235 protein-coding genes and 9 pseudogenes are annotated in these 226,877 nt (G+C 47.3%); 144 read left to right on the top strand and 100 right to left on the bottom strand.

The features are described 5' to 3' along the window. The 14 genes from QEN31_RS23670 (at window position 1) to QEN31_RS23735 (ending at window position 17,729) form a co-directional block, all read left to right on the top strand. Window positions 1-876: a RepB family plasmid replication initiator protein gene (locus QEN31_RS23670; RefSeq protein ID WP_000594611.1), complete on the top strand. Its 876-nt coding sequence runs from the start codon at window positions 1-3 to the stop codon at window positions 874-876. 1,148 nt (window positions 877-2,024) lie between these two features. Beyond that, window positions 2,025-2,378: a hypothetical protein gene (locus tag QEN31_RS23675; RefSeq protein ID WP_000423602.1), complete on the top strand. Its 354-nt coding sequence runs from the start codon at window positions 2,025-2,027 to the stop codon at window positions 2,376-2,378. 17 nt (window positions 2,379-2,395) lie between these two features. Further along, a complete protein-coding gene (locus tag QEN31_RS23680) occupies window positions 2,396-2,746 on the top strand; it encodes a type IV conjugative transfer system protein TraL (protein WP_001447770.1) in 351 nt (116 codons plus the stop codon). A gap of 11 nt (window positions 2,747-2,757) precedes the next feature. Next, on the top strand, window positions 2,758-3,546 hold the full coding sequence (locus QEN31_RS23685) for a TraE/TraK family type IV conjugative transfer system protein (RefSeq protein ID WP_000783153.1): 789 nt from the start codon (window positions 2,758-2,760) through the stop codon (window positions 3,544-3,546). Further along, window positions 3,546-4,817 carry a TraK domain-containing protein gene (locus QEN31_RS23690; RefSeq protein WP_000592092.1) on the top strand — a complete coding sequence of 424 codons (1,272 nt, stop codon included), beginning with the start codon at window positions 3,546-3,548 and terminating at the stop codon, window positions 4,815-4,817. Before QEN31_RS23685 ends, QEN31_RS23690 begins: the two co-directional genes overlap by 1 nt. Window position 4,818: 1 nt before the next feature. Beyond that, the gene (htdO, locus tag QEN31_RS23695) at window positions 4,819-5,280 is read left to right on the top strand and encodes a plasmid transfer protein HtdO (protein WP_000521242.1); all 462 of its coding nucleotides are present in this window, start codon (window positions 4,819-4,821) and stop codon (window positions 5,278-5,280) included. Beyond that, on the top strand, window positions 5,270-6,625 hold the full coding sequence (gene trhB / locus QEN31_RS23700; RefSeq protein ID WP_000351841.1) for an IncHI-type conjugal transfer protein TrhB: 1,356 nt from the start codon (window positions 5,270-5,272) through the stop codon (window positions 6,623-6,625). Before htdO ends, trhB begins: the two co-directional genes overlap by 11 nt. 7 nt (window positions 6,626-6,632) lie before the next feature. After that, the gene (locus tag QEN31_RS23705) at window positions 6,633-7,115 is read left to right on the top strand and encodes a hypothetical protein (protein WP_000377632.1); all 483 of its coding nucleotides are present in this window, start codon (window positions 6,633-6,635) and stop codon (window positions 7,113-7,115) included. Between the two features lie 118 nt (window positions 7,116-7,233). After that, window positions 7,234-7,986 carry a protein-disulfide isomerase HtdT gene (gene htdT / locus QEN31_RS23710; protein ID WP_182911723.1) on the top strand — a complete coding sequence of 251 codons (753 nt, stop codon included), beginning with the start codon at window positions 7,234-7,236 and terminating at the stop codon, window positions 7,984-7,986. Window positions 7,987-7,995: 9 nt separating this feature from the next. Continuing rightward, window positions 7,996-8,946, top strand: a complete 951-nt coding sequence (gene trhV, locus QEN31_RS23715; RefSeq protein WP_001022588.1) for an IncHI-type conjugal transfer lipoprotein TrhV — start codon at window positions 7,996-7,998, stop codon at window positions 8,944-8,946. 8 nt (window positions 8,947-8,954) lie between these two features. Beyond that, window positions 8,955-11,636, top strand: a complete 2,682-nt coding sequence (locus QEN31_RS23720) for a TraC family protein (RefSeq protein WP_000387412.1) — start codon at window positions 8,955-8,957, stop codon at window positions 11,634-11,636. Between the two features lie 2,548 nt (window positions 11,637-14,184). Continuing rightward, window positions 14,185-14,346: a hypothetical protein gene (locus tag QEN31_RS23725; RefSeq protein ID WP_001371949.1), complete on the top strand. Its 162-nt coding sequence runs from the start codon at window positions 14,185-14,187 to the stop codon at window positions 14,344-14,346. 1,128 nt (window positions 14,347-15,474) lie between these two features. Beyond that, entirely contained in the window at window positions 15,475-16,728 is a 1,254-nt protein-coding gene (locus tag QEN31_RS23730) for a ParA family protein (protein WP_001050364.1), read from the top strand. Next, complete coding sequence (locus QEN31_RS23735; RefSeq protein WP_001278838.1) at window positions 16,725-17,729, top strand: ParB family protein; 1,005 nt, start codon at window positions 16,725-16,727, stop codon at window positions 17,727-17,729. The genes QEN31_RS23730 and QEN31_RS23735 overlap by 4 nt, the downstream gene beginning before the upstream one ends. A gap of 61 nt (window positions 17,730-17,790) precedes the next feature. On the opposite strand, the gene QEN31_RS23740 is transcribed toward QEN31_RS23735, so the two are convergent. The 4 genes from QEN31_RS23740 to QEN31_RS23755 are packed head-to-tail and all read right to left on the bottom strand — an operon-like array spanning window position 17,791 to window position 20,471. Then, window positions 17,791-18,180, bottom strand: a complete 390-nt coding sequence (locus QEN31_RS23740; protein WP_000815011.1) for a hypothetical protein — start codon at window positions 18,178-18,180, stop codon at window positions 17,791-17,793. Beyond that, the gene (locus tag QEN31_RS23745; RefSeq protein ID WP_327258413.1) at window positions 18,177-18,698 is read right to left on the bottom strand and encodes a hypothetical protein; all 522 of its coding nucleotides are present in this window, start codon (window positions 18,696-18,698) and stop codon (window positions 18,177-18,179) included. The genes QEN31_RS23740 and QEN31_RS23745 overlap by 4 nt, the downstream gene beginning before the upstream one ends. Then, window positions 18,691-19,527 (bottom strand): hypothetical protein, encoded by an 837-nt coding sequence (locus QEN31_RS23750; protein ID WP_000700976.1) that lies wholly within the window; start codon window positions 19,525-19,527, stop codon window positions 18,691-18,693. Before QEN31_RS23750 ends, QEN31_RS23745 begins: the two co-directional genes overlap by 8 nt. Continuing rightward, window positions 19,524-20,471 carry a metallophosphoesterase gene (locus QEN31_RS23755; protein ID WP_000718595.1) on the bottom strand — a complete coding sequence of 316 codons (948 nt, stop codon included), beginning with the start codon at window positions 20,469-20,471 and terminating at the stop codon, window positions 19,524-19,526. Before QEN31_RS23755 ends, QEN31_RS23750 begins: the two co-directional genes overlap by 4 nt. Window positions 20,472-20,834: 363 nt before the next feature. Between QEN31_RS23755 and parM the strand changes: the two genes are divergently transcribed. Both parM and QEN31_RS23765 read left to right on the top strand, forming a co-directional pair. After that, a complete protein-coding gene (gene parM, locus QEN31_RS23760) occupies window positions 20,835-21,872 on the top strand; it encodes a plasmid segregation protein ParM domain-containing protein (protein ID WP_000818954.1) in 1,038 nt (345 codons plus the stop codon). Between the two features lie 11 nt (window positions 21,873-21,883). Next, complete coding sequence (locus tag QEN31_RS23765; protein ID WP_012695436.1) at window positions 21,884-22,522, top strand: hypothetical protein; 639 nt, start codon at window positions 21,884-21,886, stop codon at window positions 22,520-22,522. A gap of 56 nt (window positions 22,523-22,578) precedes the next feature. Here QEN31_RS23765 and QEN31_RS23770 read toward each other — a convergent pair whose 3' ends face one another. Then, a complete protein-coding gene (locus tag QEN31_RS23770; RefSeq protein ID WP_072201439.1) occupies window positions 22,579-23,547 on the bottom strand; it encodes an IS5-like element IS903B family transposase in 969 nt (322 codons plus the stop codon). Window positions 23,548-23,990: 443 nt separating this feature from the next. On the opposite strand from QEN31_RS23770, the gene hdtA reads away from it, so the two are divergent. The 8 genes and pseudogenes from hdtA to trhN (QEN31_RS23810) all read left to right on the top strand — a co-directional run. Then, window positions 23,991-24,443, top strand: a complete 453-nt coding sequence (gene hdtA, locus QEN31_RS23775; protein ID WP_000952689.1) for a H transfer determinant A — start codon at window positions 23,991-23,993, stop codon at window positions 24,441-24,443. Next, complete coding sequence (locus tag QEN31_RS23780; protein ID WP_000836981.1) at window positions 24,433-24,858, top strand: hypothetical protein; 426 nt, start codon at window positions 24,433-24,435, stop codon at window positions 24,856-24,858. Before hdtA ends, QEN31_RS23780 begins: the two co-directional genes overlap by 11 nt. A gap of 8 nt (window positions 24,859-24,866) precedes the next feature. Further along, a complete protein-coding gene (locus QEN31_RS23785; protein WP_000235773.1) occupies window positions 24,867-25,421 on the top strand; it encodes a plasmid transfer protein in 555 nt (184 codons plus the stop codon). 119 nt (window positions 25,422-25,540) lie between these two features. After that, window positions 25,541-29,845, top strand: coding sequence for an IncHI-type conjugal transfer protein RSP (gene rsp, locus QEN31_RS23790; protein WP_001232109.1), 4,305 nt, complete (start codon window positions 25,541-25,543; stop codon window positions 29,843-29,845). 277 nt (window positions 29,846-30,122) lie between these two features. Beyond that, window positions 30,123-30,635 (top strand): IncHI-type conjugal transfer protein TrhF, encoded by a 513-nt coding sequence (gene trhF, locus QEN31_RS23795; protein ID WP_001286760.1) that lies wholly within the window; start codon window positions 30,123-30,125, stop codon window positions 30,633-30,635. Then, window positions 30,622-32,133 carry a TrbC family F-type conjugative pilus assembly protein gene (locus QEN31_RS23800; RefSeq protein WP_001256132.1) on the top strand — a complete coding sequence of 504 codons (1,512 nt, stop codon included), beginning with the start codon at window positions 30,622-30,624 and terminating at the stop codon, window positions 32,131-32,133. Before trhF ends, QEN31_RS23800 begins: the two co-directional genes overlap by 14 nt. 144 nt (window positions 32,134-32,277) lie before the next feature. Beyond that, complete coding sequence (gene trhU / locus QEN31_RS23805) at window positions 32,278-33,333, top strand: IncHI-type conjugal transfer protein TrhU (RefSeq protein ID WP_181231580.1); 1,056 nt, start codon at window positions 32,278-32,280, stop codon at window positions 33,331-33,333. Between the two features lie 18 nt (window positions 33,334-33,351). Then, window positions 33,352-34,320 (top strand): annotated as a pseudogene (trhN, locus tag QEN31_RS23810) (IncHI-type conjugal transfer protein TrhN); the annotation flags it as partial. Window positions 34,321-34,381: 61 nt separating this feature from the next. On the opposite strand, the gene istB (QEN31_RS23815) reads toward trhN (QEN31_RS23810), so the two are convergent. Both istB (QEN31_RS23815) and istA (QEN31_RS23820) read right to left on the bottom strand, forming a co-directional pair. Then, the gene (gene istB, locus QEN31_RS23815) at window positions 34,382-35,164 is read right to left on the bottom strand and encodes an IS21-like element ISSen3 family helper ATPase IstB (RefSeq protein ID WP_001531258.1); all 783 of its coding nucleotides are present in this window, start codon (window positions 35,162-35,164) and stop codon (window positions 34,382-34,384) included. Next, the gene (gene istA / locus QEN31_RS23820) at window positions 35,161-36,183 is read right to left on the bottom strand and encodes an IS21-like element ISSen3 family transposase (protein ID WP_000627495.1); all 1,023 of its coding nucleotides are present in this window, start codon (window positions 36,181-36,183) and stop codon (window positions 35,161-35,163) included. The genes istB (QEN31_RS23815) and istA (QEN31_RS23820) overlap by 4 nt, the downstream gene beginning before the upstream one ends. Before the next feature lie 86 nt (window positions 36,184-36,269). On the opposite strand from istA (QEN31_RS23820), the pseudogene trhN (QEN31_RS23825) reads away from it, so the two are divergent. Further along, a pseudogene (gene trhN, locus QEN31_RS23825) lies at window positions 36,270-38,501 on the top strand (IncHI-type conjugal transfer protein TrhN); the annotation flags it as partial. Window positions 38,502-38,529: 28 nt separating this feature from the next. Here trhN (QEN31_RS23825) and QEN31_RS23830 read toward each other — a convergent pair. After that, window positions 38,530-39,402 (bottom strand): hypothetical protein, encoded by an 873-nt coding sequence (locus tag QEN31_RS23830; RefSeq protein ID WP_000771834.1) that lies wholly within the window; start codon window positions 39,400-39,402, stop codon window positions 38,530-38,532. A 179-nt stretch (window positions 39,403-39,581) separates the two neighbouring features. On the opposite strand from QEN31_RS23830, the gene trhI reads away from it, so the two are divergent. The 23 genes from trhI to QEN31_RS23945 all read left to right on the top strand — a co-directional run bounded on the left by trhI (window position 39,582) and on the right by QEN31_RS23945 (window position 60,796). Next, on the top strand, window positions 39,582-41,366 hold the full coding sequence (gene trhI / locus QEN31_RS23835; protein ID WP_000517885.1) for an IncHI-type conjugal transfer helicase TrhI: 1,785 nt from the start codon (window positions 39,582-39,584) through the stop codon (window positions 41,364-41,366). Between the two features lie 394 nt (window positions 41,367-41,760). Then, window positions 41,761-42,633, top strand: a complete 873-nt coding sequence (locus tag QEN31_RS23840) for a hypothetical protein (protein ID WP_000041927.1) — start codon at window positions 41,761-41,763, stop codon at window positions 42,631-42,633. Between the two features lie 57 nt (window positions 42,634-42,690). Beyond that, the gene (locus QEN31_RS23845) at window positions 42,691-43,068 is read left to right on the top strand and encodes a hypothetical protein (RefSeq protein ID WP_000120822.1); all 378 of its coding nucleotides are present in this window, start codon (window positions 42,691-42,693) and stop codon (window positions 43,066-43,068) included. A 60-nt stretch (window positions 43,069-43,128) separates the two neighbouring features. Continuing rightward, window positions 43,129-44,106: a hypothetical protein gene (locus QEN31_RS23850; protein ID WP_000810361.1), complete on the top strand. Its 978-nt coding sequence runs from the start codon at window positions 43,129-43,131 to the stop codon at window positions 44,104-44,106. Window positions 44,107-44,163: 57 nt separating this feature from the next. Further along, window positions 44,164-45,222 (top strand): ATP-binding protein, encoded by a 1,059-nt coding sequence (locus QEN31_RS23855; protein ID WP_000063335.1) that lies wholly within the window; start codon window positions 44,164-44,166, stop codon window positions 45,220-45,222. A gap of 131 nt (window positions 45,223-45,353) precedes the next feature. Continuing rightward, window positions 45,354-45,527, top strand: coding sequence for a hypothetical protein (locus QEN31_RS23860; protein ID WP_001176645.1), 174 nt, complete (start codon window positions 45,354-45,356; stop codon window positions 45,525-45,527). 63 nt (window positions 45,528-45,590) lie between these two features. Then, window positions 45,591-46,718 carry a DUF3150 domain-containing protein gene (locus QEN31_RS23865; protein ID WP_000174396.1) on the top strand — a complete coding sequence of 376 codons (1,128 nt, stop codon included), beginning with the start codon at window positions 45,591-45,593 and terminating at the stop codon, window positions 46,716-46,718. 76 nt (window positions 46,719-46,794) lie between these two features. Next, entirely contained in the window at window positions 46,795-48,801 is a 2,007-nt protein-coding gene (locus QEN31_RS23870) for a VWA domain-containing protein (RefSeq protein WP_000762700.1), read from the top strand. Window positions 48,802-48,873: 72 nt separating this feature from the next. Beyond that, complete coding sequence (locus QEN31_RS23875) at window positions 48,874-49,095, top strand: hypothetical protein (RefSeq protein ID WP_000192120.1); 222 nt, start codon at window positions 48,874-48,876, stop codon at window positions 49,093-49,095. Window positions 49,096-49,208: 113 nt separating this feature from the next. After that, window positions 49,209-50,441 carry a DUF7146 domain-containing protein gene (locus tag QEN31_RS23880; protein ID WP_000220379.1) on the top strand — a complete coding sequence of 411 codons (1,233 nt, stop codon included), beginning with the start codon at window positions 49,209-49,211 and terminating at the stop codon, window positions 50,439-50,441. Window positions 50,442-50,710: 269 nt separating this feature from the next. Next, window positions 50,711-51,232 carry a hypothetical protein gene (locus QEN31_RS23885; RefSeq protein ID WP_001011130.1) on the top strand — a complete coding sequence of 174 codons (522 nt, stop codon included), beginning with the start codon at window positions 50,711-50,713 and terminating at the stop codon, window positions 51,230-51,232. 78 nt (window positions 51,233-51,310) lie between these two features. Next, a complete protein-coding gene (locus tag QEN31_RS23890; protein WP_000762003.1) occupies window positions 51,311-52,189 on the top strand; it encodes a hypothetical protein in 879 nt (292 codons plus the stop codon). Window positions 52,190-52,258: 69 nt separating this feature from the next. Then, on the top strand, window positions 52,259-53,194 hold the full coding sequence (locus tag QEN31_RS23895; protein WP_000691119.1) for a hypothetical protein: 936 nt from the start codon (window positions 52,259-52,261) through the stop codon (window positions 53,192-53,194). A 68-nt stretch (window positions 53,195-53,262) separates the two neighbouring features. After that, complete coding sequence (locus QEN31_RS23900) at window positions 53,263-54,183, top strand: hypothetical protein (protein ID WP_000991697.1); 921 nt, start codon at window positions 53,263-53,265, stop codon at window positions 54,181-54,183. A gap of 66 nt (window positions 54,184-54,249) precedes the next feature. Continuing rightward, entirely contained in the window at window positions 54,250-55,188 is a 939-nt protein-coding gene (locus QEN31_RS23905) for a hypothetical protein (RefSeq protein ID WP_327258414.1), read from the top strand. Window positions 55,189-55,359: 171 nt separating this feature from the next. Then, complete coding sequence (locus QEN31_RS23910; protein WP_000149830.1) at window positions 55,360-56,316, top strand: hypothetical protein; 957 nt, start codon at window positions 55,360-55,362, stop codon at window positions 56,314-56,316. 263 nt (window positions 56,317-56,579) lie between these two features. Next, window positions 56,580-56,855, top strand: a complete 276-nt coding sequence (locus tag QEN31_RS23915; protein ID WP_001004200.1) for a hypothetical protein — start codon at window positions 56,580-56,582, stop codon at window positions 56,853-56,855. 44 nt (window positions 56,856-56,899) lie between these two features. Next, a complete protein-coding gene (locus QEN31_RS23920) occupies window positions 56,900-57,490 on the top strand; it encodes a hypothetical protein (protein WP_000578891.1) in 591 nt (196 codons plus the stop codon). Between the two features lie 7 nt (window positions 57,491-57,497). Next, window positions 57,498-57,755 (top strand): hypothetical protein, encoded by a 258-nt coding sequence (locus QEN31_RS23925; protein WP_001371933.1) that lies wholly within the window; start codon window positions 57,498-57,500, stop codon window positions 57,753-57,755. 73 nt (window positions 57,756-57,828) lie between these two features. Then, window positions 57,829-58,365: a hypothetical protein gene (locus QEN31_RS23930; protein ID WP_000107167.1), complete on the top strand. Its 537-nt coding sequence runs from the start codon at window positions 57,829-57,831 to the stop codon at window positions 58,363-58,365. Between the two features lie 16 nt (window positions 58,366-58,381). Next, on the top strand, window positions 58,382-58,828 hold the full coding sequence (locus QEN31_RS23935; RefSeq protein ID WP_000549069.1) for a hypothetical protein: 447 nt from the start codon (window positions 58,382-58,384) through the stop codon (window positions 58,826-58,828). 90 nt (window positions 58,829-58,918) lie between these two features. Continuing rightward, window positions 58,919-59,881 (top strand): DNA replication terminus site-binding protein, encoded by a 963-nt coding sequence (locus QEN31_RS23940; protein WP_000119428.1) that lies wholly within the window; start codon window positions 58,919-58,921, stop codon window positions 59,879-59,881. Window positions 59,882-59,890: 9 nt separating this feature from the next. After that, window positions 59,891-60,796, top strand: a complete 906-nt coding sequence (locus QEN31_RS23945) for a hypothetical protein (protein WP_001198595.1) — start codon at window positions 59,891-59,893, stop codon at window positions 60,794-60,796. A 301-nt stretch (window positions 60,797-61,097) separates the two neighbouring features. On the opposite strand, the gene QEN31_RS23950 is transcribed toward QEN31_RS23945, so the two are convergent. Then, window positions 61,098-62,273, bottom strand: coding sequence for a tyrosine-type recombinase/integrase (locus QEN31_RS23950; RefSeq protein ID WP_000795949.1), 1,176 nt, complete (start codon window positions 62,271-62,273; stop codon window positions 61,098-61,100). Window positions 62,274-62,442: 169 nt separating this feature from the next. On the opposite strand from QEN31_RS23950, the gene QEN31_RS23955 reads away from it, so the two are divergent. Continuing rightward, the gene (locus tag QEN31_RS23955; protein ID WP_001285422.1) at window positions 62,443-62,655 is read left to right on the top strand and encodes an Hha/YmoA family nucleoid-associated regulatory protein; all 213 of its coding nucleotides are present in this window, start codon (window positions 62,443-62,445) and stop codon (window positions 62,653-62,655) included. Window positions 62,656-63,015: 360 nt separating this feature from the next. Then, window positions 63,016-64,098 (top strand): competence protein CoiA family protein, encoded by a 1,083-nt coding sequence (locus tag QEN31_RS23960; RefSeq protein ID WP_001232447.1) that lies wholly within the window; start codon window positions 63,016-63,018, stop codon window positions 64,096-64,098. A gap of 165 nt (window positions 64,099-64,263) precedes the next feature. Here the strand turns inward: QEN31_RS23960 and QEN31_RS23965 are convergent, their stop codons facing one another. The 13 genes from QEN31_RS23965 to QEN31_RS24025 all read right to left on the bottom strand — a co-directional run bounded on the left by QEN31_RS23965 (window position 64,264) and on the right by QEN31_RS24025 (window position 77,671). Beyond that, window positions 64,264-65,763 carry a helix-hairpin-helix domain-containing protein gene (locus tag QEN31_RS23965; protein WP_001284318.1) on the bottom strand — a complete coding sequence of 500 codons (1,500 nt, stop codon included), beginning with the start codon at window positions 65,761-65,763 and terminating at the stop codon, window positions 64,264-64,266. 25 nt (window positions 65,764-65,788) lie between these two features. Continuing rightward, window positions 65,789-67,426, bottom strand: a complete 1,638-nt coding sequence (locus QEN31_RS23970) for a PP2C family serine/threonine-protein phosphatase (RefSeq protein WP_000081059.1) — start codon at window positions 67,424-67,426, stop codon at window positions 65,789-65,791. After that, window positions 67,426-68,466 carry a TerY-C metal binding domain-containing protein gene (locus tag QEN31_RS23975; RefSeq protein WP_001253656.1) on the bottom strand — a complete coding sequence of 347 codons (1,041 nt, stop codon included), beginning with the start codon at window positions 68,464-68,466 and terminating at the stop codon, window positions 67,426-67,428. The genes QEN31_RS23970 and QEN31_RS23975 overlap by 1 nt, the downstream gene beginning before the upstream one ends. Window positions 68,467-68,550: 84 nt before the next feature. Further along, complete coding sequence (locus tag QEN31_RS23980; protein ID WP_001253658.1) at window positions 68,551-69,189, bottom strand: vWA domain-containing protein; 639 nt, start codon at window positions 69,187-69,189, stop codon at window positions 68,551-68,553. Continuing rightward, a complete protein-coding gene (locus QEN31_RS23985; protein ID WP_000116681.1) occupies window positions 69,189-69,830 on the bottom strand; it encodes a TerD family protein in 642 nt (213 codons plus the stop codon). Before QEN31_RS23985 ends, QEN31_RS23980 begins: the two co-directional genes overlap by 1 nt. 22 nt (window positions 69,831-69,852) lie before the next feature. Further along, window positions 69,853-70,491 carry a vWA domain-containing protein gene (locus tag QEN31_RS23990; protein WP_001253657.1) on the bottom strand — a complete coding sequence of 213 codons (639 nt, stop codon included), beginning with the start codon at window positions 70,489-70,491 and terminating at the stop codon, window positions 69,853-69,855. Window positions 70,492-70,953: 462 nt separating this feature from the next. Further along, window positions 70,954-71,421: a tellurium resistance protein TerW gene (terW, locus tag QEN31_RS23995; RefSeq protein WP_001176767.1), complete on the bottom strand. Its 468-nt coding sequence runs from the start codon at window positions 71,419-71,421 to the stop codon at window positions 70,954-70,956. 17 nt (window positions 71,422-71,438) lie between these two features. Continuing rightward, window positions 71,439-72,647 (bottom strand): DUF4236 domain-containing protein, encoded by a 1,209-nt coding sequence (locus QEN31_RS24000; RefSeq protein WP_011152964.1) that lies wholly within the window; start codon window positions 72,645-72,647, stop codon window positions 71,439-71,441. Between the two features lie 10 nt (window positions 72,648-72,657). Then, entirely contained in the window at window positions 72,658-73,614 is a 957-nt protein-coding gene (locus QEN31_RS24005) for an HpcH/HpaI aldolase/citrate lyase family protein (RefSeq protein WP_011152965.1), read from the bottom strand. Next, window positions 73,614-74,693, bottom strand: a complete 1,080-nt coding sequence (locus QEN31_RS24010; RefSeq protein WP_001585166.1) for a cysteine protease StiP family protein — start codon at window positions 74,691-74,693, stop codon at window positions 73,614-73,616. The genes QEN31_RS24005 and QEN31_RS24010 overlap by 1 nt, the downstream gene beginning before the upstream one ends. A gap of 1 nt (window position 74,694) precedes the next feature. Continuing rightward, window positions 74,695-75,468: a hypothetical protein gene (locus QEN31_RS24015; protein WP_001040058.1), complete on the bottom strand. Its 774-nt coding sequence runs from the start codon at window positions 75,466-75,468 to the stop codon at window positions 74,695-74,697. After that, the gene (locus QEN31_RS24020; RefSeq protein ID WP_001280115.1) at window positions 75,461-76,603 is read right to left on the bottom strand and encodes a phosphoribosyltransferase domain-containing protein; all 1,143 of its coding nucleotides are present in this window, start codon (window positions 76,601-76,603) and stop codon (window positions 75,461-75,463) included. The genes QEN31_RS24015 and QEN31_RS24020 overlap by 8 nt, the downstream gene beginning before the upstream one ends. A gap of 9 nt (window positions 76,604-76,612) precedes the next feature. Then, window positions 76,613-77,671, bottom strand: a complete 1,059-nt coding sequence (locus QEN31_RS24025) for an ATP-grasp domain-containing protein (protein ID WP_012695441.1) — start codon at window positions 77,669-77,671, stop codon at window positions 76,613-76,615. A 320-nt stretch (window positions 77,672-77,991) separates the two neighbouring features. Between QEN31_RS24025 and QEN31_RS24030 the strand changes: the two genes are divergently transcribed. The 8 genes from QEN31_RS24030 to QEN31_RS24065 all read left to right on the top strand — a co-directional run bounded on the left by QEN31_RS24030 (window position 77,992) and on the right by QEN31_RS24065 (window position 84,758). Then, window positions 77,992-78,573: a tellurium resistance-associated protein TerZ gene (locus QEN31_RS24030; protein WP_000254137.1), complete on the top strand. Its 582-nt coding sequence runs from the start codon at window positions 77,992-77,994 to the stop codon at window positions 78,571-78,573. Next, a complete protein-coding gene (locus QEN31_RS24035; protein WP_001054786.1) occupies window positions 78,573-79,730 on the top strand; it encodes a TerD family protein in 1,158 nt (385 codons plus the stop codon). The genes QEN31_RS24030 and QEN31_RS24035 overlap by 1 nt, the downstream gene beginning before the upstream one ends. A 22-nt stretch (window positions 79,731-79,752) precedes the next feature. Then, a complete protein-coding gene (locus tag QEN31_RS24040; RefSeq protein WP_000007449.1) occupies window positions 79,753-80,208 on the top strand; it encodes a tellurite resistance TerB family protein in 456 nt (151 codons plus the stop codon). Window positions 80,209-80,230: 22 nt separating this feature from the next. Next, window positions 80,231-81,271 carry a tellurium resistance membrane protein TerC gene (gene terC / locus QEN31_RS24045; RefSeq protein ID WP_000255079.1) on the top strand — a complete coding sequence of 347 codons (1,041 nt, stop codon included), beginning with the start codon at window positions 80,231-80,233 and terminating at the stop codon, window positions 81,269-81,271. 48 nt (window positions 81,272-81,319) lie between these two features. Continuing rightward, on the top strand, window positions 81,320-81,898 hold the full coding sequence (gene terD, locus QEN31_RS24050) for a tellurium resistance membrane protein TerD (protein WP_000116680.1): 579 nt from the start codon (window positions 81,320-81,322) through the stop codon (window positions 81,896-81,898). A 68-nt stretch (window positions 81,899-81,966) separates the two neighbouring features. Beyond that, a complete protein-coding gene (locus QEN31_RS24055; protein ID WP_000301247.1) occupies window positions 81,967-82,542 on the top strand; it encodes a TerD family protein in 576 nt (191 codons plus the stop codon). Window positions 82,543-82,970: 428 nt separating this feature from the next. Further along, window positions 82,971-84,212 carry a vWA domain-containing protein gene (locus tag QEN31_RS24060; protein ID WP_001053340.1) on the top strand — a complete coding sequence of 414 codons (1,242 nt, stop codon included), beginning with the start codon at window positions 82,971-82,973 and terminating at the stop codon, window positions 84,210-84,212. Between the two features lie 90 nt (window positions 84,213-84,302). Beyond that, window positions 84,303-84,758: a hypothetical protein gene (locus QEN31_RS24065; RefSeq protein ID WP_000374058.1), complete on the top strand. Its 456-nt coding sequence runs from the start codon at window positions 84,303-84,305 to the stop codon at window positions 84,756-84,758. A gap of 240 nt (window positions 84,759-84,998) precedes the next feature. On the opposite strand, the gene QEN31_RS24070 is transcribed toward QEN31_RS24065, so the two are convergent. After that, a complete protein-coding gene (locus QEN31_RS24070; protein WP_000398479.1) occupies window positions 84,999-85,190 on the bottom strand; it encodes a DUF7706 family protein in 192 nt (63 codons plus the stop codon). 91 nt (window positions 85,191-85,281) lie between these two features. Next, window positions 85,282-85,623, bottom strand: coding sequence for a hypothetical protein (locus QEN31_RS24075; protein WP_001151572.1), 342 nt, complete (start codon window positions 85,621-85,623; stop codon window positions 85,282-85,284). Between the two features lie 625 nt (window positions 85,624-86,248). Between QEN31_RS24075 and QEN31_RS24080 the strand changes: the two are divergent. The 3 genes and pseudogenes from QEN31_RS24080 to istB (QEN31_RS24090) all read left to right on the top strand — a co-directional run. Next, window positions 86,249-86,469: pseudogene (locus QEN31_RS24080) on the top strand (type I restriction-modification system subunit M N-terminal domain-containing protein); the annotation flags it as partial. 418 nt (window positions 86,470-86,887) lie between these two features. Next, window positions 86,888-87,910 carry an IS21-like element ISSen3 family transposase gene (gene istA, locus QEN31_RS24085; protein ID WP_000627495.1) on the top strand — a complete coding sequence of 341 codons (1,023 nt, stop codon included), beginning with the start codon at window positions 86,888-86,890 and terminating at the stop codon, window positions 87,908-87,910. Continuing rightward, window positions 87,907-88,689, top strand: coding sequence for an IS21-like element ISSen3 family helper ATPase IstB (gene istB / locus QEN31_RS24090; RefSeq protein WP_001531258.1), 783 nt, complete (start codon window positions 87,907-87,909; stop codon window positions 88,687-88,689). The genes istA (QEN31_RS24085) and istB (QEN31_RS24090) overlap by 4 nt, the downstream gene beginning before the upstream one ends. A gap of 138 nt (window positions 88,690-88,827) precedes the next feature. Here the strand turns inward: istB (QEN31_RS24090) and QEN31_RS24095 are convergent, their stop codons facing one another. Both QEN31_RS24095 and QEN31_RS24100 read right to left on the bottom strand, forming a co-directional pair. Next, on the bottom strand, window positions 88,828-90,867 hold the full coding sequence (locus QEN31_RS24095; protein WP_000166877.1) for an ATP-dependent helicase: 2,040 nt from the start codon (window positions 90,865-90,867) through the stop codon (window positions 88,828-88,830). Continuing rightward, window positions 90,864-91,850 (bottom strand): hypothetical protein, encoded by a 987-nt coding sequence (locus QEN31_RS24100; RefSeq protein ID WP_000211823.1) that lies wholly within the window; start codon window positions 91,848-91,850, stop codon window positions 90,864-90,866. Before QEN31_RS24100 ends, QEN31_RS24095 begins: the two co-directional genes overlap by 4 nt. 920 nt (window positions 91,851-92,770) lie before the next feature. Here QEN31_RS24100 and QEN31_RS24105 point away from each other — a divergent pair. From QEN31_RS24105 to QEN31_RS24145, 9 genes are all read left to right on the top strand, one after another. Beyond that, on the top strand, window positions 92,771-93,163 hold the full coding sequence (locus tag QEN31_RS24105) for a hypothetical protein (RefSeq protein ID WP_000341066.1): 393 nt from the start codon (window positions 92,771-92,773) through the stop codon (window positions 93,161-93,163). Window positions 93,164-93,821: 658 nt separating this feature from the next. Continuing rightward, window positions 93,822-94,478: a trypsin-like serine protease gene (locus QEN31_RS24110; protein ID WP_000462754.1), complete on the top strand. Its 657-nt coding sequence runs from the start codon at window positions 93,822-93,824 to the stop codon at window positions 94,476-94,478. Between the two features lie 202 nt (window positions 94,479-94,680). Continuing rightward, window positions 94,681-95,178, top strand: coding sequence for a membrane protein (locus QEN31_RS24115; protein WP_000340139.1), 498 nt, complete (start codon window positions 94,681-94,683; stop codon window positions 95,176-95,178). A gap of 4 nt (window positions 95,179-95,182) precedes the next feature. Beyond that, window positions 95,183-96,571, top strand: coding sequence for a hypothetical protein (locus tag QEN31_RS24120; RefSeq protein WP_012695445.1), 1,389 nt, complete (start codon window positions 95,183-95,185; stop codon window positions 96,569-96,571). Between the two features lie 400 nt (window positions 96,572-96,971). Next, complete coding sequence (locus QEN31_RS24125; RefSeq protein WP_012477377.1) at window positions 96,972-97,265, top strand: helix-turn-helix transcriptional regulator; 294 nt, start codon at window positions 96,972-96,974, stop codon at window positions 97,263-97,265. A gap of 4 nt (window positions 97,266-97,269) precedes the next feature. Continuing rightward, a complete protein-coding gene (locus QEN31_RS24130; RefSeq protein WP_000088044.1) occupies window positions 97,270-98,595 on the top strand; it encodes a type II toxin-antitoxin system HipA family toxin in 1,326 nt (441 codons plus the stop codon). Window positions 98,596-98,655: 60 nt separating this feature from the next. Continuing rightward, window positions 98,656-98,862: a hypothetical protein gene (locus QEN31_RS24135; RefSeq protein ID WP_000134171.1), complete on the top strand. Its 207-nt coding sequence runs from the start codon at window positions 98,656-98,658 to the stop codon at window positions 98,860-98,862. Between the two features lie 100 nt (window positions 98,863-98,962). Further along, complete coding sequence (locus QEN31_RS24140; protein WP_000985909.1) at window positions 98,963-99,373, top strand: hypothetical protein; 411 nt, start codon at window positions 98,963-98,965, stop codon at window positions 99,371-99,373. 12 nt (window positions 99,374-99,385) lie between these two features. Then, on the top strand, window positions 99,386-99,910 hold the full coding sequence (locus QEN31_RS24145; RefSeq protein WP_001805097.1) for a hypothetical protein: 525 nt from the start codon (window positions 99,386-99,388) through the stop codon (window positions 99,908-99,910). 181 nt (window positions 99,911-100,091) lie between these two features. Here QEN31_RS24145 and QEN31_RS24150 read toward each other — a convergent pair whose 3' ends face one another. Together QEN31_RS24150 and cadR are read right to left on the bottom strand one after the other, a co-directional pair. Next, window positions 100,092-101,096 carry an IS110-like element IS4321 family transposase gene (locus tag QEN31_RS24150; protein ID WP_000427623.1) on the bottom strand — a complete coding sequence of 335 codons (1,005 nt, stop codon included), beginning with the start codon at window positions 101,094-101,096 and terminating at the stop codon, window positions 100,092-100,094. A 90-nt stretch (window positions 101,097-101,186) separates the two neighbouring features. Continuing rightward, window positions 101,187-101,621: a Cd(II)/Pb(II)-responsive transcriptional regulator gene (gene cadR / locus QEN31_RS24155; protein ID WP_000405672.1), complete on the bottom strand. Its 435-nt coding sequence runs from the start codon at window positions 101,619-101,621 to the stop codon at window positions 101,187-101,189. 85 nt (window positions 101,622-101,706) lie between these two features. Here cadR and QEN31_RS24160 point away from each other — a divergent pair, with 85 nt between their 5' ends. Further along, complete coding sequence (locus QEN31_RS24160; protein WP_001287661.1) at window positions 101,707-104,112, top strand: heavy metal translocating P-type ATPase; 2,406 nt, start codon at window positions 101,707-101,709, stop codon at window positions 104,110-104,112. Continuing rightward, the gene (gene lspA / locus QEN31_RS24165) at window positions 104,109-105,185 is read left to right on the top strand and encodes a signal peptidase II (protein WP_000118563.1); all 1,077 of its coding nucleotides are present in this window, start codon (window positions 104,109-104,111) and stop codon (window positions 105,183-105,185) included. Before QEN31_RS24160 ends, lspA begins: the two co-directional genes overlap by 4 nt. 8 nt (window positions 105,186-105,193) lie before the next feature. On the opposite strand, the pseudogene QEN31_RS24170 reads toward lspA, so the two are convergent. The 7 genes and pseudogenes from QEN31_RS24170 to merT form a co-directional block, all read right to left on the bottom strand. Further along, window positions 105,194-105,421 (bottom strand): annotated as a pseudogene (locus tag QEN31_RS24170) (DUF3330 domain-containing protein); the annotation flags it as partial. A gap of 50 nt (window positions 105,422-105,471) precedes the next feature. Further along, the gene (merE, locus tag QEN31_RS24175) at window positions 105,472-105,708 is read right to left on the bottom strand and encodes a broad-spectrum mercury transporter MerE (protein ID WP_001087807.1); all 237 of its coding nucleotides are present in this window, start codon (window positions 105,706-105,708) and stop codon (window positions 105,472-105,474) included. Further along, complete coding sequence (gene merD, locus QEN31_RS24180) at window positions 105,705-106,070, bottom strand: mercury resistance co-regulator MerD (RefSeq protein WP_001277466.1); 366 nt, start codon at window positions 106,068-106,070, stop codon at window positions 105,705-105,707. Before merD ends, merE begins: the two co-directional genes overlap by 4 nt. 17 nt (window positions 106,071-106,087) lie before the next feature. After that, entirely contained in the window at window positions 106,088-107,773 is a 1,686-nt protein-coding gene (merA, locus tag QEN31_RS24185) for a mercury(II) reductase (protein ID WP_000209297.1), read from the bottom strand. Between the two features lie 38 nt (window positions 107,774-107,811). Continuing rightward, window positions 107,812-108,237 carry an organomercurial transporter MerC gene (gene merC, locus QEN31_RS24190; protein WP_000522996.1) on the bottom strand — a complete coding sequence of 142 codons (426 nt, stop codon included), beginning with the start codon at window positions 108,235-108,237 and terminating at the stop codon, window positions 107,812-107,814. 27 nt (window positions 108,238-108,264) lie between these two features. Then, window positions 108,265-108,540, bottom strand: a complete 276-nt coding sequence (merP, locus tag QEN31_RS24195) for a mercury resistance system periplasmic binding protein MerP (RefSeq protein WP_000732275.1) — start codon at window positions 108,538-108,540, stop codon at window positions 108,265-108,267. Window positions 108,541-108,555: 15 nt separating this feature from the next. Next, complete coding sequence (merT, locus tag QEN31_RS24200) at window positions 108,556-108,951, bottom strand: mercuric ion transporter MerT (RefSeq protein WP_001294653.1); 396 nt, start codon at window positions 108,949-108,951, stop codon at window positions 108,556-108,558. A gap of 71 nt (window positions 108,952-109,022) precedes the next feature. Here merT and merR point away from each other — a divergent pair, with 71 nt between their 5' ends. Then, window positions 109,023-109,478, top strand: coding sequence for an Hg(II)-responsive transcriptional regulator (merR, locus tag QEN31_RS24205; RefSeq protein ID WP_001166628.1), 456 nt, complete (start codon window positions 109,023-109,025; stop codon window positions 109,476-109,478). Window positions 109,479-109,510: 32 nt separating this feature from the next. Here the strand turns inward: merR and QEN31_RS24210 are convergent, their stop codons facing one another. After that, complete coding sequence (locus tag QEN31_RS24210; protein ID WP_223230173.1) at window positions 109,511-109,669, bottom strand: hypothetical protein; 159 nt, start codon at window positions 109,667-109,669, stop codon at window positions 109,511-109,513. Between the two features lie 33 nt (window positions 109,670-109,702). On the opposite strand from QEN31_RS24210, the gene QEN31_RS24215 reads away from it, so the two are divergent. From QEN31_RS24215 to QEN31_RS24230, 4 genes are all read left to right on the top strand, one after another. Further along, complete coding sequence (locus tag QEN31_RS24215; RefSeq protein WP_065945227.1) at window positions 109,703-109,903, top strand: hypothetical protein; 201 nt, start codon at window positions 109,703-109,705, stop codon at window positions 109,901-109,903. A gap of 252 nt (window positions 109,904-110,155) precedes the next feature. Beyond that, complete coding sequence (locus QEN31_RS24220; RefSeq protein ID WP_000278471.1) at window positions 110,156-110,581, top strand: hypothetical protein; 426 nt, start codon at window positions 110,156-110,158, stop codon at window positions 110,579-110,581. Window positions 110,582-111,129: 548 nt separating this feature from the next. After that, window positions 111,130-111,438: a hypothetical protein gene (locus tag QEN31_RS24225; protein ID WP_001224686.1), complete on the top strand. Its 309-nt coding sequence runs from the start codon at window positions 111,130-111,132 to the stop codon at window positions 111,436-111,438. Window positions 111,439-111,453: 15 nt separating this feature from the next. Beyond that, window positions 111,454-112,311 (top strand): HNH endonuclease signature motif containing protein, encoded by an 858-nt coding sequence (locus QEN31_RS24230; RefSeq protein ID WP_000784387.1) that lies wholly within the window; start codon window positions 111,454-111,456, stop codon window positions 112,309-112,311. Between the two features lie 606 nt (window positions 112,312-112,917). On the opposite strand, the gene QEN31_RS24235 is transcribed toward QEN31_RS24230, so the two are convergent. The 4 genes from QEN31_RS24235 to QEN31_RS24250 all read right to left on the bottom strand — a co-directional run bounded on the left by QEN31_RS24235 (window position 112,918) and on the right by QEN31_RS24250 (window position 114,551). Then, complete coding sequence (locus QEN31_RS24235; RefSeq protein ID WP_001287391.1) at window positions 112,918-113,322, bottom strand: H-NS family histone-like protein; 405 nt, start codon at window positions 113,320-113,322, stop codon at window positions 112,918-112,920. 177 nt (window positions 113,323-113,499) lie between these two features. After that, window positions 113,500-113,793, bottom strand: a complete 294-nt coding sequence (locus QEN31_RS24240; protein WP_001100635.1) for a hypothetical protein — start codon at window positions 113,791-113,793, stop codon at window positions 113,500-113,502. Between the two features lie 25 nt (window positions 113,794-113,818). Then, complete coding sequence (locus QEN31_RS24245) at window positions 113,819-114,124, bottom strand: hypothetical protein (RefSeq protein ID WP_223152485.1); 306 nt, start codon at window positions 114,122-114,124, stop codon at window positions 113,819-113,821. Next, window positions 114,096-114,551, bottom strand: a complete 456-nt coding sequence (locus QEN31_RS24250; RefSeq protein ID WP_000916941.1) for a hypothetical protein — start codon at window positions 114,549-114,551, stop codon at window positions 114,096-114,098. Before QEN31_RS24250 ends, QEN31_RS24245 begins: the two co-directional genes overlap by 29 nt. A 513-nt stretch (window positions 114,552-115,064) precedes the next feature. Here QEN31_RS24250 and QEN31_RS24255 point away from each other — a divergent pair. Further along, a protein-coding gene (locus tag QEN31_RS24255) for an IS3 family transposase (protein ID WP_087776199.1) occupies window positions 115,065-116,272 on the top strand; the annotation gives its coding sequence in 2 pieces (ribosomal slippage) (window positions 115,065-115,386 and window positions 115,386-116,272; 1,209 coding nt in all). Between the two features lie 413 nt (window positions 116,273-116,685). Here the strand turns inward: QEN31_RS24255 and QEN31_RS24260 are convergent. Beyond that, window positions 116,686-117,066 carry a hypothetical protein gene (locus QEN31_RS24260; protein WP_001371925.1) on the bottom strand — a complete coding sequence of 127 codons (381 nt, stop codon included), beginning with the start codon at window positions 117,064-117,066 and terminating at the stop codon, window positions 116,686-116,688. Between the two features lie 754 nt (window positions 117,067-117,820). On the opposite strand from QEN31_RS24260, the pseudogene QEN31_RS24265 reads away from it, so the two are divergent. From QEN31_RS24265 to QEN31_RS24295, 7 genes and pseudogenes are all read left to right on the top strand, one after another. Next, window positions 117,821-117,910 (top strand): annotated as a pseudogene (locus QEN31_RS24265) (TnsA endonuclease N-terminal domain-containing protein); the annotation flags it as partial. A 61-nt stretch (window positions 117,911-117,971) separates the two neighbouring features. After that, window positions 117,972-118,676, top strand: coding sequence for an IS6-like element IS26 family transposase (locus QEN31_RS24270; RefSeq protein ID WP_001067855.1), 705 nt, complete (start codon window positions 117,972-117,974; stop codon window positions 118,674-118,676). Between the two features lie 5 nt (window positions 118,677-118,681). Next, the gene (locus QEN31_RS24275; RefSeq protein ID WP_001044210.1) at window positions 118,682-118,822 is read left to right on the top strand and encodes a hypothetical protein; all 141 of its coding nucleotides are present in this window, start codon (window positions 118,682-118,684) and stop codon (window positions 118,820-118,822) included. 485 nt (window positions 118,823-119,307) lie between these two features. After that, window positions 119,308-120,045, top strand: coding sequence for a recombinase family protein (locus QEN31_RS24280; RefSeq protein WP_001446887.1), 738 nt, complete (start codon window positions 119,308-119,310; stop codon window positions 120,043-120,045). After that, the gene (locus QEN31_RS24285; RefSeq protein ID WP_000743213.1) at window positions 120,042-120,266 is read left to right on the top strand and encodes a hypothetical protein; all 225 of its coding nucleotides are present in this window, start codon (window positions 120,042-120,044) and stop codon (window positions 120,264-120,266) included. Before QEN31_RS24280 ends, QEN31_RS24285 begins: the two co-directional genes overlap by 4 nt. 210 nt (window positions 120,267-120,476) lie before the next feature. Continuing rightward, a complete protein-coding gene (locus tag QEN31_RS24290) occupies window positions 120,477-121,970 on the top strand; it encodes an IS91-like element ISCR2 family transposase (protein ID WP_001120888.1) in 1,494 nt (497 codons plus the stop codon). A 30-nt stretch (window positions 121,971-122,000) separates the two neighbouring features. Then, window positions 122,001-122,648 (top strand): annotated as a pseudogene (locus QEN31_RS24295) (DUF3363 domain-containing protein); the annotation flags it as partial. 57 nt (window positions 122,649-122,705) lie between these two features. Here the strand turns inward: QEN31_RS24295 and QEN31_RS24300 are convergent. Beyond that, entirely contained in the window at window positions 122,706-123,410 is a 705-nt protein-coding gene (locus tag QEN31_RS24300; protein ID WP_001067855.1) for an IS6-like element IS26 family transposase, read from the bottom strand. Window positions 123,411-123,489: 79 nt separating this feature from the next. Between QEN31_RS24300 and QEN31_RS24305 the strand changes: the two genes are divergently transcribed. Together QEN31_RS24305 and QEN31_RS24310 are read left to right on the top strand one after the other, a co-directional pair. Continuing rightward, the gene (locus tag QEN31_RS24305) at window positions 123,490-123,990 is read left to right on the top strand and encodes a hypothetical protein (RefSeq protein WP_001239317.1); all 501 of its coding nucleotides are present in this window, start codon (window positions 123,490-123,492) and stop codon (window positions 123,988-123,990) included. 149 nt (window positions 123,991-124,139) lie between these two features. Then, window positions 124,140-124,781, top strand: coding sequence for a type A-2 chloramphenicol O-acetyltransferase CatII (locus QEN31_RS24310; RefSeq protein ID WP_001011939.1), 642 nt, complete (start codon window positions 124,140-124,142; stop codon window positions 124,779-124,781). Window positions 124,782-124,924: 143 nt separating this feature from the next. Here the strand turns inward: QEN31_RS24310 and QEN31_RS24315 are convergent, their stop codons facing one another. Both QEN31_RS24315 and tetR(D) read right to left on the bottom strand, forming a co-directional pair. Beyond that, window positions 124,925-125,629 carry an IS6-like element IS26 family transposase gene (locus QEN31_RS24315; RefSeq protein WP_001067855.1) on the bottom strand — a complete coding sequence of 235 codons (705 nt, stop codon included), beginning with the start codon at window positions 125,627-125,629 and terminating at the stop codon, window positions 124,925-124,927. Between the two features lie 46 nt (window positions 125,630-125,675). Then, window positions 125,676-126,284, bottom strand: a complete 609-nt coding sequence (tetR(D), locus tag QEN31_RS24320) for a tetracycline resistance transcriptional repressor TetR(D) (RefSeq protein ID WP_023352616.1) — start codon at window positions 126,282-126,284, stop codon at window positions 125,676-125,678. A gap of 95 nt (window positions 126,285-126,379) precedes the next feature. Between tetR(D) and tet(D) the strand changes: the two genes are divergently transcribed. Beyond that, the gene (tet(D), locus tag QEN31_RS24325) at window positions 126,380-127,564 is read left to right on the top strand and encodes a tetracycline efflux MFS transporter Tet(D) (RefSeq protein ID WP_001039466.1); all 1,185 of its coding nucleotides are present in this window, start codon (window positions 126,380-126,382) and stop codon (window positions 127,562-127,564) included. A 94-nt stretch (window positions 127,565-127,658) separates the two neighbouring features. Next, window positions 127,659-128,219 (top strand): annotated as a pseudogene (locus QEN31_RS24330) (alcohol dehydrogenase catalytic domain-containing protein); the annotation flags it as partial. A 30-nt stretch (window positions 128,220-128,249) separates the two neighbouring features. Here the strand turns inward: QEN31_RS24330 and QEN31_RS24335 are convergent. The 3 genes from QEN31_RS24335 to intI1 (QEN31_RS24345) all read right to left on the bottom strand — a co-directional run bounded on the left by QEN31_RS24335 (window position 128,250) and on the right by intI1 (QEN31_RS24345) (window position 133,101). Beyond that, window positions 128,250-131,222, bottom strand: coding sequence for a Tn3 family transposase (locus QEN31_RS24335; RefSeq protein ID WP_327258415.1), 2,973 nt, complete (start codon window positions 131,220-131,222; stop codon window positions 128,250-128,252). A 2-nt stretch (window positions 131,223-131,224) separates the two neighbouring features. After that, on the bottom strand, window positions 131,225-131,782 hold the full coding sequence (locus QEN31_RS24340; RefSeq protein ID WP_001162012.1) for a recombinase family protein: 558 nt from the start codon (window positions 131,780-131,782) through the stop codon (window positions 131,225-131,227). 305 nt (window positions 131,783-132,087) lie between these two features. Beyond that, window positions 132,088-133,101, bottom strand: coding sequence for a class 1 integron integrase IntI1 (intI1, locus tag QEN31_RS24345; protein WP_000845054.1), 1,014 nt, complete (start codon window positions 133,099-133,101; stop codon window positions 132,088-132,090). 144 nt (window positions 133,102-133,245) lie between these two features. Here intI1 (QEN31_RS24345) and dfrA12 point away from each other — a divergent pair, with 144 nt between their 5' ends. The 4 genes from dfrA12 (at window position 133,246) to QEN31_RS24365 (ending at window position 135,462) form a co-directional block, all read left to right on the top strand. Further along, a complete protein-coding gene (dfrA12, locus tag QEN31_RS24350) occupies window positions 133,246-133,743 on the top strand; it encodes a trimethoprim-resistant dihydrofolate reductase DfrA12 (RefSeq protein ID WP_001083725.1) in 498 nt (165 codons plus the stop codon). Between the two features lie 111 nt (window positions 133,744-133,854). Next, complete coding sequence (locus QEN31_RS24355; RefSeq protein ID WP_001336345.1) at window positions 133,855-134,145, top strand: DUF1010 domain-containing protein; 291 nt, start codon at window positions 133,855-133,857, stop codon at window positions 134,143-134,145. A 5-nt stretch (window positions 134,146-134,150) separates the two neighbouring features. After that, window positions 134,151-134,942 carry an ANT(3'')-Ia family aminoglycoside nucleotidyltransferase AadA2 gene (locus tag QEN31_RS24360; protein ID WP_001206356.1) on the top strand — a complete coding sequence of 264 codons (792 nt, stop codon included), beginning with the start codon at window positions 134,151-134,153 and terminating at the stop codon, window positions 134,940-134,942. Window positions 134,943-135,069: 127 nt separating this feature from the next. After that, window positions 135,070-135,462 carry a pyridoxamine 5'-phosphate oxidase family protein gene (locus tag QEN31_RS24365; protein WP_124726123.1) on the top strand — a complete coding sequence of 131 codons (393 nt, stop codon included), beginning with the start codon at window positions 135,070-135,072 and terminating at the stop codon, window positions 135,460-135,462. 319 nt (window positions 135,463-135,781) lie between these two features. On the opposite strand, the gene QEN31_RS24370 is transcribed toward QEN31_RS24365, so the two are convergent. Next, window positions 135,782-136,486, bottom strand: coding sequence for an IS6-like element IS26 family transposase (locus tag QEN31_RS24370; protein ID WP_001067858.1), 705 nt, complete (start codon window positions 136,484-136,486; stop codon window positions 135,782-135,784). Between the two features lie 150 nt (window positions 136,487-136,636). Between QEN31_RS24370 and aph(3')-Ia the strand changes: the two genes are divergently transcribed. Next, window positions 136,637-137,452: an aminoglycoside O-phosphotransferase APH(3')-Ia gene (gene aph(3')-Ia, locus QEN31_RS24375; RefSeq protein ID WP_000018329.1), complete on the top strand. Its 816-nt coding sequence runs from the start codon at window positions 136,637-136,639 to the stop codon at window positions 137,450-137,452. A 189-nt stretch (window positions 137,453-137,641) separates the two neighbouring features. On the opposite strand, the gene QEN31_RS24380 is transcribed toward aph(3')-Ia, so the two are convergent. Next, a complete protein-coding gene (locus tag QEN31_RS24380; protein WP_001067855.1) occupies window positions 137,642-138,346 on the bottom strand; it encodes an IS6-like element IS26 family transposase in 705 nt (234 codons plus the stop codon). Window positions 138,347-138,604: 258 nt separating this feature from the next. On the opposite strand from QEN31_RS24380, the gene QEN31_RS24385 reads away from it, so the two are divergent. Further along, a complete protein-coding gene (locus QEN31_RS24385; RefSeq protein ID WP_011191340.1) occupies window positions 138,605-138,853 on the top strand; it encodes a type II toxin-antitoxin system YafQ family toxin in 249 nt (82 codons plus the stop codon). 126 nt (window positions 138,854-138,979) lie between these two features. Beyond that, window positions 138,980-139,555, top strand: coding sequence for a recombinase family protein (locus tag QEN31_RS24390; protein WP_001173919.1), 576 nt, complete (start codon window positions 138,980-138,982; stop codon window positions 139,553-139,555). Window positions 139,556-139,897: 342 nt separating this feature from the next. Here QEN31_RS24390 and intI1 (QEN31_RS24395) read toward each other — a convergent pair. After that, window positions 139,898-140,827, bottom strand: a pseudogene (intI1, locus tag QEN31_RS24395) (class 1 integron integrase IntI1); the annotation flags it as partial. Window positions 140,828-140,985: 158 nt separating this feature from the next. On the opposite strand from intI1 (QEN31_RS24395), the gene QEN31_RS24400 reads away from it, so the two are divergent. From QEN31_RS24400 to sul1, 6 genes are all read left to right on the top strand, one after another. Beyond that, window positions 140,986-141,540: a fluoroquinolone-acetylating aminoglycoside 6'-N-acetyltransferase AAC(6')-Ib-cr5 gene (locus QEN31_RS24400; RefSeq protein ID WP_063840321.1), complete on the top strand. Its 555-nt coding sequence runs from the start codon at window positions 140,986-140,988 to the stop codon at window positions 141,538-141,540. Between the two features lie 130 nt (window positions 141,541-141,670). Further along, window positions 141,671-142,501: an oxacillin-hydrolyzing class D beta-lactamase OXA-1 gene (locus QEN31_RS24405; protein ID WP_001334766.1), complete on the top strand. Its 831-nt coding sequence runs from the start codon at window positions 141,671-141,673 to the stop codon at window positions 142,499-142,501. A gap of 137 nt (window positions 142,502-142,638) precedes the next feature. Beyond that, window positions 142,639-143,271, top strand: coding sequence for a type B-3 chloramphenicol O-acetyltransferase CatB3 (locus QEN31_RS24410; protein WP_000186237.1), 633 nt, complete (start codon window positions 142,639-142,641; stop codon window positions 143,269-143,271). Window positions 143,272-143,355: 84 nt separating this feature from the next. Then, window positions 143,356-143,808 (top strand): NAD(+)--rifampin ADP-ribosyltransferase Arr-3, encoded by a 453-nt coding sequence (locus QEN31_RS24415; RefSeq protein ID WP_001749986.1) that lies wholly within the window; start codon window positions 143,356-143,358, stop codon window positions 143,806-143,808. Window positions 143,809-144,030: 222 nt separating this feature from the next. Beyond that, window positions 144,031-144,378 carry a quaternary ammonium compound efflux SMR transporter QacE delta 1 gene (locus QEN31_RS24420; protein WP_000679427.1) on the top strand — a complete coding sequence of 116 codons (348 nt, stop codon included), beginning with the start codon at window positions 144,031-144,033 and terminating at the stop codon, window positions 144,376-144,378. Continuing rightward, window positions 144,372-145,211 carry a sulfonamide-resistant dihydropteroate synthase Sul1 gene (sul1, locus tag QEN31_RS24425; RefSeq protein ID WP_000259031.1) on the top strand — a complete coding sequence of 280 codons (840 nt, stop codon included), beginning with the start codon at window positions 144,372-144,374 and terminating at the stop codon, window positions 145,209-145,211. Before QEN31_RS24420 ends, sul1 begins: the two co-directional genes overlap by 7 nt. A 103-nt stretch (window positions 145,212-145,314) precedes the next feature. Here the strand turns inward: sul1 and QEN31_RS24430 are convergent, their stop codons facing one another. The 4 genes from QEN31_RS24430 to QEN31_RS24445 all read right to left on the bottom strand — a co-directional run bounded on the left by QEN31_RS24430 (window position 145,315) and on the right by QEN31_RS24445 (window position 149,514). Next, window positions 145,315-146,019: an IS6-like element IS26 family transposase gene (locus QEN31_RS24430; protein WP_001067855.1), complete on the bottom strand. Its 705-nt coding sequence runs from the start codon at window positions 146,017-146,019 to the stop codon at window positions 145,315-145,317. Between the two features lie 165 nt (window positions 146,020-146,184). Further along, window positions 146,185-146,661 carry a WbuC family cupin fold metalloprotein gene (locus QEN31_RS24435; protein ID WP_001572372.1) on the bottom strand — a complete coding sequence of 159 codons (477 nt, stop codon included), beginning with the start codon at window positions 146,659-146,661 and terminating at the stop codon, window positions 146,185-146,187. A 76-nt stretch (window positions 146,662-146,737) separates the two neighbouring features. Beyond that, the gene (locus tag QEN31_RS24440) at window positions 146,738-148,357 is read right to left on the bottom strand and encodes a phosphoethanolamine--lipid A transferase MCR-9.1 (protein WP_001572373.1); all 1,620 of its coding nucleotides are present in this window, start codon (window positions 148,355-148,357) and stop codon (window positions 146,738-146,740) included. Window positions 148,358-148,545: 188 nt separating this feature from the next. Further along, window positions 148,546-149,514 carry an IS5-like element IS903B family transposase gene (locus QEN31_RS24445; protein WP_072196614.1) on the bottom strand — a complete coding sequence of 323 codons (969 nt, stop codon included), beginning with the start codon at window positions 149,512-149,514 and terminating at the stop codon, window positions 148,546-148,548. Window positions 149,515-149,552: 38 nt separating this feature from the next. On the opposite strand from QEN31_RS24445, the gene pcoS reads away from it, so the two are divergent. Both pcoS and QEN31_RS24455 read left to right on the top strand, forming a co-directional pair. Then, entirely contained in the window at window positions 149,553-150,899 is a 1,347-nt protein-coding gene (pcoS, locus tag QEN31_RS24450; protein ID WP_004248839.1) for a copper resistance membrane spanning protein PcoS, read from the top strand. 217 nt (window positions 150,900-151,116) lie between these two features. Continuing rightward, window positions 151,117-151,551, top strand: a complete 435-nt coding sequence (locus QEN31_RS24455) for a hypothetical protein (protein WP_000723070.1) — start codon at window positions 151,117-151,119, stop codon at window positions 151,549-151,551. A 257-nt stretch (window positions 151,552-151,808) separates the two neighbouring features. Here QEN31_RS24455 and QEN31_RS25510 read toward each other — a convergent pair whose 3' ends face one another. After that, window positions 151,809-152,924 (bottom strand): nickel/cobalt efflux protein RcnA, encoded by a 1,116-nt coding sequence (locus tag QEN31_RS25510; RefSeq protein ID WP_001572377.1) that lies wholly within the window; start codon window positions 152,922-152,924, stop codon window positions 151,809-151,811. A 122-nt stretch (window positions 152,925-153,046) separates the two neighbouring features. Here QEN31_RS25510 and rcnR point away from each other — a divergent pair, with 122 nt between their 5' ends. Next, the gene (gene rcnR, locus QEN31_RS24470; protein ID WP_000019951.1) at window positions 153,047-153,319 is read left to right on the top strand and encodes a Ni(II)/Co(II)-binding transcriptional repressor RcnR; all 273 of its coding nucleotides are present in this window, start codon (window positions 153,047-153,049) and stop codon (window positions 153,317-153,319) included. A 93-nt stretch (window positions 153,320-153,412) separates the two neighbouring features. On the opposite strand, the gene QEN31_RS24475 is transcribed toward rcnR, so the two are convergent. Beyond that, a complete protein-coding gene (locus QEN31_RS24475; RefSeq protein ID WP_001572379.1) occupies window positions 153,413-153,580 on the bottom strand; it encodes a hypothetical protein in 168 nt (55 codons plus the stop codon). Between the two features lie 204 nt (window positions 153,581-153,784). Between QEN31_RS24475 and QEN31_RS24480 the strand changes: the two genes are divergently transcribed. Together QEN31_RS24480 and QEN31_RS24485 are read left to right on the top strand one after the other, a co-directional pair. Further along, entirely contained in the window at window positions 153,785-154,603 is an 819-nt protein-coding gene (locus QEN31_RS24480; RefSeq protein ID WP_000193207.1) for a DUF4942 domain-containing protein, read from the top strand. Further along, complete coding sequence (locus tag QEN31_RS24485; RefSeq protein WP_001371952.1) at window positions 154,600-155,805, top strand: hypothetical protein; 1,206 nt, start codon at window positions 154,600-154,602, stop codon at window positions 155,803-155,805. The genes QEN31_RS24480 and QEN31_RS24485 overlap by 4 nt, the downstream gene beginning before the upstream one ends. A 63-nt stretch (window positions 155,806-155,868) precedes the next feature. Here the strand turns inward: QEN31_RS24485 and QEN31_RS24490 are convergent, their stop codons facing one another. Genes QEN31_RS24490 through QEN31_RS24505 form a run of 4 tightly spaced genes read right to left on the bottom strand, consistent with a single transcriptional unit; the run spans window position 155,869 to window position 159,082 of the window. Next, window positions 155,869-156,072, bottom strand: coding sequence for a hypothetical protein (locus tag QEN31_RS24490; RefSeq protein WP_000121164.1), 204 nt, complete (start codon window positions 156,070-156,072; stop codon window positions 155,869-155,871). 12 nt (window positions 156,073-156,084) lie between these two features. Continuing rightward, a complete protein-coding gene (locus tag QEN31_RS24495) occupies window positions 156,085-157,404 on the bottom strand; it encodes a DUF1173 family protein (protein ID WP_000078513.1) in 1,320 nt (439 codons plus the stop codon). Between the two features lie 22 nt (window positions 157,405-157,426). Beyond that, window positions 157,427-157,594, bottom strand: a complete 168-nt coding sequence (locus tag QEN31_RS24500; RefSeq protein ID WP_000220758.1) for a hypothetical protein — start codon at window positions 157,592-157,594, stop codon at window positions 157,427-157,429. A 60-nt stretch (window positions 157,595-157,654) separates the two neighbouring features. Further along, on the bottom strand, window positions 157,655-159,082 hold the full coding sequence (locus QEN31_RS24505; RefSeq protein ID WP_000833380.1) for a DNA cytosine methyltransferase: 1,428 nt from the start codon (window positions 159,080-159,082) through the stop codon (window positions 157,655-157,657). A 214-nt stretch (window positions 159,083-159,296) separates the two neighbouring features. Between QEN31_RS24505 and QEN31_RS24510 the strand changes: the two genes are divergently transcribed. The 8 genes from QEN31_RS24510 (at window position 159,297) to QEN31_RS24545 (ending at window position 165,820) form a co-directional block, all read left to right on the top strand. Continuing rightward, entirely contained in the window at window positions 159,297-159,812 is a 516-nt protein-coding gene (locus tag QEN31_RS24510) for a thermonuclease family protein (RefSeq protein WP_000464825.1), read from the top strand. 2 nt (window positions 159,813-159,814) lie between these two features. Beyond that, window positions 159,815-160,711, top strand: a complete 897-nt coding sequence (locus tag QEN31_RS24515; protein ID WP_000975181.1) for a hypothetical protein — start codon at window positions 159,815-159,817, stop codon at window positions 160,709-160,711. Window positions 160,712-160,758: 47 nt separating this feature from the next. Then, window positions 160,759-161,073, top strand: a complete 315-nt coding sequence (locus QEN31_RS24520) for a hypothetical protein (RefSeq protein ID WP_001005009.1) — start codon at window positions 160,759-160,761, stop codon at window positions 161,071-161,073. A gap of 73 nt (window positions 161,074-161,146) precedes the next feature. Then, entirely contained in the window at window positions 161,147-161,404 is a 258-nt protein-coding gene (locus QEN31_RS24525) for a hypothetical protein (protein ID WP_000637193.1), read from the top strand. Window positions 161,405-162,390: 986 nt separating this feature from the next. After that, a complete protein-coding gene (locus QEN31_RS24530; RefSeq protein ID WP_001371914.1) occupies window positions 162,391-162,588 on the top strand; it encodes a hypothetical protein in 198 nt (65 codons plus the stop codon). Window positions 162,589-162,728: 140 nt separating this feature from the next. Further along, entirely contained in the window at window positions 162,729-163,004 is a 276-nt protein-coding gene (locus tag QEN31_RS24535; protein WP_000864986.1) for a hypothetical protein, read from the top strand. A 491-nt stretch (window positions 163,005-163,495) separates the two neighbouring features. After that, a complete protein-coding gene (locus tag QEN31_RS24540) occupies window positions 163,496-164,974 on the top strand; it encodes a SulP family inorganic anion transporter (RefSeq protein WP_000927306.1) in 1,479 nt (492 codons plus the stop codon). Between the two features lie 18 nt (window positions 164,975-164,992). Continuing rightward, window positions 164,993-165,820, top strand: a complete 828-nt coding sequence (locus QEN31_RS24545) for a universal stress protein (RefSeq protein WP_001066652.1) — start codon at window positions 164,993-164,995, stop codon at window positions 165,818-165,820. Between the two features lie 59 nt (window positions 165,821-165,879). On the opposite strand, the gene arsC is transcribed toward QEN31_RS24545, so the two are convergent. The 3 genes from arsC to QEN31_RS24560 are packed head-to-tail and all read right to left on the bottom strand — an operon-like array spanning window position 165,880 to window position 167,973. Then, on the bottom strand, window positions 165,880-166,305 hold the full coding sequence (arsC, locus tag QEN31_RS24550) for a glutaredoxin-dependent arsenate reductase (RefSeq protein WP_000065802.1): 426 nt from the start codon (window positions 166,303-166,305) through the stop codon (window positions 165,880-165,882). 12 nt (window positions 166,306-166,317) lie between these two features. Next, window positions 166,318-167,607, bottom strand: coding sequence for an arsenic transporter (locus tag QEN31_RS24555; protein WP_000922628.1), 1,290 nt, complete (start codon window positions 167,605-167,607; stop codon window positions 166,318-166,320). Window positions 167,608-167,652: 45 nt separating this feature from the next. Then, a complete protein-coding gene (locus QEN31_RS24560; protein ID WP_000941305.1) occupies window positions 167,653-167,973 on the bottom strand; it encodes a transcriptional regulator in 321 nt (106 codons plus the stop codon). An 86-nt stretch (window positions 167,974-168,059) separates the two neighbouring features. Between QEN31_RS24560 and arsH the strand changes: the two genes are divergently transcribed. Further along, complete coding sequence (gene arsH, locus QEN31_RS24565; protein ID WP_000130816.1) at window positions 168,060-168,764, top strand: arsenical resistance protein ArsH; 705 nt, start codon at window positions 168,060-168,062, stop codon at window positions 168,762-168,764. 32 nt (window positions 168,765-168,796) lie between these two features. Here the strand turns inward: arsH and QEN31_RS24570 are convergent, their stop codons facing one another. Beyond that, complete coding sequence (locus tag QEN31_RS24570; RefSeq protein WP_000125668.1) at window positions 168,797-170,200, bottom strand: ISNCY family transposase; 1,404 nt, start codon at window positions 170,198-170,200, stop codon at window positions 168,797-168,799. A 191-nt stretch (window positions 170,201-170,391) separates the two neighbouring features. Here QEN31_RS24570 and QEN31_RS24575 point away from each other — a divergent pair, with 191 nt between their 5' ends. From QEN31_RS24575 to QEN31_RS24590, 4 genes are all read left to right on the top strand, one after another. Beyond that, window positions 170,392-170,709 carry a hypothetical protein gene (locus QEN31_RS24575; protein WP_000785965.1) on the top strand — a complete coding sequence of 106 codons (318 nt, stop codon included), beginning with the start codon at window positions 170,392-170,394 and terminating at the stop codon, window positions 170,707-170,709. 22 nt (window positions 170,710-170,731) lie between these two features. Then, window positions 170,732-171,037 carry a hypothetical protein gene (locus tag QEN31_RS24580; RefSeq protein ID WP_001100610.1) on the top strand — a complete coding sequence of 102 codons (306 nt, stop codon included), beginning with the start codon at window positions 170,732-170,734 and terminating at the stop codon, window positions 171,035-171,037. A 44-nt stretch (window positions 171,038-171,081) separates the two neighbouring features. Beyond that, complete coding sequence (locus tag QEN31_RS24585; protein ID WP_000285959.1) at window positions 171,082-171,753, top strand: S1 family peptidase; 672 nt, start codon at window positions 171,082-171,084, stop codon at window positions 171,751-171,753. A 457-nt stretch (window positions 171,754-172,210) separates the two neighbouring features. After that, window positions 172,211-172,618 (top strand): hypothetical protein, encoded by a 408-nt coding sequence (locus QEN31_RS24590; protein ID WP_001371904.1) that lies wholly within the window; start codon window positions 172,211-172,213, stop codon window positions 172,616-172,618. 50 nt (window positions 172,619-172,668) lie between these two features. Here the strand turns inward: QEN31_RS24590 and QEN31_RS24595 are convergent, their stop codons facing one another. The 5 genes from QEN31_RS24595 to ltrA all read right to left on the bottom strand — a co-directional run bounded on the left by QEN31_RS24595 (window position 172,669) and on the right by ltrA (window position 176,884). Continuing rightward, the gene (locus QEN31_RS24595; protein ID WP_236689843.1) at window positions 172,669-173,058 is read right to left on the bottom strand and encodes a hypothetical protein; all 390 of its coding nucleotides are present in this window, start codon (window positions 173,056-173,058) and stop codon (window positions 172,669-172,671) included. Then, on the bottom strand, window positions 172,955-173,170 hold the full coding sequence (locus tag QEN31_RS24600) for a hypothetical protein (RefSeq protein WP_122966916.1): 216 nt from the start codon (window positions 173,168-173,170) through the stop codon (window positions 172,955-172,957). Before QEN31_RS24600 ends, QEN31_RS24595 begins: the two co-directional genes overlap by 104 nt. Beyond that, window positions 173,152-174,066, bottom strand: a complete 915-nt coding sequence (locus tag QEN31_RS24605; protein ID WP_100185530.1) for an IS5 family transposase — start codon at window positions 174,064-174,066, stop codon at window positions 173,152-173,154. The genes QEN31_RS24600 and QEN31_RS24605 overlap by 19 nt, the downstream gene beginning before the upstream one ends. Before the next feature lie 287 nt (window positions 174,067-174,353). After that, window positions 174,354-175,051 (bottom strand): IS1-like element IS1B family transposase gene (locus QEN31_RS24610; protein WP_095033700.1). Its coding sequence is split into 2 segments (ribosomal slippage): window positions 174,354-174,802 and window positions 174,802-175,051, totalling 699 coding nucleotides; the frame shifts between segments, so codons are not numbered across the junction. Window positions 175,052-175,396: 345 nt separating this feature from the next. After that, window positions 175,397-176,884, bottom strand: coding sequence for a group II intron reverse transcriptase/maturase (ltrA, locus tag QEN31_RS24615; protein WP_023332914.1), 1,488 nt, complete (start codon window positions 176,882-176,884; stop codon window positions 175,397-175,399). Between the two features lie 401 nt (window positions 176,885-177,285). Here ltrA and umuD point away from each other — a divergent pair, with 401 nt between their 5' ends. Both umuD and umuC read left to right on the top strand, forming a co-directional pair. Continuing rightward, the gene (gene umuD / locus QEN31_RS24620) at window positions 177,286-177,720 is read left to right on the top strand and encodes a translesion error-prone DNA polymerase V autoproteolytic subunit (protein ID WP_000111290.1); all 435 of its coding nucleotides are present in this window, start codon (window positions 177,286-177,288) and stop codon (window positions 177,718-177,720) included. Next, window positions 177,710-178,963 (top strand): translesion error-prone DNA polymerase V subunit UmuC, encoded by a 1,254-nt coding sequence (gene umuC / locus QEN31_RS24625; protein ID WP_001371894.1) that lies wholly within the window; start codon window positions 177,710-177,712, stop codon window positions 178,961-178,963. Before umuD ends, umuC begins: the two co-directional genes overlap by 11 nt. A 45-nt stretch (window positions 178,964-179,008) precedes the next feature. On the opposite strand, the gene QEN31_RS24630 is transcribed toward umuC, so the two are convergent. Next, window positions 179,009-179,818 (bottom strand): DsbA family protein, encoded by an 810-nt coding sequence (locus QEN31_RS24630; protein WP_000031378.1) that lies wholly within the window; start codon window positions 179,816-179,818, stop codon window positions 179,009-179,011. A gap of 370 nt (window positions 179,819-180,188) precedes the next feature. Between QEN31_RS24630 and QEN31_RS24635 the strand changes: the two genes are divergently transcribed. Continuing rightward, entirely contained in the window at window positions 180,189-180,536 is a 348-nt protein-coding gene (locus tag QEN31_RS24635; RefSeq protein ID WP_121343843.1) for a hypothetical protein, read from the top strand. A 59-nt stretch (window positions 180,537-180,595) separates the two neighbouring features. Here QEN31_RS24635 and QEN31_RS24640 read toward each other — a convergent pair whose 3' ends face one another. From QEN31_RS24640 to QEN31_RS24650, 3 genes are all read right to left on the bottom strand, one after another. Continuing rightward, complete coding sequence (locus tag QEN31_RS24640; protein WP_001439466.1) at window positions 180,596-180,856, bottom strand: hypothetical protein; 261 nt, start codon at window positions 180,854-180,856, stop codon at window positions 180,596-180,598. 195 nt (window positions 180,857-181,051) lie between these two features. Next, on the bottom strand, window positions 181,052-181,444 hold the full coding sequence (locus QEN31_RS24645) for a hypothetical protein (RefSeq protein WP_000843243.1): 393 nt from the start codon (window positions 181,442-181,444) through the stop codon (window positions 181,052-181,054). 24 nt (window positions 181,445-181,468) lie between these two features. Further along, a complete protein-coding gene (locus QEN31_RS24650) occupies window positions 181,469-182,218 on the bottom strand; it encodes a thioredoxin fold domain-containing protein (protein WP_000720274.1) in 750 nt (249 codons plus the stop codon). A gap of 147 nt (window positions 182,219-182,365) precedes the next feature. Here QEN31_RS24650 and QEN31_RS24655 point away from each other — a divergent pair, with 147 nt between their 5' ends. The 4 genes from QEN31_RS24655 to QEN31_RS24670 all read left to right on the top strand — a co-directional run bounded on the left by QEN31_RS24655 (window position 182,366) and on the right by QEN31_RS24670 (window position 185,246). Continuing rightward, window positions 182,366-182,905 (top strand): lytic transglycosylase domain-containing protein, encoded by a 540-nt coding sequence (locus tag QEN31_RS24655; RefSeq protein WP_327258404.1) that lies wholly within the window; start codon window positions 182,366-182,368, stop codon window positions 182,903-182,905. 82 nt (window positions 182,906-182,987) lie between these two features. Further along, entirely contained in the window at window positions 182,988-183,545 is a 558-nt protein-coding gene (locus tag QEN31_RS24660) for an HAD domain-containing protein (protein WP_001371950.1), read from the top strand. Window positions 183,546-183,668: 123 nt separating this feature from the next. Next, window positions 183,669-184,730, top strand: coding sequence for an HNH endonuclease signature motif containing protein (locus tag QEN31_RS24665; RefSeq protein WP_000902297.1), 1,062 nt, complete (start codon window positions 183,669-183,671; stop codon window positions 184,728-184,730). A gap of 9 nt (window positions 184,731-184,739) precedes the next feature. Next, on the top strand, window positions 184,740-185,246 hold the full coding sequence (locus QEN31_RS24670; RefSeq protein WP_000654195.1) for a YrhA family protein: 507 nt from the start codon (window positions 184,740-184,742) through the stop codon (window positions 185,244-185,246). Between the two features lie 122 nt (window positions 185,247-185,368). Here the strand turns inward: QEN31_RS24670 and QEN31_RS24675 are convergent, their stop codons facing one another. The 5 genes from QEN31_RS24675 to QEN31_RS24695 form a co-directional block, all read right to left on the bottom strand. Then, window positions 185,369-189,319, bottom strand: a complete 3,951-nt coding sequence (locus QEN31_RS24675; RefSeq protein ID WP_000386160.1) for a conjugal transfer protein TraG N-terminal domain-containing protein — start codon at window positions 189,317-189,319, stop codon at window positions 185,369-185,371. Window positions 189,320-189,327: 8 nt separating this feature from the next. After that, a complete protein-coding gene (gene trhH, locus QEN31_RS24680) occupies window positions 189,328-190,743 on the bottom strand; it encodes an IncHI-type conjugal transfer protein TrhH (protein WP_001257292.1) in 1,416 nt (471 codons plus the stop codon). Next, window positions 190,733-191,779, bottom strand: a complete 1,047-nt coding sequence (locus tag QEN31_RS24685) for a thioredoxin family protein (protein ID WP_000196727.1) — start codon at window positions 191,777-191,779, stop codon at window positions 190,733-190,735. Before QEN31_RS24685 ends, trhH begins: the two co-directional genes overlap by 11 nt. 591 nt (window positions 191,780-192,370) lie before the next feature. Continuing rightward, the gene (locus QEN31_RS24690) at window positions 192,371-192,883 is read right to left on the bottom strand and encodes a hypothetical protein (protein WP_001140952.1); all 513 of its coding nucleotides are present in this window, start codon (window positions 192,881-192,883) and stop codon (window positions 192,371-192,373) included. Window position 192,884: 1 nt separating this feature from the next. Then, window positions 192,885-193,685 carry a hypothetical protein gene (locus QEN31_RS24695; protein ID WP_000004208.1) on the bottom strand — a complete coding sequence of 267 codons (801 nt, stop codon included), beginning with the start codon at window positions 193,683-193,685 and terminating at the stop codon, window positions 192,885-192,887. 759 nt (window positions 193,686-194,444) lie between these two features. Between QEN31_RS24695 and mobI the strand changes: the two genes are divergently transcribed. From mobI to QEN31_RS24735, 8 genes are read left to right on the top strand one after another with little or no spacing between them, the layout of a single operon-like run. After that, window positions 194,445-194,930: a conjugative transfer protein MobI(A/C) gene (mobI, locus tag QEN31_RS24700; RefSeq protein ID WP_000071885.1), complete on the top strand. Its 486-nt coding sequence runs from the start codon at window positions 194,445-194,447 to the stop codon at window positions 194,928-194,930. After that, a complete protein-coding gene (locus QEN31_RS24705; protein WP_000995978.1) occupies window positions 194,927-195,664 on the top strand; it encodes a hypothetical protein in 738 nt (245 codons plus the stop codon). Before mobI ends, QEN31_RS24705 begins: the two co-directional genes overlap by 4 nt. 9 nt (window positions 195,665-195,673) lie before the next feature. Next, the gene (mobH, locus tag QEN31_RS24710) at window positions 195,674-198,820 is read left to right on the top strand and encodes a MobH family relaxase (RefSeq protein WP_001011152.1); all 3,147 of its coding nucleotides are present in this window, start codon (window positions 195,674-195,676) and stop codon (window positions 198,818-198,820) included. After that, entirely contained in the window at window positions 198,820-200,904 is a 2,085-nt protein-coding gene (gene traD / locus QEN31_RS24715; protein ID WP_001284073.1) for a conjugative transfer system coupling protein TraD, read from the top strand. Before mobH ends, traD begins: the two co-directional genes overlap by 1 nt. Continuing rightward, window positions 200,904-202,013, top strand: a complete 1,110-nt coding sequence (locus QEN31_RS24720; protein WP_000343600.1) for a hypothetical protein — start codon at window positions 200,904-200,906, stop codon at window positions 202,011-202,013. The genes traD and QEN31_RS24720 overlap by 1 nt, the downstream gene beginning before the upstream one ends. After that, the gene (locus QEN31_RS24725; protein ID WP_327258405.1) at window positions 202,000-202,662 is read left to right on the top strand and encodes a DUF4400 domain-containing protein; all 663 of its coding nucleotides are present in this window, start codon (window positions 202,000-202,002) and stop codon (window positions 202,660-202,662) included. The genes QEN31_RS24720 and QEN31_RS24725 overlap by 14 nt, the downstream gene beginning before the upstream one ends. A 10-nt stretch (window positions 202,663-202,672) precedes the next feature. Continuing rightward, window positions 202,673-203,854, top strand: a complete 1,182-nt coding sequence (locus QEN31_RS24730) for a S49 family peptidase (protein ID WP_000952985.1) — start codon at window positions 202,673-202,675, stop codon at window positions 203,852-203,854. 1 nt (window position 203,855) lies between these two features. Beyond that, window positions 203,856-204,587 (top strand): nuclease-related domain-containing protein, encoded by a 732-nt coding sequence (locus QEN31_RS24735; protein ID WP_000338612.1) that lies wholly within the window; start codon window positions 203,856-203,858, stop codon window positions 204,585-204,587. Window positions 204,588-204,873: 286 nt separating this feature from the next. Here the strand turns inward: QEN31_RS24735 and QEN31_RS24740 are convergent, their stop codons facing one another. Together QEN31_RS24740 and QEN31_RS24745 are read right to left on the bottom strand one after the other, a co-directional pair. After that, the gene (locus QEN31_RS24740) at window positions 204,874-205,227 is read right to left on the bottom strand and encodes a hypothetical protein (protein ID WP_000210769.1); all 354 of its coding nucleotides are present in this window, start codon (window positions 205,225-205,227) and stop codon (window positions 204,874-204,876) included. A gap of 65 nt (window positions 205,228-205,292) precedes the next feature. Next, window positions 205,293-205,577, bottom strand: coding sequence for a hypothetical protein (locus tag QEN31_RS24745; RefSeq protein WP_001091367.1), 285 nt, complete (start codon window positions 205,575-205,577; stop codon window positions 205,293-205,295). A 99-nt stretch (window positions 205,578-205,676) separates the two neighbouring features. Between QEN31_RS24745 and QEN31_RS24750 the strand changes: the two genes are divergently transcribed. Then, window positions 205,677-206,374 (top strand): IS1-like element IS1B family transposase gene (locus QEN31_RS24750; RefSeq protein WP_095033700.1). Its coding sequence is split into 2 segments (ribosomal slippage): window positions 205,677-205,926 and window positions 205,926-206,374, totalling 699 coding nucleotides; the frame shifts between segments, so codons are not numbered across the junction. Between the two features lie 85 nt (window positions 206,375-206,459). Here the strand turns inward: QEN31_RS24750 and QEN31_RS24755 are convergent. Both QEN31_RS24755 and QEN31_RS24760 read right to left on the bottom strand, forming a co-directional pair. Then, window positions 206,460-207,644, bottom strand: coding sequence for a hypothetical protein (locus QEN31_RS24755; protein WP_001272971.1), 1,185 nt, complete (start codon window positions 207,642-207,644; stop codon window positions 206,460-206,462). A gap of 416 nt (window positions 207,645-208,060) precedes the next feature. After that, entirely contained in the window at window positions 208,061-208,237 is a 177-nt protein-coding gene (locus QEN31_RS24760; RefSeq protein ID WP_001371930.1) for a hypothetical protein, read from the bottom strand. A gap of 510 nt (window positions 208,238-208,747) precedes the next feature. Between QEN31_RS24760 and QEN31_RS24765 the strand changes: the two genes are divergently transcribed. From QEN31_RS24765 to istB (QEN31_RS24795), 7 genes are all read left to right on the top strand, one after another. Then, window positions 208,748-209,692 carry a DUF5417 domain-containing protein gene (locus tag QEN31_RS24765; RefSeq protein WP_000778029.1) on the top strand — a complete coding sequence of 315 codons (945 nt, stop codon included), beginning with the start codon at window positions 208,748-208,750 and terminating at the stop codon, window positions 209,690-209,692. Window positions 209,693-209,787: 95 nt separating this feature from the next. Beyond that, on the top strand, window positions 209,788-210,390 hold the full coding sequence (locus tag QEN31_RS24770) for a hypothetical protein (RefSeq protein WP_012695474.1): 603 nt from the start codon (window positions 209,788-209,790) through the stop codon (window positions 210,388-210,390). Window positions 210,391-210,449: 59 nt separating this feature from the next. Beyond that, the gene (locus QEN31_RS24775) at window positions 210,450-210,800 is read left to right on the top strand and encodes a hypothetical protein (protein ID WP_000743059.1); all 351 of its coding nucleotides are present in this window, start codon (window positions 210,450-210,452) and stop codon (window positions 210,798-210,800) included. Window positions 210,801-210,846: 46 nt separating this feature from the next. Then, window positions 210,847-211,050: a hypothetical protein gene (locus tag QEN31_RS24780; protein WP_001015183.1), complete on the top strand. Its 204-nt coding sequence runs from the start codon at window positions 210,847-210,849 to the stop codon at window positions 211,048-211,050. Window positions 211,051-211,331: 281 nt separating this feature from the next. Then, entirely contained in the window at window positions 211,332-211,652 is a 321-nt protein-coding gene (locus tag QEN31_RS24785; RefSeq protein ID WP_000332796.1) for a hypothetical protein, read from the top strand. 229 nt (window positions 211,653-211,881) lie between these two features. Further along, window positions 211,882-212,904 (top strand): IS21-like element ISSen3 family transposase, encoded by a 1,023-nt coding sequence (istA, locus tag QEN31_RS24790; protein WP_000627495.1) that lies wholly within the window; start codon window positions 211,882-211,884, stop codon window positions 212,902-212,904. After that, entirely contained in the window at window positions 212,901-213,683 is a 783-nt protein-coding gene (istB, locus tag QEN31_RS24795; RefSeq protein WP_001531258.1) for an IS21-like element ISSen3 family helper ATPase IstB, read from the top strand. Before istA (QEN31_RS24790) ends, istB (QEN31_RS24795) begins: the two co-directional genes overlap by 4 nt. A gap of 538 nt (window positions 213,684-214,221) precedes the next feature. Here the strand turns inward: istB (QEN31_RS24795) and QEN31_RS24800 are convergent. The 3 genes from QEN31_RS24800 to relB form a co-directional block, all read right to left on the bottom strand. Beyond that, the gene (locus QEN31_RS24800; protein WP_001447866.1) at window positions 214,222-214,380 is read right to left on the bottom strand and encodes a type I toxin-antitoxin system Hok family toxin; all 159 of its coding nucleotides are present in this window, start codon (window positions 214,378-214,380) and stop codon (window positions 214,222-214,224) included. Window positions 214,381-214,451: 71 nt separating this feature from the next. After that, a complete protein-coding gene (gene relE, locus QEN31_RS24805; protein WP_000323025.1) occupies window positions 214,452-214,739 on the bottom strand; it encodes a type II toxin-antitoxin system mRNA interferase RelE in 288 nt (95 codons plus the stop codon). Then, complete coding sequence (gene relB, locus QEN31_RS24810; RefSeq protein WP_000534858.1) at window positions 214,739-214,978, bottom strand: type II toxin-antitoxin system antitoxin RelB; 240 nt, start codon at window positions 214,976-214,978, stop codon at window positions 214,739-214,741. The genes relE and relB overlap by 1 nt, the downstream gene beginning before the upstream one ends. Window positions 214,979-215,002: 24 nt before the next feature. On the opposite strand from relB, the pseudogene QEN31_RS24815 reads away from it, so the two are divergent. Then, window positions 215,003-215,119 (top strand): annotated as a pseudogene (locus QEN31_RS24815) (hypothetical protein); the annotation flags it as partial. Window positions 215,120-215,240: 121 nt separating this feature from the next. Here the strand turns inward: QEN31_RS24815 and QEN31_RS24820 are convergent. The 15 genes from QEN31_RS24820 to QEN31_RS24890 form a co-directional block, all read right to left on the bottom strand. Then, window positions 215,241-216,164, bottom strand: a complete 924-nt coding sequence (locus QEN31_RS24820; protein WP_000167917.1) for a cation diffusion facilitator family transporter — start codon at window positions 216,162-216,164, stop codon at window positions 215,241-215,243. Window positions 216,165-216,363: 199 nt separating this feature from the next. After that, window positions 216,364-216,936 (bottom strand): cytochrome b/b6 domain-containing protein, encoded by a 573-nt coding sequence (locus QEN31_RS24825; protein WP_001515348.1) that lies wholly within the window; start codon window positions 216,934-216,936, stop codon window positions 216,364-216,366. A 475-nt stretch (window positions 216,937-217,411) separates the two neighbouring features. Continuing rightward, window positions 217,412-218,650, bottom strand: coding sequence for an IS110-like element ISEsa2 family transposase (locus tag QEN31_RS24830; protein ID WP_000219087.1), 1,239 nt, complete (start codon window positions 218,648-218,650; stop codon window positions 217,412-217,414). A 421-nt stretch (window positions 218,651-219,071) separates the two neighbouring features. Further along, window positions 219,072-220,412, bottom strand: coding sequence for an ISNCY family transposase (locus QEN31_RS24835; RefSeq protein ID WP_000589001.1), 1,341 nt, complete (start codon window positions 220,410-220,412; stop codon window positions 219,072-219,074). Between the two features lie 430 nt (window positions 220,413-220,842). Next, window positions 220,843-221,448, bottom strand: coding sequence for a hypothetical protein (locus QEN31_RS24840; protein WP_000137794.1), 606 nt, complete (start codon window positions 221,446-221,448; stop codon window positions 220,843-220,845). A 216-nt stretch (window positions 221,449-221,664) separates the two neighbouring features. After that, entirely contained in the window at window positions 221,665-221,946 is a 282-nt protein-coding gene (locus tag QEN31_RS24845) for a hypothetical protein (protein ID WP_000703842.1), read from the bottom strand. Window positions 221,947-222,091: 145 nt separating this feature from the next. After that, complete coding sequence (locus QEN31_RS24850; RefSeq protein WP_000802040.1) at window positions 222,092-222,268, bottom strand: hypothetical protein; 177 nt, start codon at window positions 222,266-222,268, stop codon at window positions 222,092-222,094. A gap of 53 nt (window positions 222,269-222,321) precedes the next feature. Next, window positions 222,322-222,633 (bottom strand): hypothetical protein, encoded by a 312-nt coding sequence (locus QEN31_RS24855; protein ID WP_000633161.1) that lies wholly within the window; start codon window positions 222,631-222,633, stop codon window positions 222,322-222,324. Window positions 222,634-222,987: 354 nt separating this feature from the next. Further along, window positions 222,988-223,956 carry an IS5 family transposase gene (locus QEN31_RS24860; RefSeq protein ID WP_077264469.1) on the bottom strand — a complete coding sequence of 323 codons (969 nt, stop codon included), beginning with the start codon at window positions 223,954-223,956 and terminating at the stop codon, window positions 222,988-222,990. Window position 223,957: 1 nt separating this feature from the next. Beyond that, a complete protein-coding gene (locus tag QEN31_RS24865; RefSeq protein WP_327258407.1) occupies window positions 223,958-224,122 on the bottom strand; it encodes a hypothetical protein in 165 nt (54 codons plus the stop codon). A 39-nt stretch (window positions 224,123-224,161) separates the two neighbouring features. Further along, complete coding sequence (locus QEN31_RS24870) at window positions 224,162-224,386, bottom strand: hypothetical protein (RefSeq protein WP_000551490.1); 225 nt, start codon at window positions 224,384-224,386, stop codon at window positions 224,162-224,164. Window positions 224,387-224,440: 54 nt separating this feature from the next. After that, window positions 224,441-224,644 carry a hypothetical protein gene (locus tag QEN31_RS24875; protein ID WP_000781547.1) on the bottom strand — a complete coding sequence of 68 codons (204 nt, stop codon included), beginning with the start codon at window positions 224,642-224,644 and terminating at the stop codon, window positions 224,441-224,443. A gap of 552 nt (window positions 224,645-225,196) precedes the next feature. Continuing rightward, window positions 225,197-225,688 (bottom strand): DUF3085 domain-containing protein, encoded by a 492-nt coding sequence (locus QEN31_RS24880; protein WP_001371932.1) that lies wholly within the window; start codon window positions 225,686-225,688, stop codon window positions 225,197-225,199. 4 nt (window positions 225,689-225,692) lie between these two features. Then, window positions 225,693-226,004, bottom strand: coding sequence for a DUF957 domain-containing protein (locus tag QEN31_RS24885; RefSeq protein WP_001165367.1), 312 nt, complete (start codon window positions 226,002-226,004; stop codon window positions 225,693-225,695). A gap of 516 nt (window positions 226,005-226,520) precedes the next feature. Beyond that, window positions 226,521-226,841 carry a hypothetical protein gene (locus QEN31_RS24890; protein ID WP_000071366.1) on the bottom strand — a complete coding sequence of 107 codons (321 nt, stop codon included), beginning with the start codon at window positions 226,839-226,841 and terminating at the stop codon, window positions 226,521-226,523. Window positions 226,842-226,877: the final 36 nt, after the last annotated feature.

The following is a 226,877-nucleotide window of genomic DNA, read 5'->3' on the forward strand; positions in this document are numbered from 1 at the left end:
ATGATTAAAAACAACGAGTTAATCCATCCTTTTGACGTAACCAGTAATGAATCAGGTAAGACTTATCAACTGACGCCTAACTCGTCCAAGTCGGTTCAGCCCGTGGCCCTGCTGAGATTGAGTGTATTTACCCCTGTCGGCACAAAAGAAAACCGCGACCGAAACTTTGAAGTTGATGCCTCTGATGAGCTTTCGTGTATGGAAATTGCAAGATCGGAGGGTTATGACGACATCAAGATAACTGGTGTCAAACTATCTATGTCTACCGACTTTAAGTGCTGGCTCGGGATCATCATGGCTTTCAGTAAATATGGTTTTACTTCCGAGAAGATTAGCCTGACTTTTAACGAGTTTGCGAAGATGTGTGGTATCAGTTCAACAAACATCAACAAACGAACTCGTGCGCGCTTTAAAGAGTCATTAATGAACCTTGCATCGGTAGTGCTTGCCTTCTCAGACTCTCGTAGTGGTCGGTTCACAGTAACGCATCTGGTGCAGAAGGCTATGATTGATCCAAAAAGCGATACTGTTGAGCTGGTTGGGGATCCTTCTATGTGGGAACTGTATCGTTACGACCATAAGACATTGTTAAGCCTTCAGGTTCTATACATTTTGGCTAAAAAAGAAGCTGCGCAATCTCTCTATATTTATTTTGAAGCAATGCCAGCTGGTACGTTGTTCGTTAATATGAAACGGTTGAGGGAAAGGTTGCTTCTTACAACCCCTATTCGTACGCAAAACCAGATAATTCGTAAAGCAATGCGGGAACTTGAATCTATCGGATATCTCGATTATCAAGAAGTTAAGAAAGGTCGCGACATACAATTTCAGATCTTCAAAAGAAGCCCTAAGCTGGCCCTTGCCAAACAAGGTTGAAAGCTATCTGGTATGCACTGGTTATAACCTGCTGAAAAATAAGTTATTTATCAGTGCTATGCTTAGTGCTTCTTTTACTACTGGTCTTACATCTCGGCTTAATGTGCAAAAAAGTAACTTTTCAAACGAACTCCTGACTATTCATCTGTATGCCTTTCTGACTCAAGCGTACATGCTAGCCCATTCATTAAATGCCGTTGAGCAAGATGGTTTCGTGCGCACTCTATTCACGTGAATGCCTTTTGTGGATTACGCCTCTTACATTCATACAAATGCTTTTGATGTCGGTATCCCAAAAATTCATTCATTGAAATGCTTTTGTTTGCCACTGTATCCCGAGCATAGCTATGCAGTGGTATAAAAAGGCATTTTGGTGAATGGCATTAGGTCGAATGACACACAGTTCAGCTTTGTTAAGAGCGAGAATGGTCCAAGACATCTATGACATTGGGCATCAGAAGGACTATGTGCTTGATATGAGATCAAAAAAATATCAGAAGCATCACAACTCCAATGGCATTCAAAGAAATGCCTTTGTTTTGTTAGTACACCAAACAACCCAAAATTCATGCAGTTATATCAAAGACTCATTCGCAAAAGGACTCAGCCAGAAAGCATTTGCTTAAATAGCATTGGCCAAAAGCATTCGAATGAATGATGTTCGTATGGACAAGACAAAGTCCCACTCACGCCCAGAGGTGTAAAAGGCATTTAGATGAATGACGCACCGGCCCGAGGATTGTATGTAGTTTCTCCAACTGATAGTTGCCGAACCAGGGAGCACAGTGATATGCGGCCTTCTCAGAATCAAGAGATAGATAATAAGGGAACAAAAAAGATTAGATATGAAGCTTAGTTACCTGCCCGATATCTAGTTAGAGCTTTTCAAACCATCAAAAGTGACTTTTATGCTTGAGGAGTCTCATCAGCTTCAGGATTGAGCTTAACGTAATCTTACCCCCTCCCCTCTTTCAAACTTTTACTAAGCGTTCACTGGTACCTTTCAAAGATTATGCTTTAGGCCCTTTGCTTAAAAATTCACCAATCGCTAAACGTTAAAAAAAGGGGGTTTATGCGAACGGAAGGATCGGAATAAAAAAGTATTATTCATTCGCGTTTACGTGAACTCAAATCTACACGGAGTAATTATGGAACTTTCTTTAAATATTGGCCTTAGTGAAAAGAAATCTAACACGGCTGCACTTTTTAAAACAAAAAGCGCAAAAGTGATTTTGTTTGTTCTGCTGACCGTGCTTTTTTGCGGTCTGGCATATGCGGGTTCAGATGATGGGGCACTGGGAGATATTTGGTCATACATGAGTGAAAGTATGACTGGAGCTCCGGGCAAAATTCTGGCAGCCGCGATGTTGATCTCAAGCGTATATTTCTCTGTCCTTAAGCCTAACCCGGGCCTGGCACTGGTTTCATTATTCATGATGCTGGTAATGGCCAACGGCGAGAAAATTATCAGCACCTTTATGGATGCTGGCGTACCGCTGTAATTTATTGTTAATCATGCATGAGGGGGTTCATCCCCCTCTCTGGATTTTTAATGAGTAAGCAGAACGACGTTCCTCAGCATACCTATAGATTCCCTTTCAGGATCAACATGCCTCTACTGATTTTGTTTTGGGATGCCAAAAAATTAGGGCTTGCATTCATTCTGGTTGCATTTGGGAATATCTTCGAATGCTTCGGGTTTTCTGTTGTAGCAGCGGTTGTGTATTGGATTGCGTATAACAAAGCAGCTGAGTCAGGAATAAGAGGATTGCTAAAACACAAACTCTGGTGGCTCGGTTTTTTGCCAGGTAAAGCAGTTTTTAGTAGCCGTTATTTCAACGATCCATTTATCAGAGATTTGTATTCTTGATGGAGCTATGAATGAAAATGCTAAGTGGCATTAACATCCCTTTTTTCAAAAAATCTAAAAAGGATGAAAACGGTGATCTTGAACAGTCATACGTAAAGAAAGATGAAAGTGCTAAGGGACGTTTTTTGGACATTAAAAAACGATTTAGCCCACAAGCTGAAGCGTCAGGTGCTGGAATTACATACAGCGCCCTGATTAATCGTGATACAAAACTTATCCGCATTAATACTGTTTCAATAGCCGTCATTGGGTTATTGGTTGCAAAGATTCTTTTTTTCACTGACCCAGTGACGATTGTTACCCCTCCAAACATGAATGAAGAGATCACGGTTGTTGGTAACAAAGCATCGGAATCTTATAAAACACAATGGGCTCTCTTTTTTAGTACCCTTTTAGGGAATATTAATCCAACTAATATTTCCTTTGTGACGGCCTATGTCCTCGATGCCCTTTCACCTGAACTACAGGCTAAAACGAGTGAGTCTTTACAGGAGCAGATAAATATCATGCAGGCTCGTGGTGTTGAGCAGACCTTTAAGCCTAATGATATTTACTTTGATCCAAAAAATGACATGGTCTATGTCTGGGGTACCAAAACGACTCGACTTGTAAATGTTCCGGACAAAACTGAATCATCGAAATGGACTTATGAATGGGTTCTCGGGATGAAAAATGGTCGCCCAAGAATTGCATATGTAAATCAATATTCCGGAACACCGAATATTAAAAAAATTACGATAAACGGCAAAGAGCAACTGGCAACGCTGGATAATCCGCCACCGTCTACAGGTAACAAGTGATGATTAAAAAAAAGGGCTTAGGCTTCAACGCAATTACAGCATTGATCATGCTCACGACTTCGAACTGCGTAATCGCTGAAGAATACCAATTGCCAGCAACAATTAATAACCCGGTTGTAATGCCAGTTGGTGCTGACGGATTTCAGAATGGAGCTGCAAAAGCCATTATTCCGGGTCAAGCTGGTTCTGAACAGTCAGGTGCACAAACAAACCTTAGTGAAGCCGGTAATGCGCAGGGACAAAAACCTACAACTGATCTCCCTACCGTGCAACTTTCCCCAGCCAGCAATGCTTCGCCTGCGGTAAGCGCTATTACTGGAGCATTATCAAATAATCCTAGTCTCCCCGGATTTGACGCACAGACCCGATCTGGTGCAATTGATAGCTATGGGAGACCAACAGGTACCTCTTCCCAGCAGAATGCAACCAATGCGACCGCCACGTCAAAAGCCGATGAACTTTATGTCGAAGCTCGTAACCGATATAAAGAAGTTCAGCGTGTAAATGTGCCGCCTGGTGGGAATGTGGTACTGCCAGTTTCACGAGGACTTCAAAACAGAATATCGACCAGCTTCAAGAATGCTTCTGTCAGTACTTCTACCCCTGCTGAAGAGGCAAGCATATTTGTTAATGGTGGCGATGTCTTTATTTCAACTAATACCGATAAACCAATCGGGATTATGTTGTCTGAAGATCAGGTACCTGAATCGACCTATAACCTGACCCTGGTACCGCTTGATGTTCCCGGTGCGATGATTTCAGTTACTACATCTTTAAGCCCATCTATGCAAGCCAAACGTGAAACCTCATTGGATAAGCAAAACTATGAGGAAATGTTGGCCCGCTCCCAGTCAGAAGAACTGGCTCCAACGGATCCAAAACAAGACGATCATAAACAAAGAATCATTGATTTATTGACTCCTGTGGCTCTTGGTGAGGTCCCTTCAGGATTCAGTTTACAACAGGACCGACTTTCTCGTATTCCTGCGCCAGAGCAGTCACCATGTAACTTTAATATGTATGCAAAGCTCGGTCAGAGACTGGTTGGCTCACGTGAACTTATTGATGTAATTCTTGTGAAAAACGATAAACCATACGGTCAAATCGTTGCTGATCAGCAGTGTATGGCAGAAGGCGTTATTGCAAGTGCTTTATTTGATAAAGCATACCTGCAACCGGGAGAAGAAACAGAGCTTTACATAGTCCGGGATAAATTGTTCAAGGAACGCGAGGCCCGGGTTACAACCAGACCAAGTCTAATCAGAAAATAATATGGGAAAAGTTACTTTGCCTGCTCTGCTTGGGGCCACCGTGATTGGTTTTGTCGTATTTGCTTTAACCAGCTTTTACTACAGGTCAGAATATATACCAAAAAGGAGTGTATTAATCGTTCCGGACGCACCCATTAGTATCGAAGATGGCAGTAACGCTTTTCCCGTTCAGACAGTAATAATGAACGATCCAACTCTTATTGATAAATTTGTAGGAGAGGGCAATATTAATGAGGAGAATGCTTTTGACTATCACAAAAGTAACGTTTTGGAACCTAATTACAAACATGAAATATCTAGAACGAGCCAGATAGATAAAGCTGAAATGAATCATCCATCTGTTCGTGAAAACTGGGCCAGAGCAGGTGAACCCTATATCGTTCCTCAGATGTCTGACAGCGAACGAAATCTAAAAATTAAACGATTCCAGAAACCTACAAGTGGAGCTAATCATGGACATTAAAAAGGCCTGGGAAAATAAGACCGTCAGACTTTCTGTTATTGGCGCTCTGCTGGTAGTGATTGTTTATATTATTAGCCAGTCTATTTTTTCCACACCAGTTAAGAAAGAAAAGAAAACACAGAAAAAAGACATGCAGACCAATTTGTTGTTAGATGATTCGCAAATGAACAAATTGAGTAATGAAGAAAGCCAGAAAGTATATAAAGAAATGGTTAAGCAAAACCGACTTGACCAAAATGCGGCGAAAGAGGACCGCGAAAAAGCAGAAAAAGCCCAACAGGAAACTAAAGCCCAAGTTGCAAGTTTAACTTCTCAACTTCAGCAGCTGTCTCAGCAAATTAATGATATGCAGACAAATCGAAACGGCAATCGTAACTTGGATGCTGGTAGTTCGCGTAAAACGATTAATGAGCAGGCACCGGCAGCTCCTTATCAGCTTAATGCTAATGCGCCGATTAATGGCGTAAACCCTAATTACGCTTCTATCACACCTACGCGTAATAGCCCAATGAGAACAATCACACAAAGTTCCATTAAGACTAATGGTACCGATGGTGTCATTCAGGTTATGCCCGTGTCTGAAAACAGAATCAAGGAAGGCAGAGAGGTCATTGCAGGAGATAAAGCGCCAACTCGGACTGTACGAGGTGATGGTACTGCGCCAGTTGATAGCAAAGCGCGGCATGCTGCCCGAAAAGATGAAATGTTTCTTCCGGCAACATCTATTATCACTGGTGTTCTGATTACCGGGCTTGAAGCGCCTACAAGCCTTTCTTCCAAATCAGAACCAATGCCAGTAACGATGCGTATTAAAAAAGATGTCATCATGCCCAATAATTTCACCATGGATTTGCGTGACTGTAACCTTCTGGGTTCAGCTGTTGGTGATCTGGCGTCACAGCGTGCTTACATACGTGCCACTTCTATCTCTTGTGTTAATTCAAAAGGGAAAGCTTTTGACGTAAAACTGGAAGCATATGCTGTAAGTGAAAATGACGGAAAAAATGGGATCCGAGGCACGCTTATCAGCCGAAATGGTAACGCAATTGCAGGAGCTGCATTTGCCGGTGGACTTTCTTCACTTGCCGGTAGCTTAAGTCCCAGTAAGGTATCTTCACTTAACATCGACCCTAATTCACAGGCTCAGTATCAGTCCCCTAATTTTGGTGCACTTGGGGCATTAGCCGGGGCTGGTGCAGCTCAAGGTGGTCTTAATCGACTCGTCGATTACTACACCGCAATTGCAGAACAACAGTGGCCAATCGTAGAAATTAGCCCTGGCCGAGCTATTACATTTGTCGTTCAGACCGGAACTACAATTCCAACGAATCTGACCAGTCGCTGAGGTTTAAATGGATAGTTTAGAAAAAAAAGAATCGCCTGAATCAGCTGGACCTGAAATCACTAAAAAAATGGTGCGAGAAAGGACAACAAAAAAAATTACCTTCGAAATTGATATTGAAAAAATATTGAAGTATTTATTTTTCTTCGCCTTTGCCGTATTGGTCATTATTTATGGTTATAAAGGCTTTATGAATGTTTACGATTACTTCAATAAACAATCCCAGCCTTCGTACAAGATTGCAGTGCTTGACATGCCTGAATTACGTAAGGAATTTTTCAAGCATCACGGAGGCCGTACTGCTGACAATGATAGATCTCAATTCGAAGAATATTTCAGAACATTAATGAAGATCTACCGTGACCGTGGCTATTTAATTATTGATGCAACGCTTGCCGTTACTGTACCGGATAGTGTTGAAATCGTCACTTATATGGAACTTGAAGATAGCTCTGAAGCGGTACAATCAAGTTCTTATAATGCAAAGAAGTAGAGGGCACCCAATAGTGAAAAAGTTACTTTTCCCTTTAATGGCGGCTTTCGCCATTATGGCGAATACGGTCACTTATGCTTCAGAGCAGGTCCTAACTAATAGTGATGCTGCTGCGTTAATGGCAAAGGCAAAGGAAGGTGGCGTTTCACCCAGTCAGATCTCGGGTGTGTTATCAAAAATGAAAGGATATAAACCTAAGGATGCCATATACATTCCTTCTGGTGGGCTATACCTCTTTCAGGACGAACGTTCGCAGCTAATGGCAGTAACGACCGATGGCCGATACTCCCTTACTGGGGGAAGCCTTGTTGATGTAATTAAACGTAAACCTGTTCTGACTGTAGAAGAAATCAGGAATTCCTATTTTATTAGTCTTGATGAGGCCCCCTTCCCTCTGGAAACTGTAGCGTCCATTCCTCTGGGAAATTCAAAGCTTAAAAGACAAGCAGCCATTTTCATAACACTTGATTGTGACGGTTGCATGGAACTTGTTAAGAAATTCTATGCAGATCGGGACAAGTATCGGATAGATATTGTTTTAGTTCCCTCACCCGGTGAGCCAAAAGAAGAGCTTAGAAGGCTCTGGTGTAGTAAAGAAAAAGGAAAAATAAACAACCTCGATATTCTTCGTTGGCTAATGGGAAGCAAATCCGACATTGAAAAAAGATTGCTCTCTCAAAAAGAAGCAGAAGAATGTCCGGCGGAACCTTTGGTAGCGTCATTGATGCTCGCAGGAATTTATAAATTGCAGGGTGTACCTTCAGTTGTCAGACAGGATGGTTTGGCTGGTAATGGCATTCCAAAAGATTTCGACTACTGGTTGAACCAAAGCGTTGAACCTCTCTTAAAAAATCCATTTGAGACAAATTAAGGCTAGTTTATGAACATCAAAAGATTGGTACTCAGTGCTCTGGTTGTAGGTACATCCTCATATCTTACGGGGTGCTCCATCGGTAGTTCCGAATCCGAATGTCCAGGCATTGAAAAGGGCGTTATCTGTAAAGGTCCTCGCGAAGTTATGGAGTTAACTAATAATCGAGATGATCTGTCTGCACTGGCGGGGGAAGAGTCGGAATCGGGAAAGGAGAAATCGGCTGTCAATGACAGCCGTTATCCAACTGAAATTAGCCCTCCAGGGGAAGTCAAATATCCACAGTCTACTACCCTTAAAAATCAGCCTGTGGCTTATTCAAAAACCGAAATTAAGCCAGTTGGTCAGTTACCTGTCATGTACGATAAAACTTTAAAAATGGGTGCCCCTACTTCATCCATTGGACCACGGCCTATTTCTGGTGTACCGGTTAATTCAAACGTAAGGATGACTAGCAGTTATAGCACTGCCTCTTCAACTGGTAACCCTTTCGTTCATCCGGCTGCGGAAGTCGTTAAACAAACAAGCTATCCGGTTTCTGCTGGAAATGCCCCACGCTACGTTGCACCTAATTCTGATATCAGCCCTGGTAAGGATATGTACTCTCTTTACAATGGCCAGCCCGTTAACCCGACTCTCAACCCTGGGCAGATCCAGCAATACCGTTCGCAAGGTTATAAACAAGCTGTAGTGGCTCCTGAACCACTTGCTGTTCTGCAACAGGGGAAAGTAATGAGAATTACTTTTGCACCTTATACCGATGATAACGATGCGCTTAATCTTCCCGGCTACGTTTATGTCAACGTAAAACCGCAAACATGGATTGCTGGCAAGAATTCGACCTCAAACCCAGCTCGCATAGTTCCTTTAGAAGTACAGGATGCGGCCCGGGAAAATATGCAGCAGCAACAAAAAGCAACTAAAGCTGTCTCTTCGAACGGCATTGTTAGACAACTGTAAGGTCAAATATGGAAGCTATCAATAATTACAATAGCGGTTTAAATCGCCATCAATTAGGTGGGTTTATCCCTGTTTACGATCAATTAGCAGGGACTCACTATTTTTTGATTGATGGCAACAGATTAGGGTTTATGTTTATCTGTAATCCATCCCCTGGAGTTTTTGATAATCAGCAAGATGTTCTTGCTGAAATGTTCAAAATGGATTTCCCTACAGATACTGTCTGTCAAATATCTCTGACTGCATTGCCAGACCTGACTTTACAGCTTAGTGCTTGGTCAGCTGTGCGAGGTGGGCGTATGACTGGGAACGATAAGCTTAAAGCAGATCTGCTTAATGGTTATCAGTTGGACTACTACGACAGAAGTATGCATAAGCCTTTAAAACCTGATCATGATAACCTTATGTTGAGGGATTTTCAGGTATGGATCTCGCTATCGATTCCTTTACAGTCTGCCCTTCCTACCGAGCTGGAACATTCGCGTATCGATTCACTTTACTCTGAACTTGTAAGTAAGTTAATTACGATTGGATTGCATCCGTTTAAGGTCGATGCAGAAAACTGGCTCTATTGTATAGATAAGGTCGTAAACCCCGGAAAGAACTCCCGGTGGGCTGAAGGTTTCATAGACGTTAACACTATGAAAAGGCTTAATGAACAAGTTAACGTTCCCGGCCGTAAGTATACAGTCACAGAAAATCATTTCTCATCAGTCACACAAAGTGACGACGAATCTGAGCATCGTTACTTCAAACAACTTTCCGTTGTAAAGTTTCCTGAATACGTCAATTTCGGTTGTATGTATGAGTTAGTAGTTAACTGGATGCATGGACGTAAGACAATTTTCAGCCCATTTATGATCACTCAGACTGTTCAGTTTGCCGATCCGCTCAAGTTATCAAAAGAAAACGTCCGCTACAAAGCAATCACTAATAAACAGGCAAGTATACCTTCAGTTGTCACATTCTGCCCTCGCCTGCGGGATATGGATAATGACTACATGGCCGTAACTCGCGAGCTTGAGGATGGCGCAAAGCTTTTAAGAGGGTATCTTACTTTCACTGTTATGGGTAGTAATGCCAATTCTGTGCAGACAGCAGCTAACGATCTCAAATCCTTTTACCTCGAAAGCCGGGTCAAAGTAGCAGATGATTCCTTTATCGTTTTCCCGTCATTTATGTCATGTCTGCCAATGTGCAATGACCCAAAGACAATTTTCGACCTTGACCGTTCCGAAGTAGTGAGCAACACCGGAGCGGCTCATATGACACCGATCTTTGGGCCCTGGAAAGGTAATACAGATAGACCAGTACTGAGTTTAGTTTCTCGTGAAGGTCAACTCATGGGACTTGATATTTTCAAGACTTCTGCAAGCTATAACATGGTTATTGGTGCAACGTCAGGTGCAGGGAAGTCATTCTGGACAGCATATCTAATCAATAACTATCTTGGAGCTGGACCGCGATCTAATAACCTCGTTCATTATCGCTCAACATTTAAGCATTTTTTAGAAAACGAATACCCAGATGATGATCCTGACGGTGCTCAAGTATTTGTTGTGGACGTGGGCCGTTCTTACCAGGGGATTGCGGAACAATATACAAACAGTCAATTTATTGATTTCGGTAAAACCCCTGACTTCACCCTAAATCCCTTTGCCTTCCTAACTGACATCACTGTTAACGACGATGTATTTAACGAAGCACCTGAATTTACCGGTGAATCAACTTCAAACGATGCAGAAAAAGACAAAGTTGCTCAGACCATAATGGTTTTGAATCAGCTAAAAATTATGGCTTCAGAGAAAGGCCTTATCGATGATTATCAACAATCAGTGATGCTTCAGCTTATTGCAGAAGAGTACCAAGAATCCAGAAAATCAGGTCGGACCGGTTCAATAACCGGCTTTGCTCTGCGTTGCAAGAAGCATGAAGACAAACGTATAAAGGATATTGGGGAGCAACTCGGAGCATGGTGCGAAGGTGGAATTTATGGGCACCGGTTTACCGATACGTTGCCTCCAATCAACTTCGACAGCAGATTTATTGTTTTGGAACTGGAGGAGCTAAAAGGCACCCCCCACCTTCAGACAGTTGTATTAATGTCTATCATTCAGGCTGCTCAGCATGCAATGTTCATCAAAAAAGATGGGCGTCGTCGCTTGTTCATCCTTGATGAAGCATGGGAGTACATTCGTCCTGATAATTCATCAGGTGCCGGAAATCAATCAAACCAATTCTTCTCTTCCTTCCTCGAAGCGGCATGGCGTAGGTTCAGGAAAACAAACTGCGCTGGCATCTGTATCACACAGTCGTTTGAAGATTATTTTACTTCTTCTGTTGGCCGGGCCCTGACTGCTAACTCGCCTTGGAAGATAATCATGAAACAAGAAAAAGAAAGCATTGAAGCAATGAAGGCTAATAAATATTTTTCTACTTCAGATGCAGAATATGAACGTATGAAAAATATTCGTACAGTCAAAAAGGTGTTTTCAGAGATGTTAGTCAGGTTCGAAAACTTCCAAGAGATCTGTCGGTTATACGTAGACCGGAAAATGGAGCTTTGTTTTACTACGGATAGTGCTGACAGGAGTAAATTATGGGAAATTCAAAGCCGCGAGAATTGTAGCTATGGCGAGGCAATAGAAATTCTCTATGCTCAAGAAGTAGCAGCGGGTTTGGCCGCGTAGAGTAAATATCTTCAAGCAAAAATAATTAAACCAGATGTCTCATAAGAATCTGGTTTTTTATTGTATGCCTTAAGTAAACAAATGAGGTTGTGACTTAATGAGTTCATCACTGTGCTGCAAATTTTGGTTTTATAATTAATGTGGTGTAAAAACAGTGACATAAATACAAATCGCAGTTAGGTTGTGTACGCATTAAGTAAACAAAATTTATAACTTCAATACTGACATTATAAGATGAAAATCACGTAAATTACATTTTTGTTTACCAAAGGTAATCAAAGTAGCGCGGCATTATTAGTGAAAACAGATCACTGGTGTCATTTTGCATACAAAACTTAATATCCTTTAATCATTCTTCTAAAAGTTTATTATTAACGGTTTGGTTTCTGAAAATTTATCCAATTTGCTCACCGAAGACTTTTAACTTATTTAACCCCCTTTATCGCCAAACTGTGATTTTCTAATGTTAGTCTACAGTTCTAGGGCCCTTGCTCCCATGATGCGAATCCTGCCACCTAATAAAGATTAACGCCTCATTCCTGTATGCCGGTCTTACGACGCCAGTGCACGGACTATTTTTGGTCATCACAAGGACAGGCGGGAGATTTAATCAGGGCGTGGTGTTGCTGAGCAGCAGCTGCGGCACTGTAAGCCGAAGGCGGAATTAACTCCTTTATCACCATCTGGGGACGTCATTATGGGTAGCCCTTTTAACTTACTCAGGACCATTAAGCTAAAATTCCGGATAGCGATTGACGTAAGATTTAGGCTAAGCAGGTAAAGTGATCCCCGCTCCCGGGGTGACAACTTTATACAAAAGGCCGAGCGGAAGATTGTCCTTAGGGAATATTTCTTTAACACAGCACGGGCACTTACTCACGCTGCCGGATTTAACCCCCTTAATCGCCAAACTGGGGTTCTGTCCTCATGCTGGCCTTCAGTTCTGGGCGGGGTTGCTATCACTTGCTCCCTAATGCGAGATGTACCTGCTGATACAGATTAACGTCATATTCCTGCGTGCCGGTCTGCCGACACCAGTGCACGGGCTTTTTTCGGTCATCACATTACCGGGCAGGAGATTTTATCAGGACGTGGTGTGACTGAGCAGCAGCTGGGGCACTGTCATCCGCTTGCAGATTTAACCCCCTTAATCGCCAAACTGGCGTTCAGTCCTGATAGTGTCCTTCCGTCCTGGGCAGGGTTGCTAACACTGGCTCCCTTAATACGAAATGCGCCTGCTGATAAAGATTAAAGTCACATCACTGCATACCGGTTTGCCGACTCCGGTGCATGGCCTTTTCCGATAATCACAAGGACGGACGGGTGATTATATCTGTGCATAGTATGTCTGAGCAGCATCAGAAGGCACTGTCAGCCACTGGCAGATTTAACCCCCTTAATCGCCAAACTGGCGTTCAGTCCTGATAGTGTCCTTCCGTCCTGGGCAGGGTTGCTAACACTTGCTCCCTTAATACGAAATGCGCCTGCTGATAAAGATTAAAGTCACATCACTGCATACCGGTCTGCCGACTCCGGTGCATGGCCTTTTCCGATAATCACAAGGACGGACGGGTGATTATATCTGTGCATAGTATGTCTGAGCAGCATCAGAAGGCACTGTCAGCCGCTGGCAGATTTAACCCCCTTAATCGCCAAACTGGGATCAGTCCTGATAGTGTCCTTCCGTCCTGGAGAGGGTTGCTAACACTTGTTCCCATGATACGAAATGCGCCAGCTGATACAGATTAACGTCTCATTGCCCATACCGGTCTGCCGACACCGGTGCATGGCCTTTTCCGATATTCGCAAGCACAGATGCTTGATTTTTTCAGGGTGTAATATACCTGAGCAGCATCTGAAGGCACTTTCAGTCGCTGTCAGATTTAACACCCTTAATCGCCAATCTGGGATTTTATGATGTTAACCTCCAGTTCAAGACCCTTGCTCCCATGATGCGAACCTTGCCACCTGATAAAGATTTACGCCTCATTCCTGTATGCAGGTCTTACGACTCTAGTGCACGGACAATTTTCGGTCATAACAAGACCTGGCGGAAGATTTAATCAGGCGTGGTGTGACTGAGCAGAAGCTGGGGCAATGTCAGCCGCTGGCAGAAAAAACCCTTATTCGCCATCTCAAACCGTCATTATGGGTAGTCCTTTTAACTTTCTCAGGACCATTAAGCTTAAACTCCGTTTAGAGAATGACGTAAGATTTAGGCTAAGCAGGTTAAGTGATCCCTCTCCCGGGTTGAACACTATATTCATCGTACGAGCGGAAGATTGTCCTTCGGGAAATATTTCTTAAACACCGCTCGGGATCTTATTGCCACTGGCGGATTTAACCCCCTTAATCGCCATACTGGGGTTCTGTCCTGATGCTGGCCTTCAGTTCTGGGCTTGGGTTGCTATCGCTTGCTCCCATAATGCGAAATGTGCCTCCTGATACAGATTAACGTCATATTCCTGCGTGCCGGTCTGCCGACACCAGTGCACGGGCTTTTTTCGGTCATCACATTTCCGGGCAGGAGATTCTATCAGGGCGTGGTGTGACTGAGCAGCAACTGGGGCACTGTCAGCAGCTTGCAGATTTAACACCCTTAATCGCCAAACTGGGATTCTGTTCTGATGTTGACCTTCCGTTCTGGGCGGGCTTTGGTTTACTAACACTTACTTCCATAATACGAAATGTGCTTGATGATGCAGATTAAATTCACATTACTGCATACCGGTCTGCCGACACCGGTGCATGGGCGATTTCCGACGATCTCAAGAACATATGGGAGATTATATCAGGGAGAGTAGTATGCCTGAGCAGCATCTGAAGGCACTGTCAGCCGCTGTGAGATTTAACCCCCTTAATCGCCAAACTGGGGTTCTGTCCTCATGCTGGCCTTCAGTTCCGGGCTGGGTTGCTATCACTTGCTCACATAATGCGAAATGTACCTGCTGATACAGATTAACGTCATATTCCTATATGCCAGTCTGCCGACATCAGTGCTTGGGCTATTTTCGGTCAAAACAAGACCTGGCGAGAGATTTAATCAAGCGTGGTGTGACTGAGCAGCAGCTGGGGGCACTGTCATCCGCTTGCAAATTTAACCCCCTTAATCGCCAAACTTGGGTTCAGTCCTGATGTTGGCATTCCGTTCTGGGCGGCGTTGCTATCACTTGCTCCCATTATGCGAAAAGTGCCTGCTGATACAGATTAACGTCATATTCATGCATGCCGGTCTGCCGACACCAGTGCACGGGTTTTTTTCGGTCATTACAATACCGGGCAGGGGATTAAATCAGGGCGTGGTGTGACTGAGCAGCAGCTGGGACACTGTCAGCCGCTGGCAGATTTAACCCCCTTAATCTCCACACTGGGGTTGCCTCCTTAAGTTGGGTTTCATTTCGGGGTGAGGTTGCTAACTCTGCTCCCATAATTCGTAGTGTGCCTCCTCAAGAGATTAACACCTCATATCTTTAGACTGGACTGACGACAACGGTTCACAGTTAGGAAACGTATATCAGCACACCGGTGAGATAGATTTTAGGGTCTAAGCAAGAAATAGGGTAGGCGTGAAGATTCATTAATGGAGCTCTTAACTTCAAAGCGTAGAGAAGGAGACAAGAATCGTGGTTTAAACAGGTTGTGCATTAGGTATGGACTAGAGAGTCTGAGCTCACATCTGCAAGTTAAGCTCACAAAAAATCATAAAAAAGTAAACAAACATTAGCTTAAGATTGAAACTAAGGATAGAATTGTACGCATAACAAGGAAATGGACGCATTATACGTAAAGTTTACATATATGCGTAAAAGTCGGTTTTCAGTGCAAAAAGGTCATAACCATGAATTTACTTGAAAAGATCGCCCTCGTTGGTCAGCGCATGAAAAGCGAGCAGATTTCTCTAAAGGAATCTCTGATGGCTTCATCAAGAGTATCTGTTTCTGATGATAGTGTTGATGGTGTTGATAGACTGATCTATAACCACTGTTTGAATAAAAAAAATCTCTCTGATTTTTTTGGGAAGTCACGAGTAACGTTCAATAAAATACTTTCGGACTTAGAAGAAAAAGAACTTGTTGGTGCACCTATTTATCAAAACAAAAATCATCTTTACACCCGCTGGGATGTTCAAAAAATAATGGATGCCCTGGGTTATCCCAAGTACCGCGATCATTACTTTAGCAGAGCTATTGTTACTCAGAATCATAAAGGCGGTACAGGGAAAAGCACTACATCTGTAGCTTTAGCAGTAGCAGCTGCTTTAGATCTACAACTCAATGCACGTGTATTAATGATCGAATGGGACCCACAAGGTTCGATTGGAAGCAGCATGATTCAAAGTGTCTCAGAAGATGATGTCTTCCTTACAGCAATTGATGCAATCCTTGGAATTTATGAAGAAAATTCTGAGTATAAAAAATATTTAGATTCAGGATTCTCTGAAGAAGAAATCATCACTAATATGCCTTTTTCAACGCATCTGCCAAACTTGGACGTAATAACGGCTTTTCCGACAGATGCTCGTTTTAAAGATAAATACTGGCAATGTTCTAGAGAAGAACGTACGTCTTTGTTACTACGTTTCAAGGAAGTTATCTTACCGGTACTGAAGCAGAACTATGATTTGATTATTATAGACACTCCACCTGAAGATTCACCTTTGATCTGGGCTGCTGACGAAGCGGCCGATGGGATTCTTGTCGCAGTGTCACCACGTGAATATGATTACGCCTCTACTACAGACTTCATGCTTACAATAAGTGAAAGGTTTAAACAATCACCAAGTAAGGGCGACAATTTAAAATGGTTCAAAGTTCTTGCTGTCAATGTAGATGACAAAAGTCCATATGAAAGAATAGTTTTGGATAAATTAATCAGAACTGTTCAGGACCTTTTGATGTCCGCTAACATAAAAAATTCTGAAGCATTTAAGGCAGCTGCTTCCAAAGGGCGTACAGTGCTTGATATCAAAAAATCAGAGGAACTTTGTTCCGCAAAGCAGCTTGATGTCGCAGAAGAATCTGTATTACAGGTATATCAGCAATTTATAAATGAAATAAAAAGTTTTTCAGCTAAGCAAGGAGTTAACGCATGAGCGATGAGCAACATATCGGGAATGATAAATCTCGATATTTAAACGCACCAAAGCGGACAGAAGTCGGTCACCGTTCAGGTCTTGCGGGTTTGAAAACAGCACCTCGCATAAAAAAGTTATTCACTCTTCATAAGGGCCGGAGACTTGAAGCGGAACATGTGATTGTTCCAGCCCAGAGAGTGGAGAAGGAGACCTTAGTCCATCCAGCGAACCCACGAAATCAAGAAGCCCTTACAGATTATTCTGTTAGAGATATTCTTAAGCAGATTGAAGAAAGAGGGGTCGATACCGAAGGGATCGCTGTAAAAAGAGATGGGGTTTATTTATTAATAGAAGGAAGTCGCAGACGTTTCTGCTGTATAAAGGCAGAAAAGGATCTCCCCCTGTGGGTTCTTCCGGATGAACTAACCGAAGATGATATAAATTCAATTATATCCGCAGCACAAACATCTCGAAAATTTTCATATAGAGAAGTTGGGTTTCAATTTATCAAAAAAATGGAAGAAAAAGGATTTTCTACTAATGAAGAACTCGCAGCATATCTTGGGATTAGTCATGTATCGGTAGCCAAAAGAATCCAGGCGGCCCGTATTGACGAAACATTGATCTCTTTATTCCCGGATTATGAAGGAATCCCGAACTCCTATTATAGTCGCTTGTCTCGTTTACAGAAATATGTGCAAAAAAATCTATTTCCTTTAGATGAAGTAATAGATAATGTTAAAGAGGAAACAAAAGATTTAGACATTGGAGATCTCCAGGTTGCTCAAAAAGTTGTAATGGAAAAAATCACACAATCTGTGGAAAGTGTTTGTGAAAAAACTTATTCCACAAAATGGGAAACAAGTGATCTTATTACTTTTGATAACAAAGATAAGTATGCAAGAATCAGTAAAAACAATACTGGTAGAAAAATTCGCTTTGAATTCAATAGGATAAATGCGGGTTTTATTAAGGAACTAGAGGAGTTCATAAAAGAAAAATTAAAAGTATCAGAATAAATATTGAACTGCATCTTTATGATGCAGTTCATATGATTTATATTTTTAATTTCTTGTTATATTAATATGGGGTGTGCGCAGGTTCAGACATATAAGGTCTTAGTTCTATATGAACAGAAGCGCCATTCCCATCATTTACTACGTTTAAAGGTGCTTTTCCCGGCAATGACATAGTTGCAACGTCAGGTCCAGAAACAGCAAAATTATTTTCTGCTGAAGGCATTACTGTAAAAATCTTTATAGCAACATTTTCATGTCTAAATAATGAAATCCCAAAAGTAGAACCAGCTTCGGTATTGCTCACGTCCACAACCACAGGGGTTTTTCCTAGATATTCATTAGTTAGTATGTTTTTTACTAATGCCCCTTCCGGGACAGTATAGATACGGTATGGATATGCTAAAGCCGTGTGACAAAAACATATTAAAATAACAATTAATGTTTGTTTCATAGATTATCCTCATTCAAAAATAAAAGATATAACTCTTGAAAATCGTGGTTAGTAATTAGGTCCGCTTTTCCGGGAAAATCGTAACTAACAGAAAATAAAAGCGAAAGCGAATCTTTTCCTTTTGCTTTGGGAGAGATTCTGCTAAAAGCACGGTTAATAAACATAAGTTGATCTTCATTGTTGAAGCAAAGTCCAAGCATTCCAACCGTAGGAACTACGAATGTGCTTACGCTGCCTGGGGGCAAAAGTTGCTTACTACGGGCATTGTAAGCACAACGACTACCACCTAGCGTTAGGCCTGAAAGCTCAATAAAACTTCTGGTTCCATTCTTGGCGACAAGCCAAACATCAGTTCCTGAACTTTCGACACGTAAAGTAACTTTTCCGTCAGTAAAGGCCTCACTTTTATTGTATAGAATAGGGTCAAAACCAACTGTCGGGAGTTCTTCGATTTTACTTTCTACTGACTGACAACCAGTCAGTAATGCAAACAATAAAAGTGTGATAACTTCAATCATCCCGCTTCCTTAGATTGTTTTTGGCGCTCGTTATAAAAGATAATGATTCACCGGGGTAGAGAATTGTTTCTTTCGTCCAATAACCATAACCACCGAGGATATTTTTTCTTTTCTCAATATAAACGGGTTCAGAAAATACTAAATGTTGATATTTAGGAAGAGATAAGATTTCATATTTTCCTTGTCCAACTAAGAGGTAATTCTTCTCTTTAGGATTGATGGTTACTGGATTACCAACACTTTGAGGTATGTTAAGTTTTTTTATATTTAGGTCAGAATAGTCAGGAACGGACACTTGATCATTAGACGTATTTCCGGGAAGAGTAAACCCTTTACCCTGATCCGGTCCAAAGATGGCAATTATATCTTTGTTGTTTCTTGTGATCGAAACGATAGCCTGAAGGGGCGTATTAGCAAGGTCATTTATAAACGATATAGTTAGACTTGATTTTGGCTCGACCCAAACAATGCTTTTTCCGGATGTGCCTTCGCTTAATGCAATTTTTTCATTTAGTAAGATTTTATTTTTGGCAATGATATTATACTCAAGTTTTGGTATCACAATAAAAAGTGATTCTTTATTTGAAACATTCATGATTTCTAAGAAATTGGTTTTGGTCATGCTGGTCTTTAGAACAGGCCTATATTTACCATTTATAAACCACCTTCCGTTTATAAGCTCCGCTTTAGCAGATATAAGTGAATCACTTTTCTGTGCGGCAGAAGAAAAAGCATCTTTTCTATGCTCTTTCTCTTGATGTGGTGCAGCTGCTGCGTGAAGATGCAAAAGTAATGTTGAAATTGAGATAATCTTCCAATTTATCTTCATCTTGTTACCTCAATGTTGTTTTCAATCGAATCGAGTTCTAAAGGATAGGTTTTAAGTGAATAAAACTTGTTTGTTGTTTGTATTAGCTGATGACACAATAAAACTGGATTGTTCTTCATGATTATTTCTACTAATGTAAGTGCTGGTGAGTCAGTTTGCGGTATACCCGGAGCAACTATTACCTGGTCTTCTAATTTTGACATATAGAGTGATCCAGTATTTATATGCAAACAATTACCGATCAGTACTGGAAGATTGTTTTGAGTACGACCATGGGCTTTTCGAATGCTGTTTACAGGATTCCTACCTAGGACCATAAGGTTGACGTCATTTATCATCATTGGTATTACGGCATGGTCCATACCGAATAGAAACTGGCTCTGAAAAATATTCACATTGGCATAGTTGAATGCTTGAAGCGCATTATAAGTATCAGTGAATGATGTGCGGATAGGGGCGTAATCAGAAGGGCAAACCCCAATTTTTATATCGCCTTTTAGTAAAATCTGCATCATCGTACCAAGCTGGGTATTAAGAAGTTTTTTTACCTCTTCCTCTAAATAGTAACGATTCACAGCTTTATGCCACTTTCCGCCCATTACACACCATCTCTCATTGAGGTATGTGCTGGGGTAAAATGTTCTCCGGTCTTTGTTTAATGGTAACAATTTTTTTAACATTTCTTCTCCGGCTCCGGCAGCTGAGAAATGCCTCACAAAACGTCCATCGAAAAAGCCACTGTTTATCGCCTTCATCAATTCTATGGGTTCCGGCCCATAGTCAAACAAATTTCCAGTAGAGAAAATTACTATCTCTTCTTCTGGCTTTGTAACTGATTGGATCAAGTTGCACAGCGCAGAGTAATGTCCATGAGGATCTGCCAGAAAGAAAATCCTTCCGGAGAAGTTTGTAAGGTCTATAGTTTGGACGTGCTCAGCTGCCATAAATTCCTCTACGTATGTTTACATCGATGATACGGTATTTCGAACTATGATTTTTTTACAAAAAGGCGTCATTTTGGATTCTAAGCCTAAGGACCTTTGTTACTTACAGGTAAAGGCCCCAGTCCTGGCTCTCAAACAGTTCATACTTAGGATGCAAAGTAACTTTCTGATTATAATTGGCTCCTTTATAAACATGGTTAATACATGAATACAGGAAATTTAACGGTAAGGTATTTAAAATGGAAGGATGCTGAAATAACATAGACTTACGTATTTTTTTAATAGTGTTAATGTTGATAATAGGTCACCATTAATGTATAAAGTTAATATCTAATATGGTCCTATTAATAAAAGAGAGTTTTTATGGCTGAACTATTAAAATCTGAAAGTCCTGTTTCACCATCAGTGCAGGATATCACTGAAGCTTTAAAAATCGTTGTCGATGATGGAAGTAAAGCTGCAAAACTGGTTTGTCTTAATGAAAGAAACGAATTAGTTCCCTTGCTTACACAAAATAGTTTTGTTCCAGATTTCCGTGTTCGCCATGAGGGTCTCAATCCTTTTAACTATCTTATTGATGGGCTGGAAAGGTTTTCGCATCACAGCGAATCTAGTAACTCACTGGAATCGACTGATGTATCTCACCAATACGATGAAATTAGCCGGTTAAATGTTCACCATGCACTTCATGCTTCTGGTTTAGTTCCTCAGGATGTTCACCTCTTTGTTACTTTACCACTTAGCCAGTTCTATACTGCTTTAGGGGAAACGAATATTGAAAATATTCAGAGAAAAAAAGATAATCTGATGAAACCAGTAGAGCGTTATCTTGACGGTAAACGCTATTCTTTTAACGTTTTGTCTGTGACTGTTTTCCCTGAATCTTTACCAGCTGTGACCCGGGCAGATGAAATTGAGGATATTGCTTCATTTGAATCAAGTTTGGTAATTGATCTTGGTGGTACTACTCTTGATGTTGCAAGTATTACTGGGCAATTAGAACAGATTTCGAAAGTAAAAGGTTTTGACCGTATTGGTTGTTCTATTGTTTACGATGAGATCAGCAGGTATCTTGAATCTGAGAAACTGAATACGAGTAATGCTTACATTCATCATCTTGTTGATAATCGTCATGATAAATCAGCTTTGAAGGTTGCAGAGGACAAGCGTGACGGTGTTTTTGATGCGGTAAACTCTGCGGTACAGAAGTTGCAAAGTAAAGTAATCAGAGCGGTTACACAAGTCGAAGAGAGGCCTCATAATGTTTTCCTTGTTGGGGGAGGTTCATATCTCATCGAAACAGCTATTCGTAAACATTTTGAAACGGCTAAAGTTATCATGGTAGACAATCCGCAGTTCGCATTATCTTTGGCAATTGCTGATACTATTTATTCAGAATAATGAGCTAGAACATGGCTAAATACCCTATCTCAAATAAGGCAGATAACGACCGGATTCAGATCCGGTCTTTCTGGATATCCGAAAGAAAAGCACCCTATGTTTATAGTTTCTTGAAAAAAACAGAACTTTGTCATAGGGGTGACCAACTGGATTTAATTAGGTCGGCTATTAGTACCGGGTTGGTATTAAATAATTTATTTCCTGACTTGGCAAATTTTATAAATGGTTTAAACGAAAGATTAACACTTGCAGATCTTAATAGGTTTCTGAATGATGGAAATACTATAGATACTGAACCTAAGCCTCCTATTAATGTATTGCTAGAGAATGTCTTAGATCAAAAGTTTAAGGAGTATTTAACACCTCTACAATTAGATAATTCAAAGCAGGATTCTGTTTCTGTAAAAGAAACCTTCCTTGTACAAAAGGAACATGCCTGCTTTGGTGTGAAGATTGAAAATGAGGGAAGCGATACCTCTATACCATCTGAAAGCCCACTTTCTTCAGGTGCATCCAAAATTTCAAAAGAAAAGTCCATTTCCTCTGTGGTGCCAGTGCTAGAAAAAGTATCGGATGAAAATCAAACCGCCTCCATAAGCATAAAATCTAAAGCTAAGGCAAACAAGCGACTAGCGACTTTGGCAAGATAGGGCTTTGTTGAATAAATCAGATTTCGGGTAAGTCTCCCCCGTAGCGGGTTGTGTTTTCAGGCAATACGCACGCTTTCAGGCATACCTGCTTTCGTCATTTTGTTCAGCGCTCGTACCAGGGCCATAGCCTCCGCAACCTGACCATCGTAGTCACGCAGCGTCAGTGAACCCCCGAACAGCTGTTTTACCCGGTACATCGCCGTTTCCGCTATCGAGCGACGATTGTAATCTGTTGTCCATTTCCACCGCGCATTACTCCCGGTCATTCGCTGATTAGCCACTGCACGGTTACGGTCTGCATATTCACCGGGCCAGTAACCCGCACCTTTTCGGGGAGGGATAAGCGCGCTGATTTTCTTACGCCGCAGTTCATCGTGACATAGCCGGGTATCGTAAGCGCCATCGGCGGCGGCTGACCTGATTTTCCGGTGGGTTTGCCGGATTAACCCGGGGAAGGCCTCTGAGTCCGTAACGTTGTTCAGCGACAGGTCTGCACAGATGATTTCATGTGTGTTGCTGTCAACTGCCAGATGCAACTTTCGCCATATACGACGGCGTTCCTGGCCATGCTTTTTGACTTTCCACTCGCCTTCACCGAAGACCTTCAGCCCGGTGGAATCAATTACCAGGTGTGCGATTTCACCCCGGGTGGGCGTTTTGAAACTGACATTAACCGACTTTGCCCGCCTGCTGACACAGCTGTAATCCGGGCAGCGTAGCGGAACGTTCATCAGAGAAAAAATGGAATCAATAAAGCCCTGCGCAGCGCGCAGGGTCAGCCTGAATACGCGTTTAATGACCAGCACAGTCGTGATGGCAAGGTCAGAATAGCGCTGAGGTCTGCCTCGTGAAGAAGGTGTTGCTGACTCATACCAGGCCTGAATAGCTTCATCATCCAGCCAGAAAGTTATGGAGCCACGGTTGATGAGGGCTTTATTGTAGGTGGGCCAGTTGGTGATTTTGAACTTTTGCTTTGCCACGGAACGGTCTGCGTTGTCGGGAAGATGCGTGATCTGATCCTTCAACTCAGCAAAAGTTCGATTTATTCAACAAAGCCGCAAGATAGGTGAGAGACAGTACAATCGACTTCTGAGTTCAACTTGTCTTACCAGGAAAGCCAGCATACTTGCTGGCCTTTTTTTTGTTATAATAAACTCAGGCTTCAGCTGAATCTGTAAAATTACTGTTAATGAAACGGTATTTTAGGTTAATTTGGATGCTGTTACAGGAAGTGCGGATTTTTCCTAAATTTGTAAAAAACCTAAGAATTATCTTAATAAATCTGGTACTTAATTATTATTTTACGTAAAAAGTCTTTGTGGTTTAATGGTTATGTAAGGATTTTTTGATACCCTTATACCCGATGGACCTAAGGTCACTGACAACGATGTTCATGTAGAATCTTCGTTTCTGTAATCCCTTTTGTCCTTGTCCCAAATGATTGATTATTATAATAAAGGCTGATCGAATGCTATCTCGCAACTCACTAATACATGGTTTACGCCGAGACCAGTTAATCGGAGTTCTGACTATTTCAGAGTTTCCGGTAGTTATGGTAGAAAGCCACTTCATTCAGTCTGAGGTTATGGGAATAAAACCCGTAATTTTTAATATTGATGAGCTTCTTGTTTCTATATCCCCAATTTCCTCTCTTAAGTTCGATTGGGAGTGGGCCCCAGTTGATACAATACTCATTGAAGTTATCATTCCACCTGTAGAGTCAGACCTTGTAAGTGCAGAAAATGACTTCCTCCGTGATTCTGGTATTGGCCATATCCAGTGCGAGCCTGGCGGAGCATCAATACGACGTACAGTTACCTTCGTTGGTGGAATAACCGCTGATAACTTACTGTATCAGTTGAGGCTTATGTGCGTAAGCGCGTTAAAACTTTTAGGAGAGGAACTGGGGGATGAAGTCTAAGATTAGATATGTTTTATCTGGTTTTGTTGTGTTATGTGCATTTGCTGGAGTTTATAAAATCCTAAACAATGTTCCGGTTAAACCTGACCTTTTGGACTTCACTGGAAACACATTTAAAAAGACATCACTCTTCCTGCCATGTGATAAAAGCTCGCCTTCTTTAAACATTAAAATTGCTGATAACGAGAAAATCGTGATCAACGGCATCGCTTCAAAAGTAACTTTTGTTGAAAAGGCTGACCCCGTCAAAAGCCCTGGTTTTTGTGATGATCTTGATCTAAACAATTCTCGCCTTGTACATACGGCATCTTACAGCCTGGTGATTTCTGAAACCAAAACAGGATTTACACTATCAAATTTCAAGCATCTTGCCGATGATGAATCATTAGGCGGTATGTGGTTTTATCAAAAGTGACTTTTTATATGGCAACTTCAGACTTCGCTCTTAAAAACCATAATGTTAAAGCATTTGGTCAGGATGCAGCCCTTGTCATTGAGATGAACAATGAAGATGTTAGCTCATCAAAACCTTCACCTTTTTCAAATGAGATTGATAATTATTATCTTACATTGCACGTCGCTCCAAGGAACGCAAAAAAAGATTATGACTGGGGCTCAAACCGTTCTGTACTTCTAAAATTGTCGACGAATGAAGTTATGCAGATGGCATCTGTATTTCTTAGAATCATGCATACTTTAAAGATTGATAAGAGGAAAACCTCACATCATGGCCACGTCGTATACAAAAATATAAGCGTTACCCCAAACGAGAGGGGCGGTTTGTTGTTATCCGCAGGGATAGTTCCAGTCGATAAAGATGGCTTAAAACCCTTCATGCACATGGTCCCCGTCTCACAAATGGATTGCGTTAAAATTGGCCTCTACATACTTGGATATCTTGCTCAAAAAACGCCCTGGGTAAGCTCCGAGTCTATAATTACCGCGCTTCGCTTATCTGAAGCCAAGAATTCAAAATAGCGCATTAACATACGGAATATACGGAAAAATACAGGTTTTTTTAAATGTTATACGAACGGATATTTCTGTTTTTCATCGTAAAGTGAGTTTAATTTTGCTCAGAAAAACAGGTATTCGTCATGAGAAAATCAGGTTTAGGTTTAGCCCTGTTGTTTTCTTTAATTGCTCCGATTAAAGCGGTCTATGCTGAAGCGATTATGATTTCAGGAAAGCTACAGGCTGATTTGCCAGCCGTATCCTTTGACCCGGGGCCGGGCGACTTTGTTGCATACGTTAATTCTAACACTATCACTGCCTCAGGTGCAGGCACAGCCTGTAATGTAACGGTTGATGATCGAGCGACTTCCTCTGTTGATAACCTCGTTTGTTTTTTTGAGTGGTTACCCAATACCTTGGGATTAACTTCTAACGGCTTCACTCTTTCAGGCGTTCCCAACACCACCGGTGATTTAAAACTACCTTACAAGATTTCTTACTTCTCTGGTTCTGAACGGAAAAAAGTTGAAATAGTAAAAGGTGAATATTCAATCAAAAGTGTGGCACCGGTAAAACCAACTATCACCGGTCTTAAATCATCCCTGAACGGATTAGTCTATGACGGCTTTTCTTTCAAATCGTATTTAAAGGATGAAGCGATCAAAGATATCGCTGTTTCTGTTGAACCCCGCAATTATATTCAATACATCTCAATAGGTTCAGGCTCCGCCTGTGAAGTACCTATTGGCGGAACTTCCTGTACCATTGAAGTTGGAAGCATTAAGGCCAGTGATACAGATGAACTTTTGGGTTCACGTGATATCACAATTACAGCAAACTCTAAGAATAATTATTTCGCACCTCCTGAATCCAAAAAGCTTGTTGTTAACTGGGATTATCGGCCTCCTGTAGTAGACCATACACTTTGGAATTTTACCGATGAGGCTAAAACAATCAAAGTAGGTGGCCAGGACATCTATACCGGAGCCAAAACCGTTGCTGTGGCCGTTAAGGTACCCCAGCAAGAAACAGAAGGTGAATGGTGGCTCCCAACAGCTATGTCGCTCACTATGACTCCGGATGGCGTGTTTAAGCCGACGACTAAAGTGACTTTAGATGATGGCACTGAGATTGATTTCAAACAGTCCTGGGCAACCCCTTTACGTAGAACTTTACAGCCGGTAAGTGGACCTCAAAAAGTCGGTGATGAGTACCTCTATATCTTTGACTTAACGGATCTTATAAACGGGTCCTACGCAGCGACTTTTACAGTAGAAAATACGAGCAAAAACTCTTCTACGTACACTGAGCCTGAAAGCAAACTGATGCTGTCTGATAACCCAACGCTTATGGTTCTCAAAGATGGGCAGGTATTAACTAAACGAGCACCCGTATACTTCCTGAACGAGATTATCGTTGCAGCTTTCCAGGGGCAGGCTGGGGTTGCTGACATAAAATCAGTAACAATAGACAACAAAGTAGTTTCGTTAACACCTACAAATTATAAAGGTATTTACTACCTGCCGGTTGGAGACGATTTAGCAGTTAATTCGGATCACGAGATTACTGTGGTGGCTGAAAACCTTTATGGAAAAAACGTAAATTTCAGTACCGTGTTCACTTATCAACCTACTGGATTCACTCTTAAGAATCTGGAAAAAAACGTAACTCTTTACTCGCGCGTACGTCAGTATACGGACCTGCTTAGTCAAACAGCTGGTGATAAATGCACTCTGTTTACCACAGAGGAAAATGCGAATGCTTACCTCGCCTGGTATGGGGAAAAATCAGATGTTACAGCATGCTACCCTCAGTGGAACAATGTCCCTGATGGGTTGGAGTTCTATTTTAAAGGACGTACCCCGGGTCTAACTGGATTCTTTAATAAAACAGGTGAGAATCTGCTCGACTATCAAGTCTATATGATTAACGGGAAGGGCTCTAAAGCGGTTTCCGCAAGGAATCGCCGTACTCTGACCACACAATTACCATACAACCCGATCATCTCTTACAAAAAGAATAAAGTCATAGCAGGCATCAATCCGAACACTGCTCTGGCTTATACGACCGGGGGGGAGGCCGCTCGAATATTAGCGAAGGTGGTACCAGCTGACGTTACGATGATCGTCTCTCAAAACGGCTCTGAGGCTGTCAAAACGTCATTTAAAAATCGTTCCTCAAACAACGATGCAACGACCTTTGTACAAAGGGTCAAGGTTGCTGCTGCACCATTGTGGACAAAGAACGTCTTTGACATAGCTGTAGAATACTCAAAGGATCCAGAATTAAGAACTACAGACACCCTCAACGTATATACGGTGCCTGATTTCAATATTCGAGCATCGATGGAAGTGGATGACAAAAAAACAGCCACATCTCTTGAAGTGCCCTTAAAGGTAACAGTGGGGCGTTATAACAACTCCACACGTAAAAGTGCATTTGACCGTAAAACAATGGGAGAATGGGACGTCACGATATACTCTCAAAAAAGTGTATACGGCAAAGATCCAGAAACAGGCCGTTATAAAACTACATACGAAAGAACTGCGCTGACTGAAGCATTGCCGGTCAATGATGCGGGCATTGTCGAAACCAAGATTAAAATTGAAAATATGGATCTGGGTAATATGCGTCTGGTTGGTGTGGCTAAGGTCAGATCGCCATTCTCTGATTTTGAAATGAAACGTGAGACCAGTGCTGTAGGCATTCGAATCTATAAAGGTGAGGAACTGGAGGGTAACCTGTCGAAAAGCCTTATTATCGGAAGGATCCCACTTAGTACTCTGGTAAGCTTCAAATCTGCCAGTACGGCTAACTCTGATGCACTCGCCCCCACCGAATGGCAGCAGTCCTCTGATAATGGTCAAACCTGGACCATGCTTTCCGACATGACCGGAAAGAGAAGTGTAAGTATCAAAAAGACAGAAGTAGGAAAGTGGCTTTATAGGGCAAAAATGACTAATAAATTCACATCCAAGATTTCCTACACAGATGCCTTAACGGTAGTTACCTACAAGCAGCCTAAGCTCAGTATAGATGTTACAGACATTCTTCAGGGCTCAGATATACCTGTAACCCTGCTTGATAACGATGAACCTATACCAGCAGGCACCGCTGAGGTTCTCTGGTCAGAGGATAAAGTCAACTGGGTGCAGGGAGATACAACTTACACTGTGGCTTCAGCTGATACCCTACCGTCTACGATTTATGCCCGGATGCGTTACCTTGATTCCGATGAACTGGCAGAGGAGTCTTCATGGAAGGAAACGTCTGCTCGGTTGGCAGCCGCAAAACCCAAGCGCCTTTCTGTCTCGGTAACGGGGGTTTCAAAGGTAGAGGTTGGTCAAAAAGTTACTTTGGAAGGTAAGTTCACGAACCCTAACAGTAAGTACCAGAATGGTAATAACGTAGTTGAAGAATGGAAAACACCGGATGGCCAGACATTTAAGGGCTCTTCACTGTCTGTTACCCTTACTGAGCAAATGTTGGATAAACAGGGATATGCTGCTTTTGAATACAGTGCATGGTTAGCGGACAATAAGGAGAATACGGTTTCTACCCGTAGAGTTTCTGTCAAATCGTGGGTTTATAAATTTCCCGAGATGAAAATAAGCTCCAAACTTAAATACGACATGGCACCGACCACCCTACGCGTTGCGTTGAGCGGTATTAAGGATGGAGACTATCCTGGTGTTACTTATTCCCGTGAATGGATCTACGACAAAGAGAATCTGGTAATCACTAAAGATGAAGGTGACACCAAAGAATTTACAATTGAAAATCCTGGCAAATATACATTGATGGTTGTTTTCAAAGATAACCGAAACAATGAACAGCGTATCGAAAATACCTTTGTTGTCGATGAACAAACGCCAATGAACGTTGAGATGACACCCAAGTTCTCTAACAAATATATGAGAGCTCCACTCGATGTAACCTTAAGGTCAAACATCAAGCTATCTCATTCGGCGGACTCGATAGATACGGTCACATACAAGGTGAACGGTGAAGTAATACCCAGCGGCAAAAATTATTGGGCTCAACTGATCTCGGGTTTAAAAGAAAAGAAATACGAGATTACAATTGATGTTGTTAGTAAACTTGGACAGAGAGGTTCAGCATCTGTTGAGTTTGATGTCGTTAAAAACGCAGTGCCTAATTGTACATTGAGCTACACGGAAACCAACCTAAGCTGGAGCTTTACCAATAAATGTGATGATACTGATGGAAAAATGGTTAGATATGAATGGTTCATCAACGGCGAATTAAGGAACGTTTTCGGTAGTACGGCTACACTTTCTAAAAACCTTAACCGTGGTAAGCAGGACATAAAAGTAATTGCTTATGATGATAGTGGAGACTTTGCAACACAGCACGTGACAGTTTTCGGACCGGCTGAAGAGGCAAGTAAGTCTGAAAACACTGTATCAATACCAAGCAGTGAGTAGTTAATTTTTAAATATAAAGCCGGGACATTATGTCCCGGCTTTTTTATACCCAATAATTGGACCTTTGAAAAATTAATGTCGGAAAGTAACTTTGCTCCAAAGGCATCTTTCATGGCCGCTAACAAAGCTGCGTATACATGCTGAGGAATTAACATTCTTATAGGTGAATATTAGGTTGGTTTGCAGACTTCCGAGCGTTGAAAAACATGGATAATAATTACTTGGATAGAGGTGCATCTGCCTAGTAAAAATATTCTTCAGTGCCAGTGAGAAAAATATGAGCGACTACATACCTAAAAAGAGAGGGCTGCTTATACTGGATTGGTATGTCCCCCTTAATATTTTATTGCTGATTCTCGTTATGTGTGTCTTTTTCACCCGTTATACATTTGGATACGGTTTATTGAATGGGTGCCTGCCTGCTGATTTTTATATGATTGATCATTCGGATAAAAGTATTAAAACTGGTGAACTCATAGCATTTAACATGCCGAAATCGGTACGTTTTATCCCAGAAAATGAACGAGTCATAAAAATTGTTGCCGGTGTGGGCGGTGACAAACTTAAAGTAACAATGGATGGGGTTTATAACGGGGACAAATTTTTTGAAGCTAATGCACGTCGTATTTCGAAGAAATACAATATTCCGTCCATTTTGATTGAAAAAGAATTGATAATTCCTGAAGGCGAAGTTTTCCTAATTGGGCAAACCGATCACTCATGGGATTCCCGTTTTTGGGGAACAGTAAAGCTGAATTCAGTAATTGGGAAAACATATGCGATCTTTTAATGTAAATAAAAAATATTTACCAATACTTCCTGGACTTGCGTTATGTGCAGTTTTAAGTAATACAAATGCAAGCACTGAGTATCAACATGATGCTGACCTAATCGCTCAGCAAGCAAAAGGGCTTGGGGCACAGGCTAAAGGTGCACAGCAGCCAGATGGGGCTCTTAGCCTTGATGCTACGCTAAAATCACCAGATGTGCAGAAGTACATAGCGCAAGCTGAAGCACTCCAAAAAAACCAGGACCTGAGCAAGCAAATAAACCGTGGTTACGTCCCCGGTATGAATGCGGATAGTGTTCAAGCAGTTATAGACCATACCCAGGCTATCAGGGCCCAAAGTAATAACTCTGAAGCTGTCAACGATATAATTAGAAGACGTGATGAAATTCAAGAAAACGCCAGCCTTAATGAAGCGGCTCTGAAAGCTGTGGAAAATAAGCCGGAAGTCATGCGAGGACAATCTAAAAATATCGAAAAATTGTTTGGTTCCTCGGGCATCACAGCTGCTGACTTCGAAAGAAAAATGGATAGCACACGTGAAGAAGCACTATCAACTGAAAATGGAATAACGATCTTTGCTTCATTTAGCTTGCCGGATTATGTACTGGAAGACCTTCTACGTACGGCCTCAGAGCATAAAGCTCGTGTAGTTTTCAATGGTCTAAAGAAAGGAACTACTCGGCTACCAGAGACACAGGCAGCAATAAACCAAATGATTGTCAAAGGAAAATTTGAATCTCCTTTGATTACAATTGATCCTGATAGCTTCAGTCAGTATCAAGTAACTCAAGTACCGACAATTATTTCTAGGGAGCAAGCTCGTTTTGCAAAAATGGTAGGCTCCTTCAACGTTGAGTTTTTTCAGCGAGAACTTGCTAAAAAACCCGATCAGGATATTTTCCCGGTTGCTGGTACCACTTATCCCGTTGAAGAAAAGAGCATCATTAAAGAACTGGAAGAACGTGCACAAAAATATGACTGGGAAGGTGCAAAAAAAAGGGCCGTTTCTGACACATGGAAAAATCAATGGATGGTCGACCTCCCTCCTGCCCAGGAACACAAAGAATTTTTAATTGACCCTACAGTGAGGGTCACTCAGGACGTAAAAGATAAGCAGGGCCGTGTAATAGCTTCCGCCGGTGAGTTGATTAATCCACTTTCGAGATTTCCTCAAAACCTGACGATGATAATTTTCGATCCACTCAATCCGGGCCAGCTGGTATGGGCTGAGCAGCAGTATCGACAACGTCTGGGTAGTGGAAAAGTAATGCCAATGTTTACCCGTATCCAAAAAGATAATGGATGGGATCACCTAAATGATTTACGTGAAAAATTTAACGGTAAGGTGTTTAAAGTTAACGAACAGATCATCTCACGCTTTCAGATTAAAAACACACCTGCGCTTATAACTACTGACCAAGATAAATTCCGGATCACCCTGTTTAGCGAGGCAGAAGTCCGTGGTATCGGAGCCCCAAATCTTTCAGAGGAAAAATAAGATGAAACTCGGATTTATTATAGGCGCTCTCTTTGCAACATGGCTGACGCTAAATTATCCGGACCAGATGAGAAGTTATTTTACCAAAGCCGTCGACTATATCGAAAGTGTTGCAACATTTATTACATCCAAGTGAGCATGATGGTGAAAAAATTCAAAAAGTTACTTTTAGAGTTCATTGTAGCAGTTATGCTTTCGCTTTCTATACCGGGTATGGCTATGGCAGCAGATGCTGGAGTCCCTGGGGCTATGTGTCAGTCAGCTGGAGTGTGGCAGGGCTTGATTAAGAATATCTGTTGGAGCTGCATTTTTCCCATGAGGATAATGGGCATAGGGGCAGCTCCAGAAGGCGCTGCTCCTTCACGTCCGGGTTGCTACTGCACAGATCAGAACGGCGTACCGGAAATAGGTTGGCAATTGAGCTTCTTTCAGCCGGTGAAGATTGTAGAAGTTGTAAAGAGCCCCTGGTGCAGCCCCTTTCTTGAAGGCACGATGCTTCAAAAATCGCAGTTTGATATTGGTAAAAGCAACACAAATCAGCCAATGACAGCAACTGAAGCCGGATTTTACGATGTTCATCTTTGGGAGTTCCCAATCATGACAATGCTCAAATTACTGATTATTGGCGAGTGCACTGCTGAACCCTATATAGATGCCAGCCTGACCTATATAAGCGAAGTGGACCCTATGTGGGAAAGTGATCTGCTTACACTCGTCCTGAATCCAGAGGCAGTAGTTTTTGCAAACCCAATTGCCTCAATGGTGTGCGCTGCTGACTGTGTAGCAGTAACAGCAGGAAAGGATAATCTCGCTGCATACTTTTGTGCCGGATGCGATGGCAACCTTTATCCATTAACCGGCCACATTTACGCAAATGATGACGCTGTAAGGACGAGTTCACTGATAACCCAGCGTCTTCTGACTAAACTACATCGCCAGGGAATGCTGATGCGAACGATGGGAGCAGACGCAATGTGTGAGAAAACGTGGGAATACTTTACACCTCGTTCCCAGTATCGGCTTTCAATGCTTTTCCCAACTCCTGAGGCGAAAGGGCCGGATTGCTGTCATCGTCTTGGTGATTCGGTACATGACTGGTCAACCCTTAAAGGTGGGCGCAAAAAAATAGGCAATGATAATTATGTCTATATGTTGTGGCGTTACAATGACTGTTGCGTCAGATATATACCAGGCGCTTGATTTCTAAGGGTAAAAATAATGAAACTTAGAAAAACGATAGCTTCAACTATTATTGCATCAATGATTGCCAATACTATGAGTTGGGCTTTTTATATCTCTCTCATAAATATGGTAATGACTCCTCGTATTTATGCGGCAGACGCTATATTTGACCAGCTCGAAAGTAACTTTAATCTTGCTAATCCTAACGCAAATCGCAATGCGACAACCAGTGCTCAGGACATTGTTGAGAAGTACAAGAATGCGGATTCAGGCGAGAATGTCAGTGGGAAGATCACCGAGAAATACGTGGGTAAAGCCGAATCCGCTAATCTTAATCTCGGAAAGTATGGGGCAGGGAACTCAAATGAAAGTGTCATGAAAAATGCCGCATCCGATGGAAAGTCCATTGGTAGCGCCGTACAACTGCCGAGTATGTCTGGAGGGACAATCAATTCAAACTATACCAAGGAAGGGGCAAAGCTGCTCTCTCGGGATGCTAATGGCAACATTGGTATAAGCAGTAATCCCAATACTACTCCTGGAACCAAAACAAATACCGGAGAGATTTTCAGCTCAGAGCAAAAGCACAGCGATATTAAGTTCAATGCCGCAGATCGTTATGGGGATGAGGATGGCTTTGTAAACGATATAAAGAATCGGAAAAGCCAGTTATTTGATGCTCAAAGTTATGATGGCGTTGCCTACCGCACCCTCGTAAATGCTAACAAGGACAACCCGGCATCATCTATAAAGCCTAACGATCCCATGTTTACTGCGGGGAGAAATGAGATAACAAATGCTGTTGCTGGTACTGGAAACTGGCTTCAGAACTGTAATGTTGAGACCTCTAAAAAAACAGTAACCACACACTATCCTGATTACAAAGAGTTCTACTGTAACTCGCCTAAGCAAGATAACTTCAGCAGCTGCACGATAACCCGTGATTTTTCAGTCCCTGTTTACATTTCAGGCGGAAACGGAGACATGTCGATGTGCGGTGTCAACAACGGGTAAAAAGTGATCCACTTACCGCCACCACCAACGGTTTAATATTGATCCACCTTGTTTACTCAGGATTAGCTTCAGCTATAACCCCGGCCTTTCGTTTCTGCTTCAGTCGATAGCTTTCCCCTTTTATTTGCACGACGTGTGAGTGATGTAAGATCCGGTCCAGCATCGCCGATGTCAGCGCTGCATCACCGGCGAACGTCTGATCCCACTGCCCGAACGGCAGGTTGGAGGTCAGGATCATCGCGCTCTTCTCGTAACGTTTGGCGATGACCTGGAAGAACAGCTTGGCTTCCTCCTGACTGAACGGCAGATAACCTATTTCATCGATGATAAGCAGCTTCGGGGCCATGACACCACGATTGAGAGTCGTTTTGTAACGGCCCTGACGCTGTGAAGTGGACAGCTGTAGCAGCAGGTCCGCTGCTGTTGTGAAGCGAACCTTGATGCCCGCCCGTACTGCTTCGTAGCCCATGGCTATCGCCAGATGCGTTTTTCCCACGCCCGATGGCCCCAGCAACACGATGTTTTCGTTACGCTCTATGAAGCTCAGGGATCGCAGCGACTGGATTTGCTTCTGAGGAGCGCCGGTGGCGAAGGTGAAGTCGTACTCCTCGAACGTCTTTACCGCCGGGAAGGCTGCCATCCGCGTGTACATCGCCTGTTTACGCTGATGCCGGGCCAGTTTCTCCTCATGTAACAGGTGCTCCAGGAAGTCCATGTAGCTCCATTCCTGATCCACCGCCTGTTGCGACAGCGCCGGCGCTGCGCCGATAAGACTGTCCAGCTGGAGCTGTTCGGCAAGCACCATCAGCCGTTGATGTTGCAGTTCGACCATCATGCGGCTCCTCTGCAGAACGTGTCATAGATGGAGAGCGGATGATGCAACGGCTGCCTGTCGAAGGTCATCAGGCTTTCATCAACCTGCACGTCATACTGTTTTTTCTCCGGTGGCAGTGCCAGCATGGATTGCTGTTCCTCCACCCAGCGATCGCAGGGGCGGGTCTGGATAGTTTCATGCTTACGTTGATTGGCCACATCGTACAGCCAGCGCAGGCCGTAACGGTTTGCGGTTTCAACATCGACGGTGATCCCCATCGGACGCAGGCGTGTCATTAACGGGATATAGAAGCTGTTGCGGGCGTACTGCACCATCCTCTCCACCTTGCCTTTAGTCTGCGCCCTGAAGGGACGGCACAGGCGGGGAGAGAAGCCCATCTCTTTGCCGAACTGCCACAGGGAAGGATGGAACCGGTGCTGCCCGGTCTGGTAAGCATCACGCTGCAGCACCACCGTTTTCATATTGTCGTACAGGACTTCCTGCGGTACACCGCCGAAGAAGCTGAACGCATTGCGGTGACAGGCTTCCAGCGTGTCGTAGCGCATGTTGTCGGTGAACTCGATGTAAAGCATTCTGCTGTATCCCAGAACAGCGACGAACACATGCAGGGGTGACTTGCCGTTTCGCATGGTCCCCCAGTCAACCTGCATCTGCCGTCCGGGCTCGGTTTCGAAGCGAACGACCGGTTCTGCCTGTGCTGGCAGGGTCTGTTTACGGATGAACTCTCTCAGGATAGTAAGCCCTCCACGATAGCCCAGCTCCATGATTTCCCTGGCAATAACGGTCGCCGGGATTTTGTAGGGATGCGCATCGCTGATCCGCTTAGAGATGTAATCACGGTATTCATCGAGCAGTGATGATGGTGCCGGGCGTGGTGAATACTGCGGCTTTTCAGATTTGGCTTTCAGGTGGCTGCGGACAGTATTGCGCGAAATACCCAGCTCCCTGGCAATGGCCCGGATACTCATTCCCCGCTTGTGCAGGACTTTAATTTCCATACGAATCTCAAAAGTGATCATAAGCTCCCCTGTATTCAGAGGAGCAGATTAACCCCTGGATCAATTTTCAACCGCTGGGGTGGATCAGTTTTGCACCGTTGGTAACATGCGGCGATAATTGTGTGCGTATATGGTTTGGTCGCCGTGATGACAACTACTGGAGTGACGGGGTATATGATAACGAACTGACATTAAAATTCCATCCGGATGCAAAATTGGCCTCAGCAAAGATTGTTAACGCGGAGTGGGATGACCACATGCGGGTAACACTTGATGGCACGCAGATTTTTGCTCACATAGATGGTGCATATCGAGAAAGTGACTATCCGGCTCCTAAGGGATCTTGGGAGTTAAAAAAATCGTGGAAACTCGACAAGGTTTACGATGTGACTGATAAGGTCAGAAAATCGGTGTATGAGGAGCCTGATCGAGAAGTGACAATGGCATCCAGAGTATGGGTTGGTGGGAAGGGTGAAGGGTATTTTGAGGTTGAGCTGACTTTTGAAAATATGAAGCTCGAAGATAAGCACGTCCAGGAACCAGCTGGTTGTTACGATGCTGTACAAGCTCCGAATACATTCTGCCGTTTCGATCGGTTTAAAGATATGGATGTTGGCACAAAACGGCTTCCGGAAAGCGTGCTTTCATTGGCAAAGCCTCTGTATGAAGGTGATAAAGGATTTCTTACCTGGAAGACAAACCTTGAAGGCTACTTTTGTGATCCATTGGCCAAAGACAAAATTTGCTCTTATGACGCTAGTGGAAAAATTATGAAAGACGCTAATGGAAAGGACCTCTGTTACAACTATGAAGAAATAAAGAGTATGCCTGATGCATGTAGTGCTTATAAAAATGATGCAGCATGTGTACTCGATAAACAAACATGTGCAGAGGGTTGGTTCGATGAGGGCACTAACAGTTGCTACATGTATGAACAGAAATACACCTGTGACAGAGGGAAGGATGTAGTTCGGGAGGTTGAATCTTCTACAAATGCCTGTGTTGGCATGATCCCATGTTCAGGTGGAACATGCGAAACTGGGCCAAAGGAAGAGAACAACGATTTTGGAAAAGTTGCGGCTTATTCAAACATGGTTCAGTACATGCAGGGCGAAGCCAAATGCGAAGACCCTAACGATGCCAATTCATGTTCCGTCTTTGAAGGAAAACCTGAATGGTGTGGTCGTTCAGTAGGCTTTGTAAATGGCCTGGCAAAGACGGACTGCTGCGAAGCACCACAGGGAACCGCAGGAGCACTTGAAGGTATCATGCTTGCCGGATCTATGATCAGAAACACAAACTGGACCAGAGTTAATGCTCAGCTAATAAAATGGACCGGCGGTGATACAGGTACATGGGCTTCTATGTCTAATGCGGTCGGAGAGTGGACTGCATCAGCTGGTAAAACAGTAGGGCAAATGTGGAACAACGTCACGAGCTCCTTAACGAGCGTATATGAAAACGTCGCTGGTAATCTAAGCAGGGCAGTTGGGTCTTCCGCAACTTCTGGAGGGGCAGGAGGTGCTGGCCAGTTGGCACAGGAAACAATGTCCAGCTTCGGTATAGGTCAGCTTAAGCAGATGGCAATGAAGAAAGCCTACGAATTGCTACCAGATACAGTTCGTGACTTTGTCTTTAAGAACGTTGCTACTACCGGAGGAGAGGTTGTCTTCTCGGCTGCGGTTCAAAACTTTATGCTTGCATTAAACGTGATCGGTTGGATTTATACAGCCTATCAGGTCACTAAAATGCTTTTAGAAATGTTGGTAGCATGCGACCAGAAAGAGATGGAAGCTTCTATTCATAAGAATCAAAAATCCTGTTTTACATTAGATACGGAACGATGCGTCAAATATCTGAATGTTGGTTTCACAAAGAAATGCGTTAAAAAAGCAACAGACATGTGCTGTTATAATTCCATGTTGTCACGCGTTATTATGCAACAAGCTTATCCGCAATTAGGAATAGACCCTGTCGCCTCTAATTGCGTGGGGCTATCAATAAAGCAAATACAGCAACTGGATTTCGATAAAATTGATCTGACGGAGTGGATTAATGATGCAGTTCAGGTAGGAGAAGTTCCTGATCAATATTCAAAATTCTCCGAAGAATCAATTGTGGAAAACTTACCATTCCAGAATGAGAACTATCAACTTCCATCAGAACGTACCAAGGAAGCAATGGGCGGTGAAGAAAATATGATAAAGGCCAGACAAGAAAATGCTCAGGCTATAAAAGAGGAAAATGTAGATTGTAGCTATTTACCTCGACCGGCCATATGTGAGGTAGGTTCAACTACGCTGGATCCGGTTACGGGCAAGCAGTTGCCGAAATATTGAAGAAGGGGCCGTTAGGCCCCTTTTTTAATTACTTGGCTTTCAATGTTTTTTCTGGGAAGCCTTTTTTACCGTATTCACCGGTAAAGAGGTAATAATCTTTTCCGTTGATGGAGGCTGCAACACCCCCTGGAGTTGTTGTATTTGGGCTATCAGAACGGAAAATGATACCCGAAAAATCAGCGCTTGTTTCGTTTCCTTTAAATGGGATGAACACATAACGAATTACAGCGTAATCACCAGCGGGAAGGTTTAGCTCAGGAATTTCGGTTCCTGTTGCGGGGCGAATCGCCTGAAAGCTGTACATTGAATCTGTAGGGAAAACATCAGCATCAGGCTTAGAGGGCAGATCACAGGTACTCCATTTATTGACGACTGCCATATCAATTTTACATGTGGCCAGAGCTGCTTTCTGTTTTTCAGGGTTGTATCCAAATGAGGCCTGAGTTGCTTTTGTATGCTCAAAAACATACTTAGCTCCCTCACGTACCAAACTTTCATCATTGTAAGGCAATTTTTTTGGATTGGGGACGAACACTAGGTATTGATTGACCTGGATGTATTCGGCGTCAGAAGAACTGTACAAAGAGCTGAGGCTCATGATCCCAAAACCTTTTAGACCGCCTGTTACGTAGCCCATCGAACTATTGATGAGATACTTAGAAAGAAAGTTGTCGGCATCCCCTCCAGGAGTAACCTCTTGCTCCTTAAAATTAACGTCGAAACCAGCAAACGAATAGGCATTCTTGGCGACAGAATCATTTGCATTAGCATGCCAGTACTGGCCGTGACTGTACGCATTCAGAGCGGTGCCTGGCGTAGTGCCGGTGTCACCGGCACAACCCGATAGGGAAAAACCAATGACGACAGAAGAGACCAGAGATACTAAACGTAAAAGTTTCATTTAAAGCCCTTTTTGTAATGTCTTTTGGAGATGGAACCATTATTCCATAGTCACGCGTTTCACAAACAACCTGATTGCATAAAAAAGGAAAAAAAGTGATTTCCAGTAGAACCAGCAGTACACAAGAAAAGCGCTTTTATAAAAATGTATAATTATTAAAACGAAGTAATGAGGTTGAAATGGGTAAGCCAACAGAAGAGCAAAGACCTGTTATCGAGAATGCTAGCGCAAACAATATGGTGATAGCAGCGCCTGGATCAGGCAAATCGTTCACCATGATAGAAGCGGTTATATCGATTCTCAAAAAGTATCCATATGCAAGAATCGGGATGGTGACCTTTACTCGCGCTGCAACAAACGCACTTGCAGCAAAGTTACAAAAGCGATTGAGCAAGAAGGATCTTGACCGGGTGCTGGTGGATACTTTTCACGGACTCGTTAAGAAGCAACTGGACATGATTCGCTGGCCGGGAAAGATGTTGATAGGGCCAGCACAGAGATCTGTCATTCACCGGGCTTTGAAAGAATCCGGTGTAACGATGAAGTTTGCTGAAGCTGAATTCGTTATTGATGCTATCGGCAGAGAAATGGATACGGATGTGATTTCAGTTCGGCATAACAGACAACAGATCCATTTGTTTAATACCTATCAGGCGTTATGCCAGAAAGACCATGTGGCGGACCTCAATGCTCTTTCAAAATTTGTTGTCGGTCAAATGCATTCGGGAAAAATGCGCACGTTAGATTTGACACATTTGATAGTAGACGAAGTTCAGGATACTGACTCTATACAATTCTCATGGATAGCATTGCATACAAGAGCTGGAGTCTATACGAGTATAGTTGGAGACGATGATCAGGCCATCTACTCCTTCAGATCCTCAGGAGGAGTCAAAATATTTCAACAGTTTGAAAAACACTTCAGACCTAACATATTTTACTTAAACACATGCTTTAGGTGTGAACCTGAAATTTTAGAGGTGGCCGGAGCACTGATAGGAAAGAATGTTTACCGTTATGCCAAAGAGTTACGCTCGGCAAAAAAGGGAGGGGGAAAGGTCACTTTTCGTTCATATGTAGATATGGAGGAACAGATACAGGGTATTTTAAGCCTTATAAATCAGGATCCACATGGATGGGCAATTCTAAGCCGCAATAATGCTCACTTGGATGAGCTAGAAAGTTTGATCGAACAGCCAGTAATTCGTTACGGAGGTAAATCATTCTGGGATGAAAAAGAAACAAGCGATGTGTTAAGCCTTATGGCCTTTTTCCGACAATCAAATGATCCTCGCTTAATGAAGAGAGTATTGGCATTGTTTGGAGAACAGGAATCAGTTTTGGATGAAGTGGCATTGAGTATGAGAGGAAGAAAAGTTACTTTTGGCGACCTTGCCATCCCGGAGGACAGTTCTCTCGAAACAAAAACATTACATTCAAACTTCGTGCGCTTTACCCAGGAAAGTTCTGATAAAGTTGAGATAGCAAAACGTTTCGCCAACCTTACGAAATGGATGGAATCGTCGTCAATCAAGATGAGGAGTAATAAAGGTACAGCAACCTTAACAAAAATTGCTTTAGACACTTGTAAACAGTGGGCAGAAAAGACTGGTTGGATGAATATGATAAATCGTGCTGCTGCAATGTCATTAGGCCCTAGGAAGAAGGACGAGGAATACAGCCCAGAGAAAGTAGTCCTATCAACCTTGCATGGTTCAAAGGGTCTTGAGTGGAATAAAGTAATAATAATGAGTTGTAATGCGGATCAGATACCAAGTAAAAGATCAGTTGGGGAGGAGGCAATAGAAGAAGAAAGACGTTTGCTTTATGTTGGATTTACGCGTGCAGAAAAGCAACTTTTTGTAATGTGGTATGGTGATCCTTCTTTCTTTTTAAGAGAATGCAGTGAAGAAAAGATAAAAGAAGCAGCTAATATTCGAATTTCTCCACTTTATACAGAATAATTCGATATGGGCATTTACTTATGCTTAAAGCTATAGTATAAAAACAATGAGCTTAAATATCAGCTCCCAAATTTGAGTAACTTTGCTTAAAGTTACTTTCGCGTTAAGCGTTGATTTAGCCGTGAAAAGCGGCCAGCTTAAACAAGCTGTAAGACACCACCGGCAAAATGTCACCTTTGTCGCTGGTGCACTTCCCATGCCTGCAAAAGGCAATCTGAATTTACCAAACCGTAACTAATTTAGCTCCTCCTGGGGCTATTTTTGTTGCGTACTTCTAATGCCAGATAGTATAAATCAGGCGGTTCATAGCTTACGGGAGATGAATGACAGGCTTTGCCTTCGTGTTGAAACAAAAATTTGTTTCTTCCTTCTTACTATATATAGGTGACCCCAAATGTCTAAAAATAAAGCTCGCAGTAAAGCCCTTCATCAAACCTTTAGTGAAATTATTCCAGAGATGGATAAGGCGCTAAACAAACAGCTCTTAGAAGTTCTGATGAAATATACAGAACGTGATAATGAACTGATTGTTATTTTGAATGAGGACGGCCCAAATATCATTGAACTTAAGTCTCTTAAGCCTGTGTCTTTGTTGGCCGAAAAGCTTTCTGCTTATTCAAGCTATTATCATGTGGATGTTGTGGAGCTCGTGGTCAAGAAAATTGATTTCGAAGGAGCTTATAAGCTTCTTAAAGCTTCCCCAGATGTACCACTTTTTAAAAGCTTAACTGAACTGGATAAATATCTTGTTGAGGAGTTTGAAAAATACGGATTAAATTCATTTCTTGACGTGGATAATCTGGATTACTCACTTGAAAAAGCCAGTGAACTCAAAAATGAGCAGTTAATAAATTGGGTTTCGGACATCATTTGCAAACGTGAAAAATTAACTTTACGTAAGCGTTTTGATGTCGCAGTAAAGGCCCACTACGAAAATGTAGAAAAAATGTATGATACCATTCGTCCGTTAATGAAAAAACTGGGTTTCCCAGAAGATCTCATGACGCACACCTTTAGTGAGTTAAGCGTTTTTGAAACTAAAGGATGGGACCATGCAATAAAATCGAAAATTGAGACTCTCGCTAAGCGTGAAACTCAATATTTAGATGATGCGGCTAAAGCAGAGAATCGACGTCTTGTAACAGAGAAGTTGGAGAACTCTTTAGCGATTGCACCAACTAAACCAACAAGAAATTGGTTACATATTGCCGGAATTGCCTGTTTGGTAGTCTGCACGTTCATGTATGTAACTAATAAATTTATTTAATCCTGTTAAGGGGGAACCCTAACGGGGCTTCTCTTTGAACAAATCGAGGAGCGGAAAATGTCATATCTTGAATATATCAATGAAGTAAAAGTGTCCGGGATAGTTATCAGTGCTGTGGAGAAAAAAATGACTGACCAGAGTATAGGTTTGTTAATAAAGCTCAAAAATAGGATGAAGACAGAAGTTGATGGTGAAATCACTGAGAGAGAATTTTCAGTTCAAATCAAGGTGTCGCCTGAAATGTATTCAACCTGTTTCACTGGTATAAATCAGGGTGATGAGTTGATGGTCTCCGGTTATATTGTTGTCGATACTATTATGATTGAAGGGAGAGAACATCCTCTTGACTACATGAGAGTGGTAGCAACAAGTAAGTTGGCTCACATACCTAAACCTCTAAAAGGTTTTGGACAAAGTAGCTTTAATCAGATCTGACATTAAACCCACCCTAAAGGGGAGAAATCCCTTCATGGGATTTCTCCTTTTGGAGTCCCCATGAAACAAAAATTTAGGGCTACTGCAATAAGTAGTAATCAACTTAGTTTTTTTTCTATATTCGATATAGATGAAGATGAAATAACGCAAATAGTTGATTCACCCAAAGAGCATTTAAATGATGCATACACGTCCGGATTAAACTTTAAATCAGATGAAAGTAACATTTCTGAGATAAATTATGATTCTGAAAGGCGTGAAAATCACCTTTATGAAAAATCCAAATTACTTAAAAATCAGATTTTGCATACAATTAATTTTGCAGCAGAAACAGATTATCTATATTCGGTTGAAGAATATAACCCAGATTTGGGTGGTCTGGTAATAGAATGGACCCCTGAGGATGTGTATGTTGTTTTTCTATCCGCTATGGAAGAGTCTTTGGAAATCATTAAAGAACTAGTGTTGAGGAGAAAGTTATTCTTCAAAGATGACAATGGTAATATCACAGTGAATCCACTTTTAGAAGCTGAAACACGGTGGTATATGTCAAAATCATTTGAATACACTTGTTTATCTCATGGACTTGATGCATGTGAATTTAGAGCGGAATTAAAATCATGGCTCTATTATCATTCGCATCGTTCGATTAGTGAAAACACGAAATTAGCTGAATGCAGGAATGATGATGAAATCATTTTGCATGATTGCAATGACGATATGGGCTGGGACATCTTCTTTGATCAGGATTATTTAATGTCAGAAAAAAAACTGGCTGTTAAATGGACTGACAGGGAAATTATGGATGTTTACATAAAAGCTTTTAAATCCACATTAGAGTTGTTTGACGAGCTTGTTTCATGTGATCTGTTAACTAAACGAAACGCTTTTGGCAAGTTAGAAATAAATCCAATATTCGAAAATCATTTTGAATGGATCATGTCTGAAGCTTTTGAAATAGTGGGAAATCATCTTGGTTATAATGTGCCTCAAATCAGGAAACTGATGGCAACTATTTGCCAAATGAATCTCAAATAAAATGCCACTGGCAAACATCTGCCAGAGGGCGGTGTTTGCATTTTACCGGAGTTAAAAATGTCTAATGCCGCTATGAAGTTAAATGAAACATCTTCTGATGCTTATGAAAAATTAGAAGCTCTTCTTTCCCCGGATGTTATAAAGTTAAAACATTATGTGGATAAAGGTGAGTATCTTTTAGTTCTAGCAAAGGACCTTTTTGGTATTCCAGAAATGGATCCAAAGATGGCTGTGCCTGTTTTCAAAACTAAAACCTCGTATCGAGCTCCGCTGAACAAAGACTACATACCAAATCCCCGAATACTTGAACAAGTGGTTAAACTGCTTATCAGTCCGGATATAGATTTAAGTGTGTGTCTTAAAGGTGAGTCCGGTTCTGGCAAGACTGAAATGGTAATGTACATTAGCCACATGATGAATTGGCCGCTGACAATTAAGCAGATCAACAGCAATATTCGAGTTGATGAGCTTGAAGGTGAGCGCAGTCTTAATGGTGGTAATACAGGTTTTGTACACAGCGATTTGGTAACGGGATTTCGTAATGGTCACCTCATTCTTCTGGATGAAGTGGACAAAATCGATCCTGATACGGCAGCAAAACTTCACATGCCCATTGAACGTAAGCCCTGGTCACTCAGTGCTAATGGTGGTGAGGTTATAACTGCTAATGGCTACACGCGATTTATTGGTACTGCAAACACAAACATGAGTGGAGGCGCTCGCCGGTTCGTTTCTTCTCAACGTCAAGATGCAGCTTTTATAAAGCGGTTCTTGATAGTTGAAATGGAGAAGCCCGACAAAGTTGCTTTAACCAATGTGCTTACTAAACGATATAGCTCTTTGCCTTTTCAGGTCATTGAGAAGTTCGTAAGAGTAGCGATTGCAGTAAATGACTCTGGTACAGAAGACAGTGTGATGGATATTCGTCAATTAGTAGCTTGGGTTGGCACGTCGATGACGTTAAAAACCTTTAGTCTTCTTGACACTTTCAAAATAGCTTTTGCTTCTGCTTTACCTTTACATGTGGTCGATCTTGTTCTTCAAGCTATAGATCTTTCTCTTGGCGAAGACAAGGATAAATCGCTGGAGTATTTCACAGCAAAAAAGTCGAGTTAGATGGGATTTGTTATGAAACCTCTGATATTTGTATCTCAGAGTTATCCCATCTTGAATTTAGTGCGTTTTTAAGTACGGATGGTGCTGCTACCATTGCTATAGCAAAAAACGGAACTAATTTTACTGGACTTATGCAACTGAATAACGACTATTCTTTATTGTTTTATCATGATGGTAAAATAAATATGGAAGGTCTAATTAAAGAAATGGAATTAAAAGGTTATATGTATCAGGGAGCAATGGGCAATGATGATGTTGCCGCTGAGTTTCCCGGTATTCTTTTAATTGCACCAGAGAAGCTTTAATATCAACCCTATCGGGAAATCTTTCCCGTTGGGGAGGGTTTCCCCTTTTTTTTGGAGAAACCCATGACTTTAAATACTTCAATGCTTAACAAAGTATCTGCAAAACAAATCTCTGAGAATTTTGCAAAATCATATCCAGATTTACTGGAAGGTGCAGTTATAACAAAAATTGAAATAAGTGGCTGTCAAGGATCGCGTCGAACCGATAAAATCGATTTGTCTTATGATGGAGATGATATTACGGATCAAAAAAGCGTATCTAAAAGCGAAGTACGTTGGATTGACATAAAAGCCCTTAGCTTCAAAAGTACGATTACCAGCAGAATATCAACCCTTTGCTCACGCTTGTGCATCCGCTATAGCAATATGTGGATTTTACCAGTTTCCAGTATGGAAGAGTTTCTGGAAGGGGCCCAAGAGATTGAACGAGAGTTTCAGGCAGGTATTCAAAACGTTGTAGACAATTATGAGATGCATATTGAGGCTGAAAAAAATAGAAGCCCAAGAATGTCTTCTTTGATTGATCAGTTGAAATTAACTAAAGATGATTTCATAAAATCCTTTAGATTTAATATTGCTCACTTTATTCCTTTTACGCCTATTAGCGTTGAAGGTGATGAAACCCAGGACTACTATCAGGAACAATTGATAACAGATCTGGCAGAAGAAGCAATGAGGGTTTATGAAAAAATTAGTAAAAATAATAATTTGCGCTCAAGTACTATTGACCGACTGAAGCAAATGCAAAATAAGATCATTAGCTTCATGTTTATACATAAAGAGGCGGCAGTACTTGCAGAAGCTATAAAACACATAATGAATAATTTACCTAAAGGTGCCATTTCTGAACCTCGCGACGTTGCGGTGTTACAGCAGTGGTTTTATTTCATGAGTGATGCTTCAATGTTAAAGCGTATTATTTCAGGAGAGCAAAAGGTTACTGACTGGTTGGAATCTATTACCAGATCATTTAATCAAAGCTCACAAACAGAACCGAACGCGCTACAGAACACAGGTATTGAAGCTATTTTAGATTCAACAAATGTGTTTCAGGTTGAACCTGTCGTAGAGAACGATATAAAAAACAGCACGTTTTCAAACACTGATTCTGTAGCTGAACCTGAGAAATCAGTTTCGCAACAGGAAGACAATGCTGAAAATGGTTTTGATATCGAGCTCAAAGGCTGGTAACTGTTTGCTTTATTAAAAACCCCAGATGGGTACTTCACCATCTGGGTGAGTACCCCTTTTTATAAAGAGGTATTCTATGAAATTAGATCTTAAATCATCGCCGCGCCATATTAAGCGTTTACAGAATATAGCAAAAGTCATTAGCGGCTTAGGCGATGTAAGAGTTGTAATAGACGACAATACCAAAGGACCGTATTTTGATCCTGTCAATAAAGTTTGTGTTTTACCAAACGGCGATTATAGCGATGATGACTTTGTCAGTCTGATTGAAGGTTTTACCTGTCATGAAGCTGGTCATGGTCGCTATACCGTCAGTGAGGTTTACAGTGACGCCTTTAATAGTGTTCTCATGTCATCTGAAGGGTTTACACGCTTCGATGACGGAATGAATGCAGAGTTTGAGAGCCTCGCTGAGAAACGTAAAGCTTATAGCAGGGCAAAACGTCTTACCGGGCTTATAAATCTGTTCGATGATGTACAGATGGAAGAGAAGGTTGGTAACGATTATCCGGATGCAAAGCGGCGGCTTGCAGCCACTTACGCACTGATGGTTAAAGCCGGAAGGATGACTCCTGATATATCTTCTCGTCCGGAAAATCCTGTCCTATTTATTGAGTGGTATCTGCTTAACTCATTGCGAGTAAAAGTCCTTCAGCAGGTAGGTCACAAAGAAACCCTCGATCCGTTTTTTGACTATGCCCAAAAGATACTTTCTCCAGTAATTTCTGATGTTGAGGAAATTTTTCATGATGCTCTTGGTTGTGAAAATACTCAGGGCTGTGAATCCCTTGCTCGTAAGACCCTGGCTCTTTTAGAGAGACTGCGGGATGAGGCAAAGGAACAACAGCAGCAGACAGAGCAGGAGGAGCAGGAGGCATATGATGAATCCGAGACCGATACCGATACCGAATCAGAAGATAAATCGCTTACGTCGACTGATAGTCGTGAGGATGATTCTGAGGACGATAGTGAAGGTCAGGCAGATACTTCCGATAACGCTGATCTTGCTCAAGAGGGATGTTCTGAGCCTTCAGAACTTGCTGAAGATAACGAGGGAAATAATGAACCCACCGGTGGCAATCCCACGGGTGATAACATTATTGAAGACGATACTGATGCGATTAACCCTTCCGAGAGTGAATCAGATGAAGCCAGTTCGACTAACGTTGAAGATGAAAGTAACTTTTCATCGGCTCAATGGGAGATACTGGCAGATTTGTTGGATGCCTTTCTTAGCAGTGATGAGGATAGCGAAGATTATCACGATGCTTTGGCTAAAGAGATTGAAGGTATTGCATCAAAAGTATCCGATGACGTGAAAGCCGAATTCGGTGCTTCTGAATGGGATATCCCTGATCTCCTTATCGATTTGAATGTTTACAATGAGGCTTTGTCTCTGAGTCATTCAATCGGTAGCGACTTGTCTGTTTTACAGCAGGTTAAAATGCGTGGCCGAAACAAAACTCATGAGCGTGGAATTACCTTCGATGGAAATCGATTAATTCTGTCACAAATGGGAGTTCGTGATGTCTTCAGAGCTCAAAGCGAATCTAAAAATAGAGGGCATGTTGGCCTCGTATTAGTTCGTGATATTTCAGCGTCAATGGCTAATGATGAAAGATATATTCATGCCATTAAGTCAGATCTTGCTTTATCGATGGCCGCTGAAAGTTTGTCAAAAATGCATGTCTCCAATATAGTTTTTCCCTTCAAGGAAAGTGAATTTGAGATTATCAAAACGTTTGATCAAAGCGTTGAGGAATCTCTATCGAAATTCACTCTTGGATGTAAGGGTTATTATACCCCTACGGGATCTGCTTTAATGGCAGCTGTTGATCTGTTACTTGACAGCCAATTCGATAGGAAAATAATTTTTCTTATAACTGATGGTTATCCGAATAAATCGGAATTTACTATCGTCGAAGTTATGGAAAAGGCTAAATGTAATGGAATAGAAATCGTTGGTGTTGGTATTAAGACTGATGAAATAATTGGTTTTGAAACGGACACTTTCGTAACAGTTGATGATACTTCTTTATTGTCTATTGAAGTCAGTAAGCTAGTTCATCAAATACTTTCTTAATAAACTCTACCCAATCGGGGCAAAAAGGCCCCGGTGGGTCTTTTTGCTCCATGAAGGAATAAGGAGCAAAATATGACTCAGATAAAAACTTACCGTGTAGAACATGAAAAAGTCGGTGCGATGCATAAAGTCCGTATTTTCGGACGTGTTGGTGAAGTTATAAGCAATGATAGCCCTCAGGAAAGAATCTTCCGCGAAGTCACTATAGCGGAGGGTAATAGCCAGCAGGCTGCGTTACTTGTAGATAACTACATACAGCGTCTTGAGAATAATGGCTTCACGACTGAAGCATAAATGTTGAGGGCCCCCGGGCCCTCTTTCTTAAATTCTGCGTTGTGGGTTTCTCCCTGTCTTCTGCACCGCAGAAGGCATTGAGAAACTCACAATGCCAGATAAGAGAGATCATCATGACTTATGCATCCCCGGCTCTTCGTCGTAAACCACAGGAAGTATCTGAACACTTTATTAAACTCGTTCATGCTCGAATTGCTGAAGTGTCTGGCTGGAAGTATATATTCGAAAGAATACCTGCTTTCAAAGACGCTTGTGCAAAAGCCCCGAGCCAGGTTCCTTGCCCGTTTACTGGCGCAGGGAAATCGAAGTTTCGTTTCCGACAAAAAGACCTTTATACCGGATGTGCGATCCATAATGACTTTCCGGTAAATGAGTTTTGCGACGGAATTGATGTTCTGGCGAAATATTATGAATTAAGTAAAACGCAGACTTGCAAAAAGATTCTCTCAGATTTTTTCGGGATGGATCTGCATGCTCCGTTAACTGACGCCGACATTGAAAATGAACGACGCTATAAATCAGCAGTTCGTGCCACAGAAACTCTTGACCGAGAGGAAGTGGCAAAGCGAATGCGAAAACTTGATGTGATGTATCACTATACCGGTGAAATAAAGCCTAATACTCCTGTTGCTTTGTACCTCCGTAATCGTGGGATCTCCCGCTTACTGAGTCACTTACCAAAGGATTTAGGCTTTAATAACCGGATCTACTATTGGGATAAAGATAAGCAGAAATCGATTATCTATCCGGGAATGATTGCAATCTATCGTGACACCCGAGGTCGGCCTCTGACTATCCATAGAACATACGTAGACAAAAACGGTGATAAGGCACCTGTAGAAAATCCAAAGCTGATGATGAAGCCTCCTGCCGATATGACAGGTGGCTCAATTCAGTTGTTTGACCCTCACTATGATTCAGGTAGTTCGACCTGGACACTGGGAGTGGCTGAAGGGATCGAGAATGCGCTTTCTGTTGTAGAAGCGACTTCAACACCATGCTGGGCAGCCAGCTCCGCATGGTGCCTTGAAAACGTTACTGTTCCTGATTTTTTACTGCCTCCGCCGGATGTAAAATATATAAACTTTTATATCTGGGCGGATAAGGATATTGCTAACTCACAAGGCACTCGTGCCGGTATCGAAGCTGCTCAGCGACTTCAAAGCCGCATGGTTGAGTTTTTGGCTAAACGATATCCCGCATCAAAGCTGACAATTGAAGTCTTCGAACCAGCACAAGATATTCCTGATGGGAAAAAGGGTATCGACTGGAACGATGTTCTCCAGTTAACAGGGCAGGATGGATTCCCGATTCACTGGGCTCCTGAATGTCTTAATCAGCTGTAACAACGATAACTCCCCCGCATTTTGCGGGGGGGGTTATCTTATCAATATTATTTTTTAAATTGTATTGATAAGATAACCGCTTTCCTTCGTGATAATTACCTGCCTTTAAGGTCTTTTCACGGCTGAGATGCTTGCTCAGTTAAATAAATGTGCGGTACTACTGGCTATGGTCGGTTGTATGACATGGTTATTCCATAAACTATTAAAACCCATAACGGGAGTATTACCGTTATGGTGATGCTCGTCGTTTTACATCGGAGAGCATTTTAATGAATTTTCAAACTAACGAAGTTTTTAATAAATTTGCTGCTGTTATAAAATCGCGCATCGTCAATGAACCATCGTCATGCTATTTGCTGCATGATAATGAGATAGATATAACGATTTTGAAACATGGCATATTAGAAAATGACAGAAACCTGTTGTACGTAGTTCGTCCTTCAGGAACGTGTTTGTTGCGTTGTGACAAATATTTCTATCCGAAATATTATCTTCGTTGCCGTGGAGATTATAAGTCATTCATATATGTCCATCTTGATCTACATAGTGGTGAAGCTAAAGAAATCACATGGGAGCAAGCAGACGATATGCTGTCTAGTCCAGGAAAACCCCCATTAAAAGGAAATCTTGGACGATTTGAGTATATAAAAGTTGTGGTTGAGGACCTTCGTATTCGAGGTTACGCTGATTATCTTCCTGCGTATAATCTTGATGACCTTCGCCGTTTTGCCTTACAGGACGACCGCCCATCCCTTGTCAGATACATTGACAATGTAATGGCAACGGTCTGATTGGTTGCTAATTGATTTACATATTTTCCCTGATGGCCAACCTGCATCAGGGAGGCCTCAATAACGACTGGAGGCTGTATGAAGTTAGCTACGGACCTGGTAAAAGCTATTTTGATTAGAAATGGTGTTGAACCAGTAAATATAAGCGAATCATCTAAATTATCTTTGAAACAACCACTGACAGAACTTAAATTCAGTTTATATTTGCGAACTGAGCATTTATCTCACTTCCTACCCGGTTATGTTTATTCTATAAAAGAATGTCCACTGTCATATGACATCGGGATCGAAATTCAGAAAATCTTCGAAAGTTTACATTTGTTAAACGAAGAATTTGAATCCCTCGGTTTTGTTTCTGTATGGATAGAAATGCATCAAAGCATTTTTGAACAAAGTCGGTTTAAGAAAAGTAACTTTACTTTTCGGGAGGAAGAGGTCGAGCTTGCTAAAGGGCTTGTTTGTTCTCACAATTCACAAATAAGTAATGCGGCTTATTTCTGGCTTCAGCACTTTGAGGAGTTTATGATTTATGTTCGTAATAAGCTTATCGACCTCTTTCGAGAGGCCTATGACCTGATCCTTGGAATGCAGCAAGTATTTTTCATTCGGGAAAAGGAAGAGCTGTTGAAAACTATAAGTTATGGGGATGACCTGTATGAGGTGAAATTAATGGCGGCTGAGCTTTACTCTATCGAACAGAACTTAAAGTGTTCTGAATCGATAAGTACAAAATCTCAAGCTTCGGCATATATTAACCGCATCCGTGAGTTTGTGCGTTCGGGGTGGAGGCAGGGCTATATAGTCTGCCATCATAAGCGAAGTAATCAAATCTCATCATTGTCATTACCGATGTACTTGAAAGATACGTCAGGCCGAAGTGCTCGAAAGCGAGTAAAACGTCTTATATCTTCTACAGTTTGTGGTAGAAATAAAGATTTAGGTCTTACAGATTTTTAATTAAATTATACCCATGTGGGGATCACACCCCATATGGGAGTGATCCCTTTTTTATTGAGAGAGGATCACATGAAAATTATCGAAAAAATCATTAATGCCTTTTTGGTTGTTCAACATAAAAAAATACAGGTTAAAAACATTACATTTTTAGACAATGGGCAGGGCATGTTCTCTGGTATGTCTTTTGATGCTGATGTTTCACTGGAGTTTATGTATGAATCAGCAAAAGCATATAGTTCTTGTTTCTGTGATATTCCCTTTCCAGGTTTTGAAGATGCAAATCTGGAGGAAATTACGAAATTTCAATTAGATGCTTTGAAGCAAAGAAAGAATCATTCTTTCATTGTTAACCATTTGAGGTTTCCTATAGTTTTAAGGGAAGGGTGCAAAATCGAAAGAGGAGAAGTCTATTCAATTTCGAATTGCACTTATAATAAAGAAAGATTGCAGTATCTTTTTTCTCAGGATATTTACGGTAAGTTGTATAATTCCTTAGAGAAAGAATTAAGCTCGTTTTTCTCATTTATCAATGTTGAGGTGCACGAGTTGTTAAAAGATGCTGTATGCTTTGCATTAAAAATCCTGAATAAGATATCTTTGGATACACCTGAAAGACTTATTAAAGCTTTTAATTATCGTGACTGGTATTGTAGTTACGATGTTGAGCTTTTTAGGAAAGGCTTACCTGGTCATATTCTGGAAGAGCTCATTGCTCCAGATATCTTACTTTCAGACCTTAACGGTTGTAGAAAAATACTTAGAAATGCAAAACGATTTCTAAATGGACATACAAAAACCAATTGTGTTTATATTAAATATGAATGGTGGTTGGGGCCTGTGGATACCTCACACTCAGCTAAGTTGATGTCTGACAAAGAAATTAACAACCGAAGTGACTTGAAGAATTTTTCAAAGGTCTTTTTCAAAGAGTGTTTAAGTTCTGGTAAGTCGGAATATGAAAACCATCTTAGTGAAAAAGAACATGCGCTTCGCTACAATTATTAATTAAAATTATTTTCTCCCATAGGGATTTCTCCCTTTGGGAGAAATCCCTCTATTAAGAGGGTATTTAAATGAATGCGATACAAAAGTTAGTTGAATCTATTCTTGTTAAAATGGGTTTTGTTGGCGCTGTAGTGGAAAATATATATTTGGATTCAAAACCATTTCGGCATATTCGATTTGTGGCTGATATTCCAGTAATATCTTTTCTACCTCATTTGGTGAAATATCTTAAGGGCGCAGACCATCTTTACTGTGGTAACGATGATTTGCATCCTCTTTTCATTTATTTTTCCGAAGCGGCTACATTAAAAGCAGGCCCTGTAAATCTCGCGAACTTTCGTTTTGAAGTTTCTATAGCTTCAACTCATTTACGACTGGTCTCAGAGCAGCCTGATTTGCTTATCAAAGGATTTAACCGGGATAATCTAGAATACGTTTATTACCGCTCAGATTTGGCCTCTAAGGATCTTATACTAGGCCTTGTTGAACACGGTTCTCCTTTCATAAAACATCTACATGGACTTATACAAAAGCGAATTTTAAACGAGTTCTCTCTGATTTTTTCTGTTCTTGAAAAGATTTTAGAAAGCGCGAAGCCACAAATTCTTGCTTGCTTCCATAGTGTTGATTATGAAATGAACGTAAAAATAATAGCCGAAGCTATACCTGAAACTGTATCTAATCAGATAGTCACATCTGATTATATAGTTAATTCTATATCAGATGCGGACAAGTTTATAAATCATGTTCGTCGCTATTTAGCAGGCAGGGTAATGAAGAGGCGGATATACGCTGAATTAGATGTTTGTGAAGAAACATCAAATATTTCACTAGTGAACTTAGGATGCTTTACGTCTCCTCTGCTCGTTACGGAATATCAAATGTTTAAGCCACACTCTTCAGGGTTATATCGAAAAGCTATAAACAACTCCTTAAAACAGTTCAAACCAGAAATGCATGTACCTTCTGAAGAACTCTTTTATAATTAATCTAACCCATCCGGGAACTTGCTTCCCGGTGGGAAGCACTTCCTTTTTAGTCATGAGGTAGTGTAAATGTTTAAAGAATCTGACCACGTGGAATTTGTTAGTGCCTTTCTTTATCAAAATTTAGGCCTTAATGTTCCCGCTGACGATATAACCGTTCAATTATCTGATACTTCGTTCGACAAAGTAACCTTTGATTACGATGTAGATATCGATAATTTAAATTGTATGTTGGATCTCTACATATCTGAACTAATAAAGCACAACGCATCTTACTCCGATTCTATTCTTTTGAAACAAAAAATAATTTATTTTCTTGGAGTATTTAAGAATTTCGGAATTTTTACGTTTGATATTCGCGGATATAGTAATACTTTAAGCCCAGTTAAAGTTATTGATATTGTTTCAATGATTATTAATGACTGTGAAGAGTTATCTAAAGCTAATTCTTCTACTGATGCTATAAGAAATCTTTATCTCGATAAAATGAAGGTGGATGGGAAAGTGTTAGTTGCGAAATTTGCACTTAAACAGTTTTTTCATTCCGACTTTGGTGACTTTATCTCATTTGTCGAGAAAAGAATTACAGATTGTCTTAATGAAACTTTAAGGATTATCAAAGCTGTTGAACATGGCTTTGTACGTGTTGGGCAGCATAAGATTAATCGCCGTATTAATGATGACTTAAAGTTATGCATTGATTTCAATACTGATGATTATCCGGCAAATATGCCAGATATATATATTAAGTTTAACGATACATTTGATGGGAACGGGGCGTTATATTGTGACAATGATGCCCTCATATCCCTCTATACCGATGTTGCTTCAATTATCAATGTGCCGGTGATGATGGAAGTAAGATTGATCAATAAAAGAGGGCGTGTTGTCTGTGATTCTTCGCATTCAACTTACGTATCTCTCGAAAGTAATGACCGATACAGAGTAACTGATCGCACATTACTAATAACTGAAGCTTTTGACGATTTTCGTAACGCGTCTCAATGATCCTTTTGCTTCAGTCCAAAAAAGTAACTTTGGTTGGCTGAAGACACTTGTCTATGACAATGTAAAATCTGTCGCTGGCATCTTCTTTTAGCTTAACCAAACTTTTATCTAACCCAGTGGGGAAGTCGCTTCCCTTCTGGGGCACTTCCTCTCAAATTTGAGGTAGTGTATATGACACATTCATCTGATGATAAAAACTATGTCCGAGCAGTTCTGAGCTATCTTGGCATAGATTTTGATGAGGCGGATATAGTATTAAGTGTTTGCCATTGTCAAAGTGACGAGCTTTCTTTTACCTGTAATATCAAAGCTATTGAACTCAAGAATGCTGTTGATTTATATGTCGATAGTATCTCTGAGAATGAAATAGAAGCTTTAAACAGAGAATCTTTAAAATCTCGACTCTGTTACTTTCTTGAGGTGTTTGACGCAGTCTCTGGTCAGTACCTTGAGATTTCAGGAAAACACTTTGCAACTAGCCGTTTTGAATATGATGATGTTTGTAGTGAAGTTCTTAGCATGTCTAATGATGTTTCTCAGTCGAAAGGTTATGACCGGGATGAATATAACAGACTGATGCAGGTTGATGGTCAGGTTATGATTGCCCGTTTTGCTTTGCAACAGTTCTGGGATACTCATTTTATTGGACTAATAACATTTGTATCTGAGTCTATAACATCGAGCCTCTATAAAGCTTATGAAACTTTTAGTGATATAAGTTTGGCTTGCTATAAACTGAGTGAATATTCTTATTCACGCTCTATCAACAGTGAATTGACCCTTAATATTTCACTTAAAGAAAATGACTTCTGTGAGGACCTATCTGATTGCTATATGGAAGATGAGGCTTTACCTTCTGGTAGGGTAATTTCTCGACGCAACAATGACTCCATAATAAGTATTTATGAGAGCTATGCTGCGGCTTCTTATATTCCGATGATTGCATCTTTGGAAGTCGTTGATGAATACGGCGAAGTGGTTACTGACCTCTGCCATACCGTTTATGTTTCAGAGTTAACCGGTGGGCGGATTAAAATCCACGACCGTAATGACTTAGTATCTGAAGTTTTCGATAACCTAAGAAATTTAAATCTTGCAGTTGGAGATTCAGTTTCACAAGCTGCTTGATTCTTTCCCTGATTTTGATTTTTTCTCACATACTCTTATGGCACGGTTTCCGTGCCTTTTTTTTGCCTCGCTTACAAGCGTCTACTCCTCTTCTACCTATCCCACCTTACATCACCACTTAAAATCTATCTTTCTAATTCCATTATCCTTTTCGTAGCCTCTAATGCTCTGGTATGAACATACTCTTTAAACTCAAAAAAGTGCTATTAACGAAAAAAAATCCCTAAAGAGATTTGTATACTGTTCTCAACCAAGGAGAGCTCATGAATGAACTAAAATCCAAAAACGAGAACAGTACCAAAAGCAACTTTCCCCCGGTTGATAATCAGTTTTGCTTTTACCATGTTGATTTCAGCATAGAACGACTACTTTCAACGGCCGAGGATCTCCAGTTTGAGTACATCTTCCAGAAACCTGGAAGTGAAGTAAGAAAGGATTTGGTTGAGCGATTCGAACGTGGAGAGCGCTTTGTTACAGCTTCACACTGTGACAATTTCTGTGAAATCCTTGGTTGTCAAGGCCATCAGGAAAATGCATAAACCCATAAACCTACATTTCCACTTTTAAGGATGTTCACTAAAGAATGATTGGAGAAAGTATTTTTGACTGGGTAATTTACGGAATATCCATTTTGATATTTGCCTCAGCACTAATTGAAGGAAAGACAACTCGCTACCCAGCACTTTTTTTCTATGGGAGTTTAATTTTAATGTTAATCCTGATAGTTGCTGGAGGCCTTAACTGGTGGTTCTACAGGTCAAAATATGGCGCAGTAATCGTTATCTTCACAGTGGTCTCTTTACTGATGACTCGATTCCGCCTGGTCATATATAAATTAAGATTAAGAAAGTTAGTTTCAGAAATCAGATTTCGTATAAAAACGGGTTTTCGTATAATTCTTGTTTTGTCGGATAATGAGGATGAGCGTAATGTTCTGCTGTCTATGCTTAGCAACGTATTGCCAGAGCAAACGCTTATTCACACGCGTGATGCTCTCGGACCTCATTCAGAGCCTATCCTAAAAGCTCTTGAGCTACATCATCAACAGGGAACAGGTTACATACTCGTCTGTGAACAACAAATCTCAGCGCGTACGTGGTTGAGTATCGTAGAAAATGGGAAACCTGATACATCTATAGCTGTTAATTTTCATTCGATCCCAGAAATGGAGTGATTTTTCAATGAGTAGAACCGTTTCACAAAGTGTCACAGAAGATTGTCTTTTTGATACCCGCACACAAGTCAGATTACAACTAAGTCGAAGCGTTCATAAAACGCTGGCATCTGCTAAAGAAATTTTACAGGGAAGGGGGGTTGATTCGGTCTCTATTGAAGATCTTGTGCGAGCCTGTCTTGAAGAGAACCAGCCAATTGATCTAGCCTCACTTTACCTTGAAAATCTCTTAAAACAGAAAGGTACCAGCATTTGCGATTTTTAGTGTTTTCAAACCTATTAGATAAAATGCCGGTTGTGTTTATATAACATCAATAATTTCATGCAACAGGTAAAACATGAGTACTCAAAAGCAACTTTCCAGAACTACCGGCACTGAACGTATGTTTAAGGAAGAGCTGGCGTTATCCTTAATTTGTTGGGTTTTCACCAGTCCTTTTACCAACTGGACCGATAAAGTCTTCAGTGGTATTGAAGTTCCGTCTGAAGGACCGTCATCATTACGGGGTGAGACAGAAAAATTCTTTCGTTTTGTCGTTAATGAAGAAGGCTACGACGCAGGAAGGGCTGCTATTGGTCTTGACCTATGTTGTTTTTCACTTCCGTTGTGTTTGTTCCCGGACGCTGCCCTGTCTGAGGAAGAGGTTATGAGTAAGTTAACCGGAGAAGTTATCCATGGAATTCTTCTTTCCTTACCTGAGTTTATTGATATGCCAGAAGTGCTCGCTTACCAGGTCAGGGATGAAATTCTTGCTTTTAACACTCGCTGTGGAGACGGGATCTTTCATGGTTGGAACACGGCTTCAGAATTGTGGAAGTTTGAAATCTTTCCCCGCACCACCATCATGATGCAGCATACTTCGGCAATACATTAAAATTAGGCGGGGCAGAATGCATAAAAAACTTTTTCTTCTCGAATGGAAACCCTGTCAGAGCCGCGTATGGGCCGGTTGGATGGCCCTGTGGTTGACTATCAGTTTTCTGATGTTATCTGCCTTGCTTATGACAGATCATCTCCTGAACAAAGTCATCCTGCCGCCAACATGGTTGTTGATCTGGTTTTCGCCAATGCTGGGGTTTTTGATAAAAGTTCGCGTCGTCGAAACTCAACATTTCCTGGAGCATGACCTCTGTGTTGCAGGTTTCTCTTTTTACCGCTGGAAGAGGTTAGTTTCTCCCGGGCTTTGGTCAGTTGACTGTATAAATGGTCGTTTTCGCCTCAATCGGATCACCCAGGTGGGTAAGACTATCCACTATCCATGGCGTCTCCATTATCATCCTTTGTTCATGAGCCCTATCGAACATAAATCGCATGCTGTGAAAGCTGTTTCAAAATGACTTCTTTAGAGGTTTACATGACATTTATGTTCTGCAAGGTCAGCCTGGGCAGCAAAATTGATTGGAAATAACATGAGCCTGGAGAAACGTATGAGTTATGACGATTTGCCCTATTTTCGTGACCAGATTCTGGAACGCATCGACTCGCTCAAGTGTTTTCTTTCGAACACCCCCCCGATGATGGCAAACCTGATGACTGTCTCCACCGTATCTAGAACAGAAGAGCGCTTGAAGCAGGTTAAACCCATCAGGGTTAGTATTAAAGACGATGCTTCGGTTGAGGAAATTATTCAGGCACTTACTGACATCTGTGTGGATGACATAGAGTCATTAAGTCATGATTCCACCAAAGTAACCACTAAATACCCGGGTCTAATCATTGTCCCCGAAAGAGCAGATCTTCTCGAAAGCTTGATCACTTCTATAAACGAAGCAAAAAATGATTTTGCTGCGGCAATGAGGCGTATCGATAATAAAAAGAATGTCCGTTTTGATAAAGTGCACAAGAAGCTCCCGGGCCTTGTCGCTATGCACTCAACAAGAAATATCCTTTTCATCAAGTCCCAGCTTAAAAAAGTTACTTTTTCATGGCGGCTAAACCGAAACCAGGAAGTTAAAACAGCAGAGCAACTTGTGAGTTTGTTGGAGCGCAGGAGAGCCTCAGAAGTAAAAAATGTAGCAACTACCAATTTGAATGTCGTGTCTAATATCGATAAGGCTTTACACCGTCTTGAATTTCACCCACTGAAGCAGGGCGAATCTTATCGCCTTTGTCGAACTAACTCTTTCCCTGTTCCGATTGCTCACATTTTTGCATTTAGGCCTGAAGGGCAGGAACGAAACGGGAATAAATATGCTGAGACTGATTATTCAGTAGTAAAAGCATCCTTGCCCATTTTCGCAGCAGGCAACATACCTCAATTAAAAACGCTCTCTGACTGGGCTCCTGAAAACAGCCAGGGTCCGTCCAACCAACGGAAGCTGAGCCTGAAATATACAGAACTCGTGCCGGGGGCTGAGCTGGGCATTTTCATTGTCAGCCCCGAAAATTAAGGAACAACAATGCAATGGATTTCCACAGCCAGCCAGAAAATCGATGAGCGTCTCTATCGTGTCTGCGTCTGGGTAAAAAAATATCACGCTGATGCGATTAACCGCGTTGTGCTAACCGTTGATCTAAGTAAAGCCCGACATGACCCTGACGAGGACCAGGTAAGAGCAGAGCTGCTGTGCGGCCATTATTTTTTGCTTCGTAAGGAAAACGCTTCGAACTCTGCGCCTGACGATCAAAAGTTTGCTTTCCTGCCTGACGGGCGCAATCTGTGTTGGCAGACCGCAACCCCGGTGCTTCAGCATCTCCTACTCAATAAAAACGTTCCTGAGTCGCTGAGGTTGCTTACGGACTACATACATATGCGTCTGGCCAGGCTGACAATGGTACCTATGTCCGGAACCATCATGAACGAGGCTCTGCTGGACAGCATCAGCTGGGTTAAGGTGGATTTGACCTACTTCTGGCAGTACGAACAGCTCAGCTCTCATCTGGGACCCATCCAGATAACCCACAAGGCACTTGTACGCTTCGGGCACCTGGCAAAGAATGATGAAAACTCCAGTGCCATAAGAATTCTGCGTCAGCGTCTGTCTTCAGAATTCTTACAAGAATTTCAGATGGCTGAGGATGAGCTAAAGCGCAAACAGTCGTTGATGGGCACCATGGACGTGAAAATGCTGTTTCATGCTCATTACCCCAGCCAGAAGATGCTGGTGGCTCGATATAAAAATGGTTGGGTAATGGTGGATTGTTTTCTGTTTCACCATACCAAACCTAAGAAAAAAGCAAAAAACAAAACTACTGTGGCTAAGCCTCAACTTAAACAGACTAAAAGAGAAGGGAGTGAAAATGGAACTGGGCATTATGGTGTGCATCGTGTTGTTACTCTCAGTGGCGGCGGCGTGGATCAGTAATAAGACAGTTGATTTGCTCGAAAGATTCTATTTCAAGCGTCCGCTGAGCATGGAGTACGCGGCATGGCTACGTGTAATGTGTGCAGGCTTGTTATTAGTTTTTATTCAGGTTGCTCCCCAATTTACACTCCTGTATACCCTTAAACTTGTCACGCTTATTAATCTTGGAATCCAGACAATGAAATTAAATGGCGTGTACAAATATAAAAGGACGGGAATTTTGCCTCCGGGAGGGGCACTCTCTAATCTCACCAGACTTAACCCGTTCAAGAAAAAATAAAGTTATGCGCCCGTGAGGGCGCTATTCATCAAAGGCATTTCGCATAAGCTTGATCATGGCTTTTTTACCAGCTTCAATATTGCGAATGTAGCGCATAACCATTTCTTCATTCGACCAGTTCCCCATTTCCATAATCTGTGGTAGCGAGTAACCTTCAATATCCAGCTGTATCGCACCGCCTACACGAACGCTGTGCCCTGTCCAGTAACGGGTTTTAGTCTCATTTGGATAAAGCTCATTCCACATTTCTTTAAATGCCCGTAAAAGGGAATTTTTGCTGAGCATACCGGCATCGTCCACAGTGTCTTCCTCATCTTCATCGTTCAGAAGACTTTGTTTAGCACGGTAGGGCAGGTTATGCCGTTTAAGAAGCTCAGATAGCTCATTCCCTTTACTCCGAAGCTTCCAGCCGGGTGGCATATAGCCTGTATCATGGAAATTTACGGCCTGGAAAAGGTATTCATCCGGATGACTGTGCTGATCCATTTTCACAAGGTTCATCAATCTCAAGAGGCAGTTAGTTAACTGACGTGTCAGCCGGTAGGTAAGAAGTGTACTGATGTTCGTTTTTGTACGGTATACCGTCAGGTTAAATTCACCGGTCATACTATCCAGAGACAGATCTTTCAGACGTATACGGCGAATTTCGGATGAACGGAGCAGTGTTTCAAAGCCTGTCCAGATCAGGCACAGGTCACGAAGCTTACGAACTGAGTTTGTAGTACTGCGTAACTTTATCAGAGCCTTGAGATCGCCAATAAGAAAGGGAGTTGCCTGTTTAGTCGTCTTTCGCTTCCGGGCTTCCGATTGTTTTAAGGCTTCCAGCATGTACCATGCTTCAGACGTAATAATCCCGGGCAGGTTAAGCCCTTTTTTATGGATACTGTTTAAGGCCTGAAGACAGCTGTTTATGCTGCTTCGTGACAATTTGCCTTCAAGATGCCCCATAAACGCCAGCAGAGCTTCCTCAGACACGGGGAGCGAACTTACTGGCCAGTCTGTATGCAACCGGGCATTCGCCTGATACCATTCGTTCCATACTCGTAGCCAGTGCAGATAGGTTTTAGCTGTGTTGTATCTCAGATGGGAAAAGTAACGGATCAAGCGTGAAAGCTGTTTATCATGGTTGCCGAACGTTTCCAGCTGCTGATGCAATTCGCTTTCCGAAAACTGTCTGATCACTGATTGATTCTTCATCCTGCTCACCGGGATACACTGGTTTTATTTACAGTCATTTTAGCACTCATGTACCTGGTTATGAACAGGGTGGAAACAACGAAAAAGGTTGTGAAATCGTTAGGCTTAAGTGAAAAATGATATTAAGATTATCCCTGGCCAGTTGAGGCCTGTCTAAAGAAGGTTGATTATGTCTGACACAAAGCAGTCTTATTTAATGAAATTCCGTAAGTGTAGTTCGTTCGAAACGCTCGAAAAAGTATTTGAAAGGTTATGTGAAAAAAACTCGGGTGTCGCCTCTCTTGAAATTTCTGGTGCTTATGATCATCGTAAAGCTGAACTGACAATGAAAAAGTTATATGACAAAGTTCCTGCGAGTGTGTGGACCTTTGTTCGCGAGTAATTATTGATATTGGCACAACAAAAAGACTGTGTCTGGATTTGAAAATAGTTTATGCCCCTTTCGGGGCTAAAGGCACTGTAATAGCCTGTCTTTTTAACTTTCTTATTAAGTTCGGAGAAAGACTTTAATCATAAGCCAAGCCCACTGCTAAATACATCCGATATTCTCCTTAATTTTAGAAGTTGTGATAAAAGTTACTTTACCTAAACTTCTCTCTCCATATTTGTAAGGCTCTCATTTGATTCTTGTCAAACATTAATCTGGAAAACTAAAAAATCATTTCTTTTAATTCGTTTTACAGAAATCCTCCTCCGTTATTTCGGATATAGTTTGAATAATTATCAAAAACGGGGTGCAGCCATGCGTAAGAGTTACACATTTGGTATTCCATTTGGACTCCAGAGAGAATCAGGACTCTTTTTAGATATTACAGAGGTCAGCCGGGGTATCGACTGTAACTGCATCTGCCCCGCTTGCAAAACTGATCTGTTAGCAAAGCAGGGGGAGGTCAAGCTTTGGCATTTCTCACACAGTACTGCTGTAGCCGGTGACTGTGATGGTCTGATGGAAGCCATCCGGGGAAAAATTATTGAAGTCATCAACGAGCACCAGGTTCTTGGTTTCCCAAATCTTCTCGCTGGCGACGATGGTGGGCCGGTTTCACTGAATGAGGTTATTGGAAGCGGCAGTATGTTCGGAGGCACAGCTGATCTGTTCGTAAAGGTTAATGATTTATGTGTGGCCGTCTTTCTGGACAGGGATCGTAGCATTTCTGCGAAGTTAACCTTTGACCACCTTCATCCTTCCGAAAGAGTTGCCGCATTGCGTATCGATCTTCCAGATATTGAATATGAAATCAGTCAGGTGCAGCTCGGGCGACGTAAAACAACATACAGTGAGTGCATTGAAAGCCTGATCATTGATGAGACCAGTTCCCGGGAATGGCTATATCATCCATTAATGCATGAACTTGAATCTGAACCTCTTCAGGAGTATCGGGGACGGGAGCCTTCAGAGGAAGGGCCTCTTCTTCAGCGCCTTGCTGACTGTAAGATGAAATTGCCTGATATCCTTCCGGGCAGTCATAACGCGTTAGTCAGGTTACAGCAGGATACGATTGTATGTCTGTGTAGGTTAACGGTTCGGGCTTATGACATCGCTCAGACCGATGAATTTCCTTTGTTCCTTCGCTATTTCAGGTTGCACTGCCTGGAAAACAGCGAACATGTCAGTTACGAAAGACTGATCTGCTGGCAGGAAATGATTTCAAAAACCCAGGAAGGCCAGTCCTTGACACAAAACGAACTTGAATATCTTCATGAGATTGTCCGCATCGCCTTATACAATCACCGGCTTAACAATGTCAGTATTTCAGATGTTAAAAACCATGACACAGGAAAGGAGAGCGGCAGGGTAGAGCCACAAAACTATTCACTCTTATAAATAAATTGGGCTTTGCGCATTAAACCCTTGCCGCAGGAGGTGTACCGCATATCCGGCACAGACAGTCAGTTTTTCTGGCAGCTTAAATTTGACACAGCTTAATATAGTGATTCATTAAACAGGTTCAGTATGCTGCCAGAACGTTTTAGTCGTTATGGGCGTCCGTTAGTTTTCTACTAACTGAACGACGACCAGCCTGCCGCCTTCCTCCTTTGACAGAACAAACTGAGCGTTATTCGTCAGTTCAATTTTTTCCCCAATGGCAATCTGTCGTTTATCCGGTAATGACATAAGCCCATTTATGCCTTCATTTACTAACCACCACTGATCGTTATGGAAAACAAAATACCCAACTCGTTTCCTTTGCAAATCGGTTGTACGCTCATTTGGCGCAATGAGGCGATTCACATGCCACGCATAGATTGACTGCCCGCTCCACACCATCAACCGGTGGTCGTCAGGACGATAACTGCCTTCCTTTCGGGAAGAATATAAATTTAGAACCGGTAATTTACCCTTGTATGGCGTACCGCAGTAGGGACAAACCGGCTTTGTCTTACCCGAGAAAACGTACCATTTCTGTTCACACGCCTTGTTCTGGCAGGGCTGTATCAGATCGACTGTTTTAACCAGGGCGCTTTCCCACTCATCGGCGGTCGGGCGTTTAGTGGCATCGTGTAAGCCATCTATAAAGGCGCGCTCAAACAAAGGTGTCAGATAAGGGCCCATGATGGTGTAAGGAATTTTCTCCGGGTCAGCCCAGGGCAGTGAAAAGGACGATAGCTGACTGACTTTGACTGCATTGCTTTTGTCTGTCGGATGTTCAATGAAGAGTGCCTTCTCACCCATAGATAAGGTCTCATCACGTACTTCATCCGACATGTCATGTATTTTTCCGCCACGTAGCGGATGACGGAAGAACAGATACATGTAGATAAGCACCGACAGCGCATGACGGTCAGTAGTAATGCTTGGCAATACGCGGTTCGGATCCTCTTTGGAAAGATGACTGGTTTTCACCACTTCCGGAGCGATAAAATCCGGGGTGCCCACCACGTCGGGAGGATACTTTCCAGGGACAACCAGGCCGTCTACGTCAATGATGCAGGCATGTCCCATTTCTGGATCGATAAGCACGTTTTTATAGCTTAGATCGCTGTGACAGAGACCTGCCGCATGCATCCTTCTGACGGCTCTTGTCAGCAGCAGACAGACCTTGAGATAGGTAAGCGTATTGCCTCGTTCACGTGGGTCGAGAAATTTGTTCTGGTTGCTGGCGCTGGCAAACCATTTGCCTTCCTTTTCACGACCTTTTATGCCAAGAAAATCATCGTTTTTAGAGCCGTATTTAAAGAAAAAGTAGCTTTTGTAGGTTGGAACCACGATGCCGATTTTATGCCCATGCTCAACAACATGGGTCGGCCAGCAAAACAGGTCCTTCCAGTATTCACCTCCGGACTGGCCAAAAATGTTTTGCCTGTAGCGTCCGGTGATCATATCAATCCGATCCCGGGCCTGCTCGTTCTGCGGTTTATGATAAAAAGCGACGACGTATGATTTATCAGGCGAAAAGTAAACATCCTTCATCGAGCCCGAACCAATTACCTCGTCAACATACTGGACTGTTTCGCCGTCCTTTGTTTTGCACGTAACGATATTTGCCATATTGATCACCGAAAAAGCGTATCCCTTACCACAACACCGCAATAGTGCGGTCATCATGGTTCCCTGTGGAGAAAAAGTTAAGCCAGTCGCCTAACCTCTCAGGCGCAATACTGGCGTCTGTAAGGACAGGGTTGAGCTCATCAACGAGACGGGTCCATTTTTCGTCACTGCGAAGCCCATTATCCGTCTCAAACAGAGGGTCTGAGACGCCGTCTGTCATGAGGATCAAGTGAGATACATCATTCCATTTACCCACGCTGATGCGGCCGCTAAACGAGGGGTCTGCGATAATGCTCTGGTCAAGGAAACGGGTTTGTCCTGCGTATTCTCCGCTATCGGGATTTCCCAGTATCCTGACTTTACCGGAAGGGCTGTATGCACCTATCGCACCATCACCAAGCCAGAATGCAGCCGCAAACAGCTCGTTATCAGTTCGTAGCGCTACAGTTGCCAGAAGGGTTGTTGAATAGGATTTCACAGGTTGTTCTGCACAAATGGCTTCGTTCTGGATACTGTTGACCGCGAGCGTAGCTGCCTGTTTAAAATGATGAAGCATGGCGTTTATTGTTGCCTGCTGATCGCTCCCTTCCCACGCCGTGATGTGCTGCTTTAAATGGACGCCTTTCACACCACTGAGCTGATTTAAAAGGTAATCGCCAGCCGTTTTGACTGCAATCCGGGAGCCTTCCCGGGAATTTACCGCACTACCGGCTCCGTCTGCGACCAGCATGACAGACCATCCTGTTTCCTGGCAGTGGTTGATGTAGAAGTCGTCATCTCTGAAGCTTCCGGCATGCTCATGAGAGCGTCCCCGGCGACTGGCGGCAGCAATACGTATATCACCCCTGACCAGGCCAGCAGCGTCCAGATGGGACTTAGGGTAGGGAGCGTCTGCTGGTGGCTCTACCACCTTCCACAGGCTTCTCGGATCGGGATTGATTATAAATAGCTGTTTTGTTTCACATTCGTCGTGCGACGTGCATGACCAGATTACTGAAAGCTCTATATCGCCGCTTTCGGTGGGAGTACCTGTCAGCAACTCCTGTTCTTTGTCAAAAGACAGGCCAATGTTCCGGGGAAAGACAACGTCCCTGACAGTAGCCTGCTGGCCCTCACCCAGAACGATAGCAACCGGCGAAGAGAAACGTTCGCCTGCGCGGGCGTTGGGGATCGTTATTTTAGCTCTCGGGGGAACGGCAGGTGGCACAGCTAAGCTGGCCCGCTGCTGGCCTGTCGGTATCTGCCCGGGTTTTAATACCAGGGAAGACAGGTTTTCGTCTTCCCTCTGTGCTGGTTTATCAAATTCGTAATAAGGCATCAGCTTCCAGAACGGAGGATGAGGCTCATTTTCTGGCAGGGGTTGCAGTGCTGATGTATCGGTAGCGTCAATGCCCGGGTTATCAGCAACACTTACGACCGTTTGTTGCTGATCGGAAAGACTGGATGCTGACGAGGCGGCAATCTCTGCGTCGTTATCACCTTCGCTAACCCGCGCAGATAAACCCTGTGCAAGGCTCTCAATCCGCTCTTTAAGCCGCATAATTTCTTCGGTAAGGGATGGGTCCTGCGATAGAAGTAAAAGCCGCTCACCTTCAACAGGGTGGCCCAGCTCAGACAGAACTAAGCGGATAATCTTCTCTTCAAGTAAAGCATTTTGCGACATCAACCTCTCCCTCTGTTTACGTCGAAGTTAGTGTTTCCGCCATCATTGCTGAATGACAGGCCTGTTTCACACCACGGGCAGATCACGTCATCCGGGCCGTCAATACACAGCAACTTTCCGCATGAGCACAGGGCAAACGCACTGGCATTACCGCAGTGGGGGCAACCCGGTACGCCATGCAGTTCGCTGGTATTTACCTGCAAACCGGTAGCGGTGGCATCTGACCACGCAAAATAGTCCTCATCGATGGGATAGCATCCGGCAATATTAAAGCTGTTCAGGTTCAGACTGAAATCGAGCCCGGAAACCCTTGCTGGTGGCCGTTCATACTTCATCAGGTACGGACGACGGGTCTTGCTGCAACGGCCGGTAAGCGTAACGCAGTTTTCGTCGTACGCTTTTACTGGCTCGTCCTTGGCCAGCCGGACTATGTATTCAGTCTGGCTGAGCTCAGGTTGTTTGTCGTCCCCGACGCTGCGGCTGTGCGCCGTAACCGAGGCCGTGATCCATTTGATGAAGCGGGTAAAGTCCCCTTCCTGAGATTCGGTGAACAGCATGACATTCTCTGTCAGTTGCCGCAGGATATTCAGGTCCGCTGACGGCCCCAGGCCAACGGCAATGAGATTCACTTTACTCGCGTAGTGATCCTTCCAGCGCTTCACTTCTGCGGTTGTGTCGTCAGTCGGACGTCCGTCGGTAAGGAGATACACGACGGGTTTCCAGTCGCCTTTAGCCTCATGAGTGGTTTTTCTGACCTGGGTATCAATTTGCACGGTCAGCTCACGCAATGCAGCTCCAAGGCTCGTACCGCCGCCAACGGGAAGGCGGGGAGGGTAGAACGAGGCAATTTCGTGAAGAGGTACAATCGTACGGGCTACACCGGCAAATGCGATTACCGAGACCCAGGCTGTTTCAAGTGCGTGTGGATCCTTTCTTAAATCTCCGACGATCATTTGCAGACCATCAGTCATTTTTTTCAGGTTTTCACCAATCATGGACTCTGAACAGTCCAGGACAAAAAACACGGGAAGGCGTCTCATAATTTTCCTCGTACGGCTGGTACGGCCAGCAGAAAACGTTGCTGTACAGAAAGGTGCTGCCCGGAAACAGCACCTTTCTGTCTGTCAGAGCACCAGCTGGATTTCTGGTGGAGGAGGGGGAAGGGTATCAGTTCCGTTATTAATCCCCGCGCTTGTGCTGCCGGAAGACACGCTGGCCGATACCCATTTAAAGAAACCTGCAAACGCGGTTGAATCTAGCGTCTCCAGAGACACAACCTTATCGGTGAGCTGTTTTAAGTGCTCATGGCCTGCTTTAGGACCAACGGCGCAGGCAATGATGGATCCGAATCCCCGGCCGCGAATCGCTTTTACCGCTTCACCGTACGCCAGGGCATCAGAAGGGGTTCCATCAGTCATCAGGAATACCAGAGGACGCCAGTCTCCTTTGGTATCACCATCTGAGCGACGTACATCCCGTTCAACACACTGCATCAGACATTCAAGGGCAGCACCGGTGAACGTCCCGCCTGCGCTTGGCACAACGATGTCAGAAAACTGGAAGTCTTCCAGCGGCGTGAGAGGAATGAACTCACGCGCCTCATTGTCATAGGTGATAATGGAGATATGAACGCTTTCGAGGGCGTAGGGATCCTGGCGAAGAGCGCTAAGCATCGCCTGAATTCCAACGTTAACGGAATGGATTGACTCACCGCGCATCGAGCCGGATGTGTCGATAACAAGGTAAACAGGCAGGCGGCGCATCACATGTAATTCCTCAGGTGCGAGACAAACGAATCTGATTCTGAAGGCTCACCAATTGCCCTGAGTTTCCAGCCTGTAGCCTCGCGTATCAGCTCGGCAAAGACCATGGAGCGCTGGCTGGCGAAGGCGGGTCCGCCAGAAAGATCGAATCGTGCCATTTCAATATTACGGGCATCTACTGCCCGGATGAAGGCATTCTGAACTTTACCAAAGTGCTGCTGGAGCTTTTCACCATTGTAGATCTGAACGATGAACACAATTTTCTCGTACTGAGCGTCAAGGGAATTCAGGCGCACAATAATTTGCTCATCGTCACCGTCACCGGCTCCGGTTCGGTTATCGCCCGTCAGCCAGATATTGCCTGACTTATGGCGAAGGCTGTTGAAAAAGATGATATCGCCATTCACAAGCGTTGGTTTACCATTTTCCACATTGCCGAGATCGGTCACCTTTCCGGCTGAATTACACAGGAAAGCGATCACATCAAGGTCGTATTCTTCTTCTTTTTTACCAAAGATCCCGCCGAGAAAACCTTTCTTTTCCTCATTAATATCCCAACCGAGGCCGATAGTAACGGACGAGAGATCGTATTCATTTTTTTTCAGGCTTACGCCCTGGCCTTTGCTCAGACTGACAGACATGATATCCCCTTAATCAATAAAATTATAAGACCACATTTACTTCTGGCGGCGGCGGTGGCAGGTCTTCAAGACCGATCACTTCTTTTTTGCTGGACTCCACTTTCTGACTGCCTACCGAAATGCTCGCACTGACCCATTTAAAGAAAGCTTTAATCGTCGAACTGTCAGCTGTATCGAGCTGAACCACGATTTCAGTGATTTCTTTGAGGACGCTGGTATCGGCATCATGCCCGGCTGCACATGCCACAACAACGCCGGTTCTGGCCGCTTTAAAGTCATTCAGGCCTTTACGCCAGTCATCATTCGGACTTCCATCCGTCATCAGGAATACAAGGGGACGCCAGTCACCTTTAGTGTCAGCCGTCGTTTTCTGTACTTCTTTGGCAATGGAGCTGGCCGTGAGGGAAAGCGCTTCGCCAAGAGACGTGGTGCCGCTGGCTGTTAGTGCTGGCATCTGGAAACTCAGGAGGTCTGTCAGGGGGACTGCCTGTCGGGCTGAAGAATCAAAGGTGATCACTGACACGTGAGCCGTTTCGAGTGCATACGGATCCTGTTTCAGCGTGGTAAGCAGCGTCTGAACGCCATTTTTAACCGCTTCGATAGGCTCTCCGTGCATAGAGCCGGACGTGTCGAGTAGCAGATATACGGGTAAGCGTCTCAAATGTAATTCCTTCTTAAGAGATCGGAAGAGGAGAGTAGTTTCAGGAAGAGGCCAGGGTTTGTTGATTTGATAAAACGGCACGACATCTGTCGGGTGGAGATTAAATACTCAGAAGCGGCATTAAAGAAATAAGTTAACCACCATAGAATTACCGACATGTGAATGGCCTCTTATCAACAGAAAAATAATTCAGACCGGACTGGAATATAAGATTTCTGAAAAAACTCGGACAAATAAACTGTCTTATGTATGAAATTCATCATACATCACAGATCTGCATGAATGGAGTGTAAAACGCCCAAAGATTGATGTGTAGCACAAGAGGATGTCAAGACACCAGGTTTTGTAGTCAGTAAGGCGCTGCTGGCATTGCGGGAGGAGAATAGATCAAAACTACGTCACGCCAATACAGAGGTAAAATATGACAAAACCGGGGTTTTCACCCCGGTCTGAGATTTAGCGTCAGGACTTTTTAGCGCTGTATTCTTTTATCAGTTCGTCAACGGAGTGCAGAGCCAGCTTCTCTACCGCTTCACTTCGGGTCGAGCCACTCAGCGCAGCCAGACGGTCAATTTTTCTTAAGATCCGCATGCGTAGCGATAAGGACACGGCTGTTTTTTTATCCTTATCGAGTACGACCTTCCCTGTAGACTCACCGGTTTTCAGTTCAGCATTCTGTGCGAGCGCTTCATTCATCCGGCGAAGGGTCTTTTTATCCAGCTGGCCCGGATTAACGAGATGGTAGGAATGACCTGCCTTGCTGTATTTGATCTCCGCAGAATATGACTCGCGTAGCTCTTTGAGGGCCCGGGTTAATGTCGGCTCTGAGCATTCCAGACTGGTTATAATGTCGGCAGCGGAAACGGGCTTGCCGGTGCCCAGTAAGTTGGCAAGCTTAAAAATCCGGGCCTGTCTGGTATTTAATTGCATCGTAAGATTTAGCCTGCTTAAAGGGTTAGTGGTTCAATAGGCTGAAAAATGAAGGTACTGCTCATCTTTCGAATAACCGGGTGATCGCCTAACGCTTCAACCGGATCAATGTGTTCTATGCCTGCAAAATTTACTGACGACATCTGGCTGCGAGTGCATTTGCAGGACAGGATATACTCATCCTCCAGATAGCCGGTCCGCTTACTGACCCGTTGCGTAAAGCCTGACACAATCACGTTGTCGAAAGGTAGCGTATGTAAAACGATACCGACCAGGCGGAACAAGCAGCCATGGACGTGGCGGGCATAGTTTTCGCGTACGGCTTTTTGCGTCATGGCTTTTTCCGTCAGCTCCGTGCCCCGGGCATTAACGCCGTAAATCTTATCAGGGAAATCTTCAATCTCAGCTAAATCAACGTCCAGCAGGACTGCTGATAGCTCCGGCTTTACTTCAAATGCAACAATCGTTTCACGCGGCCATTCAGTTTCTGCCAGCACACCCGCCAGGTATGATTCGAAAAACGCGGCGTCTGTCCGGAACTGCTGCCGGGCATCTGCCTGAGCCGTGGCGAGCCGTTTTTCATGTTCTTCTGCTTCAAACTTCCAGTTTGCATACTGTTCGGCCCAGGCCGTCCGTTGTTGCTGGTACCGGTGCTGTCGAAGGGTATTCTCACGCTCCACATCAATCAGCTCCTGCTGCCACCGGCGAAGATTTTCGGCGTGGCGCTCAGCTTTAGCTGATTCCGATTCAAACCATTTACCCAGAAAACTAATGCCTTCGCTCTCGGCAGGCTTTTCCGGCAATGCAAGGTAGTCTGGCTTTTCTGGACGCACCGGTGCCGGAACCTGAAAAGGCGACGTTCTGTTATGCAGGTATACTGCTTCCAGCTCTGCCCAGCTGATGCCTGTTTTTGGATCCGGCGTCAGCTCGTGAATATTACGGATTGCGGTTACCGCTGACATGAGTTCAGCGGCTTCCTGCTCAAGCGCCTGTCTGAGCCCCGGGTCGGTTGCCGTCCGGTTTCCACCTCCGGAACGCGCGGCCCGGTCAAGCCGGGTACGGTAACTCAGCCCGGTACCGGGCAAGCCCAGATTGGCATAGGTCCCCCGGCTACCAAAAGAAACGGAAGCACCTCTCGGCCCGACACTCAGGCTCGGTGCACCGTTACTCAGGTTGAGGCGAACGCCAGGAATAATGTTGATCGACTTTCTGAACCTGAACCCCATTATGATTTCCTTAATGATGCTGGGTCACGGTAAGTAATCTGATTCCATCAGCGCTTTGCTCGTTCTGTAACCCATAAAAACGAGCTCTGTCCAGAATGCCAGCCGCCCAGCGGCGATGTGTGGCGGGTTCACACATTGCTCCCTGCGACTTAAACACGGCCTGGGTAGAGTTCAGGATCCGCAGAGCGTCAGAATACTCACCCTGAGTGACCATCAGCGCGTTTTGAATGACCTCTATCTGACCCGGGTGAATGGCCGTTTTCCCAACAAGCCCATGTGCCATATCAAGAGCCAGCTCTCTGGCCATAACGGCATGATCGTCAATATGCTCACATACGGGCGCGGTCAGGGCAAAATCACGCGGGCCGAAGACTGAAACGAGCATTTTGATGACGTAGCCCATCGGGCTGTCATACAGCGTCAGGTCCCGGGGGCGGCGAAGCGACACAACGTTCATAAGATCGTTGCCGCCGATTCGAAGCGCAATAATGCGGTCGTGGCAGGGATGTTCCACCAGGCGAGTGGCCAGCTCGCGCATCTGAACCACGTCAAAGACGTCTTCTGTTTCCAGCGTTGGCATCATGCACAGGTGAGTCCCGCCCATGATATCCCACCATTCAGCTAACGAACTGAGGGTAAATTTCGGCAACACAAACCCATCGACAGCGGAAAGATCATAATGCGCTTTTAACCATCTGCCCATTTCGGCATGCCGAGGGCGAATGAACACCAGAGGCCAGTCATTTTTACCCAGGCTACGCATGCTGTTACTGAGCTCGTGCAGCAGGTGCTCCAGATTTTTGAGGGCGATGGGGATGTCTGCTTCACTGACAGCATCCTCCAGGCAAATCACCAGAGAGCGCAAACCCGGGATTTTCCCGTGCAGGACGGCATCAGCAATATCTTCCCGTGTTGCAGGCATGTATAGCGTGGCTCCCAGATTCCAGGGAGAAAGACGATTTTTCATCAGAGTACCTTCTTGATAATGGTTACAGCCCGATACTGGCCGAGGGTTCCCCCCATTTCTGTAACAACTATTCCCTTTTCACGAGCAAGCCCTACAAGCAAGGCAACGTCCGGGTCGTCAATAGAACGCACAAATACATGGTCCGGTACCCGACGTAATACAGCCCGGGTTGCTTCAGCAATACCGGGTTTAATACGATTGACGCTGTCCACTTTAAATTCATCGGCCAGGAACGCGATAACGTCGCGACTTGTCTGCCATAAGACCCGGGCTGACTCCATATTCCAGCTCAGGGTAGCGAGGGATGACGGGGTTAACTTCTTACGGAAATGGGCGACGGTATCGACAAGCATCCGGCTGCATTCGAATTCACTGAGATGCTCGCAAACCATGCACCCATGTAATCCTTCAGAGGACCATACTGACCGGGAGATCAGGCCTGATACCGGCGCACCCATGATGCCAAAAGGAATGAGCCAGTCATCATCACTGGCTGCAAGCCAGGAGCAGCCACAGGGATCGGCCAGGACAACCAGTCGCGGCTGCTCAGGATAGCCCGGGCGATCTTTCAGTGCGCGTACAAGCTCTCCGGTAATTGCGCCTTTACCTGTCCATCCGTCAACAAAGACAATACCGCTGGTACCATGGCGCTCTTCAATGACGTCGAGGGCTGCACCGTCAATTCCACGATCCCGGATAATGCTGATACCGTAATGCCATGAGGTTTTCCCCATGTCACGCAGGGCCTGGTGCAGCATAACGCCGAGCGGCACGCCAGCTCTGACGAGACTGGCCAGTACAATGGGCTCATCACCGAAGCGTTCGGCCAGAGCAATAGCGAGCTGTGTGACTTCTTTTGCAAGTCTCTCTGCGCCCCGATCCAGCGCCCGGTGAAACAAATCAAGATGCCATTGTGTTGGCGCTGGCTCCTGACTGAGCATGTCCGAATAATGTTTCTTCCCTGACTGAATCAGCTCTTCTTTTTGCTCAACCGGCGTCATCTCAATGACTACCGGCTTTAGCAGAAATTCCACGTCACCGGGCTGGTATGAGCCGGTAAATGTGTCATGTGGCTGCATTTTAATTTTCTCCAAAAATTCGCTGTGAAATGGCATCTGCAAACTGACTCTGACGCGGGATGCCAAACCAGCTGCACAGTTTCATAAAACGATGATCGCTCAGGCTGTCGCCCAGACCAATTACGGGGAAGACTCCGCGTTCAGCCCGAAGTTTTTCAAGAAGCCATCTGACTGCCAGCCCTTTCTCAACCGCGGTGGGAAGCCAGGCCACGTTATTACTGTTGCGGTGGATGTAGAAGCCCTCGGTCGGAAACACCGTTTCTATTTCATCTGCAATGGCATTGAGCTCGTCAAGGCGGGTGCTGTCGCGGTGCTTCATCACCATATAAACCGCCGTTTCACCGTATTCGAAGTTCAGCCTTGCCCAGGCATTGATCCCTTTTGCGTCCATCATTTCAGTGATCAGACGCTGCATCGATGTCAGCTTTTCCTGATAGGGAGCCAGCTGGCCGAGCATATGGGCCTTCCACTCCTCGTCGGGTTTGCCTTCTGGCGTGAGAATGACGGCCCCGTGAGTGGTGATTGCCCAGGAGTGGAAAGGGATCCGTACGCGGCTGATTTCTTCAGTTCCCCGTGCGGTAACGGGTATGAGTTCAGCCTGCTCCAGGAGCCAGTCCACCAACATGGACTGTTCTTCCGTCATAAAGCTTCGTGGATTCAGGGTGCGATCAACGGCACCGGTACGGAATGGCTCCAGGGCCAGCTCGTCCACCATTTTACGACGGGTCTGAAAGAGCGTGTCGTCAAGGTCGCTCAGAACAACGGGTTTATTCATAGGTAACAATCTCCACGACGGCCGCAACCTCAGCCAGCGCTTTAAGAAGCTGCGTGTCAATACTTTCTGCGGGTGTCTCAGTACACACAAGAATGCGGTCAAACTGCTGGTGGGCGACGTTATAGACAAAATTGGGGATGCCCAGCCCGTAGTTATCCGTAAAGGAAATGGCGGACTCAATGGCATAACCAACGGCGATAGGGGAGCGGGTGGTCGATCCATAAAATGCCTGTGCTCCGGCAGCTTCGAGCCGTTCAGCAAGCAGGAACGGCTCCCAGACGAATTCCCCGGTCCCGAGAACCAGAATACGTTCCCCCTTGTGGACGGAGACCTCATGGCCGAGATCGGCCGCAGGTGCGAGCATCCCCAGTCGGCCCCAGGACTGTTTTCCCTGGATGTCCCATTCTCCTCGTGAAGTTACGTTGACTTTCGGCATGTCCGGGACAGGTGCATCAGGTAATGGGGTCCATCCCCACTTACCGCTTACAAGAGAAACCGAAGTGACTGGTAAGGTGCTGCGCTCGGACAAGGCTTTGCCACTCCAGTCGGTAAGCGTAACGGCTATAACCTGTTCAATATGTTGAAGCTTGCCGGTATTACGCAGGGCTGAAAGCAGGTTAATAAAGGTATTACCGGTGGTTGCCTCGTCATCAATCAAAACCAGCGTTCGTGCGTTGGTAACACGACGTCTTTTCTCTTCATCATCTGGCAGATAGATCAGATGATCGGTGGCGTGGCTGTGTTCTTCCTTGAACTCGCAAAGCAACGTGCCATCAACCGGGTGACGGGTAGAGGTCAGATAGACAGATTCAGGATGCTGGTGGCGCACTTCATCAAATACACCGGCCCCAAGCCCAACGGCGGTTTCAGCCATACCGATAAACAGTACGGGTCCTGTCAGTGTCGAGGGGAACTGGCTGGCAAGCTGTCTGTAGGCCTGCCGCATGACTGAGGGTGGCACGGGAATGTGCCTGCCGAGTACTTTGCTGACAAACAGAAAGGCGCGTTTCGGGTTACGTCTTTCAGCGATGTCAAACAGGTCATCGAGCGAAACTTCACCCTGGTCGCGGGTTACCTGAATCGTACCGCATGAGAGGGTACGGCGATAAATCATATCTTCGAGGATATCAGACATAAATACGCCTTAATTCAGAAGGTTAGAGAGTGATTCCGGGTATGCAATTACATCCGTAATGGATCTCACCGCAACCGGAGAAAAGGTGTTTTTAGCGCTCTGGCGCACCATATCTTCAGACATCAGACCGAGCTTAAAGGCAGCAAATAACCCAGGAAGGTTCACCCCGCTGTGAAGGGTATAACCCACCCCCCCTGACGGACGCATGTTGGTTTCAAGCAGCACCGGGTTGCCATTCACATCGTTTCGCGTCTGAACATTCACCAGCCCGTCGGCCTTCATAACCCTGGCGCAGTCACACGCCAGTTCCCAGGCGCTTCCTTCGTTTACCAGATACTGGATAACCCCTTCCTTACGGCGTCCCACGGCTGCGAGTATTTCGCCCTTATCCGCGAGGATATCGACGGAAAATTCCGGGCCTGGCAGGTACGGCATCAAAACAAGGGGTTTAAACGACTCAGCAGCTGATGCTGCTGCAATATACTGTTGCGGACTGACCAGACGATGTTCGGGATGATTAAAGACGGCCATAGGCGAAGCACTGTCATCAAAGCGCCAGAATCCCATGCCATAGATACCCGTCACCGGCTTCACGCATACCGGGCTGTCAGTGAACGGCGGGGCCGCGAGGTGTGTTTTTAATTCTGCCAGCGTATTCACCCGCCAGGATGGTACGACCGGGAGACCCTTTTGCTCCATAAACTGAGCAAAAGTAACTTTTTCGTCAGCCAGAGTTAACCAGTCGACGCCCGTTGCACCGGTAGTAAGGGTGGCACCGGTCGATTCAATGGCTGAACGGTGTTCTTCAAACCACTGGCTGTTACGGCCAGTATGAATATGGTGGATGCCGTAGGACTGAATGGTTTCCTGGATAAACTGAAGACGTTTTTGAGGATCTTCAGGTTCAGTCAAAGAATAGTCGGCAACGGAAAGGATTTCATTTCTTTCGTTACGGTGGGAGGCAAAAACGGTAATGGCAAAATTATTTTTTTTTGCAAATGATTTTACCCCCTGAATAATATCTCGCTGGGAGGATAAACCTTCCATAAACCAAATTTTCTTGTTCATTTTTTTTAATTATCCGGAACGCCATGCAAATTTATGATTGAGAAGTGAGTCTATGAGTGTCTAAGCTACATGTCAATCATAATATGATTAATAACTCCTGTGGTTATGGAGTGCGTCAGGTTTTTTGGATTCCTGATAACACATTGATATTTAAATTAAACTTAGAAAATTAACACCCTGAAAAGGATTTCTTTTTGTGTTTTTACAGAAAACTACCAAAATTTCCCTTGTCAGAGAACTTCATCATGATATGATTTTCTTCGTCAGTTACTAAATATACCTTTGATTGTCTCGGTCATTACCATTTTAAGGAATAAAACATGGTTTCATTAGTTAAGAACCAGACGGTATCACTCAGCAAAGAATCATCTGCATTAAGCCAGCTTCATTTCGGTCTCGGTTGGGATCCGGTTAAGAAAAAAGGTCTTCTTGGAGGATTGTTTGGAGGCAACGACTCAATCGATCTCGATGCTGGCTGCGTATTAATGGACAGCACCGGTAAAACAATTGACACCATCTGGTTCCGCAAACTGGAATCCACCTGCGGCGCTGTTGTGCACAGTGGCGATAACCTGACCGGTGAAGGTGACGGTGACGATGAGGTGATTAATGTCAACCTCTCCCGACTGCCTGCAAACGTTGAATACCTGGCGTTTACGGTAAACAGCTTCCGTGGTCAGTCGTTCAATGACGTCGAAAACGCGTTCTGCCGCGTTGTCGATCAAACCGGCAAAGAGCTGGCTCGCTACAAGCTGACTGAGCAGGGCTCACATACCGGGATCGTTATTTCTTCGCTGCGCCGTAATAACGGCAACTGGGACTTTACCGCCCTTGGCCATGCCTGTCGCGGCCGCACAATTGACGATATGCACTCCGATATCGTTTCAGCGGTTATTCGCTAATGAACCTGACGCCGGGGGGCAATGCCCCCGTTCCAGCCCAGGAGTTGCGGGTCCGGATCACCTCGGGCGGCCAGGTGGATGCTTCGGCGTTTCGCCTGTATGCCGACGGGAAGGTGCAGGGTGATGCGGACATGGTGTTTTATGGTCAGCCACGTAACGATGATGGTACCGTCAGCCTGGTCAGTGAAGGCCAGTACTCAACCTTTACTGTCGCGCTCAACCGGCTGAAACCTGATGTCCAGAAAATTGCGTTCACCGTGACCTGTGACGGTGGGCAGACGGTGTCCGGTCTTCGTAATCTTTCCATCGACGTGGAGCAAGGGGCTACCGGCCTGGTTAGCGGCAGTGTCGAACTGAGCGGCCGTCAGGAAGCAGCCTTAATTCTGGGTGAATTTTACCGTCGTAATAATGACTGGAAATTCCGCTTCGTTGCGCAGGGGTTCAACGGTGGACTTAAACCGCTGGCAGAGCATTTCGGCGTAAATATTGCCGACGAACCGGCTCCCGCAGCCCCGACTCCTCCGGTTGTAACCCCTCCGCCAGTTGAGACAAAAATCAGCCTGAGCAAGGTATCGCTGACAAAAGAGAAGCCTGCAATCAGCCTGACCAAACGGGATAACTTCGGTGAAATCCGGATCAACCTGAACTGGCACCGGGGCAGCGGCAAATCAGGCTTTGCAGGCATGTTCGGCTCCAAAGGAATCGACCTGGATCTGGGGGCCTTTGTTGAGCTTCAGGACGGGTATAAATCGGTCATTCAGGCGCTCGGTAATGCATTCGGTGATTATCGCGATGAACCGTATGTTCAGCTCAAGGGCGATGACCGGACGGGTGATGTATCAGACGGCGAGTGGCTGCATATCAATGGACGTGAATGGAAGCATATCCGCGAAGTGCTGATTTACGCCTTTATTTATGAAGGTGTTCCCAGCTGGGACAAGACTGATGGTGTGGTCACCATTCATGTGCCGGATCAACCGCCCATTGAGACCCGCCTGACCGAAGGTGAAAACCGTCGCACATTGTGCGCCATTGCCAGACTCGTAAACGAAAACGGCGCAATTAAAGTCGAGCGAATTAACCAGTACTTCAAAGGCCAGGACGAAATGGACCGGGCATTTGGCTGGGGATTTCGCTGGAGCGCCGGTTCTAAATAACACAGCAACAAAGGAAACAGGTATGAGCTTTTTCGACAAAGTTAAAGGTGCCATTAACTCAGGCCGTGACGAACTGACCCGCCAGGTTGGCCGTTTCAAAAACAAAAAATTCATGCAGGGCACCGTTGCTGTATGTGCCCGTATTGCCGTATCGAGTGACGGCGTAAGTTCGGAAGAAAAGCAGAAAATGATGGGCTTTCTGCGCTCTTCAGAAGAGCTGAAGGTCTTCGATACCAATGAGGTGATTGAGTTCTTCAATAAACTGGTTTCAAGCTTCGATTTCGATGTTGAAATCGGCAAGGGCGAAACCATGAAATACATCCTGGCGCTGAAAGATCAGCCTGAGGCCGCTCAGCTGGCCTTACGTGTTGGTATTGCCGTTGCGAAAAGTGACGGTAACTTCGATCAGGACGAGAAACTGGCCTCCCGCGAGATCGCTATCGCGTTGGGCTTCGACCCGGCTGAATTTGGCCTCTGATCCACATCCCTAAGGGTAAAATATGGTTTCCACACACATCGGCTTCCCGACTGAAACGGTCATTGTTTTTATTGCGCTTTCAGTCGGTGCCATCTTTATTGACCTGTTTATGCACCGTGATGACAAGCCTATTTCGCTGAAGAGTGCGGCGCTCTGGTCCGTATTCTGGGTTGTGGTTGCGATGGCATTTGCCGGTTTCCTCTATATCCACCACGGTGCTGAGGTTGCCAGTCTGTTTGTCACGGGTTATGCGCTGGAGAAAGTGCTGTCGGTCGATAACCTGTTCGTCATGATGGCCATCTTCTCCTGGTTCGCCGTTCCGGATCGTTATCGCCACCGTGTTCTCTACTGGGGGATCATTGGTGCCATTGTCTTCAGGGGCATCTTTGTCGCCATCGGTACGAGCCTGCTGAGTCTGGGGCCGTATGTTGAAGTTGTCTTCGCTATTATCGTTGCCTGGACAGCGGTCATGATGCTTAAAAGCGGTGATGACGATGATGAAATTGAGGATTACTCCCAGCATCTGGCTTACCGCATGGTTAAACGCTTCTTCCCTATCTGGCCGAAGCTCAGAGGGCATGCCTTCCTGCTTAACCAGAAGGAAGTGGATGCTGAACTGGCGAAACCAGAAAACAGCGATGTCACCATTGGCCGTGGTAAAAAAGCGGCGCTGTATGCGACCCCGCTGTTCCTGTGTGTGGCTGTGGTTGAACTCTCGGACGTAATGTTCGCGTTTGACTCGGTACCGGCAATCATTGCCGTCAGTCGTGAACCGCTTATCGTCTATAGTGCCATGATGTTTGCTATCCTGGGCCTGCGTACTCTGTACTTTGTCCTTGAGGCACTGAAACAGTACCTGGTTCATCTGGAGAAGGCCGTTATCGTGCTGCTGTTCTTCATCGCGGCAAAACTCGGCCTGAATGCGACCGATCACATCTGGCATCATGGTTACAGCATCGCGGCAACAACCAGCCTGTATGTTGTACTGGGTGTACTGGCGCTGGGCATTCTCGCAAGCGTCATGTTCCCGGGCAAACCTGAATCTGAGGAAAAGGGGAGTTAATCCCCTTAAGTGTTAACCTGAACAATTACTAATCGAAGAGGTTATTTTATGAGTGTTTCTCTTTCCAAAGGCGGGAACGTCTCCCTAAGTAAAGCAGCTCCGTCAATGAAAAACGTCCTGGTGGGCCTTGGCTGGGATGCGCGTTCAACAGACGGTCAGGACTTTGACCTGGATGCTTCAGCATTCCTGCTGGCCTCAAACGGCAAAGTGCGCGGCGATTCAGATTTCATCTTCTATAACAACCTGACGTCATCCGACGGTTCCGTAACGCACACCGGCGATAACCGCACCGGTGAGGGCGATGGTGATGATGAATCGCTGAAAATTAAACTGGACGCCGTCCCGTCTGAAGTTGACAAGATCATCTTCGTTGTGACCATCCACGATGCTCAGGCTCGTCGCCAGAGCTTTGGTCAGGTATCCGGTGCGTTTATTCGTCTGGTTAATGACGATAACCAGACTGAAGTTGCTCGCTACGATCTGACCGAAGATGCGTCCACTGAGACTGCCATGCTGTTCGGCGAGCTGTATCGCCACAATGGTGAGTGGAAATTCCGCGCAGTAGGTCAGGGTTATGCTGGTGGTCTGGCATCTGTATGTGCTCAGTACGGCATTAACGCGTCCTGATCAAAAAGTAACTTTTCTACCCGGGGCTGTTAATGCAGCCCTCATTCAACTGTTTGCAGGAGCTAAAAATGGCAGTTTCTCTCGTAAAAGGCGGCAATGTATCTCTGACCAAAGAAGCACCAACCATGAATGTTGCTATGGTTGGCCTAGGCTGGGATGCCCGTGTAACCGATGGTCAGGGTTTTGACCTGGACGCTTCCGTGTTCGCAGTAGGCGAAGACGGTAAAGTGTTGTCAGATGCGCATTTCATTTTCTTCAATAACAAAACCAGCCCTGATGGCGCGGTAGAGCACCAGGGCGACAACCGTACCGGTGAAGGCGACGGCGACGATGAGCAGGTCAAAATCGATCTGACCAAAGTCTCAGCAGATATCAAAAAACTGGTGTTTGCCGTTACCATCTATGATGCAGAAGCGCGTAAACAAAACTTCGGCATGGTGAGCAACAGCTTCATGCGCGTTTACAACAACGACAACGGCACGGAAATTGCCCGTTTCGATCTGTCTGAAGATGCCTCAACCGAAACCGCTATGGTCTTCGGTGAACTGTATCGTCATGGCGCTGAGTGGAAGTTTAAAGCTGTCGGTCAGGGCTTTGCCGGTGGCCTGGCGGCTCTTGCCTCCCAGCACGGCGTTAACATCTAAAATAACGCTGAATCATACCCCGGCAATGCCGGGGTTTTTTTTGGTTGCGATCCGCTATCAGGAGGGGGGGGGCAGAAAGGGTTCGGGAATCTCAGAAAGCAGAGAGATGTTAATTCTGACGTGAGCCTTTTAAAGGCAGGAAACGGATTTTTCTCTGGTTGCTGGTTAAAGCCTGTATTCCGTGCCTTATATCAACAGCATGCCCCTCTGATATATGTTACGTTTGCGACTTATGAAGGCACGGGTTCTGGAAGATAAAATACCCGACCAATGGAAATTCCAATTCAACAGGTATAGAAACTTCAACGTGATGAAATATGGTGTCACACCATATATACGCCTCACCAGAAATCCAGCGTCCTGAACTAAGCCAGGGGAACCTATATAAACGCTGCGCTTTAAAATAATCAAAAATCAGGAGAGTTAATGTGAATCTACAATCCGGACAAAACATACCACTTCAGCAATCTGCGATCAGGCTGAATCTTCAGTACCCTACCAAATCCGGCTTTAAAGGCGAACCCGATACCTGCCTGTTCCTGCTTAATGCTCAGGGAAAGGTCAGCGGCGATTCTGACTTTATCTTTTACAATAATCTGTCTTCTCCTGAAGGGGCAGTAAAGCTCGTTACCGGTTCTCAGCAGTCCAGCATTGAGATAGCACTGGATCGTGTTCCTGCGAACATCAGTAAAATTGCAATCACAGTTGTCATTGATGGTGAAGATACCATCAGTGGGCTCAGTTCGTTGAGCATGCAGGCTCAAGGAATCGCTGAGTTCCAGGCTGAGACTCAGGGCCGCAGTGAGAAAGCAATTATCCTGGGTGAAGTATATCGGCACAATGGCGCCTGGAAGCTTCGTGCGCTCGGGCAGGGTTTCAACGGTGGTCTTGAGCCTCTGGCCATTAGCTATGGCGTTGATGTCGCACAGCCAGCTCCGCAGCCAGCAAAGCCTGCTCGTATCAGTCTGGAAAAGAAACTGGAAACCAGATCTCCGCGCCTTGTAAGCCTCGCTAAAAAAGCCTCGGTCAGTCTTACTAAAAATAAACTGGACACCCTTGAGGCAGCGGTTGCATTTGTACTTGACGCATCCGGCTCAATGAGTGGCCAGTTCAGTAAGGGTAACGTTCAGTCTGTGCTGGACCGCATCGCCGTTCTTGCCGCCCAGTTCGACGACGACGGTGAAATGGATGTCTGGGGATTTGGAGAGAAGCATAAGAAGTATCCAAACGTCACACTGGACAACCTGGACACATATATTCAGTCCATTCGCGGGGCTGGAAAGCGTTCAGCCTGGGAGAACCTGCCGGGCCTCGGAGGGACAAACAACGAGCCTCCTGTGATGGAAGAAATAGTCGACTACTTTAAGGACTCGAAAATCCCGGTGTATGTTGTATTTATTACCGATGGCGGGATCAGCAAGACCCGGGCGATTAAAGATGCAATCCGGCGTTCTGCCAACTACCCCATCTTCTGGAAGTTTGTCGGCCTGGGTGGTTCAAGCTACGGTATCCTCAAAAATCTGGATGACTTTACTGACCGCCGGGTTGATAACACCCACTTCTTTGCCATGGATGATTTCGGTTCGATTAGCGATGAAAAGTTATATGATAATCTACTGGAAGAATTCAGACCGTGGATCGATGAAACAAAAAGGTTAGGCATCCTTTAATACGCACAGTTTGAGCTTGGTTGAATGAGCTCTACAGCAGCTTAATACTGTAGAGCCTTTGTTCATTGGAAATCGTACAGGGAGGCGCATATGGACCGCATCAAGTACCTGAAATGGATAGCTGAAGAATCACCAAGTACGGCTCAGCAGCTGGTGGCCTGGTTAAACAGAGCAAGGCACTATACGCCCGACATGAAAGAGCATCAGGCAGGTGTACAGATTCAAGAAAAGGGGATTGTTGTAGGGCTTAGACAAAGTACTAATCGTTATCATGGAGATTGTCTGACCATACATGTGGTACGGCTTCCGGAAGAAATACAAAACAAGGGATGGTTTAAGTCTTTTCTGAAGCTTTGCTGTGAATCGAATCCCTGGTGCGATGTTGTAATAGAAGACGTGAAAAACCCATATTTATTAAGCTTTTGTAAGAAACTAAACTTTACTGTATTAGATGAATTTTACCCGAATACTTACATAGTAAACACAGATGCCATTATGAGTTTACCTATCCCACCCTTAGGGAGATACGAAACCTATCTTTATTAAACCTGCGAACCTTTACCGGTTGCGTGGGGAGCGGATGGACTTCGGCTAAAGAAAAATCACATCGTCTATTTTGACCAGAAAAAGCTAATCTGCTTGATGTAATGCAGAAACGCATTACATTAATATCTTCTCCCAACAATCACCTGAACAATTCCCTGATTGCTTTTCACCTCATACCAGTGCTGGCTCATAGTTAGTCCTTAAGCAAATTTGTTATCGGAATAAAGAACGAAGCCAGCCTCATCGAGGCGCATAACCTTCTTCCCTTAACGCCTGTTGTAATTTTTCAATTGCGCTTTTCATTACCCAGGCTTCTTCGTCACTCACAGCACAGCCACGAAGATCGCTCCAGCTCAGACGTTTAACTAATTGAGCAAGGGCCATAGTTTCATTCTCATCAAGCTGCAAACTCAGTGTCTCAATACCTTCCACTATCTAACCTCCCTTATACTGAAAAATGGCGCTTTATTTCTGACCAGATGCCGAAGCCTTGAATGCGGCCGGAACTGCCGTTGTTTCTACTTTACAGAAATGGAATTAAAAAGTGGTGGTGCTGGGCACGTTTCTTTTCCAGTCGGGGTTTAAGCCAGAGCCGAAACTCATTCAACTTCTCAGCAGCCAAAACCGCTTCAACGGGGAAAACTTTATATTTACCCTGCTGCTGAGGTTCACCCAACCATCGCCTGATGGCTCCGTCAGTCCATAAACGAGTCTCTTTGAGCCTGGTTACAGTGACCCATTTCCTGGACCATTCATCAAATTGTCGCTGGCGATCCCGATAACGTTGTTCTTCCTGCTGACGAAGCCAGTCACGATCAACAGCGAATTTTCGGTATCCAACAAAGAGCCCTTGTACTTTGGCCATGACAACATTCCGGTTTGCTTAGAACTGTTCAGACAGACATGTCAGGGATAAAGCTGAAGAAAAAGGTACAACGAAGAATAACCAAGACATAGGCCTGCCGGGTAAGTGGTGCGGTGCACAGGACTGTCGGAAAGTACGCTCAGAGAGGGTCGTTTAAGCATGATGCACCACCGCCAGCCAGCCTTAATAATGGTAATGTACCACTGGGTTACCAGACAGACCAGTAACGCATCAAACATAAAACTGTTTTTTAAAAAACGTCAGGAACGTAGCCTGACCTTTTAACCAGTGGTGTAAAAAACATACAGATTGCTCTGAGGTATGAGGTTCAGCAACTAGCCTTGTCGACGCAGAAACATTAAGTAATCAATAGCAGCTATCGCAAACAATGGTGAAAACCACCACGTGCTTTTCAACAAGCCAAGCGGCAGAAAGAGTACAGTTGCCATCGAATAAACAAAAACACGAACCATACCATCTGTAATAAACATAGGCTATTTGCAATCTGAGGTTGGATTGTAGATTTTAGTTAGAAATGGATCAAAGTCCGTTTTGTGCAAAACTTGGTTGACAACCCTCTTTTGGAAGATGTGCCGTTTCGTGCAAAAGTTGGTTGGAGGCCAAGATGGCAGAGTTCGTAGGTTCGGCTGCTTCGCAAGCTGATTTCATTTGGAAGAACGCGGAAGACCTGTGGGGGGGGATTTCAAGCATACCGACTTCGGCAAGATCATTTTGCCGTTTACTCTGCTGCGTCGATTGGAGTGCGCACTGGAGTCTACACGGGAAGCATCGCTCGATAGCCAACCAGCCACGATTGAGTTCTTAGAAGCAGAGTTCAGTGTTGATTTCGATGCGCTGCTATCTTGACCGCCAATCAGACCCGCATGGTTCAGGTTTGTGTATGAGAGTCCCCAAATGGCTGTAGTTCTAACCAAAGCCTTGATTGAAGCCGGCCGCGCCGGAAATAGTGGGTACAGAAAAGGCAGTTGCTTGCGCTGGGCGTAAGTTACCCGCCGAAAAGCGGCTGGATCGAACGACTGATCGGCACTGAGGTATCTGACGAGCAGTACGAACGCTTTCTGGGGCACAGCACGAGCAAGCAGGCTGAACAGATCCTACGCGGAGAGCAGCCAGCCAAGGGGCTTCAGTATGCAAAGCGAGCGAAGAAGCTCGCTTCTTGTTACCAACGGTGCAAAACTGATCCACCCCAGCGGTTGAAAATTGATCCAGGGGTTAATCTGCTCCTCTGAATACAGGGGAGCTTATGATCACTTTTGAGATTCGTATGGAAATTAAAGTCCTGCACAAGCGGGGAATGAGTATCCGGGCCATTGCCAGGGAGCTGGGTATTTCGCGCAATACTGTCCGCAGCCACCTGAAAGCCAAATCTGAAAAGCCGCAGTATTCACCACGCCCGGCACCATCATCACTGCTCGATGAATACCGTGATTACATCTCTAAGCGGATCAGCGATGCGCATCCCTACAAAATCCCGGCGACCGTTATTGCCAGGGAAATCATGGAGCTGGGCTATCGTGGAGGGCTTACTATCCTGAGAGAGTTCATCCGTAAACAGACCCTGCCAGCACAGGCAGAACCGGTCGTTCGCTTCGAAACCGAGCCCGGACGGCAGATGCAGGTTGACTGGGGGACCATGCGAAACGGCAAGTCACCCCTGCATGTGTTCGTCGCTGTTCTGGGATACAGCAGAATGCTTTACATCGAGTTCACCGACAACATGCGCTACGACACGCTGGAAGCCTGTCACCGCAATGCGTTCAGCTTCTTCGGCGGTGTACCGCAGGAAGTCCTGTACGACAATATGAAAACGGTGGTGCTGCAGCGTGATGCTTACCAGACCGGGCAGCACCGGTTCCATCCTTCCCTGTGGCAGTTCGGCAAAGAGATGGGCTTCTCTCCCCGCCTGTGCCGTCCCTTCAGGGCGCAGACTAAAGGCAAGGTGGAGAGGATGGTGCAGTACGCCCGCAACAGCTTCTATATCCCGTTAATGACACGCCTGCGTCCGATGGGGATCACCGTCGATGTTGAAACCGCAAACCGTTACGGCCTGCGCTGGCTGTACGATGTGGCCAATCAACGTAAGCATGAAACTATCCAGACCCGCCCCTGCGATCGCTGGGTGGAGGAACAGCAATCCATGCTGGCACTGCCACCGGAGAAAAAACAGTATGACGTGCAGGTTGATGAAAGCCTGATGACCTTCGACAGGCAGCCGTTGCATCATCCGCTCTCCATCTATGACACGTTCTGCAGAGGAGCCGCATGATGGTCGAACTGCAACATCAACGGCTGATGGTGCTTGCCGAACAGCTCCAGCTGGACAGTCTTATCGGCGCAGCGCCGGCGCTGTCGCAACAGGCGGTGGATCAGGAATGGAGCTACATGGACTTCCTGGAGCACCTGTTACATGAGGAGAAACTGGCCCGGCATCAGCGTAAACAGGCGATGTACACGCGGATGGCAGCCTTCCCGGCGGTAAAGACGTTCGAGGAGTACGACTTCACCTTCGCCACCGGCGCTCCTCAGAAGCAAATCCAGTCGCTGCGATCCCTGAGCTTCATAGAGCGTAACGAAAACATCGTGTTGCTGGGGCCATCGGGCGTGGGAAAAACGCATCTGGCGATAGCCATGGGCTACGAAGCAGTACGGGCGGGCATCAAGGTTCGCTTCACAACAGCAGCGGACCTGCTGCTACAGCTGTCCACTTCACAGCGTCAGGGCCGTTACAAAACGACTCTCAATCGTGGTGTCATGGCCCCGAAGCTGCTTATCATCGATGAAATAGGTTATCTGCCGTTCAGTCAGGAGGAAGCCAAGCTGTTCTTCCAGGTCATCGCCAAACGTTACGAGAAGAGCGCGATGATCCTGACCTCCAACCTGCCGTTCGGGCAGTGGGATCAGACGTTCGCCGGTGATGCAGCGCTGACATCGGCGATGCTGGACCGGATCTTACATCACTCACACGTCGTGCAAATAAAAGGGGAAAGCTATCGACTGAAGCAGAAACGAAAGGCCGGGGTTATAGCTGAAGCTAATCCTGAGTAAACAAGGTGGATCAATATTAAACCGTTGGTGGTGGCGGTAAGTGGATCACTTTTTACCCGTTGTTGACACTTCTGAAAGAAAAGCCACAATTGATCTGGATAACGAGCACCTGTCTGAAATCGAAAAGTATCGGTAGCCCTAGACTTTTAGCCGCTGAAGATCTCTTAGATACCATTGGTGAAACTTGCTGAAGTCAGCCTTCTGTTTCTCTACCGTGCTGTTATAGATCGCATCACTGGTAACCGCACAAGCAGTCCAGCCAGCCTCATAGACGAAGCGAGTAGCTATCGGTGACTTCTTCGGGGTGCTATCCCAGCGGTTTTTGAGCCACCGCGCAAGCCCTTCATCAAGAGGGACCACCAGATTTAGCTGCTGTTTTGTGCGAGTGATACCGACATAAAACAGCCGACGTTCCTCCTCGATTTCCTCTTCGGCCGGAGGGGTGTTCATCGATGTGCGAACGCTGTAAACATCATCGGGTTTGCCGCCAGGAAATTCCTGCTCATTCAGCCCGATCAGTATTACGTTATCCCACTCCAGCCCCTTGGAACCATGCAGTGTGGAAAGGATGAAGGGATCGCAGTCAGTAGCAGCCTCGCCTGGATTCAAGATAAGGTTTAAAAACGTGCGGGAATCGATCTTACTGGAGTCAAGTAGCTCCCCGATCCTCACGACCCCTCGTTGCTGGTCGTTCGATCCAGTGCGAGTTACACCCTCAGAGCCAACACTATCAATGAAACCCTCCATACTCAGGCGTCGTAACACATCGATAGCAGGCGTTTCCTCTCCGTCTTTCTGGCAGATAGTGGCGAGCCTGCCCAGCCGATCTTTTTGGTATTGTGCGCCCTCGAATAACTGACCTAGAGCAGACCATAGGTCGGCGTGCGGAGCCATCAATCCACTGAGCGCCGCTTTGAATTGCCCTTTCTGCCATCTAAAACCAGCCTCCTTCAGAAAGCCGTAAACAATCGCTTGTTTGTTGGGATGGTTTTCCAGTAGCCGCAGATCGCCGTACACAGACAGCAAGACGCCAACTACCAGTATCCCGATTTCGGTGCGGGTGTGTAATGCGCTTGAACCATTGAGGTAGCGATAAGGTAGCCCACACAGGCGTAAAGCAATTTCCGCCTCAGCAAGGTTCGCCTTAGTGCGGGACAATATGGCTTGTGTTCCACTGCTCACCGAGAGGTTTGATAGCACCTTGGATAGGCAGTTATCAAAGTGCAATCTGACCTCTGTTTTGGGGGTGCTAGGATGACTGACACAAAGCTTGGTCAGCTTTGTAGAGTTGCGCCGAATTACCGAGTTAGCCATCAAGGAAAGCTCATGGCCAAATCTGAACGTGCATGACAGTTGAAACACCTTCGTATTCGGGTAGTGCCTTTCAAACAGTCCGCCGATAAAGTCTGGTCGAGCACCACGCCACTCATAAATACACTGGTTAACATCACCAACAGCCATAACCGACGTATCCGACTTAGATAGCAAGCGGGTCATGTCATGCTGTATCAGGTTAACGTCCTGATATTCATCAACAATGATGTGCTTGAAGTGGGCACCAAGGCTGCTGTCATTACGCAACAGTGCGACAGCCTCAATCAAACAGTCATCAAAGGTTCGCAGACTGTTTTCCTCCAGCAGCTCACAATAGCGGCCATAGGCGTGAATAAACTCCCGTTTGATGTTGCTGAACGTTGGATCATTGGCAGCATCAACAGGAGTTACGGCCGCCGCCCGGCAGCGAGCAATAAACAGCTCGAAGTTTTCAATTTCATTGGGGTCAATATAATTCGCCTCATGGTCAAAGCCATAGCGGTAGGCTTGCTTTACCAGTTGCTCATAGCGGTAGTCGCTTGGAGTAATGAGGTCTTTCTTCTTGATTATCTGTTGGCGTTCTCCGTAACCAACAATCTTTAAGGCCAAGCTGTGGAACGTGCGGATTTCTGGAATCACGCTCGACATCAGTGCCGTCTTCAAGTTCTCCGTGAAGCTCACCTGCGCCGACTTGTTGTACATCAGGATCAGAATGGAGCGAGGATCAGTTCCCGTCTTGACCAGCCGCTCAACGCGCTTTACAAGTGTGGTTGTTTTCCCGCTACCAGGTACGGCTTTTACCAACGCATGTCCGGTGTCATGGCTGACAATACTTTTCTGCTCCCAAGTCAGTCTTTTGGTCATGCCTTAACCTTGTAATTGGCGCACTGACGGGCCTCGGTGTAGGGAACGATCTTTGCCTTACTGTGACATTGCAGATAGCCATCCTCCCATCGGCCTGCTTGCTCGCACATAATGCAGTTGGGAAATAGTGAATGAGGATCGGCGTGACGGATAAAAGCTCGTAAGTTATCAGCCAGCTCAGCGGCCCCTAACGATCTAGGCCATGTGTTCACGTCAGAATTGATTGTTAAATCCACTTCAGCGAGCGGCATCGTTTGTTCGTTGAGTCGGCCGGAACCACTTAAACTCCAGACAGACATATCCACGTTACCTACTGAGCAGACGCCGCTACAGGTGTCCACAGATTGAAACGGGGGAAGCCAGTTGAATACTCTCAGGATCTTCTCCTTGATCGAGTAGGCCCCGGTAAGCAACATCTGAATATCAGAGGCAGATTGGACCTTAAACTCAAGAATCGGGATACCGGCTTCGATCTTGTCTTGAGAGCAGGGGTGTGTGACACAAATCTCTACGTAGCAACGCCTTTCGCCAGTCGTATCATACAACATCACGTCTGGTCGCAGCCCTGTGACCTTATCGTGTTTTTCCAGCTCTGCCTGATCGAAAAATTGAGTCAAGTTGTAGCGTGCAGGCACGGATTTTACGCACTGACGTGCTTCGTCTCTAACCAAGGCTAAACGAGAACCATTACAGGCAACCCGGCGCTCCAGCTCAAGGCTAATAGGCATTTCACGGCTGAGAGCTTGTTGGTAGCGATAGAAGAATGCTTCTTTGCCGCACTTGTGAAGATAGGTTTCAAGGGCACAGCATTCTTCCGAATGGCGAAAGTGCTTAGCGTTGAACTCGCCCATTACCGGGGTCAGGGGGCTCTTACAACCTGGGCAGGTGTAAGTATGTGAGCGCAGGGCAGCGCCAATGTGCGTGAGGGTGCCCTCGCCGTCTAGCGCGTAAGCGTATTGTATTGAGCTGGATTGAGTTGTCATGACTGCGTATCCTCCCAAAAAAATCCAGCTAAGAACAGACCTTACGGCAGGCAAATGGTAAGTAGTGCTTCTTGAAGCAGTCGAGTGTACAGCGGCTCAGTGAAAAAGCTAATCGCCCGCTCAACAACCTAGTGATACTGGTGCAGATTCGACAATGAGTTAATGCCCGGAGAGCATCTGCAAGACTTCTAGCTGGAAGGCATTCCAACCAGCCCTCGCTTCTGAAAAGCCGTCAGGAAACGGTAAAATCCAACCAAGTGAGCAACTTCACTTGATCAAAGATCTAAGGCTAGAATGATGGAATTCCAACCTTAGTTTGCAAATAGCCTAAACATATAACTTCCTCTGAGGATTTAAAAGAATTCTCAGATGTCTTGAAAGCTACTTTTTAAACTTTCTCATTCTGAGAAGCATATTTAATTTTGCTGCGTCTGCTCGTGCTGCTGCTACAGAAAGGGCTTTATGCAGTGAAACTACCACGACAAACAAACAGAACATCGACCAGAATCCATCCATTTCGTTTACCTAATCGTTGAGGTTTTTATTCGGGATATCTGGCTAAATAGGACTACACAGATACCCAGTTAAACCCCCCGCTTACATAACACTCCGGTTCCTCACCAGACGTTTTATTCTATCGCGGTCTGTGGTTATCAGAAGCTGCATAAACCGGTTATTTAGTCCGTTACGCGAAAATTATTGAGGATCCGGGCTGTTAAACTGTTCTTCCTCTTTCGCTTCCGGAGAAAAGGGGAGGTGTCACCCTGCGGCCGGGTAGTGAAAGGGATTTGACGTAATTCAGGCGAAGGGCGAACAAGACCGCAAAGGACGCCCGGGCGACCGGATACCTGCCGGGTTGTGCGAAGTAAAAACCGGAAGCAGTGATAACACAAACAGGCCCCTACAGCGTAAGGATTGTGATGGACGATAAAGAGCAATTTACGAATCTTGTGGCAAAGCATGCCTCCGGACTCACCGAAGAGCAGCTGGCCGGTTACGATGCCTGTTCCCTGGATGGTGAATGCGTCACGCCTTCATACGAGGTTTTCCGGGGGTATCGTACCCGCCATACCCTGGATGAATTTCTGGAGATGGCCATATCGCTGAATGCCATCCACCCGGATGAATATTTAACGGATATGCTGCTTAAGCCTCATGAGGTGATCGGCGCTCTGGCCGATGAAGGCGACCAGCTGAACAACGCCACCCCGGTTTATTTCTTCCCGGATACCGGCGTCTATGCAGCGGCCGTCAGTGAAACCCGGGTGCTCGATGCCTGGCTTTGCTGGCCATGCTACCCGGCGAACTGGTAACGCGGCCGTTGGAATTGCACCGGCAGGATACGAATTTAACCGACCCCGTGGCGGGAAGGTTATCACAATTGCATGTCCTCATCCCTCAAGCCCCCTGCCAGGCCCTAACGTGCTGTCAGGCTTCGCCTGATTCCCGATCTGCGCCGGTACTTCAGCCGATAACTTTTTGTTTTCTTTTTATTTTCTCCCCATTTCCTCAAAGTTCGCGGGCGGCGTGGACAGGGCACCATTGCCGCATGTGGGGTCTTAATAAGGGCAGGGTGGTCAGGTTTGCTCGATGCCGGGGGTAGGCCCTACCCTTTATGGGATGAGGACATGCAATTCACTAAATTAATCGACAGCACCGGTGGTGACTTATCTGTAACGGGTCAGTTTTGATACGGGGAATGTTTCAGGGTTAAGATCTGGAATCATAAAAATATACGCTCCCGTTCAGGACATACGACTTGAAATGGATAATGCCATTAAAGGAATTCCAGCCTTTCGTCGATAACAGTTTCTGACCATCGCCATAACCATGTCATGGAGGAGACTAACCGTGTTTCAGAGGTGAGCTGGTGCCTGGCAAAACATACAAACTCAAATATCAGGAAGCGAGTTTAGTTGTTTATAACATGCAGCCGTGTAACTGATTAGGTACCGGCAAAAGGAGGAAATAATGTTTGAAAACTACGTTTGTAAAATCTATGTAAGCAATGATCCTCATTTTAGTAGCCATCTCGAAGCAACTGCGTTTGGTTTCGATAATGGTCAGCAGCAAAAGATTCTCACCGCAGCCCATGTTGTTACCAATGCTCTTGGAAAAATTTATCCCGTCAGCAATACACTTAAACTTTACGTCAAATTTCTTAACCATCAAGGACTGGTGAACGAAGAGCCTGTTCTAGTCGATTTCATTCTCAATGAGGCTAATGACAGGGCAGACTTTAAAGACGGCATTCCGTTTGTTGACAGTGCAGAAATCGTATTACCAGCTGGAATACAACAGCCTGTAAGTAGTTACTTTAAGGTCCTGGCTCCCGCAGCTGGCATGGGTACATTGGGTGTCGGATATCCAATGAATGAGACAACAATTTCGACATTCCCTGGTGAAGTTTCAGGCATTTGGCCTTTAAATTGCTCAAATCATTCTCCCCAACATCTCACAACTCGCTTTGTAATAGCACATTTCAACACCGATGGTTGCTCTGGTGGACCCTATGTCGTCTCCGAGAATGACGAGCATTTTGTCATTGGAAGTCTGGTTGGAATAATGTCTGGAACCTGCCCAGATTCAAATCCACACATGTCTGTTCAGTCCGCTACTGATTTTTAGCAAAGTCAGTTCCAAAATGACGCTGGCACGATAGTTATTTTGGGTCTGCCCGATATGGCGTCTGCCCTTACTAACAGCAACAGCATTGAAACTGACAAACATGAACTCGAAAGTGCCACAATAGTAAGTCATGATTTCTTCATCACTTTTATGGTGCTCTTTTTCACCTATCACACAGCAAGTTATGAATACGAGGCCTGTAATGGACGCTACCGAAACTGAAGAGCTCGAAAAAATTCGCAAGAAGGCAATGGATGAAGTTACAAGTGCTCTTCAGGCGCTTGAAAATAAGTTCCCGGGTATTACTGAGGGCGCAGCAGCTTTGGCGGGGTCAGGCGTAGGCGCAGCGGCTTCCTTCGGTGCTCTCTATACGCTTGGTACAACGGGAGTGTCAGCAGCAGGCATAACCTCCGGGCTCGCTACAGCAGGGTCTATCGTCGGTGGCGGTATGGTTGCAGGCATTGCGGTATTGGCCGCACCTGTAGCTGTGTTAGGGATTGGCGGGTACGCGATAGTGAAACACAAAAAAAATGCGAAACTGACAGCCGCCCTTAGTCAGGCCATCCAAAAGCTCTACGAAGTTCAGGAAAGGTTGATGTCGAATGCGGAATATTTTAAGGCAGAAATTGCTGGCATCAAGGCAACAATCGACATGCTTACTAAGAAAGCTCCAAAAGGTAGCCTGGTCGCGGTGAGGTAAACACATGAGTCAGTCTCCTTATGATGATGAGTTCAGGGCCATCCGTTATATTCAGCTCCGTGGTCAGGATATCGCGAACGCTCACGAGACAATTAACAGTGATATAGAGAGCCTTAAGGCACAGTTGACCGGGCTAATCAGCGGCACTGAACTTGATGAAGCGGAGCATCTGGCGCTTAAAGAACATCATCTGCGAGAAATGACCCCTTCAGATACTGCCATGCATTCTACTGGTCTCAAGACTATATATAGCGAGGCTAACCAGCGTGTATGCGGTGATATTGGACTGGCCACAATACTCTCCACGGATGACTTGGCTGTTGTAGATGCCCGGATCCAGAATCATATTAAAGAATTTAATGATCGCTACGCACTCGACGCCTGGGATTATGCTATTGCCTGCGGATGCGGGCTCATAGCATCCATGCTGGATTTACTTTGCGTCAGAGCCCCGCCAAAACCTACGGTGAGCTTTACGGCAGAAGTGGATGGTATTTTCAATAAACAGGTGCAGAAAGCCTTCAATGCCATTTTGCCGGAGGACCTGAGTACAAAACTCTCAGATTTGTTCCCTATAGGGGCACCAGACAGTTCGATCAGCAGCGATTTAGTGGGTGCGGCCGGTGGCGTTTTGTCTCCCACAAATCACCGCTTAAGAGCTTTGTCACACGATCCCGTACTGGGCATTATTTTCGGTATAAAGGATATGCTGAACGGGACCTGTACGGTGGTTCAGAATGGACAGATCGTGGTTTATCCTTCCAGTAAAGGCGTTACAGACGAAACCAATATTTTCAGGCTCATCGCCAGAATGTTTGGACACCTGGCATCGGATGTTAATGCCCCCTCAGCAAAAGGAAACCGTGGCATGGGGTTACCGGCTCCTTTTATGGGGCTACTTCGTATGCTTGAGGGGATCCCTGTGGGGAGTTCTAACTTCGGCAAACAAATAGAGTACATGTATGTCAACGGGTATGACTTTCGTCAGTTTATCGTGACAAGTATTCCGATGAGCATAATGGAAGTTTTGATGCGGGTTTTCTATGTGGCGAAACAGGTATCGCTGGGAAAAGGAGCTTTTGGGGAGACCTTACTGGATACCATGCCGTTGCGGCTAAATCCACGCTTCCGGATGATGCTTGCCCTGGGTTATGGAACTTCCAGTGCTGTTAACGCAGGTAAAATGTATATCACCGGCAATATTCTCAATGCGAATTACGCCTCCTGGATGGGGTTGGCCTGGAATGGTTTTCACTCACTCAAGTGGTCCCTTTATCAGCGACACTTAAAGCTTTGGGCCGGTATTGAAAAGGCAGAACTGGAACGGCTTCAGAACAATATAGACAGCATCGAGGCATTGACCATCATAGCAGGAAACTTGCCAGTCAAGTAACATTCACCGGAGCACCTCCGGAACCCCATAGCCCACCAGCTGCTAAAAATGTCTGCCTTTGCTTTTAATACTCTCTCTGCCTCCTCCCCGAGGCAGAGAGTAGCTCGTAGTTATTTATACAGCTCACAACAGGGCCATAAGATACTCCGCTTCTCGTTTACCGATGATCCTGATCTGTCAGCTCTCTTACCGGATGCTGTACGAGCGTAACGGCTTATTATTGATAGTTCTCTCATATCAAACCTCATAAAGATTTATGCTGCCACTTAGTAACAGCCTAAAGGTTGTACTCTCTATTTAACAGCTTTTAGGCTGTTAATTTGATATTACAGCTTTTAGGGTGTATGTTTAGAAAACAGCGTACAAGGTGTATCAGAGGAACTACTGAGGCCAGCTTATGATCAATAATGATTACCCGTTAAACACGCTCAACCAGTTGCGTCCCTTGCTCATTGGTTTTCGCAAGGCGAATGGCCTGACGCAAAAAGACCTGTCCGAAAGGTTAGGGGTCACTCAACAGACATACTCACGTCTGGAAGCCAACCCTGCCAGTGCGAGCATTGAACGGCTATTCAAGGTGTTTTCTATCCTGGGCGTAAAAATCAGCTTCTCCTCGACAACCGCCTCTTCAGAGGGGAAGCAGACGGAAGAAATGCTTAAATCAAACTCACCTGCACGACAGGAGAAATGGTAACGATATGAGCCGGAAACAGCAGCGTCTGGCAATCTGGATGAACGGAATCAAAGTCGGATACTGGGAAAAAAGTAAAGGGGTAGACAGCTTACAATACCTTCCTGACTGGAGTGCAGACGAACAGGGAAGGCCGCTGTCATTGTCCCTTCCTTTTACTCCCGGGAACCAGGTCTGGCGTGGAAATGTGGTACGTGACTATTTTGATAATTTACTCCCGGACAGCGAAGGCATACGCAGACGTCTGGCAATGCGTTACAAGGCCGATAGCCTGGAGCCTTTTGATCTTCTGACGGAGCTGGGAAAAGACTGCGTGGGCGCGATACAGCTGCTTCATGACGGAGATGAACCCACAGATTTATATTCCGTGAAGTATCACCCGCTTACTGAATCAGAAATTGCGGCAACTTTGCGTAATACCACGGAGACATTGCTACCGGGCAGGCCAGAAGATAACGACGACTTACGTTTATCTATTGCCGGTGCTCAGGAGAAAACAGCCCTACTGTGGCATGAAGATCGGTGGTGTATGCCGGAGGGTAATACACCAACGACGCATATATTCAAGCTACCGCTCGGACTTGTGGGGAACATGAAAGCCGACATGCGCTCGTCGGTTGAAAATGAATGGCTCTGCTCGGTACTTCTCGAACAGTACGGGCTCCCCGTGGCAAGAACGCAGATTGCTCACTTTGAAGATCAGAAAGCGCTGGTGGTAGAACGTTTTGACCGAAAATGGTCAGGAAACGGACAATGGATCATTCGTTTACCCCAGGAGGATATGTGTCAGGCCCTGGGCATTTCGCCATTACGAAAATATCAGGCGGACGGCGGGCCAGGTATATCGGAAATTATGGAAGTTCTGAGTAATTCAGACCGTGCTGAGCGTGACAAAGCGCAGTTTTTTATGACGCAGATAGTTTTCTGGATGATGGCCGCAACAGATGGCCACGCTAAAAATTTCAGTATTTCTATTGGGCCACAGGGACGTTATCACCTTACACCACTCTATGATGTGTTGTCGGCATGGCCGGTGATCGGTCATGGGAACAATCAGATATCCTGGCAGAAGTGCAAACTGGCGATGGCCGTACGTGGCAGTAGCAACTATTACCAGATATATCGAATACAACGACGCCACTGGATCAGGCATGGTGAGATAACCGGCCTGAGTAAACAGCAGACAGAGGCGATGATAGAGGAAATCATCGCCAGAACCCCGGGTGTCATTGAACGTGTTAGCGGGCTTCTTCCGGACCAGTTCCCCCAGCAGCTTGCGGAAAGTATTTTTGATGGAATGAGGCAGCAATGCAGGCGCCTGGCTGAGAAATGACAGCCGCAATTTATAGTGTGCATGTTTTCAGAATAGCTGATGTAAGCGTGAGGATTCAGTATGACTGAAGAACAAAAAAGAATAGAGCGGGCTATTGAGTTGGCTTGTCGTTACGGCGGAACCGATGAAATGCATCATCTGCAATGGGTCGTGGATCAGATGGTAAGAGAACTTGCTGGAGAACGTTATGCACAGATTGTAGCAGATGCCACCAGCGGAGAAGATGGGCCTGATACTTACAAATGGAGTGTTGGGATCGCGCCTTAGCATCTGTCAGTCTGGGGATGAAAACGTACTTAACATCCAGCGAATTCCCAGACTTCACATTAAGACTAGAGTAACGGCCGCAATCACGTGAGAGAAAAAAATGGCAATTTTAGCAATCATTGCAGTTATCGCCCTGGGTGGGTACGCCTGCGGGTTTATTAAAGCCCGTGAGCTGAGCGCTTTGCGTAAAGAAATGAAACTATACGTGGATCGCATGGAAGCGGCGGAGCTGGACTTACACGCAATCAGAAGTGTAGCGGAGCACCGGTTGCACGGTGCAGGTAAACAGTTTGCCGACCTTTACAGCCGTATCGACGGTGCAACTGTGACGCTGACACCCGAAGATCAGCTGTTACTGGCAACGATGCCATTTAATATTCAGGATGTAGAAGACATCGTAAACGAGCGCGGTCCAAAGACAATTAGCGGCCGTCCATTCTGGGAAGTTGAGCCAGGCCCGCATGACTATGAATATGGCCCGCAATATCCGTATTTCCCAGACCAGCGCTAGGAAGAGATCAAGATGAGAGAGCCAAGACCCCGCCATACCTTGCAGGTCATTCGAGTGCCTTCTCTGGAGGTTCAGGATCTGGGGCTGACCAGCTTTGATAGCTGGCTTGACGAGAACGGTTATGACAAAACGAATGCCAGAAATAACCGTACCATCTGGGCGAGAGAAGGCGGATGGCATCTGAAACGTTGCAGAAATCTGGAAACTGGCACGGACGATTTCTGGTTTATCGCTTTCGATGGTAAAGGCGGAAAGATATACCCGCTGAAAACCCAAAGAGACTACCGGGCTGCATATCGTAAGCTGGAAGCAGAAGGTTATGCACCTGCGGTCATCGAGCAAATGACCACAGGCGCAGCATATAACCTGGCCTATCCACGTTCCACCCTAAAACAAGCTGAGACGGCCACCAGCGAACCAAAGCGGAAACCTGACGTAGATGGGGTCGTCTCAGAAAACGGAATCTATGGTCACTCCCGTTTTTGCAACACCGATTTTGACGACAAGTTGGCTTGCTTGAATCTATCCGGCGTCTGAATGGGATTTTATTCCCGCGCCTTGATGAGTTCCGCGCCTGATGAACCTCCAGAAAATATACGGCTTCAATGAGCCTTTCCGTTTTACAGGTTCCTCAACAGGCCGGTGGGCCGTTAGTATCATCAATATCAGTATTCGCAAAACCAGATCAGTAATTCTTTAAACCGGTGTATTTCTGCCGTTATGCTACATAAGTTTGCTGTCGTGCCGTTAGGGCCCAGGCTATTCTGGCCAGCTTGTTTGCCAGAGCACAAGTGACGACAAAGTTGCTTTTCCGGCACAGTAAATCCCTGACCCAATCGGCCAATTTGCCAGACTGGTGTTCCAGTTTTTGTATGAATACCCTGGCACATTGAACCAACAAAGTTCGGATCTTTTTATTACCTCGCTTACTAATTCCCAGCAATGTCGTCCTACCTCCCGTGCTGTACTGCCGAGGTACAAGCCCTGTTGCCGCCGCAAAGTCACGGCTGCTGGCGTACTGCTTCCCGTCGCCAATCTCAGTTGAAATAGTACTCGCTGTCAGTGTTCCGACGCAGGGAATGCTCAGCAAGCGCTGTCCAACCTCATCTTCGTCCAACTTTCGTTTCAACTGGGATTCCAAATCTTTAATCTGCTCAACAAGATAGTGATAATGCTGTTGTAATTTCAGCAATAACTGGCTGAGGTAAAGAGGCAAACTATTATCCTCAAGAATGGTACTCAGTCGGCTAATAACGGCAGCTCCTCGGGGAACGCTAATGCCAAATTCCAGCAGAAAAGCATGCATTTGATTGGTTGTTTTTACCTTATCCTGAACCAGGGATTCACGGACACGATGCAGAGCCCGCATTGCCTGCTGAGATTCCGTTCTGGGCTGCACAAAACGCATAGACGGACGCGATGCAGCTTCACAAATAGCTTCGGCGTCGACAAAGTCGTTTTTATTGCTTTTAACGAACGGGCGGACAAATTGTGGTGATATCAGCTTTGGGGAATGCCCCAACTCTTCCAACTTGCGTGCCATAAAGTGAGAACCGCCACAGGCTTCCATTGCGATGGTTGTAGCGGGGCATGTCGCCAAAAATTCGATCAACTTTGGCCGGGTAAATTTTTTACGGTAAACAGCCTTCCCGCGACGATCCTGGCAATGAATATGGAAAGAGTTTTTACCCAGATCGATACCAATGAGCGCAATGTTTTCCATGATAGTTCTCCGAATGAAAGCCTGTCCTCAGCATAGTACCGGGAAGGAGGGAGTGACCATCTCATTAAATAAAGCACGCTAAGCCCTTACTTACCCAGATGTTTGACTGTTCGTGGCACTTTCACCATGGCAATTGCCCAACCCTTGCAAAATGCCGCACGCCTCTACAGATCGAGAGCCAGAACACTTCTCGCGCAAATCAACCAAGTGCCGTTTTAACTGCAACAGCGCGGACACACGCATTTCCACCTGTTGAATATGGGCCTCCAGCAGCGTGATGACCTCCCCACAGTCCTGCATCGGGTTGTCTCGCAGACCCAGCAATGCGCGAATCTCGCTCAACGTCATGTCGAGCGAACGGCAATGACGGATGAATTGCAAGCGCTCAATGTGCGCCTCACCGTACAACCGAAAGTTGCCACCGCTTCGCGCTGGCTTTGGCAGTAGCCCTTCCTTCTCGTAGTAGCGGATGGTCACGACCTCGCACCCAGAGCGCTTGGCGAGGTCGCCAATTCTGATTTCCATGCATCAATCTCCAATTATCACTTGACTCTATAGTGACTATAGAGATTTTAATGGAGGCTGAATAGAAGATTTTCAGGAGTTACTCATGAGCGAATGCGCTTCAAAGGGGTGTGGCTGCACGACTGAGCCGATCATCCAACCCACGGCACCGGCCCCGCTGGCAACCGGATCGGCTCAAGCGGTGTACCGCATCGAGAACATGGATTGCCCGACCGAAGAGGCGCTGATCCGAAGCAAACTGGCCGGTCTGGCGGGGGTGGCGGGTCTTGAATTCAACCTGATGCAACGTACCTTGACCGTGCGACACGAATTGCCTTCGTTGTCTCCCGTCGAGCAGGCGCTGAAGGCCATCGGCATGCAAGCTGTGCGCATGGATCAGGCGTCGGCCGAGCAGACGACCAAGCTGTCCATTGCCAAGATGGATTGCCCGACCGAAGAGACGTTGATCCGCAACAAGCTCGGCACCGTGGCCGGTGTTGCTGATCTCGATTTCAACCTGATGCAGCGCACGCTGTCGGTACGCCATGCGAACCAGGTTCTGCCAGACGTGCTCGTGGCACTGCAAGCGCTTGGATTCGAGGCGCAGGTCGTGGACACGGCAGAGGTCGCATCTCCATCCGCCGCCCCTGTGACCACGCCGACCAACTGGTGGCCGCTGGGCATCTCCTTGGTCACTGCATCGGCGGCCGAGGCGGTCTACTGGCTCCACAACGGCAATCACTGGTCGGTTGTCGTTCTGGCGCTTGTCGCGGTCTTCACGGGTGGCCTCTCCACCTACAAGAAGGGGTGGATCGCGCTCAAGAACCGTAATCTCAACATGAACGCCCTCATGTCGATTGCGGTCACGGGTGCCATGTTGATCGGCCACTGGCCCGAAGCGGCAATGGTGATGGTACTGTTCGCGCTGGCCGAGGTAATCGAAGCCAAATCGCTGGATCGCGCTCGTAACGCTATCCGTGGCCTGCTCGACCTGACCCCGGAACAGGCCACGGTACAGCAGGCTGACGGCACATGGCGCGAGGTGGGCGCCAAGCAAATCACCATCGGCGCCCGCGTCCGGGTCAAACCAGGTGAGCGCATCGCCCTTGATGGTGAGGTGCTGGAAGGCCGCTCTGCCGTCAACCAAGCCCCGATCACGGGTGAAAGCCTCCCGGTCGAAAAATCCCCCGGTGATTCGGTGTTCGCTGGCACGATCAACGAATCCGGCTCGTTCGAGTACCGCGTCACCGCCTTGGCCAACAACTCCACTTTGGCCCGGATCATTCACGCGGTAGAGGCTGCGCAAGGTAGTCGTGCGCCGACTCAGCGTTTTGTCGATCAGTTCGCCCGCTGGTACACCCCCGTTGTATTCGGCGTTGCCATCGCCGTCGCGTTGTTGCCGCCGCTGTTCATGGGTGCGGCATGGCTCGACTGGATCTACCGTGCATTGGTTCTGCTGGTGGTCGCCTGCCCGTGCGCACTGGTGATCTCTACACCGGTCAGCATCGTCAGCGGCCTGGCCGCCGCCGCCCGCCACGGCATTCTCATCAAAGGTGGCGTCTATCTGGAAGAAGGCCGCAAGCTGCGCTGGCTGGCTCTGGACAAGACCGGCACGATCACGCACGGCAAGCCCGCACAGACCGACTTTGTCACATGGGGCAATGCACTCGCCTCGGACAGCCGCAGCATCGCTGCCAGTCTGGCGGCCCGCTCGGACCATCCTGTATCCAAGGCGGTGGCACAGGCCGCGCAGACGGACGGGGTTGCCTTGCTCGACGTGGCCGAATTCAACGCGCTGCCCGGTCGGGGTGTGCAAGGCCAAATCAACGGTGCGACCTACCATCTGGGCAACCACCGGATGCTCGAAGAGCTGGGGCAGTGCACACCAGAGCTGGAGCAGCGCATCGCTGCGCTGGAAACCGCTGGCAAGACCGTCGTGATGCTGGTGGGCGCAAAAGGGGTACATGGCTTATTCGCCGTTGCGGACACCATCAAGGACAGCAGCAAGAGAGCCATCGCCGAGCTGCATGCTCTGGGCATCAACACCGTGATGTTGACCGGCGATAACCCCCACACGGCACAGGCCATCGCCGCACAAGCCGGCATTGACCGCGCGCAAGGCAACCAACTGCCCGACGACAAACTGCGCGAAGTGGAGCAATTGTCCAGAAACGGCAAGGTTGGCATGGTCGGTGATGGCATCAACGACGCACCGGCCTTGGCGCGTGCGGACATTGGCTTTGCAATGGGAGCGGCGGGCACAGATACCGCTATTGAAACCGCCGACGTGGCCCTGATGGACGATGACCTGCGCAAGATTCCGACCTTCGTGCGCCTGTCGCGTGCGACAGCACAGGTGCTGATGCAAAACATTGTGCTGGCCCTTGGCATCAAGGCGGTATTTTTGGTGCTCACCTTCACGGGTCACGCGACCATGTGGATGGCTGTGTTCGCCGATATGGGTGCCAGCTTGCTTGTTGTCGGCAACGGCTTGAGGTTGTTGCGCCGATGAGCTGGAAACTCTTTCTCTATGACTGGGGTGGCCTGAACATCGCGTTGTTTCAAGCCATCAACACAGGCACGCCCGCCACGCTGAAACCACTGGCATGGTTCTTTGGCCTCGTGGGAAGTTACTGGACAGCGCCGCTGATGCTGTTGGGTCTGTGGTGGTGGTCGAAATCGGCTACAAACCCGGCGCGTGGTACGGCCGTTCGGCATCGCCTTATTGGTTTTAGCGCGGCCTTCTTGCTGGCGTTATTGGTCGCCACCGCCTTGAAGCTATGGTTCGACTTTCCACGCCCGCCTGCCGTCCTTGGCGACCTGGCGCGCGTCATCGGGGACAAAGAGCTTCACTACAGCCTGCCCAGCGGGCATGCCACCTATGCCGCGATGGTGGTCGGTGCGCTCTGGCCTTTGATGGGCCGCCGTGGTCGTCTCAGTTTAATGCTGTACGCCACATTGGTCGGCTGGTCGCGCATCGCGGCCGGAATGCACTTTCCGGCCGATGTGTTGGCGGGGTGGACGCTGGGATGGAGCTGCACGGCACTCGCCGGGTGGTTGCTGCCGTTGGCCGCCCCTGTGTGGCAATCGGCCCGCCGCACATCGGCTTGGGTCTGGTTCACCGTGGCCGCCAGTGCTGTCATGACCGATCAGCTCACGAAGTTCGCCATCATCCGCACGTTTGCCTACGGTGAGCAAGTCGAAATCACCCCGTTTTTCAACCTCGTTCATGTCCTGAATCCGGGTGCGGCATTCAGCTTTTTGGCGAACGCTGGTGGCTGGCAACGTTACTTTTTCATCACGCTGGGTCTGGCTGTTTCTGCTTGGCTGGGGCGCATGCTGTGCCAGCAACGGCCACGTCTCGAAGCGATGGGCTACAGCCTGATCCTCGGCGGTGCGCTGGGCAATGTCGCGGATCGTGTGCTGCGTGGACAGGTTGTTGATTTCCTTGACTTCCATTGGCGACTTGCGCACTGGCCCGCCTTCAACCTCGCTGATGTGGCGATAACTATCGGAGCGCTCTGCCTGTTCTTGACGGTTGTACCGAAAAGCAGTAAAGGCACAGAGGCCGAGGTGTCCGGTTAAGCTATGCCTCAATCTGACGGCTGCGAACCGCCAGGGACAGGCGCAATGTCAGATTCTGTCGCGGCCTTGGCGCGTGCCTGGAAGCGTTCATAGCAATCCAGCCCGCAGAAATGTTCGACGTATTCCGCGCCTTCCGGGGTGAAGGCGGCATCGAGCGGAATTTCTTTGCAGCATACGCAGCAGGTGGTGCAACTGGCAGTGTTCGGGGCGTTTGCGTTCATGGTGGTACTCCTCCAGATTGGTAGCGAAGCTCAAAGCTGCCCACTCTCGGCTGGCTGGGAAGCGGTCATGATCTTCCCTTGAAGGCCCGCAGCAGCCGCGTCACAGACAGGACAAACAAGCCGGTCAGCGTGAGGGCTGCAATACCCCAGTGCTCCCCGATGAACGCGCCGGCCGTCGTGCCGGCTAGCACAATGGCGAGAATCGGCAAATGGCAGGGACAGGTGAGCACGGCCAGCGCGCCCCACAAGTAGCCGGTGATCGGTTTGTGCGTCTCAGACGGCAAGTGCTCTGGGCTGTTCATGGCAGACTCTCCGCGTGCTGTGCCGGTTCGGTTGGCATGGCGGCCAGTTGCATTTCGAGGCTGGCCAGGGCCTCGCGCCGACGCTCGACGAGTTGCCGCAACACGGCAAGCTGCGCAGACGCACCGTCACCGTCCGCAGCATCCAGCGCCCGGCACAGCCGCGCCAGTGCGTCCAGGCCGATACCCGCTTCGAAGGCAGCCCGTACAAAGCGCAGCCGTTGCAACGCGGTGTCATCGAACAAGCCGTAGCCGCCCGTGGTGTACGCGACCGGCCGTAGCAATCCGCGCAGCAGGTAGTCGCGCACGATATGCACGCTCACCCCGGCATCAAGGGCCAGCCGGGACACTGTGTAGGCGCTCATTGAACACCTCCTTTTCCTCATCCGGCGCAGCACGAAAGCTGCTTCACGTCCTTGCTGAAGGTCTGCGCCGCGAGCTTCAGCCCTTCGACCATGGTCAGGTAGGGGAACAATTGGTCGGCCAGTTCCTGCACGGTCATACGGTTGCGAATGGCGAGCACCGCCGTCTGGATCAGTTCACCCGCTTCCGGGGCCACCGCTTGCACGCCGATGAGCCGTCCGCTACCTTCCTCGATGACCAGCTTGATGAAGCCGCGTGTGTCGAAGTTGGCAAGCGCACGCGGCACGTTATCCAGTGTTAGCAGGCGACTGTCGGTCTCGATCCCGTCGTGATGTGCTTCCGCCTCGCTGTAGCCCACGGTGGCGACCTGCGGGTCGGTGAACACCACGGCCGGCATTGCGGTCAGGTCCAGGGCCGCATCGCCGCCAGTCATGTTGATCGCCGCACGAGTGCCGGCCGCTGCCGCCACATAGACGAACTGCGGCTGGTCGGTGCAGTCGCCGGCCGCGTAGATGTTCGGGCTACTGGTGCGCATGCCCTTGTCGATGACGATGGCCCCCTGCGCATTGACGGCTACCCCCGCCGCTTCCAATGCCAGGCTGCGCGTGTTCGGTGTCCGGCCGGTGGCGACCAGCAGCTTGTCGGCGCGCAATTCACCGTGCGTGGTGGTCAGCACGAATTCACCGTCCATATGGGCGACCTGGCTGGCTTGCGTGTGCTCCAGCACCTCGATGCCCTCGGCACGGAAAGCGGCTGTCACCGCCTCGCCGATGGCCGGGTCTTCACGGAAGAACAAGGTATTGCGCGCCAGGGCCGTGACCTTGCTGCCCAGCCGGGCAAAGGCTTGCGCCAGCTCCAGCGCCACCACCGACGAGCCGATTACGGCAAGGCGTTCGGGAATGGTGTCGCTCGCCAGGGCCTCGGTGGAAGTCCAGTAGGGTGACTCTTTCAAGCCCGGAATCGGCGGGACCGCCGGGCTGGCACCCGTGGCGACCAGGCAGCGGTCGAACATCACGACGCGCTCGCCACCCTCGTTCAAACTAACGATAAGGCTCTGGTCGTCCTTGAAACGCGCTTCACCGTGCAGAACGGTGATGGCTGAATTGCCGTCCAGGATGCCTTCGTACTTGGCATGACGGAGTTCTTCGACACGGGCCTGCTGCTGGGCCAGCAGCCGCTCGCGCAAGATCGTCGGCGGTGTGGGTGGCATGCCGCCGTCGAATGGGCTTTCCCGGCGCAGATGGGCGATGTGGGCGGCGCGGATCATGATCTTGGACGGCACACAACCGACGTTGACGCAGGTGCCGCCGATGGTGCCGCGCTCAATCAGCGTGACCTGCGCGCCTTGCTCGACGGCCTTCAGTGCTGCCGCCATCGCGGCTCCACCGCTACCAATGACGACGACCTGCAACGGGCTTTCGTTGCCACTGGGCTTATCAGCGGCCCCTATCCAGCCGCGCATCTTGTCGAGCAGGCCGGCGCGGTTGTCCGTCGGTGGCGCATCGGCAAGCGTTGCCTCGTAGCCCAGTCCGGCCACGGCGGTAGTCAGCGCATCCGATGACGTGCCCGCCTCAATGGCGAGTTGCGCTGTGCCCTTCGGATAGGACACCAGCGCCGATTGCACGCCGGGCACTTTCTCCAAGGCTTCCTTGACGTGAGCCGCGCACGAGTCGCAGGTCATCCCGGTGATTTTCAGGGTGGTCATGTATTTTTCCTTTTCTGTGGTGGCTACGGCTGTTGCCGTCAGCCACGTTGTTCTGGCAATTCACAGCTGTCCGGCCCGCAGCGGCGATGTGCTGGCGAGATGAAATCCCAGACCGACACCCCAACCATCAAGGCCAGGCCGACATAGAGCAGTCCACCGCTCTGCCAGCCGTAAGCCCGCATTAAAAACACCGCTGCCAGCACCAAGATCGGGCCTATCGTGCCGAGCGCCGTGCGTCGCCACTGTCGATGATTGAGCCAAGCGATAGCATTGGCGAGTAACGCGATGCCGGCGAACATCGGCAGCAGGATGCCAATGAATAGCCCCTCGTACTGGCTCAAGAAGCCCAGTCCGATGGCCGCGCCAAAGCTGGCGATGGCAGGAAAACAGGCGGCGCAGCCCATCGCGGAAACGACGCTGCCGAGCGCGCCGGTTTTGCCAGCGATGCGCGTGATGAGTCCCATGTGTCGCTCCCGAGTTCGGTTAACGGATCAGCGTTTGAGGCTGGACGGATAGCCCGCGTCCTCGGTCGCCTTGGTCAACTTCTGGACGTTGGTCTTGGCATCGTCGAAGGTGACGACGGCCTGGCGCTTGTCGAAACTTACGTCGGTCTTGCTCACGCCCTCAACCTTGGAAAGCGCGTGCTTGACAGTGATCGGGCAAGAGGCGCAGGTCATGCCAGGCACGGACAGCGTGACGGTCTGGGTGGCGGCCCACACGGGGGCAACAACGGCAGCGAGGGCGAGGGCGGCAAACAGTTTTTTCATGATGAACTCCTGTGATTAATAGAAAAATGGCATGACGTAGGGAAATCCGAGCGAGACCAGGACCAGCGCGGCCACGATCCAGAAAATGAGCTTGTAAGTAGCTCGCACTTGGGGAATCGCGCAGACCTCACCCGGTTTGCAGGCTTGCGCCGGGCGGTAGATGCGCCGCCAGGCGAAAAACAGCGCGACCAGCGCTGCGCCGATGAAGATCGGGCGATAGGGTTCCAGCACCGTCAGGTTGCCGATCCATGCCCCGCTGAACCCCAAGGCGATCAAAACCAGCGGCCCCAGGCAGCAGGCCGACGCAAGAATGGCGGCCAGCCCACCGGCGAAGAGCGCGCCGCGCCCGTTTTGTGGTTCAGACTTTTGTGGTTCAGACTTTTGTGGTTCAGACTTTTGTGGTTCAGACATACGCTTGTCCTTTCAAATTTGGTTTGGATAGCTTAAGCTTACTTCCGTAGTTATGTACGGAGTCAAGCGATATGCAAATTAATTTTGAGAATCTGACCATTGGCGTTTTTGCCAAGGCGGCCGGGGTCAATGTGGAGACCATCCGGTTCTACCAGCGCAAGGGCCTGCTGCCGGAGCCAGACAAGCCCTATGGCAGCATTCGCCGCTATGGCGAGGCGGATGTAACACGAGTGCGGTTCGTGAAATCGGCCCAGCGGCTGGGCTTTAGCCTGGACGAAATCGCCGAGCTACTGCGGCTGGAGGATGGCACCCATTGCGAGGAAGCCAGCGGCCTGGCCGAGCACAAGCTCAAGGATGTGCGCGAGAAGATGGCCGACTTGGCACGCATGGAGGCCGTGCTGTCTGAACTGGTGTGCGCCTGCCATGCGCGGAAAGGGAACGTTTCCTGCCCGCTGATTGCGTCACTGCAAGACGGAACGAAGCTCGCTGCATCGGCGCGGGGGAGTCACGGGGTGACTACGCCTTAGCGTGCTTTATTTTCCGAATTCTGAGACGACCCCTAGATATCCAGGGTGAGCACTGCGAGCGCGTAGTGACGCAACGTAGTGGCGTGGCACAGGGTAAATTTAAAGCTCTGCTCATCGAGAATTTCGCGGGCCGTTGTGCGGTAACCGGTTGGGTTAATGGCGGTGTCCTGGATGCGGCACACATTGAACATGGAACCCGGTACAATCCGTCTAATGGCATCCTGATGACTCCAACAATGCATGCTCTGTTTGATGCCGATCTTATGGGCATAGATCCGGCCACCCTGACCGTTCATTTTAAGCCAGGCATTGAGCTGGGCGAGCTGTTTGAAGGCCGTAAAATCACACCGCTGGTGTACGATCTGGACTTAGAGCGGCTGGCCGTACGCTGGGCAGGATACCAGGGCCTGGCTCATGAACAATGATGGGTTACAGCCGGGATGTGTGAAAACCCGTCAGTGAAACCTGCATGCGCCATACCTTTAAATTTAAACTCAAGAGCCAGGCTCAAGATAAAACCGAAATGAAAAGGTAAAATCCGGTGCACCAGATCTCTTAGGTTTAATACCTGAGCCGGTATACTGGCAGGCGCAGGCATGTGGGTATTATCCAGTCCATACATCTCCACACAGTGTTAACCGCAACATTTAAAGTTCAATAAGGACGGTTTCAATTTTATGTATAAAACAGCATTAGTGATGATTATCGGGATCCTCGGATGCAGTAAAGCATTTGCAGCCACTGAATTACAGCTCCAGCAAAAACGCGTTATGCAGTTCTGTGCCAACGCCAGTCTTCCATTGTTAGTTGCGGGTACAACGTACGCGAATACGTCTGACAACGGGCGACCAGAAAAAGAAAGATTGGCAATCCTGAAAAATTCAGTTGCAAGCTCGACAGCTTATAAAATGGCATCTCCCGGAGTTCAGATTGCCATGATGAGCGTGGTGGAAGATATTGCCGATCCGAAAGAATTAGCTCTACATCAAAAAGAAGTTAGACGTCTTGGGGCTAGTTATCTTTCCGACAGCGGTGTTTCATGGGCTTCAAAAACTGTTTCACCATTTACAGCCTGGTGTAACTTTAACCGTTTAGAAAGTTAAGGCTGGCAAGGCGGTTCCTGTTCAGGAAAGTTACTTTCCGTGCGGGGACCGTAAGATACAGATAAAGCTTAAGGCCTTTGAATTTCTGGAAAGCATTTGAAAATTTCATTGCGCTTGTCTGATATGAAACAGCCCCTGCATTTCTGCAAAGGCTGAAAGAGTGTGTACGGACTTTGGAAGGAGTGATGATATACGCCTGAGCCATCCCATCACCGCAGACAGGGTAATTAACCCTGACTAAAGCTTTCACCTATTCCGTCGCTCGCAAGCGGCTTTCGCACACTAACGAAGGTATGGCCTTTCGTCGGTGTTAAATTTTTCAAACTTTGCTTACTTTGTCAAGGAAGGTGACCGCAGTAGTAGGCACAACTACTTTAATCTGTATGAATAATAAGGTAGAACCGGCCAGTGAATGAATGCTTTCCCTGAAATCAGGCGGACAACCTTCAGGAATATTGATAGCAAGACTGAATCTCTCGCTGCGGCGATAAACATTTCGCCATAACCCTGAACGAGAGTGGTTCATCCATCATATACAGGAGCGTTACATGCGCAAATTTAAGTACATAATCTGTCACCAGTGCGAAGGCCACGGGACCATGGAAAACCCGGCCTTTGAAAATGGATTCACCCAATCAGAAATGGCTGAGTGGGAGCCAGAAATGCGTGAAAAGTATTTTGCCGGAGCATTTGATGTTCGCTGTGACGTTTGTGCCGGTGACGGTAAGCTCAGCGTACCAAACGTAGCGGCTATGTCTTTTTCAGAACGACGGGTTCTGGCAGCACGGCGGCGTGATGAGCGTCTTCAGGCTGCTGATGAACGGCTGTCCCGCCAGGAACGAGCAATGGGGTACTGAGGTGTTACAGCAAAGATGAAAATGACGAAGCCAAAACCGGTAAGCCGGATGAAAAGACCGTTTATTAGTGAGCTTGCAGAGCTGGGTTTATCGGGTGAAATTCTTTCAATTCGAACTGACGGCATGCAGGGGACGCTCATACCCGATCTTACCGCAGGGGTGAGTGAAGCAGGCCGTGTGAAAACCGGCAACTGGGTAATCTCTGACAAGAGAACCTTCGACCATGTCGTTCTGTGTGTTGAAAGACAAGATGAGAACCATGATGTGTACGTAGGTAAATTCATCCAGTTACATGTAGCCGCTAATAAGAGCCTTAAGATCGTCGAAATGGGCGATGTGAAACTGGTGGCCATAACCAGCTCGATTCCTACCACTTTTAATGGTGGGATAAAGAGATACAAAGGGGTTACGTATGTGTCACTTTCCCAAACAGCTCAAACCACTATCGACTTCCCGAAGCGTATCTACAAAGAGGGCCAGGAATGTACTTCTGTCACCAGTCCTGACCAAGGTCCTTTCGCCCGGGATGTTAGGTTGAATTGCTACGGGCGATGTGTTGTCACCGGCGTAAGGTCCCCCTGGCGTACTGAGGCCGCGCACTTAACGCCACGTCATGAAGAAGGCATTCCCGACGTAACGAACGGAATTTTACTTCGCCGTGATATCCATACACTGTTCGACAATGACCATTGCGCCATAAACCCTGACACTATGAAAATTTACTTCAGCCGGGAGGCCCGGGAGTTGGATGATGATCTCCTGAAATGGCATGGGAATGAGATAGAGACGACACGCATGCAGGTTCCGGTTAACATCGAAAACCTTCGGATACGATGGCAAAAATTTAAGGCTAAGGATCGTCAGCGTAAATAAAGCCATAAGCTGAACCACGGCGAGGATTAGTCTTGTTCACTAAATGACAGCGAGAGATTAAATGCAAACCCAAAAAGATATTACAGTTGGCCAGATCTGGGAAGAAGTGGATCCAAGACTGATCCGGAAAGTGCGAGTTGTTGAGGTGGCCTCGTTAGAAGGGCCCAAAGGCATCCTAATCGAAAACGTGGAGTCTGGTCGTAAGAACTGGGCGTCGTCATCCCGCTTTAATGGAAAGCGTGGAGGGTATCGTCTTATTTCCTGAAGGTTTTGCCAATATGGGAAACTGAAGAGGTTGAAACCATCCCGGTGAGGGAGCATATCTGGTAAAGAAGAGTCTTTAAAAAGGTTTTACGCGACCTGGGATAATAAACGGGAAAACGATACCCAAAAAAAGAATACAGCGATGATAACGATAAGGAATGGTAAGGGCTTCAATATTTTGAGAAATGACCTGGCTTCCTTTGCATCTGCATTTCTAATCAAACTGTCCACATAGGGATCACAGCTCTTAGGTTCTGAATTTTTCATATGTTCTGTACCTGAAATTGATTCCGTATGAGAAAAGGCCACCGAAGTGGCCTCTATCAAAACTGGTGGCAAAAGTTAGATCAGGAAATCATCAAGACTTTTACCGGCTGCAATTTGTTCTGCCAGAGCTTTGGGGGTACGGCCCTGTCCAGTCCACGTTTTTGTTTCGCCATTTTCATCAGTAAATGAGTATTTGGCCGGGCGTGGTTCACGGCTTTTCTTGGTAGCCGTAGATTTGGCCTGGAATGAGCCAAGCAGCTCTTCCGGGTTGATACCATCTTCTTCCATTAACTTACGCAGGGCGTCAAGTTTCTCCTGACGAGCTTGCAGTTCGGCAGCTTTGGATGATTCTTCCTGACGACGCTCATCAACAATGACATTAAGCTTTTCGAGGATTTCCTCAAGTACTTCTAAAGGCAGCTCGCGGCCCTGGGCGCGAAGAGTACGAATATTGTTTAACGATTTGAGTGCTTCAGACATACGACCTCACTTTCTAATTCTTTGATAAGGATTTACTTAATCATAATACACTCTATAAGGAAAAAGATGCCAGCTTTATGTCTTCAGGTACAAAGATATCTTGCTAAGAATACTCCTTATCTTCCTTGTGCAGACTGTTTCGTGCTTTCGATGTTGTTCATGAGTCTTAAAATCTGCTCACTGTTTAGGGTACTCATGCTGTAAATCATCAAGAAGGAAGCGCAGAACAACATAAGCAATCGGAAAAGGAAACCATGCCAGTGACAGGCCATATATGGCGGAGATAAACATAGGGTAATTTAACTCACTTACAAAATTCGCTTCATTGTATTGTTGAATCGAAATGGCAGAAGCAAAAATTATAATTAAAGTAAGAAAAATCCACTCTAGCCATCTCTTTTTATAACAAGCATAAGCGAAAGCTGTAGGGTAAAAAATAAAGCAAAAAATTCCAGCTGCAATTACGTTCATAAAAGTAACTTTCCTGATAGCGCAGTTATTTTTCGAATGCAGCATCATGAACAACTGCCATAACATTGATGATTGGCTTTCTTTTTCTGAAGAACCTTCCGCGCGGCAAAGTTTCTCCCGCTTTGAGACGATAAAGCCAGAAAACATAAGCCGGAGGAACATTGCTGTCAAAAATATCTGAACAAGTTTGAACTGTGATGCCTACTGTATTGTCTTTCCTCATCTCTTTAAAAGTGCCTTGCAATGCAGCGGATAACGTCATTTTTAAGAAACCTTTTTCTGTTTGAACGGATAGACTTGACTTAGCTGGCTTGACTGTAATGTTTGCCACTAAAGATCCCTCGTTCTGAGGATGCAGGCACTACAAAGTTACCGTCAGGTCTAATCATACGAGTTTGGATGAAATTTTTGCCGGATTTGGTTTTTTCAACCTGGTGCTCGATCTTCCATTCTTCTTTGACGGGACCGGATGACAAATGAACTAGAACCGGTACTTTTTTACGTGTTCTATCCAGAACAATACAATTTGATTTATCCGTATCAACGCTTCCCTGAAGAGTATTCAAAGAGCAATTATCATATCCCTCAACCGGAACTGCATTACCTTGGATATCAATTTTGAATCCTCCAGCTATTACAATTTCGGGTGCATTATCATTTAAAGTCTCGTCATAGGCAGCATCAACTACATCGCAAGCAGTAAGAGTAAGTGACGATGCCACAGCAAGACACAATAAAGAAAATCTGTTTTTGAGCATATTTGAGACCTTTTATAAAAATAAAATAACAGGAGAATTGTATCATTAACAGTCTAGTTCTAACGACTACCACTTTTAAGTATGTATTGAGCCAGTTTTATATTCAGGCACACCATATTGCACTCTAGCTCTTTCATCATCCTAGAAGAACTCTTAATTAAGTATTCTTCAAGTGGGCCAGCATATGCCCCTGATGTCACGATCGTTAGTTGCGTAAGAGGATGAGTCAAACTCTCAATGCCCTTCAGGATGTCATTCTGGACAGCAGCAATATAAACAGGCGAAGCCGCAATCAAATATTCATCATTCGGACTGGACTGCATTAACTGGCTTATAGTTGCGCAACGGTTATGCTTTCCTAGTGATTTTGTGATGGCTTTCCACCAGAGATCATGCCTGAATGGTACTTGATGAAATGTCGCTGATGTAGCCCCCTGAAACACCAGACAGTAGCTGTATCTCCAGATAAGAGATAGGCTTGAATATATGTCTAACACTAACACCAATTTTGAGATGACCGGGATCCTGTTAGGGCAAGAAGTCCGTAAACGTAAAACTCCTCAGGAGAAGATCGCCATTATCCAGCAGACGATGGAGCCGGGTATGAATGTCTCCCATGTCGCCCGCCTGCATGGTATCCAGCCCAGCCTGCTGTTTAAGTGGAAGAAGCAATATCAGGAAGGCAGCCTCACCGCCGTTGCGGCTGGAGAGGAAGTCGTTCCTGCTTCTGAGCTTACTGCTGCTCTGAAGCAGGTCCGGGAGCTTCAGCGCCTTCTGGGCAAGAAGACGATGGAAGTTGAGATCCTGAAAGAAGCCGTGGAGTACGGTCAGTCGCGAAAATGGATAGCGCACGCGCCCTTGTTGCCAAAGGACGGGGAATAGCCATGGTCAGCCGGACCATGGGCGTGTCGCGTGCGCAACTGTCACTGCGGATTAACCGTTCTGCCGACTGGCAGGACAGGCGCTGTAACCGGCGTAATGAAGAAGCAGACGCAGAAATACTGTCGGCTATCCTCAACATTATCAGCGATATGCCGAGTTATGGTTATCGACGCGTGTGGGGCATCCTGCGCAAGCAACGTCGCACAGAGGGACAGCCACCTGTGAATGCCAAACGGCTTTACAGGATAATGAGCGAGCATAACCTGTTGTTGTTGCATCACAAACCAGAGCGACCGAAGCGTGAACATAAGGGCAAGATAGCGGTGGCAGAAAGCGATATGCGCTGGTGTTCAGATGGCTTCGAGTTCGGCTGCGACAACGGCGAAAAACTGCGGGTAACGTTCGCGCTGGACTGCTGCGACCGTGAGGCCATAGACTGGGCAGCAAGCACGGGAGGCTATGACAGTTCGACCGTGCAGGATGTGATGCTGAGGTCGGTGGAAAAGCGCTTCGGCGACAGGCTGCCCGACACAGCGGTGCAGTGGCTGACGGACAACGGTTCAGCATATACCGCGCATGAAACGCGGAGGTTCGCCAAAGAGCTGAATCTGGAGCCATGTACAACAGCGGTGAGCAGCCCGCAGAGCAATGGCATGGCCGAACGGTTCGTGAAGACGATGAAGGAAGACTATATCGCGTTCATGCCGAAACCGGATGTGAGAACAGCCCTGCGAAACCTTGCAGCGGCGTTCACGCATTACAATGAAAATCACCCGCATAGTGCGCTGGGATATCACTCTCCGAGAGAATACCGGCGGCAGCGGGCATCGTTAACTTAAGATACAAAAGCTGTCCGGAAATGGCGGGTCAAGATCACTTGATGAAATGTCGCCTCGTAAGAGGGCACCCGATCTCGACTATTTAAAAACCCCATCCCGGCAGAGATTATCCACAACTCCAGATTTCTGGTTGAGTTTAAAATTTCCTTTGCCGTAGACCAGTGATTACCTGAATACAAGGACAATGCCGGTACCGCCTGATTACTTCTGGCGTCGTCTACAATGTTACTCCAGGCATATGCTGCGTCGTCCGGGGTTTGTTTTGGATCTATGTCCAATGTCGGCCAGACGTGGCCCTGATGATTCTTGCCCTTTGTACAGGAAGTGATTAAGTGTACTGAGCGTTCAGAGAACATTATCTTCCTTACATACCCATAGAACAGCTTTCTAAGAACGGTGGGCTCGCCTGAAAATTACAAATCAGCCCCTTTCACGGCATCATTTTGATTCTTCGCGTCTGCCCCCAGTAAGATGACCGGTTTTCTGCATGACAGTGTTATTCCTAACAAACGCAACACAAAACCACGCCAGCCAGAGCAAATTTTTTCATTTGCTGCGTAAAGCCTATTGTTTTCTCTTTTAAGCTTCGCCCACTCGTTACAGAGGGTAACATCATCAAGCGCTGTTATATGCTTCGCCTCACCTTCGACGATAACGGTATGGATACCGTATGCTGTAAATCTCATACTATTTTCCAGAACCCAGTTGCGGTATTCGTTGAGTCCACCTTCGGAACCGGTAGCTCTGCGCCACATTTCAATTTGCTTGTGTGATGGGTCAAGTGTACTTGTCATTGAAGCCTCGTCTCAGCGATAACGCTTGAAATAGCCCGCTTTGGTCAAAATGAAATTAGCCATCTGACTGGCGATTTGATTGTATCTTACTCATAGTGCCCAACCTATAGGTTAAAAAGGGGCATTTTCGCTTTATAGCGTGTTCAACATCATCAATCATCCCAAGAAAGGCTGGCTTATTAAGCCGGTCCATCATTTTCTGTATATCTCTCATCAATTTTTATATCCGGCCTGAAGTGCACCGTTCAAGCACACCGATCAGGCAGTTAGTCACTAGTTAACTCTTTACTAGAGACTAAATTCCATTGATTTACGTGACAACGTCACGTCATTAAGGTTTGCAAATGCCTAATTTTCATACTATGGGATTTAATTAGGAGTAAATCCCACAGGTTTACATAAAGCTGACATTTAAAAGTGTTAAAAATCAATCAGATAGAAAGAAAAGGCTCTCCGGAAGAACTCTTCTCATTATTTCGCCGCCCGGGGTTATTGCTGACAGATCTGAAAGTGCTAATATGTTAGTCATTAGTAATTAGTAAAGCCTTTACTAAACGCGTTTCTACGTAAATTCTATTGGTTTTAGAGGGTCCTACTGTCCGAAGACAATAAAGTTGTACACAAAGCACTAAAGTTGTAACCATTCTCAAAAAACGACGCTAATGTTGTATGCTTACTGAATGTGTGGTTATAGGGTTGGAGACTATAAAATGCACATATAGGTACGTATCAATGTCGTTTTTTGGGTACGATCATGGGTAGGGGTAGGCGTCTCAAATCCTATTTGGATTATGAAAATGCGCTAGGTGACGGCATAGGAGTGGGCTATGGCCAAAGTTATCGGCACTGTTGCAAATAGTCGGTGGTGATAAACTTATCATCCCCTTTTGCTGATGGAGCTGCACATGAACCCATTCAAAGGCCGGCATTTTCAGCGTGACATCATTCTGTGGGCCGTACGCTGGTACTGCAAATACGGCATCAGTTACCGTGAGCTGCAGGAGATGCTGGCTGAACGCGGAGTGAATGTCGATCACTCCACGATTTACCGCTGGGTTCAGCGTTATGCGCCTGAAATGGAAAAACGGCTGCGCTGGTACTGGCGTAACCCTTCCGATCTTTGCCCGTGGCACATGGATGAAACCTACGTGAAGGTCAATGGCCGCTGGGCGTATCTGTACCGGGCCGTCGACAGCCGGGGCCGCACTGTCGATTTTTATCTCTCCTCCCGTCGTAACAGCAAAGCTGCATACCGGTTTCTGGGTAAAATCCTCAACAACGTGAAGAAGTGGCAGATCCCGCGATTCATCAACACGGATAAAGCGCCCGCCTATGGTCGCGCGCTTGCTCTGCTCAAACGCGAAGGCCGGTGCCCGTCTGACGTTGAACACCGACAGATTAAGTACCGGAACAACGTGATTGAATGCGATCATGGCAAACTGAAACGGATAATCGGCGCCACGCTGGGATTTAAATCCATGAAGACGGCTTACGCCACCATCAAAGGTATTGAGGTGATGCGTGCACTACGCAAAGGCCAGGCCTCAGCATTTTATTATGGTGATCCCCTGGGCGAAATGCGCCTGGTAAGCAGAGTTTTTGAAATGTAAGGCCTTTGAATAAGACAAAAGGCTGCCTCATCGCTAACTTTGCAACAGTGCCGCGCGACGAGCAGCAGCACCAGGAGCAGAAGCACGTCGAGAAAAAGCAACAGCAGATCGAGCAGCGCCCACGGCGGGCCGCTCGCATCGGATAAGTCGAAAAATCCGGCTAAAGTGGCCGAGCTGCACATCAGGCCGCGCGGTTTTCCTCCCTGATCGCCGGCGCGGTTTCTTCCTCCCTGAACCGCATGCAGACTTGCCGCCTCGGACACCCCGAGGCGGTTTTTTTTCGCCTCGCTCGAGCATCGCCGCATCCGACGATGCCGAGACGACCAGGCCGCGCACGTCGAGCTGCAGCATCGCCATTGCCGACGATGGCACCAGGTCGCCGGCGGTGGCCACCGACCTCGAGCTCGCATCGCCACATCCGACGATGCGCGCCGGCGTCGACCATCGCCAGGTCTGACGATGGCGGCCGCCCTGCCCTGGATCTCGCATCGCCATTTCTGGCGATGAGATCCACGGAGCGGCCATTTAGACCCGCCAATAACGACCCGGCCAAGATAAATCGCATGACGGCCTTTTTGGCCGGGGGTAGCATGACCGGACACTTTGCGTATGCCCAAAGGAGCCCGCAAGTATGCGCAGGACGAAGCCAGTAGCCGCGCCGATGGTGGCGCGGGTCTATCTGCGCGTCAGCACCGACGCGCAGGACTTGGAACGCCAAGAGGCGATCACTACGGCCGCGAAGGCCGCCGGCTACTACGTCGCCGGCATCTACCGTGAGAAGGCATCCGGCGCACGCGCCGACCGGCCTGAGCTGCTGCGCATGATCGGCGACCTACAGCCCGGCGAGGTGGTCATTGCCGAGAAGATCGACCGCATCAGCCGCCTACCTTTGCCCGAGGCCGAGCGCCTGGTGGCCTCGATACAGGCCAAAGGCGCAAGCCTGGCCGTCCCTGGCGTGGTCGATCTATCCGACCTGGCGGCCGAGGCCCAGGGCGTCGCCAAGATCGTGCTGGAAGCCGTGCAGATCATGCTTTTTCGCCTGGCCTTGCAGATGGCCCGCGACGACTACGAGGACAGGCGCGAACGCCAGCGCCAAGGCATTGAGTTGGCCCGCCAGGCCGGGCGGTACAAGGGCCGCCGTGCTGATCCGAAGCGCCGCGCCCAAGTTGTCGCGCTGCGCAAGTCCGGCTACAGCATCAACAAGACCGCCGAGCTGGCCGGGTACAGTGCGGCCCAGGTGAAACGGATATGGGCCGAGGTCAGCCAGGCCGAAGCGAAGCAGCACGGCGCGTTCGTGGAGGACGCATTGACGGAAGCCGATGCCCTGGCCGCTGTCGGCCAGGATGAGCGCCAGGAGGAAAGGGCATGAAGAAGCCGAACCAAGACGACGAGCCGTTTTTCATCACCGAGGAGATTGCGGCCGAAATGATCGCCGGCGGCTATGAGTTCGAGCTGCCGCCCATTCCTTGCACCATCCGCCTACGCGACGTGCTGGAGCGCATGACCGATGCTGAGCTAGCATTGCAGCCGGGCGAGATCGCCGACCAGGAGCGTGAACGCTGCCGGCGCAAGCCGTGTTCAACCTCATGATCTGGTCATGGTATTTTTCATGGCACTGAGCCTGATAGTTCTTGCAAATTGTTGTCACTAAAGGGTTTTGTGTGCTTGTTTACAATCGAGTGGGAGTGACGGGCACTGGCTGGCAATGTCTAGCAACGGCAGGCATTTCGGCTGAGGGTAAAAGAACTTTCCGCTAAGCGATAGACTGTATGTAAACACAGTATTGCAAGGACGCGGAACATGCCTCATGTGGCGGCCAGGACGGCCAGCCGGGATCGGGATACTGGTCGTTACCAGAGCCACCGACCCGAGCAAACCCTTCTCTATCAGATCGTTGACGAGTATTACCCGGCATTCGCTGCGCTTATGGCAGAGCAGGGAAAGGAATTGCCGGGCTATGTGCAACGGGAATTTGAAGAATTTCTCCAATGCGGGCGGCTGGAGCATGGCTTTCTACGGGTTCGCTGCGAGTCTTGCCACGCCGAGCACCTGGTCGCTTTCAGCTGTAAGCGTCGCGGTTTCTGCCCGAGCTGTGGGGCGCGGCGGATGGCCGAAAGTGCCGCCTTGCTGGTTGATGAAGTACTGCCTGAACAACCCATGCGTCAGTGGGTGTTGAGCTTCCCGTTTCAGCTGCGTTTCCTGTTTGCCAGCCGGCCCGAGATCATGGGGTGGGTGCTGGGCATCGTTTACCGCGTCATTGCCACGCACCTGGTCAAGAAAGCGGGCCATACCCACCAAGTGGCCAAGACGGGCGCGGTCACCCTGATCCAGCGTTTTGGATCGGCGCTCAATCTGAATGTTCACTTCCACATGCTGTTTCTCGACGGTGTGTATGTCGAGCAATCCCACGGCTCAGCGCGTTTCCGCTGGGTCAAGGCGCCGACCAGCCCAGAGCTCACCCAGCTGACGCACACCATCGCCCACCGGGTGGGTCGCTATCTGGAACGGCAAGGCCTGCTGGAACGGGATGTCGAAAACAGCTATCTGGCCTCGGATGCGGTGGATGACGACCCGATGACACCCCTGCTGGGGCACTCGATCACTTACCGTATCGCTGTCGGTTCACAGGCGGGGCGAAAGGTGTTCACTTTGCAAACTCTGCCGACCAGTGGTGATCCGTTCGGTGACGGGATTGGCAAGGTAGCCGGGTCCAGCCTGCACGCCGGCGTGGCGGCCAGGGCCGATGAACGCAAGAAGCTCGAACGGCTGTGCCGGTACATCAGCCGCCCGGCGGTATCCGAGAAGCGGCTGTCGTTAACACGAGGCGGCAACGTGCGCTACCAGCTCAAGACGCCGTACCGGGACGGCACCACGCACGTCATTTTCGAACCATTGGATTTCATTGCAAGGCTGGCCGCCCTGGTACCGAAGCCCAGAGTCAACCTAACCCGCTTCCACGGGGTGTTCGCACCCAACAGTCGGCACCGGGCGTTGGTCACGCCGGCAAAACGGGGCAGGGGCAACAAGGTCAGGGTGGCTGATGAACCGGCAACACCAGCACAACGGCGAGCGTCGATGACATGGGCGCAACGGCTCAAGCGTGTTTTCAATATCGACATCGAGACCTGCAGCGGCTGCGGCGGCGCCATGAAAGTCATCGCCTGCATTGAAGACCCTATAGTGATCAAGCAGATCCTTGATCACCTGAAGCACAAAGCCGAAACCAGCGGGACCAGGGCGTTACCCGAAAGCCGGGCGCCACCGGCTGAGCTGCTCCTGGGTCTGTTTGACTGACGAGCCTGAAGGCCAACGATACCAATCAAAATGCTGCGTTCACAGCGCCGCGGCAGGGATCCGCCGTGCTGGTTGTCGGAAAAGGAGCCGCTAGTGGGAAAGAGGAGGGTAAATTTTCAGCGTTGCTGGCTCCCCGTCAGCCGGATTGGGTTGCATCGCAGGGGTGTCGAAAGAGTCAACTGCGGTCCAAAGCTGTTGGACTTGGGTGAAAAGGGCGTTTATTCTTCCTATACGTGCCGCGTTCCAGGCGGCGACTATGAGGGCTATGTCGATGCCCATGTGCGCCGGCTGGAGGCGCTACGCCGGGCCGGTATCGTCGAGCGGATCGACGCCGACCAATGGCGCATCCCCGATGATCTGGTCAGCCGTGCCGCCGCCCATGACGCCGGCCGAGACAGTCAGGCCAGCGTTCGCGTCCTTTCCCCGGTCGATCTGAACAAACAGATCGGATCGGACGGCGCGACCTGGCTGGACCGGCGGCTGATCCACGGCGAGACGGCCGACCTTGCGCCAACCGGCTTCGGGCAACAAGTCCGCGAAGCCATGGACCAGCGCCGCGAGCACCATATCGAACAGGGCGACGCCACCCGCAGCCGGGACAGCCGCGTCTTCTACCGGCGCAACCTTCTCGCCATCCTGCGGGAGCGCGAGGTAGCCGGCGTCGGATCGGATATGGCTTTGAGGGCACTGTTGCAAAGTTAGCGATGAGGCAGCCTTTTGTCTTATTCAAAGGCCTTACATTTCAAAAACTCTGCTTACCAGGCGCATTTCGCCCAGGGGATCACCATAATAAAATGCTGAGGCCTGGCCTTTGCGTAGTGCACGCATCACCTCAATACCTTTGATGGTGGCGTAAGCCGTCTTCATGGATTTAAATCCCAGCGTGGCGCCGATTATCCGTTTCAGTTTGCCATGATCGCATTCAATCACGTTGTTCCGGTACTTAATCTGTCGGTGTTCAACGTCAGACGGGCACCGGCCTTCGCGTTTGAGCAGAGCAAGCGCGCGACCATAGGCGGGCGCTTTATCCGTGTTGATGAATCGCGGGATCTGCCACTTCTTCACGTTGTTGAGGATTTTACCCAGAAACCGGTATGCAGCTTTGCTGTTACGACGGGAGGAGAGATAAAAATCGACAGTGCGGCCCCGGCTGTCGACGGCCCGGTACAGATACGCCCAGCGGCCATTGACCTTCACGTAGGTTTCATCCATGTGCCACGGGCAAAGATCGGAAGGGTTACGCCAGTACCAGCGCAGCCGTTTTTCCATTTCAGGCGCATAACGCTGAACCCAGCGGTAAATCGTGGAGTGATCGACATTCACTCCGCGTTCAGCCAGCATCTCCTGCAGCTCACGGTAACTGATGCCGTATTTGCAGTACCAGCGTACGGCCCACAGAATGATGTCACGCTGAAAATGCCGGCCTTTGAATGGGTTCATGTGCAGCTCCATCAGCAAAAGGGGATGATAAGTTTATCACCACCGACTATTTGCAACAGTGCCCTGTTTAGAGTACTATATGCGCCTGCAACAGTGGGCCACCGAAAATATTAAAAAACTGCTTTATCTCGCGGGGGATGACGCGGTGATTAATTACGGGAAAATGCGGCTGGAATTTTTGCAGAAAGCACTGGCGCAGGATACCTCCGGTGACTTCTGCTTTCGTGTGCTGCATCCGGAAGTGTCTGGCCCGCCGGATATGAAAAAGGCTTCCGCCGGGTACCGTGACTTTATTATCGGTAACAGAGCGTTGCTGGATCTGGTGAATTCAGCCGGTGAAGGGGCTCCGGTTGCGCATTATTCCGCTGATGAAATTCAGTCATTATTTTCGGCACAAATACAGGGGTCGGTGGATAAATACGGCGATAGTTTCCTGACGGATGATCCGTATGTGCTGGCGGAAGACAAGCTGCAAACCTGTCAGATGGAAATTGATTTAATGGCGGATGTGCTGAGAGCACCGCCCCGTGAATCCGCAGAACTGATCCGCTATGTATTTGCGGATGAGTGGCCGGAATAAATAAAACCGGGCTTAATACAGATTAAGCCCGTATCGGGTATTATTACTGAATACCAGACAGCTTACGGAGGACGGAATGTTACCCATTGAGACAACCAGACTGCCTTCTGATTATTAATATTTTTCACTATTAATCAGAAGGAATAACCATGAATTTTACCCGGATTGACCTGAATACCTGGAATCGCAGGGAACATTTTGCCCTTTATCGTCAGCAGATTAAATGCGGATTCAGCCTGACCACCAAACTCGATATTACCGCTTTGCGTACTGCACTGGCGAAAACCGGTTATAAGTTTTATCCGCTGATGATTTACCTGATCTCCCGGGCTGTTAATCAGTTTCCGGAGTTCCGGATGGCAATGAAAGATAATGAACTGATTTACTGGGAACAGTCAGACCCGGTCTTTACTGTCTTTCATAAAGAAACCGAAACATTCTCCGCACTGTCCTGCCGTTATTTTCCGGATCTCAGTGAGTTTATGGCGGGTTATAACGCGGTAACAGCAGAATATCAGCATGATACCAGGTTGTTTCCGCAGGGAAATTTACCGGAGAATCACCTGAATATATCATCGTTACCCTGGGTGAGTTTTGACGGATTTAATCTGAATATCACCGGAAATGATGATTATTTTTCCCCGGTTTTTACAATGGCAAAGTTTCAGCAGGAAGGTGACCGCGTACTATTACCTGTTTCTGTACAGGTTCATCATGCAGTCTGTGATGGTTTTCATGCAGCAAGGTTTATCAATACACTTCAGCTGATGTGTGATAACATACTGAAATAAATTAATTAATTCTGTATTTAAGCCACCGTATCCGGCAGGATTGGTGGCTTTTTTTTATATTTTAACCGTAATCTGTAATTTCGTTTCAGAAGGCACTGTTGCAAAGTTAGCGATGAGGCAGCCTTTTGTCTTATTCAAAGGCCTTACATTTCAAAAACTCTGCTTACCAGGCGCATTTCGCCCAGGGGATCACCATAATAAAATGCTGAGGCCTGGCCTTTGCGTAGTGCACGCATCACCTCAATACCTTTGATGGTGGCGTAAGCCGTCTTCATGGATTTAAATCCCAGCGTGGCGCCGATTATCCGTTTCAGTTTGCCATGATCGCATTCAATCACGTTGTTCCGGTACTTAATCTGTCGGTGTTCAACGTCAGACGGGCACCGGCCTTCGCGTTTGAGCAGAGCAAGCGCGCGACCATAGGCGGGCGCTTTATCCGTGTTGATGAATCGCGGGATCTGCCACTTCTTCACGTTGTTGAGGATTTTACCCAGAAACCGGTATGCAGCTTTGCTGTTACGACGGGAGGAGAGATAAAAATCGACAGTGCGGCCCCGGCTGTCGACGGCCCGGTACAGATACGCCCAGCGGCCATTGACCTTCACGTAGGTTTCATCCATGTGCCACGGGCAAAGATCGGAAGGGTTACGCCAGTACCAGCGCAGCCGTTTTTCCATTTCAGGCGCATAACGCTGAACCCAGCGGTAAATCGTGGAGTGATCGACATTCACTCCGCGTTCAGCCAGCATCTCCTGCAGCTCACGGTAACTGATGCCGTATTTGCAGTACCAGCGTACGGCCCACAGAATGATGTCACGCTGAAAATGCCGGCCTTTGAATGGGTTCATGTGCAGCTCCATCAGCAAAAGGGGATGATAAGTTTATCACCACCGACTATTTGCAACAGTGCCCAAACCCCCGGATCAGGCTCTCCAGGCCATGCAGAAAGGCCTGCTCACCATCATCACTGTCCATAATCTGCAGCGCTTCCCGCAATAGCGGCGGCAGGTTTTCGTCCGGTGCTGCAGGGCGGTCGGTCAGGGCGGCAGTATGCTCCTGCTGCTCCAGTACGGCACCAAGGGTAAAATGACTGACCGCTGAAATCGCATATAACCCGTCGCGCAGTGAAAAGCCGTTTTCTGTCATAAAGCGTAACTGGGTTTCCACCGTATCATACTGTTTTTCATCAGGGCGGGTGCCGAGGTGCACTTTTGCCCCGTCACGGTAACGCAGCAGCGCCCGGCGGAAACTCATTGCATTATTGCGCAGAAATGACTGCCAGGATTCCCCCGCCGCAGGCAGTGAATAATCATGATGACGCGCCAGGATCTCCACCGCCAGCGCATCCAGTAACGCCCGTTTATTTTTCACATGCCAGTAAAGTGTCGGCTGTTCTATTCCCAGCTTCTGCGCCAGCTTGCGGGTCGTCAGCCCGTCAATCCCTGTCTCATTCAGCAGTTCCAGTGCCGCATCAATAACCGATTCTCTGTTCAGCCGTGCCATGACCGTCTCCTCCGATTTTCAGATTGACACTCTATCATTGATAGGGATATATTCCAACTCTATCAATGATAGGGAATTAACACAGGATCTGAAAAATGAATAAACCCGCTGTCATCGCGCTGGTGATTACACTGCTGGACGCGATGGGAATTGGTCTGATCATGCCGGTATTACCGTCACTGCTGCGGGAATATCTCCCGGAAGCGGATGTGGCAAACCATTACGGCATTCTGCTGGCGCTGTATGCGGTGATGCAGGTCTGTTTTGCTCCGCTGCTGGGCAGATGGTCAGATAAGCTGGGGCGCAGACCGGTGCTGCTGTTATCCCTGGCGGGTGCCGCGTTTGATTACACACTGCTGGCACTGTCCAATGTGCTGTGGATGTTGTATCTCGGGCGGATTATCTCCGGGATCACTGGTGCCACCGGCGCGGTTGCGGCTTCGGTAGTGGCGGACAGCACGGCGGTCAGCGAGCGTACCGCCTGGTTCGGCCGTCTCGGTGCGGCCTTTGGTGCCGGGCTGATTGCCGGGCCGGCTATCGGCGGACTGGCGGGGGATATCTCACCGCATCTGCCGTTTGTCATTGCGGCAATACTGAATGCCTGCACCTTTCTGATGGTCTTTTTTATCTTTAAACCGGCGGTACAGACAGAAGAAAAACCGGCGGAGCAGAAACAAGAAAGCGCAGGTATCAGCTTTATCACACTGCTTAAACCTCTGGCGCTGTTGCTGTTTGTCTTTTTTACCGCGCAGCTTATCGGGCAGATCCCGGCCACTGTCTGGGTATTGTTTACGGAGAGCCGCTTTGCCTGGGACAGCGCGGCGGTCGGTTTTTCACTGGCGGGACTCGGGGCGATGCATGCACTGTTTCAGGCGGTGGTTGCCGGGGCGCTGGCAAAACGGCTGAGTGAGAAAACCATTATTTTCGCCGGATTTATTGCCGATGCCACCGCGTTTTTACTGATGTCTGCTATCACTTCCGGATGGATGGTGTATCCGGTCCTGATCCTGCTGGCAGGCGGCGGAATTGCACTGCCTGCATTGCAGGGCATTATCTCTGCCGGGGCATCGGCGGCAAATCAGGGAAAACTACAGGGTGTGCTGGTCAGCCTGACCAATCTGACCGGCGTGGCGGGCCCGCTGCTGTTTGCTTTTATTTTCAGTCAGACACAGCAGAGTGCGGACGGTACGGTGTGGCTGATTGGCACGGCACTGTACGGTCTGCTGCTGGCAATCTGTCTGCTGATCAGAAAACCGGCACCGGTGGCGGCCACCTGCTGACCGGCGCTATACAGGCAGCGCTGTTGTGCGGTATGGTGGACGGCATTCGTGCTTATCGCCTGCCATGATAAGCCTCAGACACAGAGGAACCGTTATGAAATCACGCGCAGCAGTCGCCTTCGGGCCGGGTTTACCCCTTGAAATTGTTGAAATTGATGTGGCACCGCCGAAGAAAGGTGAAGTGCTGGTGAAAATCAGTCACACCGGGGTATGCCATACCGATGCCTACACGCTTTCCGGTGATGATCCGGAAGGTCTGTTCCCGGTGGTGCTCGGCCATGAAGGTGCCGGGGTGGTGGTTGAGGTCGGTGAGGGCGTGACCAGTGTGAAACCGGGCGACCATGTGATCCCGCTGTACACCGCCGAGTGCGGCGAGTGTGATTTCTGTACCTCCGGTAAAACCAACCTCTGTGTTGCCGTCCGCGAAACCCAGGGCAAAGGCGTGATGCCGGACGGCACCAGCCGTTTTTCGTATAACGGTCAGCCGCTCTATCACTATATGGGCTGCTCGACATTCAGCGAATATACCGTTGTGGCGGAAGTATCACTGGCGAAAATCAATCCGCAGGCCAATGCGGAGCAGGTTTGCCTGCTCGGCTGCGGCGTGACCACCGGGATCGGCGCGGTACACAATACCGCGAAGGTACAGGAAGGGGTCGTCTCAGAAAACGGAAAATAAAGCACGCTAAGCCGGTGGCAGCGGTCGCAATGGCCTAAACTTCCCCGCACCGACCTTGGCGCTGCTGCGCCATAGGTAATCGCCGGTCAGGTTGATGTGCTCCCACCCCAGCGGCGACAGATATTGCAACAATGTGTCGTCCAGCGCCGTGCCGTTGCCACGCAAAGCACTGGTGGCACGCTCCAGATATACCGTGTTCCACAACACGATGGCCGCCGTCACCAGATTGAGGCCGCTGGCCCGGTAGCGCTGCTGCTCAAAACTGCGGTCGCGGATTTCACCCAATCGGTAGAAGAAGACCGCCCTGGCCAGCGCGTTGCGCGCCTCGCCCTTATTCAGCCCCGCATGGACGCGGCGGCGCAGCTCCACGCTTTGCAGCCAATCCAAAATGAACAGCGTGCGCTCGATGCGCCCCAGCTCGCGCAACGCCACGGCCAAGCCGTTCTGGCGCGGGTAGCTGCCGAGTTTGCGCAGCATCAGCGAAGCCGTTACCGTGCCTTGCTTGATGGAGGTGGCCAGCCGCAGAATTTCATCCCAATGGGCGCGTATTTGCTTGATGTTCAGCCTGTCGCTGCTAATCATCGGCTTGAGCGCGTCATAGGCGGCATCGCCCTTGGGGATGAATAGCTTGGTTTCGCCCAAGTCACGGATACGCGGCGCGAAGCGAAATCCCAGCAAATGCATCAAGCCAAACACGTGATCGGTGAAGCCTGCCGTGTCGGTGTAGTGTTCCTCGATGCGCAAGTCCGACTCGTGGTACAGCAGGCCATCAAGCACGTAAGTTGAATCACGAATGCCCACGTTGACCACCTTGGCACTGAAGGGCGCGTACTGGTCGGAGATATGGGTGTAGAAAGTCCGTCCTGGACTGCTTCCATACTTCGGGTTGATATGACCAGTGCTTTCTGCTTTGCTGCCGGTTCTGAAGTTCTGGCCGTCCGACGATGACGTGGTGCCGTCACCCCAGTTGCCGGCGAAGGGTTGCCGAAACTGCGCATTCACCAGCTCGGCCAGCGCCGTCGAATAGGTTTCATCGCGGATGTGCCAGGCTTGCAGCCAAGACAGCTTGGCGTAGGTGGTGCCAGGGCAGGACTCGGCCATTTTGGTCAGACCCAGGTTGATCGCGTCGGCCAGGATCGTCGTCAACAGCAAGGTTTTGTCCTTGGCCGTGTCGCTGGTCTTCAGGTGTGTGAAGTGGCGGGTGAAGCCCGTCCATTCATCGACCTCCATCAGCAACTCGGTGATTTTGAGGTGCGGCAGCAGCATAGCTGTCTGGTCGATCATGGCTTGCGCGGCGTCTGGTACTGCCGCGTCCAGCGGCGTGATCTTCAGGCCTGACGCGGTGGTGATGATGGCATCCGGTAAGTCGTTGGCCGCAGCCATGCGGTTGACTGTGGCGAGTTGCGCCTCCAACAATTCCAACCGGTCATGCAGGTATTGGTCGCAGTCGGTGGCCACTGCCAGCGGCAATTCGCTGGCCAGCTTCAAAGTGGCGAACTTCTCGACCGGCACCAGGTATTCGTCGAAGTCCTTGAACTGGCGAGAACCCTGCACCCAGACATCACCGGAGCGCAGCGCGTTCTTCAGCTCCGACAGGGCGCATAACTCGTAGTAACGCCGGTCGATGCCGTCGTCGGTCAGAACCAGCTTTGCCCAGCGCGGCTTGATGAATGCGGTTGGCGCATCGGCGGGCACCTTGCGCGCGCTGTCGCTGTTCATGCCGCGCAGCATGTCGATGGCATCGAGCACACCCTTGGCGGCGGGCGCAGCCCGCAATTTGAGCACGCCCAGGAACTGCGGCGCGTAGCGGCGTAGCGTGGCATAGCTTTCACCGATGTGGTGCAGGAAATCAAAGTCGGCAGGCCGCGCCAATGTTTGCGCTTCGGTGACGCTGGCGGCGAAGGTGTCCCAGGGCATATCGGCCTCGATGGCGGCGAACGGATCGCTGCCGCTTTGCTTGGCCTCAATCAACGCTTGACCGATGCGCCCATACATCCGCACCTTGTCGTTGATCGCCTTGCCGGAAGCCTGGAACTGCTGCTGATGCTTGTTCTTGGCCGCGTTGAACAGCTTGCCGATGATGCGATCGTGAAGGTCGATGATTTCATCGGTGACGGTGGCCATGCCTTCGATGGCCAGCGCTACCAGCGTGGCATAGCGTCGTTGCACCTCGAACTTTGCCAGATCAGCAGGCGTCATCTGGCCACCTTCACGAGCGATTTTGAGCAGGCGGTTCTGGTGAACCTGCCGCTCGATGCCTGCGGGCAGATCAAGTGCTTGCCAGGATTTCAGGCGCTCAATATGTTCGAGCATGTGGCGAGAGTTCGGTTTGGCAGGCGACTGGCGCAGCCATGCCAGCCACGTCACTTTACTGCCGTCCTTGCGCTTGAGAAGTTCGTCCAGGCGCTGACGGTGGGGTGATAACAAAGAATCGGTCAGCGCCGCGTAAATGCGTCGGTTGGCACGGGTGATGGCCTCGGCGCTTGCGCGCTCGATGGCATTCATGGCGGGCAGGATAATGCTCTGCCGCCGCAGATTCTCGACAAGTGCGCTCGCCAGCACGATGCCTTTGTCGGTCTGCAAGGCCAGCTCGGTCAATGTATGCACGGCTTGCCGATAGTGGCTCATGGTGAAGGGCTTGAACCCAAAAACCGTTTGCAGCTCGACCAAGTGCTCCCGCCGTGTCTGTTCGCGCTGGCCGTACTCGCTCCAACTTTCCACTGGCATCTTGAGTTGCGCGGCCACCATGCGCAACAGGGGCGGAAACGGAGGCTCATCGACGCCCAAAAAGGTGCCAGGGAATCGCAAGTAGCAAAGCTGCACAGCGAAGCCCAATCGATTCGCGGCGCCGCGACGCTGACGGATCACCGACAGGTCGGTTTCGTTGAACGTGTAGTGCCGTATCAGTTCGTCTTTGGCATCTGGCAGTGCCAGCAGGCTTTCGCGCTCGGTGGCGGACAGGATTGAGCGGCGTGGCATGGTCAGTCTTCCCGCAGGTACTGGTACAAGGTTTCGCGGCTGATGCCGAAGTCACGGGCCACCAAGGTTTTTTGGTCGCCTGCCGCAACTCGCCGTTTCAACTCGGCAATTTGTTCGCTGTTCAGCGATTTCTTTCGTCCCCGGTAGGCACCGCGCTGCTTGGCCAGCACGATTCCCTCGCGCTGACGTTCGCGGATCAGGGCGCGCTCGAACTCAGCGAAGGCTCCCATGACCGACAGCATCAGATTGGCCATCGGTGAGTCCTCGCCGGTGAACTTCAGCCCTTCTTTGACGAACTCCATGCGCACGCCCCGTTGTGTCAGCCCTTGGACGATGCGGCGCAGGTCATCAAGGTTGCGTGCCAGCCTGTCCATGCTATGCACCACCACGGTGTCGCCCTCGCGGACGAAGGCCAGCAGCCTTTCCAGCTCGGGACGCTGGGTGTCCTTGCCAGAAGCCTTGTCGGTGAACACCCGCGCCACCTGAACACCCTCCAATTGCCGTTCCGGGTTCTGGTCGAAGCTGCTGACGCGGACATAGCCGATGCGTTGACCTTGCAAGATGCCTCCAAAGGCAAAAGTGTCAGGATGAAATCTATTACCTTTGACGGAATATGTCAATCAATAGGAAATTTAACTCTATTCTGACATCGTTTGCACATGGTGTCGTTTTCAGAAGACGGCTGCACTGAACGTCAGAAGCCGACTGCACTATAGCAGCGGAGGGGTTGGATCCATCAGGCAACGACGGGCTGCTGCCGGCCATCAGCGGACGCAGGGAGGACTTTCCGCAACCGGCCGTTCGATGCGGCACCGATGGCCTTCGCGCAGGGGTAGTGAATCCGCCAGGATTGACTTGCGCTGCCCTACCTCTCACTAGTGAGGGGCGGCAGCGCATCAAGCGGTGAGCGCACTCCGGCACCGCCAACTTTCAGCACATGCGTGTAAATCATCGTCGTAGAGACGTCGGAATGGCCGAGCAGATCCTGCACGGTTCGAATGTCGTAACCGCTGCGGAGCAAGGCCGTCGCGAACGAGTGGCGGAGGGTGTGCGGTGTGGCGGGCTTCGTGATGCCTGCTTGTTCTACGGCACGTTTGAAGGCGCGCTGAAAGGTCTGGTCATACATGTGATGGCGACGCACGACACCGCTCCGTGGATCGGTCGAATGCGTGTGCTGCGCAAAAACCCAGAACCACGGCCAGGAATGCCCGGCGCGCGGATACTTCCGCTCAAGGGCGTCGGGAAGCGCAACGCCGCTGCGGCCCTCGGCCTGGTCCTTCAGCCACCATGCCCGTGCACGCGACAGCTGCTCGCGCAGGCTGGGTGCCAAGCTCTCGGGTAACATCAAGGCCCGATCCTTGGAGCCCTTGCCCTCCCGCACGATGATCGTGCCGTGATCGAAATCCAGATCCTTGACCCGCAGTTGCAAACCCTCACTGATCCGCATGCCCGTTCCATACAGAAGCTGGGCGAACAAACGATGCTCGCCTTCCAGAAAACCGAGGATGCGAACCACTTCATCCGGGGTCAGCACCACCGGCAAGCGCCGCGACGGCCGAGGTCTTCCGATCTCCTGAAGCCAGGGCAGATCCGTGCACAGCACCTTGCCGTAGAAGAACAGCAAGGCCGCCAATGCCTGACGATGCGTGGAGACCGAAACCTTGCGCTCGTTCGCCAGCCAGGACAGAAATGCCTCGACTTCGCTGCTGCCCAAGGTTGCCGGGTGACGCACACCGTGGAAACGGATGAAGGCACGAACCCAGTTGACATAAGCCTGTTCGGTTCGTAAACTGTAATGCAAGTAGCGTATGCGCTCACGCAACTGGTCCAGAACCTTGACCGAACGCAGCGGTGGTAACGGCGCAGTGGCGGTTTTCATGGCTTGTTATGACTGTTTTTTTGTACAGTCTATGCCTCGGGCATCCAAGCAGCAAGCGCGTTACGCCGTGGGTCGATGTTTGATGTTATGGAGCAGCAACGATGTTACGCAGCAGGGCAGTCGCCCTAAAACAAAGTTAGCCATATGAACTCGGAATCAGTACGCATTTATCTCGTTGCTGCGATGGGAGCCAATCGGGTTATTGGCAATGGTCCTAATATCCCCTGGAAAATTCCGGGTGAGCAGAAGATTTTTCGCAGACTCACTGAGGGAAAAGTCGTTGTCATGGGGCGAAAGACCTTTGAGTCTATCGGCAAGCCTCTACCGAACCGTCACACATTGGTAATCTCACGCCAAGCTAACTACCGCGCCACTGGCTGCGTAGTTGTTTCAACGCTGTCGCACGCTATCGCTTTGGCATCCGAACTCGGCAATGAACTCTACGTCGCGGGCGGAGCTGAGATATACACTCTGGCACTACCTCACGCCCACGGCGTGTTTCTATCTGAGGTACATCAAACCTTCGAGGGTGACGCCTTCTTCCCAATGCTCAACGAAACAGAATTCGAGCTTGTCTCAACCGAAACCATTCAAGCTGTAATTCCGTACACCCACTCCGTTTATGCGCGTCGAAACGGCTAACCATTCCGTCAACGGGACGCCAAAATGCTGCGCATTTTGGTTCCCTCCGCTGCGCTCCGGCTCTCGTTACGTCCAACGTTAGCACCACTGAAACCCAGCTTTATTTAGCTCATGTTTATTCAAACGGCATTTAGCTTTTCAGGCGTTATTCAGTGCCTGTTTTGCCTTTTTTCCGGGCTTCGCCTGCATGGGCTGCGCAGGTTTTCAGTCTTTTTGGCCTCTAGCCCTTGCGTAGCAAGCGCAAGCAGCTATCGTTTTTGCAGTGCTGTGCCGCCTCGGTGGCGCAGCGTTTTTTCACGGTTAGCGCCCGTCGCCAAATTCAAGTTATCCGTTTTGGCTTCTGGTTCTAACATTTCGGTCAAGCCGACCCGCATTCTGCGGTCGGCTTACCTCGCCCGTTAGACATCATGAGGGAAGCGGTGACCATCGAAATTTCGAACCAACTATCAGAGGTGCTAAGCGTCATTGAGCGCCATCTGGAATCAACGTTGCTGGCCGTGCATTTGTACGGCTCCGCAGTGGATGGCGGCCTGAAGCCATACAGCGATATTGATTTGTTGGTTACTGTGGCCGTAAAGCTTGATGAAACGACGCGGCGAGCATTGCTCAATGACCTTATGGAGGCTTCGGCTTTCCCTGGCGAGAGCGAGACGCTCCGCGCTATAGAAGTCACCCTTGTCGTGCATGACGACATCATCCCGTGGCGTTATCCGGCTAAGCGCGAGCTGCAATTTGGAGAATGGCAGCGCAATGACATTCTTGCGGGTATCTTCGAGCCAGCCATGATCGACATTGATCTAGCTATCCTGCTTACAAAAGCAAGAGAACATAGCGTTGCCTTGGTAGGTCCGGCAGCGGAGGAATTCTTTGACCCGGTTCCTGAACAGGATCTATTCGAGGCGCTGAGGGAAACCTTGAAGCTATGGAACTCGCAGCCCGACTGGGCCGGCGATGAGCGAAATGTAGTGCTTACGTTGTCCCGCATTTGGTACAGCGCAATAACCGGCAAAATCGCGCCGAAGGATGTCGCTGCCGACTGGGCAATAAAACGCCTACCTGCCCAGTATCAGCCCGTCTTACTTGAAGCTAAGCAAGCTTATCTGGGACAAAAAGAAGATCACTTGGCCTCACGCGCAGATCACTTGGAAGAATTTATTCGCTTTGTGAAAGGCGAGATCATCAAGTCAGTTGGTAAATAATGTTACAATGTGGGAGTATCAGTTTAAATTCTTCGTGAAATAGTGTTCTTTTAAGCTAATAAAAAATGCACGTGGAATTTAGGTCAAAGAAAAGTAAAGAAAAATTTATTTATGGAGGTAAAAAAGGATGAGTCAAGTTGTTGATTTTTTAAATGAAGCAAAAACTTATTATTTTGCAACCGTTGAAGGAGACCAGCCAAGGGTCAGACCGTTTGGTGCAGCCATGGAGAGGAATGGCAAGGTCTATCTTGGTACAACCAATCAGAAAAAAGTTTATCAGCAGTTATTGGTAAATTCAAAGGTGGAAGTCTCAGGTATGGCAAAAGGAAAATGGATTCGGCTCACCGGCGAAGCCGTAATTGATGATACCGTGGAAGCAAGGGAAGCAATGCTTGAAGCAAATCCGCCTTTGAGAGATATGTATAGCGCTGATGATGGGAAATTCACCGTATTTTATTTGAAAAACATGCAGGCAGTTTTATATTCCTTTACAGGAGATCCGGAGATATTAGATAATTAATCAAAACATGCAGCCCAAGTGTAGAATGAACTGACCCCCATAAGTTAGACCAAAAATCTAACTTATGGGAGGTCATTTTTTATGGCAAAATACAGTTATGAATTTAAGTTACAAGTTGTTCAAGCATATTTAGATTTTTATTTTGTCCGTTTTGTCTAGCTTACCGAAAGCCAGACTCAGCAAGAATAAAATTTTTATTGTCTTTCGGTTTTCTAGTGTAACGGACAAAACCACTCAAAATAAAAAAGATACAAGAGAGGTCTCTCGGGCACTGTTGCAAAGTTAGCGATGAGGCAGCCTTTTGTCTTATTCAAAGGCCTTACATTTCAAAAACTCTGCTTACCAGGCGCATTTCGCCCAGGGGATCACCATAATAAAATGCTGAGGCCTGGCCTTTGCGTAGTGCACGCATCACCTCAATACCTTTGATGGTGGCGTAAGCCGTCTTCATGGATTTAAATCCCAGCGTGGCGTTGATTATCCGTTTCAGTTTGCCATGATCGCATTCAATCACGTTGTTCCGGTACTTAATCTGTCGGTGTTCAACGTCAGACGGGCACCGGCCTTCGCGTTTGAGCAGAGCAAGCGCGCGACCATAGGCGGGCGCTTTATCCGTGTTGATGAATCGTGGGATCTGCCACTTCTTCACGTTGTTGAGGATTTTACCCAGAAACCGGTATGCAGCTTTGCTGTTACGACGGGAGGAGAGATAAAAATCGACAGTGCGGCCCCGGCTGTCGACGGCCCGGTACAGATACGCCCAGCGGCCATTGACCTTCACGTAGGTTTCATCCATGTGCCACGGGCAAAGATCGGAAGGGTTACGCCAGTACCAGCGCAGCCGTTTTTCCATTTCAGGCGCATAACGCTGAACCCAGCGGTAAATCGTGGAGTGATCGACATTCACTCCGCGTTCAGCCAGCATCTCCTGCAGCTCACGGTAACTGATGCCGTATTTGCAGTACCAGCGTACGGCCCACAGAATGATGTCACGCTGAAAATGCCGGCCTTTGAATGGGTTCATGTGCAGCTCCATCAGCAAAAGGGGATGATAAGTTTATCACCACCGACTATTTGCAACAGTGCCCTCTGATGTTACATTGCACAAGATAAAAATATATCATCATGAACAATAAAACTGTCTGCTTACATAAACAGTAATACAAGGGGTGTTATGAGCCATATTCAACGGGAAACGTCTTGCTCGAGGCCGCGATTAAATTCCAACATGGATGCTGATTTATATGGGTATAAATGGGCTCGCGATAATGTCGGGCAATCAGGTGCGACAATCTATCGATTGTATGGGAAGCCCGATGCGCCAGAGTTGTTTCTGAAACATGGCAAAGGTAGCGTTGCCAATGATGTTACAGATGAGATGGTCAGACTAAACTGGCTGACGGAATTTATGCCTCTTCCGACCATCAAGCATTTTATCCGTACTCCTGATGATGCATGGTTACTCACCACTGCGATCCCCGGGAAAACAGCATTCCAGGTATTAGAAGAATATCCTGATTCAGGTGAAAATATTGTTGATGCGCTGGCAGTGTTCCTGCGCCGGTTGCATTCGATTCCTGTTTGTAATTGTCCTTTTAACAGCGATCGCGTATTTCGTCTCGCTCAGGCGCAATCACGAATGAATAACGGTTTGGTTGATGCGAGTGATTTTGATGACGAGCGTAATGGCTGGCCTGTTGAACAAGTCTGGAAAGAAATGCATAAGCTTTTGCCATTCTCACCGGATTCAGTCGTCACTCATGGTGATTTCTCACTTGATAACCTTATTTTTGACGAGGGGAAATTAATAGGTTGTATTGATGTTGGACGAGTCGGAATCGCAGACCGATACCAGGATCTTGCCATCCTATGGAACTGCCTCGGTGAGTTTTCTCCTTCATTACAGAAACGGCTTTTTCAAAAATATGGTATTGATAATCCTGATATGAATAAATTGCAGTTTCATTTGATGCTCGATGAGTTTTTCTAATCAGAATTGGTTAATTGGTTGTAACACTGGCAGAGCATTACGCTGACTTGACGGGACGGCGCTTCCCTACCCTCATGGCCGCCTCCCAGGAATCGACCCAGGTGCTTATCGTGGACATAATCCTTTACTCATAAATTGGCACTGTTGCAAAGTTAGCGATGAGGCAGCCTTTTGTCTTATTCAAAGGCCTTACATTTCAAAAACTCTGCTTACCAGGCGCATTTCGCCCAGGGGATCACCATAATAAAATGCTGAGGCCTGGCCTTTGCGTAGTGCACGCATCACCTCAATACCTTTGATGGTGGCGTAAGCCGTCTTCATGGATTTAAATCCCAGCGTGGCGCCGATTATCCGTTTCAGTTTGCCATGATCGCATTCAATCACGTTGTTCCGGTACTTAATCTGTCGGTGTTCAACGTCAGACGGGCACCGGCCTTCGCGTTTGAGCAGAGCAAGCGCGCGACCATAGGCGGGCGCTTTATCCGTGTTGATGAATCGCGGGATCTGCCACTTCTTCACGTTGTTGAGGATTTTACCCAGAAACCGGTATGCAGCTTTGCTGTTACGACGGGAGGAGAGATAAAAATCGACAGTGCGGCCCCGGCTGTCGACGGCCCGGTACAGATACGCCCAGCGGCCATTGACCTTCACGTAGGTTTCATCCATGTGCCACGGGCAAAGATCGGAAGGGTTACGCCAGTACCAGCGCAGCCGTTTTTCCATTTCAGGCGCATAACGCTGAACCCAGCGGTAAATCGTGGAGTGATCGACATTCACTCCGCGTTCAGCCAGCATCTCCTGCAGCTCACGGTAACTGATGCCGTATTTGCAGTACCAGCGTACGGCCCACAGAATGATGTCACGCTGAAAATGCCGGCCTTTGAATGGGTTCATGTGCAGCTCCATCAGCAAAAGGGGATGATAAGTTTATCACCACCGACTATTTGCAACAGTGCCGCAACAGCCATCACCAACACAACATCTTGTGCGCCGGCAGCTGATCGCGGCCACCATATCTAGTGTTTCAATTTTGGATTGCGCAATCCAAAATAGGCGTAAAAATAACGATGGTTTTCTTTACATGATTGGATTTGCTGGCCACTGTCATTTTCAGAAGACGACTGCACCAGACAACGCGGTTTGAAGGCTGTTGTGCAGTCGTCTATTGAACGAACAGTATCAGGAGTCCGCTGCACGAATGATGACCTCAAGCCGGTTCTGGTCGCGCTGGCGACCGATCAGCCCCTGGATGTGCGATACCGCGACCACGATCTTTCCGGCGATTGGGCGGGCTACCGCGAATGCTACATCAAGCCCGACCTGCTGCTGATCTACCGCAAGTCCGACGCCGACACCCTGCGACTGGCGCGGCTTGGCTCCCATAGCGAGCTGTTCGGCTGATGCCAGTCGCCTTGTCCGCCAAACGATCATTAGGCGGCCAAACCGGACGCCTGTCCGAAAACATCTTGCGCAACGGGATGACGGACAATAAGATAGGCGGACGGTATAACGGACAAATGGGCGGAAATGGCACTCATCGGCTATGCGCGGGTATCGACGGCGGAACAGGACACCGCCTTGCAGACGGATGCGCTGCGCAATGCAGGCTGCGAACGGGTTTTCGAGGACACGGCATCCGGGGCCAAGGCAGACCGGCCCGGCTTGGCCGATGCGCTGGCTTATCTGCGCGATGGCGATGTGCTGGTCGTCTGGCGGCTGGATCGGCTTGGCCGCTCCCTGCCGCACCTGATTGAGACGGTCGGCAAGCTGGAAGCACGGGGCGTCGGCTTCCGCTCGTTGACTGAAAACATCGACACCACCACGCCGGGCGGACGGCTCATCTTCCATGTGTTCGGTGCGCTGGGCCAGTTCGAGCGCGACCTGATCCGCGAGCGCACCAAGGCCGGGTTGACCGCTGCCGCCGCACGCGGGCGCAAAGGCGGACGCAAGCCGGTTGTCACTGCCGACAAGTTGCAACGAGCGCGGGAGCTTGTCGCCAACGGCTTGAATGTCCGCGAGGCCGCCGCACGCCTCAAGGTAGGAAAAACCGCTCTCTACGCTGCCTTGCAGGCGGCCAGTTCTGGCAGTGCAGCCGACTCCTGATATTTCGTGCAGTCGCCTTCTGAAAACGACAGGCGGCGCTCTTGTCTTTCATGGCGTAATGTCTCCGGTTCTAGTCGCAAGTATTCTATTTCATGCAACTAAAACACGCGACAAAAAACGCCAGGGAAAGGGCAGGGTGGTGTCGTTTTCAGAAGACGGCTGCACTGAACGTCAGAAGCCGACTGCACTATAGCAGCGGAGGGGTTGGATCCATCAGGCAACGACGGGCTGCTGCCGGCCATCAGCGGACGCAGGGAGGACTTTCCGCAACCGGCCGTTCGATGCGGCACCGATGGCCTTCGCGCAGGGGTAGTGAATCCGCCAGGATTGACTTGCGCTGCCCTACCTCTCACTAGTGAGGGGCGGCAGCGCATCAAGCGGTGAGCGCACTCCGGCACCGCCAACTTTCAGCACATGCGTGTAAATCATCGTCGTAGAGACGTCGGAATGGCCGAGCAGATCCTGCACGGTTCGAATGTCGTAACCGCTGCGGAGCAAGGCCGTCGCGAACGAGTGGCGGAGGGTGTGCGGTGTGGCGGGCTTCGTGATGCCTGCTTGTTCTACGGCACGTTTGAAGGCGCGCTGAAAGGTCTGGTCATACATGTGATGGCGACGCACGACACCGCTCCGTGGATCGGTCGAATGCGTGTGCTGCGCAAAAACCCAGAACCACGGCCAGGAATGCCCGGCGCGCGGATACTTCCGCTCAAGGGCGTCGGGAAGCGCAACGCCGCTGCGGCCCTCGGCCTGGTCCTTCAGCCACCATGCCCGTGCACGCGACAGCTGCTCGCGCAGGCTGGGTGCCAAGCTCTCGGGTAACATCAAGGCCCGATCCTTGGAGCCCTTGCCCTCCCGCACGATGATCGTGCCGTGATCGAAATCCAGATCCTTGACCCGCAGTTGCAAACCCTCACTGATCCGCATGCCCGTTCCATACAGAAGCTGGGCGAACAAACGATGCTCGCCTTCCAGAAAACCGAGGATGCGAACCACTTCATCCGGGGTCAGCACCACCGGCAAGCGCCGCGACGGCCGAGGTCTTCCGATCTCCTGAAGCCAGGGCAGATCCGTGCACAGCACCTTGCCGTAGAAGAACAGCAAGGCCGCCAATGCCTGACGATGCGTGGAGACCGAAACCTTGCGCTCGTTCGCCAGCCAGGACAGAAATGCCTCGACTTCGCTGCTGCCCAAGGTTGCCGGGTGACGCACACCGTGGAAACGGATGAAGGCACGAACCCAGTGGACATAAGCCTGTTCGGTTGGTAAGCTGTAAAGTTAGATGCACTAAGCACATAATTGCTCACAGCCAAACTATCAGGTCAAGTCTGCTTTTATTATTTTTAAGCGTGCATAATAAGCCCTACACAAATTGGGAGTTAGACATCATGAGCAACGCAAAAACAAAGTTAGGCATCACAAAGTACAGCATCGTGACCAACAGCAACGATTCCGTCACACTGCGCCTCATGACTGAGCATGACCTTGCGATGCTCTATGAGTGGCTAAATCGATCTCATATCGTCGAGTGGTGGGGCGGAGAAGAAGCACGCCCGACACTTGCTGACGTACAGGAACAGTACTTGCCAAGCGTTTTAGCGCAAGAGTCCGTCACTCCATACATTGCAATGCTGAATGGAGAGCCGATTGGGTATGCCCAGTCGTACGTTGCTCTTGGAAGCGGGGACGGAAGGTGGGAAGAAGAAACCGATCCAGGAGTACGCGGAATAGACCAGTTACTGGCGAATGCATCACAACTGGGCAAAGGCTTGGGAACCAAGCTGGTTCGAGCTCTGGTTGAGTTGCTGTTCAATGATCCCGAGGTCACCAAGATCCAAACGGACCCGTCGCCGAGCAACTTGCGAGCGATCCGATGCTACGAGAAAGCGGGGTTTGAGAGGCAAGGTACCGTAACCACCCCATATGGTCCAGCCGTGTACATGGTTCAAACACGCCAGGCATTCGAGCGAACACGCAGTGATGCCTAACCCTTCCATCGAGGGGGACGTCCAAGGGCTGGCGCCCTTGGCCGCCCCTCATGTCAAACGTTGGGCGAACCCGGAGCCTCATTAATTGTTAGCCGTTAAAATTAAGCCCTTTACCAAACCAATACTTATTATGAAAAACACAATACATATCAACTTCGCTATTTTTTTAATAATTGCAAATATTATCTACAGCAGCGCCAGTGCATCAACAGATATCTCTACTGTTGCATCTCCATTATTTGAAGGAACTGAAGGTTGTTTTTTACTTTACGATGCATCCACAAACGCTGAAATTGCTCAATTCAATAAAGCAAAGTGTGCAACGCAAATGGCACCAGATTCAACTTTCAAGATCGCATTATCACTTATGGCATTTGATGCGGAAATAATAGATCAGAAAACCATATTCAAATGGGATAAAACCCCCAAAGGAATGGAGATCTGGAACAGCAATCATACACCAAAGACGTGGATGCAATTTTCTGTTGTTTGGGTTTCGCAAGAAATAACCCAAAAAATTGGATTAAATAAAATCAAGAATTATCTCAAAGATTTTGATTATGGAAATCAAGACTTCTCTGGAGATAAAGAAAGAAACAACGGATTAACAGAAGCATGGCTCGAAAGTAGCTTAAAAATTTCACCAGAAGAACAAATTCAATTCCTGCGTAAAATTATTAATCACAATCTCCCAGTTAAAAACTCAGCCATAGAAAACACCATAGAGAACATGTATCTACAAGATCTGGATAATAGTACAAAACTGTATGGGAAAACTGGTGCAGGATTCACAGCAAATAGAACCTTACAAAACGGATGGTTTGAAGGGTTTATTATAAGCAAATCAGGACATAAATATGTTTTTGTGTCCGCACTTACAGGAAACTTGGGGTCGAATTTAACATCAAGCATAAAAGCCAAGAAAAATGCGATCACCATTCTAAACACACTAAATTTATAAAAAATCTAATGGCAAAATCGCCCAACCCTTCAATCAAGTCGGGACGGCCAAAAGCAAGCTTTTGGCTCCCCTCGCTGGCGCTCGGCGCCCCTTATTTCAAACGTTAGACGGCAAAGTCACAGACCGCGGGATCTCTTATGACCAACTACTTTGATAGCCCCTTCAAAGGCAAGCTGCTTTCTGAGCAAGTGAAGAACCCCAATATCAAAGTTGGGCGGTACAGCTATTACTCTGGCTACTATCATGGGCACTCATTCGATGACTGCGCACGGTATCTGTTTCCGGACCGTGATGACGTTGATAAGTTGATCATCGGTAGTTTCTGCTCTATCGGGAGTGGGGCTTCCTTTATCATGGCTGGCAATCAGGGGCATCGGTACGACTGGGCATCATCTTTCCCGTTCTTTTATATGCAGGAAGAACCTGCATTCTCAAGCGCACTCGATGCCTTCCAAAAAGCAGGTAATACTGTCATTGGCAATGACGTTTGGATCGGCTCTGAGGCAATGGTCATGCCCGGAATCAAGATCGGGCACGGTGCGGTGATAGGCAGCCGCTCGTTGGTGACAAAAGATGTGGAGCCTTACGCTATCGTTGGCGGCAATCCCGCTAAGAAGATTAAGAAACGCTTCACCGATGAGGAAATTTCATTGCTTCTGGAGATGGAGTGGTGGAATTGGTCACTGGAGAAGATCAAAGCGGCAATGCCCATGCTGTGCTCGTCTAATATTGTTGGCCTGCACAAGTATTGGCTCGAGTTTGCCGTCTAACAATTCAATCAAGCCGATGCCGCTTCGCGGCACGGCTTATTTCAGGCGTTATGCAGCCAAATCCCAACAATTAAGGGTCTTAAAATGGTAAAAGATTGGATTCCCATCTCTCATGATAATTACAAGCAGGTGCAAGGACCGTTCTATCATGGAACCAAAGCCAATTTGGCGATTGGTGACTTGCTAACCACAGGGTTCATCTCTCATTTCGAGGACGGTCGTATTCTTAAGCACATCTACTTTTCAGCCTTGATGGAGCCAGCAGTTTGGGGAGCTGAACTTGCTATGTCACTGTCTGGCCTCGAGGGTCGCGGCTACATATACATAGTTGAGCCAACAGGACCGTTCGAAGACGATCCGAATCTTACGAACAAAAGATTTCCCGGTAATCCAACACAGTCCTATAGAACCTGCGAACCCTTGAGAATTGTTGGCGTTGTTGAAGACTGGGAGGGGCATCCTGTTGAATTAATAAGGGGAATGTTGGATTCGTTGGAGGACTTAAAGCGCCGTGGTTTACACGTCATTGAAGACTAGTCCTTTGCATAACAAAGCCATCAAACCGGACGCCAGAGATTCCGCGCCTGTTGCGCATGGCTTCGCCATTTTATGCGCAATAGGCGCGCCACCCTGTCGCCGTTTATGGCGGCGTTAGATGCACTAAGCACATAATTGCTCACAGCCAAACTATCAGGTCAAGTCTGCTTTTATTATTTTTAAGCGTGCATAATAAGCCCTACACAAATTGGGAGATATATCATGAAAGGCTGGCTTTTTCTTGTTATCGCAATAGTTGGCGAAGTAATCGCAACATCCGCATTAAAATCTAGCGAGGGCTTTACTAAGCTTGCCCCTTCCGCCGTTGTCATAATCGGTTATGGCATCGCATTTTATTTTCTTTCTCTGGTTCTGAAATCCATCCCTGTCGGTGTTGCTTATGCAGTCTGGTCGGGACTCGGCGTCGTCATAATTACAGCCATTGCCTGGTTGCTTCATGGGCAAAAGCTTGATGCGTGGGGCTTTGTAGGTATGGGGCTCATAATTGCTGCCTTTTTGCTCGCCCGATCCCCATCGTGGAAGTCGCTGCGGAGGCCGACGCCATGGTGACGGTGTTCGGCATTCTGAATCTCACCGAGGACTCCTTCTTCGATGAGAGCCGGCGGCTAGACCCCGCCGGCGCTGTCACCGCGGCGATCGAAATGCTGCGAGTCGGATCAGACGTCGTGGATGTCGGACCGGCCGCCAGCCATCCGGACGCGAGGCCTGTATCGCCGGCCGATGAGATCAGACGTATTGCGCCGCTCTTAGACGCCCTGTCCGATCAGATGCACCGTGTTTCAATCGACAGCTTCCAACCGGAAACCCAGCGCTATGCGCTCAAGCGCGGCGTGGGCTACCTGAACGATATCCAAGGATTTCCTGACCCTGCGCTCTATCCCGATATTGCTGAGGCGGACTGCAGGCTGGTGGTTATGCACTCAGCGCAGCGGGATGGCATCGCCACCCGCACCGGTCACCTTCGACCCGAAGACGCGCTCGACGAGATTGTGCGGTTCTTCGAGGCGCGGGTTTCCGCCTTGCGACGGAGCGGGGTCGCTGCCGACCGGCTCATCCTCGATCCGGGGATGGGATTTTTCTTGAGCCCCGCACCGGAAACATCGCTGCACGTGCTGTCGAACCTTCAAAAGCTGAAGTCGGCGTTGGGGCTTCCGCTATTGGTCTCGGTGTCGCGGAAATCCTTCTTGGGCGCCACCGTTGGCCTTCCTGTAAAGGATCTGGGTCCAGCGAGCCTTGCGGCGGAACTTCACGCGATCGGCAATGGCGCTGACTACGTCCGCACCCACGCGCCTGGAGATCTGCGAAGCGCAATCACCTTCTCGGAAACCCTCGCGAAATTTCGCAGTCGCGACGCCAGAGACCGAGGGTTAGATCATGCCTAGCATTCACCTTCCGGCCGCCCGCTAGCGGACCCTGGTCAGGTTCCGCGAAGGGGCACTGTTGCAAAGTTAGCGATGAGGCAGCCTTTTGTCTTATTCAAAGGCCTTACATTTCAAAAACTCTGCTTACCAGGCGCATTTCGCCCAGGGGATCACCATAATAAAATGCTGAGGCCTGGCCTTTGCGTAGTGCACGCATCACCTCAATACCTTTGATGGTGGCGTAAGCCGTCTTCATGGATTTAAATCCCAGCGTGGCGCCGATTATCCGTTTCAGTTTGCCATGATCGCATTCAATCACGTTGTTCCGGTACTTAATCTGTCGGTGTTCAACGTCAGACGGGCACCGGCCTTCGCGTTTGAGCAGAGCAAGCGCGCGACCATAGGCGGGCGCTTTATCCGTGTTGATGAATCGCGGGATCTGCCACTTCTTCACGTTGTTGAGGATTTTACCCAGAAACCGGTATGCAGCTTTGCTGTTACGACGGGAGGAGAGATAAAAATCGACAGTGCGGCCCCGGCTGTCGACGGCCCGGTACAGATACGCCCAGCGGCCATTGACCTTCACGTAGGTTTCATCCATGTGCCACGGGCAAAGATCGGAAGGGTTACGCCAGTACCAGCGCAGCCGTTTTTCCATTTCAGGCGCATAACGCTGAACCCAGCGGTAAATCGTGGAGTGATCGACATTCACTCCGCGTTCAGCCAGCATCTCCTGCAGCTCACGGTAACTGATGCCGTATTTGCAGTACCAGCGTACGGCCCACAGAATGATGTCACGCTGAAAATGCCGGCCTTTGAATGGGTTCATGTGCAGCTCCATCAGCAAAAGGGGATGATAAGTTTATCACCACCGACTATTTGCAACAGTGCCTCTACTCTTGCCACAGGTTTACGAGTAGGTGATTTGGGAGGAAGCGTCTTAGCCTTTGAAGTTGGCGCGAAGGAGAGAATGGCACTCCGTGCAACGCATTAATTACCGCGGATATCCGCCATCACCTACTTGCGCCTGTGTGTACCATTTCATCAGCTCTGCAGTTCCCGGCTCGTTTTCGGCGGGGGCCCATGGGGCGGCATCTTGATCAGCAACAGGCTGGTACCTACCGTGTTTTACCTCAAAAATAACGCCGCCTTCATCCAGTGACAATACGGTATGCCAGGTGCCTGCATCCATCTCCAGCACTTTACAGTCCTCACCTAACACGACGCGCTGGGTCAGGTTACCCAGGTCATCAAAGTTCAATACCAAAAAGCGACCGGTAAGGGATGTCAGCAGTTCAAAAGTATGCGGGTGGCGATGAGGGCGAACATAAGTTCCCGGTTCCATAGCAATAGCCAGACGCTGCACCGGGTCGCTCAATTCAGGGTGGAAATTATGATGGGCACGTAAGCGGGGGGAATTTGCGGCTTGTGCGCTTTGCTTGCGTAGGTCGTTGAAAGTAAGTTGTTTCATATTATAAGCCTTATTGCATTCTTGCAGCTTACGGCAACCAGGTTGCCGTAAGGCTTTTTGTTATACTAACAATCGATTAGCCACGGCATTCGCGGAACAAATCGCGGTCAGGATTATAGACGCTGGTGCTTACGTCCCACAGCCCCAAAATCGATGAGAACAGGTTGTCGTGGGAATATGATTTTTTCGCCGCATTATTTTCAAGGCAAGACATGTTGATGTGTTTCCCGGCGATAAAGCCCGGTGACATCCAGACCTGCATCGGAATATGCGTCTGCTGATCCGGTGCCAGTTTGTACGGCGTGCCGTGCAGATATAGCCCGCTTTCGCCCAATGATTCACCATGATCGGACACATAAAGCAGCACGGTGTTGTACTGATCGCTGTAATTTTTTAGCTTTTCAATCATCTCAGCTAATACATAGTCTGTATAACGAAGGGTGTTGTCGTAGGTGTTGACCAATTGTTCCTGAGTACAGTTTTCGATATCGCTACGTGCACATTCGGGCATGAAGTGGCGATGCTCAGCCGGATAACGCAGGTAATAAGTCGGTCCATGGCTGCCAATGATATGGAAGGCGACAAGCTTATCACCTGGCATTTTGGCGATTTCATCATCAAGGTTTTCCAGCATCACCTCGTCATGGCACGTTTTGCCATCGCACAGTTTCGGGTTATCACTAGGCTTAATTTCGACAGTCGGGATGCGGCTACATACGCCTTTACAACCGCCATCGTTCTCTTTCCATAACAGCGAGACACCGGTTTTCTGCACGATGTCGAGGAAATTTTCACTGTTAGATGCTTTTTTACTGTCGTACTCGGTGCGATTCATATTCGAGAACATGCACGGAACGGATATTGCGGTAGCGGTACCGCAGGAATGCATATTTTTAAACGAAATAACGCCGCCGGATTTGCTGGTAAAGGCATTGGTATCACGCGAATAACCGTTCATCGAGAAATTCTGGCTGCGTGCCGTTTCGCCAATCACCAGGAACATCAGCGTGGGTTTTTCGTGAGCGACGACGCGTTTAGCATCATTCCCCAGCGTCTGGAAAGGCACTTTAGTCGTAAAGTACGTATCCTTAACATACTGGAAAGTGCTGTAAGCGTAGTTCGCCGGGATGATCTCTTTATTCAATGTCGAGTTATTGCGGCCGACAGAGGCATAATCCTGATAATAAAGTGCGGCAACACCTGCAATCAAACTCAACGATGCCAGCACGGAGAGCAAACGGTAAGCAATGCCTTTATACCATTTTTCAGGATATTGAATTTTTATTGAAAAAAGGAGGATGGCAGGAAGGATACCGGTAAAGACGAACCATATAATAATTGAGCCATTAAGATAGGAATGCGCTTCCTGGGGGTTAGTTTCAATAATGTTTTGAATCATCGTTTGATCAAACATTACTTTATATTTTAGTGTCGAATAACTGACCAGTGAGCCAGTGATAAACAGTAAAGCAAAGAAAGGTTTCAGCAGAAAACGAACTGAGAAAGGCATAAAAACAACGTTAAGCGCCGCAACCAGAACAAAGGGAATAGAAATGACAAAACCAATTTTGACATGCTCTAAATGCGACAAAATCTCGTAAAAATGCAGCAATATTGGCCAGTTAAGTAAAAACGCAAAGATCATTGCCAGAAGTAAAACCAGCGGAATAACTTTCACCCTGAAAAGTACAGGCATTAACACCTCCGGAAAATAGTAAACCAGTAAAAACATTGATGATAATTACAACAATTCAATCTAATATTATGATTGCCTTATTCGCTGCAAAGCAGAGATTATCATTCTGAAATCTTAGGTTAACCTTAACGAGGCTTTGTTGAATAAATCAGATTTCGGGTAAGTCTCCCCCGTAGCGGGTTGTGTTTTCAGGCAATACGCACGCTTTCAGGCATACCTGCTTTCGTCATTTTGTTCAGCGCTCGTACCAGGGCCATAGCCTCCGCAACCTGACCATCGTAGTCACGCAGCGTCAGTGAACCCCCGAACAGCTGTTTTACCCGGTACATCGCCGTTTCCGCTATCGAGCGACGGTTGTAATCTGTTGTCCATTTCCACCGCGCATTACTCCCGGTCATTCGCTGATTAGCCACTGCACGGTTACGGTCTGCATATTCACCGGGCCAGTAACCCGCACCTTTTCGGGGAGGGATAAGCGCGCTGATTTTCTTATGCCGCAGTTCATCGTGACATAGCCGGGTATCGTAAGCGCCATCGGCGGCGGCTGACCTGATTTTCCGGTGGGTTTGCCGGATTAACCCGGGGAAGGCCTCTGAGTCCGTAACGTTGTTCAGCGACAGGTCAGCGCAGATGATTTCATGTGTTTTACTGTCAACGGCGAGATGCAGCTTACGCCAGATACGGCGGCGTTCCTGGCCATGCTTTTTGACTTTCCACTCGCCTTCACCGAAGACCTTCAGCCCGGTGGAATCAATTACCAGGTGTGCGATTTCACCCCGGGTGGGCGTTTTGAAACTGACATTAACCGACTTTGCCCGCCTGCTGACACAGCTGTAATCCGGGCAGCGTAGCGGAACGTTCATCAGAGAAAAAATGGAATCAATAAAGCCCTGCGCAGCGCGCAGGGTCAGCCTGAATACGCGTTTAATGACCAGCACAGTCGTGATGGCAAGGTCAGAATAGCGCTGAGGTCTGCCTCGTGAAGAAGGCGCTGCCGACTCATACCAGGCCTGAATAGCTTCATCATCCAGCCAGAAAGTTATGGAGCCACGGTTGATGAGGGCTTTATTGTAGGTGGGCCAGTTGGTGATTTTGAACTTTTGCTTTGCCACGGAACGGTCTGCGTTGTCGGGAAGATGCGTGATCTGATCCTTCAACTCAGCAAAAGTTCGATTTATTCAACAAAGCCGCGGTGATGCTTACGGTATGGTGGTTATCAAGTTTTATCCTGATTAGCACCCTTAATGGCTATTTCGATAATCAGGACCGCGATTTTCTGACAGGTAAACTTCAGCTCACCGAAGAGTTTCTTAAAACAGAGACGTTCCGGAACAAAACGGATATTAAGTCATTATCAGAAAAAATAAACGATGCGATGGTAGGGCACAATGGTTTATTCATTTCTATAAAAAACATGGAAAATGAAAAAATTGTTGAACTCTATGCCAAAAATTCTGTTGTTCCAGCGGTCCTGCTTAATAAGTCGGGTGATATTCTCGACTATATGATCCAGACGGAAGAAAATAACACCGTGTACCGCAGTATCTCGCGGCGGGTTGCCGTGACGCCGGAACAGGGTAAAAGCAAACATGTCATCATTACGGTTGCCACGGATACTGGGTATCACACCCTGTTTATGGATAAGCTCAGTACCTGGCTGTTCTGGTTCAATATCGGTCTGGTCTTTATTTCTGTTTTTCTGGGCTGGCTGACCACACGTATTGGTCTGAAACCGCTACGGGAAATGACCAGTCTGGCTTCCTCCATGACCGTACACAGCCTGGATCAGCGTCTTAATCCCGATTTGGCTCCGCCGGAAATTTCTGAGACCATGCAGGAGTTCAATAACATGTTCGATCGCCTGGAGGGGTCATTCCGGAAACTGTCAGATTTCTCGTCTGACATCGCGCATGAGCTGCGCACAGCGGTCAGTAATCTGATGATGCAGACGCAGTTTGCACTGGCTAAGGAAAGGGATGTTTCGCATTACCGCGAAATCTTATTCGCTTACCTGGAAGAACTGAAAAGGTTGTCACGAATGACCAGTGATATGCTTTTTCTGGCACGTTCAGAGCATGGTCTGCTGCAGCTGGATAAACATGATGTGGATCTGGCCGCCGAACTGAATGAATTACGTGAGCTGTTCGAGCCTCTGGCAGACGAAACAGGAAAGACAATCACCGTTGAAGGAGAGGGCGTTGTTGCCGGAGACAGCGATATGCTGCGACGTGCTTTCAGTAACCTGCTTTCCAATGCAATCAAGTATTCTCCCGATAACACCTGTACAGCGATACACCTTGAGCGTGACAGTGACTGTGTGAACGTGATGATTACGAATACGATGTCCGGCCAGGTTCCCGCTAATCTGGAACGTTTGTTTGATCGGTTCTATCGAGCTGATTCATCAAGGGTCCACAACACGGAAGGCGCGGGGCTGGGATTATCAATTACAAGGTCGATCATTCATGCTCATGGCGGCGAGCTGTCAGCAGAACAGCAGGGGCGGGAAATTGTGTTCAGTGTGCGCCTGTTAATGGATTAATCCCGTTCTTCAGGAGAAACCTGGAAGGTGACAAAATTGTCATCATTCAGTCACGCGATAAACAGAGGCGGTTTTTTATAATCATACATAAATCAGGAGCAGAGTGATAACGCAATCGCCTGGTTCCTGGAGTGATGAATAACCCGCCCTGAGATCAAATGCTTTCTCTGTTATAAGCCGTTGATTGTTTGGGTATGAAAACACCGGAGACCCAACCATGAAAAAGATCCTTGTATCATTTGTTGCCATTATGGCTGTCGCTTCATCCGCCATGGCTGCAGAGACAATGAACATGCATGACCAGGTAAATAATGCCCAGGCACCCGCCCATCAGATGCAGTCAACCTCTGAAAAAAGCGCTGTTCAGGGAGACAGTATGACAATGATGGATATGAGCGGACACGATCAGGCTGCAATGTCCCATGAAATGATGCAAAACGGCAACGCTTCTGCCCACCAGGACATGGCGGAGATGCATAAAAAAATGATGAAAGGCAAACCAGGGGCCACCAACGAATCAGCAACGTCATTTTCAGAAATGAACGAGCATGAAAAAGCCGCTGTTGTGCACGAGAAGGCGAATAATGGTCAGTCTTCCGTTATTCATCAGCAGCAGGCTGAAAAGCATCGCAGCCAGATCACCCAGAATTAACCCGCAGCTCCACTTGTTAGACCCTCATTTGACGCCGAAGTCACTGGCTTACGCTCCCGTCCGGGAGCGTTTTTTTTATTCTTTCATTTATCATTGAGTCTTATGGGAATGGATTTAATCAGTTACTTAATCCCTGCCTCAGCAACAAGTCCCGGAAAGAGCAGCTTTATATTCCGGGTTTTTCTGCTCATAACCTCAACGGTGGCGCTTAGGATGTACTTTGTAAGTACCCAGAGTGTGTGTCATCAGTACCGGTGTTAATGCACCAGCCCATTCCAGCCATGTATACCCATGTAAATCCCAACAGCAGCAATCAGGGCGCTTGAAATATAGGGGGCTCTTCTGGCGATGGTATTGAAGCCACTCCAGCGTTTGGCGACCTGACGAACGCTGATCGCCGCACCCACTCCAACCGTTACGAGGGTCAATGCCAGGCCGATACTGAAACAAACAACCAGTGTGGCACCCAGCGTAAGCGCTTTAAGCTGAAGGCAGATCAACAATACAGTTATAGCTGCCGGGCAAGGGATAAGCCCTCCTGTCAGTCCAAATATCAGGATTTGCCCGTTGGTTACTTCTTTCCCGTCGAAGCGGCGTTTTATGTCATTGGCATGAGCCAGTTCGTGAGCGTCCTGATACTCTTTCGAATTCACATCCAGCCCATCAAGCTCAGAGTGGTCATGGTCATGGTCGTGTTCAGCGAACGCCACATCATAGTCATGGACATGACCACGATGTCCCAGAGACAGACGTACGTTGAAACTGTGAGGCTCAGGGATGGGAGATGTTGACTCCAGATAATCACCATGATCAACAAATTCAAAAGTCTGAGAGATCGTACTGTTTTCCCGAAGTGTGGTTAATGAGATATCTTCAGAAGCCCATCTTTGGCCACTAAGAGTGCGTAGCCGCCAGTGGGGAAGTTGTCCTTCTTCAAAAATGGACAGTTCAACTTTTCCATGGCCAGTATCGATCAACCTTGTTTCGTCATGGTGATGATGTTCATTCTCCTGCATTCCCTCCAGCCAGTTTTTCTCACCGCTCCAGGTTCGCCAGAACATCCAAAAAGCCGTACCAAGGATGATCACTGAAGAGACCATCTGTAGCCAGGGTTCGGCTGATTCTGCGGTAAATTTATTACTGATATACATCCCTCCAAAAGCAATCAGCCATACGACTGCAGTGTGCGACAATGTTGCCGCGACACCCAGCATCACGGCCTGACGTACGGTGCCTTTTATAGCAATGATGAATGCTGCCATCATTGTTTTGGAGTGCCCGGGCTCCAGTCCATGAAGCGCGCCAAGCAGAATGGCGCTGGGGATGAAAAACCATGCGTTGCCTTGCTGAAGAAGTGTCGTAAATTCGTTCATGAGAATCATTCTTGGTTATTAAGTGTAGGCCGGATTCTACTCCCCCCCAGTAAAATATACTACCCCCCAGTAGAATAACGCTGGTATAGTTACATAAAATATCCAGGAGAGTGAGAGCCCACATGTCACATACCATCCGCGATAAACAAAAACTGAAAGCACGTACAAGCAAGATCCAGGGGCAGGTTGCTGCGCTGAAAAAAATGCTTGATGAACCTCACGAATGTGCCGCTGTACTGCAACAAATAGCCGCCATACGTGGTGCCGTGAATGGTTTATTGCGTGAAGTGATTAAAGGACATTTGACTGAACATATTGTTCATGAAAGTGAAGAACAGAAACGAGAAGAAGACCTGGACGTTGTGCTGAAGGTTCTGGATTCTTACATCAAGTGACAGTTTGGCTAAAAGCCCTGAGCATTAATTTATCTAAATAACACGTTATCAAGTGACGGTTTTGGGCTGTTTGTAGCGGCATAGTGAGTTTGTTTAATCAATGAGCTTTAAGATGCCCCCCTTCATGCAAGGCAACGCGTACATTTCTGGTACATCTACTTCCCTTACTTTGCTCAGGGCAACCCACATTGTTAAAGCCTCTACTCGCTGACCATCAAAATCACCCAACGTCAGATAATGGAAAAAAATTTTGGATGACATTTTGAAACGTGTCCTCTGCTGTGAACGTCGAGAGATGCTACGCGAGAAAGGAGATGACCTACTTAGTATCCTGTTAAGTAGGTCTATCTGAAGAAGTAGACAACTTTAAAGTCTTTTTCATGTTAAAGGAGACAACTTTAATGTCTGTGTACACCTACCTTTGCTCAAATCAAAATGTTCTGACATACCAAAATGGAGTGTAAAATGACTCAAAACCAGGGTTCTGAGCCAGTACCGGCGAGCCGGACAGGGCAGCTCATCAGCGCCCGGGATATGGCCATGCAGAAATTCGAAGAAGGGATGCGGTTAATCTCGGAAGCGTCGGAACTGTGCGGTCTCTCTCTCTTCACCAGCAGAATTATGCAGCCCAACGCATTTGGTCTTCCGTCGTCACTGGATCGCACCATCGAGGAGGGGCGTAAGGAAATTGACCGTAAAACGTGGAAAAGGCTCTTTGAAGAAATAGGTATGGACCGGTACTGGAACCATAAGCAAAAAGAAGCCTTTAACGAATCCCTACGTACGGATCCGCCCGTCGCTTCCCTGGAGATTGTTAAGGGAACATTACAGCATGCACTGGCTAACAGACGAGACACGCTTGCAGAAGGTTTCGTTGATGTTCTCAACAAGCTTGACCGAAGTTTTAAAAGCAATGCACGGCAATATACAATGCCGAAAAAGCTTGTTCTTCGGGGGATTTTTCCTGGTGTGAACGTACTGAGGTACAACGGTTTCTCGCAGGACAATCACTTTTGTTTACGCGACTTTGAGAATATTGTATGCATCTGTTCTGATACTCCAACACCTGCAACCGGCGGTGGGCTGAGTATGGTCGACAGGCTGACGGCCATGAGAAATACAGATTTCACAGGCGAGGTCTGCGATGAGAATGGCTGGCGGTGTCGCCTGTTTGAGAATGGAAACGTTCATATTTGTATCGACAGTATCTCGCTTCTGAATGCTCTGAACGATCTTATCAGCATATATTTTGCAAACCAGCTTCCGGCCGCAGGAAAAAAATGATGATCGAAAACGATAAAGAAAAAAGCCTGAACGATGCTACCTCGCCAGAGGTGCAGAATGACATCCGCAGCGAATCCACAGAAAAATCAAAGGAAATGGGTCGTTCAAGGTACTCATCTATTGCGATGATCGATTACTTCAATGCAATCGAACGTCTGTGCGAAGAGAAAAAAATTAACCCGGAAAATATCGATCTGAGCTTCAAAGTTCACTGGCTCAGAAACGCTGTTGGCGGCTCGTTTGCAAGGTCACAGGAGATGTTCGCTGAGTACCAGAAGTATGTTAAAGAGGTTCCTGAAGAGGCCCGTTACCTGGATATACCCGATGAGGTGAAGGTTGCACTCGGCGATATTATCTCGTACATCACCTGGCACTACCGTAGAAGCTATACCGCAATACAGAGTGATAGTGTTAAAAAAGCTGAAGCACGTAGCATGCAGCTGGAGGAGGAGGTAACGCAGCTTTTACAGCGGCTTGAGCAAAGCGCTACCGATATGGATGAGCTGAAACTTGAGAATCAGGCGCTACAGGGTCGATTAGAGATCCGGGACAGTACCGTCAAGGAGTTAGAAACAAGGCTGAATGTTGCCGAAGCAGAACTCGAAACCTGCCATCACCAGTTAGATAGCACACGGCATGAATTAAGCCTCGCACAGCAGTCAAATGACTCACTCTCCCAGCAACTGGCTGAACGTAAAACAGAGATCGCTGGTCACCTTGAATATCAAAAAAAGCTGAACGAAGAGATCAACACTCAGCGTTCTGATAATGCCGGTCTTTCCAGACAATGCGACCAGTTAAGTCAGACTGTGTCAGATACAAAGGCAGAGAGGGACAGGTTTGAACAGGAATTGATTGCTGCACAGAACCTCTGTGCTGAGCTGAAAAGTGCACTGTCCGGGAAGGAGGGTGACCTGGTGGCGGTGAATGCCGAGCTTACTGAACTCCATAAACTAAACGAGTCGCTGAGCGCCGACCTGAAAAAAGTAACTTTGGTCAGCCAGGGCTATGAAGCGGAAGTGGCTGAACAAAGCAGTGAATTAAAAACGCTCCAGTCCAAAGTAATGAAGCTGGAAGCTACCCTGGAGGCAGAGAAAACAATCTCAGAATCCCTGAAAGGCACCATTGATACATTGACTGGTGCAATGGCAGGGGGAGGTACTGGAAAGTCAAAACAGCCGCGTAGTAGAAAAACATCATGATAAATGAAGCCAGGTTGATAGACTTCTCTGCATCCCCTGGCACAGTAGACCTTCTGCGGACATTCAGCCCGTCCGCAGGAGTTTTCGTCCTTCAGTCAACAAATGCACTACCTTTTTTGAGTCTCCACTTTCCAGTGCAGAAAACACGTTACCGATTTTACCAACAGCTTGTATCTGAGTGATAACCCCAGTCTTGTAATCATCAAGGATCCCTGACAGGAAAGCGTTCAGTTTTGTCTGTTCGCTTAGTGAAAGCATGTATGACATTTTTTCTCCATTTTAAGCAGGTGTGCCAGTTGAAAGAGGTTTACGTGATTCTGGAAAATGAGGCAGCACCATAGTTTCAGATGCTGTGGTCGCATCCCAGTGCCACCATCCATAAGGCCCATATTCACGGTTGTAATAATCTTTTTTGAGTTGCTTTCGGGCCAGATAAGCAGGAGTGGCCATACCAAATACTTCCATCGGGAACGGCTTATCGCTTTTTGTGTCGAGCAGGTAGAAGTCAGGGAACACCTCACTAATACTCGCATCATAACGCATGGGCTTAACGTACTGCCGGTGCTCTGCATCCAGCTTTTCTGCAACAACCGCCTCATAGGAGGAGTCCAGAGGTATCCAGTTCTCGCTAACGTGCATCAGCACAATTTGATGAGCTCTTACAGAAGGGCCTCTGCCGGTTACCGCAGCTGGTGACGTCAACGCAAAGACAACTATTTTCGCCCCGGATTTCCATGCTGCGTACTCCGATGAAAATCGTTTCTTTACGCTATCCCAATGGCCTTCTGAATTGAAAAAAATCAGCGGTAGCCCCCCAAAATTCCGCAGGGGTAAAAATTTAAGTGGCTTCTCATGCTTTTCAGCATCGTAGCGAGGTAAAACTGACAGGAGCATGAGACGTTTATCACTCATCGCCTGTGATGAAAGACGCTGAATTTGCGACTGAGCGACAGGTTGTTTCGGGTCAGGTACACCAATGAATAAATGGTCACCTATGCAGGCTCTGCCGGTACGAATTTGTTTAGCGGTTTCAAGCAGACGATACCGTACCAGTGAATCGTTACGTTTCCCTGCCATTTTCGGGTACCAGACATTCAGACCAGACTCTGTCCACAAAAGACTAAGCAAGCCCAGGAGGGTCATTGAGGCCTGACCTCCTTCTGGTCGCTGAACATGGGGCAGGGGAGGCACTTCTGATTTTTCAGGAGGATCTTTCTCTGTCATACCGATACCGAGCCTTACAGCCATATCACCTTCGGTTGTAATCCGGACCACACCACTCGCATATCCTTTCAGGCCGGTATGCCGGGCATCAAGGGAGAAGAATACACAGGAAGGATCATGCTCAATGCCCGTGTTAGCGGCTTTGACGAGAATAAAGGCATCACCGTTCGGTAAAGCACGAACATAAAGTCGCTTTTCTCCTTTTCCACGACATCCGCAGGTGATGACTGATTTTTGACCTGAGGTGTGGTGTGCCTTTTTAAGAGCCGACTGCCACCCTTTAGCAAACTCATCCTGCGTTTGAAAGTCAGGTGAGTACCTTTTGACGTTTGGATCGTCGTCGTAAGCAATCATCACTGCGAATTTTTGGCTCATAGTAGTCTCCTAAACAGGAAGTTTAATATCCCAACCAAAGCAACACTTCCTGAGCGTCATACTGTTCCTTTACGCCCATGTCGCTAAAGAATTCTTCGAAATCTGTTTCGGGAACGCAATGCCTGGACAGTTCTTGTAATGCTCGTTCTTTAGATACCGTCTCACCTTCAGCTGATTCGAAATACGTCATGGTTGACCTCTGACATTATTACAACAATCTTAAGCATTTAAATTGATGAAGGAGCTCAGGTCAGCTGACTTCGTCGTAAAACTGCCGCAAGCGCTGGGAGGCTGCAAATTCAATTCGAGACTTCAGCAGTTTGGCGACGGCCGCAAAGACATCAACGACCACGGAGTTCCCAAACTGTCTGTAAGCCTGTGTATTGGACACAGGGATACGGAAAACACTTTCCCCGGGTTTATCGAAGCCCATTAGCCTGCTGCATTCACGTGGCGTTAGCATGCGTGGCCGACGGTCCATGTTGTATGTGTTATGGAAATCAGTTTCTCCCAGCTCATGAGACCAGCCCCGATCAATAAGAATTTCAGATCCGTCTTTCATATAGCGGCTTGAGAGGGTTCTGGTGACACTATTAACATTGGAAGGATCTACTAGTCCAAAACCAAAACCATTGCCTTTTGCCGCATGTTTCTTTGCATAGTTGTATAAGTACTCCCAGAGTTTAGGGGAGAGGATGTATTTACTATCTACGCTCGGATCCAGTAAATCTGAGAGAGAAGGGCGCTTGTCCGGATAAAAGTCTTTAATGTCTCTCAGAGTAAAACCGTCTTTCAGACGTAGGTCGCGGCGAAAACCAATAAGGACGATACGTTCACGGTGCTGGGGTCGGAAATGACGGCCATCGATGACTTTAGGATCATCCGCGCCCGTGCTTTCGCTGTTTGCGACGTCGTAGCCAAGCTCATCGAGCGTTTTCATGATGATGTTAAAGGTATTACCCTTATCGTGACTCTTCAGATTTTTTACGTTTTCCAGAACAAAAATTGCAGGTTGTTTTGCCCGGATGATCCTGGCCACATCAAAGAAGAGCGTACCCTGAGTGTCGCACTCGAAACCGTGTTTGCGACCCATAGAGTTCTTTTTACTGACACCGGCGATGCTGAATGGCTGGCATGGAAATCCCGCAAGAAGAACATCATGATCCGGGATAGAGGCATCGATAAATTTGTATGCCTCGTCATCAGTAACCTCGGGCCGGTTGCTAAGAGTGATGTCACGGATGTCTGAATTGAAGCGGTGCTCGTTCTCATCGCAATACCAGTTCGCCCGGTAAGTACGGCTGGAATAAGTATTCCATTCGCTCGTGAAAAGACATTTACCACCGATGGCATCAAATCCGCTTCGCAGTCCACCTATCCCTGCAAACAGATCGATAAAGCTAAAGTGCCTGTCCTCATAATCAGCAGGTCGTGAAGGTATTAAAGTCTGTAGATAGCGTCCATCTGCGATACTCAGATCACAATGCTCAGGTATGCATGTAACCTGACGTTTAAGGGATGCACGGGACCAATTACTGCCATTTTCATCATTTAATACCTGAGCCAGATATTTCAGGTCATAAATAGTCGAAGCTGTTAACAAAGTTTTGTGGATCAGAGATGGTGTTTTATCCACATCATTCAGGTCTGTCTCAAGATCATGAGTGTAACGTTTCATCCAAACTCTCTCAGGAATAATATCTTTGAGATAGATTAACACGCTTAATTTGGATTATTTTTTGGTTCAGGTTCTAAATTTATTGTGATTATTCTGCCTTTAAGTTGCAAAAAGATTGGTTTTAAGCCCGCCCATGAAATAATGACTTGTTAAAATACTGCCTGTAAATAGGCTTGTGGATACATGTCTGTACTCAACAAATTCAGGTGAAATGATGTTTTTTTTTACAAAGTTACTTTTGCCCATCATGATTGTTGTATTCCCAGTGGCGTCCTGGGGGAACTCAACAACTTTTGAGGCAAAGGTGGTTAAGATTGTTGACGGTGACACCATAACTGCGTTGGATGCTCAAAACACAACCATCAAAATACGGATGTATGGTATAGACGCTCCTGAATCTAAACAGGCTTTTGGCCAAAAAGCAAAACAGGCCTTAACCACAGCTATAGCAACTAAAATCGTTACCGTGATAGACCATGGTACGGATATCTATGGCCGTATGTTAGGTACCATCTGGTTAGATGGATATGATATCAATGCCTCTATGGTGGACAGTGGATATGCGTGGGTTTATCGGTTCGAAGATAACGCCATTGTCCCTGGCTATATCAAATATGAATCCGCAGCACAAAAGGAGGCAAAAGGGTTATGGGCAGACACCAACCCTGTCCCACCATGGCAGTGGAGACAGGCAAACGAAAAGCCCAGAAAGGTGAAAGGGAAGAAATAACCATGATGAAAGAGCCTCATCCGTTACTTCAGTTGGTACTAAACGATTCCGGTCGTCTAACCATGCCTGTTTATTATAGAGATCAACAGTATTGCCCGACTTGCCTTACAAAGGTGTTGAAGAGTGAGGATGGAAGTTTGGCGCACCTCGGGGAAATAAATCAAAATACATGTAGACCTTCTATTTCAGTAGTTGTGACAAAAGCAATTATTGAAATGTTATGTGACGGGGAAAAAATATTTGTAAATCCAATACGATACCGAGGCCGGGTGCTGGCACCCTCAGTAATTTTTTCTCCCGACACTCACACTTTCAAACCGTTTATAAATACAGACTATCAGCCTGTGGGAGCAAACTGGAAAAGTGAAAAGGGATATAAACTCGGTCTGTTTTATCTCAAAGATCGAGCCAACTCTATCAATAAAGAGGAATTTGATTTCATTGCCGTTATAGACCCTAAGGCAATGCAGAAAGAATTTATTTCGGCCTGGTCTGAGGTTGATGAAAAAAATCCATTGGAAACGCTGAAGCAGATCTTACGATCTAAAAACAACTCTTCTTTATGGGTAAAATGGCCTGGCAAAATTGAGCATGCGCAAAAAGGAAATTGCAACGAAAATTACTGGTTCGATTATCAATCTGATAATCAGGAAGTGAACTGTACGGTCTCTGTTGTAGGTATCGAAGGTAACAGTTCCGGTGAGACAATTTATAGATTGCAAACTTTGCTAAAGCGTAAGCTCAATGAATATCAACTGGTTCGGTCTTTAGGGACTATTATGCTTCTTGATAATACCGGGAATATGATTCCATCAAACCATCCTTATTTTGAAGTCATCTCAAAAGCATGTATAAATGGAGTGCGTGACTTTGTTCGTCAAAACCCGTGGGTAGTCTGACGGTCAACTATAAAGCATAATATAATTAGTAATAACAAGGAACAGACATGAATGAAAACTCAGTAATCTTAATAAGTTTATTTTGGTTTTTTTTTGGATCGAGTGTTGTAGCTGGTTTTATGGATGCATCATTATATTGCTGGATTTTTGCAGCCATAAGCGCATTGTTTCTTCTTTCGGTGATACAAACACCAAAGGAGTTAACGGTATCTATTCTTCTTGCGGTACTTATGGCAAGCTCCGCAGGTGTTTTCATTCTGGCTTATAAAGTCAAAACGAATGTCGTTTCACCAATCTATCTCTTAAAAAAGCCTACTGCATACATGGCTGAAATAGATAACCGAAGGATTCATGGTTACTAAATATTTTGCAATTGCATCATTTGACGGTCCGGGTTTATTTACCCACAGCATCGACTAATTCAAGAGGTTACATATGATAGTTTCAGAAGCAATTTTTTATTCTTCTATTATTTCCTGGGTTCTTTATTGGTGGTTTATTGGAAATATTACTAAAAAGGTAGGGATGCTTGTTGTTCCACTCACGCTTACCTTCGGATGTTACATTTATGCAATTCATTTGGATGATTCCGAACAGCAAACCAATTTACGTTGGGAGCAGATCGGTTTTATTACCTTTATAATTGTGATAATGTGGGCAGGAAAGTTTGTGATGAAAAGACTATCTGAATGATGATCTAATCCACACTTTTCGATATCTTAGAAAAGTAACTTTGTGAGCAAACAGTCATATGACATGCAAAACGCTGATCTCAAAGACAGATGATGGATACACATTTAGCATTTCACCTTACGAAGACGGGTACCGCTTATCAGTCTCGCCTGAAAATCGTCACAATGGTACCCAAAGCTTTGACGGCTGGTTCCCACGTTTTTTTTCCGAACCACAGTATGCCAAATCATCTTTAACTAAGTTTCTCGGTGAGTCCTTAGTATGGGAAGAAGATTCAAGTAATGCTCTATGAGATTACTTATTATAAATTTTTCTATTAATCTCCATGGAGTGATATATGAATTTGGCCTATTTTTTATTTTTGTCTATAACTGTTATGCTTACGAGCTTTATTATTAAATCACTTGTCGTATTGGTAAAGTTCAAATTACTTCGTGATGAACGTCTCGAATATACCAGCAATAAAAATATTGATGAGATGTACGATTTAATGAATGCGAAGGAAGAAATCCTCATAAGGCATCATAAGCAGATGTTGGCATTGCATCTTTCACTATTAATATTCGTTCTATTTATTGCTTACATTTACTAAAAATAATTTTATTCAACATTTCAACAAAGGGTTTTCAATGGAAAGCTTCGAAACTGAACAAATGATTCAATATGCTTTCTACATAAATATCGTAATAACGACTGGTTTGGCATGGTTTTGCTTGCGGTCAGGATTGCATTACAATTTTTTCAGAAAAGCAGAGAGTGCCAGAACAAAAGGGCTGAGTAGTACCTCTACTGAACACGGTCCAGCAATTGTGAGAATAAAGAAGCTACAAGCATTAGTAGATTTTATTAGTAACTGTGCTTTTCTAATCCTTTCAATTGGCACAGCTTATATTTTGTATTTTTGGATCCACAGTTAACTCATACAAGGTAACTTCGGCAAATAACAACTTCTAATGCAGGACTTTAATAACTATAACGGATGCTACATGAAAAACGACAGTTTAATTACGCGGTATAAAATACTTAAAGGCGAACGCGATGAGTCTATCTTCACCATAATAATCGCGCTAGTAGTAAAGCTGGGGCTGGTAGCCCTGGCATTCTATCTGTTGCTTGGTTCCACGATTGATTGGTCAAGCTGGAAAACCTATGCCGCCATGTTGATCTTTGGAGCATTTCTCTAAAAGGATGACCACGGCAATACCAGGTCAGACAACAAGGTCGTTAGCATGATCGTTGGAAGCAACGGAAGCACCTTGAAAAAGGTCGGCAGCACTATAAAATCCATCAGCAATGCACACAAATAAACTACTGGTATCTTAAAATGAAAGTGAAAGAGTTGATCGCCATGCTGAACGAAAGAGACCCTGAGGCAATTGTTCTGATTTCCGGCTATGAAACGATCGGCGGCACGGAAGTCGCAGAAGCTGATTTGCTCATTGATATGCAGTCAATATGCTTAGAACAGGCTGATAATCTCACAGGAAACCGTAAAGTTGTTTCTTCCGGTGGTGAAGATTCAGTTTGGTTAGGCTGGAAAGATGATTACCGTACAAAGGTGTTTTTAGAAGATGCCCAAATTCCTGATCAAGATGAATGACGGTCAGCGTTGGCTTCAAAGGCAATCTATCAGTACGTGAAACGTAAATGTTAAAAAATAACCACATATGAATCAATAACTTATGTCAAAGCTAAGTAGAGATGTCCGGGGTGGGGCAAAGTTCAAATGTCCTTTGATAATATTGAATTCCTGGATAAAAATCGCATCTTAACCTCTTCGTTTGAGTACCTTGTTGGGTTGACCCCGTATTCGCTTTATTTGTAGTATTGGGCTGCTTTGAAGTGTTTCATGTTCAAACGCGACGTGTTCTGTAAGTTCTTCCTGACAACAGAGCCGACAATATATACACATCCGCTATGGAGAATCTGACAACCGCTATGCGTATTACGCCACCCTGAGTTTTTCCTTCCTCTGTCGTACTGAGCAAGCCTCAGCACGCACTCAATAACATCCCGTCTGCGGATGTGCTTTACCGTACGTAAAAATGTAGCCCTCCAGGGCTGACTGTATCTAAAAACTGAGAAATTACTATGTTGCTGTCCTCGACGCGTAAGGACTGGCTGGGTAACGTCCGTGGTGACGTTCTGGCCGGTATTGTTGTCGCGCTCGCACTCATTCCAGAAGCGATCGCCTTTTCCATTATCGCCGGTGTTGATCCCCAGGTGGGCCTCTACTCGGCGTTCTGTATTCCTCTCGTTATGGCCTTCTTTGGCGGACGTCCGGCGATGATTTCGTCCTCCACCGGTGCAATGGCTCTCCTGATGGTGACGCTGGTGAAAGATCATGGCTTACAGTATTTACTGGCTGCCTCCATACTGACCGGGGTATTCCAGCTGATAGCCGGATATCTGAAGCTTGGCGGGCTGATGCGTTTTGTTTCACGCTCAGTGGTCACGGGGTTTGTTAATGCACTGGCAATACTGATTTTTATGGCCCAGTTGCCTGAGCTGACCAATGTGACATGGCATGTTTATGCCATGACTGCGGCAGGGCTGGGGATCATCTATCTCTTCCCTTATATCAACAAAACCATTCCTTCACCGCTTGTGTGCATCGTGGTGCTGACTGGGATTGCCATGTGGCTGCATCTGGATGTGCGAACCGTCGGGGATATGGGGAAACTTCCCGACAGTCTGCCGGTCTTCCTGCTCCCGGACGTGCCTTTAAATCTTCAGACGCTGCTCATCATCCTGCCATATTCTGCGGGGCTTGCGGTGGTTGGCCTGCTTGAGTCGATGATGACCGCCACTATCGTGGATGACATGACCGACACGCCAAGCGACAAAAACAGGGAGTGCAAAGCTCAGGGCATCGCGAACATCTGCACATCCTTTATCGGAGGAATGGCAGGCTGCGCGATGATTGGGCAATCTGTTATCAACGTAAAATCCGGTGGACGCGGACGACTTTCAACCCTCACGGCGGGCGTGGTGCTGCTTTGCCTGATTGTGTTCCTGCGCAACTGGGTCTCCCAAATTCCGATGGCAGCGCTGGTCGCGGTGATGATTATGGTTTCCATCGGGACATTCTCCTGGCGCTCCATTGCCAACCTGCGGACACACCCCCTTTCAACCAGCGTGGTCATGCTTGCCACCGTCGCGGTTGTGGTGGCAACACATAATCTGGCCTTCGGTGTGCTGACCGGTGTACTGATTGCTTCGCTCAATTTTGCCACTAAAGTATCCCGGTTCATGCGTGTAACCTCAGTTCTGGAGGGGACGAGCCGGACGTATACCGTCACCGGCCAGGTATTCTTTGCATCAGCAGACCGCTTTACGAGCCACTTTGATTTCCGTGAAGCGATTGAGAATGTGGTGATAGACGTTTCACATGCCCATTTCTGGGACATCACGTCCGTCAGCGCCCTGGATAAGGTGGTCATTAAGTTCCGTAGAGAGGGCGCCGGGGTTGAAATACGTGGGATGAATGAAGCCACCCGCACCATCGTTGACCGGTTTGGTGTTCACGATAAACCTGAAGAAGTCGAAAAACTGATGGGCGGTCATTAACAGACTGGAGGGAAAACTATGAATAATACTGTTACAGCCTGTGTGGACGGTTCACTTTCAACGCGGTCAGTGTGTGAATATGCGGCGTGGGCAGCCCGCACTTTGCAATCACAGCTAGCACTGTTGCACGTTATCGAAAAAGACAGCACCCCGGTAGTGTCAGACCTGACCGGCACTCTCGGCATAGACAGTCAGCAATTGCTGACCGATGAGCTGGTAGAAATTGAAGGGCAACGTAATCGCCTGCTGATGGCCCAGGGGAAAGCAATACTGGAAAGTTGTGCTGAACTGCTTCAAAAACAGGGAAGCCCGGATGTGCTTTTGATGCAAAAACACGGTACACCGGATGAAGTTCTGGCAGAGCTGAGCGACCTTCGTCTCATGGTGCTGGGGCGTCGGGGTAGCCAGCATCCGGTAGGCTCTCATCTGGAAAGCGTTATTCGTCTGCAAAAGAAACCCCTACTGGTTGTTCCGGAGAACTACTCAGTGCCTTCCAGAGTCATGCTGGCTTATGATGGCAGTGAAGAAAGCAGGAGTAACCTGGAACGTCTGACGATGAGTCCCTTACTCAGGGGGCTGGAGTGCCACCTTGTCATGGTAAACGGTAAGAAGGAAGAGCTGCTGACCGCACAGCAAATTTTACGTGACGCGGATATAGAAAACAGCACAACACATCTTACCGGGCAATCAGTCGGGGACGCGCTTATTCGTTACGCCGAGGAAAATGCTGTCGATCTGATAGTGATGGGGGCCTACGGTCATTCCAGGTTGCGGCAGTTCTTTATCGGTAGTCATACCTCCGAAATGCTGCAAAAGACGCAACAACCGCTTCTTATCCTCCGTTAGCACTGATTATCTTAAATAAAAAAGGGCGAGTTCTCTCGCCCTTCGTCACAAGAACACGTTTAGTTCAGCCGGTTACCTTTTTCATCAACTACCTTCTCACCGTCCTCTTTCGTGAACGCGCTTTTCTGCGCATCGGGAAGAATATCCAGCACGACTTCAGAAGGGCGGCATAGCCGGGTACCCAGCGGCGTTACCACGATAGGGCGATTGATCAGAACAGGGTGCTGCAACATAAAATCGATTAACTGCTCGTCAGTAAAGCGGTCTTCCGCCAGCCCTAACGCTTCAAAAGGTTCGACATTCTTACGCAGCAGCGCTCGTACCGTGATCCCCATATCCGCAATGAGTTTTACCAGCTCAGCTCGTGATGGTGGGGTTTCAAGATAATGAATAACGGTCGGCTCTGTACCGCTGTTGCGGATCATTTCAAGGGTATTGCGTGACGTGCCGCAGGCCGGGTTGTGATAAATGGTAATGTTGCTCATATCAGTATCTCATTACAAAGTGAAAGACAGACGAAGCGCCAGTGCTGCAAGCGTGACAAACAGCACGGGGATTGTCATGACAATGCCCACCCGGAAGTAATATCCCCAGGTAATTTTGATATTTTTCTGCGACAGAACGTGCAGCCACAGTAACGTTGCCAGACTGCCGATAGGGGTAATTTTTGGCCCCAGGTCGCTGCCGATGACGTTGGCGTAAATCATCGCTTCTTTGATAACACCGGTCGCTGTGCTGCCATCAATCGACAGCGCCCCGACCAGCACGGTCGGCATATTGTTCATCACTGATGACAGGAAGGCCGTCAGGAAGCCCGTACCCAGCGTTGCCGCCCACAATCCCTGCTCTGCCAGCTGATTCAGCAAGGAAGAGAGATAGTGGGTCAGACCGGCATTTCGTAAGCCGTAGACCACCAGGTACATCCCCAGCGAGAAGATAACGATTTGCCAGGGCGCACCACGCAGCACCTTACCGGTGTTAATGGCATGCCCTTTTTTCGCAACAGCAAACAGAAGCAATGCACCAGCGGCTGCGACCAAACTGACCGGTACGCCCAGCGGCTCCAGTCCGAAGAATCCCACCAGAAGCAACACCAGAACCAGCCAGCCGGTTTTAAAGGTATTCACATCACGTATAGCGTCTTTCGGTTCTTTCAACAGAGAAACGTCGTAAACGGCGGGAATGTCCTTACGGAAAAACAGATGCAGCATCACCAGCGTAGCCGCAATCGCGGCCAGGTTAACCGGGACCATCACGGCGGCATATTCTGAGAAACCAAGCTTAAAGAAATCCGCCGAGACGATATTCACCAGGTTTGAGACAATCAGTGGCAGGCTTGCCGTGTCAGCGATAAACCCTGCGGCCATGATAAACGCTAAGGTTGCTCCCCGGCTGAATCCCAGCGCCAGCAGCATCGCGATAACGATAGGTGTCAGGATCAGTGCCGCACCGTCGTTGGCAAACAGTGCCGCAACCATCGCACCAAGCAGGACGATCCAGGTGAAGAGCAGCCGCCCCCGGCCATTCCCCCAACGGGCAACGTGCAGCGCGGCCCATTCAAAGAAGCCGGATTCGTCGAGCAGAAGACTGATGATGATCACGGCGATAAAGGTGGCGGTCGCATTCCACACTATCTGCCAGACCACCGGAATATCCCCCAGATGAACGACGCCAGTCAGCAATGCCAGAATTGCGCCCAGTGAGGCACTCCAGCCAATCCCCAGCCCTCTGGGTTGCCAGATAACCAGGACGAGCGTGAATAAAAAGATAGCACCAGCCAGTAACATCAGAAACTCCATTCACATTTGTTTATTCGGATATATATATCGCCATCAGCAGGAGACAGATGCCACGCTACTGAGCTTGTTGCGTATGTTTTCTCGTTCACAGTTCCAGGCTGTATCAATAATACCCGCAGCCCATGCTGGCATGTGTGGCGACAGTCGGTAATGCACCCATTTTCCTTCGCGACGGTCGATGACCAGCTCGGCTTCACGTAAAAGGGCCATATGGCGAGAAATTTTTGGCTGAGACTCTGCGGTTGCCGCACAGATGTCACAGACGCACATTTCACCGGACTCCCTGAGAAGCATCACGATAGTTGAACGGGTCTCGTCGGCGAGCAGTTTAAAAAGCTGAACAGGCTGTAGCATGCTTAACCTCGTAAAAAAATAACAATACATATGGTATTTCATATGTGATAACTTTTAAAGCATAGCTTATGAAATGGAGATTTTTTATGACCGACTTACCAGCAATCGAACCGGCTTATTTTGATGATGCGCTTGCCAGCAAACTTACGGGCAACAACGAAACCATGCCGCGAATTCTCATCCTGTACGGTTCAGTACGAGAGCGGTCCTACAGTCGTTTTGCAGCGGAAGAGGCCGGGCGGTTGCTGGCAAAGATGGGGGCTGAGGTGAAAATATTTAACCCATCCGGTCTGCCGTTACCCGATGATGCGCCCGAAAGTCACCCCAAAGTGCTTGAACTCCGCGAGCTGGTCAGGTGGTGTGACGGAATGGTCTGGAGTTCTCCGGAAAGACATGGCGCCATGAGCTCGGTGATGAAGGCCCAGATTGACTGGATACCCCTGAGTGAAGGTGCTGTTCGTCCTTCCCAGGGTAAAACGCTGGCCGTCATGCAGGTTTGTGGTGGTTCACAGTCGTTTAACACGGTCAATCAGATGCGGATACTTGGCCGCTGGATGCGGATGTTCACCATCCCCAATCAGTCGTCAGTGCCAAAGGCATGGCAGGAATTTGATGATGAAGGGCGCATGAAACCCTCACCCTGGTATGACAGGATTGTCGACGTTACCGAAGAGTTGTTCAAAATGACGTTACTCCTGAAAGGGCACACAGCCTACCTGTCCGACCGCTACAGCGAAAGGAAAGAGAGTCATCAGGAGCTCGCGGCACGGGTCAATCAGGCCAAAATCTGACAGCCAGGCATGCCCGGATGGATTACCGGGCTTTAAATCGGTTTCTTCCCAAATATCTCTTCAGAGCGTGACTGAAGTTTCACCAGGGCATTGAACATATCGTCCTGATCCAGGGAACGCTGGGATTTCTTCGTCGTGGGAGCTTTACGCCTGCGAGAAGGGCCGTCTCCGGATGGTACGGATTGCGACCGGTTATTATCCCGCTCGGCCTGGACCAGCTGCGCCATTTCCAGGGCCCGCCCCAGACGTTTGTTATCCACAATGGCCCCCTGATCGATTTCAGAAAGCTTGTCATAGGTGGAGTAGGGAAGTGATACGCCATTAAGCCGGAGCTCTTTATGTCCATCCGGGTAATGCCAGACATCGATGTATTTACCAATCGCCCGACGACTGAATTCGCTGTCTTCAATCAGATAAAGGACTTTGTCGTATTGCACTGTGAGTGATTTCGACACTTTACGAGCTTCACGCCAGTTAAATACCATATCAAGATCGTCATCGACATCCAGTTCCCGATGAACATCAAACGCCTGGCGAGGCGCTTTTGCGAAACGACGGTTGTAATCGTTCATGAACTCTTCGGCAAATGCGTTCGCAGCTTCCATGGAACTGATGCCCTGGAGCCTGAGCTCCTTGACCAGTCGGTCCTGAAGCGTCAGGTGCGCCCGTTCAACGCGGCCTTTGGCAGCACTGGTTTCTGCACAAATGGTCTGAATGTTCAGTTCATGCATCGCACGGCCAAACTGGGTATCGCCGTCGCCGCCGGTTGCATTTTTATTGTTGATCCTGAATACGCTGGCTTTGTCGCTGTACAGCGCAAGCGGTTTGCCATGTTTTTCAATATAGCCCCGGGTCGCTTCAAAATAGGTGAAAGTAGACTCAGATTTCACGAAAAGAAGCTGCATTAAACGACTGGTTGCGTCATCAACGTAAACCAGTGCCGTACACTTAGGTCCCCGATTTTCAAACCAGTGGTGGTCGCAGCCGTCGATTTGTATGAGTTCACCGGCACAGGCACGGCGGTAACGAGGTTGCTGAATTTTTGGCGCACGTTGCTTACGTGGGACCCACAGACTGGCCTGAGTCATCAGCTTACGGACGGTTTCTTTGGAAAGATGAACACCGTGCACCTCAGACAGTTTTTCACAGGCCAGCGTCGGACCGAAATCGTTATAGCGTTCGCGAATAATGTTCAGCGCGTATGCGGCCAGTCCCTGAGGCAACTGGTTGTTACTGGATTTACCACGACGGCGGCTGGTCATGCCAATCGGACCATCTTCACGATAACGCGCAAGCAGACGACGGCACTGACGGTCGGAGATACCAAGCCGCTGAGCTGCCATTTGTGTTGTCAGACGCCGGTCGATGACATCCTGAATGATTTTGAGTCGGTTAACTTCATCCAATGTGAAAAACTCCGCTGCGAGAGCCGTCATGGTAATCCTTACTTGATTATACACGCCGGACATCTTAACTTAGCCATTATCGGACATTACAACTTTGCTACTACAACTTAAGTGCGCATAATCAGGATTATGTAAGATCAGCGTTAAGTAGTCGATTTATTTGAAAGTGACGTCGTCTTTAAGTTAAAATCACCTATAATCAATACCTACTGGAGCAGCTCATGGCTGACACCTACCTCCCCCCGGGCTTTAAAAAATGCAAATCATGTCAGCAAGTTAAACCCTTTGAACAGTTTGGAAAAGAGCTCAAGGGCAAGTTTGGCCTCAAGAGTAAATGCCGAGCGTGTATTAGCGAGAAAAACAAAACGTACGCAGCAGGCCCAGGGGCCGAAGTAAAGACGCAAAATAATAGGACCTACCAGGCAGAAAACAAGACTGAGCTCGCGGAGAAAATGCGCGTTAAGCGTGCGAAAGAAAAATTTGGTGATCGCTATAATTCCTACCTCGCTTCTTTAGAGTCCATGAAAAAACTCAAATAATGTAATCGCCAACGGAGGAATAATGAATGTACATCTGAAATATGATACGATAAAGCACTATCACTTTGATTGGCTAACGCCTGCTGGCGACTATCCTAATTCAGCGGTTATGCTCGTAGGTTTCCGTGATGGGCGCTGGATTATTGTTCAAGAGTTCGGAAATGATTATAGCTGCTTCGAGGGCGTTCTGAAGAATGGTGATGATCTTAATACGGAGCCTAAATTCTATTCCGACTTAGAAAGCGTAGCGGTTGCTGCTTTTGGCATGATGAAGCAGATATATCCCCAGTACCAAGATAGCACGTTAGAAGAATTCCTCGCTGGATAAAATATTCTAGAAACCAAACTCGCCTTATTCGAAGGAAACTGACTATGTATAGAAAGGTTTTAGCTCTTTCAGCCTTACTGATTTCTGCTTGTTCCACCGATAATCCTCATAAACAAAGTATGCACCACAATGATTTTGAGCTTTCGGACTCAGCTGTAAAAATTCAAATCAAGTCTGGAAATAAGACAATCTCCGGCTCAGGTACTTGGATCGATGAACAACATATTCTTACAGCTTCACATTTATGGCTTGATGCAAGCAAGGATTATAGTCTAAGTATAATAACAAGGAATGGGAGCCAACCAGCAACAGTTATCAATATTGATGATCCTAAGAACCGGGACCTCGCTCTTTTAAAAGTAGAAAAAAATACTATTGTCAAAGCCCCACCTAATTGGAAGCTTCCAGTATGTGATAATGTTCTAGCTCCAGGTGAGTCTGTTTGGGTTCTATCGGGAATGTATAATACGCTTTCAAATACGTATGCTTCCCCCGACTCAACCTACTATTATAAAGGAATAGTTGGTTCTGATGGTTTGACTGCTTTTTATCAAAATGGAGTTAGTGGAAGCGCTGTGTTAAACCAATCTAAGAGTTGCTTATATGGTGTTGTGAGTCAACAAGACATTAAAAAGATCAATGTCTATCAGATATATATTACGAAGATTACTACAAATGAAATTATACGCGGATTCATAGGTTATAAAAATAATTAAATGAGCGTAATCTTACAACAGGCAATTCCGACGTTATCTGCGTTGGTCTACCTATCTGAACCTTTAAAAGGAACGTCTATCATGTATAAACTTTTACCCGCAATACTAGTCTTTCTTTCGGTGTTCCTTGGACTAATCGCTCTACTCAGTGCTATCAAAAATGGTTCTGATGAATTGGCGGTATTCCTCATTACACTTTCGGCGTGGTTCGCTGCTTTAAGTAAGTTTTATTCACTTAAACTGTATAAAAATAGTTAGCCTGTGAATCCAAATACAGTTGACAAGTATCCAGCACTGCCCCCGTGATTTATTCAGGTTAGAAGCATTCCCGGAGTGCAGGCTGGGATTAGAAAAGTTACTTTTCTTACGATGTACCAACCAATAGGGCACGACTTATCGTAATGCCTAATTACATATTACCTGTTTAAGTCGATCTAATAATTTCATTGGAGCAGACATGTCCCCGGAATTGGTATCAGGCATTGCACGAGTGGCGCATGAAAAGCTACTTTCAGTTTTGACGGAGTGCGGCACAAAGAAGACGAAAGGCACATGCCTTTTTGCAAGCTATCTTGTATGTTATTTAGCAAAAACTAAAGGTCTAGATGCTGTTGTTCGTGGGGGTAACGGTGCAGATGATGGCGGTATATTTACAGAGAGTGGTGGCTTTGGCCATTATTGGTGTGAATTGAACTTCGAAGAAGTGCAATATTATATTGACATCACTTCCGAGCAGTTTGGGTTTCATCCATACATAGTGAAACGCGTCAACGATATAACAGGATGGCCACGATATATTCCTGGTGATCAGGAAACGGTCGATAGTCATTTAGAACAATTATTACGCGACGGCTATACAGAATAGGCTGCGTATACACTATCGCAGCCTTTCAGGCTCTTAACCCTTGTGACCAGTTAACGGAACCACTCAGGATGACGCTGCCGATCAACGTTGATAACCTGCGAATTAAATTCAACGACATCCGCTGGAGTAAGCATTAATTCATCAGGATTTACAATAAATGGTCTTAAAACCACTTCGCCACCGTCTTCTTTTGCACCGTAGATATTAATAAGAAAGTGCAGTCGTTGATTTCCGTCAGCATTGCGTTGCCATTCTCTAAAAGTCAAAGTCTGTTTAATATAGTTTGTTAAAAGAAATGCGAATTCAGATTCTTCCGTTTGTGAGATACCGTTTTTGTTAGACATTTTTTTTAGTATCTTTCCGAGCATGGATACACAGGCATCTAGGGAAGGTGCGAATAAGCAGGTCATTTCTTCCCAAGCTGACTCGCTGATTAAAATTTCGCGGATCTGGGCCGATTTTTTTCCCGCAAACACATCGAATCAGCCTATTTAGGCTATTTTTTCCACCATTTCTGGCGTTATTTCCGGTTTTTACTGAGATCTCTCCCACTGACGTATCATTTGGTCCACCCGAAACAGGTTGGCCAGGGTGAATAACATCGCCAGTTGGTTATCGTTTTTCAGCAGCCCCTTGTATCTGGCTTTCACGAAGCCGAACTGCCGCTTGATGATGCGAAACGGGTGCTCCACCTTGGCACGGATGCTGGCTTTCATGTATTCGATGTTGATGGCCGTTTTGTTCTTGCGCGGATGCTGCTTCAAGGTTTTTACCTTGCCGGGACGCTCGGCGATCAGCCAGTCCACATCCACCTCGGCCAGCTCCTCGCGCTGTGGCGCTCCTTGGTAGCCGGCATCGGCTGAGACAAATTGCTCCTCTCCATGAAGCAGATTACCCAGCTGATTGAGGTCATGCTCGTTGGCCGCGGTGGTGACTAGGCTGTGGGTCAGGCCACTCTTGGCATCGACACCAATGTGGGCCTTCATGCCAAAGTGCCACTGATTGCCTTTCTTGGTCTGATGCATCTCCGGATCGCGTTGCTGCTCTTTGTTCTTGCTAGAGCTGGGTGCCTCAATGATGGTGGCATCCACCAAAGTGCCTTGGGTCATCATGACGCCTGCTTCGGCCAGCCAGCGATTGATGGTCTTGAACAATTGACGGGCCAGTTGATGCTGCTCGAGCAGGTGGCGGAAATTCATGATGGTGGTGCGATCCGGCAGGGCGCTATCCAGGGATAATCGGGCAAACAGGCGCATGGAGGCGATTTCGTACAGGGCATCTTCCATGGCACCGTCGCTCAGGTTGTACCAATGCTGCATGCAGTGAATACGCAGCATGGTCTCCAGCGGATAGGGCCGTCGGCCATTGCCCGCCTTGGGATAAAACGGCTCGATGACAGCGGTCATATTCTGCCATGGCAGAATCTGCTCCATGCGGGAGAGGAAAATCTCTTTTCGGGTCTGACGGCGCTTAGTGCTGAATTCACTATCGGCGAAGGTGAGTTAATGGCTCATGATGTCCCTCTGGGATGCGCTCCGGATGAATATGATGATCTCATATCAGGAACTTGTTCGCACCTTCCCTAGACTTAACGATGTTAAAATTTTGGTTGTATTAAAATCCTCCTGCGAAAGTGAAATCATCCATGTATTATCTTTATGATAGTCGGTGATATAAATAAAATGAGATGTAAAAGGCGTTGAGTGATTGAACTCTCCTAGGTAATGACTCCAACTTATTGATAGTGTTTTATGTTCAGATAATGCCCGATGACTTTGTCATGCAGCTCCACCGATTTTGAGAACGACAGCGACTTCCGTCCCAGCCGTGCCAGGTGCTGCCTCAGATTCAGGTTATGCCGCTCAATTCGCTGCGTATATCGCTTGCTGATTACGTGCAGCTTTCCCTTCAGGCGGGATTCATACAGCGGCCAGCCATCCGTCATCCATATCACCACGTCAAAGGGTGACAGCAGGCTCATAAGACGCCCCAGCGTCGCCATCGTGCGTTCACCGAATACGTGCGCAACAACCGTCTTCCGGAGCCTGTCATACGCGTAAAACAGCCAGCGCTGGCGCGATTTAGCCCCGACGTATCCCCACTGTTCGTCCATTTCCGCGCAGACGATGACGTCACTGCCCGGCTGTATGCGCGAGGTTACCGACTGCGGCCTGAGTTTTTTAAATGGCGGAAAATCGTGTTGAGGCCAACGCCCATAATGCGGGCGGTTGCCCGGCATCCAACGCCATTCATGGCCATATCAATGATTTTCTGGTGCGTACCGGGTTGAGAAGCGGTGTAAGTGAACTGCAGTTGCCATGTTTTACGGCAGTGAGAGCAGAGATAGCGCTGATGTCCGGCAGTGCTTTTGCCGTTACGCACCACCCCGTCAGTAGCTGAACAGGAGGGACAGCTGATAGAAACAGAAGCCACTGGAGCACCTCAAAAACACCATCATACACTAAATCAGTAAGTTGGCAGCATCACCACCTCGCTGAACCTTGCCATATAAGCATCGTACTCAGCCTGGTCTTCAGGAGATAAAAAATTTGGTGGGAGGAGCATCAGAATCCTTTCATCCTAGCTTGTATACCTTCTTCGTAGGCCAGCTCGCCATTATCGGTAAAAGATGGTTTTTGATGTTTATGATAAAGCTTAATTTTTCGTCAGGCTTGATAGCGTTACCGGAGAGATTTGATCTTTTCTCTTCAACTCGCAATGTCGCGGTAGGGATACCCGTTACCGGGTACCCCCCGCACAGATCCCGGCGTGCGCTATTCACGCACCGGGCTCCTGCCTTGGGTGTCTGGCGGTGAACCGCTCCACAGGCCATGGATGCAGAACCCGAACCTTCGGCAGCCATACGGCTGCCAGTCTGTTTGCTTTCGTCCATGTCGTATCATCCTGCTGGCTCCTGCGCCTCAGCGCCCGTCGCCAGAGGTCTGTTACGTATATCCTGAACTTCCGCATCATGGGATAGTTGCCCGGGACTGAGTGGTAGTTCAGGTATCCCTGAACCACTCTCCTGAGCCATTTTCCCTGTTCGGGGATTGAGTAATGCCAGCGCTTTCGTAGTCCGTCCTTGATCGCTTTCAGTGTCGCCGTCATCCTGTCCCGGCGTGTCTTTCGTATCAGCATGAACCTGCCACTACGGTCTTTCCCACTGATATGCGTGAACCCGAGGAAGTTGAACGTTTCTGGTTTACCTTTTCCCCTGCTGGCGCGGTTTTCGGCTGCGAAGCGGCCGAACTCCATCAGTCGGGTTTTCTTCGGATGTACCGTGAGTCCGAACTCCTTCAGTCTGCGCTGCATGGCTATACGAAAGCATTGAGCGTCGATTCGCTTGTCGAACCCGATGACTATGTCATCTGCGTATCTGACCATGACCACATTGCCTGTGGCATGGCGGCGTCGCCACTGATGCGCCCACAGATCGAAGACATAGTGGAGGTAGATGTTTGCCAGCAGCGGCGAGATAACCGCACCCTGTGGGGTGCCTTCCTCCGATGCCCGCCATTCTCCTTCCTCTGAGGTCCCGGCTGTGAGCCACTTTCGTATGAGCCTGATTACCCTCTGGTCGCCGATTCTGTGTTCTATGAACCTGATTAGCCATTCATGGCTTACCTTGTCGAAGAACTGACTAATATCGGCATCCAGTACCCAGTTTACATTGGTCCGAACCAGCCCTGTGGCCAGTGCGTCCAGCGCATTGTGCTGGCTTCGCCCGGGTCTGAACCCGTATGAAAACCCCATAAAGTCATTTTCGTAGACTGCATTCAGGATCTTAACCAGCGCATACTGGACGATTTTGTCCTCCAGTGAGGCGATGCCGAGCGGGCGCTGTTTTCCATCCGCTTTCGGGATGTAGTGCCGCCTGCCGGGCTGAGCCCTGTAACTACCCTGATGAAGCCTCCGGTGCAGATCTGCTATGTTGACCTTCAGGTTTTCGGCGTAGTCCTTCCACCTGACACCATCAACTCCGGCAGCCGCTTTCCTGCTCAGGGAGAGGAATGCGTTCTCCAGTGCCTCTGCTGTCAGGAGGTGGAACAATGCGGTAAACCGTTCTTTCTTCCGCTGCTTCGCAGCTTCCCGCACGCGTGACAGCCTCTGTGACATACTTTCCCGGCTCTGCGTCCGGCGCATGTGTGGCTGTTCCGCGTTTCCCTTGGCCCCGCTCCTTCGCTCCACTGACTCCGCTCCTTGCGGATTGTTCGCCAGATTCGCAGCTACTATGAGCGAGTCCGACTTCTCCTCTCCGTACATCACCGGCTTCGGCTCCTCGCCTTCCCGGTGCGGGCCATCTCCGGCACTGGCAGATGGTCAGAGGGGAGATCTCCCGGTTCCCGCGTAAAGATCGTATTGACATGCCAGGGTCTCAGACCCCGCCGGGTCCATATGGCACTCGCAGTAACGCACCCTATGATGTTGCCTTCCGTAAACAGTACAACGTCGGCACCCGGGAATTTAATATACATTTCGTGGCTCAATGGCTGGCCTGTCAACACCCCTGTCAACGCTTCGCCCCATACCTCACGGTATACAACGCATGACTCGGGGACCCTGTGGATTGCTGGTCCTTCAATGGTCGGGGACTTTCACCCCTTGATCTTTACCGGTCTCCCGGCGCACACTGTTTATACATACAGTACAAGAATTCGAGTGTAGCTATGTCTGTTATCCTTGAGCACATTAGCAACAAGCCTTACGAAATGGCACCTTTTTTCAGTGATTTACTAAGCTGTGGAGTGATGAGTCCGTGCGCCGGGCATGAAGATAATGAATTAAATTTGCATGAATATGTAGTCCGCAACCGCCCCTCAACCTTCTTTGTCAGGGCGGCGGGCCTCAGTATGATCAATGCCGGTATCAATGATGGAGCAATACTGGTTGTGGATCGGTCTTTAACAGCACGACACGGCTCTATCGTCGTTGCGCTGGTGGATGGAGAGTTTACGGTAAAGATCTTACACACGTATCCTGAGCTGCTTTTGATGCCTTCTAATCCAGCCTATAAGCCGATACGTGTAAATCCTGAATCCCTTGAGATATGGGGCGTCGTCACCTTTGCACTGAATCAGTTCAGCCATGTACATGCACGTTGATATTAACGGAGCCTATGCGGCATTTGAGTGTGCGATGGATCCCAAGCTGTCAAAAAAGCCGCTCATCATAGCCAGCAATAACGATTCGTCCGTCATTGCAATGAATAAACTGGCTAAAAGCGTTGGTATTAAGCGTGGGACCCCAATTTTTAAGTGCAGGGATTTGATTCAGCAACACCGGATCGAAGTCCGGAGCTCTAACTTTACTTTGTATGAAGACTACTCAAATCGCTTCCATGAAACGCTGGAAAGCTTCGCGCCTCAATCGAGTCGATATAGCATAGATGAAAATTTCATGTTATTGAAAAACATGAACAAGATAATAGATTATGAAGATTACGGCCGGTTGATCAGAAGTACACTTCTTCATAATCTGTCCCTTACCTGTGGTGTGGGTTGTTCAAGCACCAAAACCCTCGCTAAATTATGCACCTATGCGAGCAAACGATGGGCAGCTACAGGCGGGGTTGTAGTTTTGACTGATCAGGCCAGGATCAGGAAGCTCCTGAGCCTGATCAGTACCAGAGAAATATGGGGTATTGGTCGAAAGATTAGTGAACGCCTGTCGGCTTTCGGGATCATCACTGCCGGTGATTTTTATAATAGCGACGTTCGCTTTTTACGTAAAAGCTTTGGCGTTGAAATCGAGCGTACCTGGCGGGAACTGCATGGCGAACCATGTTTCCGGCTGCACGAGTCTCCTCCTGTCAGGCAACAGATTATCGTTTCCAGAAGTTTTGGTCAGCGCCTTAATGAGATAGGCAAGCTACATGAGGCAGTTTCATTTTTTACCGCCCGGGCGGCAGAGCAGCTGCGCAAGGATGGCTCGTGGACCCGTCAAATCACAGTCTTCATTCAGAGTAGCAATTATGCGCAAGGTGAAAACCGCTACAGCAATTGTGGTATCGAGCCGCTTACCGCTACACAGGACACCCGCGATCTGGTTGATGCAGCCATGACCATCCTGAACCGCATTTACAGACCCGGGATAGCGTATGCGAAAGCAGGGGTAATGCTCTCCGCTATGACTGACGGCACAGAGCAACTCAGCCTGTTTGATACTCGCCCGGCCAGGCCTGGCAGTCAGGCACTGATGAAAGTTATGGACCGGTTCAATAAAGAAAAGCGCGGAGCTCTGTTTTTACTGGGGGAAGGCATTCAACAGGATTTTCGTATGAAGCAGGCCATGCTATCACCGAGATATACGACCCGCTGGGATGAATTACTCGTTGTAAAAGCGTAGCGGCCATGACCGGCATGGCCGTACTCATCAAATGTGAAAGTAACTTTAGGCCCCGCGAGCTTTTTCGATTGCGCCCTGCAAAGTTGCTGCGTCCATAGCCCCGGGGATAAATGTGGTAGTCGCCGCATTCGGCTTTTTCATATTCATAATGATGAAACCGGGTGTGCCGGTGATCCCGAGCGCTTCGCCCAGCTGCATATTGCCGGAGATCACGTTTTCATACCGGTTTTTTTCCCTGTCAGAAAACGTGCTGTTAAACCCTGACTTTTCCACCACAGTATTAAAGTCAGTGAGTTCGAATTTGCGTTGAGAGGTCATGAAGGTATGAGCCACAGCCATCAGGTTGTTGTGGTACTTACGATAGGCTTCAGCACCGAAATTCTGATAGACGTGCAGACCCGTAGCGGCCCCCATGGCAGATACAGGTTTTGAACCGGCAAAAATCGGGAATTCTTTAAAGAAGAATTTTACATCTTTGCTCTGATTCATTACCGATTCAACAACAGGTGTAACCCGCATGCAGTAAATACACTGATAGTCGAAGAACTCGATTACCGCGACGTCGGCGTCATCAGGGCCGATGTTTGGCGTCTCCTTGGTATCCAGCAGAGCTGGCGCATATGGAATTATTCGTTCCACTGAGGCACTCACGTTCTGATTTTCCAGCGCCTTACCTGCTTCCACTAAATAATGGGGATTTTTTACCAGGTAAGTAGCGGCAATTTTGCCAATTTCTTCCTCACTGAGCACCTTCGGTTTAAAATAAGTTGCCGTGATTAACGCCGAGGCAGCGGTAGCAATAACCGCAGAAATTAAAATCGTGGCCATCGGTTTTAAATAAAATTCTTTAGACATAGCTACCTTTATGCTTTTCAGCCTGTTAGTTATTAACCTGCGATGGATTATACTGGCCCGGTAAATCGGAATTATTCGTGAAACAATGCTTTTTGGAGATTAAAGGATGATTAGGCAGGGCTTTATACTCACAACCGCAATGCTTTTGAGTGGATGCGGATATCATTTCGCAAACCAGGTAGATGCGTACGATCTAATGCCTCGTCCTGTTACAAATAAAAGGTTTCAGATAGTCCCTCCGGACGAAAGTATTCAGTCCAGAATGTTTTCAGGCCGTTTTGCTGATGGATTAGCAAAAAAAGGAGTCATTATTTCCACTCACCAGCCAGATTATGTGCTCAGGTTCCGAATCAGCAGCTCACAGGAGAACATGCAGTATAGCGAGCAGCTTCTTACTGGGGTGACAGGCTACGTTGTAGATAAAAAGACAACGAGAACTGACAAGCATGGCGAATTGCATACTGACTATGACTACAAGCCAGTCGATGGGGTAATAGGCACTGAGACGATGTCGCAGATGCACTATATGCGACAGCTGGATGTCGAGGTATACCCGTCAGCGAAAGGAGCAAAGCAGGTTCTGAAAGTGAGTATGCAAAGCAATGCACCTGTGCCGTCAGACAGCATTGCTTATTCAGCAATGATCGACGCCTTTACTGATAAATTTGATGCGCCGCTGCGTTCCGGAAATTATGTTGCAGTGATCCCCTGGAACTGAAAGCAGACGGCGGGAAGAGAATGTTCAAAAGTGACTTTTGGACACGCACATTAACGTGGCTATCGCCCTCCCCCATTAAAATCATAAAGTCGGTAAAGATCGCCCATCGTGATGGAATTGGGCTTATTAATGAACAGATACTGTAACTGTTCTTTATGTTGAGTACTGGCAGCTGCATTCATAAGCACTTCCAGGTAGAACTTGTAGCCTATGCTTCGCTCTGAATACATATACTGGAACTGCATCAGTAAAATGCCTGACATAACATACAACAGCAGCAGACTGAGTAATACAGTGCTATCAGGCTGTTCCAGTGCCATACTGACATACCCTGAACCCAGAATGCACAGAAGCCACCCCGTCATTAGAGCAGGCACCCTACGACTCAGACGTTTATAACAACGTTTTATTACGGGATCCCGGAGATACTTTTTGTCAGGTATCCCCGTTGCTCTGATGACGAAGCTACTGAGTATCGACATCTTTTTTCCTTCTGGACGCTCTCAGTCAATAAATCAGGCCAGGCGCTCATTGAAAGCTACCACGAGCTGCGAATCGGGATTTTTTACCAGTTCGGGCCGGATAACTTTTAGTTGCCTCGTTGGGGCGAGCTCATCTGTAGGCCTGATGGTGGTATTACCCGGCCCCTTGCGGGTACTGTCGGTGTTTACCTTGAGCTTTTTATTTCCCAGGTAGCTTTCCATCTTTTTAGAGATGGTGTCACCTGTGGTCGCAACACCAGAGAGTTCCTTTAGATGTTCACCTTTATCCATTTGTACCGATGACATCAGAAATCCGATTCCGGGATCGTTTTCCGTTCCACAGGCTCCGTACTGACATTGTGCAGCGAAAACGGGCTGTACACCTACAGCAACCAGCATTAACGTACTCAGTAAAGTAGATTTCATACACACCTCTTACAGTCGGAAAAGTTACTTTTGCGCAGCGCCCATTTGGGTCACCAGGTTTTCCGGGCTCAGCCACCCCGTAAATAACTGCGGTTTGCCGCTTAGTGTCACCATGGTAGGAGTACCTTGCAGCGGGATTGTTGAGGCCACCTGGAAATGCGATTTGATAATGTTTAAGCAAGCCTCATCAGGACGTCCTTCCGGGATAGTTGAAACCGGATTCATCGCTGCATCCAGAGCTTCGTTTGGCTTTGCTGAACACCAGATTTTGGCCATGTTCCCGGCTACTACCGAGTTCAGTCCTGCACGTGGGAATGCAAGAAACTTAATCGAAATACCGGCATCAAGATAAGACTTCAGATCATGATGCAGTTTTTGGCAGTATCCACAGGTTATATCGGTAAAGATAGCAAGCCGGTATTTTTCGTTTGGTGATTTGTAGTCGATGGATTTTGTTTTGGATGCGAATTCCCGGACGCCCATTAAAATGGCCTGCTCAGTGGTGTTTACCACATCTTTACCTTTCACGTGGAATAAGCTTCCGGTAAAAATGTAATCTCCGTCTTTGCTCACGTAACTTACCCCCTCCCTGGAAATCACCGTAAAAATATCTTTTACTGGCGAGGGTTCGACGTGCTCGATTGAAAGCCCAATGGCTTTGAGCTTATCCCGGGCTGCATCTGGCAGTACCATTGTATTAACCGGCTCGGCATTCATCGTGAAGGCGGTACTTAATGAAAGAAGTAATACCGATGCCTTAATAATTTTTTTCATTTCCGCTCCTTAAATCGAGCACTAATATTATCACGCCCCAAAATTCCAGAATTTTGCTTAAACGCTTAAATCAACGGGTAAAGCCGAAAGAAAGTCGATAGATATATGGGAGAATAGATAAAACGTAGATTCAGTGGAGAAATCGTTGTGTTTACACCACCAGCAGATGATGTGAAACCTATTCCCGTTCCTGATGAGATTTACACTCAGTGCATTACGGATGCCGCCCGCTACTTCGGAATTGATGCTGAACTGGTTTTTACGTTGTTTGACAATGAAGGCGGTAAGGTTGGTACTTTCAGCAGGAATACTAACGGCACTTATGATATTGGCCCAATGCAGATCAACTCATCCAATCTACCTGAAATAAAAAAGCATTTCCCGACGGTAACGTGGCGGGTTCTGGCTTACGATGCTTGCGCAAGTTTCTGGGTTGGAACATGGTGGCTCTATAGAAAAATTATTGATCGCAAGGGCAATGTGTTTGAAGGGATTGCAGATTACAACAGCAAAACCCCAAAGGTACGTGCAAAGTACATATTTAACTTCATGGTAAAGTACAATCGCCGGATCCAGCAGCGTAACGGGATGGGTGAGCTTTATCAATGGACCCAGCAACCTCCTCGATACAATGGCCATATAGCTAAAAATGTCCCGGAGCAAAACCCGACTCCTGTTGTTAAATAAATACAACCCGATATTACAGAAGATCATCGAGTGGCTTGGGTAAACCACCACAAATATTTCACACTGACTCAGGAGTAATATATTGTCTTCTTCTGCAAGAAATTTATTTAAGATTCTCTCTTCTTTCTTGATCCAGAAAAACCCTCATCATGAAGAAGTATGTGTTCATGAAGAAACAACAGCTGGTTTATGGGCCCCTCTCCCTGATTCGCATGTCGTGCTTTTCTTAGATTTCGATGGGGTTTGCCACAGGTGTAAAAATGAAACCTTTGAGCGAATGCCACTGTTAGAGAAATTGCTGGATAACTGCCCTGCCATGGTGATTGTTATCTCCAGCTCATGGCGTGAGTGCGCTAATACAAGTTATCTGAAATCTCTGTTCCGGGTGCCTTATAGAGACAAAATCATAGGTGCAACCGGTTCGGTATATTTAAAACACGGACAGACTGGTGTGCGGGCTGCCGAGTGTGAGGACTTTGTCTTTTCACATCGAGTTAAAGCATTTATCTGCCTTGATGACGACGAATCATTATTTCCGGCCGGTTATCCGCATTTGCACAAAACCGATTATTACACGGGCCTCACCGAATCTGACCTTGCAGCTCTTAACGCAAGGTACCATCAGCTCATGGGACGCTGATGAACAAAGTAACTTTCCTTTTACCCTGTCACTGCTGATCTCGTACGCCCATCCACTTTAGGATTGATTGTTTTATACCATACGCAATAATGTCTCATATGAATTCGACAAGAAAGGGACATTATGCTGCATCACTGTCAGGCTAAGTCACTGGATGACATATACCTTGAGGATATTCCCCACATCATACATCCGGCCACGGCGGTACATGACCTCGAAGATACCGCCCTGCCAAACCGGATTATTCAGGAATGGAATTTACCGCAGGGATATACACAGTTTGTCAGCCGGTATCACCAGTTCCACCATCAACGCCCCTGGCTCGCTTACCGCGATACGCTTGACGACATCAGATACGGTAAGATCGTTCTGCTTAGAAAAGACATAACCGGCAATGCCGGGCCGGGGGTTATATCAAATGGCAACCTACGCAATGACCTGCCCCTGTCCCTCTTTACCCGTCTGCGCGATATCATCTCTCGTCAGTTGAAACGCCCGGGGTATTACGTTCGATCAACGACACCAGCACAGCACGCCCAATCAACAAAAACCATTAATTCCAAAGCGGCTGGTCGTCTTCTCGCAGCTGGCGGGCTTTATAATGGAAATGTGGAGGGATTTCGACATACGGCTGAACAACTTGGCGGCGAAGCTGTTGAAGGCTATGACCAGGTATTGAACGAAACAACTTCAGGTATGCTGGTTGCAGCGGCTTCACTTCTGGTTATCCGAAATCCAAGGTCTGCGGATGAATTGACAAGTTATCTCGGCAAGTACAAAAAAGCACACGTTTTGCTCGATGATATGAATGTTAGCGAATTGAACTACATGCGCCGAGACAGAGCTGAATATTTAGCTCTCCGTGGACAATTCAACAATACTGTACGCCCTAACTTCCTTAAATCACTTTCAGACCACCCAGATGCCCTGGCTACGTTTGAACCTAACGATTTGATGAAACTTGCAACAGGCAAGGTCCCCTCTGGGTGGCAGGTTCACCACAAGATCCCTCTTGATGATGGTGGCACAAACGCTATAGACAACCTGGTACTTATTCAGAATTCACCATACCATTCAGCACTGTCGAAAGCACAATCCATCATTACGAAGGATCTACCGTATAATTCAAGCACCAAAGTTCTATGGCCATCGCCGAACGGTGTTATCTACCCGGTAGGAAAGTAAGAGGCGCTCATGAAAGATTTAACTCAACTACTCAGCAGCTTAAAGAGGTTGATGGTTGCAGATCACTACCCTTTAGCCAGCCCGGTAGCCCCGGAAGTCTTGAAAGACTTAATCTGCAATCCGCCTCCAGTGGAGTGGGCAGATCACAAAAAGAGCGCCTATATAGATATACAGAAACTCATTAAAACCAGGCTTGATTATGCCCAAGTGTTTAATGCTATGGATGGTTTTGAGTACAACGGACTTACGTTTTATAACCTTGTTCAGGCAGAGAACGAAAATCTATTGTGGTCAAATATTTACATACGCAACTTTGAAGCACGAGACAATGAAATCTACGTTGACCCAAATCTCACTGATAAGGTGTTAATCGGAGAAGATGGCATGTCACTTTTCGCTTATAGTTTTGCAGACGACTGCTTTCAGATAAGAGACAAAGCATCTACTGATTATGTTATTGAATCTCATACAGAGTTTGATAGATTTTTGTCTTCACTGATTCAAACCGTCAGTTGAATGTTCCGCAAGAGCGGTACTTCTGAAAAAAAGGCCGCAAACACATACTTTGCGGCCTTAATTGTTTAGCAGTAATTTACAATCTATTGATAGTCATTTCAGGAGGTTATATTCAACCTCCCTTATTTTTTATTTTCATTAAGCCACTGATCCGCTTTATCGACACGTGACTGGTAAGGCTCATTTGTGTTGCTCAGCTCTGACTTCATGTACTGAATGAATTCATCTGCTTTCTGAGGCCCAAAGCGTGGGTCATCCGTCAATTGCTGCCGGATAGCCCTTTCAGAGTTCTGCGCTGCATTCGCATAAGTCGAAACGCCGTCGCTGCTAATACTCTGATACCGGTCACTTACAGCTGCGACGCCATCAGACATCTGCATGTGATTAAGGACTTTACCCTGGAGAGAATCAGGCATATTTGCAGGGTTAGAGGCATCATTTGCTATCGATGTCTGGGTTTGAAGGATGCCCGCTCCCGTAAGCATCTCATTTACCGGTTTCGCCCCAACGCTGGTTAGCGTATCCGAAACAAATTGCTGGCCCCCGAGTAGCGCACCAGAAATCGCGCCCCGCTCAGTGTTGGCCTCTATCTTTTCCCCAACCAAGCGATCTGTGACGGTCTGAGTGCGGTTACCAACGAGACCACCGCCCGACCCACCTTCTCCCAGGTTTGCCCGTACGACTGACTCAAGTGAACCATCAGCTCTGTTATGAGTGTTGAAACTGCTATGGATGCTCTTAACGTCATTCATACTCCAGTTAACGTTATAGTTACCCAGTTCATTAAGGATCTTCTGGGTATCCGCTTTGAGCTGCTCTCTTTCGGCACCGGTAGCCATGGTGCTGGCACCATAGGTAAAGACAGCTTGCTGTGCCAATTCAGCTCGCTTATCGTCCCGGCTTAAGTTCGGGTTGTTGGCAACACGACTAAAGTAGTTATCAGTGTTATTAGATAAGCCACGAACTTGCCCGCTCTGATACATACTGTTCAAAGCAGTGGCTCGTTGATCCATTCCATCACCAACCACCCGACCTCCAACCTTTTCCAGATCGTTAAATGTGCCTTCTGCATTTCTGACATCCTGACCCGAATTGACGACTTTCTCTACACCCTGATTATTCAGTACAGGTCCATTCTTTTCGAGAGAATTAAGCACATTCCTTTCTTCATCAGAATAAGTGCGGCCCACGTTGTTGTTATGTATTCCCTGAATATCGCCTTTGCCCGCGTTATCAAGGTTATACGGAGTAAAGCCAGCTTCACTTTTTCCAGGGACATGCTGTGTCGCGTCCTGAGCGTTGGAGGAAAGACCGAGTTTAGCCTGCGAATCTACACTTCCACCCAGTTCCCCTACGCGTGACGCACTCATCACGCCAGACGTATTTACGCTGTCAGGAGTTCTATCCTGTGCCTGAGTGATAGTATTAATTCCTGACCCGTCACCTGAAATTCTGTCGAGCTGATTGGTGATAGGTAGCAGCTGCTGTGCATTACCACCGAAGTCGGAAACCAGACTTTTAAGCAGGCTGGAGGTTTCACGGAGATCCTGTTTATTACTTTCGGCCGTCTCTCCCCGGGCGGTATCAATCGCAATTTTTTGCTCACTGAAATCTCGGGTTGCAGCCACAAGCGCGTCAGTACGTTGAAGCTGCGATCCAAGCTGATTACTGGCCTTGAAGGTATCGTTATAGGAGTTGAATTTCTCCATAAACGCATTCTCATCCAGCCCATTCTTACGAGCAAAATTCCTTACATCATCATCACTGAAGTTTTTGTTGCGAATAGAATCGGAGAACCTGTCCAGGTTAATGCTTTGTTTAGAATCAAGGCTCATTCCACTATTGGAGCTTGCGTTAGTCGAAACCGATGTAGAAATATTTTGCGCCATCGTCTGTGTCGCCTGGTTCATTTTCGACGATGCTTCTTTAAACGCATTAGTATTGGATATCTGATCGCTGCTTACCTGAGACGCCGCTTTACTGAACTGGTCAGTTAACGCAGAATCCTGGCTAAGCTGATTCGTGATTGCTTTTGAAAGGTCATTTGAAAGCGAGTCACTGCCTGTATTGGTCTTAGATGCACCGCTACTCAATTGCCCTGCTACAGCCGCTTTCAGCCCGGCTCCATTGCCAGTTCCAACACCTCCATTAAGCCCAGCGTTGAGAATAACATTTGAAGCAATGCTGGCCATCTGAGACGCACTCACCCCATGTTTCGTTGCAATACCTTCTGCTACAGAGGCACCAATCTTATCCGAGATCTGCTTCATTGTTTGCAGGTTGGTTGAGAACTGCTGGCTCGACTGTCCTGACCTTCCAATTTCGCTCATCTGACTGTAACCAGCCTGGAATGAATTACTTGCCGCACTCATAACTGATGAGGTTACAGCTGATCCTTGTCCCTGGCTGTTAGCGATACTTGAACCAGCATTCCACATTCCAAGACGGAAATTACTTGAATCAACTGCGCCGCCATCGCTGTATCCCTGACCGGTACTGGTTAAGGCGGTTCGTGTCACGTCACCAAATGAAGATTTACCGCTGTTAGGGCCATCCCATACTTTGGGCGTTACATGACCAGTATCCACCGGCGCATCGGGGGTCACTCCCTTAACCGCATTCATCATCGGGTGAATCGACTGTGTCATCAGGAATAATGTGAGTACCGGAATCAGAGCATAGAGGGCGGAAGCAACAGACAGGTATGAACTGTATGTTTCCGCAAGCCCTGGGAGTCCCATCCACGTGACGGCATTATTCTGGCTGTTGAGGGTGCTCCAGGTATCCAAGTCGGCCGTCGCGACTTTCTTCACATACGCGTTGACCATTACTGCCGTAAGCGGCCACATATTCACGAAGAGGATAAGTTGCAAATATTTCGCCGCAGCGGCAACACCATTACCACCTAACGCCAGCAGCATAAGCAAAGCAAATGGAGCAACCATATAAGCAAACATTTCAAGGAATGCGATTGCTGCTCCCGACAGTTGTAACCACAACTGGCCCTGTGAAGCCATTGTGTTGGTTCGCTTCAGAGAAGCCTCAAACAACTGCATATCGGAAGCCAGACCGAGTGGGGTCTTATATTTGCTTGCGCCATTTCTGAGCTCATTCATAATGAACAGGTTCAGGGTGGCGTCATACGAACCAATAGCCTTACCGTACATACCATTTGCTGACGCCATAACATCAGTAAAGCTTGCGCCGGTAGGTGCACCATTTGCTTCGTCTGGAGTAAGGATGCCGTTTGTCTGTCCTATAAGGGAAATAGTCTGGCGAGCTTCAGCTGTACTGGTAACCTGTTTCACAGTTGACCAGACCTCATCACACGTACCAGATTTTGAACCGTTAGCGCCAACAATACTGGCAGAGGCATTCTTCAGTGCGCCTTTCATCGCCTGATTAATCCGGTCCATGCTATCTGCCAGATTAGCTGAGAAAATATCGTTAAAAATAGTTTCTTTACCGGCAATATTTGCGCTTGAGTTTTGGGTAGCCTTCAGGCAGTTGTATGCAAGAGACTGAACGGTAGCACATACGTTCATTGGCCCTAGCCCGCTGGCCGGTTCAGGAAATGCGGAACAGTAGCCCTGGCTATCGCCGCCCCATTGCAAAAACTTCACGAATCGGATCATCGGACCGAGGGTGATGTCATCGTCCAGAGTTGTTGCAGACAGGTCCACCGGAGAAAGCGGATCAAACGCTGTTTTATAATCCTTCAGCAAACCCTGGCTTAAGTTAGTGGTGACGGTTGCCATCGCAGCAATAAAAATTGGAATTCCGTCGACGTTTCTGACCTCTCCCGACTTTACAGATTCAATAGTTACATCCACTCGAACCATTGCCATCATGAAAAGGATCAACCCCAAAAACCAGGAGAAAAACGGTAATTCATTTTTGGTCGGAGCCTGAAGCCATAGCCACGTTTTATAGAATAGGCTCACACCTGCTACAACGGCGGCCGTGGTCAGGAACTCTTTTACACCAGTATATTGAGAAAAGATCAGGGCAATACCGGTAAAAGCCGACCAGACAAAATCAATATCACCCAGGGTATATATGTTGTAATCCATGTCAGACCTCAGTTACGTGTGCCACGAATACTTTCAGTGAAAGCCTTCCGTTGCAGGCGACGGTTATCCCAGGTTGAAATGACGTCCGAGCTGGTACCGACCTGGCTGTGCGATAGCTCATAGGCGGCTTTAACCTGTTTTGAGAGATTGTCTGTTAATCGGTTGAGATCATCCCTTTTACCCGACAGCGACTCACTCGGTATGCTCATGGTTGAAATTTTGGCCTCAACCTGGCGCAACATGTTGATTACGAGGCTCGTCGCAGCAATAGTGCTGATGTCCTGAATGTATGCGTACCCTTCCGGTGCTTCGAATGTTTGCAAAGAGTCGATAATGGTCGGGATGCCGATATAGGAGATAATGCGTAATTCATCATCTGAAACACGAACGTCGTTGATGATTTTTTTCTGTACGTTTAAAAGAAGATCAGAAATGGTATCCTTCAATCCCTTAAAACCACCGTCATTAACTTCTGACATGACAAGGCACTGAGCCTTTCGTGGGGATGATGGATCTGGTGCCGGAGAACACTTGAGCATTTTAATTGATCCGCCAGCTGGTGGCCCCATGATGTAATCCGTGACAGTCATGGTAGACGGGCGGACTTCCATTCCCGCTTTTTCGCCTTTGCTATCCCAGTTGATAATGACAGTACCTACGAGAGACATAAGTTGTTCTGCCAGTTTATAACCGGATAACTCCGTTACCCCTCCGATGTTCATCGTTCCCTTATCAATATCCATGAACGACATATAGAAGAGGTTACCACTGAATTTTTCAGCGAACTCTTCGGGATCCTTTGCTTTAACCTGAGAAGTGACAGCTTCAGGTGACTTTGTCATCGATGAGCCAAAATCAGGAATAAGACCATTAATCGATCCCAGAATTGAGGCTGGTCCAGAGCTAACTGAGTTAGCGAACTGGCTTGGCGTACCCACGTTTTCAGAAAGGAAAGAGTAAGTTGCATTGCATGAATCTTTCGCAAATTTATTTAGCGCTTGCAGTTTGTTTTGGATGTCATTAATCGTTGCAGCACAGTCAGCACAAATAGCTGAAACAGCAACGTTAAAAGCATAGATAGCCGCACCCTGGGCAATACCACGGGCCACCTGCACAAGCTGGTCCCCGTTGATCATGCTGAAGGACCCAAGAAAAACGTCAATACCGTTACAACCGACAGAAGCTTTTGGAAACGACATGGAAACAAGGTTGGTATTAACGTTTGTTGTTCGGTAAGACATTGACCCGCCAACTATGCCTGTACGGGTTGCTGTGGAAAAGGTGGCCGGGCTGGTAGACGTCATCATGCCATTGAAAATGTTACGCATTGCGTTGTCTGCATTTGCAGTCGGGGCTAAAATTGCAGCACAAACAGAAAGAGACAAAAGTAACTTTTTGAAGTTGAAAACGGCATTACTGCGCATAAGTGCCTCCAAAACTGCCGCCAGCATTGAGATAATTGACCGGATCGGCCGTAGGCATGTCATAGCCTTCGAGTTTTTGGTCCATTATTTTTTGAAGTAGGAATGGGTCTGATTCCATTTCGGATTTATTAACGGTAATAACGCCATCATCGCCGATGGTATATTGCCTTTTAATATCTAGAGTTGACTGGAACGAAGCGTCATCGATCAGATTCATGCCCTTCGCGGCAAGTATAATAGTGTTCTTTAATTCATCAGCGGAGATCATGCCTTCACTAATGCGCTGAGCTGATGTCCCATCCTTTGAAACCAGGAAAATTGTAGGTACCTCTCGAATTTTAAATTGATCAATAATTTGTGCGTTGGGGATGTTAAAATCCTGAAAAAGGCCATTATGCAATGGCCTTCCATCCATACTGATTGGAAGAATATCTACCGAATAATAGTTCTGCATAAATTGAAGTATTTGGCTTTCTTCGTGGCAAAACTGGCAAGTACTCTGGAAAAAGAAAAATAAACCTGACTTAGTAAAGATATCTTTCATTACCGTTTGCTGATTTTTTTCAACAACAGTGCGGTGAGCATCCAGTGCCACCTTTTCCACTGGTTGCCTGCGTTTTTCAGACATCATCGGGTTTTTAAGAAAATAATCTTTTGATTTGTCAGAAAAACGCGTACTGATATCCAGCATTAACCTTTGCGCCGTGTAATAACGTGATAGATTTTCTGCGGTAGGGTTATCCATTGCCTGCGTTAACAGTCGAGGCATATTCTCTTTTAGCCATTTTGAATTTAAATCTACCATTTCCTCTTTTGAAGGCGAGCTAGCAGCACCGGTTGGTGGCAAAACCTCTTCTTCTTCAGCTTCGCTTTTTTTAGCAGGATCGTCATACCAGAAGAAACCCTTCTTATAAGCCTGGCCAGATACAAAGGGCGTATCTTTTATTAGGGGTTGCTCAGGGCTGGCGTGGGCACCAGTAATTACCAAAGACATAAGCAAAACCATCTTTGAAGGCGCTAATGCAATACGAGTCATAGACCGTTCTCCTTTTCTGATGCGGTTATGATGGCATACAAAAAAAAGGTTAGAGCTCGTATAGCATGGTCGTTTTTATGTTGAAAAGGACGGAAAAGGAGTGCTGACTAAGAAGATAGTCTCGGTGATGGAAAGATCATCCATCTTGCACGTTGTCAAAAATCCGGTGTAACAAAAACATGGTTTTATCGAATATCTAAAAGCAAATATTGCTTTGAAAACAGGTGTATTTAGAGCTGAAAAAAATCATCACAAGTAATGCTGTTTCTATATTTCAAAAAAGGAATAGCTAAGGATCAAAGAAGCGAACTTAGACAAGAATATAAAATATATTAATTGAAAGCGATTAAGAAGTCGTCATGCATAGAAGGTTTTGAGAACCTAAGTAGTTTTACGTTTTCAACAGAAAAAAAGGTGCACATTTTTGGAACGAAGAAAAACTGAATAAAGAAAAATCAAATTATATCTTTACTTGTCAAGAGTTGATATTTAAGTTGTAACTAATATTTGATTGTAAAGCAAACAACAGAATTTGACTTAAGTCAATATTTAGATTCAGACAAGGCAAGTTTCGCGATATCTTTTTTAAATTTAATCTAATTCTTCTTGAGAATACCTCTCTATGGCTGAAGCAGTTGAAGATAATCTGCAACGTGGACAATGAGCATCATTTGTCACTGGCACAATGTATGGGCGTTTACATTTTTCGCAGGCACCTAGTTCTTCAATTTCTTTCATAGAAGTAAGGATTTCTATTATTTTATTAACTTCCGGTGCGCATACAAAGTATCCCAGATTATGAAGGACACTCATTATTCGGTTGAAGTCAATTTGCCGAAAACTCGCTTCCGGATTTATTGGATCAAAACCAAAATAGTTAACTGCGACATCAATAACAGCAGAAAAGGCTCGGCGGTTATCTGTGCGTTTGCTCCAGCCCCGGATACCTTTTTTGAGTTTTGTTTTTGCACCAGGCTCAAAATCGATATTTTCAGCAACATGATTACCGTACAAAATTCGTATTGTATTTTTATTTGCCCCAAGCGACATAGTTCTTGCTGCTCGCAATAGAGCATTAGCTTTTGTTTGATCGACCTTTGCCATATCAATAATCCTTTAACATAACTTTATTTGTTAAAGTGTTGAACACATCCTGACGGTGACTGGTGAACATAGTGTCATAACGTAATAGTTCCATCAAATCATCACTAACTTTTCCTAACCGGATGTCAGCAGACAATTCATAAGCCCAGGCAAAAACTTTCGTTTTAAGTGAAACACTCTCTTCAATATGCCCTTGTGAGAAAGCAATTGTACGTGGGAAAAGAACGACATCGTTAATTGTTTTTAACGATGAATAACCAATGTCTTTAATAGCATCAGCTGTAGTTGGTTTTAAACCAAAGAAAATACTTACAAACTCTGGTGCGAGCATTGAGATAAAGAACACCTGCATAAAGTAGTCATTCTGTATATCAACACATTTAGAACGCAACTCATGAATCTTCTTGGGATTATAGATATCCACTGTACCATTCAGAAAAGTCACTTTTTCACCGGCATCGTAAATACCATAGTCAATATCATTTGTATCATATTCACGAATTACATTGGAATCACCGTCCAAGACCGCAGAAAAAAACCTCTCCCATGTAATTTCCTTTCCGAGTGTACGCGGAACCAAAAAACTACCTGGACGTGTTTCCACTTCAAAAGCTAAATCAGCGGCTGTACTAAATCCTTTCCCAAATAGGCGACGCTGGAGAAGAGGAGTCCCAGTTTGATATGCAGAAGATCCATGCACAGGCAATAACATTAAAAATGCACGGTAACTACGAATAAGCGAAATCTCAGTGCGGAAAAGTTTACCGAGTAAGCTACGAGTTAAATTATCAGATTCTGACATGTGCTGATTGTCCTTGCGCCATTACAATTGTTCAAATCTTCAACATGGATTTTTTGTTAGGTGTTCGGTAGGGTGAAAAGTAACTTTTAGTATTTTCTTAAGGCTTGAATAAGCCTTAAATCTATCCCTTCAACCACACCGCTTACTTGTAACACTTTTTAACCAAACTAACCAGAATTTTATCAAAAATTCCTGCGCATGCTAACGAAATGTGAAGCGATTAAAAAAAAACCTAAATCCAGCCCCTCCCAACGTTGGATTAGAATAACGACGTCTTTCACTGACCGTCATAAACTGACATTTTTACTTTTCATCAACCTCATGCTTACATAGGATCACTAAACAAAGAAAAGTGACCCTATGAATGCCTCACATAGGGTCACTTATGTTTGAAAAGTGACCCTATGTAATGTCGTCATAGGGTCACTTTTTATAAAAGTGTCACTATGGACAAAGTTCCATAGGGTCATTTTTTTTGGAAAAGTGGCACTAGATATATGTATAACTTTAATAGAGCAATGCACATTATCAAAAGCAATAATCCACAATGGTCATTCTGTCAAAAGTAACTTTAGGGGGTAGCGATGGAAGTGAGGCTAAACTCGCTGTTACTGTTTCTGAAGGCCCCTCCCGAATGGGGGAAACAGCGAGTGCATTACATCTGTTCAATTCCCTCATCAAAGAGCATTCAAAAATCTTCTGTTCGTGAAAAAAAACGGAAATTTCCTCCGGTATAATAATTTCACATCAGGAGGCGTCATGAGTAATTCAAATCTTATAAGTTCTATAGAGCTAACACGTAAAAATTTACGTGCTCAGATTGAAGGTTTGCGTGTTGAGGCTGAAGATCTCATTACAAAATACTGGATCAAGTGGAAGGAACGAAACCACCAAGAGATTAACCTTACCCGACATAGCAAAGTTCCAAAGAGGGAGTACCTGGGTTCTTACGCACCAAAAGTTGAGCTAATTGGTAATGCCAGAAAAGTAACGATCACTTGGCATCAGTTCAGCCCTTATAAAACAAGAGCGCCTAGCCACATGTCAAAACGGGTGCAACCAATGAAAAGTGGAAAATATTCTAAGAACTGTTTTGTAAACCATGCCAGCTGGGAATACGAAATGATTTCTGAAACGGAAGCATTGCTGGAGCCTTACAGAGAAATGCTTGAGCTCTATCATTCAGCATATATCGAACTTGGACGAAAAATCCGTCAATACTCAAAAACTAAGGTGGCACAATGAACGACGCAATTATCACGGACAATGAGCGTATTAACATTGAACCAAAAGATGTAATGGTAAAAGGTTCAAATAAAAAGCAAGGCGTAAACGCTCAAACTTCTACTCAACGTAGACCAGAGCACCAGGGTATGGCCAAAGTTATTATTAACCCCGGCACCCCAGACTTTAACCGGTTTTTAACTGCCAGAAATGGAGCAGTCATCAGAGGTTTTGATGATGTGAGTATCGCTATTTCCTCTCTCTTTAAAACGGTTGATGCAGTTAAACATCCTGACCTTGTTCAGGCTATTCAGGATTGGTTCAACGAGCTGCATGAAGAAAACAATAAGATGAAAGAAAATCTTGTTGCTTATATTAAGTCAATTGAGTTCGACAAGAATGACTCATTCATGTCATCAACTCAGTTTGTACCTTTCAGTTTTGAACCAGTACAACTCAACTTCAATAACCACAACACCATGAGGTTTTACAAGTACATCTTCGAGATGAACCAGCTCATGAACACAATGTATGAGTACAACTCATTGGGTTTACTGGCTGTAAGCGACTATCCGGTTATGTCTCACAACATTATAAAGAGTATTAATTTATATGTTGAGAATGTGAAAAAGACTCTGAATGTTTCTCGCCGTAAGGATGGGCCATACAGTCCAGCAGAGTTCATCACCAAAGTAATGCAATATAAAAGTGTGCAGGCATACATTGCAGCCGAACTGTCAGGCAAACGTCGATAAGGTATGATGATGAATTTCAGGGCGCTGTATTTATGTATTAAACGGATTTTGGGGATATTCTCATCTCAGGAGAATGATGCAACCTCTGTAATGATTGAGGATATATCAAGCCTCTCTCCTTTTGCGCAGATTCTAGGAGATCAGAAGTACACTGTTCCTGATCATCCAAATCCAGAAGTCCTGAAATTCATCGAGTATCCAACTCGTCCGACGGGCATACAGACATTTAATGAACAGTCAATCCTGTCTCTGTATCGGGAAAAGCTGCACTCAATTTCAATGATGTTAGCTATCAGCGATAGCGACATCAGGGACGATGCATATACATTTACTAATTTAGTTTTAAAGCCCTTGGTTGAATATGTTCGCTGGATACATCTTTTGCCAGCTTCCGAAAATCATCATCATAATGGTATTGGTGGGTTACTTTCTCACAGCCTGGAAGTGGCCATACTCTCTTTAAAAAATGCGCATCACTCAGAACTGAGACCAATCGGATATCAAGATGAAGAAGTAGTCCGTAGAAAAGTATATCTCTATGCTGCGTTTATCTGTGGTTTAGTCCATGATGCCGGAAAGGTTTACGATCTCGACATTGTAAGCCTGAATTTAGCTAGTCCGATCATTTGGACGCCAAGCTCACAAAGTCTTCTTGACTGGGCACGTGAAAATGACGTGGTTGAATACGAAATCCACTGGCGAAAGCGTATTCATAATCAACATAATATCTGGTCCAGCGTTTTCCTTGAGCGAATCCTAAACCCGGTATGTCTTGCATTTTTGGATCGGGTAAATAAAGAACGTGTTTATTCAAAAATGATCACCGCCCTAAACGTTTATACTGATGGGAATGACTTTTTGTCTAAATGCGTGAGGACCGCTGATTTCTATTCTACTGGTACAGACCTTAATGTTTTACGTGACCCTATCATGGGTCTGCGTTCTAATGATGCAGCAGCAAGGGCCATTAGTACCATCAAGCACAACTTTACCAGTATCAATATCAACAATTACAATGCTAAGCCTATGCACATCATTATCGTAAATGGTGAGGTATACCTTAACGAGAACGCATTCCTTGATTTTGTTCTCAATGATTTCGAATTACATAAATATAACTTCCCTCAGGGAGAGGCTGGTAAGACCGTATTGGTAGAATCCCTAGTTCAACGTGGTTACGTCGAGCCCTATGATGATGAGCGTGTCGTTCACTACTTCATTCCGGGTATCTATTCGGAAAACGAAATATCAAACATCTTTAGAAATGGGATAGGGAAACTAGAATTCTATAACCTTCTTAAGCTAAGGTGGATTGGTTTAATCTTTGATTCCTATAAAATCCCTGACTCAGTGCCGGGTCTTTTTAGCGTTAATGCCAATAAAGACTTTATTTACATTGACGAGCAAAAAACAGTTACTGAATACAGAAGACCAGTGCCCGGTCGGGACGTTATAACTAAAATTACTGATACTGTTGAGACGGCTGTTCTTAAGGTTAATGATTTAGGCCGCTCCTCTGCCTCTATTGATGTTGATATACATTCTAAGAAAAATGAAGGCTCATCCGACGATTTTGAGAAGAAAGCCGAAAGTGATAATGAAATTGATAATGACACGCAGATAGTTAAATCTGAGGGTGAGGAAGCAGCTGATCCTGTCATTCCTGATATAGAAGAAAGTGAAGATGAATCGGCAAAGGACACGGAATCCCATGTCCTGGTCAACCAACTTCATGAACTCCTTTTAAGCGCTCCACTTTCCAATGACTATATAGTGTGTGTTGATGCTGTCCCCTACCTCAACATAGATACCACTATGGCATTGCTGCCGGGATTAGATGAAAAAGCATTCAGTGAAGAGCCCTATTTCCAACTGACATTCAGAGAAGGCTCTCTCGATGGAATGTGGATAGTAAGGGACATTGACGATCTGCGTTTAGTCCAGCTCGGCGATAACTGCGCCGGGTTCCAGCTCACCTATCATGAGCCAAGAAGGCCAACAACTTTAAAGTCACTTTTCAATACTTCTATGTATCAGGCATTAGTGATTAATGATGAGTCTTCTGTTGAAAACTCTGCCCCACGTCCAAAGCAAACGCTTGAGCTGCCTCCCCCACGTGTAAATGCAGTCGAAGAACATTCTGGCGACGTGGAATATCATGGAACCGATAGTGCATCCGCGACTGGTCCGCTGAAAACTGAGGCTGTGGAATATGAACATTATCAACATCTTTTTGAGAAAGAAGATGAAGAGCATGAGATCATTGATTATACCGATTTCTCACAGCTTAGTGTTTCTCGGCCAGAAGTCGGTAGTTGTGCAACAAGCTCTTCGGTCCATAATGAAAAGCTTCTCTCCGAGCCGTCAGAATTACCAGAACTTAACCGAGAACAGAACGCTGATCCCCAGGGTACGAATGAACGCTCTATGGATGTTTCTGTAGGACAAGAAAACTCAGAACCAGATACTGAGGGTAACTGCCCACCACCAGCTGAAGTTGTGTATTCCCAGACCGAAGCAGCCGCAACCAGTGTGATGGCAAGTGAAGAGCCCGCCTTACCTCCTGTACTTGAAGAATCAAATGGAGAGCATGCGCCCACAGACGCTAAGGGGCATCATCTTTCGCCAGCACTGGCCAGACTGTTCGCCCCAACAGCACCGGTAGAAAAACAAAATCCCAAGCGCAACCGGAATAAATCATCGGACAAAGCAGAAGTACAAAAACCAGCATCACCTGTTTCTGGTCACAATCTGAACAGTAAAGTCTTTGCATCTACTGAATCAGACCAAAATGGTGAATTCTCGCTTATAAGCGAAGGTGACGTTACAGAGCTTGAATTTGTAGAAATTGCGTTAGTACTGCATCAAATTCTGTCCAAAATGGAGGTGGCGTTTAAAAGAAAGCGCAAAAACAGATTTATGGTAAGTACTCCTAATACTCTCTATCTGACCCAATCTTGCGTGGAAAAATTTGGGTCGCAGTTAGAGGCTCAAGATCTTTTCAATAAGCTTCCTCAGTACCTCGTTAATTCTGGTGCTGTGATCAATACAAAATGCCATGCATTTAACATGCCTACTTTGCTGGCCGCATCAGACCGGGCGAAAGTGGACATTGAACGAATTATCAATAACCTGAAAGAGGCTGGGAACCTATAATGTCAGATTCGAAGAGGACTAACCTCCATGCACAAGAGAATTTTTATCGGCCTATTCTTGAGTATCGTAGTGCCTCAATACTTTTGATTTGTTCGGTTTCTATGCTTTATATGGGACTTTCTTCAGACGGACTGGACATCGCCCCAATAGTTCTGTTCACCTCAATATTGCTTTTTTTGCTATGCCTTTATCGTTGCAAAACAGCAGCGCCATTTTTGATGGCTCATTGGCGTGTATTCAAGCGACATTTCATGTTCGTTAGTCTTGATTCACTGCGTGTAATTAACAAAAGTAACTTTTTCTCCAATGAGCGAAAGTATCGTCAACTGGTTCAGGATTATCAAAATAAAAATAAGGATATACCCGAGCGAAAGTCCTATTTTTGTGATGGGTTTGAGTGGGGTCCGGAACATGCGGATCGGGCATATCAAATAGCTAACCTCTCCAGTGATAAACGTGAGATCGAGTTGCCATTCGTCTTCAACCCAATTAAGAGACATTTTGACGCAATGGCTCGTAAGATGGGCGGCAGCAATGCAATTTTTGCTGTGGAACGTAGGGAACCCATATTTGTAACTGAAGACAATTGGTTTGGTCATACTCTGATAACCGGAAACGTGGGTACCGGGAAAACGGTGCTACAGCGTTTACTAAGCATTAGCATGCTTCATCTTGGTCATGTTGTTGTTGTCATAGATCCAAAGAACGATGCAGAGTGGCGAGAATCTCTAATGGAAGAGGCTAAGACCCTCGGTCTTCCTTTCTATAAATTTCATCCTGGCCAGCCAGCATCTTCGGTCTGTATTGATGTCTGCAACACCTATACTAATGTTTCTGACCTAACATCTCGTCTTTTGAGCTTGGTGACAGTTCCCGGTGAGGTTAACCCATTCGTTCAGTATGCCAAGGCTCTCGTTTCCAATGTGATTTCCGGGCTTTCTTACATAGAGAAAAAGCCTTCTATTTATCTGATTCACAAGAACATGAAAAGCCACATGTCTATTGTGAATCTTACAGTCAAGGTAATGGAGTCATGTTACGCGAGATATTATGGTTACGATGTCTGGACCGAAAAAGTTAAGTACGTCGCTAACGATACCTTGCCGGTACGTTTCAAGCGTCTCGCTGAATGGTTTACGGCTCATTTCATGAATTACGAGGGGTCCGAACAAATAGACTGGTTAGATACTGTTTCCCAGCTTATTGATTACTCAATGTCCGACCCAGAGCATATGGCTAAAATGACCGCAGGTATTATGCCTGTTTTCGATATGCTCATTGAAAAACCTTTAAATGAGCTTTTATCTCCTAACCCGAACTCAGTATCATCAAGAGAAATTGTAACAAGCGAAGGGATGTTCAGCACTGGCGGGGTGCTATACATTTCGCTTGATGGCCTTTCAAACCCCGATACAGCAGCTGCTATTTCTCAATTAATAATGTCAGATCTGACCTCCTGTGCCGGTAGTCGCTACAACGCTCAAGATGGTGATATGTCAGCTAATTCCAGGATAAGTATTTTTGTTGATGAGGCACACTCAGCCATTAACAACCCTATGATTAACCTTCTGGCGCAGGGTCGTGCAGCGAAAATTGCACTGTTTATTTGCACCCAAACCATCTCCGACTTTATTGCTGCGGCAAGTGTTGAAACTGCCAATCGAATTACGGGGCTCTGCAACAATTATATAAGCTTGCGAGTCAACGATACTCCTACTCAGACGCTTGTTGTAGAGAACTTTGGTAAGAGTGCGATAAGCACAAATATGGTCACTTATACGACCGGTTCAGAAACATCTTTGCCGCATAATAACTTCTCAGGTTCAATCTCAGAAAGAAAGCAGACAACTTTAGAAGAGAGTATTCCAAAGGATCTCTTGGGTCAGGTCCCTATGTTTCACATAGTTGCCAGGCTTCAAGATGGCAGGAAGGTTGTAGGCCAAATCCCTATTGCTGTTGCTGAGAAACAAATGAAGCCAAACACAACTCTGTCGGAAATGCTTTTCAAGAAGGCCGGAAAAGTTACTTTGCGTCAAAATCTCGATATCAAAAATCTTAATAAATTTCTAAGGAAGTTGCATTGATGGATGAAAAAATTGTCCTGACGCGCCAGCAAATTTTAAGCTCTGCACTAAAAGTCAGCAAATGTCGCTCGCTCGTAAAAAGGCGCTTTCAGTCTTTGGGTTTAAAGTACGCAGATTCTCAGGAAGTTCGAGATCGGCTAACTATGATAGAAAAAAACGCGTTTCATCATTTGGGAAAATTTTGTCAGAGCAACGATATCGATTCCCTATTCTCCATGGCAAATACCCTGTCTGAGCTTTTCCTTTTAAAGGGAGAGTTGATCACGACTGATCCCTTTGGGGACCGTGAAACCAGCTACTGGTCGGTACCACAAGGATCATGCCATGAATGGATTCAATCACTGACCACCAGCGAAGGTCCTGAACGTAAATTCGTTAGTTTCCGTATTTCTTTCGATAACAATGACGTACGGTGTGATCTTGTAAAAAAGAATGCCCGTATGCTTGGTTGTTATCTTTTGCCTTATTTCGTCGATTTAACACGCACGGTGGGCGCATTCATTAATTTGCCAGGTAGTGTCTCTTTTAAACAAGTACAGCGCATCAAACCCCAGATTCATCCAGAAACAACACATAGTCATATAGTTACTATTGAGGACTCTCCCTTTCTTTCTCGGTTAAAATTTAAAATCATTACTGCCATAGATCAGCTTCCTGACCCTAATGGCCTTTATACAAACACCTTTAACAGCATTATTGACCGTGCACTGCTGACTCATCTCAAAACCGAACAGGAAAAAATAGATAGTCCAAGAGTCTGCAAAAATGTGATTTCGGCTTTTGCCGACTCAACTCTTTCTCTGCCGGTGTTTAACATCGGCCTAAACGAGCAGTACAGATACTGGACGCCGTGGGGCATCAACTTTATAGAATTTTCCCGCCAGGCCGCAAAAGCAAGGACCGCTGTATTTGTTCCTGATGTGGGACAGATCGAGTGGAAAAGCGCAGAGCATAAAGAACTGGCGGAGTTAAGCCTCATCGACCAAATCATACCTAAACAGTACCACTGGCTCCTGGGTATCCCGACGATGTGGCGTAACAACTATTGCAATCACGATCAGAGGCTAGCTCTTTTTCGTGAATGGAGGGAAAGCAATGGCTGCGGATAATACAAGCAGGGCAGCAGTGCTCAGAACAATGCTTTTTTTTGGCATGGTCATTTATTTTGGTTACAGCTTGGCTTTCCAGAATACTGAGGAGCTCAAATATCAGATTACTCAGGAGGTTAATGCAAGCCGGTCCATCATATCAAATGACCGTTGGAAGTCTGTCATTGCAAATAGTGAAGCGACTTTAAATTGGTTGGTACATGACTATAAGTTAATTGACTATCTGAATACTATTCTGATCCCTGACACCAAAAAACCAGCCAGAGGTATTAACATTGTTGCTGAAAAATTTACCTCTATTAATTACACTATGGCCAAAAACATACCCCTCTTACTTTATCGGTCCATTTTCCGGTGGAACTTAATCCTGGGGTGGCTAATCGTTTTTCTGCCCTATCTATTTGCCATGCTAGCAGATGGAATGTACCAGTGGAAATTGAAGAGGTACGTATTTGGTAAGGTTACAGTTCAGTTTTATCGTATTTGGTTTCGAGCATTTTGGGTGATCAGTGCTTTAACGATGGTCTACCTGGTCATGCCAAATATGTCACTATTTAACAATATCGCTCAACTTTTCCCACCAGTCGCTTTATTGATACTGGGAATTGCATTGAATCGCTTGTGGTCTAACTTTCAAAAACTCATGTAAAGGTGGTCAGATGTTAAGCAGTAAAAAAAGGAAGTCCCCTACAAATATCAAAGAATCGCTCAATGATAACGCTGACCGTTTTTATAAGATGTTTCGCATTCATACCACGGCAAAAGTTGCTATGTCGCTAATTGCCATGACCGCTGTAGGGTTTTCTTTCTACAATCTTTACGAACAATGGCAGGACGCTGAAGGGAAGAAAGACCATATAGCTGTAATACGGATTTCTGGCGAGATGGGTACCGGCTCGGAAACGGGCGATGGAACAGTGATCGCAACAGCTCTTGCCAAAGCTTACAATAATCCCCATGCCAAAGCAGTTATTATCGAGGCAGAGTCAGGTGGTGGTGGTCCCTCTGACGCCATCATTATTTACCGCCAGATAAACGCGCTTAAAAACCACCAGCCACAGATTGAACGCGTATCAGATGCCGGTGGCTCTCTTTCATCTGTAGCCGCTGACAAGAGTAACAAAACCGGGAGCACAGAACGTGGCGATGAAGCACGGTCGAAGCAAAACTCCCTCGAAGTACTCTCCAGCGGTACCGGTCGTTTTTTCTCTGATATCGCAGACTCATATAAACCAATCATCGTTAGTGTGAAAGGCATATGCGCATCCGCATGCTATTACGCGGTATCGCCCGCTGATGCAATTTATGCCGACAGTAATGCCCTGATCGGTTCTATCGGTGTGCGTATGGACCACTGGAATCTGTCAGAGATCATGAGCACAGTAGGCGTCAAGAATGAGCCCCTTACGGCCGGTGAGTTCAAAGATGCTCTTGACCCCTTCCACCCATTGTCCGATTCAACGAGGGAGTTCATGCAGAAGGAGATCCTGAACACGATGCATGAAAAATTTATAACTGATGTTGAACTTGGACGGGGTAAAAAGCTTCTCTCGCGTCATGATGCCGATGCTGTTTCTCTCTATTCAGGCCGTGTATGGCCAACACCTCAGGCAGTTAAGTACGGCCTGGTGGATGGAGATCTTACGTCAGTAGAGATCCGTACACGTCTTTCAAAAATGTACTCCACTGACACGTTCAAAAACTACAATGAGCCTCATCGTAATCTCCGTTCTGCACTCGGCATGCTGATGAGCCTGTCTTCAAATATTGAGAGCCTTACCGGTACCACTACCCGCTTAGTAGAATCTGTTAATGCCACCAGCTACCCCTCTGTGAGGTAACATGGATGCTTTCAATCTGCTGTGGAGCATTACGGGGGTAGCTTTCATTATCCTTATTTTCGTCGTGTTGCTGTGTCTGTTGGGATTTATGACCTCTGCCATAGCGGAACGGCGGACTGCAAAGGCAATTGAATCTGGGCTTCCTGAAGAAGCTCAGGGGCTACTTAGTGATCTCACCTTTCAGTTGTCGGCTCATAGCACTACGCAGGTTGATCACATTCTCGTAGCCCCACATGGTATATACGTCATAGAGCAGAAAAACTACGTAGGCAAGCTCTACGGTACTCTGGAGGAAAGCCACTGGCGGAAATGGACTCAGTCCCGAACCCTCAAGTTGCAGAACCCGTTTAAGCAAAACCAGGGGCACATCAGGGCTATTCAGTCTGCTCTTAAGGCTAGAGAACTGGAATGTATCAATGTCGTCATCATAAACGGACGTTGTAAGTTTGATGGCATCAAGCCGGAATGGTTATGTATGGGGATGGACGATTTTATCCATAAAGTCAAACAACGACGAGGGCTACGGTTGTTCACACCGGAGTCTGTTCAGCACATCTGTTCGGTGTTGAAGTCAACAAGGAAGTCGCCAGGGCTCTATACGGACCTTACTCATATTCATAACATAACGACAAAGTACAAAGCCCCGATGAAATTCGAGCAACGAGTAACATACATTCTGCTCAACTTTATCCATTATCTGTGGGCAAGTCTGTTCACTAAGCAGAAGCCTTAGCGCTCTATCATTGGTAAGGCTGTAAAATGTCTGCAAAAGGCCCCATCGGTAAATTGTTGGGGCTTTTTCTTTGCGTAGTTCTGATACGGTTTATCCTGTGGAGCATTATGGCCACCAGCCAGCTGGTGACTGGCCAACGCTTTGTATGACGTAGCCTACTCAGGGCAGGCTATTTTAGAGGGACCGATTTTTATCCGGGCTAATTTAGAAAGAGATAATTTGAACTTAGGCGGGCTGACCACCAGCAGAGAGGTAAATCACTAGCCGGTGATATTGACAGAAGTCGTCAGGGGTTTAACGCCGGAATATTTTGCCAGGCCTCCTGCAAGGTCTGCAAGACTTCTACAAGTGATAGTGACGGCCACAGGACTGTTTCCGTCATTATCACTCCAGGTGGCTCGCACTCTACTGGTACCAGAATTAAAACAACACGAGTTCCTTTTACCTGGTAGGCAAGGTTTACTGCCGGTTGGCGGTAGGAGGCCAGTACACCCTCACCATATTGAGCAGGGTTACTTGCCCAGTTCCGCACCATTGCATACACCTGAGGCATATACCGACTATCCAGATCCCCTTTGGGCCGTCTGAACGGCACGATTTCTTCTGAGCGGTAGGTGGTCGTTGTTGTATTGGTTGTCATCTTTGTCACCTCCCCTGTTCGTCCATTTAGAGTTTTAAGCTGCTTTACACATCACACTCAACTGATTATTTAAGCTGGTCATCGTCTCTGGCCAGCATAGCCCAACCATTCGCCTGGTTTTCGCGGGAGTAAGGATTCATTTCAAAATAACTATCTACCGCGTCGCTGTCCGCAACAGAACTGTTGTTAGCTCTCTTTGAACCCTGAACCACTACAGCATCAACCTCTGCGGCTTTCCCGTTGCGCTGTACCAGGATTTTAACCGTATTGGGCTTACGTCTTGCGAGCAGTTTGTTGGCGATAAAAAGCACAACAATCCAGGCCAAAAGCACGTATAAAAATGTATTCATAATGCCCTCCTTTGTATGTGATTATTATACCTGCTTCCATTGCAGGTGATGCTGCCAACTTACTGATTTAGTGTATGATGGTGTTTTTGAGGTGCTCCAGTGGCTTCTGTTTCTATCAGCTGTCCCTCCTGTTCAGCTACTGACGGGGTGGTGCGTAACGGCAAAAGCACTGCCGGACATCAGCGCTATCTCTGCTCTCACTGCCGTAAAACATGGCAACTGCAGTTCACTTACACCGCTTCTCAACCCGGTACGCACCAGAAAATCATTGATATGGCCATGAATGGCGTTGGATGCCGGGCAACCGCCCGCATTATGGGCGTTGGCCTCAACACGATTTTCCGCCATTTAAAAAACTCAGGCCGCAGTCGGTAACCTCGCGCATACAGCCGGGCAGTGACGTCATCGTCTGCGCGGAAATGGACGAACAGTGGGGATACGTCGGGGCTAAATCGCGCCAGCGCTGGCTGTTTTACGCGTATGACAGGCTCCGGAAGACGGTTGTTGCGCACGTATTCGGTGAACGCACGATGGCGACGCTGGGGCGTCTTATGAGCCTGCTGTCACCCTTTGACGTGGTGATATGGATGACGGATGGCTGGCCGCTGTATGAATCCCGCCTGAAGGGAAAGCTGCACGTAATCAGCAAGCGATATACGCAGCGAATTGAGCGGCATAACCTGAATCTGAGGCAGCACCTGGCACGGCTGGGACGGAAGTCGCTGTCGTTCTCAAAATCGGTGGAGCTGCATGACAAAGTCATCGGGCATTATCTGAACATAAAACACTATCAATAAGTTGGAGTCATTACCTTCATTGCCCTGTTTCCCCTTGTCCTGAAAAAGTTACCGACCCGTCCGGATGGAGGGGTCGGTCAGAAAATCATGCCTGTCCCTTATTCATCTTCTCAGCATGCTTACGCAGGTACTCTTTCAGGTCAGCATGAGCATTGATGATATCGTTCATTTCATCATTGGTCAGAACAAGCGTGTAAGTATCAGTGCTGACAGATTCACCTTCTTTAAGCTTGGCTTCTTCAGCAATACGTTCAAAAATCGGGATCGCGGTGTCGGCAATGACGGTCACGGTCTTTTTGTTCAGAACGCTGGACATGGATGGTGCTTTACCTGCCGGGTTCTGTTTAGGAGCGCTGTCCTTTGGAGCCGGAGCTGGTTCCTGTACCGGTGGCGTAACCAGCGTCTCTGTATTGCTTTCATCATTCAGTTGATCCGGTACCGGGGTGTTAACGGTAGCATTACCTGCCGGTTGCTCATCACCGGAGTTTTCCGGAGTCTGCGGATCTGCCATGCGCTCTTCTACCTTGGCAGCTTTGACGAATTTCAGCGTGTTTTTCGTCGCTTTACCATAGATGGAGATCGCCTTGTTGATGTTATCTACCGCATCCTCACCGCTGTACATATACTCGTCCAGCGCAACGTACATGCTCACCTGATCGCTCACAAGCATGGTCTGTAGTTCAGAAGGCAGGTCCAGTACGCGAACCATCTGGCGAAGATGCTGCTCTGATTTACCACGTTTTTTTGCCAGTTCCGCAAAGGTCTTAGGCTCTTCTTTATCTTCAACAAGACGCTTAATTGAAAGCGCTTCAGCTACGACAGACAGCGCCAGGTTGGAGTTGCCGGTCAGGGTGAAGAGTTCTGCTTTTGAAGCGCTACCGCGAAACTCTTCGCAGCGAATACGAGTAATGCGTTCACGCCCTTCTGCTTCCAGCTGGCGGTTTGCAATAGCGATGGAACGGATACGGCAAGCCCCCTGACGCAGTACAGGTACGCCATTAACCATCTGAACAACGATAGGCGTCACGCTGAACGGGTCTTCCATGTAGGCATCGGCCAGGCTGTTCAGGTGTTCCACAACGTGAGGCATTGAATAGTAGAGCTCGCCCATACCGGCCGTGCGGGTGTTAAAGCCTTCCTGCTCTACAACAACCGAAGGGTCAATGATAAGGCCGTTACCTTTACGGGCACCGTTACCAGTGCGTTCCAGGTAACCACGAAGGCTGATTTCGTTGCTGTTGTTTTTTACTTCAGTTTCGATTGCGGACATTTTTGTTCTCTCTTTTGGTTGGTTGTTTAACTGCGCTACAACACAACAATACCAGGTTCGACATTTTTTCTAATAGGTTGCACAGAAGAAAAAGTAACTTTTCTTAAAAAAAATTCCTGAGACAATACTACTCGATCCGTCCGTTTTAAATCTTCACAACAGTGGGCCGTTTTTACGTTTAAGCAAAATAGCTGGTTCAGAAGGTGAGTCGGAGAGAAAAGTTACTTTTCCGGTTGTCTGGGCCAGTGATGAGAGAGTGGCAGGACAGGAATGGCTAAACCGGTGCGGGTCTCTTGTAAGTCGCAGGGGATTGAGGAGATATAGAGGTAAACCGGTACGTTCAGTTTTTGGATTGAGCCGGGCTTTTGGCCCGGGCTTAAGGAAGCGGAAATTTGAACGAACTGGCAGGTAATGATTTATGCCGCCGACAGCTGGCCGTCAGTGCTTTGCTGTTCTGGTTTGACAGTTGGGGGATAACCGGCAGTTAGCCGCTGGCATTCCGCATCACAGAAAGCCCTGAGGTTGCTGAAGACGGACTCCATGAAATCAGCATGAGCATACGAGTCTACAGGACGTGTCTTGTTATCTTTCATCTTGTTCTCCTCAATCATTATTAAAACCAGCGGATTTAGTTCCTGGCGCTCCATCTGCTGACCGGCTTTCCCAGAGAGCAGCGATGTGTCGGGTTCTGTTTCTCATTTTATCGTTTTCATCGGGCCCATCCGGCCGTATAAGAGACCGATTTGGCATGTTTAAGAAACGTACTGGCGACATTAAAAGCTGAGGTTGGCTTTGGAATAAAAGGATACTTTTCCCGTTTGTCAGGTCTTTCGCTACCGCTGCACGATGATTCTGTCAGGCATTCTGCGCCCTCCTTGGCTGTACATCTTGAAACAAGCGGTGGGATGTTCCCTTCCCCCTGCTCACCGCAGAATAATTGGCAAGTCCCGACGGTCGTTCCGTACGAGCCGGGTCCAAATAATGAATAAATACAACGCCACTTCAATTGTATTGACAATAGAAGTTAGGAGGATCATAGTGTCATTCATGGTGCGGCTTTCGCACCACCGCCCCGGCGGTACCGGGCAGAACTGGAGTACCTCATGAAACTTTCCCGTCAGACGACTTCTGATACTTCTGTTGATGGCCGTTCACGCGCATATGCCTGGGGCCGTGTCCATTATTTCATTATCGAACATGCACCAATGGCTGAGCTGGTCGCTATTGACGAGCTGCTGGAAAAAGCTGGCTGGAGCAATGACGGCTGTCCGAACTATGAGAAAGATGACGAGTTTGGTAATGCTGGTTACAGCTGTGGTTACTGGATCGATATTGACAGCGTGGGAAGCTTCAAGGCTGACTACAAACGTCTTAAGGGTGAGATTAGTGCGCATATCGCCTCAAAGGCGGCAGAGGTGGAGATCCGCGTACTGGACTCGATGTCCGACAAAGAATGTAAAGATGTTGCCTCGGTGGCATGTACTGTTCGCCGTGACTTACGTACGCAGTCCGAATCGCTTCATTCACTGCGTACTATCGTAACGGTTGATCATTACAATCCCTATGTGATCACCAGCCGCCCGCTGAGCATTTCCGCCTGGACACTTATCCACGACTGTCTGAAAACCGGCACCATCAATGACGTCTGTTCACGGTTGAGTTCATTAATCCTGCACTCTGAAGCCGCGATTGCCCGTTGTAAGGGAAGCTCCGACTACTCTTCGGAACACGCTCAGCTATCGTTTTTTGCTGGTAACGACTATGTCACCAGACGCACCCTTGTTGATGCAGCTCACGAAGAGGCTCTGCGAATGAACCGCCGCTTTGATGAACGTATTGCAATGAACGCGGATTCTGATGCCAGAAGGCTCCAGTGCGAATTCAACCTGAGCAACCATGTCGTACAGCGTCGGACCGTTGAATCTGCTCATATCCAGGCAATCAACGAAGACGTCACCCGTTCACAGGCGGAACCACGCTGCCCTGGAAAGCTTCTTCTGAAAATGACCAGTCATGAGGAAGTGCGGGACTCACTGAGCACCTGTTAGTCCAGCGACACCCCCTGCGGCTCTACTACCGGGCCGCAGTCTGCTCCGGCCAGATGGTGCCAGTGGCGTAATGAATTTGTTTAATAAGGCTGAGTATGATGAATAAAGAACAACTAATCGACAAACTGGAACGCGTGGTATGTGGTCAGTACTCCTACGAAATGCAGGAGCTTGCGTATTCGGCCCTCTGCTGCATTAAAGGCACCCCGGACGACTGCGCTAAGTTCCCTGTTACGCGTCCGCTGCCTGACACCTTAGTGGACGTATGGGACGAGATCGGGCAATACCTTGGCACAGGCAAAGCCATTGAAACTCGCAGTTGCGGCGTTTCGCTTCTGCTTCATGGACACTGCTACGATTCAAATCATGTGCTGTACTGGCGCAATGCTGGCGCACTTCCAGCAGCTTGCGATACGCCACTGGCTGGTGGGTCTCGCAAACTGTTCACCTGCTCAGCCTGTGGAGTGGACGGTCTGGATGAACCACCTGAAACCAGTTGCCACTGCTGCACAGAGGGGGCCCACTGGATTGAGAGCAGGCTCTTCACCTCCGGGCAGGCAGACCCTGAAGAATTTAGACCCGTGGCGGTCGTGAAAGAGTGTGCAGGCTCAACGCCGGATGATCGGCTCATCTGGAGCGTGATTGAACAGCTCAACGGCGAACTGGCGGAAGGCGATAAACTATTTAAGCAACGCTGACAGATCACGTCAGCATTTATATCAGACGAACTCCAGAATAATTTAAAGCAACCATGAACATGAAAAAGCCCAAAGCTGCATTACAGAATGCCATGAAAGAAGATGTGCCAGCTGTGACACAGATTCAGATGCGATCTACGGTTTCCAGAAAGGTTCGCTATGTAAAACAGGCAAATCGAGAGGGTCTGAAATTATCTGAGTGGATGTCGCGGCATCTCGACGCTGTCTGTGATACCGCAGATGAGATTCATAAAGGCAAACGCTCAACTCCGGTTGCGCCTGGGAAGATTCCCCCTGAGGTATACCAGGTGATATACGATCAGTGCGGCGGGTTCGTGGAGTGTGATGCTAATGCCCAGGTAATCTGGGAAGCCTGCCGTGATGCCATTCTTAACGGAGACAAAGGGTAAACGGCAGGTATCGCCTGTCATTTTTACCCTTGTGAGGAAAATCCTGATGAACCATGAGAGCCGAACTGTATACCTGAACACGGCCATTGAGGCCCTGTTGAAAGCTGAGGCGGCTCTGAACGAGCTGGCATTAGCCTATGTACTCAAACCAGGTGAAAAGGCAAGCGCATGCCATCCCCGAACCGGTACGCTTTCCACAGCTTCCCAGGTAAGAAAACTTCGCCGTGTTCTAGAAAAAAACAAGTTATGACGGCCCTTATACGCTGGCATAATGTACCGTGCTTCGCTCATCCCAGCAGTATGGGTTTTAAACTCTTCCATTTTTAAGAGTACGGGAAGAGCCTTATTATTGTCGCATACCCTACGGATGCATTGCAGTTCAAACCGCTGTTCGGTGCAATTATTGCTGTATCCGGCGGATTTGAAAATGACAGAAATAGTGATGTAAAGCTCCGCCATTAAAGAAATGCCCCGTAGTTTGGCGAATCAACTTTCTGAATTATCTCGATGAACACCATTTAAGGAAATCGAATGTGTGATTTTTGCAGGGCTGACGAAAATTACTTTCATATGGCAGAATGCGTGTATGACCAACTGGTTAAAGAGTATCCCGTAATGTGGCTGCGGGATTCAACCCGGATCGGGGCCTGCTACCTCTGTCGAGAACTGCTGTCGCCGGAGGGGATGGTCCTGGCGATGCAGAGCGCTTTCCCTGCGAAGGGATGGCGGCTGCGTATTTGGTACAATGAAACCATTGACGAAGAGATAGAACCGCAGCGTGGAGACTGTATTGAGCTGTCCTCCAGGGCGGACGCTCTGCTGTCCTTCATGTCGTTCCAGGAAAAGGTTTAGCGCTGCGGCCCCCCTCACAAAAAGGCGCTTTCCGCGACAAATCTGGTACGACCGGACAACGTTGAGTCAATTCTTGCTTCCCCGCAGAAGAATCCCTATGAAGTAAAGTAGAGGTAGGCATTACGCCCACCAGCAAACCTGATTGTTACCAACGGTGCAAAACTGATCCACCCCAGCGGTTGAAAATTGATCCAGGGGTTAATCTGCTCCTCTGAATACAGGGGAGCTTATGATCACTTTTGAGATTCGTATGGAAATTAAAGTCCTGCACAAGCGGGGAATGAGTATCCGGGCCATTGCCAGGGAGCTGGGTATTTCGCGCAATACTGTCCGCAGCCACCTGAAAGCCAAATCTGAAAAGCCGCAGTATTCACCACGCCCGGCACCATCATCACTGCTCGATGAATACCGTGATTACATCTCTAAGCGGATCAGCGATGCGCATCCCTACAAAATCCCGGCGACCGTTATTGCCAGGGAAATCATGGAGCTGGGCTATCGTGGAGGGCTTACTATCCTGAGAGAGTTCATCCGTAAACAGACCCTGCCAGCACAGGCAGAACCGGTCGTTCGCTTCGAAACCGAGCCCGGACGGCAGATGCAGGTTGACTGGGGGACCATGCGAAACGGCAAGTCACCCCTGCATGTGTTCGTCGCTGTTCTGGGATACAGCAGAATGCTTTACATCGAGTTCACCGACAACATGCGCTACGACACGCTGGAAGCCTGTCACCGCAATGCGTTCAGCTTCTTCGGCGGTGTACCGCAGGAAGTCCTGTACGACAATATGAAAACGGTGGTGCTGCAGCGTGATGCTTACCAGACCGGGCAGCACCGGTTCCATCCTTCCCTGTGGCAGTTCGGCAAAGAGATGGGCTTCTCTCCCCGCCTGTGCCGTCCCTTCAGGGCGCAGACTAAAGGCAAGGTGGAGAGGATGGTGCAGTACGCCCGCAACAGCTTCTATATCCCGTTAATGACACGCCTGCGTCCGATGGGGATCACCGTCGATGTTGAAACCGCAAACCGTTACGGCCTGCGCTGGCTGTACGATGTGGCCAATCAACGTAAGCATGAAACTATCCAGACCCGCCCCTGCGATCGCTGGGTGGAGGAACAGCAATCCATGCTGGCACTGCCACCGGAGAAAAAACAGTATGACGTGCAGGTTGATGAAAGCCTGATGACCTTCGACAGGCAGCCGTTGCATCATCCGCTCTCCATCTATGACACGTTCTGCAGAGGAGCCGCATGATGGTCGAACTGCAACATCAACGGCTGATGGTGCTTGCCGAACAGCTCCAGCTGGACAGTCTTATCGGCGCAGCGCCGGCGCTGTCGCAACAGGCGGTGGATCAGGAATGGAGCTACATGGACTTCCTGGAGCACCTGTTACATGAGGAGAAACTGGCCCGGCATCAGCGTAAACAGGCGATGTACACGCGGATGGCAGCCTTCCCGGCGGTAAAGACGTTCGAGGAGTACGACTTCACCTTCGCCACCGGCGCTCCTCAGAAGCAAATCCAGTCGCTGCGATCCCTGAGCTTCATAGAGCGTAACGAAAACATCGTGTTGCTGGGGCCATCGGGCGTGGGAAAAACGCATCTGGCGATAGCCATGGGCTACGAAGCAGTACGGGCGGGCATCAAGGTTCGCTTCACAACAGCAGCGGACCTGCTGCTACAGCTGTCCACTTCACAGCGTCAGGGCCGTTACAAAACGACTCTCAATCGTGGTGTCATGGCCCCGAAGCTGCTTATCATCGATGAAATAGGTTATCTGCCGTTCAGTCAGGAGGAAGCCAAGCTGTTCTTCCAGGTCATCGCCAAACGTTACGAGAAGAGCGCGATGATCCTGACCTCCAACCTGCCGTTCGGGCAGTGGGATCAGACGTTCGCCGGTGATGCAGCGCTGACATCGGCGATGCTGGACCGGATCTTACATCACTCACACGTCGTGCAAATAAAAGGGGAAAGCTATCGACTGAAGCAGAAACGAAAGGCCGGGGTTATAGCTGAAGCTAATCCTGAGTAAACAAGGTGGATCAATATTAAACCGTTGGTGGTGGCGGTAAGTGGATCACTTTTTACCCGTTGTTGACACTGATAACTGTTCTTTGCGTAACATCCTCAAACTTCTGGTGCCTTCGTAGACTGCGATGCGAATGCCCATGAGCTGAATTCACCGTATCATTTGACCGGATGCAGCGAGAACAGAAATGACAATGTTTGAACGATTTGCCAGACGGCCATAAAACTCTACTGGGTACAGAATAAGGACTGACCGCAATGGCTACGTTCTATGAGCTACCGACCAGTGAGAAGTCCATTGTTTCCGGTACGTGCCCGGACGAGCACCGGTGAAATTTTTCCCGACTGGATTACGCTAAGGCTTTTGAACGGTTTGCGTGAAGTGGGACTCTTTGGGTCTGGTTCTTGATTTATACAAAAGGCTATATGCCACAAGACGGGAGGAAAAAAGGGTTTCCCCGACTGGAGAAACCCTTTCAAAAGGTGCCGATGGCATACTAATCCACACCCCGAAAAGAGGGGGTTGCCCCCCTCTTTGTCAGCTACTTACCGGATTCGTAGGCCAGGATAGCAGATACCTCCCTTGTTCCGTCTTTCATCCGCAACTCGCAAAGCGAGTTTCGTGTGAGCCAGGTGAATATCAACAGCGTTAAACAAACTATTAATATGCACAAAACAATGGGTTGGTTCGGCATTTTCATGGCCTTCTTCTCCTGTCAACGCAAAGCAGAAGTGTCACCATCGGTGCGAAACAGAGATGTCATGCTTTGGTTCAGAGAATGCGTTTGACCGCCTCGCTATATACTTCCGAGCGTTCTCTTTTCCCAACAGAAATCACGAAAACGACAACTTTCTCGTCTATAACCTGGTATACAAGGCGATAGCCTGAAGACCGGAGCTTAATCTTGTAACAATCAGGCATACCACGGAGCTTGTTTGCTTCAATCCGGGGTGACTCAAGTACTTCAACCAGCTTCTTTTTCAACTGTTCACGTACCGTCGAGCCCAGCTTTCGCCATTCCTTTAGTGCCCGCTCGTCAAAATCCAGAAAATACGCCATCAGAGTTCATCCAGCGTCACACGTACTGGCTTAGGATTACGAAGTCGTTCTTTCACTATCTCCACAAGTTCAGCATCTTCATCACTCAGGAGTGTCTGTTTGAACGGCAAGCGTTCATTGTCAGCGATATACTCGAGCATGAGACGAAGCGCTTCAGAAGGAGTTACGCCCATTTTTTCAAGCGCGGCGTAAGAACGCGCTTTAAGTTCATCGTCAATACGTAGGTTAATGCTACCCATGTCTTACACCCCTTGTAATTACAAATGTCATTACAAGTATCGCACTACAACATGCTTAGGGCAAGTCACGAAGTAAGTCAGAAAGTAGTCGTAAGAACGGTGATCACTGTCCGCTTTGTGCCAGAAGCGGACTTTTTAAAAATATTGCGTGCCCAACAATTGGGCGCAGGTCACATCAAGTACCCTCAGAATTATAGAGAATACCTGAAATTTTTGTAGAGCGAGGTTTGTTACCCTGCCCGACCAGCGACATGTGGTTAGTTTAGTGATCAGAAATGTCGAGCGTTTGGTCGTTCATTGACGCGGGATCTTCCAACGGTTCCACATGAGTGGTGATATGGATAAAAGGCAGTGCGGTGCGGATATCATTCTCTATACGCTCGGCCCAGTCGTGCCCATATTGAACAGTCCATCGCCCAGGAACTAGGATGTGCATTGTCATAAACGCCCGCCCGCCAGCCTGGCGTGTACGTAGTGCATGGAAATCAAGCCCCTGTTCACGATATCCTGCCAGCAGTGACTCGATTTTTTTGAGTTCTTCCGTGGGTAGCGATACGTCCATCAGACCTGCAGCTGAACGACTCATAAGCTGATAACCAGTCCAAACGATGTTGGCTGCGACCAGCAATGCAACGATCGGATCGACCCAAAACCAGCCGGTCAGATAAACCAGTCCGACACCAAAAATGACACCGACCGACGTCCAGACATCGGTCAGCAGGTGATGAGCATCTGCCTCAAGAGTGATAGAGTTGTGCTGCCTGCCAGCCCTTAACAAAATGCGAGCCGTCACAAAATTAAGGATTGATGCGACTGTTGAAACCAGTAATCCGAGACCAATCTCCTCAAGCGGCTGTGGAGTTAACATCCGCTCAACTGCGGTATAGGCGATACTGGCTGCCGCCAATAGGATCAGAAATCCTTCGAAAGCACTCGAGAAATATTCGGCTTTGCCGTGCCCATATGCATGGTTCTCATCGGCCGGAAGCGCAGCCAAGGTCAGCATCCAGAGCGCCATTAGGGCTCCTGCGAGGTTAACTACGGATTCGATGGCATCAGATAGCAGACCGACCGAACCGGTCATTTTCCACGCCACACCTTTGAGTCCGATAGTGGCAATAGCCGTGGCAATGGAAAGCCAAGCGTAGTGCGTCAGCGGACGAGGTAACCCTTTTGTTTTAGTCATTATTAACTTCCTAAAATAGGACGACTAACTCACATTTCTATCCATGATAGATAATTAAACAATCATTTCGCCATGAATATTTTTTCGTTTTTATTAAATTTAATTAAAAAGTCTCTGCAAGTGCTGTTTCATCTTCTAGTAAACTAAATTTTATTTTTAGGGTTTTCTTCAACTTGAAGTAATATTATCTCACAACAGATTAGTCACTTAGGTTAACTGAGCGGCTTTTATATTTTTCAATTAAAATATGCAAAACTCCCATTGCACCATGTGCATAAAAATAGACCTCAATGAAAGTAGTAAAGAACTTATGCCAGTGGATTACTGTTTCAGCCAGATTTGACTGCATGGTATTCAACAAGAACCATAGGCCACCTGAAAGTGCTACAATTAGCAATGCTAGAACTCCAAATCCTTGGATTGTACTGGCAATACCTCCCGAATGTGCATCGGGCAGTCGGAAACTAGTCAACGTTTTTATATCTTGCTTAATACCACTAAAGTCAAGCCCTACCCATGAAAAATAATAAGTAAAACCTCTTTGAGTAAGCATCCAACTTAACATAATAAAACCACAAATAATCAGTCCTAACCCTGAAATAATGTGCATCCAGGTTATAACTCCTTCAAGACTATGTTCACCAATTGCTTCGGTCTCTGTCAGATTAGAGTTAATAATTTGTGATAATATTAGAAATGCCACAATGATGTGAAGAATACGAAAAAAAGGAGCGTAATCATGGGGTAATAGATTCCAGAGTCGCAATTTCATTAATGAGTCCTTAGTAAATTTATCGATGATCTTAATCATACAAAAGAATTATTAGGATAACCTTAATTCTTAAAATTGCAGCAGGCATTAGTTCACCTCTGATATGGCCACTTGCGAAATGGGAATGGTAACTGTTATTACTATGTGTTTACTTGCTGTTCTTGTTACGCAGCCCCTTAAACACATTACTTTCAAATATGATTTCCTGCTGGGTTTAAATATGTGTCTTTCTATAGTGCGGCAACCTATTTTTACACCAACTCATGAATTAAATAAGAATCATAAATTAAATGAGAGGTTTAATTCTCTTGCTTAACGCGATGATATTAAATGGAAATTTTAATTTTTGTAATTTATTAAACAGTTAGAATGAGACATGGTAAATACGATCTTCCTTTAGATAATTCTGATAGCACTTTTTCTACTGGGCAGTCTGCAATGTCCGCTTCACGCCCTGAGACATTCGACAAGCTTTTTATGGCTTCAGTAAGGGCGAGTGTCTCGCTTCGAGAGCCAGCAAATATTTCGCTTCGTCATAACAGGTTCTGGCCTTCCAGCAGCGGTAAATGATCCTTATCCATTTGAACGCCAGTGCCCGGATCGCAGACTGATGAGATTTGCCCTTTTCTCTAAGGCCCTGATAATACAGTTTGGCCCAGTATGATGAATTAACCGTCTTGGCAGCCCATTCAACAAAGGTCTGCCTGACGAACTTGGCACATTGCCATCGCCAGTGAACCCATGATTTTTGGCCGCTTCGTTCGGTCACCGGTGCTATACCTGCGTAGTTTTGAATTTCTTCAGCGCTGTTAAACCGGTCACGATTATCACCAAGTGCAGCAAGCATCCGTGGGCCCATGCACGGTCCCATGCCCGGAAGTGATTTGAACAGCCCCGCATCTGGCAATGTGTCAAACAGCGTTTCGATTCGTTCGTCATAGGTTTTGATGATTTCACTCACGACTTTAATTTGTGTCGCCAGTGCTGCTGCCATCAAAGCATTAGCCTCTATAACACTCGGGTCTGTAGTCAATGGGATCGCATTATCAATACTCGCAACACGTTGCTCGGTAAGGGCCATAGCGCGACCACCTTTGGCATTCAGAAAGTTGCGGATCGTGTCGCGTCTGGCTCGTTTCAGTTGTTGCAGACTGGGCCACCGGATAATCAGCTCACACAACAGTAAGCTACCCCGATGTGAGAACCACTCCAGTGGCTGAGGATAATACTGTTTAAGCGTGTTGATTATCCGGTTCACAAAGCGTCGTTTATCTTCAACCAACTGACGACGTTGCTCAACCAGTTGCTGAAGTAAGCGAATATCCGCATTGTCGGGTTCAATAGCTTTTATCTTCTGGGGGTAACGCAGCATTAACTCTAATGCCAGCTCGGCATCCTGCGGATCATCTTTAGCGCCGCTGGGCGAGAAGGCTTGCCGATAACGAGCCAGGGACAATGCGTGGACGGGGAAAACGGTGATAAAGGGGTATTTTTGAAGAGCATATACCACGGGGCCCTTCTTCAGTTCGAGAGCTATTGCGATTCTACCTTTTACTTTCTGGTGTAACTCAGTAAGCCAGGCATCAAGCGCTTCTGCTGTATGTTCAATCACATCGAATACGCGTTCACCGTTTTTAAACTGAACACAGACATCGTGTTTTTTATCAGCCCAGTCCAGACCAACGTGCGCAGCAAATTGATTAGTCACAGTCATCACCAACTCCTTTTTATCGGGGATTGGTATGCATTCCACGCTCTTCGAAAGAAATATAGCCAGCAGTTTATCTGCATGCCCTGAGTATTCGTTAGCGAACGTGGAGCACCTACTGGCTCGAAAGAAAAGCGGCGATCATCACATGATTCTCGCTCAATATTCGTAACCAGTAAGCGCATACCCTGAATCACTTCAAAGTGTAATTCTCAGGGTACGAATGACTATATCTCGCTCTTAGCGGACATTAGCATAGGCTATTTACCATAACGCCGCATTACGCGTACCGCTCAGACGGCCTGAGCGCGTTTCTGACGTGTCCCCGTTAAAAACAGTAACAAACCACCCGAAAATGCACGCCAGAAACGCTACGTAAGAATCTATCCTATGACTGGATATGCACTCAACTGAATAACGCCTGGTTTCAGTCCATTTTATCGGGATCAGCCTTCTTTCTGGGTAATTTAGGGGGCTTCACTTGCTGATTACTTTGCGTGCGGCGCGTGAGCCAAGGATGGTCAGCTTTAGGTTTTACGTAGAATTTTGAGCGTAAATCAAAACGGGCATTATCCACACGTTCATGGACACTTTTTTCATCATCCAGTGGTATAGGCTCCGGGCCATCAACATATTTTTCCCATCCCAACGCTTTCCCATCATACAGAACCTTAATTTCACCGTTAAAGCTTTCGCATACCGTGACAACCGAATGCCGAAGTCGATATCCCCGGCCTTCACTGCGAATCTGAAACGCACTGCTTTTGTACTGGAAAGTGAGATTTTTGGAGAGAACGCGCTTCGCCTGGAGGCTGAAGATATAACCCAGTTCCTCTTCAGAATGGTGTACATCAAGATGGGCGTTATCAGCAATACGAGGCGGCGTAGCAAACCGGTTGTTATAGGCTTCAATAAAGGTCGGCAACCATGCGTTTGCTGTTTCAATATCACTGATACCCTGAAGCCGCATTTCTTTGACCAGCCTGTCCTGCAGTGTCTGATTGGCACGCTCTACCCGCCCTTTTGCCTGCGGGCTGTTGGCATGGATTGGCTCGATGCCCAGTGTCTTTATCGCACGTGTGAACTGAGTCAACTCTCCTTCCCGCTCCGGGTTATTTACTCTGAATATACTGTGTCTGTCAGAATAGAGAGCCAGTGGTACGCCATGATCATTAAGGTAACCCCGGAGGGTTTCCATGTAAGCCCGGGTTGTTTCTGCAGGAGCGAATCGTAGCGCCATCAGAGCGCTGGTAGCATCATCGATAAAGACTATCAGTGTGCATTTGGGGCCCCGACCTTCAAACCAGTCATGAGGCGAGCCATCAATCTGGATGAGTTCACCGTAGGATGGGCGCCGCATCCGGCGCTGATAAATTCGGGCAAACTTACGACGACGTTCGCGCCATATGCCCTCCTCTACCATCCACTTCCTGAGAGTTTCAATGGATAAACACAAGCCGTGTATCTCGCGCAATTTTTCGCACGCAAGCGTAGGTCCAAAATCAGCGTAGCGGCCTTTGAGGAGTGAAATTACTGTTGCTCTGAATTCGGTAGAAAAGGAATTATTGGGACGCTTTCCACGTCGGCGGGAAACTAGACCAGAAGGCCCTTCATTTCTATACCGTTGCACCAGACGTTTAACCTGCCGAATAGAAATGCCAATGCGTGCCGCAGCTTGTTCCTGAGTAATATGGCGATTAAGTGACTCCTGAATAATGTGAAGTCGGTCGAGTTCCTTATGACTCATCGTAACAGTCTCTTTGATCATGAAAAATCCCCCAGAGAATTGTCTGGGGACATTTTAGAATGGTTCAAAGGGGACATTACAGCTTGGTGTTAACAATGGCCTTCTTCTCCTTGCATTTAAGCAGGCAAGAGGCTACTCTGAATGTGACTAGCATACAGGGGCCTCGGGTTAATTGAAAAATTACTCGGGGCTTTCTGCTTTTACCACAGTCAAACAGTGTTACCGCTGGCTGGGGCAAAAGCCTCCAGCACCAGCGTTATTATACCACCCTGCCCTGATCAGCCAAACACCCCGCCTACATAAATTACTGATTTTTCATTTATTTGACATGATTCACTTCCGGTTGTCGGCGAAAGTCATTTTATACTAAAGAAAAGGGTAACGGGCAGCTGCTGGGTCGGAACATACAGTGCAGTTCCTGCCCGTTTAATTTCCGGATGCAATGGTAGGATCAGGAGGCACTGCTTCCGTTGATTAGGGAAATCTTATGTGCCTGAATACGGCTGTATTCGAGATGGGATGCAATATTACAGATGCGCTCCAGTCGATCATGCAGCCTCGTGTAGGTCAGTCGATGAATACCGGACATTTCATCAAGTAGCCAGCGCTTGATGTAAGGGTTACAGGAAAGCCGGGCAAGATCGTCGTCATCCACTTCGTCAAAGAACCAGTACTGCTCCATCGGGACTACCTGAAATATCCACGGCCGGGGATAGTCCCCTGTGACAACCAAAAACCATGCAAGAAAGCATAGACACAGCTCAACGACCATAAGCATCGAAAATTGCGAATAACTTAGACCGGGCACATAGGGTGAACTATCCGCAACATACCCCCTGAGCAATTCCGCCACAAGGTAGCCCAATAGCGTCAAGGCCAGCATCAGGGTCAGGATTAATCCCCCATTAAACGCTACCGAAGCCTTTTGAACCCGATCAGGTGCTGTCCGGCTGCGATAGTTGGTCACTACTCTTTCTACAAGTGCCCTTATGGCAGCCTGTTCTTTACTGACATCAGCTCCGGAAAAACCGGACGGGCTTTTATTTAATTCAGTCATACCCCACTCCTGTTATGTGCTCTACTTAACAAACACGTAGATCATACAGAGCTCACGGACGCACTCCTGCCAGATAAAGGAGGGAATTTGGCTGTAAGACGGTTAGCCAACAGTTCAGGTTATGCGTGGGATCCGCCCAGTCAGAAAGGATTCCGTTAATAACAGGCAAGGTTAAAGGCAGATGGACGGTGAAATTGTGGGTGCTAAAAGGGGGTATTACTCTTTTTCCTGCATAGCGGTTTTTTCAGCCCGGGTGGCCAGACGAACATTTCCGAAAGGCTCACGGACAAGCAGTGGCTTCTCCTTCTTCCAGCCCCTGATAGCCGTTTCTCCAAACCGACGTGGTGCATTGCCGTTCCAGCGAGCAATCACATGGTTATCATGAATTTCAATAATGACAACGGGGTGGACAATGACCGTTGAAATGGTGGTATTTCCCATTTTGGTACGGGTTACAGACCAAACCTGCATCCCGGATTCCAGCTGGCTGATTTTCATATTATATCCTTAAGCCATCACGAACTGCGCCACAAACAATTAATGTGGCGCAATTTACCATAAACAATAAACATCAGATACCCGTGAAAATATTTCCCTTTATTTTAAAATTCTTCTGGAGAAAAAATGATATTTCCAGAAGAGGTCAGCGAAATTCAGAAACGGCCATCACAATGGTGCTGCGCTGACGCTGGCGTTCTGCCTTGCGCTGCCTGCGGCGATAGATCTGTTTTGCGCTGACGTAAGGGCAGTCCTCACGGGTATACCAGCAGCAGCCGCAAGGTTCGGGCCGGGGTTTTCCGGCAAGTCCAAATGGTTTCATCAAGTCACCTTTTTAATGTTTTTAATGGAAAGATACTTACCTAACCCATTGTTTTATAGGAAATAACGTTGTTGCATAAACAGATACAGATAACCCTCAGGAGAAAACATGCAAAGGTTATCAGTGATAACCGCGTCCAGATACCGAGTGTCAGTCTGTAAACGTTTTATCACCAGAAAATGTGCTGCCGCAGCCTTAATGCCAGAACTACCGTTTACAACATTATGTATACCCGCTTTGAATAACGAACGAGCATGAATTACCTTTTCCCGGGCCGCTTCGATCTCAGCATTAATAACGCATTGCCGCGCCTGGATGACTGCCTCTCCGGTTAAATCGCGGAAATTCATTAGAGATGTGATCATGATTGACTCTCCAGATTATGTGGAATCATTATAACAACTGGCACCACGCCACAAATAACCTGAGATAAATTCTTTGAAATATTCCTATATATAAGGAATTACAGTCGGAAAAGAAACAATGAAATAGCGCCGACCGCTTAAAATCGATAAATTAAAATGGACGGCACTGGAATGAAAAACTGAAAGTAGTAAGACCGTAATTATCCTTCACGGATGTAAGCTTTAAAAGAGGAGTACTGGCAAAGCTTTGCCAAGTACTTCGGCGGTTGTGTCTACGATTTTACGGATGTCATCGATCGGCTTTGTTGAATAAATCAGATTTCGGGTAAGTCTCCCCCGTAGCGGGTTGTGTTTTCAGGCAATACGCACGCTTTCAGGCATACCTGCTTTCGTCATTTTGTTCAGCGCTCGTACCAGGGCCATAGCCTCCGCAACCTGACCATCGTAGTCACGCAGCGTCAGTGAACCCCCGAACAGCTGTTTTACCCGGTACATCGCCGTTTCCGCTATCGAGCGGCGGTTGTAATCTGTTGTCCATTTCCACCGCGCATTACTCCCGGTCATTCGCTGATTAGCCACTGCACGGTTACGGTCTGCATATTCACCGGGCCAGTAACCCGCACCTTTTCGGGGAGGAATAAGCGCGCTGATTTTTTTGCGGCGCAGTTCATCGTGACAGAGCCGGGTGTCGTAAGCGCCGTCTGCCGATGCTGCCCTGATTTTTCTGTGAGTCTGCCGGATAAGGCCCGGGAAGGCTTCTGAGTCCGTGACGTTATTCAGCGACAGGTCTGCACAGACAACTTCATGTGTGTTGCTGTCAACAGCAAGATGCAACTTTCGCCAGATACGACGGCGCTCTTTGCCGTGCTTTCTGACTTTCCATTCGCCTTCACCAAAGACCTTCAGCCCGGTGGAATCAATCACCAGGTGTGCGATTTCACCCCGGGTGGACGTTTTGAAACTGACATTAACCGACTTTGCCCGCTTACTGACACTGGTGTAATCCGGGCAGCGCAACGGAACGTTCATCAGGGCAAAAATGGAATCAATAAAACCCTGCGCAGCCCGCAGGGTCAGCCGGAATACGCGTTTAATAACCAGAACGGTGGTGATGGCGAGATCAGAATAGCGCTGGGGCCTTCCTCGTGATGAAGGCGTTGCCGACTCATACCAGGCCTGAATCGCCTCATCATCCAGCCAGAAAGTGAGGGAGCCACGGTTGATGAGAGCTTTGTTGTAGGTGGACCAGTTGGTGATTCTGAACTTTTGCTTTGCCACGGAATGGTCTGTGTTGTCGGGAGGATGCGTGATCTGATCCTTCAACTCAGCAAAAGTTCGATTTATTCAACAAAGCCTCATCGATCTGCGAAGGCTTATTCAACACCACCGTAAAAAGCTCTCCTTCGTTATCAGCCTGCTCGCAGTTTCCGTATCGGCTCCCGTCGTACAGCTGCACAATACGTGACATAGAAGACTTTGTTTGTTTCATGGCTTTGCACCTGCTTTTAGGCAGTTTGGTTACTGGTTATCAGAAGCTGGTTTCATGCGCTTCCGGCTGGGACACGAACTGGTATTTGACGCCGCCAGGCACACCTACTGCTTCGGCAATAGAGTCGCAAAGCCGCGATAAATCATTTAGTGTCATCGGATATTCAATATCTACTGAATATAAAGCACCTGCATTTTCAGCATCTTCGATGTTTTTATACTGGGCACTAAATATAGCAATGGTCTGAATTTCGTGGTTATGCATGAACCGGTCCTTATTAAATTATAAAAGCCACCCGAGAGTGGCCTGAGTGGAAACTTAAATCTGTGAAGTATATTTGAGAGATTTTTTGCGATCCAGATGCCGGGCAACAATGGTTCCGATAACAAGTAGCGTGATGACCGCACTGAAGAAGGTGCTGTCAGGGACGCCCTGGAAAAAATCACTGAAACTGTAAACAATAAAAATCAATGCGCAAAAATAGAAAACGATACGAACATAAGGGGTAAAAAACATTTTCATCGGTTGCCTTCCATTCAGGGAGAATTCTCAGTAATTACATCACACCTGAAGAGAAACTATTTTCGTATAAATGAGCATTTTCGACATATCAGAGGGGGGTTTTACTCATAAATGAGGTAGTAAGGGTCACACTTGAGATGAAAGTTACTTTCCTGGCTGCGAACGAACTATCTCAAATGTTAGAGGTGTGCGTTCGCCTTAAGAGCTTCATGCCCTGAGGAGCTCAACTTGAGCCGATAGTATAAACCTGGCTCCAGATGCCTTACTGGCTGGCATAACTCCACGAGGCCCAGCCGGAACAGGACCAGAGAGCTCCTGCACGTCACATCATCAGGATTCCCCATAAACGTACGCCGTTCTCTGGCCCGTCTGAAATTGCCAGAGATATCATAGATCGTGCCGGATGCCATCCGTCTTAACACGTAAATCTGCGCCCTTGTAAGCTTCTGGGCGGAACTGCTTAAACCTGACATACCTTCCCGGCCTTATATAAAACAATCCGCCAGCAGCTCGACTGGCGGACAATGTTTGACTGGAAACAGCAAGGACATACTATTTGCTGACAAGTTTGATATTGGTTTCACTCATTCGAAGTCGAAACTCCTGAAAACCCTGCTCTACCGCTAACTCCAGCCACTCAACGGGAATGGTATAGCTACAATCAGACCCACCCAAAGCGGCATCACAAGCGTAATCCCAGTCCTCATCCAGTTTTGGATTCATCCCCTGGGCGTAAGCCACAGTATCGCGGGATGCGGGAGAGCCCTCAAGCTCAGCATTAGTGATCAGGTATACACCATGACTGTGCGCGAGAAGCACTTTTGGCACCAGATGTGTGCTGGCAATTTTTGAGGATGAGGGAAAGAAAACCCTACCAGCTTTACGCGCCTCTTCTTCAGTCTGTCCCTCAGCGTTAAGGAGGGCTCCCCCCGGATAGCATGCCGGGTCATAGATCTGATCTGGGGTGACCGAAAACGTTTTTGCGGTGCGAATTTCTTCGATCAGTTTATTGATATCTGCCATTTCAAATACGAGAGTGGTCACAGGCTTACTCTCCCTCTTCAGTGGACAACATCAGATACTTTGTTGCCAGCAGAAGCTCTCCCACATCCTTGAGGGACAATTCAGCTTTGCCTTCTACGGCAAGCTGCAAGCGCTGTCGAATTGCATGAACAGAATCTGAAGATAAAGATGCCATTTTGCGCAAAACGGCATTAGCCTTTTCTACAGCAGGATACAGAATTTCTGAGTTGGTATTATCTTCGTCATTATCAAAGATAATTTCAGAATCCATATTGATGTTATCTTCAAGCCAGCTTGAAAGCACTTCAAGTAATGACATCACCTTTTCAATTTGCATATCGCCTCCTCTGTTAACATGAAACAAATATAACAAAGTGGCTTACCCGGCTAATAACCTGAGCAGAAAGTTTTCGAACTTAGTTTGAAAACAAGTTTTCTGCTCAGGTTAATGTTAAAGTCGCTGGGTAAAAGATAAAAGGCACTGAAGATGATTTAAGCATCAAACAGACTAAATAGGATTCCGTCTTTTATAACGCTTTTAAAATAGAATGAATGAAATATAAATTTTGCGTTTAAGAATGAACGCTGTAGAGGATGATTTATCCTGTGATATGCAGTTTGTGGCCTTTAAAAAGGCTTTATTATGGACTTGAATTGCAAAGAGAGCACCGACATTTTTCTGGGGGCTCCCGCAGAGAAAAAGCTGTGAGGTTATGAAGACGTATAGGAGGTATTCGGCGAAATACTGTATGGCCACAGGAGAGCTTCAGCACCCATATCCTGCCGCCTCGCTCGCCTGTGGTGATTTCAATATGTTCTACGTCATACCACGTAGTTGTATTTCTCACTTTGTTTATGCTTCCTGACACCGCGTGAACGCAATCTTCGTCTGGATGCGTTCATAGATGGAAAACTGCCTTTCAATGGAATCGGCATTAGACAGTAATTCATGAAGCTCAGCAGAATCTGTATCAGGAACGATAGCGACAGAAACTCCATATTTACGCCCAGTTCTGATCAGGTGCGCAAGTTTTTCCTTCTCTGATTCTGTGAGCATTGCCAGATCCCTTCCGGATACCTGCTCGATAAATGGACCAAGGTTTTTCGGAAAAAAGGGTTCGGCATCAGAATTATGTACCGGGAGCGTTTGCGGCTTATCGAAGCTATTGGACATGAAAAGAACCTTTATAGTTAGAGAGGTGGAGACTGA

Source organism: Salmonella sp. SA15303 (genome assembly GCF_029962125.1).
GTDB classification, from domain to species: domain Bacteria; phylum Pseudomonadota; class Gammaproteobacteria; order Enterobacterales; family Enterobacteriaceae; genus Salmonella; species Salmonella enterica.

What these genes read in the sequence shown, in the direction of transcription:
- QEN31_RS23670 (WP_000594611.1), top strand. Translation starts at nt 1, where the DNA reads ATGATTAAAAACAACGAGTTAATCCATCCTTTTGACGTAACCAGTAAT.
- QEN31_RS23675 (WP_000423602.1), top strand. Translation starts at nt 2,025, where the DNA reads ATGGAACTTTCTTTAAATATTGGCCTTAGTGAAAAGAAATCTAACACG.
- QEN31_RS23680 (WP_001447770.1), top strand. Translation starts at nt 2,396, where the DNA reads ATGAGGGGGTTCATCCCCCTCTCTGGATTTTTAATGAGTAAGCAGAAC.
- QEN31_RS23685 (WP_000783153.1), top strand. Translation starts at nt 2,758, where the DNA reads ATGAAAATGCTAAGTGGCATTAACATCCCTTTTTTCAAAAAATCTAAA.
- QEN31_RS23690 (WP_000592092.1), top strand. Translation starts at nt 3,546, where the DNA reads ATGATTAAAAAAAAGGGCTTAGGCTTCAACGCAATTACAGCATTGATC.
- htdO (WP_000521242.1), top strand. Translation starts at nt 4,819, where the DNA reads ATGGGAAAAGTTACTTTGCCTGCTCTGCTTGGGGCCACCGTGATTGGT.
- trhB (WP_000351841.1), top strand. Translation starts at nt 5,270, where the DNA reads ATGGACATTAAAAAGGCCTGGGAAAATAAGACCGTCAGACTTTCTGTT.
- QEN31_RS23705 (WP_000377632.1), top strand. Translation starts at nt 6,633, where the DNA reads ATGGATAGTTTAGAAAAAAAAGAATCGCCTGAATCAGCTGGACCTGAA.
- htdT (WP_182911723.1), top strand. Translation starts at nt 7,234, where the DNA reads ATGGCAAAGGCAAAGGAAGGTGGCGTTTCACCCAGTCAGATCTCGGGT.
- trhV (WP_001022588.1), top strand. Translation starts at nt 7,996, where the DNA reads ATGAACATCAAAAGATTGGTACTCAGTGCTCTGGTTGTAGGTACATCC.
- QEN31_RS23720 (WP_000387412.1), top strand. Translation starts at nt 8,955, where the DNA reads ATGGAAGCTATCAATAATTACAATAGCGGTTTAAATCGCCATCAATTA.
- QEN31_RS23730 (WP_001050364.1), top strand. Translation starts at nt 15,475, where the DNA reads ATGAATTTACTTGAAAAGATCGCCCTCGTTGGTCAGCGCATGAAAAGC.
- QEN31_RS23735 (WP_001278838.1), top strand. Translation starts at nt 16,725, where the DNA reads ATGAGCGATGAGCAACATATCGGGAATGATAAATCTCGATATTTAAAC.
- QEN31_RS23740 (WP_000815011.1), bottom strand. Translation starts at nt 18,180, where the DNA reads ATGAAACAAACATTAATTGTTATTTTAATATGTTTTTGTCACACGGCT.
- QEN31_RS23745 (WP_327258413.1), bottom strand. Translation starts at nt 18,698, where the DNA reads ATGATTGAAGTTATCACACTTTTATTGTTTGCATTACTGACTGGTTGT.
- QEN31_RS23750 (WP_000700976.1), bottom strand. Translation starts at nt 19,527, where the DNA reads ATGAAGATAAATTGGAAGATTATCTCAATTTCAACATTACTTTTGCAT.
- QEN31_RS23755 (WP_000718595.1), bottom strand. Translation starts at nt 20,471, where the DNA reads ATGGCAGCTGAGCACGTCCAAACTATAGACCTTACAAACTTCTCCGGA.
- parM (WP_000818954.1), top strand. Translation starts at nt 20,835, where the DNA reads ATGGCTGAACTATTAAAATCTGAAAGTCCTGTTTCACCATCAGTGCAG.
- QEN31_RS23765 (WP_012695436.1), top strand. Translation starts at nt 21,884, where the DNA reads ATGGCTAAATACCCTATCTCAAATAAGGCAGATAACGACCGGATTCAG.
- hdtA (WP_000952689.1), top strand. Translation starts at nt 23,991, where the DNA reads ATGCTATCTCGCAACTCACTAATACATGGTTTACGCCGAGACCAGTTA.
- QEN31_RS23780 (WP_000836981.1), top strand. Translation starts at nt 24,433, where the DNA reads ATGAAGTCTAAGATTAGATATGTTTTATCTGGTTTTGTTGTGTTATGT.
- QEN31_RS23785 (WP_000235773.1), top strand. Translation starts at nt 24,867, where the DNA reads ATGGCAACTTCAGACTTCGCTCTTAAAAACCATAATGTTAAAGCATTT.
- rsp (WP_001232109.1), top strand. Translation starts at nt 25,541, where the DNA reads ATGAGAAAATCAGGTTTAGGTTTAGCCCTGTTGTTTTCTTTAATTGCT.
- trhF (WP_001286760.1), top strand. Translation starts at nt 30,123, where the DNA reads ATGAGCGACTACATACCTAAAAAGAGAGGGCTGCTTATACTGGATTGG.
- QEN31_RS23800 (WP_001256132.1), top strand. Translation starts at nt 30,622, where the DNA reads ATGCGATCTTTTAATGTAAATAAAAAATATTTACCAATACTTCCTGGA.
- istB (WP_001531258.1), bottom strand. Translation starts at nt 35,164, where the DNA reads ATGATGGTCGAACTGCAACATCAACGGCTGATGGTGCTTGCCGAACAG.
- istA (WP_000627495.1), bottom strand. Translation starts at nt 36,183, where the DNA reads ATGATCACTTTTGAGATTCGTATGGAAATTAAAGTCCTGCACAAGCGG.
- QEN31_RS23830 (WP_000771834.1), bottom strand. Translation starts at nt 39,402, where the DNA reads ATGAAACTTTTACGTTTAGTATCTCTGGTCTCTTCTGTCGTCATTGGT.
- trhI (WP_000517885.1), top strand. Translation starts at nt 39,582, where the DNA reads ATGGGTAAGCCAACAGAAGAGCAAAGACCTGTTATCGAGAATGCTAGC.
- QEN31_RS23840 (WP_000041927.1), top strand. Translation starts at nt 41,761, where the DNA reads ATGTCTAAAAATAAAGCTCGCAGTAAAGCCCTTCATCAAACCTTTAGT.
- QEN31_RS23845 (WP_000120822.1), top strand. Translation starts at nt 42,691, where the DNA reads ATGTCATATCTTGAATATATCAATGAAGTAAAAGTGTCCGGGATAGTT.
- QEN31_RS23850 (WP_000810361.1), top strand. Translation starts at nt 43,129, where the DNA reads ATGAAACAAAAATTTAGGGCTACTGCAATAAGTAGTAATCAACTTAGT.
- QEN31_RS23855 (WP_000063335.1), top strand. Translation starts at nt 44,164, where the DNA reads ATGTCTAATGCCGCTATGAAGTTAAATGAAACATCTTCTGATGCTTAT.
- QEN31_RS23860 (WP_001176645.1), top strand. Translation starts at nt 45,354, where the DNA reads ATGCAACTGAATAACGACTATTCTTTATTGTTTTATCATGATGGTAAA.
- QEN31_RS23865 (WP_000174396.1), top strand. Translation starts at nt 45,591, where the DNA reads ATGACTTTAAATACTTCAATGCTTAACAAAGTATCTGCAAAACAAATC.
- QEN31_RS23870 (WP_000762700.1), top strand. Translation starts at nt 46,795, where the DNA reads ATGAAATTAGATCTTAAATCATCGCCGCGCCATATTAAGCGTTTACAG.
- QEN31_RS23875 (WP_000192120.1), top strand. Translation starts at nt 48,874, where the DNA reads ATGACTCAGATAAAAACTTACCGTGTAGAACATGAAAAAGTCGGTGCG.
- QEN31_RS23880 (WP_000220379.1), top strand. Translation starts at nt 49,209, where the DNA reads ATGACTTATGCATCCCCGGCTCTTCGTCGTAAACCACAGGAAGTATCT.
- QEN31_RS23885 (WP_001011130.1), top strand. Translation starts at nt 50,711, where the DNA reads ATGAATTTTCAAACTAACGAAGTTTTTAATAAATTTGCTGCTGTTATA.
- QEN31_RS23890 (WP_000762003.1), top strand. Translation starts at nt 51,311, where the DNA reads ATGAAGTTAGCTACGGACCTGGTAAAAGCTATTTTGATTAGAAATGGT.
- QEN31_RS23895 (WP_000691119.1), top strand. Translation starts at nt 52,259, where the DNA reads ATGAAAATTATCGAAAAAATCATTAATGCCTTTTTGGTTGTTCAACAT.
- QEN31_RS23900 (WP_000991697.1), top strand. Translation starts at nt 53,263, where the DNA reads ATGAATGCGATACAAAAGTTAGTTGAATCTATTCTTGTTAAAATGGGT.
- QEN31_RS23905 (WP_327258414.1), top strand. Translation starts at nt 54,250, where the DNA reads ATGTTTAAAGAATCTGACCACGTGGAATTTGTTAGTGCCTTTCTTTAT.
- QEN31_RS23910 (WP_000149830.1), top strand. Translation starts at nt 55,360, where the DNA reads ATGACACATTCATCTGATGATAAAAACTATGTCCGAGCAGTTCTGAGC.
- QEN31_RS23915 (WP_001004200.1), top strand. Translation starts at nt 56,580, where the DNA reads ATGAATGAACTAAAATCCAAAAACGAGAACAGTACCAAAAGCAACTTT.
- QEN31_RS23920 (WP_000578891.1), top strand. Translation starts at nt 56,900, where the DNA reads ATGATTGGAGAAAGTATTTTTGACTGGGTAATTTACGGAATATCCATT.
- QEN31_RS23925 (WP_001371933.1), top strand. Translation starts at nt 57,498, where the DNA reads ATGAGTAGAACCGTTTCACAAAGTGTCACAGAAGATTGTCTTTTTGAT.
- QEN31_RS23930 (WP_000107167.1), top strand. Translation starts at nt 57,829, where the DNA reads ATGAGTACTCAAAAGCAACTTTCCAGAACTACCGGCACTGAACGTATG.
- QEN31_RS23935 (WP_000549069.1), top strand. Translation starts at nt 58,382, where the DNA reads ATGCATAAAAAACTTTTTCTTCTCGAATGGAAACCCTGTCAGAGCCGC.
- QEN31_RS23940 (WP_000119428.1), top strand. Translation starts at nt 58,919, where the DNA reads ATGAGTTATGACGATTTGCCCTATTTTCGTGACCAGATTCTGGAACGC.
- QEN31_RS23945 (WP_001198595.1), top strand. Translation starts at nt 59,891, where the DNA reads ATGCAATGGATTTCCACAGCCAGCCAGAAAATCGATGAGCGTCTCTAT.
- QEN31_RS23950 (WP_000795949.1), bottom strand. Translation starts at nt 62,273, where the DNA reads ATGAAGAATCAATCAGTGATCAGACAGTTTTCGGAAAGCGAATTGCAT.
- QEN31_RS23955 (WP_001285422.1), top strand. Translation starts at nt 62,443, where the DNA reads ATGTCTGACACAAAGCAGTCTTATTTAATGAAATTCCGTAAGTGTAGT.
- QEN31_RS23960 (WP_001232447.1), top strand. Translation starts at nt 63,016, where the DNA reads ATGCGTAAGAGTTACACATTTGGTATTCCATTTGGACTCCAGAGAGAA.
- QEN31_RS23965 (WP_001284318.1), bottom strand. Translation starts at nt 65,763, where the DNA reads ATGGCAAATATCGTTACGTGCAAAACAAAGGACGGCGAAACAGTCCAG.
- QEN31_RS23970 (WP_000081059.1), bottom strand. Translation starts at nt 67,426, where the DNA reads ATGTCGCAAAATGCTTTACTTGAAGAGAAGATTATCCGCTTAGTTCTG.
- QEN31_RS23975 (WP_001253656.1), bottom strand. Translation starts at nt 68,466, where the DNA reads ATGAGACGCCTTCCCGTGTTTTTTGTCCTGGACTGTTCAGAGTCCATG.
- QEN31_RS23980 (WP_001253658.1), bottom strand. Translation starts at nt 69,189, where the DNA reads ATGCGCCGCCTGCCTGTTTACCTTGTTATCGACACATCCGGCTCGATG.
- QEN31_RS23985 (WP_000116681.1), bottom strand. Translation starts at nt 69,830, where the DNA reads ATGTCTGTCAGTCTGAGCAAAGGCCAGGGCGTAAGCCTGAAAAAAAAT.
- terW (WP_001176767.1), bottom strand. Translation starts at nt 71,421, where the DNA reads ATGCAATTAAATACCAGACAGGCCCGGATTTTTAAGCTTGCCAACTTA.
- QEN31_RS24000 (WP_011152964.1), bottom strand. Translation starts at nt 72,647, where the DNA reads ATGGGGTTCAGGTTCAGAAAGTCGATCAACATTATTCCTGGCGTTCGC.
- QEN31_RS24005 (WP_011152965.1), bottom strand. Translation starts at nt 73,614, where the DNA reads ATGAAAAATCGTCTTTCTCCCTGGAATCTGGGAGCCACGCTATACATG.
- QEN31_RS24010 (WP_001585166.1), bottom strand. Translation starts at nt 74,693, where the DNA reads ATGCAGCCACATGACACATTTACCGGCTCATACCAGCCCGGTGACGTG.
- QEN31_RS24015 (WP_001040058.1), bottom strand. Translation starts at nt 75,468, where the DNA reads ATGAATAAACCCGTTGTTCTGAGCGACCTTGACGACACGCTCTTTCAG.
- QEN31_RS24020 (WP_001280115.1), bottom strand. Translation starts at nt 76,603, where the DNA reads ATGTCTGATATCCTCGAAGATATGATTTATCGCCGTACCCTCTCATGC.
- QEN31_RS24025 (WP_012695441.1), bottom strand. Translation starts at nt 77,671, where the DNA reads ATGAACAAGAAAATTTGGTTTATGGAAGGTTTATCCTCCCAGCGAGAT.
- QEN31_RS24030 (WP_000254137.1), top strand. Translation starts at nt 77,992, where the DNA reads ATGGTTTCATTAGTTAAGAACCAGACGGTATCACTCAGCAAAGAATCA.
- QEN31_RS24035 (WP_001054786.1), top strand. Translation starts at nt 78,573, where the DNA reads ATGAACCTGACGCCGGGGGGCAATGCCCCCGTTCCAGCCCAGGAGTTG.
- QEN31_RS24040 (WP_000007449.1), top strand. Translation starts at nt 79,753, where the DNA reads ATGAGCTTTTTCGACAAAGTTAAAGGTGCCATTAACTCAGGCCGTGAC.
- terC (WP_000255079.1), top strand. Translation starts at nt 80,231, where the DNA reads ATGGTTTCCACACACATCGGCTTCCCGACTGAAACGGTCATTGTTTTT.
- terD (WP_000116680.1), top strand. Translation starts at nt 81,320, where the DNA reads ATGAGTGTTTCTCTTTCCAAAGGCGGGAACGTCTCCCTAAGTAAAGCA.
- QEN31_RS24055 (WP_000301247.1), top strand. Translation starts at nt 81,967, where the DNA reads ATGGCAGTTTCTCTCGTAAAAGGCGGCAATGTATCTCTGACCAAAGAA.
- QEN31_RS24065 (WP_000374058.1), top strand. Translation starts at nt 84,303, where the DNA reads ATGGACCGCATCAAGTACCTGAAATGGATAGCTGAAGAATCACCAAGT.
- QEN31_RS24075 (WP_001151572.1), bottom strand. Translation starts at nt 85,623, where the DNA reads ATGGCCAAAGTACAAGGGCTCTTTGTTGGATACCGAAAATTCGCTGTT.
- istA (WP_000627495.1), top strand. Translation starts at nt 86,888, where the DNA reads ATGATCACTTTTGAGATTCGTATGGAAATTAAAGTCCTGCACAAGCGG.
- istB (WP_001531258.1), top strand. Translation starts at nt 87,907, where the DNA reads ATGATGGTCGAACTGCAACATCAACGGCTGATGGTGCTTGCCGAACAG.
- QEN31_RS24095 (WP_000166877.1), bottom strand. Translation starts at nt 90,867, where the DNA reads ATGACCAAAAGACTGACTTGGGAGCAGAAAAGTATTGTCAGCCATGAC.
- QEN31_RS24100 (WP_000211823.1), bottom strand. Translation starts at nt 91,850, where the DNA reads ATGACAACTCAATCCAGCTCAATACAATACGCTTACGCGCTAGACGGC.
- QEN31_RS24105 (WP_000341066.1), top strand. Translation starts at nt 92,771, where the DNA reads ATGGACGATAAAGAGCAATTTACGAATCTTGTGGCAAAGCATGCCTCC.
- QEN31_RS24110 (WP_000462754.1), top strand. Translation starts at nt 93,822, where the DNA reads ATGTTTGAAAACTACGTTTGTAAAATCTATGTAAGCAATGATCCTCAT.
- QEN31_RS24115 (WP_000340139.1), top strand. Translation starts at nt 94,681, where the DNA reads ATGGACGCTACCGAAACTGAAGAGCTCGAAAAAATTCGCAAGAAGGCA.
- QEN31_RS24120 (WP_012695445.1), top strand. Translation starts at nt 95,183, where the DNA reads ATGAGTCAGTCTCCTTATGATGATGAGTTCAGGGCCATCCGTTATATT.
- QEN31_RS24130 (WP_000088044.1), top strand. Translation starts at nt 97,270, where the DNA reads ATGAGCCGGAAACAGCAGCGTCTGGCAATCTGGATGAACGGAATCAAA.
- QEN31_RS24135 (WP_000134171.1), top strand. Translation starts at nt 98,656, where the DNA reads ATGACTGAAGAACAAAAAAGAATAGAGCGGGCTATTGAGTTGGCTTGT.
- QEN31_RS24140 (WP_000985909.1), top strand. Translation starts at nt 98,963, where the DNA reads ATGGCAATTTTAGCAATCATTGCAGTTATCGCCCTGGGTGGGTACGCC.
- QEN31_RS24145 (WP_001805097.1), top strand. Translation starts at nt 99,386, where the DNA reads ATGAGAGAGCCAAGACCCCGCCATACCTTGCAGGTCATTCGAGTGCCT.
- QEN31_RS24150 (WP_000427623.1), bottom strand. Translation starts at nt 101,096, where the DNA reads ATGGAAAACATTGCGCTCATTGGTATCGATCTGGGTAAAAACTCTTTC.
- cadR (WP_000405672.1), bottom strand. Translation starts at nt 101,621, where the DNA reads ATGGAAATCAGAATTGGCGACCTCGCCAAGCGCTCTGGGTGCGAGGTC.
- QEN31_RS24160 (WP_001287661.1), top strand. Translation starts at nt 101,707, where the DNA reads ATGAGCGAATGCGCTTCAAAGGGGTGTGGCTGCACGACTGAGCCGATC.
- lspA (WP_000118563.1), top strand. Translation starts at nt 104,109, where the DNA reads ATGAGCTGGAAACTCTTTCTCTATGACTGGGGTGGCCTGAACATCGCG.
- merE (WP_001087807.1), bottom strand. Translation starts at nt 105,708, where the DNA reads ATGAACAGCCCAGAGCACTTGCCGTCTGAGACGCACAAACCGATCACC.
- merD (WP_001277466.1), bottom strand. Translation starts at nt 106,070, where the DNA reads ATGAGCGCCTACACAGTGTCCCGGCTGGCCCTTGATGCCGGGGTGAGC.
- merA (WP_000209297.1), bottom strand. Translation starts at nt 107,773, where the DNA reads ATGACCACCCTGAAAATCACCGGGATGACCTGCGACTCGTGCGCGGCT.
- merC (WP_000522996.1), bottom strand. Translation starts at nt 108,237, where the DNA reads ATGGGACTCATCACGCGCATCGCTGGCAAAACCGGCGCGCTCGGCAGC.
- merP (WP_000732275.1), bottom strand. Translation starts at nt 108,540, where the DNA reads ATGAAAAAACTGTTTGCCGCCCTCGCCCTCGCTGCCGTTGTTGCCCCC.
- merT (WP_001294653.1), bottom strand. Translation starts at nt 108,951, where the DNA reads ATGTCTGAACCACAAAAGTCTGAACCACAAAAGTCTGAACCACAAAAG.
- merR (WP_001166628.1), top strand. Translation starts at nt 109,023, where the DNA reads ATGCAAATTAATTTTGAGAATCTGACCATTGGCGTTTTTGCCAAGGCG.
- QEN31_RS24210 (WP_223230173.1), bottom strand. Translation starts at nt 109,669, where the DNA reads ATGTTCAATGTGTGCCGCATCCAGGACACCGCCATTAACCCAACCGGT.
- QEN31_RS24215 (WP_065945227.1), top strand. Translation starts at nt 109,703, where the DNA reads ATGACTCCAACAATGCATGCTCTGTTTGATGCCGATCTTATGGGCATA.
- QEN31_RS24220 (WP_000278471.1), top strand. Translation starts at nt 110,156, where the DNA reads ATGTATAAAACAGCATTAGTGATGATTATCGGGATCCTCGGATGCAGT.
- QEN31_RS24225 (WP_001224686.1), top strand. Translation starts at nt 111,130, where the DNA reads ATGCGCAAATTTAAGTACATAATCTGTCACCAGTGCGAAGGCCACGGG.
- QEN31_RS24230 (WP_000784387.1), top strand. Translation starts at nt 111,454, where the DNA reads ATGAAAATGACGAAGCCAAAACCGGTAAGCCGGATGAAAAGACCGTTT.
- QEN31_RS24235 (WP_001287391.1), bottom strand. Translation starts at nt 113,322, where the DNA reads ATGTCTGAAGCACTCAAATCGTTAAACAATATTCGTACTCTTCGCGCC.
- QEN31_RS24240 (WP_001100635.1), bottom strand. Translation starts at nt 113,793, where the DNA reads ATGAACGTAATTGCAGCTGGAATTTTTTGCTTTATTTTTTACCCTACA.
- QEN31_RS24250 (WP_000916941.1), bottom strand. Translation starts at nt 114,551, where the DNA reads ATGCTCAAAAACAGATTTTCTTTATTGTGTCTTGCTGTGGCATCGTCA.
- QEN31_RS24260 (WP_001371925.1), bottom strand. Translation starts at nt 117,066, where the DNA reads ATGACAAGTACACTTGACCCATCACACAAGCAAATTGAAATGTGGCGC.
- QEN31_RS24270 (WP_001067855.1), top strand. Translation starts at nt 117,972, where the DNA reads ATGAACCCATTCAAAGGCCGGCATTTTCAGCGTGACATCATTCTGTGG.
- QEN31_RS24280 (WP_001446887.1), top strand. Translation starts at nt 119,308, where the DNA reads ATGCGCAGGACGAAGCCAGTAGCCGCGCCGATGGTGGCGCGGGTCTAT.
- QEN31_RS24285 (WP_000743213.1), top strand. Translation starts at nt 120,042, where the DNA reads ATGAAGAAGCCGAACCAAGACGACGAGCCGTTTTTCATCACCGAGGAG.
- QEN31_RS24290 (WP_001120888.1), top strand. Translation starts at nt 120,477, where the DNA reads ATGCCTCATGTGGCGGCCAGGACGGCCAGCCGGGATCGGGATACTGGT.
- QEN31_RS24300 (WP_001067855.1), bottom strand. Translation starts at nt 123,410, where the DNA reads ATGAACCCATTCAAAGGCCGGCATTTTCAGCGTGACATCATTCTGTGG.
- QEN31_RS24305 (WP_001239317.1), top strand. Translation starts at nt 123,490, where the DNA reads ATGCGCCTGCAACAGTGGGCCACCGAAAATATTAAAAAACTGCTTTAT.
- QEN31_RS24310 (WP_001011939.1), top strand. Translation starts at nt 124,140, where the DNA reads ATGAATTTTACCCGGATTGACCTGAATACCTGGAATCGCAGGGAACAT.
- QEN31_RS24315 (WP_001067855.1), bottom strand. Translation starts at nt 125,629, where the DNA reads ATGAACCCATTCAAAGGCCGGCATTTTCAGCGTGACATCATTCTGTGG.
- QEN31_RS24335 (WP_327258415.1), bottom strand. Translation starts at nt 131,222, where the DNA reads ATGCCACGCCGCTCAATCCTGTCCGCCACCGAGCGCGAAAGCCTGCTG.
- intI1 (WP_000845054.1), bottom strand. Translation starts at nt 133,101, where the DNA reads ATGAAAACCGCCACTGCGCCGTTACCACCGCTGCGTTCGGTCAAGGTT.
- dfrA12 (WP_001083725.1), top strand. Translation starts at nt 133,246, where the DNA reads ATGAACTCGGAATCAGTACGCATTTATCTCGTTGCTGCGATGGGAGCC.
- QEN31_RS24355 (WP_001336345.1), top strand. Translation starts at nt 133,855, where the DNA reads ATGTTTATTCAAACGGCATTTAGCTTTTCAGGCGTTATTCAGTGCCTG.
- QEN31_RS24360 (WP_001206356.1), top strand. Translation starts at nt 134,151, where the DNA reads ATGAGGGAAGCGGTGACCATCGAAATTTCGAACCAACTATCAGAGGTG.
- QEN31_RS24365 (WP_124726123.1), top strand. Translation starts at nt 135,070, where the DNA reads ATGAGTCAAGTTGTTGATTTTTTAAATGAAGCAAAAACTTATTATTTT.
- QEN31_RS24370 (WP_001067858.1), bottom strand. Translation starts at nt 136,486, where the DNA reads ATGAACCCATTCAAAGGCCGGCATTTTCAGCGTGACATCATTCTGTGG.
- QEN31_RS24380 (WP_001067855.1), bottom strand. Translation starts at nt 138,346, where the DNA reads ATGAACCCATTCAAAGGCCGGCATTTTCAGCGTGACATCATTCTGTGG.
- QEN31_RS24390 (WP_001173919.1), top strand. Translation starts at nt 138,980, where the DNA reads ATGGCACTCATCGGCTATGCGCGGGTATCGACGGCGGAACAGGACACC.
- QEN31_RS24405 (WP_001334766.1), top strand. Translation starts at nt 141,671, where the DNA reads ATGAAAAACACAATACATATCAACTTCGCTATTTTTTTAATAATTGCA.
- QEN31_RS24410 (WP_000186237.1), top strand. Translation starts at nt 142,639, where the DNA reads ATGACCAACTACTTTGATAGCCCCTTCAAAGGCAAGCTGCTTTCTGAG.
- QEN31_RS24415 (WP_001749986.1), top strand. Translation starts at nt 143,356, where the DNA reads ATGGTAAAAGATTGGATTCCCATCTCTCATGATAATTACAAGCAGGTG.
- QEN31_RS24420 (WP_000679427.1), top strand. Translation starts at nt 144,031, where the DNA reads ATGAAAGGCTGGCTTTTTCTTGTTATCGCAATAGTTGGCGAAGTAATC.
- sul1 (WP_000259031.1), top strand. Translation starts at nt 144,372, where the DNA reads ATGGTGACGGTGTTCGGCATTCTGAATCTCACCGAGGACTCCTTCTTC.
- QEN31_RS24430 (WP_001067855.1), bottom strand. Translation starts at nt 146,019, where the DNA reads ATGAACCCATTCAAAGGCCGGCATTTTCAGCGTGACATCATTCTGTGG.
- QEN31_RS24435 (WP_001572372.1), bottom strand. Translation starts at nt 146,661, where the DNA reads ATGAAACAACTTACTTTCAACGACCTACGCAAGCAAAGCGCACAAGCC.
- QEN31_RS24440 (WP_001572373.1), bottom strand. Translation starts at nt 148,357, where the DNA reads ATGCCTGTACTTTTCAGGGTGAAAGTTATTCCGCTGGTTTTACTTCTG.
- pcoS (WP_004248839.1), top strand. Translation starts at nt 149,553, where the DNA reads ATGCTTACGGTATGGTGGTTATCAAGTTTTATCCTGATTAGCACCCTT.
- QEN31_RS24455 (WP_000723070.1), top strand. Translation starts at nt 151,117, where the DNA reads ATGAAAAAGATCCTTGTATCATTTGTTGCCATTATGGCTGTCGCTTCA.
- QEN31_RS25510 (WP_001572377.1), bottom strand. Translation starts at nt 152,924, where the DNA reads ATGAACGAATTTACGACACTTCTTCAGCAAGGCAACGCATGGTTTTTC.
- rcnR (WP_000019951.1), top strand. Translation starts at nt 153,047, where the DNA reads ATGTCACATACCATCCGCGATAAACAAAAACTGAAAGCACGTACAAGC.
- QEN31_RS24475 (WP_001572379.1), bottom strand. Translation starts at nt 153,580, where the DNA reads ATGTCATCCAAAATTTTTTTCCATTATCTGACGTTGGGTGATTTTGAT.
- QEN31_RS24480 (WP_000193207.1), top strand. Translation starts at nt 153,785, where the DNA reads ATGACTCAAAACCAGGGTTCTGAGCCAGTACCGGCGAGCCGGACAGGG.
- QEN31_RS24485 (WP_001371952.1), top strand. Translation starts at nt 154,600, where the DNA reads ATGATGATCGAAAACGATAAAGAAAAAAGCCTGAACGATGCTACCTCG.
- QEN31_RS24490 (WP_000121164.1), bottom strand. Translation starts at nt 156,072, where the DNA reads ATGTCATACATGCTTTCACTAAGCGAACAGACAAAACTGAACGCTTTC.
- QEN31_RS24495 (WP_000078513.1), bottom strand. Translation starts at nt 157,404, where the DNA reads ATGAGCCAAAAATTCGCAGTGATGATTGCTTACGACGACGATCCAAAC.
- QEN31_RS24500 (WP_000220758.1), bottom strand. Translation starts at nt 157,594, where the DNA reads ATGACGTATTTCGAATCAGCTGAAGGTGAGACGGTATCTAAAGAACGA.
- QEN31_RS24505 (WP_000833380.1), bottom strand. Translation starts at nt 159,082, where the DNA reads ATGAAACGTTACACTCATGATCTTGAGACAGACCTGAATGATGTGGAT.
- QEN31_RS24510 (WP_000464825.1), top strand. Translation starts at nt 159,297, where the DNA reads ATGTTTTTTTTTACAAAGTTACTTTTGCCCATCATGATTGTTGTATTC.
- QEN31_RS24515 (WP_000975181.1), top strand. Translation starts at nt 159,815, where the DNA reads ATGATGAAAGAGCCTCATCCGTTACTTCAGTTGGTACTAAACGATTCC.
- QEN31_RS24520 (WP_001005009.1), top strand. Translation starts at nt 160,759, where the DNA reads ATGAATGAAAACTCAGTAATCTTAATAAGTTTATTTTGGTTTTTTTTT.
- QEN31_RS24525 (WP_000637193.1), top strand. Translation starts at nt 161,147, where the DNA reads ATGATAGTTTCAGAAGCAATTTTTTATTCTTCTATTATTTCCTGGGTT.
- QEN31_RS24530 (WP_001371914.1), top strand. Translation starts at nt 162,391, where the DNA reads ATGAAAAACGACAGTTTAATTACGCGGTATAAAATACTTAAAGGCGAA.
- QEN31_RS24535 (WP_000864986.1), top strand. Translation starts at nt 162,729, where the DNA reads ATGAAAGTGAAAGAGTTGATCGCCATGCTGAACGAAAGAGACCCTGAG.
- QEN31_RS24540 (WP_000927306.1), top strand. Translation starts at nt 163,496, where the DNA reads ATGTTGCTGTCCTCGACGCGTAAGGACTGGCTGGGTAACGTCCGTGGT.
- QEN31_RS24545 (WP_001066652.1), top strand. Translation starts at nt 164,993, where the DNA reads ATGAATAATACTGTTACAGCCTGTGTGGACGGTTCACTTTCAACGCGG.
- arsC (WP_000065802.1), bottom strand. Translation starts at nt 166,305, where the DNA reads ATGAGCAACATTACCATTTATCACAACCCGGCCTGCGGCACGTCACGC.
- QEN31_RS24555 (WP_000922628.1), bottom strand. Translation starts at nt 167,607, where the DNA reads ATGTTACTGGCTGGTGCTATCTTTTTATTCACGCTCGTCCTGGTTATC.
- QEN31_RS24560 (WP_000941305.1), bottom strand. Translation starts at nt 167,973, where the DNA reads ATGCTACAGCCTGTTCAGCTTTTTAAACTGCTCGCCGACGAGACCCGT.
- arsH (WP_000130816.1), top strand. Translation starts at nt 168,060, where the DNA reads ATGACCGACTTACCAGCAATCGAACCGGCTTATTTTGATGATGCGCTT.
- QEN31_RS24570 (WP_000125668.1), bottom strand. Translation starts at nt 170,200, where the DNA reads ATGACGGCTCTCGCAGCGGAGTTTTTCACATTGGATGAAGTTAACCGA.
- QEN31_RS24575 (WP_000785965.1), top strand. Translation starts at nt 170,392, where the DNA reads ATGGCTGACACCTACCTCCCCCCGGGCTTTAAAAAATGCAAATCATGT.
- QEN31_RS24580 (WP_001100610.1), top strand. Translation starts at nt 170,732, where the DNA reads ATGAATGTACATCTGAAATATGATACGATAAAGCACTATCACTTTGAT.
- QEN31_RS24585 (WP_000285959.1), top strand. Translation starts at nt 171,082, where the DNA reads ATGTATAGAAAGGTTTTAGCTCTTTCAGCCTTACTGATTTCTGCTTGT.
- QEN31_RS24590 (WP_001371904.1), top strand. Translation starts at nt 172,211, where the DNA reads ATGTCCCCGGAATTGGTATCAGGCATTGCACGAGTGGCGCATGAAAAG.
- umuD (WP_000111290.1), top strand. Translation starts at nt 177,286, where the DNA reads ATGTCTGTTATCCTTGAGCACATTAGCAACAAGCCTTACGAAATGGCA.
- umuC (WP_001371894.1), top strand. Translation starts at nt 177,710, where the DNA reads ATGCACGTTGATATTAACGGAGCCTATGCGGCATTTGAGTGTGCGATG.
- QEN31_RS24630 (WP_000031378.1), bottom strand. Translation starts at nt 179,818, where the DNA reads ATGTCTAAAGAATTTTATTTAAAACCGATGGCCACGATTTTAATTTCT.
- QEN31_RS24635 (WP_121343843.1), top strand. Translation starts at nt 180,189, where the DNA reads ATGCAGTATAGCGAGCAGCTTCTTACTGGGGTGACAGGCTACGTTGTA.
- QEN31_RS24640 (WP_001439466.1), bottom strand. Translation starts at nt 180,856, where the DNA reads ATGGCACTGGAACAGCCTGATAGCACTGTATTACTCAGTCTGCTGCTG.
- QEN31_RS24645 (WP_000843243.1), bottom strand. Translation starts at nt 181,444, where the DNA reads ATGAAATCTACTTTACTGAGTACGTTAATGCTGGTTGCTGTAGGTGTA.
- QEN31_RS24650 (WP_000720274.1), bottom strand. Translation starts at nt 182,218, where the DNA reads ATGAAAAAAATTATTAAGGCATCGGTATTACTTCTTTCATTAAGTACC.
- QEN31_RS24665 (WP_000902297.1), top strand. Translation starts at nt 183,669, where the DNA reads ATGCTGCATCACTGTCAGGCTAAGTCACTGGATGACATATACCTTGAG.
- QEN31_RS24670 (WP_000654195.1), top strand. Translation starts at nt 184,740, where the DNA reads ATGAAAGATTTAACTCAACTACTCAGCAGCTTAAAGAGGTTGATGGTT.
- QEN31_RS24675 (WP_000386160.1), bottom strand. Translation starts at nt 189,319, where the DNA reads ATGGATTACAACATATATACCCTGGGTGATATTGATTTTGTCTGGTCG.
- trhH (WP_001257292.1), bottom strand. Translation starts at nt 190,743, where the DNA reads ATGCGCAGTAATGCCGTTTTCAACTTCAAAAAGTTACTTTTGTCTCTT.
- QEN31_RS24685 (WP_000196727.1), bottom strand. Translation starts at nt 191,779, where the DNA reads ATGACTCGTATTGCATTAGCGCCTTCAAAGATGGTTTTGCTTATGTCT.
- QEN31_RS24690 (WP_001140952.1), bottom strand. Translation starts at nt 192,883, where the DNA reads ATGGCAAAGGTCGATCAAACAAAAGCTAATGCTCTATTGCGAGCAGCA.
- QEN31_RS24695 (WP_000004208.1), bottom strand. Translation starts at nt 193,685, where the DNA reads ATGTCAGAATCTGATAATTTAACTCGTAGCTTACTCGGTAAACTTTTC.
- mobI (WP_000071885.1), top strand. Translation starts at nt 194,445, where the DNA reads ATGAGTAATTCAAATCTTATAAGTTCTATAGAGCTAACACGTAAAAAT.
- QEN31_RS24705 (WP_000995978.1), top strand. Translation starts at nt 194,927, where the DNA reads ATGAACGACGCAATTATCACGGACAATGAGCGTATTAACATTGAACCA.
- mobH (WP_001011152.1), top strand. Translation starts at nt 195,674, where the DNA reads ATGAATTTCAGGGCGCTGTATTTATGTATTAAACGGATTTTGGGGATA.
- traD (WP_001284073.1), top strand. Translation starts at nt 198,820, where the DNA reads ATGTCAGATTCGAAGAGGACTAACCTCCATGCACAAGAGAATTTTTAT.
- QEN31_RS24720 (WP_000343600.1), top strand. Translation starts at nt 200,904, where the DNA reads ATGGATGAAAAAATTGTCCTGACGCGCCAGCAAATTTTAAGCTCTGCA.
- QEN31_RS24725 (WP_327258405.1), top strand. Translation starts at nt 202,000, where the DNA reads ATGGCTGCGGATAATACAAGCAGGGCAGCAGTGCTCAGAACAATGCTT.
- QEN31_RS24730 (WP_000952985.1), top strand. Translation starts at nt 202,673, where the DNA reads ATGTTAAGCAGTAAAAAAAGGAAGTCCCCTACAAATATCAAAGAATCG.
- QEN31_RS24735 (WP_000338612.1), top strand. Translation starts at nt 203,856, where the DNA reads ATGGATGCTTTCAATCTGCTGTGGAGCATTACGGGGGTAGCTTTCATT.
- QEN31_RS24740 (WP_000210769.1), bottom strand. Translation starts at nt 205,227, where the DNA reads ATGACAACCAATACAACAACGACCACCTACCGCTCAGAAGAAATCGTG.
- QEN31_RS24745 (WP_001091367.1), bottom strand. Translation starts at nt 205,577, where the DNA reads ATGAATACATTTTTATACGTGCTTTTGGCCTGGATTGTTGTGCTTTTT.
- QEN31_RS24755 (WP_001272971.1), bottom strand. Translation starts at nt 207,644, where the DNA reads ATGTCCGCAATCGAAACTGAAGTAAAAAACAACAGCAACGAAATCAGC.
- QEN31_RS24760 (WP_001371930.1), bottom strand. Translation starts at nt 208,237, where the DNA reads ATGAAAGATAACAAGACACGTCCTGTAGACTCGTATGCTCATGCTGAT.
- QEN31_RS24765 (WP_000778029.1), top strand. Translation starts at nt 208,748, where the DNA reads ATGAAACTTTCCCGTCAGACGACTTCTGATACTTCTGTTGATGGCCGT.
- QEN31_RS24770 (WP_012695474.1), top strand. Translation starts at nt 209,788, where the DNA reads ATGATGAATAAAGAACAACTAATCGACAAACTGGAACGCGTGGTATGT.
- QEN31_RS24775 (WP_000743059.1), top strand. Translation starts at nt 210,450, where the DNA reads ATGAAAAAGCCCAAAGCTGCATTACAGAATGCCATGAAAGAAGATGTG.
- QEN31_RS24780 (WP_001015183.1), top strand. Translation starts at nt 210,847, where the DNA reads ATGAACCATGAGAGCCGAACTGTATACCTGAACACGGCCATTGAGGCC.
- QEN31_RS24785 (WP_000332796.1), top strand. Translation starts at nt 211,332, where the DNA reads ATGTGTGATTTTTGCAGGGCTGACGAAAATTACTTTCATATGGCAGAA.
- istA (WP_000627495.1), top strand. Translation starts at nt 211,882, where the DNA reads ATGATCACTTTTGAGATTCGTATGGAAATTAAAGTCCTGCACAAGCGG.
- istB (WP_001531258.1), top strand. Translation starts at nt 212,901, where the DNA reads ATGATGGTCGAACTGCAACATCAACGGCTGATGGTGCTTGCCGAACAG.
- QEN31_RS24800 (WP_001447866.1), bottom strand. Translation starts at nt 214,380, where the DNA reads ATGAAAATGCCGAACCAACCCATTGTTTTGTGCATATTAATAGTTTGT.
- relE (WP_000323025.1), bottom strand. Translation starts at nt 214,739, where the DNA reads ATGGCGTATTTTCTGGATTTTGACGAGCGGGCACTAAAGGAATGGCGA.
- relB (WP_000534858.1), bottom strand. Translation starts at nt 214,978, where the DNA reads ATGGGTAGCATTAACCTACGTATTGACGATGAACTTAAAGCGCGTTCT.
- QEN31_RS24820 (WP_000167917.1), bottom strand. Translation starts at nt 216,164, where the DNA reads ATGACTAAAACAAAAGGGTTACCTCGTCCGCTGACGCACTACGCTTGG.
- QEN31_RS24825 (WP_001515348.1), bottom strand. Translation starts at nt 216,936, where the DNA reads ATGAAATTGCGACTCTGGAATCTATTACCCCATGATTACGCTCCTTTT.
- QEN31_RS24830 (WP_000219087.1), bottom strand. Translation starts at nt 218,650, where the DNA reads ATGACTGTGACTAATCAATTTGCTGCGCACGTTGGTCTGGACTGGGCT.
- QEN31_RS24835 (WP_000589001.1), bottom strand. Translation starts at nt 220,412, where the DNA reads ATGATCAAAGAGACTGTTACGATGAGTCATAAGGAACTCGACCGACTT.
- QEN31_RS24840 (WP_000137794.1), bottom strand. Translation starts at nt 221,448, where the DNA reads ATGACTGAATTAAATAAAAGCCCGTCCGGTTTTTCCGGAGCTGATGTC.
- QEN31_RS24845 (WP_000703842.1), bottom strand. Translation starts at nt 221,946, where the DNA reads ATGAAAATCAGCCAGCTGGAATCCGGGATGCAGGTTTGGTCTGTAACC.
- QEN31_RS24850 (WP_000802040.1), bottom strand. Translation starts at nt 222,268, where the DNA reads ATGAAACCATTTGGACTTGCCGGAAAACCCCGGCCCGAACCTTGCGGC.
- QEN31_RS24855 (WP_000633161.1), bottom strand. Translation starts at nt 222,633, where the DNA reads ATGATCACATCTCTAATGAATTTCCGCGATTTAACCGGAGAGGCAGTC.
- QEN31_RS24865 (WP_327258407.1), bottom strand. Translation starts at nt 224,122, where the DNA reads ATGAAACAAACAAAGTCTTCTATGTCACGTATTGTGCAGCTGTACGAC.
- QEN31_RS24870 (WP_000551490.1), bottom strand. Translation starts at nt 224,386, where the DNA reads ATGCATAACCACGAAATTCAGACCATTGCTATATTTAGTGCCCAGTAT.
- QEN31_RS24875 (WP_000781547.1), bottom strand. Translation starts at nt 224,644, where the DNA reads ATGAAAATGTTTTTTACCCCTTATGTTCGTATCGTTTTCTATTTTTGC.
- QEN31_RS24885 (WP_001165367.1), bottom strand. Translation starts at nt 226,004, where the DNA reads ATGCAAATTGAAAAGGTGATGTCATTACTTGAAGTGCTTTCAAGCTGG.
- QEN31_RS24890 (WP_000071366.1), bottom strand. Translation starts at nt 226,841, where the DNA reads ATGTCCAATAGCTTCGATAAGCCGCAAACGCTCCCGGTACATAATTCT.